At 72.8% G+C, this 167,474-nt stretch carries 157 protein-coding genes, 4 pseudogenes and 3 riboswitches; of the genes and pseudogenes, 98 read left to right on the top strand and 63 right to left on the bottom strand.

All coding sequences use genetic code 11. From position 1 onward, the window contains the following. Window positions 1–188: 188 nt before the first annotated feature. Window positions 189–950, bottom strand: a complete 762-nt coding sequence (locus ACIOJE_RS21440; RefSeq protein WP_400777887.1) for a 3-hydroxybutyrate dehydrogenase — start codon at window positions 948–950, stop codon at window positions 189–191. A gap of 309 nt (window positions 951–1,259) precedes the next feature. On the opposite strand from ACIOJE_RS21440, the gene ACIOJE_RS21435 reads away from it, so the two are divergent. Then, entirely contained in the window at window positions 1,260–3,161 is a 1,902-nt protein-coding gene (locus ACIOJE_RS21435; protein ID WP_400777885.1) for a regulator, read from the top strand. Between the two features lie 204 nt (window positions 3,162–3,365). On the opposite strand, the gene ACIOJE_RS21430 is transcribed toward ACIOJE_RS21435, so the two are convergent. The 3 genes from ACIOJE_RS21430 to ACIOJE_RS21420 form a co-directional block, all read right to left on the bottom strand. Further along, window positions 3,366–4,589, bottom strand: a complete 1,224-nt coding sequence (locus ACIOJE_RS21430) for a cation:proton antiporter (protein ID WP_400777883.1) — start codon at window positions 4,587–4,589, stop codon at window positions 3,366–3,368. A 183-nt stretch (window positions 4,590–4,772) separates the two neighbouring features. Further along, window positions 4,773–6,104: an NAD(P)/FAD-dependent oxidoreductase gene (locus tag ACIOJE_RS21425; RefSeq protein WP_400777882.1), complete on the bottom strand. Its 1,332-nt coding sequence runs from the start codon at window positions 6,102–6,104 to the stop codon at window positions 4,773–4,775. A gap of 594 nt (window positions 6,105–6,698) precedes the next feature. Then, window positions 6,699–7,604 (bottom strand): TIGR01777 family oxidoreductase, encoded by a 906-nt coding sequence (locus tag ACIOJE_RS21420; protein ID WP_280674633.1) that lies wholly within the window; start codon window positions 7,602–7,604, stop codon window positions 6,699–6,701. A gap of 64 nt (window positions 7,605–7,668) precedes the next feature. Here ACIOJE_RS21420 and ACIOJE_RS21415 point away from each other — a divergent pair, with 64 nt between their 5' ends. Then, window positions 7,669–8,166 (top strand): GNAT family N-acetyltransferase, encoded by a 498-nt coding sequence (locus ACIOJE_RS21415; RefSeq protein ID WP_280674632.1) that lies wholly within the window; start codon window positions 7,669–7,671, stop codon window positions 8,164–8,166. A 177-nt stretch (window positions 8,167–8,343) separates the two neighbouring features. Then, window positions 8,344–9,429: a DUF2510 domain-containing protein gene (locus ACIOJE_RS21410; protein ID WP_280674631.1), complete on the top strand. Its 1,086-nt coding sequence runs from the start codon at window positions 8,344–8,346 to the stop codon at window positions 9,427–9,429. A 15-nt stretch (window positions 9,430–9,444) separates the two neighbouring features. Here ACIOJE_RS21410 and ACIOJE_RS21405 read toward each other — a convergent pair whose 3' ends face one another. The 7 genes from ACIOJE_RS21405 to cobU all read right to left on the bottom strand — a co-directional run bounded on the left by ACIOJE_RS21405 (window position 9,445) and on the right by cobU (window position 18,101). Continuing rightward, window positions 9,445–9,960: a DUF4240 domain-containing protein gene (locus ACIOJE_RS21405; RefSeq protein ID WP_280674832.1), complete on the bottom strand. Its 516-nt coding sequence runs from the start codon at window positions 9,958–9,960 to the stop codon at window positions 9,445–9,447. A 184-nt stretch (window positions 9,961–10,144) separates the two neighbouring features. Further along, entirely contained in the window at window positions 10,145–11,902 is a 1,758-nt protein-coding gene (sucB, locus tag ACIOJE_RS21400; protein WP_400777880.1) for a 2-oxoglutarate dehydrogenase, E2 component, dihydrolipoamide succinyltransferase, read from the bottom strand. 56 nt (window positions 11,903–11,958) lie between these two features. After that, window positions 11,959–13,347 carry a dihydrolipoyl dehydrogenase gene (lpdA, locus tag ACIOJE_RS21395; protein ID WP_280674629.1) on the bottom strand — a complete coding sequence of 463 codons (1,389 nt, stop codon included), beginning with the start codon at window positions 13,345–13,347 and terminating at the stop codon, window positions 11,959–11,961. Window positions 13,348–13,753: 406 nt separating this feature from the next. Next, window positions 13,754–15,259 (bottom strand): leucyl aminopeptidase, encoded by a 1,506-nt coding sequence (locus ACIOJE_RS21390; RefSeq protein WP_280674628.1) that lies wholly within the window; start codon window positions 15,257–15,259, stop codon window positions 13,754–13,756. A gap of 257 nt (window positions 15,260–15,516) precedes the next feature. Then, complete coding sequence (locus ACIOJE_RS21385; RefSeq protein ID WP_280674626.1) at window positions 15,517–16,296, bottom strand: adenosylcobinamide-GDP ribazoletransferase; 780 nt, start codon at window positions 16,294–16,296, stop codon at window positions 15,517–15,519. Window positions 16,297–16,384: 88 nt separating this feature from the next. Next, entirely contained in the window at window positions 16,385–17,500 is a 1,116-nt protein-coding gene (locus ACIOJE_RS21380; protein WP_400777878.1) for a nicotinate-nucleotide--dimethylbenzimidazole phosphoribosyltransferase, read from the bottom strand. Window positions 17,501–17,528: 28 nt separating this feature from the next. Then, window positions 17,529–18,101, bottom strand: a complete 573-nt coding sequence (cobU, locus tag ACIOJE_RS21375; RefSeq protein WP_400777876.1) for a bifunctional adenosylcobinamide kinase/adenosylcobinamide-phosphate guanylyltransferase — start codon at window positions 18,099–18,101, stop codon at window positions 17,529–17,531. 116 nt (window positions 18,102–18,217) lie between these two features. On the opposite strand from cobU, the gene ACIOJE_RS21370 reads away from it, so the two are divergent. Further along, on the top strand, window positions 18,218–18,418 hold the full coding sequence (locus tag ACIOJE_RS21370) for a hypothetical protein (RefSeq protein WP_280674622.1): 201 nt from the start codon (window positions 18,218–18,220) through the stop codon (window positions 18,416–18,418). Between the two features lie 17 nt (window positions 18,419–18,435). Here the strand turns inward: ACIOJE_RS21370 and ACIOJE_RS21365 are convergent, their stop codons facing one another. Next, on the bottom strand, window positions 18,436–19,176 hold the full coding sequence (locus tag ACIOJE_RS21365) for a class I SAM-dependent methyltransferase (protein WP_280674830.1): 741 nt from the start codon (window positions 19,174–19,176) through the stop codon (window positions 18,436–18,438). 158 nt (window positions 19,177–19,334) lie between these two features. Further along, entirely contained in the window at window positions 19,335–19,931 is a 597-nt protein-coding gene (locus ACIOJE_RS21360) for a DUF3043 domain-containing protein (protein WP_400777874.1), read from the bottom strand. Between the two features lie 299 nt (window positions 19,932–20,230). Between ACIOJE_RS21360 and ACIOJE_RS21355 the strand changes: the two genes are divergently transcribed. Together ACIOJE_RS21355 and ACIOJE_RS21350 are read left to right on the top strand one after the other, a co-directional pair. Further along, the gene (locus ACIOJE_RS21355; protein ID WP_280674617.1) at window positions 20,231–21,034 is read left to right on the top strand and encodes a PspA/IM30 family protein; all 804 of its coding nucleotides are present in this window, start codon (window positions 20,231–20,233) and stop codon (window positions 21,032–21,034) included. 37 nt (window positions 21,035–21,071) lie between these two features. Then, window positions 21,072–21,365, top strand: coding sequence for a hypothetical protein (locus ACIOJE_RS21350; RefSeq protein ID WP_280674615.1), 294 nt, complete (start codon window positions 21,072–21,074; stop codon window positions 21,363–21,365). Between the two features lie 88 nt (window positions 21,366–21,453). Here ACIOJE_RS21350 and nadA read toward each other — a convergent pair whose 3' ends face one another. Then, the gene (gene nadA, locus ACIOJE_RS21345) at window positions 21,454–22,638 is read right to left on the bottom strand and encodes a quinolinate synthase NadA (protein WP_280674613.1); all 1,185 of its coding nucleotides are present in this window, start codon (window positions 22,636–22,638) and stop codon (window positions 21,454–21,456) included. Window positions 22,639–23,032: 394 nt separating this feature from the next. On the opposite strand from nadA, the gene ACIOJE_RS21340 reads away from it, so the two are divergent. Both ACIOJE_RS21340 and ACIOJE_RS21335 read left to right on the top strand, forming a co-directional pair. Continuing rightward, a complete protein-coding gene (locus ACIOJE_RS21340; protein WP_280674611.1) occupies window positions 23,033–23,497 on the top strand; it encodes an Lrp/AsnC family transcriptional regulator in 465 nt (154 codons plus the stop codon). 197 nt (window positions 23,498–23,694) lie between these two features. After that, window positions 23,695–25,062, top strand: a complete 1,368-nt coding sequence (locus ACIOJE_RS21335) for a pyridoxal phosphate-dependent decarboxylase family protein (protein WP_400777872.1) — start codon at window positions 23,695–23,697, stop codon at window positions 25,060–25,062. 85 nt (window positions 25,063–25,147) lie between these two features. Here the strand turns inward: ACIOJE_RS21335 and ACIOJE_RS21330 are convergent, their stop codons facing one another. Continuing rightward, window positions 25,148–26,008 (bottom strand): GNAT family N-acetyltransferase, encoded by an 861-nt coding sequence (locus ACIOJE_RS21330; protein ID WP_400777870.1) that lies wholly within the window; start codon window positions 26,006–26,008, stop codon window positions 25,148–25,150. A 245-nt stretch (window positions 26,009–26,253) separates the two neighbouring features. Between ACIOJE_RS21330 and erpA the strand changes: the two genes are divergently transcribed. After that, on the top strand, window positions 26,254–26,607 hold the full coding sequence (gene erpA, locus ACIOJE_RS21325) for an iron-sulfur cluster insertion protein ErpA (RefSeq protein WP_280674605.1): 354 nt from the start codon (window positions 26,254–26,256) through the stop codon (window positions 26,605–26,607). Between the two features lie 144 nt (window positions 26,608–26,751). On the opposite strand, the gene ACIOJE_RS21320 is transcribed toward erpA, so the two are convergent. Further along, window positions 26,752–27,426, bottom strand: a complete 675-nt coding sequence (locus tag ACIOJE_RS21320) for a hypothetical protein (RefSeq protein ID WP_400777868.1) — start codon at window positions 27,424–27,426, stop codon at window positions 26,752–26,754. A gap of 127 nt (window positions 27,427–27,553) precedes the next feature. Then, on the bottom strand, window positions 27,554–27,763 hold the full coding sequence (locus ACIOJE_RS21315) for a hypothetical protein (protein WP_280674601.1): 210 nt from the start codon (window positions 27,761–27,763) through the stop codon (window positions 27,554–27,556). A gap of 282 nt (window positions 27,764–28,045) precedes the next feature. Between ACIOJE_RS21315 and ACIOJE_RS21310 the strand changes: the two genes are divergently transcribed. Beyond that, entirely contained in the window at window positions 28,046–29,023 is a 978-nt protein-coding gene (locus ACIOJE_RS21310) for a carbohydrate kinase family protein (protein ID WP_280674599.1), read from the top strand. Here the strand turns inward: ACIOJE_RS21310 and ACIOJE_RS21305 are convergent. Then, window positions 29,016–30,407, bottom strand: coding sequence for a cysteine desulfurase/sulfurtransferase TusA family protein (locus ACIOJE_RS21305; protein WP_280674597.1), 1,392 nt, complete (start codon window positions 30,405–30,407; stop codon window positions 29,016–29,018). The genes ACIOJE_RS21310 and ACIOJE_RS21305 overlap by 8 nt on opposite strands. Window positions 30,408–30,775: 368 nt before the next feature. Between ACIOJE_RS21305 and coxB the strand changes: the two genes are divergently transcribed. The 4 genes from coxB to ACIOJE_RS21285 all read left to right on the top strand — a co-directional run bounded on the left by coxB (window position 30,776) and on the right by ACIOJE_RS21285 (window position 35,252). Further along, window positions 30,776–31,630 carry a cytochrome c oxidase subunit II gene (coxB, locus tag ACIOJE_RS21300; RefSeq protein ID WP_400777865.1) on the top strand — a complete coding sequence of 285 codons (855 nt, stop codon included), beginning with the start codon at window positions 30,776–30,778 and terminating at the stop codon, window positions 31,628–31,630. Further along, window positions 31,627–33,402: a cytochrome c oxidase subunit I gene (gene ctaD, locus ACIOJE_RS21295; protein ID WP_400777863.1), complete on the top strand. Its 1,776-nt coding sequence runs from the start codon at window positions 31,627–31,629 to the stop codon at window positions 33,400–33,402. Before coxB ends, ctaD begins: the two co-directional genes overlap by 4 nt. Further along, window positions 33,402–33,818: a cytochrome c oxidase subunit 4 gene (locus ACIOJE_RS21290; RefSeq protein WP_280674593.1), complete on the top strand. Its 417-nt coding sequence runs from the start codon at window positions 33,402–33,404 to the stop codon at window positions 33,816–33,818. The genes ctaD and ACIOJE_RS21290 overlap by 1 nt, the downstream gene beginning before the upstream one ends. 177 nt (window positions 33,819–33,995) lie before the next feature. Beyond that, the gene (locus ACIOJE_RS21285; protein WP_400777861.1) at window positions 33,996–35,252 is read left to right on the top strand and encodes an Ig-like domain-containing protein; all 1,257 of its coding nucleotides are present in this window, start codon (window positions 33,996–33,998) and stop codon (window positions 35,250–35,252) included. Window positions 35,253–35,281: 29 nt separating this feature from the next. On the opposite strand, the gene ACIOJE_RS21280 is transcribed toward ACIOJE_RS21285, so the two are convergent. The 5 genes from ACIOJE_RS21280 to ACIOJE_RS21260 form a co-directional block, all read right to left on the bottom strand. Then, window positions 35,282–35,653 (bottom strand): GntR family transcriptional regulator, encoded by a 372-nt coding sequence (locus ACIOJE_RS21280; RefSeq protein WP_400777859.1) that lies wholly within the window; start codon window positions 35,651–35,653, stop codon window positions 35,282–35,284. Between the two features lie 108 nt (window positions 35,654–35,761). After that, window positions 35,762–37,420, bottom strand: a complete 1,659-nt coding sequence (locus ACIOJE_RS21275; protein WP_280674585.1) for a ubiquinol-cytochrome c reductase cytochrome b subunit — start codon at window positions 37,418–37,420, stop codon at window positions 35,762–35,764. Then, window positions 37,417–38,469 carry a ubiquinol-cytochrome c reductase iron-sulfur subunit gene (locus ACIOJE_RS21270; RefSeq protein ID WP_280674583.1) on the bottom strand — a complete coding sequence of 351 codons (1,053 nt, stop codon included), beginning with the start codon at window positions 38,467–38,469 and terminating at the stop codon, window positions 37,417–37,419. The genes ACIOJE_RS21275 and ACIOJE_RS21270 overlap by 4 nt, the downstream gene beginning before the upstream one ends. Window positions 38,470–38,477: 8 nt before the next feature. Next, complete coding sequence (locus ACIOJE_RS21265) at window positions 38,478–39,287, bottom strand: c-type cytochrome (RefSeq protein ID WP_280674581.1); 810 nt, start codon at window positions 39,285–39,287, stop codon at window positions 38,478–38,480. A 187-nt stretch (window positions 39,288–39,474) separates the two neighbouring features. Next, entirely contained in the window at window positions 39,475–40,095 is a 621-nt protein-coding gene (locus tag ACIOJE_RS21260; protein ID WP_280674579.1) for a heme-copper oxidase subunit III, read from the bottom strand. A gap of 395 nt (window positions 40,096–40,490) precedes the next feature. On the opposite strand from ACIOJE_RS21260, the gene ACIOJE_RS21255 reads away from it, so the two are divergent. From ACIOJE_RS21255 to ACIOJE_RS21245, 3 genes are all read left to right on the top strand, one after another. Further along, on the top strand, window positions 40,491–40,916 hold the full coding sequence (locus ACIOJE_RS21255; protein ID WP_280674577.1) for a hypothetical protein: 426 nt from the start codon (window positions 40,491–40,493) through the stop codon (window positions 40,914–40,916). A gap of 140 nt (window positions 40,917–41,056) precedes the next feature. After that, window positions 41,057–42,133, top strand: coding sequence for an anthranilate phosphoribosyltransferase (gene trpD, locus ACIOJE_RS21250; RefSeq protein WP_280674575.1), 1,077 nt, complete (start codon window positions 41,057–41,059; stop codon window positions 42,131–42,133). A gap of 145 nt (window positions 42,134–42,278) precedes the next feature. After that, a riboswitch (SAM riboswitch) is annotated at window positions 42,279–42,396 on the top strand. 50 nt (window positions 42,397–42,446) lie between these two features. Continuing rightward, window positions 42,447–43,811, top strand: coding sequence for an aminotransferase class V-fold PLP-dependent enzyme (locus ACIOJE_RS21245; protein ID WP_280674572.1), 1,365 nt, complete (start codon window positions 42,447–42,449; stop codon window positions 43,809–43,811). A 15-nt stretch (window positions 43,812–43,826) separates the two neighbouring features. Here the strand turns inward: ACIOJE_RS21245 and ACIOJE_RS21240 are convergent, their stop codons facing one another. Next, complete coding sequence (locus tag ACIOJE_RS21240) at window positions 43,827–44,108, bottom strand: Lrp/AsnC ligand binding domain-containing protein (RefSeq protein ID WP_030240061.1); 282 nt, start codon at window positions 44,106–44,108, stop codon at window positions 43,827–43,829. Between the two features lie 42 nt (window positions 44,109–44,150). Then, complete coding sequence (locus tag ACIOJE_RS21235) at window positions 44,151–44,933, bottom strand: rhomboid family intramembrane serine protease (RefSeq protein WP_400777856.1); 783 nt, start codon at window positions 44,931–44,933, stop codon at window positions 44,151–44,153. A 201-nt stretch (window positions 44,934–45,134) separates the two neighbouring features. On the opposite strand from ACIOJE_RS21235, the gene ACIOJE_RS21230 reads away from it, so the two are divergent. The 6 genes from ACIOJE_RS21230 (at window position 45,135) to ACIOJE_RS21205 (ending at window position 52,366) form a co-directional block, all read left to right on the top strand. Further along, on the top strand, window positions 45,135–45,398 hold the full coding sequence (locus ACIOJE_RS21230; RefSeq protein ID WP_280674563.1) for a hypothetical protein: 264 nt from the start codon (window positions 45,135–45,137) through the stop codon (window positions 45,396–45,398). 300 nt (window positions 45,399–45,698) lie between these two features. After that, a complete protein-coding gene (locus ACIOJE_RS21225; protein ID WP_400777906.1) occupies window positions 45,699–47,015 on the top strand; it encodes an NYN domain-containing protein in 1,317 nt (438 codons plus the stop codon). Between the two features lie 200 nt (window positions 47,016–47,215). Beyond that, entirely contained in the window at window positions 47,216–48,250 is a 1,035-nt protein-coding gene (locus ACIOJE_RS21220) for a C40 family peptidase (RefSeq protein ID WP_280674561.1), read from the top strand. A 334-nt stretch (window positions 48,251–48,584) separates the two neighbouring features. Further along, window positions 48,585–48,737, top strand: a riboswitch (cyclic di-AMP (ydaO/yuaA leader). Window positions 48,738–48,747: 10 nt separating this feature from the next. Next, on the top strand, window positions 48,748–49,893 hold the full coding sequence (locus ACIOJE_RS21215; RefSeq protein ID WP_400777853.1) for an NlpC/P60 family protein: 1,146 nt from the start codon (window positions 48,748–48,750) through the stop codon (window positions 49,891–49,893). A gap of 227 nt (window positions 49,894–50,120) precedes the next feature. Then, a complete protein-coding gene (locus ACIOJE_RS21210; protein WP_400777851.1) occupies window positions 50,121–51,167 on the top strand; it encodes an NlpC/P60 family protein in 1,047 nt (348 codons plus the stop codon). 53 nt (window positions 51,168–51,220) lie between these two features. After that, window positions 51,221–52,366, top strand: coding sequence for a hypothetical protein (locus ACIOJE_RS21205; protein ID WP_400777849.1), 1,146 nt, complete (start codon window positions 51,221–51,223; stop codon window positions 52,364–52,366). A 39-nt stretch (window positions 52,367–52,405) separates the two neighbouring features. On the opposite strand, the gene ACIOJE_RS21200 is transcribed toward ACIOJE_RS21205, so the two are convergent. Beyond that, window positions 52,406–53,770 carry a glycosyltransferase 87 family protein gene (locus tag ACIOJE_RS21200; protein ID WP_400777847.1) on the bottom strand — a complete coding sequence of 455 codons (1,365 nt, stop codon included), beginning with the start codon at window positions 53,768–53,770 and terminating at the stop codon, window positions 52,406–52,408. A gap of 209 nt (window positions 53,771–53,979) precedes the next feature. On the opposite strand from ACIOJE_RS21200, the gene ACIOJE_RS21195 reads away from it, so the two are divergent. Continuing rightward, window positions 53,980–55,116 (top strand): glycosyltransferase family 4 protein, encoded by a 1,137-nt coding sequence (locus ACIOJE_RS21195; protein ID WP_400777845.1) that lies wholly within the window; start codon window positions 53,980–53,982, stop codon window positions 55,114–55,116. Window positions 55,117–55,165: 49 nt separating this feature from the next. Here the strand turns inward: ACIOJE_RS21195 and ACIOJE_RS21190 are convergent, their stop codons facing one another. Beyond that, window positions 55,166–56,959, bottom strand: coding sequence for an AMP-dependent synthetase/ligase (locus tag ACIOJE_RS21190; RefSeq protein WP_400777843.1), 1,794 nt, complete (start codon window positions 56,957–56,959; stop codon window positions 55,166–55,168). Window positions 56,960–57,293: 334 nt separating this feature from the next. Here ACIOJE_RS21190 and ACIOJE_RS21185 point away from each other — a divergent pair, with 334 nt between their 5' ends. The 5 genes from ACIOJE_RS21185 (at window position 57,294) to ACIOJE_RS21165 (ending at window position 61,573) form a co-directional block, all read left to right on the top strand. Further along, entirely contained in the window at window positions 57,294–57,758 is a 465-nt protein-coding gene (locus ACIOJE_RS21185; RefSeq protein WP_280674544.1) for an SRPBCC family protein, read from the top strand. Between the two features lie 56 nt (window positions 57,759–57,814). Further along, window positions 57,815–58,987 (top strand): ArsA family ATPase, encoded by a 1,173-nt coding sequence (locus tag ACIOJE_RS21180; RefSeq protein ID WP_280674542.1) that lies wholly within the window; start codon window positions 57,815–57,817, stop codon window positions 58,985–58,987. Between the two features lie 127 nt (window positions 58,988–59,114). Further along, window positions 59,115–59,492 carry a DUF5304 family protein gene (locus ACIOJE_RS21175; protein WP_400777841.1) on the top strand — a complete coding sequence of 126 codons (378 nt, stop codon included), beginning with the start codon at window positions 59,115–59,117 and terminating at the stop codon, window positions 59,490–59,492. A 192-nt stretch (window positions 59,493–59,684) separates the two neighbouring features. After that, the gene (locus ACIOJE_RS21170) at window positions 59,685–60,629 is read left to right on the top strand and encodes an ROK family glucokinase (protein WP_280674538.1); all 945 of its coding nucleotides are present in this window, start codon (window positions 59,685–59,687) and stop codon (window positions 60,627–60,629) included. A 188-nt stretch (window positions 60,630–60,817) separates the two neighbouring features. Beyond that, window positions 60,818–61,573 (top strand): endonuclease/exonuclease/phosphatase family protein, encoded by a 756-nt coding sequence (locus ACIOJE_RS21165; protein ID WP_400777839.1) that lies wholly within the window; start codon window positions 60,818–60,820, stop codon window positions 61,571–61,573. Window positions 61,574–61,656: 83 nt separating this feature from the next. On the opposite strand, the gene ACIOJE_RS21160 is transcribed toward ACIOJE_RS21165, so the two are convergent. Continuing rightward, window positions 61,657–62,400, bottom strand: a complete 744-nt coding sequence (locus ACIOJE_RS21160; protein WP_280674534.1) for a hypothetical protein — start codon at window positions 62,398–62,400, stop codon at window positions 61,657–61,659. Between the two features lie 10 nt (window positions 62,401–62,410). Beyond that, a complete protein-coding gene (locus tag ACIOJE_RS21155) occupies window positions 62,411–63,205 on the bottom strand; it encodes an alpha/beta hydrolase (RefSeq protein ID WP_400662488.1) in 795 nt (264 codons plus the stop codon). 222 nt (window positions 63,206–63,427) lie between these two features. Here ACIOJE_RS21155 and ACIOJE_RS21150 point away from each other — a divergent pair, with 222 nt between their 5' ends. Genes ACIOJE_RS21150 through ACIOJE_RS21140 form a run of 3 tightly spaced genes read left to right on the top strand, consistent with a single transcriptional unit; the run spans window position 63,428 to window position 66,213 of the window. Further along, window positions 63,428–64,246, top strand: coding sequence for a lysophospholipid acyltransferase family protein (locus ACIOJE_RS21150; RefSeq protein ID WP_280674824.1), 819 nt, complete (start codon window positions 63,428–63,430; stop codon window positions 64,244–64,246). 34 nt (window positions 64,247–64,280) lie between these two features. Continuing rightward, window positions 64,281–65,555, top strand: coding sequence for a DUF5931 domain-containing protein (locus tag ACIOJE_RS21145; protein ID WP_280674530.1), 1,275 nt, complete (start codon window positions 64,281–64,283; stop codon window positions 65,553–65,555). After that, window positions 65,533–66,213: a response regulator transcription factor gene (locus ACIOJE_RS21140; RefSeq protein WP_280674528.1), complete on the top strand. Its 681-nt coding sequence runs from the start codon at window positions 65,533–65,535 to the stop codon at window positions 66,211–66,213. Before ACIOJE_RS21145 ends, ACIOJE_RS21140 begins: the two co-directional genes overlap by 23 nt. 72 nt (window positions 66,214–66,285) lie before the next feature. Here the strand turns inward: ACIOJE_RS21140 and ACIOJE_RS21135 are convergent, their stop codons facing one another. Further along, window positions 66,286–68,244 (bottom strand): anthranilate synthase family protein, encoded by a 1,959-nt coding sequence (locus ACIOJE_RS21135; protein WP_400777836.1) that lies wholly within the window; start codon window positions 68,242–68,244, stop codon window positions 66,286–66,288. Window positions 68,245–68,546: 302 nt separating this feature from the next. Here ACIOJE_RS21135 and ACIOJE_RS21130 point away from each other — a divergent pair, with 302 nt between their 5' ends. After that, a complete protein-coding gene (locus ACIOJE_RS21130) occupies window positions 68,547–69,881 on the top strand; it encodes a class II 3-deoxy-7-phosphoheptulonate synthase (protein ID WP_400662499.1) in 1,335 nt (444 codons plus the stop codon). 182 nt (window positions 69,882–70,063) lie between these two features. Then, the gene (locus ACIOJE_RS21125) at window positions 70,064–70,324 is read left to right on the top strand and encodes a (2Fe-2S)-binding protein (RefSeq protein WP_280674522.1); all 261 of its coding nucleotides are present in this window, start codon (window positions 70,064–70,066) and stop codon (window positions 70,322–70,324) included. A 4-nt stretch (window positions 70,325–70,328) separates the two neighbouring features. Here the strand turns inward: ACIOJE_RS21125 and bfr are convergent, their stop codons facing one another. After that, entirely contained in the window at window positions 70,329–70,808 is a 480-nt protein-coding gene (gene bfr / locus ACIOJE_RS21120) for a bacterioferritin (protein ID WP_280674520.1), read from the bottom strand. 220 nt (window positions 70,809–71,028) lie between these two features. Between bfr and ACIOJE_RS21115 the strand changes: the two genes are divergently transcribed. Beyond that, window positions 71,029–71,658, top strand: a complete 630-nt coding sequence (locus ACIOJE_RS21115; RefSeq protein ID WP_400777834.1) for a sulfite oxidase-like oxidoreductase — start codon at window positions 71,029–71,031, stop codon at window positions 71,656–71,658. 66 nt (window positions 71,659–71,724) lie between these two features. On the opposite strand, the gene pknB is transcribed toward ACIOJE_RS21115, so the two are convergent. The 4 genes from pknB to thiO all read right to left on the bottom strand — a co-directional run bounded on the left by pknB (window position 71,725) and on the right by thiO (window position 75,794). Next, window positions 71,725–73,503, bottom strand: a complete 1,779-nt coding sequence (pknB, locus tag ACIOJE_RS21110; RefSeq protein ID WP_400777904.1) for a Stk1 family PASTA domain-containing Ser/Thr kinase — start codon at window positions 73,501–73,503, stop codon at window positions 71,725–71,727. Window positions 73,504–73,612: 109 nt separating this feature from the next. After that, on the bottom strand, window positions 73,613–74,410 hold the full coding sequence (locus ACIOJE_RS21105; RefSeq protein ID WP_400777832.1) for a thiazole synthase: 798 nt from the start codon (window positions 74,408–74,410) through the stop codon (window positions 73,613–73,615). Window positions 74,411–74,412: 2 nt separating this feature from the next. Beyond that, window positions 74,413–74,622: a sulfur carrier protein ThiS gene (gene thiS / locus ACIOJE_RS21100; protein ID WP_280674513.1), complete on the bottom strand. Its 210-nt coding sequence runs from the start codon at window positions 74,620–74,622 to the stop codon at window positions 74,413–74,415. After that, window positions 74,619–75,794 (bottom strand): glycine oxidase ThiO, encoded by a 1,176-nt coding sequence (gene thiO / locus ACIOJE_RS21095; RefSeq protein WP_400777830.1) that lies wholly within the window; start codon window positions 75,792–75,794, stop codon window positions 74,619–74,621. The genes thiS and thiO overlap by 4 nt, the downstream gene beginning before the upstream one ends. A 3-nt stretch (window positions 75,795–75,797) precedes the next feature. Further along, window positions 75,798–75,910: riboswitch (TPP riboswitch) on the bottom strand. Window positions 75,911–75,994: 84 nt separating this feature from the next. On the opposite strand from thiO, the gene ACIOJE_RS21090 reads away from it, so the two are divergent. The 3 genes from ACIOJE_RS21090 to thiE all read left to right on the top strand — a co-directional run bounded on the left by ACIOJE_RS21090 (window position 75,995) and on the right by thiE (window position 78,307). Then, on the top strand, window positions 75,995–77,200 hold the full coding sequence (locus ACIOJE_RS21090; protein ID WP_280674509.1) for an FAD-dependent oxidoreductase: 1,206 nt from the start codon (window positions 75,995–75,997) through the stop codon (window positions 77,198–77,200). Between the two features lie 91 nt (window positions 77,201–77,291). After that, a complete protein-coding gene (locus ACIOJE_RS21085; protein ID WP_280674507.1) occupies window positions 77,292–77,657 on the top strand; it encodes an Rv2175c family DNA-binding protein in 366 nt (121 codons plus the stop codon). After that, on the top strand, window positions 77,657–78,307 hold the full coding sequence (thiE, locus tag ACIOJE_RS21080) for a thiamine phosphate synthase (protein ID WP_400777828.1): 651 nt from the start codon (window positions 77,657–77,659) through the stop codon (window positions 78,305–78,307). The genes ACIOJE_RS21085 and thiE overlap by 1 nt, the downstream gene beginning before the upstream one ends. 45 nt (window positions 78,308–78,352) lie before the next feature. Here the strand turns inward: thiE and ACIOJE_RS21075 are convergent, their stop codons facing one another. Beyond that, a complete protein-coding gene (locus ACIOJE_RS21075) occupies window positions 78,353–79,459 on the bottom strand; it encodes a polyprenyl synthetase family protein (RefSeq protein ID WP_280674498.1) in 1,107 nt (368 codons plus the stop codon). Between the two features lie 240 nt (window positions 79,460–79,699). On the opposite strand from ACIOJE_RS21075, the gene metF reads away from it, so the two are divergent. Beyond that, window positions 79,700–80,620, top strand: coding sequence for a methylenetetrahydrofolate reductase [NAD(P)H] (gene metF / locus ACIOJE_RS21070; RefSeq protein WP_280674496.1), 921 nt, complete (start codon window positions 79,700–79,702; stop codon window positions 80,618–80,620). A gap of 178 nt (window positions 80,621–80,798) precedes the next feature. Next, window positions 80,799–81,656 (top strand): hypothetical protein, encoded by an 858-nt coding sequence (locus tag ACIOJE_RS21065; RefSeq protein ID WP_280674494.1) that lies wholly within the window; start codon window positions 80,799–80,801, stop codon window positions 81,654–81,656. A 25-nt stretch (window positions 81,657–81,681) separates the two neighbouring features. Here ACIOJE_RS21065 and ACIOJE_RS21060 read toward each other — a convergent pair whose 3' ends face one another. Next, window positions 81,682–83,178, bottom strand: coding sequence for a phytoene desaturase family protein (locus ACIOJE_RS21060; protein WP_400777825.1), 1,497 nt, complete (start codon window positions 83,176–83,178; stop codon window positions 81,682–81,684). A gap of 11 nt (window positions 83,179–83,189) precedes the next feature. Continuing rightward, window positions 83,190–83,819: a DUF4126 domain-containing protein gene (locus ACIOJE_RS21055; protein ID WP_280674486.1), complete on the bottom strand. Its 630-nt coding sequence runs from the start codon at window positions 83,817–83,819 to the stop codon at window positions 83,190–83,192. Window positions 83,820–84,397: 578 nt separating this feature from the next. On the opposite strand from ACIOJE_RS21055, the gene ACIOJE_RS21050 reads away from it, so the two are divergent. The 3 genes from ACIOJE_RS21050 (at window position 84,398) to ACIOJE_RS21040 (ending at window position 86,563) form a co-directional block, all read left to right on the top strand. Then, window positions 84,398–84,964, top strand: coding sequence for an SAV_6107 family HEPN domain-containing protein (locus ACIOJE_RS21050; protein ID WP_400777903.1), 567 nt, complete (start codon window positions 84,398–84,400; stop codon window positions 84,962–84,964). Between the two features lie 45 nt (window positions 84,965–85,009). After that, the gene (locus ACIOJE_RS21045) at window positions 85,010–85,762 is read left to right on the top strand and encodes a methyltransferase domain-containing protein (RefSeq protein WP_280674482.1); all 753 of its coding nucleotides are present in this window, start codon (window positions 85,010–85,012) and stop codon (window positions 85,760–85,762) included. A gap of 411 nt (window positions 85,763–86,173) precedes the next feature. After that, window positions 86,174–86,563, top strand: coding sequence for a DUF3040 domain-containing protein (locus ACIOJE_RS21040; RefSeq protein ID WP_280674480.1), 390 nt, complete (start codon window positions 86,174–86,176; stop codon window positions 86,561–86,563). 139 nt (window positions 86,564–86,702) lie between these two features. On the opposite strand, the gene ACIOJE_RS21035 is transcribed toward ACIOJE_RS21040, so the two are convergent. The 4 genes from ACIOJE_RS21035 to ACIOJE_RS21020 all read right to left on the bottom strand — a co-directional run bounded on the left by ACIOJE_RS21035 (window position 86,703) and on the right by ACIOJE_RS21020 (window position 92,292). Then, window positions 86,703–89,141, bottom strand: a complete 2,439-nt coding sequence (locus ACIOJE_RS21035) for a DUF3488 and DUF4129 domain-containing transglutaminase family protein (protein WP_400777822.1) — start codon at window positions 89,139–89,141, stop codon at window positions 86,703–86,705. Next, window positions 89,138–90,457, bottom strand: coding sequence for a DUF58 domain-containing protein (locus ACIOJE_RS21030; protein WP_400777820.1), 1,320 nt, complete (start codon window positions 90,455–90,457; stop codon window positions 89,138–89,140). The genes ACIOJE_RS21035 and ACIOJE_RS21030 overlap by 4 nt, the downstream gene beginning before the upstream one ends. A gap of 1 nt (window position 90,458) precedes the next feature. Continuing rightward, complete coding sequence (locus tag ACIOJE_RS21025; protein WP_280674820.1) at window positions 90,459–91,403, bottom strand: MoxR family ATPase; 945 nt, start codon at window positions 91,401–91,403, stop codon at window positions 90,459–90,461. A 346-nt stretch (window positions 91,404–91,749) separates the two neighbouring features. After that, window positions 91,750–92,292: a carbonic anhydrase gene (locus ACIOJE_RS21020; protein WP_280674474.1), complete on the bottom strand. Its 543-nt coding sequence runs from the start codon at window positions 92,290–92,292 to the stop codon at window positions 91,750–91,752. Window positions 92,293–92,853: 561 nt separating this feature from the next. Between ACIOJE_RS21020 and rsmH the strand changes: the two genes are divergently transcribed. The 16 genes from rsmH to ACIOJE_RS20940 all read left to right on the top strand — a co-directional run bounded on the left by rsmH (window position 92,854) and on the right by ACIOJE_RS20940 (window position 111,332). After that, on the top strand, window positions 92,854–93,828 hold the full coding sequence (gene rsmH / locus ACIOJE_RS21015; protein WP_280674472.1) for a 16S rRNA (cytosine(1402)-N(4))-methyltransferase RsmH: 975 nt from the start codon (window positions 92,854–92,856) through the stop codon (window positions 93,826–93,828). Between the two features lie 133 nt (window positions 93,829–93,961). After that, window positions 93,962–94,459, top strand: coding sequence for a cell division protein FtsL (locus tag ACIOJE_RS21010; protein WP_400777818.1), 498 nt, complete (start codon window positions 93,962–93,964; stop codon window positions 94,457–94,459). Beyond that, window positions 94,456–96,642: a penicillin-binding protein 2 gene (locus tag ACIOJE_RS21005; protein ID WP_280674468.1), complete on the top strand. Its 2,187-nt coding sequence runs from the start codon at window positions 94,456–94,458 to the stop codon at window positions 96,640–96,642. The genes ACIOJE_RS21010 and ACIOJE_RS21005 overlap by 4 nt, the downstream gene beginning before the upstream one ends. A 93-nt stretch (window positions 96,643–96,735) precedes the next feature. Continuing rightward, on the top strand, window positions 96,736–98,301 hold the full coding sequence (locus ACIOJE_RS21000; protein ID WP_400777816.1) for a UDP-N-acetylmuramoyl-L-alanyl-D-glutamate--2,6-diaminopimelate ligase: 1,566 nt from the start codon (window positions 96,736–96,738) through the stop codon (window positions 98,299–98,301). Next, complete coding sequence (murF, locus tag ACIOJE_RS20995; protein ID WP_280674464.1) at window positions 98,298–99,701, top strand: UDP-N-acetylmuramoyl-tripeptide--D-alanyl-D-alanine ligase; 1,404 nt, start codon at window positions 98,298–98,300, stop codon at window positions 99,699–99,701. Before ACIOJE_RS21000 ends, murF begins: the two co-directional genes overlap by 4 nt. Further along, window positions 99,701–100,762 (top strand): phospho-N-acetylmuramoyl-pentapeptide-transferase, encoded by a 1,062-nt coding sequence (gene mraY / locus ACIOJE_RS20990; RefSeq protein ID WP_280674462.1) that lies wholly within the window; start codon window positions 99,701–99,703, stop codon window positions 100,760–100,762. The genes murF and mraY overlap by 1 nt, the downstream gene beginning before the upstream one ends. After that, window positions 100,759–102,231, top strand: coding sequence for a UDP-N-acetylmuramoyl-L-alanine--D-glutamate ligase (gene murD, locus ACIOJE_RS20985; RefSeq protein WP_400777813.1), 1,473 nt, complete (start codon window positions 100,759–100,761; stop codon window positions 102,229–102,231). Before mraY ends, murD begins: the two co-directional genes overlap by 4 nt. A 106-nt stretch (window positions 102,232–102,337) precedes the next feature. Next, window positions 102,338–103,645 carry a putative lipid II flippase FtsW gene (gene ftsW / locus ACIOJE_RS20980; protein ID WP_400777811.1) on the top strand — a complete coding sequence of 436 codons (1,308 nt, stop codon included), beginning with the start codon at window positions 102,338–102,340 and terminating at the stop codon, window positions 103,643–103,645. A gap of 6 nt (window positions 103,646–103,651) precedes the next feature. After that, window positions 103,652–104,758 carry an undecaprenyldiphospho-muramoylpentapeptide beta-N-acetylglucosaminyltransferase gene (murG, locus tag ACIOJE_RS20975; RefSeq protein ID WP_280674458.1) on the top strand — a complete coding sequence of 369 codons (1,107 nt, stop codon included), beginning with the start codon at window positions 103,652–103,654 and terminating at the stop codon, window positions 104,756–104,758. After that, window positions 104,751–105,527 (top strand): cell division protein FtsQ/DivIB, encoded by a 777-nt coding sequence (locus ACIOJE_RS20970; protein WP_280674456.1) that lies wholly within the window; start codon window positions 104,751–104,753, stop codon window positions 105,525–105,527. Before murG ends, ACIOJE_RS20970 begins: the two co-directional genes overlap by 8 nt. A gap of 363 nt (window positions 105,528–105,890) precedes the next feature. After that, entirely contained in the window at window positions 105,891–107,117 is a 1,227-nt protein-coding gene (ftsZ, locus tag ACIOJE_RS20965) for a cell division protein FtsZ (protein ID WP_280674454.1), read from the top strand. Further along, window positions 107,114–107,845: a peptidoglycan editing factor PgeF gene (gene pgeF, locus ACIOJE_RS20960; RefSeq protein WP_280674452.1), complete on the top strand. Its 732-nt coding sequence runs from the start codon at window positions 107,114–107,116 to the stop codon at window positions 107,843–107,845. Before ftsZ ends, pgeF begins: the two co-directional genes overlap by 4 nt. Then, window positions 107,845–108,648: a YggS family pyridoxal phosphate-dependent enzyme gene (locus ACIOJE_RS20955; RefSeq protein WP_400777809.1), complete on the top strand. Its 804-nt coding sequence runs from the start codon at window positions 107,845–107,847 to the stop codon at window positions 108,646–108,648. The genes pgeF and ACIOJE_RS20955 overlap by 1 nt, the downstream gene beginning before the upstream one ends. 303 nt (window positions 108,649–108,951) lie before the next feature. Then, a complete protein-coding gene (locus tag ACIOJE_RS20950) occupies window positions 108,952–109,554 on the top strand; it encodes a cell division protein SepF (RefSeq protein ID WP_280674448.1) in 603 nt (200 codons plus the stop codon). Window positions 109,555–109,653: 99 nt separating this feature from the next. Continuing rightward, entirely contained in the window at window positions 109,654–109,935 is a 282-nt protein-coding gene (locus ACIOJE_RS20945; protein ID WP_063347232.1) for a YggT family protein, read from the top strand. Window positions 109,936–109,994: 59 nt separating this feature from the next. Next, complete coding sequence (locus tag ACIOJE_RS20940) at window positions 109,995–111,332, top strand: DivIVA domain-containing protein (protein ID WP_280674444.1); 1,338 nt, start codon at window positions 109,995–109,997, stop codon at window positions 111,330–111,332. 147 nt (window positions 111,333–111,479) lie between these two features. Here ACIOJE_RS20940 and ileS read toward each other — a convergent pair whose 3' ends face one another. Beyond that, the gene (gene ileS / locus ACIOJE_RS20935; protein WP_400777807.1) at window positions 111,480–114,608 is read right to left on the bottom strand and encodes an isoleucine--tRNA ligase; all 3,129 of its coding nucleotides are present in this window, start codon (window positions 114,606–114,608) and stop codon (window positions 111,480–111,482) included. 641 nt (window positions 114,609–115,249) lie between these two features. Here ileS and ACIOJE_RS20930 point away from each other — a divergent pair. The 4 genes from ACIOJE_RS20930 (at window position 115,250) to ACIOJE_RS20915 (ending at window position 117,994) form a co-directional block, all read left to right on the top strand. Continuing rightward, the gene (locus ACIOJE_RS20930) at window positions 115,250–115,717 is read left to right on the top strand and encodes a TraR/DksA family transcriptional regulator (protein ID WP_280674435.1); all 468 of its coding nucleotides are present in this window, start codon (window positions 115,250–115,252) and stop codon (window positions 115,715–115,717) included. A 163-nt stretch (window positions 115,718–115,880) separates the two neighbouring features. Beyond that, window positions 115,881–116,534, top strand: coding sequence for a signal peptidase II (gene lspA / locus ACIOJE_RS20925; protein ID WP_400777901.1), 654 nt, complete (start codon window positions 115,881–115,883; stop codon window positions 116,532–116,534). A 58-nt stretch (window positions 116,535–116,592) separates the two neighbouring features. Beyond that, the gene (locus tag ACIOJE_RS20920) at window positions 116,593–117,531 is read left to right on the top strand and encodes an RluA family pseudouridine synthase (protein WP_280674431.1); all 939 of its coding nucleotides are present in this window, start codon (window positions 116,593–116,595) and stop codon (window positions 117,529–117,531) included. Between the two features lies 1 nt (window position 117,532). Continuing rightward, on the top strand, window positions 117,533–117,994 hold the full coding sequence (locus tag ACIOJE_RS20915) for a GNAT family N-acetyltransferase (RefSeq protein WP_280674429.1): 462 nt from the start codon (window positions 117,533–117,535) through the stop codon (window positions 117,992–117,994). A gap of 87 nt (window positions 117,995–118,081) precedes the next feature. Here the strand turns inward: ACIOJE_RS20915 and ACIOJE_RS20910 are convergent, their stop codons facing one another. Then, a complete protein-coding gene (locus ACIOJE_RS20910; protein ID WP_280674427.1) occupies window positions 118,082–119,098 on the bottom strand; it encodes a mechanosensitive ion channel family protein in 1,017 nt (338 codons plus the stop codon). A 127-nt stretch (window positions 119,099–119,225) separates the two neighbouring features. Here ACIOJE_RS20910 and ACIOJE_RS20905 point away from each other — a divergent pair, with 127 nt between their 5' ends. Next, window positions 119,226–122,018, top strand: a complete 2,793-nt coding sequence (locus ACIOJE_RS20905) for an alpha/beta fold hydrolase (RefSeq protein ID WP_400777805.1) — start codon at window positions 119,226–119,228, stop codon at window positions 122,016–122,018. Continuing rightward, entirely contained in the window at window positions 122,015–122,881 is an 867-nt protein-coding gene (locus ACIOJE_RS20900) for an ABC transporter permease (RefSeq protein ID WP_280674423.1), read from the top strand. The genes ACIOJE_RS20905 and ACIOJE_RS20900 overlap by 4 nt, the downstream gene beginning before the upstream one ends. Before the next feature lie 14 nt (window positions 122,882–122,895). On the opposite strand, the gene ACIOJE_RS20895 is transcribed toward ACIOJE_RS20900, so the two are convergent. Beyond that, on the bottom strand, window positions 122,896–124,563 hold the full coding sequence (locus ACIOJE_RS20895) for an alkaline phosphatase D family protein (protein ID WP_400777900.1): 1,668 nt from the start codon (window positions 124,561–124,563) through the stop codon (window positions 122,896–122,898). A gap of 139 nt (window positions 124,564–124,702) precedes the next feature. Here ACIOJE_RS20895 and ACIOJE_RS20890 point away from each other — a divergent pair, with 139 nt between their 5' ends. Then, complete coding sequence (locus tag ACIOJE_RS20890; protein WP_280674421.1) at window positions 124,703–125,332, top strand: dienelactone hydrolase family protein; 630 nt, start codon at window positions 124,703–124,705, stop codon at window positions 125,330–125,332. A 134-nt stretch (window positions 125,333–125,466) separates the two neighbouring features. Further along, on the top strand, window positions 125,467–126,237 hold the full coding sequence (locus ACIOJE_RS20885; RefSeq protein ID WP_280674419.1) for an HAD family hydrolase: 771 nt from the start codon (window positions 125,467–125,469) through the stop codon (window positions 126,235–126,237). On the opposite strand, the gene ACIOJE_RS20880 is transcribed toward ACIOJE_RS20885, so the two are convergent. Beyond that, the gene (locus ACIOJE_RS20880; RefSeq protein ID WP_400777802.1) at window positions 126,164–126,763 is read right to left on the bottom strand and encodes a hypothetical protein; all 600 of its coding nucleotides are present in this window, start codon (window positions 126,761–126,763) and stop codon (window positions 126,164–126,166) included. The genes ACIOJE_RS20885 and ACIOJE_RS20880 overlap by 74 nt on opposite strands. 194 nt (window positions 126,764–126,957) lie before the next feature. On the opposite strand from ACIOJE_RS20880, the gene ACIOJE_RS20875 reads away from it, so the two are divergent. Next, window positions 126,958–127,089 carry a hypothetical protein gene (locus ACIOJE_RS20875; RefSeq protein WP_280674836.1) on the top strand — a complete coding sequence of 44 codons (132 nt, stop codon included), beginning with the start codon at window positions 126,958–126,960 and terminating at the stop codon, window positions 127,087–127,089. 69 nt (window positions 127,090–127,158) lie between these two features. Here ACIOJE_RS20875 and ACIOJE_RS20870 read toward each other — a convergent pair whose 3' ends face one another. Next, on the bottom strand, window positions 127,159–128,115 hold the full coding sequence (locus tag ACIOJE_RS20870) for an SDR family NAD(P)-dependent oxidoreductase (RefSeq protein WP_280674415.1): 957 nt from the start codon (window positions 128,113–128,115) through the stop codon (window positions 127,159–127,161). A gap of 138 nt (window positions 128,116–128,253) precedes the next feature. Here ACIOJE_RS20870 and ACIOJE_RS20865 point away from each other — a divergent pair, with 138 nt between their 5' ends. Next, window positions 128,254–128,847: a TetR/AcrR family transcriptional regulator gene (locus ACIOJE_RS20865; RefSeq protein WP_280674413.1), complete on the top strand. Its 594-nt coding sequence runs from the start codon at window positions 128,254–128,256 to the stop codon at window positions 128,845–128,847. Between the two features lie 177 nt (window positions 128,848–129,024). On the opposite strand, the gene ACIOJE_RS20860 is transcribed toward ACIOJE_RS20865, so the two are convergent. Beyond that, on the bottom strand, window positions 129,025–129,552 hold the full coding sequence (locus ACIOJE_RS20860; protein WP_400777801.1) for a GNAT family N-acetyltransferase: 528 nt from the start codon (window positions 129,550–129,552) through the stop codon (window positions 129,025–129,027). Window positions 129,553–129,775: 223 nt separating this feature from the next. Here ACIOJE_RS20860 and ACIOJE_RS20855 point away from each other — a divergent pair, with 223 nt between their 5' ends. Beyond that, complete coding sequence (locus tag ACIOJE_RS20855) at window positions 129,776–130,168, top strand: hypothetical protein (protein ID WP_280674410.1); 393 nt, start codon at window positions 129,776–129,778, stop codon at window positions 130,166–130,168. Here the strand turns inward: ACIOJE_RS20855 and ACIOJE_RS20850 are convergent. From ACIOJE_RS20850 to ACIOJE_RS20840, 3 genes and pseudogenes are all read right to left on the bottom strand, one after another. Beyond that, a pseudogene (locus tag ACIOJE_RS20850) lies at window positions 130,134–130,325 on the bottom strand (transposase); the annotation flags it as partial. The gene ACIOJE_RS20855 and the pseudogene ACIOJE_RS20850 sit on opposite strands and share 35 nt — an antisense overlap. Before the next feature lie 213 nt (window positions 130,326–130,538). Further along, entirely contained in the window at window positions 130,539–131,726 is a 1,188-nt protein-coding gene (locus ACIOJE_RS20845; protein ID WP_400777899.1) for an alpha/beta hydrolase family protein, read from the bottom strand. A gap of 511 nt (window positions 131,727–132,237) precedes the next feature. Continuing rightward, window positions 132,238–132,573 (bottom strand): annotated as a pseudogene (locus ACIOJE_RS20840) (IS630 family transposase); the annotation flags it as partial. A gap of 146 nt (window positions 132,574–132,719) precedes the next feature. Here ACIOJE_RS20840 and ACIOJE_RS20835 point away from each other — a divergent pair. Continuing rightward, the gene (locus ACIOJE_RS20835) at window positions 132,720–133,592 is read left to right on the top strand and encodes a HEAT repeat domain-containing protein (protein ID WP_280674409.1); all 873 of its coding nucleotides are present in this window, start codon (window positions 132,720–132,722) and stop codon (window positions 133,590–133,592) included. A gap of 106 nt (window positions 133,593–133,698) precedes the next feature. Here the strand turns inward: ACIOJE_RS20835 and ACIOJE_RS20830 are convergent, their stop codons facing one another. After that, complete coding sequence (locus tag ACIOJE_RS20830) at window positions 133,699–133,839, bottom strand: hypothetical protein (protein WP_280674408.1); 141 nt, start codon at window positions 133,837–133,839, stop codon at window positions 133,699–133,701. A gap of 277 nt (window positions 133,840–134,116) precedes the next feature. Between ACIOJE_RS20830 and ACIOJE_RS20825 the strand changes: the two genes are divergently transcribed. Both ACIOJE_RS20825 and ACIOJE_RS20820 read left to right on the top strand, forming a co-directional pair. Beyond that, the gene (locus ACIOJE_RS20825) at window positions 134,117–134,929 is read left to right on the top strand and encodes an IS630 family transposase (protein WP_280674407.1); all 813 of its coding nucleotides are present in this window, start codon (window positions 134,117–134,119) and stop codon (window positions 134,927–134,929) included. A 21-nt stretch (window positions 134,930–134,950) separates the two neighbouring features. Further along, window positions 134,951–135,286: pseudogene (locus ACIOJE_RS20820) on the top strand (IS630 family transposase); the annotation flags it as partial. Between the two features lie 45 nt (window positions 135,287–135,331). On the opposite strand, the pseudogene ACIOJE_RS20815 reads toward ACIOJE_RS20820, so the two are convergent. From ACIOJE_RS20815 to ACIOJE_RS20800, 4 genes and pseudogenes are all read right to left on the bottom strand, one after another. Then, a pseudogene (locus tag ACIOJE_RS20815) lies at window positions 135,332–136,787 on the bottom strand (NF041680 family putative transposase). Window positions 136,788–136,856: 69 nt separating this feature from the next. Continuing rightward, window positions 136,857–137,048, bottom strand: coding sequence for a DUF397 domain-containing protein (locus ACIOJE_RS20810; protein WP_400777798.1), 192 nt, complete (start codon window positions 137,046–137,048; stop codon window positions 136,857–136,859). A gap of 63 nt (window positions 137,049–137,111) precedes the next feature. Continuing rightward, entirely contained in the window at window positions 137,112–137,303 is a 192-nt protein-coding gene (locus ACIOJE_RS20805) for a DUF397 domain-containing protein (RefSeq protein ID WP_280674406.1), read from the bottom strand. A gap of 10 nt (window positions 137,304–137,313) precedes the next feature. Next, on the bottom strand, window positions 137,314–138,360 hold the full coding sequence (locus ACIOJE_RS20800; protein ID WP_400777897.1) for a helix-turn-helix domain-containing protein: 1,047 nt from the start codon (window positions 138,358–138,360) through the stop codon (window positions 137,314–137,316). Between the two features lie 20 nt (window positions 138,361–138,380). On the opposite strand from ACIOJE_RS20800, the gene ACIOJE_RS20795 reads away from it, so the two are divergent. The 4 genes from ACIOJE_RS20795 (at window position 138,381) to dnaE (ending at window position 143,975) form a co-directional block, all read left to right on the top strand. After that, the gene (locus tag ACIOJE_RS20795) at window positions 138,381–138,740 is read left to right on the top strand and encodes an ATP-binding protein (protein WP_280674404.1); all 360 of its coding nucleotides are present in this window, start codon (window positions 138,381–138,383) and stop codon (window positions 138,738–138,740) included. Further along, window positions 138,740–139,006, top strand: a complete 267-nt coding sequence (locus ACIOJE_RS20790) for a hypothetical protein (RefSeq protein WP_400777796.1) — start codon at window positions 138,740–138,742, stop codon at window positions 139,004–139,006. Before ACIOJE_RS20795 ends, ACIOJE_RS20790 begins: the two co-directional genes overlap by 1 nt. Window positions 139,007–139,181: 175 nt before the next feature. Continuing rightward, entirely contained in the window at window positions 139,182–140,321 is a 1,140-nt protein-coding gene (locus tag ACIOJE_RS20785) for a hypothetical protein (RefSeq protein ID WP_400777794.1), read from the top strand. Between the two features lie 120 nt (window positions 140,322–140,441). Beyond that, window positions 140,442–143,975 carry a DNA polymerase III subunit alpha gene (gene dnaE, locus ACIOJE_RS20780; RefSeq protein WP_280674401.1) on the top strand — a complete coding sequence of 1,178 codons (3,534 nt, stop codon included), beginning with the start codon at window positions 140,442–140,444 and terminating at the stop codon, window positions 143,973–143,975. Between the two features lie 45 nt (window positions 143,976–144,020). Here dnaE and ACIOJE_RS20775 read toward each other — a convergent pair whose 3' ends face one another. Further along, a complete protein-coding gene (locus ACIOJE_RS20775) occupies window positions 144,021–144,908 on the bottom strand; it encodes a LysR family transcriptional regulator (RefSeq protein WP_400777791.1) in 888 nt (295 codons plus the stop codon). Between the two features lie 72 nt (window positions 144,909–144,980). Between ACIOJE_RS20775 and ACIOJE_RS20770 the strand changes: the two genes are divergently transcribed. From ACIOJE_RS20770 to ACIOJE_RS20745, 6 genes are all read left to right on the top strand, one after another. Beyond that, entirely contained in the window at window positions 144,981–145,871 is an 891-nt protein-coding gene (locus tag ACIOJE_RS20770; protein WP_400777789.1) for a dihydrodipicolinate synthase family protein, read from the top strand. A 102-nt stretch (window positions 145,872–145,973) separates the two neighbouring features. Next, window positions 145,974–147,002 (top strand): aspartate-semialdehyde dehydrogenase, encoded by a 1,029-nt coding sequence (locus tag ACIOJE_RS20765; RefSeq protein ID WP_280674398.1) that lies wholly within the window; start codon window positions 145,974–145,976, stop codon window positions 147,000–147,002. 247 nt (window positions 147,003–147,249) lie between these two features. Next, on the top strand, window positions 147,250–148,617 hold the full coding sequence (locus ACIOJE_RS20760; protein WP_400777787.1) for an NYN domain-containing protein: 1,368 nt from the start codon (window positions 147,250–147,252) through the stop codon (window positions 148,615–148,617). A 162-nt stretch (window positions 148,618–148,779) separates the two neighbouring features. Then, complete coding sequence (locus ACIOJE_RS20755) at window positions 148,780–149,778, top strand: ABC transporter ATP-binding protein (RefSeq protein ID WP_400777785.1); 999 nt, start codon at window positions 148,780–148,782, stop codon at window positions 149,776–149,778. Continuing rightward, the gene (locus tag ACIOJE_RS20750; protein ID WP_400777783.1) at window positions 149,775–150,590 is read left to right on the top strand and encodes an ABC transporter permease; all 816 of its coding nucleotides are present in this window, start codon (window positions 149,775–149,777) and stop codon (window positions 150,588–150,590) included. The genes ACIOJE_RS20755 and ACIOJE_RS20750 overlap by 4 nt, the downstream gene beginning before the upstream one ends. A 74-nt stretch (window positions 150,591–150,664) precedes the next feature. Beyond that, complete coding sequence (locus ACIOJE_RS20745) at window positions 150,665–151,486, top strand: hypothetical protein (protein WP_400777781.1); 822 nt, start codon at window positions 150,665–150,667, stop codon at window positions 151,484–151,486. 84 nt (window positions 151,487–151,570) lie between these two features. On the opposite strand, the gene ybaK is transcribed toward ACIOJE_RS20745, so the two are convergent. The 3 genes from ybaK to ACIOJE_RS20730 form a co-directional block, all read right to left on the bottom strand. Further along, window positions 151,571–152,065 (bottom strand): Cys-tRNA(Pro) deacylase, encoded by a 495-nt coding sequence (gene ybaK / locus ACIOJE_RS20740; RefSeq protein WP_280674393.1) that lies wholly within the window; start codon window positions 152,063–152,065, stop codon window positions 151,571–151,573. A gap of 14 nt (window positions 152,066–152,079) precedes the next feature. Then, window positions 152,080–152,808: an LON peptidase substrate-binding domain-containing protein gene (locus tag ACIOJE_RS20735; RefSeq protein WP_400777779.1), complete on the bottom strand. Its 729-nt coding sequence runs from the start codon at window positions 152,806–152,808 to the stop codon at window positions 152,080–152,082. 62 nt (window positions 152,809–152,870) lie between these two features. Further along, window positions 152,871–154,448 (bottom strand): oxidoreductase, encoded by a 1,578-nt coding sequence (locus ACIOJE_RS20730; protein ID WP_400777778.1) that lies wholly within the window; start codon window positions 154,446–154,448, stop codon window positions 152,871–152,873. A 91-nt stretch (window positions 154,449–154,539) separates the two neighbouring features. Here ACIOJE_RS20730 and hisD point away from each other — a divergent pair, with 91 nt between their 5' ends. The 8 genes from hisD to hisF are packed head-to-tail and all read left to right on the top strand — an operon-like array spanning window position 154,540 to window position 160,328. After that, window positions 154,540–155,847, top strand: a complete 1,308-nt coding sequence (gene hisD, locus ACIOJE_RS20725; RefSeq protein WP_280674390.1) for a histidinol dehydrogenase — start codon at window positions 154,540–154,542, stop codon at window positions 155,845–155,847. A 5-nt stretch (window positions 155,848–155,852) separates the two neighbouring features. Then, on the top strand, window positions 155,853–156,953 hold the full coding sequence (locus ACIOJE_RS20720; protein ID WP_280674812.1) for a histidinol-phosphate transaminase: 1,101 nt from the start codon (window positions 155,853–155,855) through the stop codon (window positions 156,951–156,953). A gap of 6 nt (window positions 156,954–156,959) precedes the next feature. Then, window positions 156,960–157,553 (top strand): imidazoleglycerol-phosphate dehydratase HisB, encoded by a 594-nt coding sequence (gene hisB / locus ACIOJE_RS20715; protein ID WP_218198172.1) that lies wholly within the window; start codon window positions 156,960–156,962, stop codon window positions 157,551–157,553. Beyond that, a complete protein-coding gene (locus ACIOJE_RS20710) occupies window positions 157,550–157,702 on the top strand; it encodes a hypothetical protein (RefSeq protein WP_280674389.1) in 153 nt (50 codons plus the stop codon). The genes hisB and ACIOJE_RS20710 overlap by 4 nt, the downstream gene beginning before the upstream one ends. 42 nt (window positions 157,703–157,744) lie before the next feature. Continuing rightward, on the top strand, window positions 157,745–158,380 hold the full coding sequence (gene hisH, locus ACIOJE_RS20705; protein ID WP_400777777.1) for an imidazole glycerol phosphate synthase subunit HisH: 636 nt from the start codon (window positions 157,745–157,747) through the stop codon (window positions 158,378–158,380). Window positions 158,381–158,410: 30 nt separating this feature from the next. Next, window positions 158,411–159,133, top strand: coding sequence for a bifunctional 1-(5-phosphoribosyl)-5-((5-phosphoribosylamino)methylideneamino)imidazole-4-carboxamide isomerase/phosphoribosylanthranilate isomerase PriA (gene priA / locus ACIOJE_RS20700; protein ID WP_280674387.1), 723 nt, complete (start codon window positions 158,411–158,413; stop codon window positions 159,131–159,133). After that, on the top strand, window positions 159,130–159,561 hold the full coding sequence (locus tag ACIOJE_RS20695; protein ID WP_280674386.1) for a RidA family protein: 432 nt from the start codon (window positions 159,130–159,132) through the stop codon (window positions 159,559–159,561). Before priA ends, ACIOJE_RS20695 begins: the two co-directional genes overlap by 4 nt. Then, window positions 159,558–160,328 carry an imidazole glycerol phosphate synthase subunit HisF gene (gene hisF / locus ACIOJE_RS20690; RefSeq protein WP_280674385.1) on the top strand — a complete coding sequence of 257 codons (771 nt, stop codon included), beginning with the start codon at window positions 159,558–159,560 and terminating at the stop codon, window positions 160,326–160,328. The genes ACIOJE_RS20695 and hisF overlap by 4 nt, the downstream gene beginning before the upstream one ends. A gap of 57 nt (window positions 160,329–160,385) precedes the next feature. On the opposite strand, the gene ACIOJE_RS20685 is transcribed toward hisF, so the two are convergent. The 3 genes from ACIOJE_RS20685 to ACIOJE_RS20675 all read right to left on the bottom strand — a co-directional run bounded on the left by ACIOJE_RS20685 (window position 160,386) and on the right by ACIOJE_RS20675 (window position 162,572). Continuing rightward, window positions 160,386–161,171, bottom strand: a complete 786-nt coding sequence (locus ACIOJE_RS20685; RefSeq protein WP_400777775.1) for a VOC family protein — start codon at window positions 161,169–161,171, stop codon at window positions 160,386–160,388. A gap of 147 nt (window positions 161,172–161,318) precedes the next feature. Further along, entirely contained in the window at window positions 161,319–161,966 is a 648-nt protein-coding gene (locus ACIOJE_RS20680) for a TIGR03085 family metal-binding protein (RefSeq protein ID WP_400777773.1), read from the bottom strand. Between the two features lie 30 nt (window positions 161,967–161,996). Next, window positions 161,997–162,572 (bottom strand): hypothetical protein, encoded by a 576-nt coding sequence (locus ACIOJE_RS20675; RefSeq protein WP_400777772.1) that lies wholly within the window; start codon window positions 162,570–162,572, stop codon window positions 161,997–161,999. A gap of 127 nt (window positions 162,573–162,699) precedes the next feature. Here ACIOJE_RS20675 and ACIOJE_RS20670 point away from each other — a divergent pair, with 127 nt between their 5' ends. From ACIOJE_RS20670 to ACIOJE_RS20640, 7 genes are all read left to right on the top strand, one after another. Beyond that, on the top strand, window positions 162,700–163,164 hold the full coding sequence (locus ACIOJE_RS20670) for a hypothetical protein (protein WP_400777771.1): 465 nt from the start codon (window positions 162,700–162,702) through the stop codon (window positions 163,162–163,164). 53 nt (window positions 163,165–163,217) lie between these two features. Further along, window positions 163,218–163,589: a phosphoribosyl-AMP cyclohydrolase gene (gene hisI / locus ACIOJE_RS20665; RefSeq protein ID WP_063347172.1), complete on the top strand. Its 372-nt coding sequence runs from the start codon at window positions 163,218–163,220 to the stop codon at window positions 163,587–163,589. Between the two features lie 35 nt (window positions 163,590–163,624). Next, the gene (locus tag ACIOJE_RS20660; protein WP_280674380.1) at window positions 163,625–165,148 is read left to right on the top strand and encodes an anthranilate synthase component I; all 1,524 of its coding nucleotides are present in this window, start codon (window positions 163,625–163,627) and stop codon (window positions 165,146–165,148) included. Between the two features lie 27 nt (window positions 165,149–165,175). Further along, window positions 165,176–165,700, top strand: a complete 525-nt coding sequence (locus tag ACIOJE_RS20655) for a Uma2 family endonuclease (RefSeq protein ID WP_400777769.1) — start codon at window positions 165,176–165,178, stop codon at window positions 165,698–165,700. Then, window positions 165,697–166,299 carry a TIGR02234 family membrane protein gene (locus tag ACIOJE_RS20650; RefSeq protein WP_280674378.1) on the top strand — a complete coding sequence of 201 codons (603 nt, stop codon included), beginning with the start codon at window positions 165,697–165,699 and terminating at the stop codon, window positions 166,297–166,299. The genes ACIOJE_RS20655 and ACIOJE_RS20650 overlap by 4 nt, the downstream gene beginning before the upstream one ends. A 194-nt stretch (window positions 166,300–166,493) precedes the next feature. Next, window positions 166,494–166,748, top strand: a complete 255-nt coding sequence (locus ACIOJE_RS20645; protein WP_280674377.1) for an HGxxPAAW family protein — start codon at window positions 166,494–166,496, stop codon at window positions 166,746–166,748. An 88-nt stretch (window positions 166,749–166,836) separates the two neighbouring features. Then, window positions 166,837–167,280, top strand: a complete 444-nt coding sequence (locus ACIOJE_RS20640; RefSeq protein WP_280674376.1) for a DUF2752 domain-containing protein — start codon at window positions 166,837–166,839, stop codon at window positions 167,278–167,280. Window positions 167,281–167,474 lie beyond the last annotated feature (194 nt).

The following is a 167,474-nucleotide window of genomic DNA, read 5'->3' as shown; positions in this document are numbered from 1 at the left end:
CGGCGCAGTGTTGGGGGCCGCCCAACCCCACCCCCCGGGGCCCCCCCCCCCCCCCCCCGGCCGGGGCGGGGGGGGGGGGCGGCCCCCCCCCCCCCGACGCTGCTGATCGAGATCGAGACGGCCGGGCCTGCGCTCCCCGTGCACGTTTCCTGCCCGCGGATCTTCTCTTTCTCTTTCCACCGCCTGTCTCAGTGCGCCGTCCAGCCGCCGTCGACGGGGAGGCTGGCGCCGGTGATGTAGGAGGCGGGTGGGGAGCAGAGCCAGAGGGCGAGTTGGGCGATCTCGTCGGGTTCGATGAGGCGCTTGAGGGCGGTGCGGTCGAGCATGATCTGTTCGACGACCTCGTCCTCGTGGATGCCGTGGGCCAGGGCCTGGGCGGCGATCTGCTGCTCCACCAGGGGAGTTCGGACGTACCCGGGGTTGATGCAGTTGCTGGTGACGCCGTAGGGGGCGCCCTCCAGGGCGACGGTCTTGCTGAGGCCTTCCAGGGCGTGCTTGGCGGTGACGTAGGCGGACTTGAAGGCGCTGGCCCGCAGGCCGTGGACGGAGGAGATGTTGACCACCCGCCCCCACTCCTGCTCGTACATGTGCGGGAGGGTGCGGCGCAGGATGCGGAACGGGGCCTCGACCATGACACGTTGGATGAGGGTGAAGCGGTCGGGCGGGAACTCGTGGACGGGCGCGACGTGTTGGAGACCGGCGTTGTTGACCACGATGTCGGCGTCGTCCGGCAGGGTCTCCACGGCCTCCGGGTCGCCGAGGTCCGCGACGATGGCGCGGCCGCCGATCCGCTCCGCGAGCTCCCGGGCCGGGCCGGCCGCGAGATCGACGACGTAGACCCGGGCGCCGGCCCCGGCGAAGGCCTCGGCGCAGGCTCGGCCGATGCCCGAGGCGGCCCCGGTGACCAGGGCCGTCCGGCCGTCGAGCGGGCGGGCTGTAGTGGTGTCCATGGCCGAGAACGGTAGGAATTCGGGGGCCTGGCTCCCATGTGGCAGGCCGCTACAGCATTCCGGTGGGATGTGGTGCCGGTCGCCATGACCGTCGATCGACGGTTCGACCGCGGAAGGCCAAACCCGCCCCGGCCTCGCTTCCCCACAATGGGCGCGATTGCTTCACCCGTTCGGAGGATTGCTCGGTCAGATCCACCCATAGCGCCCGAATGCTCGCTACATTCACGCCGATTCCCGACAGGGGGCGCCGCCCCAGGCAGCCGAAGTGCTGGTAGAGCCCGGTGCGACGTCCGAGAGGTGTTGACTGACATGCCCCAACGGCCTGCAACCGACAGCCCGGCGTACGGACCGCTCGACCCGCTCGGCCAGCACCGAGGCCCGGTCGGCCGGGCCCTGCCGGACGCCCCCGACGCCCTGACCGCCGACGCCCCGACCGCCGACGAACTGCGGCTGCCCGCGCAGGCCACAACCGACCGGCACGAACCCGCCAGGCCCGCGCCCGCCCCCGCGCCGACGGGCGGCCACTCCGGACCGGCCCCGCAGAACGGCCAACTCGCCGCGCTGATCGAGGAGGCCGGCTTCTCGCACGCGGGCCTGGCCCGCCGGGTCGACCAGCTCGGCCTGGAACACGGTCTCGACCTGCGCTACGACAAGACCTCGGTCACCCGCTGGCTGCGCGGCCAGCAGCCCCGCGGCGCCACCCCGGCACTGATCGCCGAGGTCTTCACCCGCCGCCTCGGCCGCCGCCTCACCGCCCAGGACCTCGGCCTGGACGCCTGCGCCCCGGTGTACGCCGGGCTGGAGTTCGCCGAAACTCCGCAGGAGGCGGTGGACATCGTGGCGAGCATGTGGCGCAAGGACAACGGCCCGCAGTCCGAACTGCGCCGGATCGCCTTCACCCCGGCCGGCCTGGTCGTCCCCAGCCGGGACTGGCTGATCGGCCGCACCGACGAGCGCGTCGCCCGGGACGGCTCGACGATGGCCCGCCCCGACGCCGCCACCGGCCCGCCGCCCTCGTCCGCACCCGTGCACGGCCCGTCCGGCACGCCCTCCATGGCCTCCGTGCCCTCCGTGCCCTCCGCGGCCGGAACGGTCGGTACGCCCGGCGCGCCCCCCGCGAGCCCAGCGCGCGGCCCGGCTCCCGGCACGCCCGGCATGTCCGGCGCACCCGGCACGCGCCCCACCGTGGGCACGGCCGGTACCGCCGTGCCCCCCATCGGCCGGGTCCCCACCCAGAGCCGCCGCCCGCCCGCCGCCGTCGAGCCGCCGTACACCGACCCGGCCCGCGAGCAGCGCCCCGCCCTGCGGGTCGGCCGCGGCGACATCGCCGCCATCCGTGCCGTCGGCGACCTCTTCCGCGCGCTCGACCACGCCTACGGTGGCGGGCACGCCCGGCAGGCGCTGGTCCGCTACCTGGAGAGCGAGGCCGAGCCGATGCTGCGCGGCCGCTACGGCGAGCAGATCGGCCGGGCACTGTTCGGCGCGGTCGCCGACCTGACCAGGCTGGCCGGCTGGACGTCCTTCGACATCGCCGCACACGGCCTCGCCCAGCGCTACTTCGTTCAGGCGCTGCGCCTGTCCCAGGCCGCCGGGGACCGCGCGCTGGGCGGGTACGTCCTGGTGACGATGAGCCAGCAGGCCGTCCACCTGGGCCACGGCCGGGAGGCCGTCCAGCTGGCCCGGGTCGCCCAGCAGGGCGTGGGCACGGCGGTGCCGCCGGTGGTCCAGTCGCTGATGCACGCCGCCGAGGCCCGCGGCCACGGCCTGCTGGGCGACGTCCGGGCCTGCACCACCGCCCTGGTACGCTCCGAACGGTCGCTGGCCGCGGCCCGGGCGGGTGACGAACTGCCCTCCTGGGCACGGTACTTCGACGAGGCGCAGCTCTCCGACGAGTTCGCCCACTGCTACCGGGACCTGCAGCAGTGGCGCACCGCCGCGCAGCACGCCGAGAAGTCGTTGCGGCTGCGCTCGCCCGCCTATGCGCGCAGCCGGATCTTCTGCCGGCTGGTGCTGGCCACCGCCCGGCTCGGCATGGGGGACCTCGACGAGGCCTGCACCATGGCCACCGACGCGCTGCGGGCGGCGGGGGAAATGCGCTCGGCCCGCTCGCTGGAGTACGTCCGGGACTTCCACCGCCGCCTCATCCCCTACCGGGGCAGCCCGGTGGCCCGCGCCTTCGAGGAGACGGCCCGCCAGGCGGGCGTGATCTAGGAACTCGTGATCCAGGGACTGCCGGACGCGCCCGGCGGTCCCGGAAACCCGTACCGCCCGGGCTTGCCCCGGGCCGGAGGACCGCCCGGGGCCGGAGGGGTGCGCCGGCGTCGGAAGGGCCGCTCGGAAGCGCCTGCCGGGACGCCTTCGAAAGGGCTTTCCCCCGCCGCCCGTTGGCGTCCGGGGAGGGTGACCGGGAGCGACTCACCAGCTCTCGGCCCGGACGCGCGGCCGTCCCGGCTCCGGCGCGGGTGGCCGGACGCCGCCGCGTACCCGCTGCGCCGCCAGCGGGAACGCCAGCACCGAGAGTATGCCCGCGCCCACGAGCGCGGCCGCCGTCGACGACGGCAGGTGCCCGTCGTCCACCTCGATGGTGGTGATCACCACGACCAGCGGCAGCGCCGTCGCGCCGTACAGCCCGAGCGCCGCCCGGTCCCGCCGGCCGAGCCCGGCCGGGGCGAGCAGTCCGGCCGGCAGTCCGCGCACCACCAGGAGCAGCAGCAGGAACACCGGGACGAGCAGCAGCGTGCCGGGGTCGACCAGCAGGGCGGTCAGGTCGAAGTTCATTCCGCTGACCACGAAGAACACCGGCACCAGGAAGCCGAAGCCGATGCTCTCCAGCTTGGCCTCGATCACCTCCTCCTCGGCCTGGCGGATGTCGGAGAGCAGCAGGCGGGAGATGGCCCCGGCGGTGAAGGCGCCGAGCAGCATGTCCAGGTCGAGCCAGACCGCGGCGGCCACCATGACGGCGAGCACCAGGATCACCGCCCGGATCGCGAACTGCCCGGACGTGCGCAGGGTGCGCTCGATGAGCCGGGTGGCCCAGGCGGGCCGGGGGCGCCGTGCGCCGAGGACCGCGACGGCGGTGATCACCGCGAAGGCGCCGAGGATGACGGCCGTCCTGGCCGGGGAGTTGCCGCTGAGCAGGACGGCGATCGCGATGATCGGCCCGAACTCGCCGACCGCCCCGGTGGCCATCACCAACGAGCCGAAGGGGGTGGGCAGTTCGCCGGAGTCGCGGAGGATCGGCAGGATGGTGCCGAGCGCGGTGGTGGTGAGCGCGAGCCCGGCGAAGGCGCCGTTCAACGGGTCCCGGTTGACCAGCGCGCCCACGCCGAGCGCCAGCACGATCGAGACCAGCCACGCGGTGCCCGCCCGTTTCAGCGGGCCGCCGCGCAGCTTGGCGAAGTCGATCTCGTACCCGGCGAGGAACATCAGCATGACCAGGCCGAACTGGGACAGCGCGTCGACCAGGTCGTCGACGTGCGCCCAGTTCAGGACGTCGGGGCCGATCAGGACGCCGAGCACGATCTCGAACACGACGGTCGGGACGGCGATCCACCGCAGCAACCGGTCGGCGAGCAGCGGTGCGGCGACGGCCGCGGCGGGGATCAGGATCAGCGCCACCGGCTGGATGGCGGCGCTCACCGCGCAACCGGCCGGACGGTGAAAATCATCCGATGAGCGGTCATATCGGCATCCTGGCACGTCGCCGGTCTGTCACCCCGGCAGACCGTCAGTGTGTTCCGGGCACCGGCCGTGCAGGACCGCCGGCGTGTTCCGGGCTCAGCCCGTCCGGGAGCGCCCGAGCACTCCGGGCGTCCGAACGGGTCAGGCCGCCGCCTCGGCCTCCCGGGCGGTGGCCGGGACGCCGAGGTCGCGCAGCACCGCCTGCGCCGCCCGCCGCCCGGAGACCAGCGCGCCCTGCACGGTGCTGGTGTCCCGGTGGTCCCCGGCGACGTACAGCCCGGCCAGCACCCGCACCGGGCGCCGGGGATTGTGCGGCGGGGGCATCGTGGGCAGCGCGTCCGGGACGTGCCGCACGTTCAGGAACTGCCAGCCGGTGGTCGAGGTGCCGTACAGCTCGGCGAGCCGGGCCCGGACCGCCGGTTCCAGCCCGGCCGGGCCGCCGGCGTCGAAGGAGCGCCGCCCGAGCACGGTGGTGGCGACCAGCGCCTGCCCGGCCGGGGCGTAGGAAGGGTGCAGCTCGCTGAGCACCAGCGAGTGCGAGACCAGCGGCGGCTGCCCGCCGGGCCGGTCGCCGTCGAGCAGCAGGACGGCCTCGTTCAGCGGGGCGCAGTCGGCCGCGTGGTAGAAGGTCGTGACGGGGTGGAAGTCCGGCAGCCGCAGCCCGGGCAGCAACTGGGCGGCGGAGCGGGCGTCGGTGGCGACGACGACGGCCTGGGCGCCGATCCGCCCGTGCCCGACGGTCTCCACGCCGTCGGCGGCGATCGAGGTGACCTGCACCCCGGTGCGCACGGTGCCGGCGGGCAGGGCGGCGGCCAGGTGGGCCGGTACGGCCGCGATCCCGTCGGCGGGCAGACAGAGCCGTCCGCGCGCGTAGGAGCGCAGCACCAGGTCGGCGATCCGGCTGCTGGTGCCGAGGGCCGGGTCGCTGAGCAGTGCGCCGAGCAGCGGCCGCAGGAAGCCGTCGAGGGTGCGCGGGGCGAGCCCGTGGCCGGTCAGCGCGCGGGCGGTGGTGGTCTCCGGGCGGTTCTGGAGCCGGCCGGCGGGGGTGGCGGCGAGCCGGCCGAGCCAGCTGCCGAGCCGGGCCTTGTCCAGCGGGCTGCCGAGCGGGGCGCGGGTGGCGGCCTGCCGGGCGGTGGTGAGTTGAGGGTCCCCGGTGCGGTGGCGGCGGCCGCCGCTGTGCACGAGGACACCGGGAGCGAGCGGGCGCAGGTCGAGGCGGTCGAGGTCGAGTACCCGGCGGAGCTCGGGGAAGGCGGTGTTCAGCAGGTGGCTGCCGTCGTCGAGCCGGAAGCCGTCCAGTTCGCGGGTGGCCATCCGGCCGCCGATCCGGTCCGTGGCCTCAAGGATCTGGACGGTGAGGCCGTGGCCGGTGAGCGTGCGGGCGGCGGCCAGGCCCGCGAGTCCGGCGCCGACCACGACGACGTCCGGGTCGGACGGGCGGCGGGCGCGGCGGGTGAAGTCGTATGTGGGCACTGGCGTGCTCCCTCCCTGGTCCCGGGGCTCCGGCCGACGCAGGCAGCGGGGTGCCGGGACACGGTCCGACGGTGTGATGCCCAGTCAGTACGACCATCAGACAAGCGCATCGGACCCGATCCAAGGGTCGGGAGGGGGAGTGCGGCACCGGACCGGGGCGCGGTCACGGACAGTGCGCCGTTGGGGCCGGGTTCCGGGGTCGGCGGGCGCGTACGGTCACCGGGGGCGTGCGACGCGCCCGGTCTGTGCTCCCATGCGCCCCCTCCCGGAGCCCCGTCCGACCTCCGCCCGGCATATGCCCCTGGCCAGGGCGAATACCGTAGCCGCCGTACGCCGGAGCGGTCGGCGAGCCCGGTCCGAACCCGGTCCAAACCCGCCCGCGCACACCGTCGCGCGGCACACCCGGACCCGCGTGCACCGCGGCGCGCGCCGCGACGCACTGTTCACATCGCCGCACGGCACACCTGTACCCGCGCGGCACGCCCGGACCCGTACGGCACGCCCGGACCCGCGCGGCACGCCCGGACCCGCACGCACCGCCACGCACACGACGGCGCACGGCTCACGCCGCCGCACCGCCCACCCCGCACCCGCTCACAGCGCCGCGCGCACCGCCGAGTCCACGTCCGGGTGGGCGAAGCGGAACCCCGCGTCCAGCAGTCGCCGCGGCACCACCCGGTGGCTGCCGACCACCTCGACCGCGAGCTCCCCGAGCACCACCTTGAGCACCGCCTCCGGCACCGGGAACGGGGTGGGTCGCCCGAGCGCCCGCCCGAGCGCCGCGGTCAGCCCGGCGTTGGTGACCGGGTCGGGCGCGGTGAGGTTGACGGCGCCGGAGAGGTCGTCCCGGTCGATCAGGAACCGCAGCGCGGCGACCTGGTCGGCCAGCGAGATGAAGCTCCAGTACTGCCGCCCGTTGCCGAGCCGTCCGCCCAGGCCCAGCTTGAACAGCGGGAACAGCCGTGCGCCGGCCCCGCCGGCCGCGGACAGCACCATCCCGGTGCGCGGGTGGACGACCCGGATCCCGGCCCGCTCGGCCGGCCGCGCGGCCGCCTCCCACTCCACGCAGACCTCGGCCAGGAAGTCCCGGCCGGCGGGGGAGTCCTCGTCGATCACCCGGTCGCCGGTCTGCCCGTACCAGCCGACCGCGGAGGCGCTGACCAGCACCCGGGGCGGCTCCTTGAGTTCGGCCAGAGCGACGGCCAGCGTCTCGGTGCCGAGCGCCCGGCTCTCCCGGATCTCCCGCTTGTAGGAGTCCGTCCAGCGGTGGTCGCCGACCCCGGCGCCGGCCAGGTGCACCACCGCCTCGACCCCGGCCAGCCCGTCCCGCTCGACCTGGCCGAGCAGCGGGTTCCAGCCGATCGCGGTACTGCCGTCGGGCTGCGGGCCCGTCCTGGAGCGGTGCCGGACCAGCCGGACCACCTCGTGGCCGTCCGCCAGCAGGGAGCGGACGAGGGCCGAACCGATCAATCCCGTGGAGCCTGTGACAGCGATGCGCATGCGCCCATCCTCGCAGTTTTCAATTCCCTGTCATGTTTGCGGGCGTCTCATTAGCATGACGCGCATGCACGAGGACGATCTGATCATCCGACCAGCTCAGCCCGAGGACGAGGGCGAACTCGCCGTCCTCAACCGCGCCGCCTGGTCCCCGCTGTCCGACGTCTCCCCGCAGCCGCCCGAGGAGGACGGCGTCTTCGACGAGCGGCACGCCCCGGAGCAGTTTCTGCTCGCCCTCCTGGACGGCCGCGTCGTCGGCTACATCCGCCAGGTCCCGGCGACCCCGCTGGCCAGCAACCGGCACGTCCGGCAGATCCAGGGCCTGGCCGTCGACGCCGAGGTCCGCGGCCGGGGCGTCGGCCGGAGTCTGGTCGAGGCCGCCTGCGCGGCGGCCCGGGCCGAGGGCGCGCGCAAGTTGACCCTGCGAGTGCTCGGTTGGAACGCCCCGGCCCGCAGGCTCTACGAGAGCTGCGGCTTCGTCGTCGAGGGCTCGCTGGCTGAGGAGTTCCTGATCGACGGGTCCTACGTGGACGACATCTGGATGGCCCGCCGCCTGGCGGACTGACCGGCCCGACCGACTCGGCTGCCCGACCGACCCGGCTCCCGGACAGGCCGTCGGCCCGACCGGGCCTTCGGCCGTACCCGCCACCGGACCTGACGGGTCGTCAGTCAAGACGAGTGGTGCAGAGTCGTGACCGACCCGCCCTGTCTGGACCAGCACCCCGCCGGGTACCGTACGGCCGTGAGCAACTCGACGCCTCCCGGGTGGTACCCGGTCCCCGGTGCGGACGGCACCCCCGGTCACGAGCGCTGGTGGGACGGCAACGCCTGGACCAGCGAGGTGCGCCCGCTCCAGGGCGGCGCCGGCCAGCTCGCCGAAGCCTCCACCCAGGGCTGGCAGCCCACGGCCCCGCAGCCCGGGTACGGCTACGGCGGCCCGCAGGACACCCCCGGCTACGGCTACCCGGGCGGCGCCCCCGCCCCGGCGTACGGCTACCCGGGCCAGGACGGCCACCCGGGCCAAGACGGCTACCCCGCCCAGGGCGCGGGCTACGGCTACCCGGCGCCGGGCTACCCGCCGCAGCAGCCGGCGCCCGGCCGCATGAAGCCCGGGGTGATCGTCGCCATCGCGGTCGGCGTGCTGGCCGTGGGCGGGATCATCGCCGGGATCGCGCTCAGCGGCGGCGGCTCCCCGAAGGCGGACCCGACCCCGAACCCGACGGTCACCGTCACCCAGAGCGTCGGCCCCGCCCCGAGCCCCAGTCCGACCGCGGGCACGCCCGCCCCGACGCCGACGGTGCCCGCGCCCAAGCCGGCGCCGGCCCTCAAGAGCACCGCCCCGGATCCCCAGCACGCGATCACCATCCCGGTGTTCGACGGCTGGGACGCGGCGACCGACTCCGCGCACTCGACGGTCTTCCTCGGCACCGGCCGCTACACCTGCGCGGACGGCAACTCCTGCATCCGCGGCCAGTTCTCGGTCGAGAAGGACACCGTCCAGGGCACCACCGCCAAGGCGGCCGCCGAGGCCGCGATGCCCACGTACGCCGGCCAGATCTTCACCGGGATCAGCTCGCACACCGACTCCGGCTCCGGCTACGCGACCGTCGCGGGGGTGTTCGGCTACGCCGTGCGCTGGCACATCCGCACCTCGGACGGCACCCAGGGCTACATACTGCTGGCCGCCGTCCCGGCCAAGGGCGGCGGCTTCGTGGTCTTCGAGGGCGGCGTGGACGACGACCCGAGCGCGCCGGACGCGTCCGTGCTGGACCAGATCCTCAAGGGCGTCAAGCAGGACGGCACGTCAGGCAGCGGCAGCACCACCTGACGTGGCCGGACCCGGTCAGTCCCCGTAGCGCTCCCAGAGCTTGGGAAACCGTTTCGCCATGACGTCCGGGTCGTCGAAGTCCAGCGCCGCGCCGGCCGGCCGCCCGGGCTGCCGCCCGCCGACCTCGGGCAGCGGCAGGCCGGTCAGCTGCTCGTACGCCTCGTCGGCGGCGTAGCCGAGGTCCTCGGCCTCGCCGTCCTCCTCCTCGTCGAACTCCGGCAACAGGTCCGCCAGGTCGTCCGGCTCGACCAGCGCGCCCTCGAAGACCTCCCGGCCCTGGCCGATCAGCCAGCAGCGGAAGTAGTCGAAGGTGTCGTCGGAGGCACCGTCCAGCAGTAGGTAGGCGGCGCCCCAGAGGTCGTTGCGGTAGGCCCGCTGGAACCGGGCCTCGAACAGCCGGGCGAAGTCGATGACGTCGTCCGGGGTCAGCTGGACCAGCCGTTCCACCAGGCGGTCGGCCTGCTCGTCCGGATCGCCCTCGGCGGCCTCCCAGGTCTCGTCGATCATCTGCCAGAAGTCGGTCTCGTCCATCACCGCTCAAGCATCCCCGTTAGCCAGCCCCCGCGCATGCCATGGCCCGGCGAAACGCTGGTGATGTTCGACGCAGACAGCGGCGGAGCCCTGTGCCGTCCGCGACAACGGCGGAGCCCCGCGTCGTCCGGGGACGACGCGGGGCTCCGGTGCAGCCGAATACGGCCGGAACGGCCGAAGTGCCTTACAGGCCGAGCTCGACCTCGAACTCGCCGGCCTCCAGGATCTCCTTGACCGCGACCAGGTAGCGGGCGGCGTCGGCGCCGTCCACCAGGCGGTGGTCGTAGGAGAGCGACAGGTAGGTCATGTCGCGGATGCCGATGGCGGTGCCGCCGTCGGCCTCGATGACCACCGGGCGCTTGACGGTGGCGCCGATGCCCAGGATGGCGACCTGGTTCGGCGGCACGATCACGGTGTCGAACAGCGCACCGCGCGAGCCGGTGTTGCTGATGGTGAAGGTCGCACCGGACAGCTCGTCCGGGGTGATCTTGCTGTCGCGGACCTTGGCGGCCAGCTCGGCGGTCTTCTTCGAGATGCCGGCGATGTTGAGGTCGCCCGCACCCTTGATGACCGGGGTCATCAGACCCTTCTCGGAGTCCACCGCGATACCGATGTTCTCGGTGTCGAAGTAGGTGACGGTGCCCTCGGCCTCGTTGATCCGGGCGTTGACGACCGCGTGGGTCTTCAGCGCCTGGGCGGCGGCCTTGACGAAGAACGGCATCGGGGACAGCTTGACGCCCTCGCGGGCGAGGAAGCCCTCCTTGGCCTTGCCGCGCAGCGACATGATCTTGGTGACGTCCACCTCGACCACGCTGGTCAGCTGGGCCTGCTCGTGCAGGGCCTTCAGCATATTGTCGCCGATGACCTTGCGCATGCGGGTCATCTTGACGGTCTGGCCGCGCAGGGCGGACGGCGCGGCGGCGGCCTTCGGCGCAGCGGCCGGAGCGGCGGCGACCGGGGCCGGAGCGGCCTTGGCGGCCTCCGCGGCGGCGATGACGTCCTGCTTGCGGATGCGGCCGCCGACGCCGGTGCCGGCGACGGCGTTCAGCGCGACGCCGTGCTCGGCGGCGAGCTTGCGCACCAGCGGGGTGACGTAGGCGTCACCGGCGTCGGCCACCGGGGCGGCCGGAGCGGCCGGAGCCGGGGCGGGAGCGGCCGGAGCCGGGGCGGGAGCGGCCACCGGGGCCGGGGCAGCGGCGACCGGGGCCGGGGCAGCGGCGACCGGGGCCGGGGCAGCAGCGACCGGAGCCGGAGCCGCCGGAGCCGGAGCGGCCGGGGCAACGGGGGCCGGAGCGGCCACCGGGGCCGGAGCGGCGGCGACGGCACCAGCGGCGCCGATCAGCGCGAGCTGGGCGCCGACCTCGGCGGTCTCGTCCTCGCCGACCAGGATCTTCACCACGACACCGGCGACCGGCGACGGGATCTCGGTGTCGACCTTGTCGGTGGAGACCTCGAGCAGCGGCTCGTCGACCTCGACCGTCTCACCCTCGGCCTTCAGCCAGCGGGTGACGGTGCCCTCGGTGACCGACTCGCCCAGCGCGGGCAGCAGGACCGGGGTGGCGTCGCCGGCCGGAGCGGCCGGGGCGGCGGCCGGAGCCGGCGCGGCGACCGGCGCGGGGGCGGCGGGCGCCTCCACGACCGGGGCCGGGGCGGCGACGGGCGCGGCCTCGACGGCCGGGGCGGCGGCCGGAACCGGGGCGCCGGAGCCGTCGTCGATGATCGCCAGCTCGGCGCCGACCTCGACGGTCTCGTCCTCGCCGACCTTGATCGAGGCCAGGATGCCGGAGGCCGGCGCCGGGATCTCGGTGTCGACCTTGTCGGTCGACACCTCGAGCAGCGGCTCGTCGACCTCGACACGCTCACCCTCGGCCTTCAGCCAACGGGTGACGGTGCCCTCGGAAACGCTCTCGCCCAGCGCGGGCAGTGTTACTGAGACCGCCATGGTTTCAGCGACTCCTATCAAGTCTTGCGTACTGGAAATGGGGGGTGGGGGCGTGATCAGTCGTGCGCGTGCAGCGGCTTGCCGGCCAGCGCCAGGTGCGCCTCGCCCAGGGCCTCGGACTGGGTCGGGTGCGCGTGGATGAGCTGCGCGACCTCGGCCGGCAGGGCCTCCCAGTTGTAGATCAGCTGAGCTTCGCCGACCTGCTCGCCCATGCGGGCGCCGACCATGTGGACGCCGACCACGGCGCCGTCCTTGACCTGGACGAGCTTGATCTCGCCGGCGGTCTTCAGGATCTTGCTCTTGCCGTTGCCGGCCAGGTTGTACTTGAGGGTGACGACCTTCTCCTTGCCGTACAGCTCGACGGCCTTGGCCTCGGAGATGCCGACGGAGGCCACCTCGGGGTTGGAGTAGGTCACGCGCGGGACGCCGTCGTAGTCGATCGGCACCGGCTTGAGGCCGGCCAGGCGCTCGGCGACCAGGATGCCCTCGGCGAAGCCGACGTGGGCCAGCTGCAGGGTCGGGGCGAGGTCGCCGACGGCCGAGATGGTGGGCACGTTGGTGCGCATGTACTCGTCGACCAGGACGTAGCCGCGGTCCATCGCGACGCCGTTCTCCTCGTAGCCGAGGCCGGCCGAGACCGGGCCGCGGCCGATGGCGACGAGCAGCAGGTCGGCGTCGATCTGCTTGCCGTTCTCGGTGGAGACGCGGACACCGGTCTCGGTGTACTCGACGCCGGAGAAGCGGGCCTTCAGCTCGAACTTGATGCCGCGCTTGCGGAACGCGCGCTCCAGCAGCTTGGAGGAGTTCTCGTCCTCCAGCGGGACGAGGTGCGGCAGCGCCTCGACGATGGTGACCTCGACGCCGAAGGACTTCCAGACCGAGGCGAACTCGACGCCGATCACGCCGCCGCCGAGGATGATCGCCGACTTCGGGATGCGGTCGAGCTTGAGGGCGTGGTCGGAGGAGATCACGCGGTTGCCGTCGATCTCCAGGCCCGGGATCGAGCGCGGCACCGAACCGGTGGCCAGGACGATGTGGCGGCCCTCTATGCGCTGGCCGTTGACGTCCACCGAGGTCTGCGAGGAGAGCTTGCCCTCGCCCTGGATGAAGGTGACCTTGCGGGAGGCGACCAGGCCCTGCAGGCCCTTGTACAGGCCGGCGATGACGTCGTCCTTGTACTTGTGGACGCCGTTGATGTCGATGCCCTGGAAGGTGGCCAGCACGCCGAACTCGGCGGCCTCCTTCGTCTCGTCCGCGATCTCGGCGGCGTGCAGCAGCGCCTTGGTCGGGATGCAGCCGCGGTGCAGGCAGGTGCCGCCCAGCTCACCCTTCTCGACCAGGGCGACGCTCAGGCCCAGCTGAGCGGCGCGGAGCGCCGCGGCGTAACCGCCGCTTCCGCCTCCGAGAATGACTACGTCGAAAACGGTGCTGGCGTCGTTCGCCACGTCACGTCCTCCATGCAATGGGGTGAGTCGCCGGGCCGGTCGCGGTCCGGTGGGTCGGAAGCCTTTGTGGGGCGCCCAGTCGTGCCGGAAATACATCTTCGCACTTGTTCGCGGTGGCTGATGTCCGGGTCCACCCCAGGGGTGTCCCGCAGAGTGGTCACCAGGGCGGGAACACCCCCGACGGAAGGGCATCATCGCAGCTCAACGCGGGGTTGACAGCCGCCGGATGGGCGTCGGGGCGGCCCCGTCGGGCTGGCTCTTCCGCAGTGTGGAACAAAGTTTCGCCCGCAGCGAACAGAGGTGCGGGGCGACGTCCCGGCCTACCCGCAGGTAACCGAACCGGTGCCGGAACGCCGACGGGGGCCCGGCGCACACGCGCCGGGCCCCCGTCGGGGAGGGTGCCTGATCAGGCCTTGCCGTTGGCCGCGGTCTGCTCGGCGTAACGGACCAGGGTGCGCACCGCGCTCGCGGTGCCGCCCTTCGGGGTGTAGCCGAACGGCGCGCTCTCGTGGAAGGCCGGGCCGGCGATGTCCAGGTGCGCCCAGTCGATGCCCTCGGCCACGAACTCCTTCAGGAACAGGCCGGCCACCAGGCCGCCGCCCATCCGCTCGCCCATGTTGGCCAGGTCGGCGATGGTCGACTCGGTCATGCCCTTGCGCAGCTCGGCCGGCAGCGGCATCGGCCAGGACTGTTCGCCCACCTCGCCCGCGACGGTGTGCAGGGTGTCGCGCAGCTCGTCGTTGTTGGACATCACACCGAAGGTGCGGTTGCCCAGGGCCAGCACCATGGCGCCGGTCAGGGTCGCCACGTCGACGATGACGTCCGGGTTCTCCTCGCCGGCGCGCACGATCGCGTCGGCCAGCACCAGGCGGCCCTCGGCGTCGGTGTTCAGCACCTCGACGGTCTTGCCGCCGTACATCCGCAGCACGTCACCCGGGCGGGTGGCGGTGCCGGACGGCATGTTCTCGGCCAGCGCCAGCCAGCCGGTCACGTTGACGGCCAGGCCCAGGCGCTTGGCGGCCACCACGGCGGCGAACACGGCGGCGGCGCCGGCCATGTCGCACTTCATGGTCTCGTTGTGGCCGGCCGGCTTCAGCGAGATGCCGCCCGAGTCGTAGGTGATGCCCTTGCCGACGAACGCCAGCGTGGCCTTCGCCTTCGGGTGGGTGTAGGCCACCTTCACCAGCCGCGGCGGGTTGGCCGAGCCGTTGCCGACGCCCAGCAGGCCGCCGAAGCCGCCCTTGGCCAGCGCCTTCTCGTCCAGCACCTCGACCTTGAGGCCGTGCTCCTTGCCGGCCGCCTGGGCGATCGCGGCGAAGCTCTTCGGGTTCAGGTCGTTCGGCGCGGTGTTGACCAGGTCACGGGCCCGGTTCATCTCCTCGCCGATCGCGGCGGCGCGCTCCACGGCGGCCTTGGCGTCCTTGCTGCCCTTGCGGGGGGCCAGCACGACCAGCTCGCCGACCGGCTCCTTGCCGTTGCCGTCGCCCTTGTACGTGCCGAAGGCGTACGCGCCGAGCAGGCCGCCCAGCGCGACCGCCTCGACCTCGTCCGCGGACTCGGTCGGCAGCGCCAGCGCGGCCTTCTTGGCGCCGGCCAGGGTGCGGGCGGCGACACCAGCGGCGCGGCGCAGCGCCTCCAGCTGGTAGCCGGCCTCGGCGGCCTCACCGAGGCCGACCGCGAGCACGAACGCGGCCTTCAGGCCGGCGGGGGAGGGCACCTTGACGGCCTCGCCCTCGGCGCCGGTCGCGCCCAGGGTGTTGAGGACCTCGGTCAGCTTGCCCTCGAACGCCTCGTTGACGGCCTCGGCGCCGGGGGCCAGCGCGATGCCCTTGGGGCCCTTGGCGACACCGACCACCAGGGCGTCCGCACGCAGCGAGGCGGCGGAGGAGGTGCTCACAGACAATGCAGTCACGTAATGCGTCCTGTTCTTTCGCGGTCCACGGCCGGTTGCGGCGAGGCTGCCGCACCGGCGCAGCCCGGCGTCGCAGGCCGGTCCGCCCGACGCGCCCCGGGTCCGGGCCCCCTGGCGCGCGCACCCGCGCGTCGCGGCCACGCACACCAGAGGCCCCGGCTCCTCGGTCGCGCCGGGCGGGCAGGACCTGCCACGGTGCAGGGCTGCGGTGCTCCCCGCATGGTAGTCCGCATGCTGGGATCACGCTCCGCCCGGTGTCAGCCGAGCAACGCCAGGGCGAACAGTGCGCCGGTCGCGGCGGTCTCCGCCATCGCGCCGAGCACGTCCCCGGTGATTCCGCCGAACCGCCGTACGCAGCGCCGCAGCAGCAGCTGGGCGCAGCCGACGCCGAGCACAACGGCGGCCGGGAGGCGAAGGAATGACGATCCGTCAAACGATCCGAATGCGGCCAGCGCGAGCGCCGCGGCGGCCGTCCCCGCGACCGCCCCGGCGGGCGGGACGGTGCCCGCCACCATCGCGCCGAGACCGCCCGGCCGGGCGGCCGGCACCGACCGCAGGCAGCCCCAGGCGAGCGCGCACCGCGCGGCCACCGCCGAGGCCAGCACCGCGAGCGCCCCGCGCGTCGTCGACTCCGCGAACTGCCCGGCCAGAGCGGCGATCTGGGCCAGCAGCACGAGCGCGAGGGTCAGGACGCCGAACGGCCCGATGTCGGACTGCTTCATGATGCGCAGCGCGTCCTCGGCCGGTTTCCCGCTGCCCAGGCCGTCGGCCACGTCCGCCAGGCCGTCCAGGTGCAGTCCCCGGGTGAGGGCGGCCAGCACCCCCGCCGCCGCCACCGCCCCGAGCAGTCCGCCCGCCCGCCACGCCACCAGCGCCCCGGCCCCGGCCGCCGCCGCCCCGAGCACCAGCCCCACCACCGGGGCCGCCGTCATCGCCCGCGCCGCCGCCGCCCGGTCCCACCGTTCCACCCGGACCCGCAGCACGGACAGCGTCCCGAACCCGAACCGGAGCCCCTCGGCCCAACTGGCGCCCTGCACGACGTGTTTCCCTTCAACCGGAAGCGCCCCGCCCGATGTGCCGGGGCGAGCCCCCGGCACCCCGGACGGGGCGCCCATGACCTTGCGTCTACAGCCTTCGCAGCAGGTCCGCCGCCGACGGCAGCTTCGGCTGCTCCTTCGGTGCCGACGGCACGTACGGCTGCGGCGCCTCGTCCGCGAGCGCGTCGCCCGCGGCCTGGAGCAGCGGCAGGGCCAGCAGCGCGCCGACGCCCTCGCCCATGGTGATCCCCTGGTCCTGCAGCGGCGTCAGGGTGAGCCGGTCGTACGCCTTCGCCTGGGCGGGCTCGCCGCTGGACTGCCCGGCCCGCCACCACTCCGGCGCCCGGAAGGCGATCCGCTGCGCGACCAGCGCGCAGGCCGCCGAGACGACGCCGTCCAGCACCACCGGCAGTCGTCGCACCGCGGCCTGCAGCAGGAAACCGGTGATCGCCGCGAAGTCGGCCCCGCCGGTGGCGCCGAGCAGCGCCAACTGGTCGCCGAGGACCGGCCGGGCCCGCCGCAGGGAGTCCCGGATGGTCGCGCACTTGACCATCCACACCCGGTCGTCGACGCCCGAGCCGCGCCCGGTGACGGCGGCCGCGTCCGTTCCGCACAGCGCGCCGACCAGGACGGCGGCGACGGTGGTCGAGCCGACGCCGAGGTCGCCGAGGAGCACCAGGTCGGTGCCGGCGTCGGCCTCCTCGTCGGCGACGGCCATGCCGGCCCGGAAGGCCCGTGCGGTCTCCTCGGGGGTGAGCGCGTCCTCGACGTCGATCCGGCCGGAGCCGCGCCGGATCCGGTGGGTGACCACCTCGTCCGGGAAGTCGGCGGGGTCGGTGTCCACCGCGACGTCGACCACCCGCACCTCGGCGCCGTAGCGCCGGGCCAGCCGGGCGATCGGTGCGGTGCCGTCCAGCACCGCGCGTACCCGTGCGGCGGTGCCGCCCTTGGCGGGCAGCCGGGACACCCCGAGCGCTGCCACGCCGTGGTCGGCGGCGAACAGCAACACCTTGGGGGCCGACACCGGCCGTACGGGGGAGCGCCCCTGCACGGACGAGAGCCAGCTGCCCAGCTCCTCCAGCTTGCCGAGCCCGCCGCGCGGCCGCTCGGCCTCCTGCCAGCGTTCCTCGGCGGCCCGTCGGGCGCTTTCGTCGGGGCGCTCGACGAGCGAGGAGAACGTATCGAGATCCACGGTCGTGTCCATCGTCCGGAAGGCTACACGCCGCGGATGTTCAGGCCGCGGCTGGCTTGACCGTCAGAACCTGCCCGGCCACCACCAGCAGCACACGTTCCGAGGCGTCCGCCACGGCCATGTTGAGCCGGCCCAGGGTGTCGCGGAAGCGCCGACCGGCCGGGGTCGCCGGGACGACGCCCATCCCGACCTCGTTGCTGACCGCGACGACCGTCCGCCCGGTGGCCGCCCAGGCCCGCGCCAGGGCCTCGCAGCGCCGCTGGACGGCGGCCTCACCGCCGTCCGCCCAGACCGCGTCGTCCCAGGCGCCGCACTCGTCCAGCACGGCGGTCAGCCACAGCGCCAGGCAGTCGATCAGCACCGGCGCCGGGTCGGCCGGGTCGGCCAGCACGGCCTCCAGGTCGCAGGTCTCGGCGGTGCGCCAGCTCGCCGGCCGCCGCTCGCGGTGCAGCGCGACCCGCTGGGCCCACTCGGTGTCGCCGTCCCGGGTGCCGCCGGTGGCGACGTACAGGACGTCCGGGCGGTCGGCGAGCAGCTGCTCGGCCCGGGTGGACTTGCCGGAGCGGGCGCCGCCGAGCAGCAGCGTGCGGGGGAGCGGGGGGTGGGTCGCCATGCGCCCATCCTGCCCGACCGGCCATCCGGACCGTCCGCCCAGGCATACGGAAGATCGGGCCGGGCAGGCTAAGGTGCGCAGCACACAGGCAGCGTCGTCGGTGGGAGGAGCCGGGCATGGTCTGGACGTGGCGGTACGAGAAGGCGGACGGCACCGTGGTGGCGCCGAACGGCGGCCAGGAGGAGTTCGCCGGCCAGGGGGACGCCGAGACCTGGATCGGGGAGTCCTGGAAGCAGCTCGCCGAGGACGGAGTCGACACGGCGGTCCTGCTGGACGACGACCGGGTGGTCTACTCGATGAGCCTGCACGAGGCGTAACCGCCGCCTCGGGGCCGCTACTTGGTGCCGATCACGTGCAGCAGCGCGGCGACCTGCCGGTACGGGTCGGTGCGGCCGGCCCGGTCCTCCGCCTCCAGCAGCTGGGCCAGCTGCCGCCCGTCCACCGGCGGGGTCGCGTCGTCGGGCGCGTTGTCGGTGAAGATCCGCACGCCGTACCAGTGCTTCAGCGGCACCGACACCTCGGTGAGCGTGACGCAGAGGTCGGCGAGGCGGTCGGCGCGGGCGGCCAGGCCGAGTCGGTTGTAGTACCGGTCGCTCTCGAAGGCGTGCAGGGCGGCCCGCCAGTCCCCGGCGGCGGCGGGCCGCAGGGCGAGCGCGTCACGGTTGCGGACCAGCAGCGAGAGCAGCCCGCCGGGTGCCAGCAGCCGGGCCAGCGAGGCGATCATCGGGTCCGGGTCGGGCAGGTACATCAGCACGCCGTGGCAGAGCACCACGTCGAAGCTGCGCGGGCCGAACCAGCGCCCGCACTGGTGCGCGTCGCCGCTGAGCAGCTGCATCCGGCCGCGGACCTCCGGCGGCTCCTCGGCGAGCGCCCCCTGGGCGACGCCGAGCGCGACCGGGTCGGAGTCGATGCCGGTGACGTAGTGGCCGGCCCGGGCCAGGCGCAGCGCCTGGGTGCCCTGGCCGCAGCCGATGTCGAGGACACGCTGCGCGGTGCGGCCGGCCAGCTGCTCGGCGAGCTGCCGGGAGACCAGCTCCTGGCGGACGAAGTTGCGCAGTCCGCCGAGCCGGTCCAGCCAGGCACCGGTGCCGCCGGCGAAGGAGCCGCTGCGCGAGGGCAGCCGGCGCTCCTGGCCGATCCGGTCGTGGCCGCCGTCCCCCTGCCCCGGCAGCGCGTACAGGCCGGGCCCCTCCCAGGACGGCGGGGCCCAGCCGGAGTCCACCGGTTCGGCGGTCAGGGCTTCTCCCCGCGCCGCACCTGCGGCTTGGGCAGTCGCAGCCGGCGCATCTGCAGGATGCGCATCAGGCCGTAGGCGACCGTGCCGCGGGTGTTCTGGCCGGCGAAGCGCTCGGCGAGCTGCTTGCGCAGACCGAAGCCGAGGCGGACGAAGTCCAGGATCACCAGCACGAAGAAGAGCAGGAACAGCAGCGTGGACAGCAGCTGGATGGCCGGCACCTTGATGATGCTCAGCACCAGGATGACCACGGCGGCCGGCAGGAAGAACTCGGCGAGCGACCAGCGGGAGTCCATGTAGTCGCGGGCGAACTTGCGCACCGGGCCCTTGTCACGGACCGGCAGGTGGCGCTCGTCGCCCTCCAGCAGCGCGGTGCGCTGCTTCTCGCGCTCGGAGCGCATCCGCTCGCGGGCCTGGCGGGCGGCCTCCTTGCGGTCCTTGGGCACCGTCACCCGGTTGCGCCGGTTGGTCTCGGCCTCACTGCGCTTGGGCGTTGGCCGGCCCTTCTTGGCCTGGGGGTGGCGCTGGGTCGTCTCGTCCTGCTTCTCCAGCACGGTGGCGGAGGCGGCGGCATCATCTGAACGGCGTCGGAACACACCACCAGCGTACGGGGTGCGGGTCGACTTCTCGGGGTCGCCCGGGACCCAAACGCATATCGATCCGGGAGGTCGGCGTCCGATGGGGTCTCCCGGGCTCTTCCCGTAGGGGATCAATCGGATGGACTATGGGGGGGATGAGAGGCGGATCCACCCGGGGGATGAGGAACTGCCGCTCGTCGCTGTAGCAGTCTTGTAGCAGGCAGGTGCACTGCGGCGACGGGCTCGCTGCACATACACTCGTCGTGTCTGGTAACGAGATAGAGACCGCAGGCCGGAGAAGGGGGCACCCGAGGCCCATGAGCGACGGAATCATGAAGCGTATGGGGCTGATCTTCCGCTCCAAGGCGAACAAAGCCTTGGATCGGGCGGAGGATCCCCGAGAGACGCTCGACTACTCCTACCAGAAGCAGCTCGAACTGCTGCAGAAGGTACGGCGTGGCGTCGCGGACGTCGCGACCTCGCGCAAGCGCCTGGAACTCCAGCTGACCCAGCTCCAGCAGCAGTCGGCGAAGTACGAGGACCAGGGCCGCAAGGCGCTGTCCCTGGGCCGTGAGGACCTCGCGCGCGAGGCGCTGACCCGCCGGGCCAACATGCAATCCCAGATCACCGACCTGGAGACGCAGTACCAGGCCCTGCAGGGCGAGGAGGAGAAGCTCACGCTCGCCTCCCAGCGACTGCAGGCGAAGGTGGACGCCTTCCGGACCAAGAAGGAGACCATCAAGGCCACCTACACGGCCGCTCAGGCGCAGACCCGCATCGCCGAGTCCTTCTCCGGCATCTCGGAGGAGATGGGCGACGTCGGCCTGGCCATCCAGCGGGCCGAGGACAAGACGGCCCAGATGCAGGCCCGGGCCGGCGCGATCGACGAGCTGCTGGCTTCCGGCGCGCTCGACGACGCGAGCGGTCTCGGCCGCAAGGACGACATCGAGGCCGAGCTGGAGCGGGTGGCCGGCGGTACCGACGTCGAGCTGGAGCTGGCCCGGATGAAGGCCGAGCTGTCGGGCCCGTCCGCCGGTCCGGCCGCGATCGAGCAGGGCAAGCCGCAGCAGCCGGAGGCCCACCCGCAGCAGGACACCCCGCGCATCAACTACAACAAGTGATCTGAGCTCCACCCCACGGAACCAGGAGACGCACGGCATGATCATGAGGGTCATGGGTGAGGGGCAGTTCGAGGTCGGCGAAAGCCACCTGAACCTGCTCAACGAGCTCGATGCCGAGCTCGTCACCGCAGTGGAGTCGGGGGACGAGGAGCGCTTCCGTCGGGCCTACGGCAAGCTGCTGGACGCGGTGAAGCAGTTCGGCACCCCGGTGCCGCTGGATTCGCTGGAGCCGTCCGAGCTGATCCTGCCGAGCTCCGAGGCGACGATCGAAGAGGTCCGCGAGCTGTTGATGGCCGATGGCGAGGGTGTGATCCCGGGCTACCCCGAGTAGCCGCCGCGGTCGGTGCCAGACGAAAGGGCGGGCCCCCTCCCACCGGAGGGGGCCCGCCCTTTCGTCGTGTCCCGGGATCCGGGTCGGACTACGGCAGGGCCAGCATCCGGTCCAGCGCGGCCTTGGCGTACTTCTCGGTCTCCGGGTCGACGGTGATCACGTTCGGCACCCGGCCCTCGACCAGCGACTCCAGCGCCCAGACGAGGTGCGGCAGGTCGATCCGGTTCATGGTGGAGCAGAAGCAGACCGCCCGGTCCAGGAAGACGATCTCCTTGTCCGGGTGGGCCTTGGCGAGGCGGCGGACCAGGTTCAGCTCGGTGCCGATGGCCCACTTGGAGCCGGGCTCGGCGGCGTCCAGCGCCTTGATGATGTACTCGGTCGAGCCCACCATGTCGGCGGCCGAGACGACCTCGTGCTTGCACTCGGGGTGCACCAGCACGGTGACGCCGGGGATCCGCTCGCGCACGTCGTTCACCGAGTCCAGGCTGAACCGGCCGTGCACCGAGCAGTGGCCGCGCCACAGGATCATCTTGGCGTCCCGCAGCTGCTCGGCGGTCAGGCCGCCGTTCGGCTTGTGCGGGTTGTACAGGACGCAGTCGTCCAGCGAGAGGCCCATGTCGCGCACCGCGGTGTTGCGGCCGAGGTGCTGGTCGGGCAGGAAGAGGACCTTCTGGCCCTGCTCGAACGCCCACTCCAGGGCGCGCTTGGCGTTGGAGGAGGTGCAGATGGTGCCGCCGTGCTTGCCGGTGAAGGCCTTGATGTCGGCGGAGGAGTTCATGTACGAGACCGGGACGGTCACGTCGGCTATGCCGGCGTCGGTCAGCACGTCCCAGCACTCGGCGACCTGCTCGGCGGTGGCCATGTCGGCCATCGAGCAGCCGGCCGCGAGGTCGGGGAGGACGACCTGCTGGGCGTCGCCGGTGAGGATGTCGGCGGACTCGGCCATGAAGTGCACGCCGCAGAAGACGATGTACTCGGCCTCCGGGCGGGCCGCCGCGTCGCGCGCGAGCTTGAAGGAGTCGCCGGTGACGTCGGCGAACTCGATCACCTCGTCGCGCTGGTAGTGGTGCCCGAGGATGAAGACGCGGTCGCCGAGCGCGGCCTTGGCCGCCCGGGCTCGCTCGACGAGGTTCGGGTCGGAGGCCGGGGGGAGGTCACCGGGGCATTCGACGCCGCGCTCGCTGTTCGGGTCGGCCTCGCGGCCGAGCAGCAGCAGAGCGAGCGGCGTCGGAGTGGGGTCGACGCCGTAGGTCTCGGTGATGGTGGTGGTCACGGGCGGGTGCCCTTCTGTGCGGCCGATCAAGCGGTGAAGCCTTTTCGTCTATCTGACGCTATCTATGATAACCGGTTAGCGTCAGAGTGACGATGGCCATCCTGTCGATGTGACGAGAACCGCTCGCCGAATCGGATGCTTCCGGGCGTGGCCGAATCGATATCCGGCCGGGCCCGGGTGCGGCCGGGGCCGTGGCGGCGCGTCCGGGTCCGGCCGGGCGCCGGGCCCGCGTCGACCGGCAGTGGACCGGAAACGGACCCGCGGCGGTCATCTGCCAGCGGTGAACTCGCTGCTGACATCCGCCAGAATGGTTGGCGAACCGTTTCGGCAGTGGCCGCACCCCCCTCCGGCCGAGGCCGCCGCCGACCCGTACGACCCGTGGAGCCCCGCACCGATGACCAGCAGCCGAGCGCACGAGGTGGTCGGGGCCGACCTGGACGAGACCGACCGGCTCCTGCTCGCCCGGCTCGGCAGCGACGGCCGCGCCTCGTACGCCGAGATCGGCGTGCAGGTGAACCTCTCCGCCACCGCCGTGCGTCGCCGGATCGACCGGCTGCGGGCCCGCGGCGTGGTGCGCGGCTTCACCGTGGTGCTCGACCCGTCGGTGCTCGGCTGGCAGACCGAGGCCTTCGTCGAGGTCTACTGCCGCGAGCGGACCGCCCCCGAGGAGATCCTCGCCAGCCTGCGCCAGTTCCCCGAGGTGGTCGCCGCCTGGACGGTCACCGGCGACCCGGACGCCCTGGTCCACCTGCGCGCCGCCGACATGCGCCACCTGGAGGCCGTCATCGAGCGCATCCGGCGCGAGCCCGGCGTCCAGCGCAGCCGCTCCTCGGTCGTCCTCTCCCAGCTCATCGGCTGACCCGTTCGGCCCCCTTTCACGGGTGCGCAGGAATCCTGCGCGGACCGGGTCGAAGACGCCCGAAACCTGCCTGACCAGCCGCGTTCCGACGCGCGGCGGACCCCTCCCGCTGCCTACGCTGATCACGTCCGGTCGACGCGGTGAACCGTCCCGCCGACCAGGCATCCCCCGACACCCCACAGCCGAGAGGGACAGCCGTGTCCGCAGCCCCCGACCGCATGCACCGGCCCGACAACGAACTGGTCGACCTGGTATTCGACTACATGCGGGAGCGGCTGCAGTACGACCCCGTCCCGCTCGACCACCCCGGTGACGGCGAGCACCTGCGCGCCCAGCTGGCCGGCCTGCTGAACCCGGACGGCAACAGCCCCGTCGACGTGCTCAAGCTCTACGACCACGAGCTGTCCCGCGCGGTGATCTCCGCCGACAGCCCGCGCTACCTGTCGTTCATCCCGTGCGCCCCGACCAAGGCCGCGCTGCTCTTCGACATGGTGGTCTCCTGCGCGTCCCTGCAGGGCATCTCCTGGCTGGAGGCGGCCGGCGCGATCGCCGCCGAGAACCAGGTGCTGCGGCTGATCGCCGACCGCGCCGGCCTGCCCGCCTCGGCCGGCGGCACCTTCGTCTCCGGCGGCTCCGCGGGCAACCTCTCCGCCCTCGTCGTCGCCCGCGACACCGCCCGCCGCAGGCTGGGCGTCGGCCCGGAGGCGCGGCTGCGCATAGCCGTCGCCGACCAGGTCCACTCCTCGGTCAAGAACACCTTCAACATCATCGGCGTCGAGGCCTTCACGGTCCCCACCGTGAACCGGCAGTTCACCGGCGAGGCGCTGCGCGCCGCGCTGGCCGCCGACCCCCACCCGGAGACCGTCATCGCGGTGGTGGGCACGGCCGGGACGACCAACGAGGGCATCATCGACGACCTCCAGGGCCTGGCCGAGGTCGCCCGCGAGCGCGACCTGTGGTTCCACGTCGACGGCGCCTACGGTGGCGCGGGCCTGTTCGCCCCCTCGGTGCGCGAGCGCTACAACGGCATCGAGCACGCCGACTCCTTCGTCGTCGACCCGCACAAGTGGCTGTTCGCCCCCTTCGACTGCGCCGCGCTGCTCTACCGCAACCCGCAGCTCGCCCGCGCCGTGCACACCCAGGACGCCTCCTACCTCGACGTCCTGCACACCGAGGGCGACGAGTGGAACCCCACCGACTACGCCTACCACCTCACCCGCCGCGCCCGCGGCCTGCCGCTCTGGTTCTCCCTCGCCGTCCACGGCACCCAGGCGTACACCGACGCCATCGAGGCCGGCCTCAAGCTGGCCCAGGACACCGCCCGGCTCATCCGCGACGCCGACCACCTGGAGCTGCTGCTCGACCCGCAGCTCTCGGCCGTCTGCTTCAAGCGCAAGGGCTGGACCGGCGAGGACTACTACCGCTGGTCGAAGCAGCTGCTCGCGGACCAGATCGGCTTCGTCACCCCCACCGGCTGGGACGGCGAGACGGTCGCCCGCTTCGCCTTCCTGCACCCGGGCACGACGATGGAGATGGTCCGGGAGATCCTGGACACCATGGCCTGAGCCGACGCTCCTGCGCAGGACCCCCGCCGGGCACCACGGCGGGGGTCCCGGCGTTCACCGGCCGCACGGCCCACCGGCCGACCGCCTACAGGAAGGCGCCGCTCGGCAGGTACGGCGCCGGCGGCCGCATCCCGCGCAGCCCGACGAAGCCCCCGCTGCGCGGGGTCAGCCCCACCTCCAGGCCGACGTCCAGCGCCCACTCCTGCTCGGCGGTCAGGAACTCCACCCGCGCCTCGACCCCGTCCGGCACCCGGGCCAGCGCCTCGCGCAGCAGCCGGGCGGCGATCCGCTTGGTGGTGGCCGCCAGCAGCTTGACCTCCCCGCCGTCCCGGTAGCAGTAGCCGCTGCCGGCCAGCGCGTCGGCGATCAGCAACTCCTCGAAGTGGCCCAGCATCAGCTCGTGGTCCGGGCCGTGCGCGGAGCCGCGCAGCCGCCGGTCCACCGAGTCCAGCAGGTGCCGGTGGGTGGCGCTGCCCCGGTGCACCGGGATGTCCCCGGGATCGAGCAGCCCGGCCCGGTCCACCCGCCCGGTCAGCCGCATCGCCGGGTGCAGGGTGAACCCGGCCAGCCGGTAGCGGCGGGCCGCCGCCGGGGAGGCCGACACACAGACCATCCCGCGCAGGCAGCCCCGTGAATGCGCTGCCGCCCGTTCCAGCAGCAGCCGCCCGACGCCCTTGCCCTGCGCCTGCGGCCGGACCGCGAACAGCGAGGGCGTCCACAGGCCCTCCCGGCGCATCGACAGCACCGCACCGACCGGTTCCCCGTCGCTCTCCGCGAGCCAGCAGCCCGCCGGGTCGGTGCGCGCCAGGTGTCTGACCCGGGCCGGCTGCAGCGGGGTCGGCACGGCGGCCGGCCCGGGGCGGGCCGGGTCGGCGGACGCGGCGAGGGAGAGCTCCTGGACGGCCTCCGCGTCGGCGGCGGTGTCCCTGACCTGGCGCAGGATCATGGCCACCATCCTGGCGTCCGCCGACCCGGCCCGGGGCCGGTTCCCCCGGATTCCGCGGCTCGGGCGGTGACCCGTCCTCCCGGGTTGTGCGAGCATGGGGAGCGTAGGGGACGCGGGTGGCACACCCGGCCCACGGAAATTCCGCCGTCGACAGGCCGACGAAACAACCTCCGTCCGGGAAATGAATCCGGACGGCCGGTGGTTGGCACTGACGGCAGACCGTCGCCAAGACCGGGAGAAAGCAGATGACCGTCCAGGACGAGACCACTGTCGAAAGTGGCATCCTCCTTACCGATGCCGCCGCGGCCAAGGTCAAGGGCCTGCTGGAGCAGGAAGGCCGTGACGATCTCGCGCTCCGCGTGGCCGTCCAGCCCGGTGGCTGCTCCGGCCTGCGTTACCAGCTGTTCTTCGACGAGCGCTCGCTCGACGGCGACGTGATCAAGGACTTCAACGGTGTCAAGGTCGTCACCGACCGGATGAGCGCCCCGTACCTGGGCGGCGCCACCGTCGACTTCGTCGACACCATCGAGAAGCAGGGCTTCACGATCGACAACCCGAACGCCACCGGCTCCTGCGCCTGCGGCGACTCGTTCAGCTAAGCGGTACCGCTCAGTCGGGCCGCACCGCGAAGGCGGCCCCGGGGATCTCCCCGGGGCCGCCTTCGCGTTTCACCGTGCCCCGCCCTCGGGCTTGTCTGACAATTCCCGCCGCGCGCTGATGCGACGCGAATTGTCAGACAAGCCCTACTGCCCGGCGACGTCCGGCGTGACCGGGTCCGGGCCCATGTGCGGGTCGGCCTCCAGCGGCACGTTCTGGCCGCTCGACTGGTCGGTCACCGTCCGCCCCGTCAGCGGCGAGCGCAGATCGGCGGACACCGTCTGCCGCTTGGCCAGCGCGTTGCAGACCTGCCCGGGCGGCATCGGCGCCGCGACCACGATCCGCACGTCCACCCGGCCGGGGTGCGACTCGTCCGCCTTCAGCGCGTACTGCTGGCAGACCCCGCCGAAGAAGTAGACGGTCAGCCGGTTGCTGCCGTCCACCCGGTAGGAGACCGCCGGCCGCGCCCCCGTCCCGGCCGGGTCGGGCTCGCCGACCGCGATCCCCGGGGGAGTGCCCGGCGAGGTGGTCGCCGACGGCTGCGCCGGGGCCGGCGCGGCCGAGCCGGGGGAGGAGCCGGTCGACGGGCTCGCCGCCGGTGCGGACGCCGGGTCCGAGGGCGGGGTGGCGGAGTCCGCCGGGGCCTGCGGGGACGCCGTCGGGCCGGCCGAGGTCGTGGTCGAGGCCGCGCCGGCCGCCGCCGAGTCCGAGGAGGTCTTGCCGTCCCCGTTGCACCCGGCCACCGTGACCGCCGCCGCCAGCACCAGACCCGCCAGGGCCGTCACCCGCCGACCGCGCCGGGGCATCGTCTCCAGATCCATCTGTACATCCTCCCGAGGGCTCAGCGGCGCCGCCCGCTCGGCCGCTCCGCGCGGATGTGACGTGACCCGGACGGATCCGGTTCCACCCAGCCCCCGACCCTGCCCCGTGGCCGGGCCGGGCGCCGGGTCAGTTGCCGTACTCGGCCATCCCGGCCACCAGCCGCTGCGCACGGGACGGCACCCGGAACCCCTCCCGGGCGGGCGCGGTCGGCTCCGGGCCGGACGCCAGCAGTGGCCAGAAACGGCGCAGTCGCCGGGACGAACTCACCAGCGCGTCGAGGGTTTCGCCGTCCGCCCCGTCCCGGAGGGCGGTCAGCGGGGGGTGGTTGGGCATCATCGGGCATCGCTCCGATCCAGGGCCGTGGCCGCACTGCCACGGTCGACGACGGGGCCCGGACCTGGTCAGGCAGGGGCCCTACTGCCGACCCTAGGCCGGGGCTCGGCCCGCCCACCAGTGCTACCCGGAGGTAGTACACGTTCGACGGCGGCGGGTGCCACCACCGCCCGCAGAGATGGCCGATTGCGGCGGTCTTGCTGCCGCCCGCCCAGGGCCCGGTACCGTGAGTGGGTTCACCCGTGCATGCCCGCTGGCCCTGTAGCCATCTTGAGGAGACCTTCCGTGCGTATCGCCGTCGCCGGCTCGATCGCCACCGACCACCTGATGACGTTCCCCGGTCGGTTCGCCGACCAGCTCGTCGCCGAGCAGCTGCACACCGTGTCGCTGTCCTTCCTGGTCGACACCCTGGACATCCGCCGCGGCGGGGTCGCGCCGAACATCGCGTTCGGCATGGGCGTGCTCGGACTCCGCCCGATCCTGGTCGGCGCGGCCGGCGCGGACTTCGCCGAGTACCGCAGCTGGCTGGAGCGCAACAACGTGGACTGCACCTCCGTCCACATCTCCGAGACCCGGCACACGGCCCGCTTCATGTGCACCACGGACGAGGACCACAACCAGATCGCCTCGTTCTACACCGGTGCCATGGCGGAGGCCCGCAACATCGAGCTCAAGCCGATCGCCGACCGCGTCGGCGGCCTCGACCTCGTCCTGATCGGCGCCGACGACCCGCAGGGCATGGTCCGGCACACCCAGGAGTGCCGCACCCGCGGCTACGCCTTCGCCGCCGACCCCTCCCAGCAGCTGGCCCGCCTGGAGGGCGACGACATCCGGGAGATCGTCGACGGCGCCGCGTACCTCTTCACCAACGAGTACGAGGCCGCGCTGATCGAGAGCAAGACCGGCTGGGGCGCCGAGGAGCTCCTCACCCGGGTCGGCACCCGGATCACCACCCTGGGCAGCAAGGGCGTGCGGATCGAGCGCAAGGGCGAGGCGCCGATCCTGGTCGGCTGCGCCGCCGAGGAGGCGAAGGTCGACCCGACCGGCGTCGGCGACGCCTTCCGGGCCGGCTTCCTGGTCGGCCTGTCCTGGCAGCTGGACCTGGAGCGCTCCGCCCAGCTCGGCTGCATGCTCGCCACCCTGGTGATCGAGACCGTCGGCACCCAGGAGTACGAGCTGCGCCCGTCCGCCTTCCTGAAGCGCTTCGAGGACGCCTACGGCGCCGAGGCCGCCGCGGACGTCCGCGCGCACCTGGTCAAGTAGTCCGCCGGACGACCAGGTAGGCCGTGCCCCGGTCGCCGCCGTAGTCGGCGGCCGGGGCCTCGCCCGCGTACTCCTGCCCGCGCATCTCGCACCAGGCCGGGATGTCCAACCGGGCCGCCTCGTCGTCCGACAGCACGGCGACCGTACCGCCCTCCGGCACCTCGCCGATCCGCTTCGCCAGCTCGATCACCGGCAGCGGACACCGCTTGCCCAGGGCGTCGATGACGAGGGTCCGCGTCCGCACCCGCGGCGCCGGCAGGTCCAGCCCGAGCGGCGCCCGCACGCCCGCGACCAGCTCCGGCAGCACGGTGAGGAAGCGCTCGACGTCCGCCTCGGCCGTCCCGGCGGGCAGCGAGACCCGGACGTTCCCCTCCGTGAGCACCCCCATCGCGGCCAGCACATGGCTCGGCGTCAGGGTGGAGGAGGTGCAGGAGGAGCCGGAGGAGACCGCGAAGCCCGCCCGGTCCAGCTCGGTGAGCAGCACCTCGCCGTCCACGTACAGGCAGGAGAAGGTGACGATGTGCGGCAGCCGCCGCACCGGGTCGCCGACCACCTCGACCTCGGGCACCAGCTGCGGCACCCGGGCCCGGATCCGCTCCACCAGCGCGTGCAGCCGGGCGTTCTCCCGCTCGGCCTCGGCCCGGACGGCCCGCAGCGAGGCGGCCGCGGCCACGATGGCCGGGACGTTGACGTAGCCGGGCACCCGTCCGCCCTCGCGTTCGTCGGCCGGCAGCGGCGAGACGTACCGGACGCCCTTGCGCACCGCCAGCACCCCGACCCCGGGCGGCCCGCCCCACTTGTGCGCGCTGGCGGTCAGCAGCGACCAGCCGGCCGGGACGTCCACCCGCCCGACGCTCTGCGCCGCGTCGACCAGCAGCGGGACGCCGGCCTCGCGGCAGTGCCCGGCGACCTCGCCGACCGGCTGGACCGTCCCCACCTCGTGGTTGGCGCTCTGCAGGACGGCCAGTGCGGTGTCCGCGCGCAGCAGCGCGGCGAAGGCCTCCGGGTCGACCCGTCCGGCGCGGTCCACCGGCGCCACCGAGACGGTGCCGCCGCCGACCTCGTGCCCTTCGGCGACGTGCAGCACGCTGGAGTGCTCCACCGCGGAGTGCACCAGGTGCCCGCCGCGCCGCCGGTGGCCGGTCAGCGCGCCCTGCATGCCGAGCTGTACCGCCTGCGTCCCGCTCGCGGTGAAGGCGATCTCGTCGGCCCGGGCGCCCAGGGCCTCGGCCACCGTCTCGCGGGCGGCGTCCAGCAGCATCCGGGCCTGCCGGCCGGAGCGGTACAGCCGGGCCGGGTCGGCCCAGCCCTCGTCCAGGGCGGCGATCAGTGCCTGCCGTGCGACGGGGTGCAGAGGGGCCGTCGAAGCCGCGTCGAAGTACACGGTCACATTTAACGGCACACCGGGAGGCCTTCCGGTCCGATGACGTCGCTTACCGGCCGTCAGTCGATCACCCCGAATGTCCGCTTCGTCCTCGTCCGACGGACCGTCACCCGCGTTGTTCGACGTCATCCCCCGATCGGGCGTAAGGACCTCGAATGCCTACGATGACCTGCGACGCAGCCCCTGCCGGGCCTGATCGGGCGACCGGGCGGCGCGTTACCGGGGGCTGCCCGTCAGGAGCGCATAAGGCTGGAGTAGGGTTTGGCCCGCATAAGCATTCAAACCGTGCCCGTGGACGGGTCGCCGGGGAGGCTCACAATCCTCCGCGGGGCGACGCGAAGGCGGGCGAGACTTCGGGAAGGCGCTACGTGAGTCCCAACGGCTCCGACCGCTCGCCGCGGCGCACGATGCGGCGGAAGCTGCCTCAGGCGCTGGCACTGGGCCTCGTCATCGCGACCGCCACCGGCTGCTCGGCCAACGACCTGCCCAGGCTTGGCCTCCCGAGCCCCGTCACCAAGGAAGGGCCGATGGTCCTCCAGATGTGGCAGGGTTCCTGGATCGCGGCGCTGGTGGTCGGCGTACTGATGTGGGGTCTGATCATCTGGAGCGTGATCTTCCACCGGCGCAGCCGCACCGGTGTGGAGGTCCCTCCGCAGACCCGGTACAACGTGCCCATCGAGGCGCTCTACACCGCGGTCCCCATCATCATCGTGTCGGTGCTCTTCTACTTCGTCGCCCGCGACGAGTCGAAGCTGATCGCCGTCTCCGAGAAGCCGCAGCACACGGTCAACGTGGTCGGCTTCCAGTGGAGCTGGGCGTTCAACTACGAGAACACCGAGAACCCCGACCCGGCCAACAAGGACGCCGCGTACGACGTCGGTACGCCCAAGGACGCTCCGACGCTCTGGCTGCCGGTCAACGAGACGGTTCAGTTCCGTCTGACCTCGCGTGACGTCATCCACGACTTCTGGCCCGTCAACTTCATGATGAAGATGGACGTCGTGCCGGGCGTGGTGAACAAGTTCGAGGTCACCCCCACCGTCAAGGGCGAGTACATGGGCAAGTGTGCGGAGCTCTGTGGCGTCGACCACTCGCGCATGCTGTTCAACGTCAAGGTCGTCGACCGCGCCGACTACGACAAGCACCTGGCGGACCTCCGGGCCAAGGGCCAGACCGGCGCGGTGCCCTCCGGCATCACGACCATGGGAAGTGAAGAGAAGTGACCATCCTCAACGAGCCCGCCGCGGCCGGCGGGGGCGCCGGGGCCGTCACGGTCGGGGCGCAGCGGACCCGCAAGCCGGGTTCGACCATCATCAAGTGGCTGACCACCACCGACCACAAGACGATCGGCACCCTGTACCTGGGCACGTCGTTCGCCTTCTTCCTGATCGGTGGCATCCTCGCCCTGGTCATGCGCGCCGAGCTGGCTCGTCCCGGGACCCAGATCCTGTCGAACGAGCAGTTCAACCAGGCGTTCACGATGCACGGCACGATCATGCTGCTGATGTTCGCGACGCCGCTGTTCGCCGGCTTCGCGAACTGGATCATGCCGCTGCAGATCGGCGCCCCGGATGTGGCGTTCCCGCGTCTGAACATGTTCGCGTACTGGCTGTACCTCTTCGGCTCGACCATCGCGGTGGCGGGCTTCCTCACCCCGAACGGTGCCGCCAACTTCGGCTGGTTCGCCTACTCCCCGCTGTCGGACGCGGTCCGCTCGCCGGGCGTCGGCGCCGACATGTGGATCATGGGTCTGGCCTTCTCCGGCTTCGGCACGATCCTCGGTGCGGTCAACTTCATCACCACGATCATCTGCATGCGCGCCCCCGGCATGACGATGTTCCGGATGTCGATCTTCGTCTGGAACGTCCTGCTGACCGCCGTGCTGGTCCTGCTGGCCTTCCCGGTCCTGGCCGCCGCGCTGTTCGCCCTGGAGGCGGACCGTAAATTCGGGGCCCACGTATTCGATCCCGCCAACGGCGGGGCGATGTTGTGGCAACACCTCTTCTGGTTCTTCGGCCACCCCGAGGTGTACATCATCGCGCTGCCGTTCTTCGGCATCGTCTCGGAGATCATCCCGGTCTTCAGCCGCAAGCCGATGTTCGGCTACTCCGGTCTGATCGCGGCCACCATCGCGATCGCCGGTCTGTCCGTGACGGTGTGGGCGCACCACATGTACGTCACCGGCCAGGTGCTGCTGCCGTTCTTCTCCTTCATGACCTTCCTGATCGCGGTCCCGACCGGTGTGAAGTTCTTCAACTGGGTCGGCACCATGTGGAAGGGCTCGCTGAGCTTCGAGACGCCGATGCTCTGGACGGTCGGCTTCCTGGTCACCTTCCTGTTCGGTGGTCTGACCGGTGTTCTGCTGGCCTCCCCGCCGATCGACTTCCACGTCTCGGACTCGTACTTCGTCGTCGCCCACTTCCACTACGTGGTCTTCGGCACCGTCGTCTTCGCGATGTTCGCCGGCTTCCACTTCTGGTGGCCGAAGATGACCGGCAAGATGCTGGACGAGCGCCTCGGCAAGATCACCTTCTGGACGCTGTTCTTCGGCTTCCACACCACCTTCCTGGTCCAGCACTGGCTCGGTGCGGAGGGCATGCCCCGCCGCTACGCCGACTACCTGGCCTCGGACGGCTTCACCACGCTGAACACCGTCTCGACCATCGGTTCGTTCGTGCTCGGCGCCTCGATGCTGCCGTTCCTCTACAACGTGTGGAAGACCGCCAAGTACGGCGAGAAGATCGAGGTCGACGACCCGTGGGGCTACGGCCGCTCGCTGGAGTGGGCGACCTCCTGCCCGCCGCCGCGGCACAACTTCCTCACCCTGCCCCGGATCCGCTCCGAATCCCCGGCCTTCGACCTCCACCACCCGGAGATCGCCGCGCTGGACTACCTGGAGAACCACGGTGAGCCGGCCAAGCACCTCGCCGGTGTGACCCCGGCGAAGTACGACGCCCCGAAGCTGGACAAGGGTAAGAAGGAGGGCGACGCCTGATGAGGGAACAGGGAAAGATCTTCCTCGGCCTGGCGGTCTTCGTCCTCGCCATGGCCATCACCTACGGCCTGTGGACCAACCACTCGGACCACGGGATCGAGGCGGCCGGCACCACCGCGCTCTTCCTCGCCTTCTCGCTCTGCGCCTTCATCGGGTACTACCTCGCCTTCACCGCCCGCCGGGTGGACAGCGGCGCGGGTGACAACCCCGAGGCCGAGGTCGCGGACGACTCCGGCGAGCTGGGCTTCTTCGCCCCGCACAGCTGGCAGCCGCTCTCCCTGGCGATCGGTGGCTCGCTGGCGTTCCTCGGTGTGATCTTCGGCTGGTGGCTGCTGTTCTGGTCGATCCCGATCATCCTGATCGGCCTCTTCGGCTGGGTCTTCGAGTTCTACCGGGGTGAGAACCAGAACCAGTAGGTTCCCTGGTTCCACCGTCGACGACAGGGCCGGTCCCCCCGCACGGGGGGACCGGCCCTGTTGCTTCCCCAGGGTGACCGCTTCACTCGCCCGGGTGAACGGATGGTCGCTCGGATGTCGCTTCGCCCCATGCCGTTCCTACGATCTGATCAATCATGCGAACCCTCGGAGGCGGTCATGGCCGACAGGCGCGGAATCGCAGGTATCGGCGGCATCTCGCTGACCCTCGCAGTGCTGGCCCCACTGGCCGCCTGCTCGTTCGGCGGCGACGAGGCGACCGGTCCCCACCGGATCGACGCGGCCCCGCTCGTCCATCTCTCGGCCGTGGGCAAGGTCGATCCCTCCCGGCCGGTCACGGTGACCTCGGTGCCCGGCAGCCGGCTCACCGACGTCACCGTGGTCGGCCCGGACGGCAGGGTGGTGGCCGGACAGCTCGCCGAGGACCAGCACAGCTGGCAGACCACCGGCCGGCTGAAGGCCGGCACCGCCTACTCGGTGCGGATCGCCGCCGACAACGGCAAGGGCGGCCGCGGGGACACCACCGCGGGCTTCAGCACCCTCGCCGCGCAGCGGCTGCTGACCGCGAAGCTGGGACCGGACTCCTCCGGCAGTGGCGTCTACGGCGTCGGCCAGCCGCTCACCGTGCAGCTGTCCGAGGCGGTGAAGGACCCCCAGGCCCGCCAGGAGGTCGAGCACACCCTGACCGTCGCCTCCCAACCCGCCGTCACCGGCGCCTGGTACTGGGTGGACGACAAGAACCTGCACTTCCGCCCGGAGGAGTACTGGCCGTCCGGGGCCACCGTCTCGCTGGCCTTCGACGGCACCGGCAGCCGGATCGCGGACGGCCTCTACGGCGGCGACCGCAGCGCGCTGAGCCTGCGGATCGGCGACCGGGTCGAGTCGGTGGTCGACGCGGCCACCCACGAGCTCACCCTGCTCCGCGACGGCAAGAGGGTCCGACGCATCCCGGTGACCACCGGCAAGCCCGGCTTCGACACCCGCAACGGCGTCAAGGTGGTGCTCGGCCAGGAGCGCTCCGTCCGGATGAACGGCGAGACGATCGGGATAGCGGCCGGCAGCTCGGAGGCCTACGACCTCGACGTGGAGTGGGCCACCCGGGTGACCTGGAGCGGCGAGTACGTCCACGCGGCGCCCTGGTCGGTGAGCTCGCAGGGCGTGGCGAACGTCAGCCACGGGTGTACCGGCATGAGCACCGACGACGCCAAGTGGTTCTACCGGAACACCAGGGTGGGGGACCTGGTGACGGTGGTGAACAGCCACGGCGCCACCATGGAGCCGTTCGGCAACGGCTTCGGGGACTGGAACGTCTCCTGGACGGACTGGGTCAAGCACAGCGCCCTGGGACAGCCCCTCAGCACCACCGGTCCGGCCTCCCAGGCCCACGCCGCCGGGATGATCCGCCCGGAGGTCTGAGCCCCCGTGGCAGGCCCGTGCAGGCCTCCTCAGGCCCCCACGTAGGCCAGCCGCAGGGCGGTGTCCACCGCGGCCAGCGCGTCCGCGTGCGAGAGCCCGAGCCGGGTCGCCCGCTCGGCGTACTCGGTGGCGGCCGCGGCGGCCAGCCGGTGCGCGGTGTCGCCGGTGGCGGCGATCAGGGTGCCGCGCCGGCCGTGGGTCTCCACCACGCCGTCCGCCTCCAGCTCCCGGTAGGCCCGGGCGACCGTCCCCGCGGCCAGTCCCAGTTCCTCGGCCAGGGCCCGGACGGTGGGCAGCCGCAGCCCGGTCGGCAGCTCGCCGGAGCGGGCCCGCTCGGCGATCTGGGCCCGGATCTGCTCGTACGGGGGAGTGGCGGCGGCGGGGTCGACGGACAACTGCACGAGGGGCTCCTGGAGGGTGCGGACGGGGGGACGGGAAAGCCCGAGGGCCGCCGACCAGAAGAACTCTGGTCAGCGGCCCTCGGGTGTGACGCTGTGGCGCGTACGGGATCAGTGGTGGCCGTGGCCGCTGGTGATCTCGTGGTGCTCCTCGGACGTCGGCTTGGGGATCTGGCTGCCGCCGCCGTAGAAGCCGCGGGAGAGCTTGGCCCGGGTGCGGTTGAGCAGACCGGACTTGGCGGCCACGCCGTTCTCGTCCGTCTGGGCCGGCAGCTCGACCGGCTGGATCTGCTCGTGCGCGGTGAGCTTGTACAGGTCCTTCTGCGGCAGCTGGGCGTGCACCTCGACGAACTCGCCGTGCGGCAGGCGCTTGATGACGCCCGTCTCGCGGCCGTGCAGCACCTTCTCCTTGTCCCGGCGCTGGAGGCCGAGGCACCAGCGCTTGGTGATGATGAAGGTGATGACCGGCACCGCGAAGAAGCCGACGCGGACGAAGTAGGTGATCGAGTTGATCGACAGGTGCAGGTGGGTGGCGAACAGGTCGTTGCCACCACCGACCAGCAGCACCAGGTACAGGCTGATCCAGGCGGCGCCGAGCGCGGTGCGGACCGGGGCGTTGCGCGGGCGGTCCAGGATGTGGTGCTCGCGCTTGTCGCCGGTGATCCAGCCCTCGATGAACGGGTAGACCGCGATCGAGACCAGGACCAGCGGGAAGATCATCAGCGGGATGAAGACACCCAGGTTCAGGGTGTGGCCCCACAGGCCGACCTCCCAGCCCGGCATGACACGGATCAGACCCTCGGAGAAGCCCATGTACCAGTCGGGCTGGGCGTCCGTGGAGACCTGGTCCGGGCGGTACGGGCCGTACGCCCAGATCGGGTTGATCGTGGCGATCGCCGAGATGGCGGCGATCAGACCGAACACCAGGAAGAAGAAGCCACCGGCCTTGGCCATGTAGACCGGCATCAGCGGCATGCCGACGACGTTCTTCTCGGTCTTGCCCGGGCCCGCCCACTGGGTGTGCTTGTGGTAGAAGACCAGGATCAGGTGCGCCACCAGCAGGCCGAGCATGATGCCCGGGATCAGCAGCACGTGGATCGTGAAGAAGCGCGGCACGATGTCGTGGCCGGGGAACTCGCCCCCGAACAGGAACATCTGGACGTAGGTGCCGACCAGCGGGACGGCGAGGATCGCGCCTTCCATGAAGCGGATACCGGTGCCCGACAGCAGGTCGTCCGGCAGCGAGTAGCCGAAGAAGCCGTCGAACATGCCCAGGACCAGCAGCAGGAAGCCGAAGACCCAGTTGATCTCACGCGGCTTGCGGAACGCGCCGGTGAAGAACACGCGCATCATGTGCACGAGCATCGCGGCCACGAAGACCAGGGCGGCCCAGTGGTGGATCTGACGGATCAGCAGACCGCCGCGGACCTCGAAGCTGATGTCGACCGTCGACGCGTACGCCTCGGACATCCCGATGCCCTTGAGCGGGACGTACGAGCCGTTGTAGACGACCTCGGCCATCGAGGGCTTGAAGAACAGCGTCAGGTAGACACCGGTCAGGATGATGATGACGAACGTGTAGAGGCAGATCTCGCCCAGCATGAAGGACCAGTGGTCCGGGAAGATCTTGCGCAGGTTGGCCTTGGCGAGGGAGTAGATCCCCAGCCTGCCGTCCGTCCAGTCCGCGGCGGCTTCCCACTTGTTGGCGGGCTTGGCGCGCGTGCTGGCGGGCTTGGCGGCACCGGAGGTGGTGCTGCTCGCGCTACTCATCGAGCACGCTCCCAGTAGCTCGGGCCGACGGGCTCCTCGAAGTCGCCGGTGGCGACCAGGAAGCCCTTCTCGTCAGTGGTGATCTTCAGCTGCGGCAGCGGGTGGCCGGCCGGGCCGAAGATGACGCGCGCGCCGTCCGCCAGGTCGAAGGTCGACTGGTGGCAGGGGCAGAGCGCGTGGTGGGTCTGCTGCTCGTAGAGGCTGATCGGGCAGCCGACGTGCGTGCAGATCTTGGAGTAGGCGAGGATGCCCTCGAAGCCCTTCTCCCGGGACTTGTCGTCCTTGATGTCGTCCGGCGCGATGCGCACGAGCATCAGGGCGTCCTTGGCGATCGCCTGCTGGAAGTCCTCGTCGTGGACGTGCAGGCCCTCGGGCATGGCGAAGGTCAGCGAGCCGACGACGATGTCCTCGGCCTTCATCGGCTGGCTGGTGCTCATGTTGATGAGCTGCAGCGGCTTGACCGGGGTCGCCTCCTTCCAGCCCGTCTCCTTCAGCTTCTTCTCGGGCAGCGGGCCGAGGTCGCGGAGCAGGACCACGCCGGAGAGCGGGACCAGCGCCATCGAGCCGATGAGGGTGTTGCGGATCATCTTGCGGCGGCCGAAGCCGGACTCCGCGGCACCGGTCTTGAACTGGTCGATGACGTCCGCGCGGACCTCGTCGTCAGCCTCGATCGGGTGACGCTCGGCCGGCAGCTCGACGTCCGACATCAGCGTGCGGGCCCAGTGGACCGCACCCGCGCCGATCATGAACAGCGCGACGCCCAGGGTCAGGCCGAGCGCGAAGTTCAGCGCGCTGACGTGACCGAGCGGGAAGATGTAGACGATCTTGTCCGGGTCGATGGCCACGTACGAGGCGATGAAGCCGACGGTGGCGATCATCGAGACCACGAACATCAGCGAGACCTGGCGCTCGGCCCGCTGGGCGGCCCGCTCGTCGATGTCGGTGCGGCGGGGCTCGTGAGCCGGCAGGCCCGGGTCGGCGAACGGGTCGCCGTGCTCGGCGACCTCACCGGCGGAGCCGTGTGACTCCGGAAGCTTCTCTTCTGACATGTCGTGGCTCATGACTTCTTGGCCTTGGTGGTGTGGGCGGCGACCCAGATCGCGACCGCGATGAGCGTGCCGAGACCGAAGATCCAGCCGAACAGACCCTCGGTCACCGGACCGAGGCTGCCGAGCGTGAGACCGCCGGGGTTGGGCTCATCGTTGGTGGTGTGGCGGACGAAGGCCACGATCTGCTTCTTCTGCTCCTCGGGCATGGTGGTGTCCGGGAACGACGGCATCTGCTGCGGGCCGGTCTGCATGGCCTCGTAGATGTGCTTGGCGTCCACGCCCTCCAGCGCCGGGGCGTACTTGCCCTTGGTCAGGGCACCGCCCTGGCCGGCGAAGTTGTGGCACTGGGCGCAGTTGGTGCGGAACAGCTCGCCACCCTTGGAGATGTCGTCCGGGTTGGTCGAGGTGTACTGCTCCTTGGTCGGCGTCACCGGGCCGGGGCCGAGCGAGGCCACGAAGGCGGCGAGCTGGTCGATCTCCGCCTGCGAGTAGATGTTCTTCTTGCGCGGCACCTGGGCGCCGGGCTGCTGGGCCGGCATGCGGCCGGTGCCGACCTGGAAGTCGACGGAGGCGGAGCCGACGCCGACCAGGCTCGGACCGTCGCTGCTGCCCTGGCCGTTCAGGCCGTGGCACGAGGAGCAGCCCACGGCGAAGAGCTTCTTGCCCTCATCGATCGCGAGCGACTGCGCGGCGACGTCGGCCTGCGCCTTGTCGGCGGGCGCGAACGCGGCGTACAGCCCCCCGGTTGCCGCCAGGGCGAGAAGTAGGACGACCAGCGCCGCCAATGGGTGGCGCCGTCGTGCGGAGAGCTTTTTCACGGAATAACCCCGGTGTCAGGATCTGGTCGACTGGTGGGTGCACCCGGCGGCCGGTCTGGCCGGCACGAGGCTGCCTGTCTAGGGCTGCGCGCGCGGTCGGTCGGTGGGAGCGTCGCCACCGGCAGAATCGGCCCGACGCCGGTGAGGGCGGGGACCGAAGCCGGTGGCCAGCGACTTGATCAGCTGGTTACTTGATCAGGTAGATGGTCGCGAACAGGCCGATCCACACGACGTCGACGAAGTGCCAGTAGTACGACACGACGATCGCGGCGGTGGCCTGCTCGTGCGTGAAGCGCTTGGCTGCGTACGTCCGTCCCAGGACCAGCAGGAAGGCGATCAGACCACCCGTCACGTGCATACCGTGGAAGCCGGTGGTCAGGTAGAACACCGTGCCGTACGGGTCGGAGGACAGCGAGAGGCCGTCCTTCTTGACCAGCTCGGTGTACTCGAAGATCTGGCCGCCGATGAAGATCGCGCCCATCACGAAGGTGATGACGAACCACGAGCGGAGCTTCTTCACGTCCCCGCGCTCGGCGGCGAACACGCCGAGCTGACAGGTCAGCGAGGAGAGCACCAGGATCGTGGTGTTGACCGAGGAGAAGGGCACATTGAGGGCGTGCGCCTTCTCGGTCCAGAACTCGGCTCCCTTGACGGAGCGGAGCGTGAAGTACATCGCGAAGAGGGCCGCGAAGAACATCAACTCGGAACTGAGCCAGACGATCGTTCCGACGCTGACCATGTTCGGCCGGTTGACCGATCCGTGCGCGTGCCCGGTTTCTACTGCTGTTGCTGTCGCCACGACGGACATTATGTCGGTCCCTTATTCCGTCTTCACGTCGGGGGGTGTCCCTCGGAGTGTCCGGTGCGTGCGGTATGCCCCCCTGAGGGGCGACGGGGTGTCCGGATGGCGGCTGAGCAGCGGCGTGTCCCTTTTCTGACGGTTCCTCGGAGGAGCCTGCGACCCCGCTGCCCAGCGTGTCGTTGCCCGTCTGGCGGAGCCTCCGGCGGTAGGGCGCGGGCGCCGTGTCGGCCGTACGGGTGGACCGGGCGGGTCCGGGTGACGGGCTGTCCTCCGGGCGGGTGAGTCGCGGGCGCGGCGCCTTGAGAAGGAACGTCGGCGAGGGGGACTCGGCGAGCGGTGATCCGGAGTAGCATCCGGATCAGGCGAACGTGGTCCGGATCACACTTGAGGGAGCAGGGCCCATGGCGTACACGACCGACGAGACGCTCACCGTCCTCGTCTACAGCGACGACCGCAACACCCGCGAGCAGGTGCTGACGGCGCTCGGCCGTCGGCCCGCCGAGGACCTTCCGGAACTGTCCTACCTGGAGTGCGCGACCACCCCCGCGGTGCTGAAGGCACTGGAGAAGGGCGGCGTGGACCTCTGCATCCTGGACGGCGAGGCGGTGCCGGCCGGCGGGCTCGGGCTCGGCCGCCAGCTCAAGGACGAGATCTACGGCTGCCCGCCGGTGCTGGTGCTGATCGGACGGCCACAGGACTCCTGGCTGGCCGCGTGGAGCCGGGCCGACGCCGCGATCTCCCGCCCGGTGGACCCGGTGGCGCTGGCCGAGGCGGTCGCCACCCTGCTGCGGGCGCGACTGGCCAAGCGGGCCCCGGTCGGCCGTTGAGCGAGGTCGCCGCAGGGCGGACGGCGCCGTCTCAGTACTAGAGAAGACGGGGTCGTGGGCACGCCGCCGGTCGATAGGCTGACTCCATCCGTACGGACGTCCCCCCGCTGCGGGGAACCCGACAACAGCTGGAGTCAGCCATGGTGAACGTGAACCCTGCGAACGGTGGTACCGACCCCGCGCAGGTGGTCCGCGCCTGGCCGGACGTCCTGGCGGCGCTGTTGAAGGGGGAGGACCTCGACCGCTCGGCCACCGCGTGGGCGATGGACCGGATCATGAGCGGCGAGGCGTCCCCCGTCCAGGTGGCCGGGTTCATGGTGGCGCTGCGGGCCAAGGGCGAGACGGTCGACGAGATCACCGGTCTGGTGGACGCGATGTACGCGCACGCCGAGCCGCTGGACATCCCCGGCCCGGCCGTGGACATCGTCGGCACCGGCGGCGACCGGGCCAAGACCGTCAACATCTCCACCATGTCGGCGATCGTCGCGGCGGCGGCCGGGGCCAAGGTGATCAAGCACGGCAACCGGGCCGCCTCCTCGGCCAGCGGCTCCTCGGACGTGCTGGAGAAGCTCGGCGTCAGCCTCGACCTGCCGGCCCGGCGGATCGCCGAGGTGGCCGAGGAGGTCGGGCTCACCTTCTGCTTCGCGGCCAAGTTCCACCCGTCGATGCGGCACGCCGCCACCGCCCGGCGCGACCTCGGGGTGCCGACCGCGTTCAACATCCTCGGTCCGCTGACCAACCCGGCCAAGGTCACCGCGCACGCGATCGGCTGCTTCGACACCCGGCTCGCCGGGCTGATCGCCGGGGTGCTCGCCCGGCGTGGCTCGACCGCCCTGGTCTTCCGGGGCGACGACGGCCTGGACGAGCTGACCATCACCACCACCTCGCGGGTGTGGATCGTGCGGGACGGGACCGTCACCGAGACCACCTTCGACCCGCGGGACGTCGGCATCGAGCTGGCCGGCATCGAGACGCTGCGCGGGGCGGACCCGGGGTACAACGCCGAGGTCGCGCGCCGGCTGCTGGCCGGAGAGCACGGGCCGGTGCGGGACGCCGTCCTGATGAACACGGCGGCGGCGCTGGTCGCGCTCGACCTGGGCGAGGCACCGCTCGCCGAGCAGCTCGCCGCCGGCATGGCGCGGGCGGCGCAGGCCATCGACTCGGGCGCGGCGCAGGAACTGCTGCGGCGTTGGTCGGAGGCCACCAGCCGGGTGTGAGGCGGTATCTGGGAGCCCGTGCCGGGACGCCGGCCCGGGCTCCTCGCGTTCCCCCGGCCCGGCGGCGGGCGGGCGGGCGGGAGCACCGTCCGGATGGTGGATACCTGTTTGACCACCCGCCGGACGCGACCTAGAGTCTGCGCCAGGTCATGAGTGACAGCGTCAAGCCCCAGCTTGCTGTCCGGCAACCCTCCGTCCGTGGCGGGGTGCCCTGGGTGAGGACCGGGTCGCTCGGCAAATCGTCCGCGCGGCAAGCGCGGACGCCCGACGACTGGCACTCCCGGGGTCCCACACCCCGAAGGAGTGCATTCCCATGTCTGTTTCCACCGAACTCTGCGCCCCGCTCGCCGTCCTCGGCCACGACGTCCAGGTCCCGCTCGCCAGCGGTGCGAAGGTCGGCTACGCGGCCCTCGACTACGCGGCCAGCTCCCCGGCGCTGAAGCGGGTCTGGGACGACGTCGCCGCCTACGCCCCGTACTACGGCAGCGTGCACCGCGGCGCCGGGTACCTCTCCCAGCTGTCCACCGACCTGTTCGAGCAGAGCCGCCGCACCGTCGCCGAGTTCCTCGACCTGCGCGAGGGCGACCAGGTGGTCTTCACCCGGGCCACCACCGACTCGCTCAACCTGCTCGCCGCGGCCCTCCCGGCCGGCACCCGGGTGTTCGCCTTCGAGACCGAGCACCACGCCTCGTTGCTGCCCTGGGCGCACGCCGGGCTGGACGTCAGCTACCTGCGGGCACCGCGCTCGCACGCCGAGGCGGTCGCCGCCCTGGACGCCGCGCTCGCCGGGGCGCCCGAGGGCCCCAAGCTGCTCTGCGTCACCGGCGCCTCCAACGTGACCGGCGAGCTCTGGCCGGTCGCCGAGCTGACGGAGACCGCGCACCGGCACGGCGCCCGGGTGGTGCTGGACGCCGCCCAGCTGGCCCCGCACCACCGGGTCTCGGTGCGCGATCTGGACGTCGACTGGATCGCCTTCTCCGGCCACAAGATCTACGCACCGTTCGGCGCCGGCGTGCTGGCCGGCCGGGCGGACTGGCTGGACGCGGCCGAGCCGTACCTGGCCGGCGGCGGCGCGACCCGGACGGTGGCCCGGGAGGCCGACGGCTCGGTGGCCGTTCAGTGGCACAGCGGCCCGGCCCGGCACGAGGCCGGTTCGCCGAACGTCATCGGCGCCTACGCGATCGCCTCGGCCTGCCGGGCGCTGAGCGAGGCGGGCTTCGACGCGCTGGAGGCCCGGGAGCGGCAGCTGATCGCCCGGCTGACGGCGGGGCTGGCGGAGATTCCGCAGGTCAAGGTGTTGAACCTGTTCGGCGCCGGGTCGGCCCGGGTGGGCGTGCTGTCCTTCGTCGTCCAGGACTGGAACAGCTCGCACTTCTCGGCCGCGCTGTCCGCCGAGTACGGCATCGGGGTCCGCGACGGCCTGTTCTGCGCGCACCCGCTGCTGCGCACCCTGCTGGGGGAGGAGGACGTGGCCCCTTCGGAGTGCGGGGCGCCCGAGCCGTCGCTGCCCGGCGAGCGCAGCCTGAACGCGATCCGGGTGAGCTTCGGGGCCGGGACCCCGGACGAGCACGTCGACCGCTTCCTGACCGCCGTCCGCGAGCTGGTCACGGACGGTGCGGCGTGGAACTACCGCAACGAGGGCGGCCGCTGCGTCGTCGACACGCGCCGGGAGGGCTGACCGGGCCGGCCGGGGCTACTCGTCCAGGCCGAGGGCGAAGGCGGCCTCGAGGTCGTGCTGGGAGTAGGTGCGGAAGGCGATCTGGGTCTCGGTGTGCGCCACCCCCGGGACCTTGTTCAGCCGACCCGGGATGACCTCGGCCAGGTCGTCGTGCCGGCGCACCCGGACCATCGCCACCAGGTCGTAGCCACCGGTCACCGAGTACACCTCGCTGACGCCCTCGATGGCCGCGATGGCCTCGGCGATCTCCGGGATGCGGTCGACACTGGTCTTGATCAGGACGATGGCGGTGATCACTGTTTCGGGCTCCTTCGTGGGGTGCCGCCAGCGTATCGGGCGTCAGCCGGGTCGTCGCGGGGGGTGGCTGACCACCGTGCAGGCGTAGAGGAAGCCCGCCGAGAAGCCGATCACGTGGACCAGATAGGCAACCCCGGGCCCGGCCGAGTGGACCGACCACCACTGCAGGGCGAACCAGAGGCCGAGCACCAGCCAGGCCGGGAAGCGCAGCGGCAGGAACAGCAGCAGCGGGACGAGCGTGGTCACCCGGGAGCGCGGATGGAAGCGCAGGTAGGCGCCGAGGACGGCGGAGATCGCGCCGGAGGCGCCGATCAGCACCCGGGTGGAGTCCGCGGAGTGCGCCTCGGCGAGGGCGAAGCCGTACGTGGCCAGGCTGCCGGCGGCCAGGTAGAAGAGGGCGTACCGGGCCCGGCCCAGCCGTTGTTCGACGGTGGGGCCGAAGACGTAGAGGAAGAGCAGGTTGCCCAGCAGGTGCAGCCAGCCGGCGTGCAGGAAGAGCCCGGTGAGGACGGACAGCGCCGGGCGCTTGCCCGGGGTGGGCCTGGCCGGGCAGCCCGGGGCCGGCTCCGGGGCCTCGGCCAGCTGCTCGGCGGTCAGCGGCCGTCCGGCCAGTACCTCGGCGGGGATGACACCCCAGCGCTGCTCGTACCGCTGCTCCGCGCAGAGCTGGGCCTGGCCGGTGCCGTAGAGCGGGTTGAGCCCGGCGGCCGGGCCCAGCAGGAACACCAGGGTGTTGACCGCGATCAGGGCGTAGGTGACCACCGGGGCGGGCACGGCCGGGCGGTCGCCCCGCGCGTCGGTGTGCCCGGGGGCGGTCAGTGCCATGCGGCCAAGCATCCCTCCGGCCAGGGCGTGTGACACCGCCTTGTACGGCAGGTGGACTAGCCCTGCGGTTCCCCTGACCGGTGGCCGGGATGGTTGCCTCAGGCAATAGGCTTGGGGCGGGCATTCCCGCCTCCCGCCGCCGACGCCGGGGCTCCGGGGGGAGCGCCTAGCCCACCCAGGGACCACCCGAGAGGACCCCCGATGACCGTCCCCGCCCTGACTGCCGAGACGCGCTGGCGCTGCACCCCGTGCGGAAACCTCACCCGCTTCGACCTGACCCGCACCGCGCGGGTCACCGAGTTCCTGCACTTCGACCTGGCCGGCGAGTCCAAGGTCGAGGAGACCGAGGTGCTGAGCGAGACGGTCGAGTCGGTGCGCTGCCGCTGGTGCAACGCCGTGGACCAGGTCGAGCTGGTGGCCCGTCCGGGCGCCGAGGGCGCGGAGGCCCCCGCCGAGCAGGGTTGACGCCCGACGGTCCGGTGGACGGGTGCGCGGCGCGCCCGGCCACCGCACTGGGACAATACAGACAGGACGCACAGAACGTGACGACAGGGGCGGCGGCCGCGGGCCGTGCCCCGTAGGACCAGGATCGGAGCCGAGGACGTGGTGGACGCAGCGAGGGAGCCCGCCGAAGCGCAGGGGCTTCAGCCCGCTGCGGACGCGCAGGCGCCGGCCGCGGACGCGGCCCCGTCCGAGTCCGCGGCCCCCGGCGGGGCGGCGGACTCCGGCGAGCGCGGTGGCACCGACGGGTCGGCGGAGGCGGAGCTGGCCGTCGAGAAGCTCGACCGGCCGCTGCCCGAGGGCGTGCGCCGGCGCGTGGTCGGCCTGGCCTCGGACGCGCTCGGCGGACTGCCGCAGGGCGAGCTGCCGCAGAGCCTGCGCCAGTACGTCAAGTTCACCCCGGCCCGGCGGGCCAAGTACGCGGCCACCGCGCTGGCCGCGGCGCTGGAGTCGGAGCCGGCCTTCCGGGTGCGGATAGCGGAGCGGCTGCGGCTGGGCCAGCCGGACCTGGTGAAGGCGTTGGAGTCGGGCAGTGTCCCGGGCGCCGCCGATCCGATGGACGTCGCGGCCGCCGCCTACCTGGTGCGCTCGGCCGGTTGGAGCCGGCTGGTCGCCGAGGCCGGGGAGGAGGCCGAGCGGGCCGGTGCCGAGGGCGCGGTCGCCGAGGCCGCCCGGCTGGTGGAGAAGCTGCAGGCCGAGCTGGCCGAGCTGCGGGCCGCCGCGCGGGCGGACCTGGACCGGCAGCGCGCGGAGTCCGAGGACGTCCGCCGGGAGGCCGAGTCGCTGCGCAAGAAGGTGCGCTCGCTGGAGAGCGACACCCGCCGGGCGCAGGCCGAGACCCGGCGGGTGGCCGGGGAGCTGGAGGCCGCGAAGGCGCAGGCGGCGGCCGAGCGCGGCGCCGCGGAGACCGAGGCCCGGCGGTTGCGGCACCGGGTCGGGGAGCTGGAGACCGCCGCCGAGCAGGGCCGCCGGTCGGCCCGCGAGGGGCGCAGCGTCGAGGACATGCGGCTGCGGCTGCTGCTGGACACCGTGCTGCAGTCGGCACAGGGGCTGCAGCGGGAGCTGGCGCTGCCGGTCTCGCAGATCCGCCCGGCGGACCTGGTGGAGGCGGTGGTGCCGGAGTCGGCCTCGCCGCACGACGTGGCCCGGCGCGGCCTGGCCGACGACGATCCGGCGCTGCTGGACCAGCTGCTGGCGATCCCGCAGGTGCACCTGGTGGTGGACGGCTACAACGTGACCAAGACCGGCTATCCGGCGCTGCCGCTGGAGCAGCAGCGGATCCGGCTGCTGGGCGGGCTGGCGATGCTGGCCCAGCGCACCCAGGCGGAGGTCACCTGTGTGTTCGACGGGCAGGACCTGGACGTTCCGGTGATCATGGCGCCACCGCGCGGTGTGCGGGTACGGTTCAGTCGGACCGGGGAGACCGCGGACGAGCTGATCCGTCGTCTGGTGCGGGCCGAACCGCAGGGCCGGCCGGTGGTGGTGGTATCCACCGACCGGGAGGTCGCGGAGGGCGTGCGGAAGGCGGGCGCGCGCCCCGTGGCCTCCGTTCTGCTGCTGAACCGGCTGGCCCGGCCCTGACCACTGTCCGGGCGGGATGATGCCTGGTCAGCGCCCTGTTTGCGAGGGTGTGCACATCCCGTGAATTCAGCGGGGGAAATGGAGTTCACGCCTTCGGGGGAGTGGCAAAACGCGTAGATCTTCACTAGGGTCTGGCGTCAAACCTATTTTCCGGATTCTCACCTGATCGGGTGAGGCCGATGGAAGAAGGAGCAGTTCCCTTGGCCTCCCACCGCCGTCCCAAGCAGCCGAGCCGCGCGCGGGTCTCCGTGCTCACCGCCGCCGCTGCGACTGCGGTCGCACTCTCCGCGCAGGTCGCCGCGCATGCCGCGCCCCAGCCGAACAAGAGCGACGTGAAGGCGCAGATCGACCAGCTCCAGCAGGATCAGGAGCAGGCGGCGGAGAAGTACAACGGCGCCAAGGAGCGGGCCGACCAGCTCCGCAAGCAGGCCGACCAGCTGCAGGACCAGGTGGCCCGCAGCCAGGACCAGATGACCCAGCTCCAGACCGGCCTGGCCGGGGTGGCGGGCGAGCAGTACCGCACCGGCGGGATCGACCCGTCCGTCCAGCTGATGCTCTCCTCCGACCCGTCCGGCTACTTGGAGAAGGCCTCCACCGTCCAGCAGGCCAGCACCAGCGAGACCGAGGCGCTCAAGGGTCTGCTGGACCAGCAGCGCCGGCTGGACCAGGAGAAGACGGAGGCCGCCGCCGTCCTGGCCTCGCTCGACTCCACCACCAAGGACCTGAACCAGGCCAAGTCGGACGTCAACCAGAAGCTCAAGGCCGCGCAGGACCTGCTGAACTCGCTCAGCGCCTCGGAGCGCGCCGCGCTGCGCGCCCAGCAGACGCAGGACGACCGGGCCTCGCGCGGCAGCGAGCGCACCGACCTCGGCAGCCTCCCGCAGGCCGGTGGCTACGCGGGCGTGGCCGTCGCCAAGGCGATGAGCAAGCAGGGCTCGCCGTACGTGTGGGGCGCCACCGGCTCGAGCACCTTCGACTGCTCGGGCCTGATGGTCTGGGCGTACGGCCAGGCCGGCATCTCGCTGCCGCGCACCTCGCAGGAGCAGGGCAACGTCGGCACCCGGGTCACGCTGGACCAGGCCCAGCCGGGCGACCTGGTCATCTACGGCCCCGACCGGCACCACGTCGCGATGTACATCGGCAACGGCATGGTGGTGCACGCGCCGCACACCGGCGACGTGGTGAAGGTGATGAAGGCCGACGCGATGCCGATCAACACGATCCGCCGGGTCTGACGGCCCGACACGCCCGTTGGCCCCGCCCGGGCCTGTGATCCGCGCCACCCTCCGACCGGGGGGTGGCGTTCGGGTTTGCCCGCCGGGCGAGCACATCGTGAAAGACGATCAGCTTTGCGTGTGGCAGTGATCACCATCTGTCATATTCACCAAAGAACTTTGGTCTTCTTCCGTCTTTTTTCTGACAAGGATTTGAACGGATCACGGTTCAGTTACTAGGGTCGTGCTTCGAACCACCGCACTGTCGATCGCCCAGCCGGGGTGGCGGCGGTGGTTTCCGTCGAGTTCGCGACGCAGCGGGGCGGGCCGTGTGCCTGCCCGACGGGGAGCCCAGCAGTCGGGGGCGCTGTCGAGCGGAGCCGGGGAACCACGTTCCTCCGGGGTGAATCGGCGCCAGGTCGGCCGGTGGAACGGCCGTGAGGCGTCGTAGGGCATGCTTCCGGCCCGAACCCGTCAGCTCACCCGGTAGGCGGCGCAGGAAGAAGGAGTCCGCCTTCGTGGCGTCCCATCGTCGTCCCAAGCCCGCCGGCCGCGCCCGGGTGTCGATCCTGACCGGCTTCGCCGCCGCGGCGGTCGCCATGTCCGCGCAGTCCGGTGCCCACGCGGACCCGCAGCCGACCAAGGACCAGGTCAAGGAGCAGGTCGACCAGCTCTACGAGCAGGCCGAGGTCGCGACCGAGAAGCTCAACGGCGCCCAGGAGAAGCAGCAGCAGCTGCAGAAGCAGGTCGCCGGCCTGCAGGACCAGGTGGCGCGGCAGCAGGCGCAGGTGACCGACCTGCAGGGCGGCCTGGCCGAGATCGCCGGCGAGCAGTACCGCAACGGCGGCATATCCCAGACCGTCCAGCTGATGCTCTCCGCCAGCCCGGACAACTTCCTGAGCCAGGCCGACACCCTGAACCAGGCCGGCAGCACCCAGAAGGGTCAGCTCACGCAGCTCCAGGAGGAGCAGCGCAAGCTCGACCAGGTGCGCTCCGAGGCCCAGGGCAAGCTCGCCGAGATGGAGAGCACCACTCAGCAGCTGAAGGCCGCCAAGGACGAGGTCCAGGGCAAGCTCAAGGCCGCGCAGGACCTCCTCAACACCCTGACCGAGCAGGAGCGCCAGGCGCTGCGCGCGGCCGAGGAGAAGGCCGCCGCCGACGCCAAGGCCAAGGCCGACGCCGCCGCGAAGGCCGCTCAGCAGCAGGCCGCCGCCCAGCAGAGCGCCGACCGCTCCTCCCGCGACACCAGCCGCACCGACCTGAGTGCCCCGCAGACCTCCGCGCCGACGGCCCCCAAACCGGCCGCAGGCAGTTCGCGCGGTGCCGCGGCGCTGTCCATCGCCGCCTCCAAGCTCGGCACCCCGTACGCCCGCGGCGGCACCGGTCCGAGTTCCTTCGACTGCTCCGGCCTGATGGTCTGGGCGTTCAACCAGGTCGACGTGTCGCTGCCGCGCACCTCGCAGGAGCAGGCCAACGCCGGCACCCGGATCGGTACGGACCTCTCCCAGGCCCAGCCCGGCGACCTGCTGATCTTCTTCGGCGACGCCCACCACGTGGGGATCTACGCCGGCAACGGCCAGGTGCTGCACGCCCCCAAGCCGGGCGCGTCGGTGCGCTACGAGGCGGTCTCCAACATGCCGCTGACCTCCATCGTGCGGGTCTGATCCCCGCTCAGGTCCTGACCGGCCCGGCCTTCCACCACGGAAGGCCGGGCCTGCGGCTTTTCCGGCGACTCGGGCTGGTGTCCGATTACTGGTCAAATATTCGAGTTGGTAGGGGTTTGGACTCGGTTGCCCGGACTCGCTAACGTCTGCCACCGGACTCCCGCTTCGAGGGCCGCCCCTTCGGTGCGGCGGCGGGGCCGCACCGCAGGATTGGAGCCGCTGCCGCCATGCCCGTGCACCGCCGTTCCCTACTGCTCGCCCGTGCGCTGGTGCTGACCGCGGCCGCCGCCACCGCCCTCGGCGTGACGACGGGCGGCAGCGCCCAGGCGGCCCCCGGTACGCCGGACACGCCCACCCACAAGGACGTCAAGGCGCAGGTGGAGCAGCTCTACGACGAGGCCGAGCAGGCGTCGGAGAAGTACAACGCCGCGCAGGACGCCCAGCAGCGCCTCCAGGGTGAGACCGCCATCCTGCAGGGCGAGGTCGCCGCCGCCCAGGACCAGCTCAACCAGCTGCGCGGCGACCTCGCCACCGTGGCCGGCGCCGAGTACCGCGGGGGCGGTATGGCCCAGACCGTCCAGCTGATGCTCTCCACCGACCCGGAGGGCTACCTGAACCGGGCCCGCACCCTCGGCCAGGCCGCCGAGCGGCAGCAGGAGACCCTGCACGAACTGGTCACCCGCCAGCGCCGGCTCGACCAGCGCCGCACCGAGACCTCCGGCAAGCTCGCCGACCTGGAACAGGCCCGCCGCTCGCTCGCCGACAGCAGGCAGCAGATCCAGCAGCGGCTGGCCATGGCGCAGCGGCTGCTCAGCAGCCTGGGCGCCGCCGAGCGGACCCGGCTGGCCGTCCAGGACGCCCGGGACGCCGAGTGGCGCGCCACCCGCGGCACCGACCGGCTGGACCTCGGCTCCGCGCCGCCCGCCTCCGAGCGCGGGGCGGCCGCGCTGGCCGCCGCGGTGCGGACGATCGGCTCGCCCTACGTCTACGGATCCACCGGGCCCCGCGCCTTCGACTGCTCCGGTCTGATGTACTACAGCTGGCGGCAGGCCGGAGTGACCCTGCCGCGCACCTCGCAGGCCCAGGCGTACGCCGGTCAGCGGGTCAGCCTCTCCGAAGCGCGGCCGGGAGACCTGGTGATCTTCTACCGGGACATGCACCACGTCGGCATGTACGCCGGCGGCGGGGTGATCGTGCACGCCCCCTACCCGGGCGCCAAGGTCCGCTACGAGAGCGTCAACGCGATGCCGGTCGCGGGGGTGGTCCGGCTCTGAGCCCGACGCCGTCCGACCCCGACGGCCCCCGGCCGATATGCGGGGACCGCCGCGTGCTGTCCCGGCGCGGTGCGCTGCTGCTCGCGGCCGGCGGGCTGGCCCAGCTGTCGCTGCCGCCGGCCGTCCCCGCGGCGCCGGCCGGGCGGGCGGTGGACCGGCGGGCCGAGGTGGCCGCGCTGCTGGACGCGCGGTCCCGGGCGCTGCCGTTCGGGCCCGGGCCCGCGGTGGTCGAGGCCGGTTACCGCAACCTGGTGCTCGGCGCGGCCGGCGGGCCGGACCGGCTGACCGCCGCCGCCGACCTGGCGGTCCGGGTCGCCGGGTACGACGAGTACCCCGTGGTGTATCCGCGCCGGATCGAGCTGGTCCGGGCCGACGGCGGCTGGCGGGTCGAGCGGGAGGAGAGCGCGAGCGGTCCTCCGGCGCTCTGGGACCTCGGCCCCGCCCGGTCCGCGGCGGGCGCGCACTGCCTGGTGCTCGGCCTGGCCGACGGGCCCGACCCGACCGCCCTGGCCGCGGTGGCCGACCGGGCGGTGCCGGCCGTGAGCGAGGTCTGGGGCACCGGTTGGCCGGGCCGCCTGCTGCTCGAACTGCCGTCCACCGAAGGTCAGTTCGCCCGACTGCTGGAGGCCGACCCGGCAGGCTGGACGGGCATGGCGGCGGTCACCGTGGCCGCCCCCGGCGCGCCCTGGCACACCCCCGCGGACCGGGTGCTGGTCAACCCCGAGGCGTACGGGCGGCTCAGCGACTTCGGCCGGCAGGTGGTCGTCACCCACGAGGCCACCCATGTCGCCACCAGGGCCGACACCCGGGCCTGGACGCCGCTCTGGCTCTCCGAGGGCGTCGCCGACTGGACCGCCTACCGGGGCTCCGGCCGCCGCCCGCAGCAGATCGCCCCCGAGCTGACCCGGGACGTCGCGGCCGGCCGGCTGCCCGCCGCGCTGCCGGCGGACCAGGCCTTCACCGCGGGCGCCGACGGCATCGCGCAGGCCTACGAGCAGGCCTGGCTGGCCTGCGAGCTGGTCGCCCGGCGCTACGGGCCCGAGCGGCTGGCCGTGCTCTACCGGGCGGTCGGCGCCGCAGACGGGGCGGGGGAGGACCGGGAGCAGCGGCTGGACCGGCTGCTCCGGGCCGAACTAGGGCTCGGCCTGGCCGAGTTCACCCGACTCTGGCTGGACGAGGTCGCGGGGCTGGCGCGTTAGGGAGCGTCCGACCGTTCCCGCCGCGCGACCGGTCGGTCCCTAGCGCCGCTGCTCGGCCGGGAGGCCGGGCCGGTCGATGCCGTCCAGCAGGTCCTGCTCGTACGCGATGCCCGGGCGCACCGGGTAGGCGGGCGACACCGGCTCGGGCGCGGCCAGCACCACCGTCGGCGGCAGCTGGGACGTGCCGCGGGTGGAGCGCCAGAGCCGGACACAGGAGAGCACGGTGGCGGCCAGCAGCAGGAGGTTGCGCAGGCTCAGCACGGCGATCGCCCAGGGCTCGCTGGCCAGGACCTGGGTGAACATCGTCGGGAACTCGACCAGCGTCAGCGGGCAGGCGAGCAGGATCAGTCCGGCCACCGGCCGTTGGCTGGTGCCGCGCACGGTCAGGCAGACCGCCGCGACGCCGACCAGCCACACCAGGTACTGCGGGCTGATCACCCGGCTGGTCACGATGAAGATGAGCAGCGCGCACAGCGCCGCGTCGTACATGGTGGCCGCGTTGCGGCGCTTGGCCGTGAAACGCCAGAGCAGCAGCCAGGCGAAGCCCAGCAGGGTGCCGGCCATCATCACCTTGCTGATCACGCCGACCCACGGCCCGAGCATCTCGGGGGAGCCGTAGTTCATGGTGACCCTGCCGTCCCACGCCTCCGCGATCCGGGCGTAGTGCAGCGGCAGTGCGCCGAGCGACTCCACCTCGATGCCGCGGTCCTTCTGGAAGGCCAGGAAGTCGAAGGCGCCGTTCATGCCGGCCGCGAGCAGGAAGCCCACCGAGACGGCGGTGGCCGCGGCCAGCGTCCAGGAGCGGCGGGTGCGGCGGCCGGAGGGGGTGCCGATCAGGCCGAGCAGGGGCCAGACCTTGACGATGCCGCCCAGACCCAGCAGCATCCCGCCGATCGCCGGGCGGCGGATCAGCGCCAGCAGGCCGGCCAGCGCGACCACGGTGACGACGATGTCGAAGCGGTTGTAGATCATCGGGCCGAGCAGGGGAACGCCCACCACCCACATCCAGGCACCGGTCAGTGCCCGGCCCCGGCGCAGGCCGGTGCGGATCAGCAGGGCGGCGGCGGCCGCGTCGGCGATCCCGCAGATCACCCAGAACGAGACCAGGTACGACCAGGGCAGCAGGCCCGGCAGGAGGATCACCAGGGCCGCGCCGGGCGGGTACTGCCAGGTCACGTCGTCGAACGGGAAGGTGCCGGTCTGCAGCACCCCGTACCAGGCGTGGTAGATCATCCAGACGTCGGCGGTGACGTCCCCGCCGGGTGCCTTCAGCACACCGGTCACCAGCAGCACCAGGACCGTACGGGTGGCCACCCAGGTCGCGACGAGCGTGGCGAGTGCCCCCAACGGGCGGCCGAGGCGGCCGCGCGACGAGCCGGACTCGGTGGCCGGGGCCAATTCCACTGCGCTCCCTCGTTGGTCTCGGACGTCCTCACCGGCGGCGCCGTGCGACGGACGCCAGGGCCGCCACCGGCCGCCCGGGTACTAGGACTGACCCGGGGATGAAACGGTTGCCGTGCGCGGATCCGTTCCCGGCGGGGCATGGTGTTGACCTATCGTACGGATCACCCAGCGGTAACCGAGCACCCCCCGACCGAGCGAGCCGTGGACTGATGCACAGGACCTTGATCGTCACCAACGACTTCCCGCCCCGCCCCGGCGGTATCCAGGCCTTCGTGCACAACATGGCCGTGCGTCAGCCCGCCGGAAGCATCGTGGTGTACGCCTCGACCTGGCGGGACGGCACCGAGGTGGCGCGCTTCGACGCCGAGCAGCCGTTTTCGGTGATCCGGGACCGGACGAAGGTGATGGTTCCCACACCGCGGGTCACCCGGCGGGCCGCCGAGATCCTGCGCGCGGAGAAGTGCGACTCGGTCTGGTTCGGCGCCGCCGCCCCGCTGGGGCTGATGGCGCCCACGCTGCGCCGCGCCGGGGCCGGGCGGCTGCTCGGGATGACCCACGGGCACGAGGCCGCCTGGGCCCAGCTGCCGGGCGCCCGGCAGCTGCTGCGGCGGATCGGCGCGGGCACCGACGTGCTGACCTACCTGGGCGAGTACACCCGCTCCCGGATCGCGGGCGCGGTCGGGCCGCAGGCCGCGGCCCGGATGGTGCAGCTGCCGCCGGGCGTGGACGAGACGACCTTCCACCCGGACTCGGGGGGCGCCGAGGTGCGCCGTCGGCTCGGGCTGGCGGACCGCCCCGTGGTGGTCTGCGTCTCCCGGCTGGTGCCGCGCAAGGGTCAGGACACCCTGATCGAGGCGATGCCGCAGATCCTCGTCGACGTGCCGGACGCCGTGCTGCTGATCGTCGGCGGCGGCCCGTACCGCGCGGACCTGGAGAAGCTGGCCGACGCCAAGGGCGTCCGGGACTCGGTGCGCTTCACCGGCTCGGTGCCGTGGGAGGAGCTGCCGGCCCACTACGGGGCCGGCGACGTCTTCGCGATGCCCTGCCGGACCAGGCGCGGGGGGCTGGACGTCGAGGGCCTGGGCATCGTCTACCTGGAGGCCTCGGCGACCGGCCTGCCGGTGGTCGCGGGCGACTCCGGCGGTGCGCCGGACGCGGTGCTGGAGGGCGAGACCGGGTACGTGGTGCCGGGCGGCTCGTCCGCCGCGGCCGCCGAGCGGATCGTCCGGCTGCTGCGCGACGAGGAACTGCGGCGGCGGATGGGCGCGGCCGGGCGGCGCTGGGTGGAGCGCTCCTGGCGCTGGGACCTGCTGGCCGGGCGGCTGACCTCGCTGCTCGCGGGGTGAACGGCGGGCCCGCCTCCCGGTCGCGGGGAAGCGGGCCCGGCTCCGCCGGTCAGCGCTGGTAGATCGCCTCGATGTCGGCGGCGAAGTCCTTCAGCACGAGGTTGCGCTTGAGCTTGAGCGAGGGCGTCAGGTGGCCGCTCTCCTCGGAGAACTCGGTGTCCAGCAGGCGGAACTTCTTGACCGCCTCGGCGTGCGAGACGGCCGCGTTGCCGTCGTCCACCGCGGCCTGCAGGGCGGCCAGCAGGTCCGGGTCCTGGCTCAGCTCGGTCACCGTGGCGGTGGCGGGCTTGCCGTTGAGCTCCTTCCACTTGGGGAAGAAGTCCGGGTCGACGGTGATCAGGCAGGCCACGAAGGGCTTGCGGTCGCCGACCACCATGACCTCGCCGACCAGCGCGTGCGCCCGGATGCGGTCCTCGATCACGGCCGGGGCGACGTTCTTGCCGCCCGCGGTGACGATGATCTCCTTCTTGCGGCCGGTGATGGTCAGGTAGCCGTCGGAGTCCAGCGAGCCGAGGTCGCCGGTGGCGATCCAGCCGTCCTTGAGGGCGTCCGCGGTGGCCTGCGGGTTGTTCCAGTAGCCGGTGAAGACCTGCGGGCCCTTGAAGAAGACCTCGCCGTCCTCGGCGATCCGGACGGCGGAGCCGGGCAGCGGCTGACCGACCGTACCGATCTTCGGCTTGTCCCACGGGTTGAAGGCGGTGGCCGCGCAGGTCTCGGTCAGGCCGTAGCCCTCCAGGACGGTGAAGCCGATGCCCCGGTAGAAGTGGCCGAGCCGCTCGCCGAGCGGGGCGCCGCCGGAGATGGCGTGGGTGGCCCGGCCGCCGAGGGCGGCGCGCAGCTTGCTGTAGACCAGCTTGTCGAAGACCGCGTGCTTGATCCGCAGGCCCAGGCCCGCGCCGCCGGCGTCCAGCGCCCGGCTGTAGGCGATCGCGGTGTCGGCGGCCTTGTCGAAGATCTTGCCCTTGCCGTCGGCCTGGGCCTTGGCGCGGGCGGTGTTGTAGACCTTCTCGAAGACTCTCGGCACGCCCAGGATCAGGGTCGGTTTGAAGGCGGCCAGCTCGGCGGTGACGTCCTTGATGTCGGAGACGTGGCCCAGCTTGATCGGCGCCATCGCGGGGGCGATCTCGGCGATCCGGCCGAGCACGTGGGCCAGCGGCAGGAACAGCAGGACGGAGCTCTCGCCGGTGCGGAACAGCGGGGCCAGACGCTCCACCACGTTGCCGCACTCGGCGAGGAAGTTGCCGTGCGTCAGCTGACAGCCCTTCGGGCGGCCGGTGGTGCCCGAGGTGTAGACGATGGTCGCCACCGAGTCGGCGGTGGCGGTCGCGCGGCGCTCGGCGACGGTGGCGTCGGCGACCTCCCGGCCGGCCTCGGCCAGCGCGGCGATCGCGCCCTGCTCGATCTGCCAGGTGTGCTTCAACTCCGGCAGCCGGTCCCGGACCTCCTCGACCACCTTGCGGTGCTGGTCGGTCTCGGTGAGCACGGCGGCGGCGCCGGAGTCGCCGAGGATCCACTCGACCTGTTCGGGGGAGGAGGTCTCGTACACCGGCACGGTGATCGCCCCGGCCGACCAGATCGCGAAGTCCAGCAGCGTCCACTCGTAGCGGGTCCGGGACATGACGCCCACCCGGTCGCCCGGCCGGATGCCGGCGGCGATCAGGCCCTTGGCGGCGGCGTGCACCTCGACCAGGAACTGGGCGGCGGTCAACTCCTGCCACCGGCCGTCCACCTTGCGGCTGAGAACCACGACGTCCGGGTGTCGCTCGGCGTTCTCGTGCACGAGGTCGGAGAGGTTACCGCCGCTCGGTACCTGGTAGAGGGCCGGAAGGCTGAAGTCGAGCAAGACTGCTCCTCGTTCGCGACGCTGCGGGACGGCAGGACGTTACTGCCCGGTAGGCAGCTTCGACCAGGGGGGTCGGCCCCGGTGTTCGAAGTGTCACACCCGGCCGGGTCCGACCAGGCCGTGACCGGGTCGTTCGAATGGCACCCTACGGCAGCCCCGTGGTGACCGGCCGGTAGCATGCCCTGCCGCCCGCTCCCCGACCGGTGCTCGCGCCCGCCGGTCACGGCCCGCACGGCCGAGCCGATCGCCGGTCGCGATAGCCTGCTCCGGGCGGACAAGGCCGAGCACGCTCGACCGGACCGGCAGGCAGAGGGACGAGGCGGAGGGCCATTCCATGGCGGAGCACACCAGGTCGAGCATCACCATCGACGCGACCCCGGCCACGGTCATGGCCGTGATCGCCGACTTCGCCGCCTACCCGGCCTGGACCGGCGAGGTCAAGGAGATCGAGGTCCTGGAGACCGCCGAGGACGGCCGCGCCGCCCAGGTCCGTCTGCTGCTCGACGCCGGCGCCATCCGCGACGAGCACGTCCTCGCCTACACCTGGGACGGCGACCGCGAGGTCGGCTGGACCCTCGTCCGCAGCCAGATGCTCCGCTCGCTCGACGGCTCCTACACCCTCGCCCCGCTCTCCGGCGGCCGTACCGAGGTGACCTACCAGCTCGCCGTGGACGTCAAGATCCCGATGCTCGGCATGATCAAGCGCAAGGCCGAGAAGGTCATCATCGACCGCGCCCTGGCCGGCCTGAAGAAGCGCGTCGAGGACGTCGAGGACGCCGACGGCAAGAAGTCGGTCTAGGGCCCGTCTCCGAGGCGAGTACCGGGACTGACAGCACGAAACGGGGGCCGGACGGCATGACGGCGACACGCACCATCCTGGTCAGCGGCGACGTGGGCGCGCCCACGGTGGCCGCCGCCACCGCCCTGCACGCCGCCCGGCGCGGTCACCGCACCTGGCTGCTGGCCGCCGACGACCCGCACCGTGCGCTGGACGGCGTCCTCGGCACCCGCCTGGAGCCCGAACCGGCCCACTACGCACCCGGCCTGACCGTCTCCCGGATCGACGAGCAGGCCGCCTTCCGGTACGCCGCCGGCGAGCTCACCAGCCGGCTCAAGCCCGCCCTCGACCTGCTCGGCGCCGAGCAGCTCGATCCCGAGGAGCTGACCGCCCTCCCCGGCATCGCCCGGATCGCCCTGCTGCGCGCCCTGCCCGCCGCCGACCAGGACGTCCTGGTCGTACTCGCCCCGCCGCCCGCCGAACTGATCGCCACTCTCGCCCTGCCCGAGCAGCTGGAGCGCTACCTGGACCGGCTCGTCCCCGAGCAGCGGCAGGCCGCCCGGGCACTGCGCCCGCTGCTGGCCGGCCTGGCCGGCGTCCCGATGCCGGCCGAGTGGCTGTACGAGGGGCGGACCAAGGCCGCCGCGGTGCTCGCCGAGTCCCGCGCCGCGATCACCGCGCCCGGCACCAGCGTGCGCCTGGTCGTCCCCGCCGGCGGTCACCCGTACCAGGAACTGCGCCGGATCCGGGCCGGGCTGGCCCTGCACGGCCACCGGCCGGACGCCGTCGTGGTGCACGGCGCGCTGCCCGAGGGCGCGGCCGACTCGCCGGACCCGTGGCTGGCCGCGCTGGCCCGCCGCCGCCAGGAGGAGCTGACCGGGCTCGCCGCCGAGACCGACGCCCCGGTCCTGGCCACCGGACTGGCCGACGCCACCCTGGAGGCCGTCGCCGACCGCCTGTACGGGGACGGTCCCGGCCCGGAGCGGCTCGCCCCCGAGCCCTGGCCGGTCGAGGACCGCCTCGCCGAGGAGGGCCTGCTGGTCTGGCACCTCGCCCTGCCCGGCGCCGACCGGACCGAGCTGGACCTCGTCCGCCGCGGCGACGAACTGGTGGTCGGCCTCGGCGCCCACCGCCGGGTGCTCACCCTGCCGTCCGCGCTGCGGCGCTGCACGGTGGCGGGCGCGGGGCTGCACGACGGGGCGCTCTCGGTGCGGTTCGCGCCCGACCCGGCGCTCTGGCCCCGGGGCTGACCCTCCGACGCTCTGACCCCGGGGCTGGCCCTCCGGCGGTCGCGGGCCGCCCGGCCCCCCGCGGGCCGTCCGGTAGCGTCGGGCCCGTGGGCCGCGGGGTGCGGCCACAGCTGAGGAGGCGCCCGCGATGACCAGCACCGACGACCGGACCGAGCCCACCGCCGAGCCGGGCGGCCCGCAGGCCCACCCGTTCGGGCCGGAGCTGGGCCCGCTGGTGGACGAGGTGCGCAAGCTCGCCACCGCCGTCGGCCAGAAGGCGCAGGAGGCGAGCGCCGACACCCTGATCACCCTCTCCGGCCTGGCCGACCGGGTGCGCACCGAGCAGCCCGAGGTCTACACCCACCTGGCCGCCGCCGGTACCGGACTGGCCGCCGCGGGCGCCGAACTGCTGGCCGCCTACCGGGCCGCGGTGGCCGGCCACGAGCGCCGCTGGACCGCCGGCGAGAGCGCCACCACCGAGCGGATCGACCTCGACACGCCTGACGAGCCGTCCGCCAAGCAGTGAATCCGTAACCTCCGAACCGTGATCGCGTTGCTCTCATGCGTGACGAAGCGGGAGATTAGATACGACTTTTGAAGGATCGCGGCCGGGTTGGTCCATGATTGTCTTCGGTTAATGTATGCGAGGCTGTGTACGGGGGCAGGGTTGGGCGGTACCGTTCCGTCCAGCGGGAACGAGTGAATAGCTGAGGGACACATGGCTCTGACCATCGGCGTCGATGTCGGCGGGACCAAGATCGCGGCAGGCGTGGTCGACGAGGCGGGCGCGATCCTGGCCCGGACCAGGGTGCCCACCCCGGCCGACCCGCAGTGGGCGGTCGACGCCATCGCGCAGGCCGTACGCGAACTCAAGGAGCAGCACCCCGACGTCAACGCCGTCGGTGTCGGCGCCCCCGGCTTCGTGGACAGCAACCGCTCCACGGTGATCTTCGCTCCCAACATCGACTGGGAGAACGAGCCGCTGCGCGGCCGGATCGAGGAGCTCACCGGCCTGGACACCGTCGTCGAGAACGACGCCAACTGCGCCGCCTGGGCCGAGTTCCGCTTCGGCGCCGCCGCCGACCACCACGACATGGTGCTGATCACCGTCGGCACCGGCATCGGCGGCGGCATCGTCCTCGACGGCCGGCTGCACCGCGGCCGGTTCGGCGTGGCCGGCGAGATCGGCCACCTCAACATGGTCCCCGACGGTCTGACCTGCGGCTGCGGAGGCAAGGGCTGCTGGGAGCAGTACGGCTCCGGGCGGGCGCTGCGCCGCTACGGCCGGGAGAAGTCCGCCGCCGACCCGGTGCGCGGCCGCCGGATGCTGGAGCTCAACGACGGTGTCGCCGAGACCATCCGCGGCATCCACATCACCGAGGCGGCCGAGGAGGGCGACCCGCTCGCCCTGGAGTGCTACGCCGAACTGGCCGACTGGCTCGGCCGCGGCATGGCCGACCTCGCCGCGCTCTTCGACCCGGGCGTCTTCGTCCTCGGCGGCGGCGTCTCCGACTCCGGCCGCCTGCTGCTCGACCCGGTCGCCAAGGCCTTCGAGCACTACCTGACCGGCGGCATCCACCGGCCGCGCGCCGAGGTCGTCCTGGCCTCGATGGGCTCCGCCGCCGGCATCGTCGGCGCCGCCGACCTGGCCCGCACCGCCTGACGGGCGGCACCCCCCCAAGCCCGCCGGCGGCGGCGCGACCGGACCCCGACCAACCCCGGACGCGCCGCCGCCGACGCATACCTCCACGTTGTCGTACGGATCACGTACGGGGAGGACTTCGGGGCCGGGCGGCGGGCCGCCTTGACACCGGGCTTTCCCTGCCCCTGAGGTTTTCTCGGAGGTATCAGATGACCACGGCACCCGCCGAACCGCCGCCGCCGGGCCCACGCCGGCTGCGCCTGCTCAGCTACAACATCCGCTCGCTGCGGGACGACCGGCGGGCACTGGCCCGGGTGATCCGGGCCTGCGCGCCCGACCTGGTCTGCGTCCAGGAGGCACCGCGCTACTGGCGGCCCGAGGGGCAGGCCGCCTGGCTCGCCCGCAGCACCGGGACGGTCGTCCTGGCCGGCGGCGGCCGGACCGCCGCCGGGCCACTGCTGCTCGGCCGGCCCGGCGCGGCACAGCTGCTGGGCGTGCACGACCGGCTGCTGCCCAAGACCCGCGGCCTGCACGCCCGCGGCTTCGCCACCGCGCTGCTGCGGCTGCCCGGCACGGCGCCGTTCACCCTCACCAGCTGCCACCTCAGCCTGGACGCCGACGAGCGCTACCGCCAGTTCGAGCTGCTGCTCGACCAGCTCGGGATCGCCGAACGCGGCATCGTGGCAGGGGACTTCAACGAGCACCCGGACGGCAGGGGCTGGCGGCTGCTGGCCTCGCGGCTGCAGGACGGGTACCCGACCGCGCCCTGGGGCGGCGAGTTCACGTCGGTCCCCGAGCGCCCCTACCAGCGGATCGACGCCGTCTTCGCCACGCCCGGGATCACCGTCCTCGGCTGCGGCGTGCCCAACGGGCTGCCCGGCGTCACCGAGGCCGACCTGCGCGCCGCGACCGACCACCTGCCGGTGCTCGCCGTCCTGGAGCTGCCGGAGCCCGCGGCCCCCTGAATGCCCCGAGGGGCTTGTCTGACACTTCCCGCCGCGCGCGACGCGAATTGTCAGACAAGCCCTGGATGTTGCTGGGGCCAGGGCTAGACCACCGCGCCGTGGTCCGGGTCCTCGGGCTCGTCCTCGTCGCGGTCCTTCAGCCGGGTCACCAGGGTGACGAAGCCGCCGAGGAACGCGGTGACCCCGACCCAGGCCGGCCAGCCGGAGATCTCCCGCCACACCACCGCGTCGAACAGCAGCAGGGCGGGGCCGCCGAGGACGGCGAGCCAGGCGAACTTGGCGGTGACGTCGGCGGGCGGCAGCGGCGGGGGCTCCGGCGGGACGTAGTGGCCCTCGTCGGTGTCCTCGGCCAGCTCGAAGTCGCGCGGACCCGAGCCCGCCGCGGGCATCACCGGCCGGCCGGAGCGGGGGCGCGGCTGCGGGGTGAGGTCGGCGAGGTCGTCCGGGTCGGTCCGGGAACCGGCGCCGTCCTTGAAGCCGCCCTTCAGCTCGTTCTGGGCCCGGAGGTTCTCCACCTCCGGCCAGTTGGGGTTGGTGAGGTCCACGGGATCGTCGAACTGGGCCACCAGGGCGGCGAAGATCTCGTCCTGCTCGGCCTGGCTGCGCTCGGGCGCGCGCCGGGTGCGGGGCTCCGCGGGCGCGCCGGTCTCCGGTTCGGCCGGGTGCCGGTCGGCGGCCGGCTGTCCGGTGGCCTCCGCGGCCGGGGCGGTGGCGCCGTCCGCCCCCGTACGGTCCGCCGGTGCGCCGCTCTGCGCGGTGCCGTCCTTCGTCGCGCCGTCCTCGCGGGGTGCATCGTCCCCGCCGCCCGCCGTGCTGCTCTCGTGCACTTCCGGCCCTTCAGCCATGGTGATCGTCGGATTCGACCCGGGTGACGCCCGCCGCGTGTGCGGGAGCCAGCCGTCGGATGAAGTCCTGGCTGGCCGCGAATATTTCCGCCGCGTCGTGGTCCAGCGTCGCGACGTGGAAGCTGCGCTGGCACAGCCGCTCCGTCACGTCGGTCGAGGATATCCGGGCCAGCACCAGTTCCGAGTTGGCCGGCGAGACGACATGGTCCTGCGGACTGTGGAAGAGCAGCACCGGCTGGGTCACCTGGGGCAGCCGCTGCTGGACGTCCCGCCACAGCCGGCTCAGCGACCAGGCGGCGTGCAGTGGCGTCCGGTCGTAGCCCAGCTCGACCGCGCCGGGCCGGGCGATGTCGTCGGCGATCCCGGGCAGGCTCGGGACGAGGTGCCGCAGCACCGGCAGCAGCACACTCGCGGGGTTGTCCGAGCGCACCGACGGGTTGACCAGCACCAGCCCGGACACCGTCGGACCGTGCAGCGCGGCCAGCCGCAGCGCCAGTGCGCCGCCCATCGACAGCGCGCAGACGAAGACCTGCTCGCACTCGGCGGCGAGCGCCAGCAGTTCGTGCTCGACCTCGGCGTACCAGTCCTCCCAGCGGGTGACCTGCATGTCCTGCCACCGGGTGCCGTGGCCGGGCAGCAGCGGCAGCGAGACGGTGAACCCGGCCGCCGCCAGTTCCTCCGCCCACGGCCGCAGCGACTGCGGCGAACCGGTGAAGCCGTGGCACAGCAGCACCCCCACCGGTCCACCACGGTGGCGGTACGGTTCGGCACCGGGCAGCAACGGCATGGCGGACTCCTTCGCGGGCGGGTGGCGCTGGGGGAGGCTGCGGGAATCCGCATCGTCCCACGGCCCCGGCCGGGACGTACACCCCTCATGGCGGGCCCCGCGGGAGCCCGCGCAGGAGTGCGGCGACGGCCCGCCAGGGCGGGGCGGGGCGCGGGCGGCGCCCACGGGGCATTAGGATCGACCGGTCCGCATAACAGGAGGCCCGGGTTGTTCTACCGACTGATGAAGATGATCGTCGCGCCACTGCTTCGGATCTTCTTCCGGCCGTGGATCGAGGGTGAGGAGAACATCCCCACCGAGGGTGCGGCGATCATCGCGAGCAACCACCTGTCCTTCTCGGACTCCTTCTTCTTCCCCGCGCTGATCAAGCGCCGGGTGACCTTCATCGCGAAGGCCGAGTACTTCAACACCCCGGGCCTCAAGGGCCGGCTGACCGCCGCCTTCTTCAAGGGCGTCGGCCAGCTGCCGGTGGACCGCTCGGGCGTGCGCGGTGCGGGTGAGGCCGCGATCCGCAGCGCCATCGCGGTGCTGGACCGCGGCGAGCTGTTCGGCGTGTACCCCGAGGGCACCCGCTCGCCCGACGGCAAGCTGTACCGCGGCAAGGTCGGCGGCCTGGCCCGCGTCGCGCTGGCCACCGGCGCGCCGGTCATCCCGGTCGCCATGATCGACACCGAGAAGGTCCAGCCGCCCGGCCAGGTGGTCCCCAACTTCGGCATCCGCCCCGGCATCCGGATCGGCCGCCCGCTGGACTTCTCCCGCTACCACGGCATGGAGAACGACCGCTTCATCCTCCGTTCGGTGACGGACGAGGTGATGTACGAGATCATGCGGCTCTCCGGCCAGGAGTACGTGGACATCTACGCGACCGCCGCCAAGCGGCAGATCGCCGACGACAAGAAGAAGGCCGACGCCGAGCGCAAGGCGGCCGCCAAGGCGGAGAAGGCGGAGGCGGAGAAGGCCGCCGCGGCCGAGAAGGCGGAGAAGGCCGAGACCGAGAAGGCCGAGACCGAGCAGGCCGAGAAGGACACCGGGTCGGCCTGACGACCGCGGGGCGGCCCAGGGGAGGGGCGGACGGATGACGGACGGCGAGAGAACCGGGGCGGTCGGCGGCGCGGTCGCGGCCGGGGGCATGTCCGTCGAACTGCCGCTGTGGAAGGCCATCTCCTACTTCCGGGTGCTGGCCCTCTGCTACGCCCTGTTGCGCTACCTCGACGCGTACCTGCACTTCCTGCACCCCGTCGCCGGCTGGATCTTCCTCGGCGCGCTCACCCTCTGGACGCTCGCCAGCACCCGGGCCTTCGCCGGCCCGCAGCGCTGCACCTGGTACGTGCTCGGCACCGACCTCACCCTCGCCGTCACCGGCATCGTGATGAGCGGTCTGACCGACGACCCGGTGCGGATAAGCCACGGCGCGCCCACCCTGCCGACCATCTGGGCCGCCGGAACGGTGCTCGGCTTCGCCGGCAAGGGCGGCTGGCGCTGGGCGGCCGCCGCCGGTTCGGTGATCGGTGTCGCCAACATCCTCGGCCACGGCGGTCTGACCGGCGACAACATCCACAACATCATGCTGCTGATGGTGGCCGGCTGCGCCATCGGCTACGTCATCGAACTGGCCCGCGCCAGTGAGGCCACCCTCACCCGGGCCCTCCAGGTCGAGGCGGCCACCCGGGAGCGCGAGCGGCTCTCCCGGGACATCCACGACGGCGTGCTCCAGGTGCTCGCCCTCGTCCAGCGCCGTGGTGCCGAGCTCGCCGCGCGGCCCGCCGAGGGCGGCGGCCGGCCCGCCGACGGGCATCCGGGTGGTGGGCGCGAGGGCGGCGACGCGGACTTCGCCGAACTCGGCCGGCTGGCCGGCGAGCAGGAGCGCGCCCTGCGGGCGCTGATGGCCGGTGGCCCGATCCCGGGGCAGCGCCCGCCGCGGTGCGGCGCCGAGGAGCCGCAGGACCTCACCGCGCTGCTGGGCGGGTACGCCGACGAGCGGATCACGCTGTCCGCCCCCGGCAGCCCGGTGCTGCTGCCCGCCCGGGCGGCCGGCGAGCTGGCCGCGGCGGTCGGCGCCGCCGTCGACAACGTCCGCCGGCATGCCGGGGAGCGGGCCCGCGCCTGGATCCTGGTCGAGGAGGAGCCGCAGACCGTCACGGTCAGCATCCGCGACGACGGCCCCGGCTTCGCCCCCGGTCGGCTCGGCGAGGCGGAGCGGGCCGGGCGGCTGGGCGTCTCCCAGTCCATCCGTGGCCGGCTGCTGGACCTCGGCGGCACGGCCGAGCTGTACTCGGCGCCCGGGGAGGGCGTCGAGGTCGAACTCCGCGTCCCGAGGAAGGGTTCTGATGACCGATCAGCCGACGACTGACCGGCCGGTCCGGGTGATGGTCGTGGACGACCACCCGATGTGGCGCGACGCCGTCTCGCGGGACCTCGCCGAGGCCGGGCTGGACGTGGTGGCCACCGCGGGCGACGGCGAGGAGGCCGTCCGCCGGGCCCGCGCCTGCTCGCCGCAGGTCGTCGTGCTGGACCTCAACCTGCCCGGCCTGCCCGGCGCCGAGGTGTGCCGCCAGGTGGTCGCGCAGGACCCGGCGGTGCGGGTGCTGGTGCTCTCGGCCAGCGGCGAACACCAGGACGTGCTGGAGGCGGTGAAGTCCGGCGCGACCGGGTACCTGGTCAAGTCGGCCGGGCGCGAGGAACTGCTGGACGCGGTGCGTCGTACGGCCGTCGGCGACGCGGTGTTCACCCCGGGCCTGGCCGGCCTGGTGCTGGGCGAGTTCCGCCGGCTGGCCGCCGAACCGGCCCCGGCCTCCGCGTCGGCCGTTCCGCAGTTGACCACCCGGGAGACCGAGGTGCTGCGGCTGGTGGCCAAGGGCCTGTCGTACCGGCAGATCGCCGACCGGCTGGTGCTGTCGCACCGGACGGTGCAGAACCACGTGCAGAACACGCTCGGCAAGCTGCAGCTGCACAACCGGGTGGAACTGGTGCGGTACGCGATCGAGCAGGGCCTGGACGACGAGATCTGACGGCTCCGGCGGCCTGCGCGGGGGAGCCGGTCCCGGGCTGCGCCCCGCCCGGGACCGGCGCCCGCCGCCTCCTCAGCCGCGGACGGCCGCCGCCTCGCGCAGCAGGCCCGCCACGATCTCCACACCGTCGCGGGTCAGCACCGACTCGGGGTGGAACTGGAGGCCGGCGAAGCCGCGCCCGCGCAGGGCGTGCACGTCGCCGGTCACGGCGTCCCGGGCGACCTCGACGCCCTGCGCGGCCAGCCGGGCCGCGTCGGCGTCCGAGCAGCGCGCGGTGAACGTGTTGTAGAAGCCGACCGTGTGCTTGGTGCCGAACAGGTCGACGGTCTCCTGCGCGCCCTGGTACGGGACGGCCTTGCGGCCCAGCGCCAGCCCGAGTTCCGCCGCGAGCAGCTGGTGGCTGAGGCAGACCGCGAGCAGCGGCGCGGTGCGGTCACCGGACCGGACGGCGGACAGGGCGTCCGCGACGATCGGCCGCAGCACGGCCATCTTGGGGTCGTCGGCGAGCGCCGGGTCGCCGGGGCCGGGGCCGAGCACCAGCGGGCCGCGGTGTGCCGCCACCAGCTCGCGCAGCCCCGGCTCGTCGTAGCGGACGACGGTGACCTGGTGGCCGATCGAGGTGAGCAGGTGGGCGAGCATCGAGGTGAAGGTGTCCTCGCCGTCGACCACCAGGGTCGGCGCGGCCTCGGTGACCGGCGTCGGCGTCTGCATCCGCAGCCAGAACGGCGCGAGGCCGGCCCGCCGGGCGTCGAGGGCGGCCTGGACGCGGTGGTCGTCGGCCAGCCGGGGGCCGGTGGGGCCGGGCAGCCGGGCCGGCGCGGGCCGGGCGCCGATCGCGGTGAGCACTCCGGCGGCCTTGGCGTGGGTCTCGGCGACCTCGGACTCGGGGACGGAGTGGCGCACCAGCGTGGCGCCGACCCGGACGACCAGGCGGCCGGTGGCCGGGTCGATGTCGGCGGTGCGGATGCAGATCGGTGAGTCCAGCAGCTGCCCGCCGCTGGCGGAGCGGCCGATCAGGGCGAGCGCGCCGGAGTAGTAGCCGCGCCCGCCGGGCTCGTAGCGCCTGATGACCCGGGTGGCGTTCTGCACCGGGCTGCCGGTGACGGTGGCGGCGAACATCGTCTCGCGGAGCACCTCGCGGACGTCCAGCGAGGTGCGCCCGCGCAGCTCGTACTCGGTGTGGGCGAGGTGGGACATCTCCTTGAGCCGCGGCCCGAGCACCTGGCCGCCGAGGTCGCCGACCGTGCACATCATCTTGAGCTCTTCGTCGACGACCATCGTCAGCTCCTCCAACTCCTTGGGGTCGTGGAGGAATTGGAGCAGCGAGTCGATGTCCGAACCGCCGGTCGGATAGCGGTACGTGCCGGAGATCGGGTTCATCACGACGGTGCCGCCGCTCTGCCGGACGTGCACCTCGGGGGAGGCGCCGACCAGGACGCGCTCGCCGGTGTGCACCAGGTAGGTCCAGTACGCGCCGCGCTCCTGCTCCAGCAGCCGCCGGAACAGGGTGAGGGCCAGCGCGGGCGAACAGTGTCCGTCACCGGCTCCGCCGGGGGCTTCCAGGGTGGCGCTGAAGTCGCGCCGGATCACGAAGTTGGCGCCCTCGCCGTTGCCGATCTCGTCCTCGATCACCCGGCGCACGATCGCGGCGTACGCCTCGTCGTCGACGTCGAACGATCCGCCGGTGAGTGAGACCGGCAACTGCGGTAGTGCGGAGGTGAGTTCAGCCAGCGGAAGGGTGTGCTGTTCGGCCACCGCGAGGGCCTGCAGCGGGGTCCCGTCGTCGTGCGCCTCGAAGCCGCGCTCGCGGATCTGCCGGTACGGGACGAGCGCGAGCAGGTCGTGGACCGGTCCGCCGGCCGGGACGCCGGTGCGGACCGGCAGGTCGGCGAGGTTCCGGTAGCTGTCGACCGTGCCCAGCAGCACCTCGACGGTGTCCGGGGCGAGTCGGGGGGTGCGGCGGTGCAGCAGGGCGAACGCGGGGGCGTCGGGGGCGGTGAGGCGGGTGAGCAGGTCGGCGGTGGCGGTCACGGGGGCGGCTTCCTTCCGGGGGACTGGCGAGGTGCGGTGCTGGGTTCCGCTCCCGGAGGGCCGACTGCTCAGACGCCGACGGCCGCCCCGAGGGGCGGCCGTCGTGTTCGTCTAGGAACGCGCGATCGGTGGGCCACCCTTGGGGGAGGCCCACCACCAGGAGTGGGTGTGGGGCGCGTGCATGGGGCGAGCCTAGCCGATCGTGCGGGGAGGGTGAGCCCGGTCACGTGATTGTCCGAGTTGTGTCTCACCCCTCGGGCAATGGTCACGAATCGCTCGGGGCACCCCGTAGCCTTGACGGTGTGACCGTGACGAATCTCCACTCCTGGCAGTCCCTGCCCGCGGCGCAGCAGCCTGAATGGCCGGACCAAGAGGCTCTGCGCAAGACCCTTGCCGAGCTCGCCTCCTATCCGCCGCTCGTGTTCGCCGGCGAGTGCGACCAGCTGCGCGCCCGGCTCGGAGCCGTGGCGCGTGGGGAGGCGTTCCTGCTGCAGGGCGGCGACTGTGCCGAGGCCTTCGACGGCGTGTCGGCGGAGCACATCCGCAACAAGCTGAAGACCCTGCTGCAGATGGCCGCCGTGCTGACGTACGCGGCCTCGGTGCCGGTCGTGAAGGTCGGCCGGATCGCCGGCCAGTACTCCAAGCCGCGCTCCAAGTCGACCGAGACCCGCGACGGCGTGACCCTGCCGGTCTACCGCGGCGACTCGGTGAACGGCTTCGACTTCACCCCCGAGTCCCGCATCCCGGACCCGGAGCGCCTGAAGCGGATGTACAACGCGTCGGCCGCGACGCTGAACCTGGTGCGCGCGTTCACCACCGGTGGTTACGCGGACCTGCGCCAGGTGCACGCCTGGAACCAGGACTTCGTGCGCAACTCGCCGGCCGGCCAGCGCTACGAGCAGCTCGCCCGGGAGATCGACAACGCCCTGGCGTTCATGAACGCCTGCGGCGTGGCGCCGGAGGAGTTCAAGACCGTCGAGTTCTTCTCCTCGCACGAGGCGCTGATCCTCGACTACGAGACCGCGCTGACCCGCGTGGACTCGCGCACCGGCGAGCTGTACGACGTCTCCGGCCACATGGTGTGGATCGGCGAGCGCACCCGCCAGCTGGACCACGCGCACATCGAGTTCGCCTCGAAGGTCCGCAACCCGATCGGCGTCAAGCTCGGCCCGACCACCTCGGTCGACGAGGCGCTGACCCTGATCGAGAAGCTGGACCCGGAGCGCGAGCCGGGCCGCCTCACCTTCATCACCCGGATGGGCGCGGGCAAGGTCCGCGAGCACCTGCCCACCCTGGTGGAGAAGGTCACCGCGTCCGGCGCCCAGCCGGTGTGGATCTGCGACCCGATGCACGGCAACACCTTCGAGGCCTCCAGCGGTCACAAGACCCGCCGCTTCGACGACGTGCTCGACGAGGTCAAGGGCTTCTTCGAGGTGCACCGCGCGCTCGGCACCCACCCGGGCGGCATCCACGTGGAGCTGACCGGCGACGACGTGACCGAGTGCGTCGGCGGCGGCGACGAGGTGCTGGTCGACGACCTGCACCAGCGCTACGAGACGGCCTGCGACCCGCGGCTCAACCGCAGCCAGTCGCTGGACCTGGCGTTCCTGGTGGCGGAGATGTACCGCGGCCAGTGACCGGGTCTCCGGCGCCGAACGGTGCCGGGTGTGACGAAGGCCCCTCCGGATTCGGGACTCCCGAAGCCGGAGGGGCTTTTTCCTGCCCGGATCGCCGGGTAAGGTGAGGCTTAGTGAACTAAGGCAAGCCTTAGTCAAGATCGTTCCGCCAGAGGGCGCCGCACCACCCGGGAGAATCCGCGATGTACGTGTGCATGTGCCATGCGGTCACCGAGGACCAGGTGAAGAAGGCGATCGACGCGGGTGCCGATTCCCCGCGCCAGATCGCCCGGGGCTGCAAGGCCGGCACCGACTGCGGGTCCTGCGTCCGGCGGATCCAGGCGCTGCTCGGCGAGCACGGCGCCAGGCCCTGCCCGACCGCCCGCCTGGCCGCGAAGCTCGGCCTGGCCGAATCGCAGGCCCAGGCCGCGGCGGTCCCGGTCGTCCCGCTGCGCGCGGCCTGAGGGCTCAGGACTCCGGCTGCTCGATCACCTGGGCGATGTAGAGCGCCTCGCCGAGCTTCTCCAGGAGTTCCAGCTGGGTGTCGAGGTAGTCGATGTGGTGCTCCTCGTCGGCCAGGATGTCCTCGAAGATGTTCGCCGAGGTGACGTCGTTCTTGGCCCGCATCACCACGATCCCGCGCTTCAGCCGGTCGATCGCCTCGACCTCGATCTGGCGGTCCGCCTCGAACATCTCCTGGACCGTCTGGCCGATCCGGACGTGGAACAGCCGCTGGTAGTTCGGCAGCCCCTCCAGGAACAGGATCCGGTCGGTGAGGGTCTCGGCGTGCTTCATCTCGTCGAAGGACTCGTGCCGGGTGTACTTGGCGAGCTTCGTCCAGCCGAAGTTCTCCTGCATCTTGGCGTGCAGGAAGTACTGGTTGATCGCGGTGAGCTCCGCGGTGAGCTGCTCGTTGAGGAACTCGATGACCTCTGGATCGCCTTGCATGGCGGTGCCTCCCTGCGCTACGTCCTGGCTGTGACTCCTGCGCTGCGCATCCTGGCACCGAAATGGGAGGAAGTTCCAGTAAGTTCACACTCACTAGGACATGTGTCGGAATATCCGATTTGAGAGGAAGTGGGTCGACCGCTGGTCCGTACGGGCAGGGCGTGTGACCTCGTGAAGGGGCGCGCGCGGAGCCTCGTCCGCCGTCTGTCACCATGGAGCCATGGGTCAGTCCGAACAAGAACCGTTTCCGCCGTCTGACCCGAGGCTCCCCCCGGGGCAGCGCGCGCAGCGCGGCTGGCCCGCCCTGCACTACGGGCCCGTGCCCCGGTTCAAGCCGCTGACCTGGGACCTCCAGGTGTTCGGCGCCACCGCCTCGGCGGAGAAGCACAGCTGGGACTTCGAGGCCTTCCACGCCCTGCCGCGCACCACCGTCGTCGCCGACCTGCACTGCGTCACCAAGTTCACGGTGCTCGGCAACGAGTGGACGGGCGTGCCGGCCGCCGCCCTCCTCGACCTGGTGCCCCCCGCGCCCGGCGTCACCCACGTCATGGTCTGGGCCGAGTACGGCTACAGCGCCAACCTGCGGCTGGCCGACTTCGCCGACCCGCGGACGATCTTCGCCACCCACCGCAACGGCGAGCCGCTGACCGCCGAACACGGCTTCCCGGTCCGGCTGATCGTCCCGGGGCTGTACGCCTGGAAGGGCCCCAAGTGGGTCCGCGCGGTGGAGTACATGCGGGCCGACCGCCGGGGCTTCTGGGAGGAGCGCGGCTACCACAACCTCGCCGACCCGTGGCGCGAGCAGCGCTACTCCTACCAGGAGGAGCCGGGGGACGGACCGCTCCGCTGAGCCTGGCGAAGTCCTGTGCCTGGCGAACTCCCGCACCCGGTGATCTCTCGAACCCGGCGAACTCTCCTAGAAGAACGGGAAGTTGACCGTCACCGTGGTGTGCTGCGGGCGTCGCTCGCCGGCCGCCGGGGACTGGCTGGACACCTTGCCGGTGCCGAACAGGTTGACCCCGCTGGTCTGCATCGTGAAGCCGGCCGCCTGCAGCGCCTTCGCCGCGTCGTCCTTGCTCATCCCGGTGACGTCCGGGATCGGCACCATGCCCTTGCTGACCACCAGCGCGACCGCGGTGTTCTCCTGCAGCAGCTGCCCGGCCGCCGGCGAACTGCTGATCACCACGCCCTCCGGCACGGTGTCGCTGTACGTCCCGGTCACGCCGCCCCTGGTCAGCTGGAGCGCGGTCAGCGCGTCGGCGGCCTGGTCGGAGGTCTTCCCGGTGAGATCCGGCACCGCGATCCGCTTGGGGCCCTTGGAGACGGTGACCGTCACGGTGTCGCTCTTGCGGGTCCGCGCGCCCACCCCGGGGTCGGTGGCGATCACCTGCCCGGCCGGGACGCTCTCGCTGAACGTCTCGACGAACCGGCCGTGCATGCCCTCCTTGTCCAGGATCCGCTGCGCCTCGGCCCGGTCCTTGCCGAGCACGCCGGGCATCGGCCCGTACAGCGCCTCGGACAGCCCGTACGTCGCGCCGCCGACCGCGAGCACCAGGGCGGCCAGTGCGGCGACCCAGACCAGTGGCCTGCGGGGGAAGCGGCGCAGCAGGCCGGGCCGGCGCCGGCGCACCGGGGTCGGCTCGTCGTACGGGCGCGGCTCGACCAGCAGCTGGTCCATCAGCTCCGCCGGCACGTCCAGCACGCTGGTGTGCTCCGGCGCCGGGGCGTCGGCGGGCTGCGGCAGCGGCTGGATCACCGAGGTCGGCTCGCTGGTCGGGTAGCGCGGGCTGGGCCGGGTGGAGGCGGGCGGCTCGGCGTCCAGCTCGGCCGGGGTGAGCGTGCGGCGCAGCCGCTGGAGGGCGGCGAGCAGCTCGACCGCGTCGTACGGGCGGGCCTCGGCCGTCCGGGCGCAGGCGCCGGCCACTATGGCGTCCAGTGCGGGGCCGACGGCGGGGGCGATCAGCGAGGGGGCGGGGACGTCCTCGTGCAGGTGCTTGTACATGACCTGGACGGGGTTGTCGCCGGTGTGCGGGCGGCGGCCGGTGAGCATCTCGTAGAGCAGGATGCCGGCCGCGTAGACGTCGACCCGCTGGTCGGTGGGGGCGTCCGGGAGGATCTGCTCGGGGGCCAGGTAGGAGACGGTGCCCAGGACGGTGCCGCCGGTCGCGGTGCTGGTCGAGGTGGGCGCGCCGTCGGCGGTGCCCAGGACCCGGACCAGGCCGAAGTCGGCGACCTTGACCAGCCCGGCCTCGGTGATCAGCACGTTCTCCGGCTTGACGTCGCGGTGCACCAGCCCGGCCCGGTGGGCGGCGCCGAGGGCGGCGAGCACCGGCTCCAGCACGTCCAGCGCGGCCCGGACGGACAGCGCACCGCGGTCGCGCAGCAGGTCCCGCAGGGTGCGGCCGGGCACGTACTCCATGGCGAGGAAAACGTTTCCGCCGTCCGCGCCCTGGTCGAAGACGTTCACCACGTTCGGGTGGGTGAGCCGGGCGACCGCCTTGGCCTCGCGGATGAACCGGGCGGTGAAACCGTCGTCCCCGGCCAGCGCGGGGTGCATCACCTTGAGCGCGACGACCCGGTCCAGCCGGGTGTCGGTGCCCTGGTAGACGGTGGACATCCCGCCGGTCGCGATGCGCTGCTCGACCCGGTACCGGCCGTCGAGCAGGGTACCGATCAGCGGGTCGTGCAATGCCATGTCCACCCGGGGGAGTCTAGTGCCGTGCTCACCCGCCGGACCCGGAGGACACCGCCCCCGGGCCCGGCTGTGCCCGGCTTGTGACACGGGACACGCGGCTCCCGCGGCGTCAGAACGCCGGGTGCTCGCGGGTGTCCAGGCTCGCCCGGCCGGCCATCGCCGAGGAGGCCTCGGCGTGGAAACGGCGCGGGATGCGGCCGGCCCGGTGCGCGAGCCGGCCCGCCTCGGCGGCGTGCCGCATCGCCTCGGCCATCAGCACCGGGTCCTGGGCCCGGGTCACCGCGGAGGCGAGCATCACCGCCGCGCAGCCCAGTTCCATCGCCAGGGCGACGTCCGAGGCGGTGCCGGCGCCCGCGTCCAGGATCACCGGGACGCCCGCGCCCTCCACGATCAGCTGGAAGTTGTGCGGGTTGCGGATGCCCAGGCCGGAGCCGATCGGCGAGCCCAGCGGCATGATCGCCGCGCAGCCGACGTCCTCCAGCTTGCGGGCCAGCACCGGGTCGTCGTTGGTGTACGGCAGCACCGTGAAGCCGTCGTCGACCAGGGTCTCGGCGGCGTCCAGCAGCTCGATCGGGTCCGGCAGGAGGGTCCGCTCGTCGGCGATCACCTCCAGCTTCACCCAGTCGGTGCCGAGCGCCTCGCGGGCCAGCCGGGCGGTCAGCACGGCCTCGCCGGCGGTGAAGCAGCCGGCCGTGTTGGGCAGGACCCGGATGCCGTTGCGGGTCAGCACGTCCAGGACGGAGCCCTGGGTGCCGGTGTCGACCCGGCGCATCGCCACGGTGGTCAGCTCGGTGCCGGAGGCCAGCAGCGCCCGTTCCAGGATCTCCAGGCTGGGCGCGCCGCCGGTGCCCATGATCAGTCGGGAGCCGAACGGCGTTCCGGCGATGGTGAGTTGGTCGTCGGCCATGGTCAGCCTCCCTGGACGGCGGTGAGGATCTCGATCCGGTCGCCCGCCGAGAGTTCCGTGTCGGGCCACGAACTGCGGGGCACCACGGTCTCGTTGAGTGCGGCGGCGACACCGCTGTGGGCGGCGCTGAGGCCGGCCACCACCTCCGCGAGGGTGGTCGTGGCGGACACCCGGCGGGGCTCGCCGTTGACGGTCAGTGCGATCTCGGTCATGCGGAGGCCTTCGTGGTGGAGCGGTCGGGGGAGAACCTGGTGGGCGTGAACGGCTTTGCCAGGTCGGGCAGTTCGCCGGTCGCCAGGTACTCGGCGAGCAGGTCGGCGGTCACCGGGGTGAGCAGCACGCCGTTGCGGTAGTGGCCGGTGGCGGCGACCAGTCCGGGCAGCGCGGTCGGGCCCAGCAGTGGGGCGTTGTCCGGCGAGCCGGGCCGCAGCCCCGCCGAGGTCTCCACGAGCGGGAGTTCGGTGATGCCCGGGACCAACTCGTGGGCGTCGCGCAGCAGTTCGTACACCCCGCCGGCGGTGACCGTGGTGTCGTAGCCCTGTTCCTCGGTGGTCGCGCCGATCACCAGCTCGCCGTTCTCCCGGGGCACCAGGTACAGGTGTCGGCCGCGCACCACCGCGCGGACGTTGCGGGACAGGAACGGCCGGTACGCCTCGGGGATCCGCAGCCGCAGGATCTGTCCCTTCACCGGGCGGATCGCCGGCAGCACGCCCTCGGGCAGCCCGGGCAACCGGTGGCTGTGCGGGCCGGCCGCGAGCACCACCTGCTCGGCGGTCAGGGTCTCCTGCGGGCCGAGGCGGGCGCCGACCGCGCGGCCGTTCTCGACCAGCAGCCCGACGGCCTCGGCGCGGTGGATCACGACCCCGGCGCGTTCGCAGGCGGCCAGCAGGGCGGTCAGCAGGCGGCGGGGATCCACCTGGTGGTCGTCCGCGGCGTGCAGGCCGCCACGCACGCCGGGGGCGAGCATCGGCTCCAGCTTGCGGGCCTCCCGGCCGGTCAGCCAGGCCGAGTCCAGGCCGAGCCGCTGGTGGAAGGCGTGCAGTTCGCGCAGTTCCTCGCGGTCGTCGGAGTCCAGCGCGACCGCGATCGTGCCGCACCGGCGGTACCCGGTGTCCAGGCCGCCGCTCGCCTCGGTGAGCTCGGCGGCGAAGTCCCCGTACCGCCGGTTGGAGGCCATCCCGAGGCGCAGCAGCGGCTCCTCGCCGTACTGCAGCTCGGTGACCGGGGCGAGCATCCCGGCCGCGACCCCGGCCGCCCCGCCGCCGGGGGAGGGGTCGACCACCAGGATCCTCTTCAGTCCGAGCTGCGCGGCGCGCCAGGCGACGGCGAGGCCGATGATGCCCCCGCCGATCACCAGCACGTCGGCACGGGTGCTTTCGGGCAAGCGTGACAAAGCTGCTCTTCTCCCTTCGCCGGTATGACCCGGATCAGGTTCGGACGGTCGCGGGCCGTGCCAGCCCGCCTCTCAGCCCGGTACGCCGGGCTCCCGTGATGGTGTCCCCACCATAACGCCGGGGTCGGCCCGGCCGAAGGCCCGTACGAAGGGTGGACGGGCCGGTGGGGCGCCCGGGGCCGCTGAGTACAGTGACGGGCGTGGCAGAGCTGAGCGGAACGGATCGGGTGGTCGTCGTCGGGGCCGGGCTGGCCGGGGCGCAGTGCGCCCTGAAGCTGCGGCAGGGTGGCTGGCCGGGGCGGATCACGCTGGTCGGCGAGGAGCCGCACGCGCCGTACGACCGGCCGCCGCTGTCCAAGGACGTGCTGCTCGGCAAGGCCGACGCCACCACCCTGGACATCGACTACCCGCACCTCGGCATCGAGGTGCTCACCGGCCGCCGCGCCACCGGCCTCACCCCCGGCGTGCTGCACACCGACGACGGCGACCTCCCGTACGGCGCGCTGGTGATCGCCACCGGCGCCACCCCGCGCGCCCTGCCCGGCGCCGAGCGCGCGCACCTGCTGCACACCCTGGACGACGCGCTGGCGCTGCGCGCCCTGCTGCGGCCCGGTCGGCGGCTGGTACTGGTCGGCGCGGGCTGGATCGGCGCCGAGGTGTCCACCGCGGCGCGCGCCGCGGGCTGCGAGGTGACCGTGGTCGAGGCGGGCCCCGCGCCCGTCCCCGGCGCGCTGCCGACCGAGGTCGGCTCGGCGATGGCCGCCTGGTACGCCGAGGCCGGCGTCGACCTGCGCTGCGGGGTCGGCGTGGCCGCCGTCGAGCCCGGCGCGGTGCTGCTGGCGGACGGCTCGCACCTGCCCGCCGACGAGGTGGTGGTCGGCGTCGGCGCCCGGCCCGCGACGGGCTGGCTGGCCGGCTCCGGCGTCGAACTGGACGAGACCGGCGCGGTCCTGGTGGACGAGCGGCTGCGGACGGGCCTGCCCGGCGTCTTCGCGGCCGGCGACTGCGTCAGCTACCCGTCCGCCCGCGCCGGGGCCCGGCTGGCCGTCCAGCACTGGGACCACGCGCTGCAGTCCGGCGAGGCCGCGGCCGCCGCCGTGCTCGGCGCGGACGCGCCGCCGTACGACCCGGTGCCGTACTTCTGGTCGGAGCAGTTCGGGCGGATGGTCCAGTACGCCGGGCGGCACGCCGAGGGCGACGAACTGCTGTGGCGCGGCGGCCCGCAGGACGCCTCCTGGACGGTGCTCTGGCTGCGCGACGGGGTGCCGAGCGCGCTGCTGGCCGTCGACCGGCCGCGCGACCTCACCCAGGGCCGCCGGCTGATCGAGCGCGGCACCGCGCTGGACCCGGCCCGGGCGGCCGATCCGGCGGTGCCGCTGAAGTCGGCCACTGCTTGACGGGGCCCTGACGGGGCCCTGACGGGGCCCTGACGGCGCCCTGGCGGGGCCTCTGGTGCGCGGCGGGCCCCCGAGGTGGCAGTCTGGTGGCGTGAGTGAGATCGAAAGCAAGATTGAAGCCCTGGTCCCCGAGTGGATGTACCTGCCCGACATCTCGGAGCAGTGGGGCGTCCGCGTCACCGAGGTCCGCGACCTGGTGCGCAGCGGCGGCCTGATCGCCGTCCGGCGGGGCCCGAACAAGTCGCTGCAGGTGCCCGCGGCGTTCATCGACGGTCCCGGGCTGGTCAAGCACCTGTCCGGCACCCTGACCGTCCTGCGTGACTGCGGGTACAGCGACGTCGAGATCCTGGAGTGGCTGTTCACCGAGGACCCGTCGCTGCCCGGCAGCCCGATCCAGGCGCTGCGCGAGAACCGCGGCACCGAGGTCAAGCGCCGCGCCCAGGCGATGCTGATCTGATGGCGGCGGACTCTCCGCGCGCCCGGCTGGCCGACGCCCGGCTGTACCTGTGCACCGACGCCCGCCGCGAGCAGGGCGACCTCGCCGAGTTCCTGGACGCGGCGCTGGCCGGCGGGGTGGACATCGTCCAGCTCCGCGACAAGGGGCTGGAGGCCAAGCAGGAGCTGGCGGCCCTGGAGGTCTTCGCAGACGCCTGCCGCCGCCACGGCAGGCTGCTGGCCGTCAACGACCGCGCCGACGTCGCGCACGCGGCCCGGCCGGACGTGCTGCACCTCGGGCAGGACGACCTGCCGGTGCCGGCCGCCCGGGCGATCCTGGGCGACGAGGTGCTGATCGGGCGGTCCTGCCACGCCGAGTCCGAGGTGGACGCGGCGGTCGCCGAGCCCGGCGTGGACTACTTCTGCACCGGCCCGGTCTGGCCGACCCCGACCAAGCCGGGCCGCCCGGCGCCGGGCCTCGGCCTGGTCTCGTACGCGGCGAAGCAGAGAACCGACCGGCCGTGGTTCGCCATCGGCGGCATCGACCTCGGCAACCTCGACGAGGTGCTGGCCGCAGGAGCCCGCCGGATCGTCGTGGTCCGCGCCATCACCGCCGCCGACGACCCGCGGGCCGCCGCCGCCGAACTGTCCCGGCGGGTGCGTTCGGCCTGACCCCCGGCGCGCGGGCCGCCGCCGTCCCCGGTACTGGCGGACTTCTCAGTACTTGCGGACGGTGGCGGCCTCGGCCAGCGCCAGCAGCACCGCGCGGGCGCGCCCGTCGACGAGCGGCGCCGCCTCCAGTGCGGCCAGCGACTGCCGCAGCAGCTCGTCGATCCGGCGCTCCACCCGCTCGGGCGCCCCGCTGCGGGCCACCAGGGCGCGCAGCCCGGCGACCTCCTCGGACGCCAGGTCCGGGGCGCCGAGCCGCTCGTCCAGGTACCGGGCGTCGGCGGCCGACAGACCCCGCATCGCGTGCGCCACCAGCAGGGTGCGCTTGCCCTCGCGCAGGTCGTCCCCGGCCGGCTTGCCGGTGACCGCCGGATCCCCGAAGACGCCGAGCAGGTCGTCCCGCAGCTGGAAGGCCTCGCCCAGCGGCAGCCCGAACGCCCCGAACGCCGCCACCAGCTCCGGGCCGGCCCCGGCCAGCAGCGCGCCGACCTGCAGTGGGCGCTCGATCGTGTACTTCGCCGACTTGTAGTGCAGCACCGTCTGCGCCCGCTCCAGCGCGCCCTCGTCCGCCGAGTCGCCGGCCACCGGCTCCAGCACGTCCAGGTACTGGCCGACCATGACCTCGGTGCGCATCAGGTCGAACACCGGCTTGGCGGCCAGCACCGCGGCCGGCTCCAGGCCCGAGCGCAGGAACAGCTCGTCGCACCAGATCAGCAGCAGGTCGCCGAGCAGCACCGCCGCCGAGGCGCCGTACTGCTCGCGGTCGCCGCGCCAGCCGCTGTCCCGGTGCAGCGCCTCGAAGCGGCGGTGGATCGAGGGCAGGCCGCGGCGGGTGTCGCTGCGGTCCATCAGGTCGTCGTGCACCAGGGCGCTCGCCTGGAGCAGCTCCAGCGCGGCCGCCGCGTTCGCGATCCCCTCGCCGTCGGCCGGGCCGCCGGCGCCGCGCCAGCCCCAGTAGCAGAAGGCCGGGCGCAGCCGCTTGCCGCCGTCCAGCAGGAAGTCGCGCAGGGCGTCGGCGGCGGGGGCGAGCTGCGGGGAGATCGTGCCCAGCAGGGCGGACTGGTCGTCCATGAACGCGGCGAGGGCGGCGTTGACGCGCGCGCGGACGTCCTCCACGTCAATGGGGTTGGCCGGCCGGTTGCTGGACGAGGTCACGATGAGGCTCCGCTGGTTCGCTGGGGTGCAGCAAGCGTAGCGGGGCAGCCGGGAACGGATGTGCGAGTTGGAGTGCGGGCCAGGGCGGGCGCCGGCCCTCGTCGGCCCGGGCGCCGGTCGGAAGCGGCCCCGGGTGGTCGAAACCTCGGGTGGAATGTCGAGTGGAATGGCGTCCGCCACTTGTCTCAATCCGTGGTACCGAGTTGTCCGGCTCCTTCGAACGCCCGATAACCTGCCAGCATGGCACTCGGCATCGCTTCCACCAGACCGGATCGCGCACTGACGGTCCGCGAGCTCCTGGCGGCCGGAAAGCGGTCCTTCTCCTTCGAGTTCATGCCCCCGCGCACCGAGGTCGGCGAGCAGAAGCTCTGGGACGCCATCCGCCGGCTCGAACCGCTCGACCCCAACTTCGTCTGCATGACGTACGGCGCCGGCGGCTCCTCGCGCGAGCGCACCGTCAACATGGTCGGCCGGATCGCCACCGAGACCACGCTGACCCCGGTCGCCCACCTGACCGCCGTCGATCACTCGGTCGCCGAGCTGCGCAACATCATCGGCCAGTACGCCGACCAGGGCGTCCGCAACGTCCTCGCGGTCCGGGGCGACCCGCCCGGCGACCCCCTGGGCGAGTGGGTCCGGCACCCGGACGGCGTCACCTACGCGTACGAGCTGGTGGAGCTGATCAAGGGCATCGGTGACTTCTGCGTCGGCGTCGCCGCCTCGCCGAACATGCACCCGCGCTCGACCGACTGGGACGACGACATCCGGCACTTCGTCGGGAAGATCCGGGCGGGCGCCGACTACGCGATCACCCAGATGTTCTTCGAGGTCGACGACTACCTGCGGCTGCGCGACCGGGTCACCGCCGCCGGCTGCGAGACGCCGATCATCCCGGAGATCATGCCGGTCACCAACGCCAAGCAGCTGGAGCGCTTCCCCCAGCTGAGCGGCTCCGCCTTCCCCGCCGACCTGGAGGCCCGCCTGCGGGCCGCCATCGACGACCCGGCGGCGCTGCGCGCCATCGGCATGGAGCACGCCACCGCGATGGCCGAACGCCTGCTCGCCGAAGGCGCGCCGGGCCTGCACTTCATCACGCTCAACCACTCCACGGCGACGCTGGAGATCTACCAGAACCTCGGCCTGCACCAGCGCCACGCCTGACCGGACCCCGCGAGACCGGACGTTCACCGGCCCGTCACCGCCCCGACGGTGACGGGCTCGGTCGTGTGCGCCGGGTCCGCGGCCGGCGGGAACGCGATGCGGTACCCCGGCCGTTGAACCGGTACAGTCGCCGCACACGCGCGGCGAGCGCGGGCACGCGACTGGAGGTAGCGGGCGGATGGGCATCGGGTACCTGCTGCTGTACGTCGCGTTGGCGGTGGTGGCGCTCTGGCTGGTCGCCGAGGTCCTGCTGCAGAACCGGGCCCCGCTGCACTGGCGGGCCCTCGCCCTGGTCGGCTTCCTCGCAGTGGCCGCCGGCATGACCCTCGGCTCGGTCCCGGTGATCGGCGCCGGCGCCGTGCTGTTCGCGCTCGGCCAGACCTTCGTCACCCTCTCCGTGAAGCGCGGGTACCGGGCCGGCTGGTCGCTGCGCAAGGCCGACGGCGCCCTGCCCGGCCCGCTCGCCAAGGTGCCGCTGCTCGGGGCCCTCACCGGCGGCGCGGTCGCCGTGGCCGCCGTCGAGGCCGGCGAGGAGCGGGTCGGCGAGGTCAGCGCCGTCGAGGAGACCCGGATCACCGCCCCGGCCGCCGAGGACGTCCCCGAGGTCGAGCAGACCGCCGCCTTCGAGATGCAGGAACTCGCCCAGGACGGCGTCTACGCGCCCGCCTACTACGAGCAGCAGCCGCACGACCCGTACGCCGAGGCCTACCAGGCCGGCTACGACACCGCCCAGCCGCAGCCGACCTACGAGCAGCAGCAGTGGCAGGGCCAGCAGCAGCCCGCCTTCGCCTACGACCAGGGCTACGGCGGCTACCCGCAGCAGCCGGACCCGTACGGCGGCTACCCCCAGCAGGACCAGTACCAGGCCTACCCCCAGCAGCAGCCCGGCTGGGAACAGCACCCGCAGCAGCAGTGGCAGACGCCCCAGCAGCACCCGGGCCAGCACCCCGAGCAGCACCCGCCGGGCATCCCGCAGCAGCAGTCGTACGACCACACCTACGGCTACCAGCAGCAGAACACCTGGCCGCAGGGCTGAGCCCCCGGTCTGGGCCCGGCGGTCGCTAGGCCGGGCCGATGAGGTCGGCGGCGATGCAGGCGGACATGCCGGACCGGGCCAGTCCGCCGCCCGGGTGGGCCGCTCCGCCGATCAGGTAGAGGCCGGGGACGGGCGACTCGTTGGCGGGCTGGAGCCACCACCCGTCCGAACCGGCGAACGCGGGCCGGGGCACCGAGCCGCCGAGCGCACCGGTCTCCCGGCGGGTGTCGTCCGGAGTGCGGACGACCCGCCACAGCACCCGCTCGCGCAGGCCCAGCCCGGCGGCGTCGGCGTGGGCCAGCAGCTGGTCCGCGTAGTGCTCGGCGAGACCGGGGGCCGTCCAGTCGACGTCGCCCTGGGCCGGGACGGTCGCGGTCAGCACCACGCTCTCGTGCGCGTCGTCGGGGCGCAGGGAGGGATCGTCCGGGCGCAGCACCTGGAGGGTGGGGCGTCCGCACGGCGGGGCCGAGAGCGTCAGGGCGTTCTGCTCGGCGGCCGGGTCGGCGGCGTGCACCACCGTCCGGTGCGCGGTGCCGTCCGGCCGGGGGCCGCGCAGGGCGAGCAGCACGCTGAACCGGCCGGGCACCTCGGACGGCTCCCACTCCTCGGTGTCGAGCCCGGGCCACCGGGCGACACCGTGGCCGAACAGGGCCCTGGTGTCCATCGAGGAGACCACCAGGTCCGCGTCGATCCGGCCGTCCGGGGTGTCGACGCCGCAGGCCCGGCCGTCCTTGAGGACCACCTCGGTGACCGGGGTGCCGAAGCGGAACTCCACCCGGCGCAGCTCGCAGCGCCGGTGGACCGCGTCCGCCAGGGCCCGCAGGCCGCCGCGGACGTACCAGACGCCGAAGGACTGCTCCATGTACGGCAGCACGGTGGCCCCGGCGGGGGCGGTCCCCGGGGGTAGGCCGAAGCGCAGGGCGTGCTCGGACAGCAGGGCGGTGAGGCCGGGGTGGCCGCCGAGTTCGCGGGCGGCGACGTCGGCGAGGGTCCACGGGCGGGGCCGGCCGAGCCGGGCGAGCAGGCCGCGCCGGGGCGGGACGGGGTAGGGGTCGGTGTGCAGCGGCGTCCGGTCGGCCGGGAGCGGCTCCTCCAGGAGCGGGCGGCGAGTGGCCTCCCAGACCGTCCGGCCGTGGTTCATGACCTCGCTCCAGCGGGCGCCGGAGCCGGCGCCGAAGGCGGCGTCCAGAGCCTGGCTGACGCCGCCGCGGGAGGCGTTGGGCAGGGTGACGGCGGTGCCGTCCGGGAACAGGTGCCGGCTCTCCGGGTCCACCGGGGCGAGGTCGACGAGCTGCTCCAGCGGCTCCTTGCCGGTCTTCAGCGCGAGGTCGCGGTAGACGGCCGGGAGGGTCAGCAGGCCGGGGCCGGTGTCGAAGGCGAAGCCGTCGCGCTCGTACCGGCCGACCATGCCCCCGTACGTGCCGCCGGCCTCGCAGACCGTCACCCGGTGTCCGAGGGTCGCCAGCCGGGAGGCCGCCGCGAGCCCGCTCATTCCTGCGCCGATGATGACGATCCGTGCCATGGCATCTGATCCTAGGGCCGTCGGACGTACGTCCGGTCCGCCCCCTCCTCGCGGGCGGCGCGGGCCGCGCGGCGTTCACGGCGGCGGGCCCGGAAGGCGCGGATCCGGCTGATCGCGAACCAGACCAGCAGCAGGCCGACGGCGAGCAGGACGGCGGCGATCGAGGCGGCCAGCCAGGGGTGGAAGATCGCCAGGGAGACCAGGCCGGCCACCGAGACGTCCTCCGCCAGGCTGACCGCGATGTTGCTGGCCGGCTCCGGCGAGGTGTTGACCGCCATCCGCAGCGAGGCCTTGACCAGGTGGCTGACCAGCGCCGTCGTGCCGCCCATCGCGCCCGCCGCGACCTCGCCGAGCGAGCCCGGGTCGGCGCTGGCGATCAGCGCTCCGACGGTGGCGCCCGCGATCGGCCGGATCACGGTGTGCACGGAGTCCCAGAGGCTGTCGACGAACGGGATCTTGTCGGCCACCGCCTCCAGCAGGAACAGCACGGCGGCCGCGATCAGCACGTCGGTGCGCTCCAGCGCGGGCGGCACCGAGTCCGCGCCGGCGAACCGGCCCATCAGCCCGAGCAGCAGCACCACCGCGTAGGCGTTGATGCCGCTGGCGAGTCCGCTGGTGAAGATCAGCGGCACGATCGTCATGGCTTCCCCCTCCTCATCGCTTCCCCCTCCTTGTGGCAACCGTGGCCGGGCCGCCCCGGCCACGCCGTACCGTACCTGGACGTACCGGGTCGGCCCGCCGGTTCCGGCCACGGCCGGGCCCGGGCGCCGGCGGATCTGAGTACGCGTACTCAGATCCCGGGTTGAGTACGCCAACGGATGGCCCGCTGTGGGCCCGGGACGGGAGAGTGGTGCCACTCGGGACGGCGGCGCGTCGGGCGTCACGCCCCGGGAGGCGGATCCGTCCGTCCACCGGTTCCTGAGGGGCCGGGGGACGGCGGCGGAGGTCCGCCACGGGAGCCGGTCACGGGCCCTGCACCGCCGACACGGGGCGGCGGAGCGGGCCGGGGGGAGATCGGCCACCGGAACGGGGAGCTCGCCACCGCCGTCCGTGGGGGAACGGCGGCGCGGCGGCGTACGGCGGCGGTGCGGGGCCGGGGGGAGGCCCGCGCCCGCCGCCGGTCACCCGGTCGGGTCCCGTTGTCAGTGGTCCCGTTCACGATGGAGGGGCACGGACCATCCGGTCCGCGCGCTGCCTCGGAACGGGGGAGACCATGACCATCAGCCATCCTGAGCCCGTCACCGCCCGCCTCCACTCCGCCGCCCTGCCGTTCTCCCCGGGCGGGCGCCCGGGTGGCGGGGACGTCCATCCCGTACTGCGCCGGATCGCCGCGCCGCCGGCCGCCCTCGACCTGCTCGCCGACGCCCACCGCACGCTCGCCCGGGCCCGTGTCCTGGAGGACCCGCTGGAGCGGTACGCCACCGCCCATCTGGCCGCGCTGCGCACGGTGGCGGCCGTGCTCGCGGTGCGCGGCCGGCCGGAGAAGAGCCCGCGTCGGCGCAAGGCCATCCGCAGTGCCTGGGAGGTGCTGCCCGAGGTGGCCCCCGAGCTGGCCGAGTGGGCGCTCTACTACGGCGCCGGCGCCCGCCGCCGGGCCGCCGCCGAGGCCGGGATCAGGGGCGCCGCCTCGGCCCGCGACGCCGACGATCTGGTCCGCAACTCCGCCCTGTTCCTGCGCCTGGTCGAGCGCCTGCTCGGCTTGCGTCCGGCCCCGCCGGCGCCACGGCTGCCGCTGGACGGCGACGAGCCGCCGGGGGTGACGGGCCCCGCCACCCGCCCGGTCTAAGGTGGAGGCATCCTGATCGATCTGCACGTGCCAAGGAGCCCCACCTTGTACCCGACGCGTCCCCGCAGTGCCCTGCGTACCGCCGTGGTGTGGGAGGTGGTGCGGGCAGCCCTGGAGAAGCGGGTGGCCGAGCTGGACCAGCCGGTGCTCGACGTGGTCGACACCGGCGGCGGCACCGGCAACTTCGCCGTGCCGGTGGCCAAGCTCGGCCACCGGGTCACCGTGGTCGACCCGAGCCCGGACGCTCTGTTCGCGCTGGAGCGCCGGGCCGCCGAGGCCGGGGTGACGGACCTGGTCCGGGCCGTCCAGGGCGACACCCAGACGCTGCCCGAGCTGATCGCCCCCGGCACCGTGGACGCGGTGTTCTGCCACGGCGTGCTGGAGGTCGTGGACGACCCGGCGGAGGCGCTCGGCAGCCTGGCCGGCACCCTGCGCCCGGGCGGCCTGGTGAGCCTGCTGGCCGCCAACCGCAACGGCGCCGTGCTGGCCCGCGCGCTGGCCGGGCACTTCACCGAGGCCCGGACGGTGCTGTCCGGGACCGACGGCCGCTGGGGCGAGCAGGACCCGATGCCGCGCCGCTTCACCGGCGAGGAGCTGGGCCGCCTGGCCGAGGGCGCGGGCCTGCGGGTGGAGTCGGTGCACGGCGTCCGGGTCTTCGCCGACCTCGTCCCCGGTGTGCTGGTGGACGCCGAGCCGGGCGCGCTGGAGGCGCTGCTGAAGCTGGAGGAGGCCGCCGCCGCGCAGCCCGCCTTCCACGCCGTGGCGACCCAGCTGCACCTGCTGGCCACCCTGGCCTGAGCCGTCGCGAGACCTCCCCGCCGCCGTACGGTTCGCACACCGTCCGGCGGCGGTTCGCTTCCCGGATGCCTGCAGGCCTCGTCCGTGTGGTCCGGAACCTGCCCAGGTCCGAACCGATTCCACCCGTTCGGGCACTTGTCCGGACCTTGTCGCGTTGGGACGGGTGCGGCCGTGCCCGGTCGAAGTGGCCCGTCCCACGCGGCGCAGACCACCCCGTAACGGGCCCACGGACCGTATGATCTGGGTAAAGCCGGAAAGCATGACAGCCGGATACGTGGGGCATATGGACGACACGGGCCGGGTCCCCCCGCACAGGCGTCCGACCGTGTGCCCCGATGGCTGATTGGACTTTGCCTCCCCGACCGGGGTGGCGGACCGGTCGCACCCGCGACCGACGAGTAGGAGGACTCCGTGCCGCTCTCGGAGCACGAGCAGCGACTGCTCGACCAGATGGAGCGAGCGCTGTATGCCGAAGATCCCAAATTCGCGACGGCGCTTGAGGGAACCGGGCTGCGCACCTACACCCGCCGGCGGGTGTACCTGGCCATCGCCGGCTTCGTGGTGGGCATCGGCCTGCTGATGGGCGGGATGGTCGTCCCCGATCAGATCTGGGTCAGCGTCGTGGGTTTCCTGGTGATGCTCGGGTGCGCGGTGTTCGCCGTGACCGGCTGGCGCCGCGGGCCCGCCGGCCAGGGCTCCGGCCCCCGGCCGGCCGCCGCGCCGCGCCGCAAGGCCGGGATGATGGACCGGGTGGAACAGCGCTGGCAGCGCCGTCGGGACGAGCAGACCGGCGGCTTCTGAGCCGCACACGGCACGCCCGCCGGGGCGCGCACACGCTGGACGAACGCCGGGGGCGGGCAGTCGGATCGACTGCCCGCCCCCGGCGTTCGCGTTGCTCCGGAACGGCTCGGGACCCCCTCGGGGATCCCCCGGAGCCCGCTCAGGACTCCGGGCCGCGGCTCCGCCGGGAGAGCACCCGCCGCACCGGGCCGGAGACCGCCGCGGACACCCGGCCGACCCGGGTGCCGATCGCCGTCCGGGCCGTCCGCAGGGCGTCGGAGATCCGCCACCACAGCTGGGCCGAGGACGGCGGCAGCAGCACCGCCCTGGCCCGCTCGACCCGGCCGGCGGTGGCCCGCAGGCCCTGCCGGGCGGTGCGGACGTCGGCCGCCAGCGGGGCGGTGGTGACCTGGCCGGACGGGGCGTAGAGCACCCGTTCGGTGGCCAGTGCCAGCCGCCCGGTGGCCGCCGCCGAGTCCGCGTCCAGCTCCGCCTTCTCGGTGATCCGCCGGGCGGTCGAACGCGGGGTGCGTGACTCGTCCGGGGGAATTCCGAGGTCCCAGGCGGAGTCGATCAGCTCGTCCCAGGCGGCCAGCACCTGGGCGTCGGTCAGCTCGGCCGGGCCGCCGCCGGGCCCGCGCCGCCCACCGCCGCCGAGTCGGCGCCGGCGCAGCGCCGCCCGCCAGAGCATCGGGACCAGCAGCAGCGCGATCACCAGCGCCACCGTGGCGGCGGTGCCCAGCACCTGCCCGGACAGCAGCCAGGAGTCGTCGGAGGCGGTGCTGACGGCCTTGCTGCTGCCACCGCACTCGCCCAGCTGGCGCTGCTTCGCGTCGCAGTCCTTGCTGGTGGTCGGGGCCGGAACCGGCGCCGAGCTCTGCGCGCCGGCGGTCGGGCGCTGGGTCGGCACGGTGGTCGGGGTGGTGGACTGCTCGGAGTAGCGGGGCTGGACGCCGCGGCTCGGGGTGGGCTCGAAGCGCAGCCAGCCGTAGCCCGCGAAGTACAGCTCGGGCCAGGCGTGGTACATCCGGCCGGTCACCGAGTAGACGTTGCCGCCCTTGGCGTCGCCGGGGGTGAAGCCGACGGCCACCCGGGACGGGATCTTCAGGGTGCGGGCCATCGCCGCCATGGTGGAGGCGAAGTGCACGCAGAAGCCCTTGCGGTCGCGCAGGAAGACCGCGATCGCGTTGCTGCCGGTGCCGCCGGTGACCGCGGTGTCGTACTGGAACTGCGGGCCGGTGAACCAGTTCACCAGCGCCATCGCCCGGTCGTAGTCGTTCTGCGCCTTGGCGGTGACCTCCCGGGCCTGCTGCGCGACGACCGGGGGGAGGTCCGAGGGGAGGCCGGTGTAGTGGTCCCGGATGTCCTGCGGCGCGGCCGCCGCGGTGCGCAGGTCATTGGCGGTGGGCCGCACGTCCAGCGAGCTGACGTGGTAGCGCAGGCCGCGGATCGCCCGGTCGTTGGTCGGGACGACGGTGCGGGTGAGCGGGTCGAGCTTCCAGTCGGCCCGGTTGGGGAGCTGGACGGACGCGGCCGGGTAGGGCATCGGCAGCCAGCTCTTCTCCAGCCGGTCGCTGATCTGGAAGTCGCCCTCGATCCGGGGGATGTTGACGTCCCGCAGGCCCTCGGGGGTGGGCAGGGTGGTCTGGAGGTCGTTGACCGTGGTGCTGCCGAGCTTCCAATTGGTCCCGTCGAACTGGTCCAGCGCCCCGGTGCGCAGGTAGATCTGGTCGGCCAGCTCGCTGTCGAGCGTGTAGGTGAGCAGCTCGTTGTCGGTCGGCTTGGTGACCTCGGACTCCAGGCTGACCAGCGGGTCGAGGCTGGTCGCCGCCCCGATGGCGTTCTTGCCCACGGCCGCGGAGCCGGGGTGCAGCAGACCGGAGTCCCAGTGCGGCAGGAGGACCGGCAGCAGCAGGGCCACGATTAGCGCGAGGATGCCGACCTGCTGGCCGCCCAGGCCGACCGCGCGGGTGCTGTCGGTGCCGCGCGAGGAGTTCGAGTTGCCGCGGAAGACCCGGCCCCAGCGGGAGACCCGGTCCTGCCCCTCGGCGAACAGCAGCACCAGGTAACCGGCCGACGCCAGGCCGAACCAGATCCAGCTGCCGCGGTCCCCGGCCAGGCCGTTGCCGACCGAGTACAGCGCCAGCAGCGGCAGCCCGGCCAGCGCCGAACGCCGGTACGTCACCGCGACGGTGTCCACCACGACGGCGACCAGGCCGACCGAGGTGACCAGGATCAGCCGCAGGCCGGCGTTGGGCGGCGCCGGGATGGCGTACTGCTGGATGTCGTCCAGACCGGAGCCGAAGACCCGGTCGAGGACGCGCAGCGAGGACGGCCCGGGCACCAGGCCGCCCAGCAGCGACCCGGAGCCGGCGAAGCCCATCAGGATCAGCAGGAACAGCACCAGCAGCTGGCCGACCGGCACCGTCCAGCGGTACAGCGGGGACCGGCGCAGGCCCGCGCCGACCGCCGCGATCACCGCGATCACCAGGAAGGCGTGGGTGATCCAGCTCCTGGTGGTGAGCAGCGGGGTCAGGCAGAGCGACGCCAGGGCGGTGGCCAGCGCCGAGTACACGGTCAGTTTGGCCCGGGTCGTCACGCGCCGGCCTCTTCTCGGTAGGGGGAGGTCGTCTTGGCGCCGTCGGCGGCCCGCCAGAGGTCCGGGACGGAGTCCCCGGAGCCGACCGGCAGGACCGTCCAGCCGGCCGCGCGCAGCTGCCGGACCCGGGCGCGGAACTCGTCGCCGCCGGTGTCGGGGGCGAGCATCCGCAGGCCCGCCCAGGTGCCGGTGTCGATCAGGAAGGCGATGGCCCCGCCGGTACGGCTGCGCAGCCGGGCGAGCCGGGCGGTCTGCGCCTCGTCGAGCTCGCCGAGGACGGCGACCAGCAACCCCTCGCCGCCGGCGCGCAGCGGTTCCTCGGCGCGGGAGAGCCCGCCGCCGTCGGACAGGTCGGCCACCGCGAGCGCGTCCAGGATCAGGCCGGAGGCGTCGGCCCCGGAGTTGCCGCCGGTGCCGGGCCCGGGCACCCACTGGCCGGTGTCGGTGAGCAGCTGGGTCTGGTAGCCGCGCTCCAGCAGGTGCACGGCGACGGAGGCGGCGCAGCTCACCGCCCACTCGAAGGAGGAGGCGGGGCCGGTGCCCCGGTGGCCGATCTCCCGGGTGTCCAGCAGGACGGTCGCCCGGGCCCGCTGCGGCTGCTCCTCGCGGCGCACCATCAGCTCGCCGTACCGGGCGGTGGACTTCCAGTGCACCCGGCGCAGGTCGTCGCCGGGCCGGTACTCGCGCAGGATCACGTCGTCGTCGCCGGCCAGCGCCAGGGTGCGGGAACGGCTCTCGCCCTGGCCGACCCACTCGCCGCTCAGTCGCACGTACGGCAGGGCCTGGACCTGGGGGACGACGGTGAGGACGTCGGAGGCGGAGAAGGAGCGGTTCACCTCGCACATCCCGAACGGGTCGGACAGCCGCAGCTGGAGCGGTCCGAGCGGGTAGCGGCCGCGCAGGTCGGAGCGGACCCGGTAGGAGACCTCGCGGTGGCCGCGCGGCTCGACCCGGTCCAGCACGAAGCGCGGGCGCGGCCCGAGCACGTAGGGGACCTTGTCCTCCAGGAGCAGCAGTCCGGTGGGCACCCGGGAGACGTTGTCGACCCGCAGGTGGACCCGGGCCTCCTGGCCGGCCACCGCCCGACGCGGGCTCAGCCGGCGGCCGCTGGCCACCCGGTAGCGGGTGTTGGCGACCACCATCGCGGCGACCAGCGGCAGCGCGGCGAGCAGCACGCCGACGCGCAGCAGCGCGTCCTGGTCGAGCACGTAGGCGCAGATCACCGCGGTGACGCCGGCGGCGAGGAAGGAGCGCCCCCGCGTGGTGAGGCCGCGCAGCCCGGCCCGCAGTCCTGACGTCGGGTCGGACGAAGCCACCTCAGCCCCTCCGGACGGCCGGGCCACCCTGCGGGCGCGGCAGCGGCAGGCGGGCGACCAGGTCGGCCACGATCTGCTCGGAGGTGCGGCGGCTGAGCTGGGTCTCGGCGGTCGGCATCAGGCGGTGCGCGAGCACGGGTACGGCCAGGCGCTGGATGTCGTCCGGGGTGACGTAGTCGCGCCCGTCGAGCGCGGCGGCGGCGCGGGCGGCCCGGACCAGGTGCAGGGTGGCGCGCGGCGAGGCGCCCAGGCGCAGCTCGTGGCTGGTGCGGGTGGCGCCGACCAGGTCGACGGCGTAGCGGCGGACCGGGTCGGCGACGTGGACGGTGCGCACCAGGTCGATCAGCTTGAGGATGTCGGCGGCGTGCGCGACCGGCTGGAGGTCCTCCAGCGGGCTGGCGCCGGAGTGCACGTCGAGCATCGCGAACTCGGCCTCGGGGCTGGGGTAGCCGATCGAGATCCGGGCCATGAAGCGGTCGCGCTGGGCCTCCGGCAGGGGGTAGGTGCCCTCCATCTCGACCGGGTTCTGGGTGGCCACGACCATGAACGGCGAGGGCAGCTCGTAGCTGGTGCCGTCGATGGTGACCTGGCGCTCCTCCATCGACTCCAGCAGCGCGGACTGGGTCTTGGGCGAGGCGCGGTTGATCTCGTCGCCGACCACGATCTGCGCGAAGATCGCGCCCGGGCGGAACTCGAAGTCGCGCTGGTGCTGGTCGTAGATGTTGGTGCCGGTGACGTCCGAGGGCAGCAGGTCGGGCGTGAACTGGATGCGGCGGACGGTGCAGTCGACCGAGCGGGCGAGTGCCTTGGCCAGCATGGTCTTGCCGACGCCGGGCACGTCCTCCAGCAGCAGGTGGCCCTCGGCGAGCAGGACGGTCAGCGCGATCCGGACGGCCTCCGGCTTGCCCTCGATCACGCTCTCGACGTTGGCGCGGATCCGGTCCACGACCGCGGCGAGCTCGGGAAGTCCGACCCGGTGGTGCCCGTCGGCTCCCTGTTCTCCCCCCGCGGGACCGCCGAGACCGGCCTGATCGCTGTAGCTCGTCACCCGTATACGCTCCCTGGCACCCTGTGCCCGCCTCACCCCGAGGCCGGACCCCACCCCATGCTGGACGCGGCCGCTCCTGGGGCGGTTCCGTCGCGGATCCGGCGCCGGGGTAGCGGCCTGCGGCCTGGCCGCCCCAGGTGGTTCGGGGTCAGACCGGCAGGCGCATTCTCCCCTGTCAGGTGGCCAGAAGTCACCCTCGGGAGAGCCCCGGATGCCCGGACGCCGTCGGCCGGGTGGTGCCGGGTCAGTGGATCTCGCGGAGCAGTCCGGTGTGGACGTCGAAGACGAAGCCGCGGACGTCGTCGGTGTGCAGCAGGAACGGCGAGGTGCGGACCCGCTGCATGGACTGGCGGACGTCGCCGTCGAGGTCGACGAAGGCCTCCACCGCCCACTGCGGGCGCTGGCCGACCTCCAGTTCCAGCTCGCGGCGGAAGTCCTCGGTCAGCCCGAGCAGGCCGCAGCCGGTGTGGTGGATCAGCGCGATCGAGCGGGTGCCGAGGGCACGCTGGCTGATGGTCAGGGAGCGGATGGTGTCGTCGGTGACGACGCCGCCCGCGTTGCGGATGACGTGTGCGTCGCCCAGTTCGAGGCCGAGCGCCGCGAACAGGTCGAGGCGGGCGTCCATGCAGGCCACCACGGCGATCTGCTGCACCGGGCGGGCGTCCATGCCGCCGTCCCGGAAGGTCACGGCGTACTCGCGGTTGGCCGTGACGAAGCGGTCGATGATGGCGGGGCTCGGGGAGTCGGCAGCGGCGTTCGGCGTGGGCCGGTCGGGGGTCACTGTCATGGTGGCGACGTTAGTGCGATTCGGGCGGCCGCGGTGGGGCGGAGAGCTACAGATCGGGCCGCTGTGATCGAGCGCATAGCCACAACGGACCGGCCGCTGCGTGCGTTCGGACGGGTTTGTCCGACCTGGTCCCGAGGTGGCCGAGGAGGGGGTGCACGGACGGGGCGCGCGGCCGCTCCCGCAGGCCCCCGGTCGAGGCCTCCGCGGAGCCACTCCCATGGCCGCGACCTGCGGTGATCCGTACGGCCGCCCGGGTGGTGCGCCGGAGCGGACCATTGACTGGCGGGGTCCGCGCGATAGAGTTGCGGCGCAGTGGAGCACACCCGCCGGAGCCCGTCAACCGGGCCTCTCCGGACTGGGTGGCCCGTTCGATGCGGCCCGTGGCCTCCACCCGCTCCGTGCTCACCTGGCGCACCTTCCCCGGCGCCGGGCGGTCACGATCTTCCCCCTGAGCGGGCGGGGACCACGGGCCGCGTCGTCGTGCCGTGGAGCGGTGGGCGAGAATGGTCGGAGCTCCCGGACGTCGGGCTGCTCCGCACCTGAGGAAGGGCGCCCCCGCGCATGACCACCAACGATCCGGGCCCCAAGCACGTTCCGGTGATGCTGCAGCGGTGCATGGACGCGCTGGCTCCGGCCATCTCTAGCCCCGGGGCCGTGGTGGTGGACGCCACCCTCGGCCTCGGCGGGCACAGCGAGGCGCTGCTCACCCAGTTCCCGCAGGTGCGGCTGGTCGCGGTGGACCGCGACCCGCAGGCGCTGAAGCTGTCCGGCGAGCGGCTGGCGCCCTTCGGCGAGCGGGCCACCCTGGTGCACGCCGTCTACGACGAGATCCCCGAGGTGCTGGAGCGCCTGGACATCGACCGGGTGGACGGCATCCTGTTCGACCTCGGCGTCTCCTCGATGCAGCTGGACGAGGCGGACCGCGGTTTCGCGTACGCCCAGGACGCGCCGCTGGACATGCGGATGGACCAGACCCGGGGGATCAGCGCGGCGGAGGTGCTGAACACGTACAGCCACGGTGACCTGGCCCGGATCCTCAAGGTCTACGGCGAGGAGCGGTTCGCCGGGAAGATCGCCTCGGTGATCCTGCGGGAGCGGGAGAAGGAACCGTTCACCAACAGCGCGCGTCTGGTCGAGTTGGTGCGCAACGCCATTCCGGCGGCGACCCGCCGGACCGGCGGGAACCCCGCCAAGCGGACGTTCCAGGCGCTGCGGATCGAGGTCAACGGCGAGCTGGAGGTCCTGGACCGGGCGATCCCGGGTGCCCTGGAGACCCTGGCGATCGGCGGTCGGATGGTCGTGATGTCCTACCAGTCGCTGGAGGACCGGCTGGTGAAGCAGTACTTCGCCGCCGGGGCGACCAACACCGCGCCGCCGGGGCTGCCGTTCATCCCGGAGGAGCACCAGCCCTGGCTCAAGCTGATCACCCGTGGTGCCGAGTTGGCCACGGAGGCGGAGATCGAGGAGAACCGGCGCGCCGCGCCCGTACGGCTGCGGGTGGCGGAGAGGATCAGGGACCGAAGCAAGCGGGGCTGAAACGTCGGCCCCGGCGGGGTCCGAAGGGCGGAGGAGAGCAGTGGGGCCGGTGGCCGGTGAGGTCCGGGCGGGGCGGGGAGCAGTCCCCGGACAGGGCAGGGCGCGGATCACGGTCCGGCCGGGGCGGCGTTCGGTGCGGGGGCGTACGCCGTTCGCGGTGCTCGTGGTGGTGCTGCTGGCGGCGGGGTTGCTCGGGCTGCTGGCGCTGAACACGGCGCTCAACGAGGGCTCGTTCGAACTGTCCCGGCTCCAGAAGCAGACCACCGTGGCGACCGACGAACAGCAGGGCCTCCAGCACCAGATCGACCAGAGTTCGGCGCCGGACGCGCTGGCCCGGAGGGCCGCCGAGATGGGCATGGTCCCGGCCGGCGGGATGGCCTTCCTCGACGTCCCGAACGGCGGCAAGGTGATCGGCACTCCCGGACCGGCGCAGGACAGCCCGCCGGTCAAGCGCTCGACGGTGGAGCCGTGGCCGACGAAGTCGTCGCCGGGCGCCCAGCCGGGTGCCGCGCCGGATCCCCAGCCGAGCGCGCCGAGCCCGGCGGCGACGGCCGGTGACTCCGTGGTCCAGATCAACCCCGCCTCCCCGGCCGCGCCCGCGCCGCAGCCGAGCGGGGGTGCGGGCCGATGACCACGCCACGCCAGCCGTCCGGCGGATCCGGCAACGGCCGCCGCCAGCCGCCCAGGGGTGCCGCGCCGCGCCCGGCCGCGCCGCGCGGCCAGTCCGCCAAGGCCCAGTCCGGCAAGGGGCAACCCACGAAGGGGCAGCCCGCCAAGGGCCAGCCGGCCCGGTCGCCGCAGCCCGGCAAGGGCCAGCCCGCCAAGGCCGCCGCCCGTACGCCCCGCGCGCCGCAGCAGCGCCGTCCCGAGGGCCGTCCGCCGGCCCGGAGCCAGGCCGCCGTCCGGCCGCGCCGCCCGCAGCGGCCCAAGGCGCTCCGGCTGGCCGAGCCCAAGCGTCGCCTGCGGGTGATCACCGTGGTGATGTCGCTGGTGTTCTCGGTGTTCGCCGGCCGCTTGGTGCAGCTCCAGCTGCTGGACTCCGACGCGCTGGCCGCCGACGCCAACACCAACCGCTACCAGAACATCCCGATCACCGCCGAGCGCGGTTCGATAACGTCCTCCGACGGGGTGGCGCTGGCCGCCACCGTCGACGCGTACGACATCACCGCCGACCCGGCGATGTTCACCCCGGCGGCGACCGGCATCCCGGACGCCCCGGAGCAGGCGGCCGCCCTGCTGGCGCCGATCCTCGGCGTGCCCAAGGAGAAGATCGCCGCCGACCTGCACACCCCCAAGACCCGCTACAAGCGGCTCGCCGCCCAGCAGACCCCGGCCACCAAGAGCCAGATCAGCGACCTCAAGGCGAGCCTGGAGAAGCAGGCCGGCTCGCGGACCTGCCAGGCCCAGAAACGGCTGCTGACCAAACCCGCCGACCAGGGCGGGCGCACCCGGGTCGACAACGGGTGCGCCAACCCGCTGGCCGGCGTGTTCAACCGGGAGACCCAGAAGCGGATCTACCCCGCGGACGGGCTGGCCGCCAACCTGGTCGGCTTCGTCAACGGCGAGGGCGAGGGCGCCGGCGGCCTGGAGCTGCAGTACCAGAAGCAGCTGGCCGGCAAGGACGGGCACAGCAGCTACGCCCAGGCGGGCGGCCGGCTGGTGCCCACCGCTGGGGGCTCGATGGACCCCGCGGTGCCCGGCAACGACGTCAAGCTGACCATCAACCGGGACATCCAGTGGGCCGCCCAGCGGGCGATCACCGACCAGGTGGCCAACTCCGGGGCGGAGAAGGGCTACGTCGTCGTCCAGGACGTGAAGACCGGTCAGGTCCTCGCGATGGCCACCGCGCCCGGCTTCAACCCGAACGACCTGAGCACCGCCAAGCAGTCCCAGCTGGGCAACGCCGCCCTGCAGGACGCGTACGAGCCGGGCAGCACCGCCAAGCTGATGAGCCTGGCCGCCGTGCTGGACACCGGCAAGGCCACCTGGGACACCAAGGTCACCGTCCCCAACCGGCTGGTCCGGGCCGGCCAGGAGTTCAAGGACGACGTCAACCACGACCCCTGGTACCTGACCCTGGCCGGGGTGCTCGCCAAGTCCTCCAACATCGGCACCATCGAGGCGGCCGAGACGCTCGGAGCCGACCAGGCGGAGTCCAACAGGGTGCTGGACGGCTACATGCGCAAGTTCGGCGTCGCCCAGCCCACCGGCCTGAACTTCCCCGGGGAGTCCTCCGGGATGCTCAAGAAGCCGGAGGACCTGGTCGCCTCGGAGAAGTACAACATCGCCTTCGGCCAGGGCCCGCTGCAGATGAACGCGCTGCAGGCCACCTCGGTCTACTCGACCATCGCCAACGGCGGCGTCCGGGTCGCGCCCAGCATCGTCCAGGGCACCACCAGCCCGGGCGGCAAGTACACCCCGACCCCGCCGGGCGAGCAGACCCGGGTGGTCAGCCCGGAGACCGCCAAGACCCTGACCTCGATGCTGGAGTCGGTCGTCGACGACGAGCAGGGCACCGGCGGCAAGGCCGCCATCCCCGGCTACCGGGTCGCCGGCAAGACCGGCACGGCCAACCGGGGGGCCGCCAACGGTGTCGGCTACGACGGCTACACCGCCTCCTTCATCGGCTTCGCCCCCGCCGACGCTCCCCGGTACACCGTCTCCTGCACCCTCCAGGGCCCGGTCAACGGCCACTTCGGCGGCCAGCTGTGCGGCCCCGTGTTCAAGCAGGTGATGGAGTTCACCCTGAAGACCATGCAGGTCCCGCCGAGCGGCAGCCAGGCGCCCAACCTGCCCGTCGAGTGGAAGCCGTGAGCGAGGATGAGCAACGAGCGGACCGGGCGGGACGACGGCGCGGCGAAGGCCCGGTTTGGCCCTGGGCACCCTTCGGCGGATAGCCTTCCCGCCGTGCCGAAACCCGATCAAACCACCGTGAGTCCGCCCCGCCCGGCCGGGACCGCCGCCCTGCCGCTCGCCGAGCTGGCCCGCCAGCTGGGCCTCGCGCCCGTCGAGGGGGGCCCGGTCACCGGCGTCACCCACGACTCCCGCGCGGTGCGCCCCGGCGACGTGTACGTGGCCTTCCCCGGCGCCAACCACCACGGCGCGGCCTTCGCGGCCCAGGCCGCGGCGGCGGGAGCGGTGGCACTGCTCACCGACCCGGCCGGCGCCGAACTGGCGGCCGGCACCGGCCTGCCGCTGCTGGTCGTCGACCGGCCGCGGGCCCGGATGGGCGAGCTCGCGGCCGCCGTCTACGGCCGCCCCTCCGAGCGGCTGCTGATGCTCGGGCTGACCGGCACCAACGGCAAGACCACCACCTCCTACCTGGTCGAGGGCGGCCTGCTCGGCGCCGGGCGCGCCCCCGGGGTGATCGGCACCGTCGAGATGCGGGTCGGCAGCGAGCGGATCAAGAGCGAGCGCACCACCCCCGAGGCCACCGACCTGCACGCGATCCTCGGCGTGATGGCCGAGCGCGGCGCGGACGCGGTGACCATGGAGGTCTCCAGCCACGCCCTGGTCTACGGCCGCACCGACGGCGTGACGTACGACGTCTCGCTGTTCAACAACCTCACCCCCGAGCACCTCGACTTCCACCCGGACATGGAGGACTACTTCCAGGCGAAGGCCCGGCTCTTCCAGCCCGGCAAGTCCCGCCACGGCGTGGTCAACGTGGACGACGAGTACGGTCGCCGACTGGCCGCCGAGGCCAAGATCCCGGTGACCACCTTCTCCGCCGCCGGCGCCGCCGAGGCCGACTGGCGGGCCGTGGACGTTCAGCTCGGCCCGGCCGGCTCCACCTTCCGGGTGATCGGCCCGGACGGCGCCGAGGCCGACGCGGCCGTGCCGCTGCCCGGCCCGTTCAACGTGTCCAACGCGCTGGCCGCGATCACCCTGCTGGTCGCCGCCGGGCTGCCGCTGGAGCGGGCCGTCGCCGGCGTCGCCGCGGTGCCGGGCGTGCCGGGCCGGCTGGAGCGGGTGGACGCCGGACAGCCGTTCGTCGCCGTGGTTGACTACGCGCACAAGCCGGACGCCCTGCGGGCCGTCCTCGGCTCGCTGCGCGAGGTCACCAAGGGCCGGCTGCACGTCGTCGTCGGCTGCGGCGGCGACCGCGACCCGCACAAGCGCGGCCCGATGGGTGCCATCGCCGCCCGGCTCGCCGACACCGCCCTGCTGACCAGCGACAACCCGCGCAGCGAGGATCCGCTGGCGATCCTGGCCAGCATGCTGACCGGCGCCGCCGCGGTGCCCGAGGCCGAGCGGGGGGCCGTCCTGGTCGTCCCCGACCGGGCCGAGGCGATCCGCCTCGCGGTCGCCCGCGCCCACGCCGGGGACACCGTGCTGGTGGCCGGCAAGGGCCACGAACTTGGCCAGTACGTACGAGACGAGATCCGCCCCTTCGACGACCGGGAGGTGCTGCGCGAATCCATCGTGCAGACCACGGCCGCCCGGGGCGACCGAGGAGTAGAGCAGCAGTGATCGCACTGACCCTCGCCGAGGTGGCCGCCGCAGTCGGGGGCACCCTGGACGGCGCCGACCCCGACACCAAGGTGACCGGCCCGGTCGAGGTCGACTCGCGGAAGGTGCGCCCCGGCGGCCTGTTCGCGGCCTTCGTCGGCGAGCACGTGGACGGCCACGACTACGCGACGACCGCGGTCGAGGCCGGCGCCGTCGCGGTGCTGGCCTCCCGCCCGGTCGGCGTGCCCGCCGTCCTGGTCGACAGTGTGGTGGACGCGCTCGGCAAGCTGGCCCGGACCGTGGTCTCCCGCGCCGAGGGCACCGCCGTCGTCGCGCTGACCGGCTCGGCCGGCAAGACCAGCACCAAGGACCTGATCGCCCAGCTGCTGCAGCGCCTCGGTGCGACGGTCTACCCGCCCGGCTCGCTCAACAACGAGATCGGCCACCCGATGACGGCGCTGCGGGTCGAGCCCGGCACCCGGCACCTGGTCATGGAGATGGGCGCCCGGCACAAGGGCGACATCGAGTACCTCACCTCGATCACCCCGCCCCGGATCGGCCTGGTGCTGAACGTCGGCACCGCGCACGTCGGCGAGTTCGGCTCGCAGGAGGCGATCGCCGAGGCCAAGGGCGAACTCGTCGAGGCGCTGCCCGCCGACGGCACCGCGATCCTCAACGCGGACGACCGGCTGGTGCGCGCGATGGCCGCCCGTACCAGGGCCAAGGTGGTCCTGTTCGGGGAATCCCCGGACGCCCACGTCAGGGCGACGGACGTTCGTCTGGACGCCACCGGACGGCCATCCTTCACGCTCACCACCCCGGCCGGTTCCGCGCCCGTGCAGCTGCGCCTGTACGGTGAGCACCACGTCTCGAACGCCCTCGCCGCCGCCGCGGTGGCGGTGGAGCTCGGGATGTCCGTCGACGACACCGCGACCGCCCTGGGCGAAGCGGGTGCGCTGTCCCGCTGGCGCATGGAGGTCGTCGACCGGGCCGATGGTGTCACCGTCGTCAACGACGCCTACAACGCGAACCCCGACTCGATGCGGGCCGCGCTGCGGGCGCTGGTCTCGATGGGGGGACGCGGCCCGGAGCGCCGCCGCACCTGGGCGGTGCTCGGCGAGATGCGGGAGCTCGGCGAGGAGAGCCTGGCCGAGCACGACGCCATCGGACGGCTCGCCGTCCGGCTGGACGTCACCAAGCTGGTGGCGGTCGGCGGACGCGAGGCGGCCTGCATGGAACTCGGCGCGAGGAACGAAGGTTCGTGGGGTGAGGAGTCGGTGCTGGTGTCCGACGCGGACGCGGCGGTCGAGCTGCTGCGCAGTCAGCTGCGGCCGGGGGATGTGGTCCTGGTGAAGGCGTCCCGTTCGGTGGGGCTGGAGAAGGTGGCGGAAACCCTCCTCGCGGACGGTGTGGCCGAGTAATGAAGCAGATCCTCTTCTCCGGCATGATCGGGCTGATCCTGTCGCTGGTCGGCACCCCCGCCCTGATCAAGCTGCTCGCCCGGCAGGGCTACGGCCAGTACATCCGCGACGACGGGCCGAAGGCGCACCACAGCAAGAAGGGCACGCCCACCATGGGCGGCATCGCCTTCATCCTGGCGACCCTGATCGCCTACTTCGCGACCAAGGCGATAACGGGCGAGAGCCCGACGGCCTCCGGCCTGCTGGTGCTCTTCCTGACGACCGGCCTGGGCCTGGTCGGCTTCCTGGACGACTACATCAAGGTGGTCAAGCGCCGCTCGCTCGGTCTGCGGGCCAAGGCGAAGCTGGCCGGCCAGTCCATCGTCGGCCTGGCCTTCGCCGTGCTGGCGCTGCAGTTCCAGGACGACCGCGGGCTCTCCCCGGCGTCCCAGCACCTGTCCTTCGTCCGGGACTACGGCTGGTCGATCGGCCCGGTGCTGTTCGTCATCTTCGCGTACTTCATGATCGCGGCGACGTCCAACGGCGTGAACCTGACGGACGGTCTGGACGGCCTCGCCACCGGCGCCTCGGTGATGGCCTTCGGCGCCTACACCTTCATCGGCGTCTGGGAGTACGGCCAGAGCTGCGCGTACTTCTTCTCCGCCACCAACAGCTGCTACGACGTCCGCGATCCGCTGGACCTCGCGGTGGTGGCGGCCGCGCTGATGGGCTCCTGCTTCGGCTTCCTGTGGTGGAACACCTCGCCCGCCAAGATCTTCATGGGCGACACCGGCTCGCTCGCCCTCGGCGGCGCCCTGGCCGGTCTGGCGATCTGCTCCCGCACCGAGCTGCTGCTCATCCTGCTCGGCGGCCTCTTCATGATCATCACCCTGTCGGTGATCATCCAGGTCGGCTCCTTCCGGATGACCGGCAAGCGCGTCTTCAAGATGGCGCCCCTACAGCACCACTTCGAACTCAAGGGCTGGAGCGAAGTCCTGGTCGTGGTCCGCTTCTGGATCATCCAGGGCCTCTGCGTGGCCGTCGGCCTCGGCCTCTTCTACGCGGGATACCGGACCGGATGACGAACCCTGACTTTGCGAACCTGCCCGTCGTCGTCGCCGGGCTCGGCGTCTCCGGCATCAGCGCCGCGCGCGTCCTGCACGGCCTCGGCGCCCGGGTCACCGTGGTGGACGGCGGCAGCGGCGCGGGCCTGACCGCCCGGGCCGCCGAGCTGGAGGCGCTGGGCGTCGCGGTGCGCCTCGGCGACGGCGACAGCCTGCCCGAGGGCACCCGGCTGATCGTCACCTCGCCCGGCTGGGCGCCCGGGAGCGCGCTGTTCGCCGCCGCCGAGGCGGCCGGCGTCCCGGTGTGGGGCGACGTCGAGCTGGCCTGGCGGCTGCGCAGGCCGCTGGCCGCCACCGGCGAGCCCGCCCCCTGGCTGGCCGTCACCGGCACCAACGGCAAGACCACCACCGTCCAGATGCTCGCCTCGATCCTCACCGCCGCCGGCAAGCGCACCGCCGCCGTCGGCAACGTCGGGGTCTCGGTGCTGGACGCGGTGCTCGCGGAGGAGCCGTACGACGTGCTCGCCGTCGAGCTCTCCAGCTACCAGCTGCACTGGGCGCCCTCGCTGCGCCCGCACTCGGCGGCCGTGCTCAACCTGGCCCCCGACCACCTCGACTGGCACGGCTCGATGGAGGCGTACGCCGCCGACAAGGGCCGGATCTACGAGGGCAACACCGTCGCCTGCGTGTACAACCTGGCCGATCCGGCCACCGAGGCGCTGGTCCGCGAGGCCGACGTCGAGGAGGGCTGCCGGGCGATCGGCTTCGGCCTCGGCGCGCCCGGCCCGTCGAACTTCGGCGTGGTGGACGGACTGCTGGTCGACCGCGCGTTCGTGGCCGACCGGGCCAAGAACGCGGCCGAGCTGGGCTCCGTCGAGGACATCAGCCCACCCGTCGCCTCGGAGGACGGCGCTGCGCGCCGCCGCCCTGCTGCCCCGCACAACATCGCCAACGCGCTCGCCGCGGCGGCGCTGGCCCGGGCGTACGGCGTCGAGCCGAAGGCCGTCCGGGAGGGCCTGCGGGCCTTCCGCCCGGACGCGCACCGGATCGCCGAGGTCGGCGTGGTCGGCGAGGTCACCTACATCGACGACTCCAAGGCCACCAACACCCACGCCGCCGCCGCCTCGCTGGCCGCCTACCGGCCGATCGTCTGGATCGCCGGCGGCCTGGCCAAGGGCGCGACCTTCGACGACCTGGTCCAGGGCGCGGCCGAGCGGCTGCGCGCGGTCGTGCTGATCGGCGAGGACCGGGCCCTGATCCGGGCGGCGCTGGAGCGACACGCTCCGGATGTCCCGGTGATGGAGGCGGCCGAGGGCCAGACTGGCGCGGTGGCGATGGCCGAGGTCGTCCGGACGGCCGCGTCGCTCGCCCGGTCGGGTGACACGGTGCTGCTGGCCCCGGCCTGCGCCTCGATGGACATGTTCACCAACTACAGCGAGCGCGGCGACCTGTTCGCGGCGGCCGTCCGGGAGCTGGCGGGCGCGTAGCAGGCGGGCGAGGGAGTCGTACGGAGAGAGTGAGCGGGGAGCGGTGGCGGGGCAGGGCAGAGCGGATTCCGGCGGTACGAAGCAGGACGCCGCAGAGCCGTGGCGCGTGATCTCGGCCACCACGACCAAGTACAAGTCGGCCGGACCGCTGGCCCGGGTGCGGGCCTTCCGGGACCGGGTGCGGTACTGGCTGGACCGGCCGCTCACGCCCTACCTGCTCATCGTCGGCACGATGCTGCTGCTGGTGGTGCTCGGTCTGATGATGGTCTTCTCGGCCTCGCAGATCCTCGCCCTGGGCCAGCACCACTCGGCGCAGTACTACTTCCTCAAGCAGCTGATCGCGGCCATCCTCGGCCTGGTCCTGCTGATCGGCTTCGCCTCCGTACCGCTGGCGGTGCTGCGGGTGATCGTCTACCCGGTGATGCTCGGGGTGATCGGCGCGCTCGCGCTGGTCGCCGTACCCGGCATCGGGGTGCGGATCAACGGCAACCAGAACTGGCTGGACTTCGGGTTCTTCCAGTTCCAGCCCTCGGAGTTCGCCAAGCTCGCGCTGGTGCTCTGGGGCGCCGACCTGCTCGCCCGCAAGCAGAAGGCCGGCACCCTCACCTCCTGGAAGCACCTGCTCGTCCCGCTGGTGCCGGGCGCCCTGCTGCTGCTCGCGCTGATCATGCTCGGCGGCGACATGGGCACCTCGATGATCCTGGTGGCGATGCTGTTCGCGCTGCTCTGGATGGTCGGTGCGCCGCTGCGGCTGTTCGTGGCCACCCTCGGGGTGGCCGTGGTCGTCTGCACCGCGCTGGTCATCACGGTCCCGCACCGGGCGGAGCGCCTGGGCTGCATCGGCGTCACCAAGCTCGACCCCGACGGGGCCTGCTTCCAGGCCCTGCACGGTGTCTACTCGTTCGCGCTCGGCGGTGGCTTCGGCACCGGCCTCGGCGCCGGCGTGGAGAAATGGGGCCAGCTGCCCGAGGCGCACACCGACTTCATCTTCGCCGCGACCGGCGAGGAACTGGGCCTGGTGGGGACGCTGTCGGTGATCGGTCTCTTCGCGGCACTAGGCTACGCGGGTATCCGTGTGGCCATCGGTACGAAGGATCCCTTCGTCAGGTACGCCGCGGGAGCCGCCACCACCTGGATCATGGCGCAGGCCATGATCAACCTGGGGTCGGCGCTGGGACTGCTGCCCATCGCGGGCGTCCCGCTCCCGCTGTTCTCCTACGGCGGTTCCGCCATGCTGTCGGCCATGTCCGCGATCGGTGTGCTGCTGTGCCTGGCACGCAGCACCTCGGGCGCGAAGGCGGCCCTGGCCGCCCGGAGCAAGAACTCCCGGATCAGGAGACGACTGGCCCGGGTGCTGCCACGACGACGAACCACAGCGCGCCCGGCCCCGGGGCCGGCACGCAGGGAGCGGTGAATTTCGGTGCATGTCGTACTCGCCGGCGGGGGGACCGCCGGTCACATCGAGCCGGCCATGGCCCTCGCGGACGCCCTCCGCAGGCATGACCCGTCCGTCGGGATCACCGCCCTGGGAACCGAACGCGGTCTGGAGACCCGACTGGTGCCCGAGCGCGGCTACCAGCTGGAGCTCATCCCGGCCGTCCCGCTGCCCCGCAAGCCCACCCCCGAGCTGATCACCGTCCCCGGCCGGCTGCGCGGTACCGTACGGGCCGCCCAGGAGATCATCGAACGGGTCAACGCGGACGCCGTGGTCGGCTTCGGCGGCTACGTCGCGATGCCCGCCTACCTGGCCGCCAAGCGGGCCGGCGTGCCGATCGTGGTGCACGAGGCGAACGCCCGTCCGGGCCTGGCCAACAAGATCGGCGCCCGCTACACCGACTTCGTGGCGGTCTCCACGCCGGACAGCAAGCTGCGCGACTCCCGGTACATCGGCATCCCGCTGCGCCGGACCATCGCCACCCTGGACCGCGGCGCCGCCCGACCGGAGGCCCGGCACTACTTCGGCCTCGACCAGCGCCTGCCCACCCTGCTGGTCTCCGGCGGATCCCAGGGCGCGCGTCGGCTCAACGAGACGGTCACCGCGATCGCCCCGCGGCTCCAGCAGTACGGCGTGCAGATCCTGCACGCGGTCGGCCCGAAGAACGAGCTGCCGCAGGTCGAGGACATCCCCGGGATGCCGCCGTACCGGGTGGTGCCGTACGTCGACCGGATGGACCTCGCCTACGCGGCCGCGGACCTGATGCTCTGCCGGGCCGGCGCCATGACCGTCGCCGAGCTGGCCGCCGTCGGGCTGCCCGCCGCGTTCGTCCCGCTGCCGATCGGCAACGGCGAGCAGCGGCTGAACGCCCAGCCGATGGTCAAGGCCGGCGGCGGCCTGCTGGTGGACGACGCCGAGCTGACCCCGGACTGGGTGCTGCAGAACGTGCTGCCGGTGCTCACCGACCCGCAGCGGCTGTGGGACATGAGCCGGGCTGCCGCCGAGTTCGGCCGCCGGGACGCCGACGACCTGCTGGTCGGCATGGTCTACGAGGCGATCCAGGCCTCCCGCGGCGGTCGCCGCCGTGGCTGACGGCCGGCTCGCCGACCCGCTGGAGGAAGAGCTGGAGGACGAGGAGTCCGCTCCTCGGCTCCGGCTCTCCCGGCGGGGCATCGTGGTGCTGAGCGTGCTCGGCGCCGCGGTGCTGGGCGTGCTGGCCTGGGTGGTGTTCTTCTCCTCGCTGCTGGACGTGCGCGAGGTCGCGGTCCAGGGACCGAAGGACGAGAAGTTGACGGCGGACCAGGTCCGCGCGGCGATCGGACGGGTCGGCGACGGCCCGCTGGCGCGGGTGGACCTGGACGCCGTCCAGCACCGGGTGGAGGCGATCCCCCGGGTGGCCAAGGCCGAGGTGTGGCGGGGCTGGCCGCACACCCTGCAGGTGAAGGTCGTCCAGCGTACGGCGGTGGCCGCCGTCAAGGGGGAGGACGGCCAGTTCACCCAGGTGGACGCCGGCGGCGTGAGCTTCGCCACCGAGGCGGCCCCGCCGGAGGGGGTGCCGGTGGTGGAACTGCGGCTCAGTCAGCAGGCGAAGGACGTGGACGGGGTGATCTCCCGTTCGCAGCTGGTGCAGGGTGCGGTGTCGGTGGCCGCCGGGCTGCCGCCCGAGGTGGCGAAGCGGGCCGGGGCGGTGCTGGTGCACTCGTACGACGATATTCAGCTGCAGCTCAGCGGGGGTGCGACGGTGCACTGGGGGAGCCCGGAGCAGACCGATCGCAAGGCTCGGGCGCTGGTCGCGTTGATGACGCAGAAGGGCACGAACTTCGACGTGAGTGCGCCGGAGGCGCCGGCGGTGTCGGGATGATCCGGTAGGTTCTGTGCCTGAGGGAGGGGTTGACGCTGTGAAGTGTCAGCCCGACCCTTGGTGGTCACCCCGGTTTCATTCAGCGGCCGATGATCACATAGGCTCAAAAGAAAAAGGGAAGCTCGGCGTGTTCGTTGAAACACGTGCCTGGAGCCACCTAGTGTCCTGTGTCACCAGACTGTGCCCTCTGGTGATGTGACGGAGGCACAGGACTAACCCTAAAGGTCAAGTTTAGGGTTGGGGTCGGCGGTCGGCATTTCGGACATTCAGTCGGAAACCAGGCTCCCTACCCATCGACATCCGTCGGCACGACCCCCCGTCGGGTCGGGTCGACCCGGAAATTCGAGGCGAGAGGCCTTCGACGTGGCAGCACCGCAGAACTACCTCGCAGTCATCAAGGTCGTCGGAATCGGCGGCGGTGGTGTCAACGCCATCAACCGGATGATCGAGGTCGGTCTCAAGGGCGTCGAGTTCATCGCGATCAACACCGATGCGCAGGCCCTCCTGATGAGCGACGCCGACGTCAAGCTCGATGTGGGCCGTGAACTCACCCGGGGCCTCGGCGCCGGCGCCAACCCCGAGGTCGGCCGCAAGGCCGCCGAGGACCACCGCGAGGAGATCGAGGAGGTCCTCAAGGGGGCCGACATGGTCTTCGTCACCGCCGGCGAGGGTGGTGGCACGGGCACGGGCGGCGCGCCCGTGGTCGCCAACATCGCCCGCTCGCTGGGCGCCCTGACCATCGGCGTGGTCACCCGCCCCTTCACCTTCGAGGGCCGGCGCCGCGCCAACCAGGCCGAGGACGGCATCGCGAGCCTGCGCGAGGAGGTCGACACCCTCATCGTGATCCCCAACGACCGGCTGCTGTCCATCTCCGACCGCCAGGTCAGCGTGCTCGACGCGTTCCGCTCGGCCGACCAGGTCCTGCTCTCCGGTGTCCAGGGCATCACCGACCTGATCACCACCCCCGGCCTGATCAACCTCGACTTCGCCGACGTCAAGTCCGTCATGTCGGAGGCCGGTTCGGCGCTCATGGGCATCGGTTCGGCCCGCGGCGAGGACCGTGCCAAGGCGGCCGCCGTGATGGCGATCTCCTCGCCGCTGCTGGAGGCCTCGATCGACGGCGCCCGCGGCGTGCTGCTGTCCATCTCGGGCGGCTCCGACCTCGGTCTGTTCGAGATCAACGAGTCGGCCCAGCTGGTCAGCGAGGCCGCGCACCCCGAGGCCAACATCATCTTCGGCGCGGTCATCGACGACGCGCTCGGCGACGAGGTCCGGGTCACCGTCATCGCGGCCGGCTTCGACGGCGGGCAGCCGCCGGCGATCGTCCGCGACCCGGTGGTCAAGGCCACCCCCGCCGCCGCGACCACGACGCCGACCACCCCGGAGCGCCCGGCCACCCGGCCGTCCTACGGGAGCATCGGCTCGGTGACGTCCCGTTCGGAGGGGGACACCCACGCCTCCGCGCCGCGCGCCGCCGAGACCTCGGCCACCGCGACCGCCGCCCCGGTGCCGCCGCAGGTGCAGCCGGCCCGACAGCCGTTCGTGGAGAGCGCAGCGGAGGAGCTCGACGTCCCGGACTTCCTTAAGTGATCGATCACGCGGTACATGCGGGTGCTCACTTCGCCTTCACCGATCGGTGGGGCGGGGTGAGCACTTCGCCGTACGGGGAGCTCAACCTCGGCGGGGCGGTGGGGGACGACCCGGAGACCGTCCGGGAGAACCGGGCGATCGTCGCCCGGGAGCTCGGACTGAACCCGGCCGACGTGGTCTGGATGAACCAGGTGCACGGCGCGGAGGTCGCGGTGGTGACGGAGCGCCAGCCGCCGGGGGAGGCCCCGACGGTGGACGCGGTGGTCACCGACCGGCCGCTCGCGCTCGCCGTCCTGACCGCCGACTGCACCCCGGTACTGCTGGCCGACCCGGTGGCGGGCGTGGCGGGCGCGGCCCACGCGGGCCGGCCCGGGCTGGCGGCCGGGGTGGTGCCCGCGGTCGTGCGGGCGATGGTCGAGCTGGGGGCCGAGCCGGGTCGGATCGTCGCGGCCACCGGCCCCGCGGTCTGCGGCCGGTGCTACGAGGTGCCGGCCGACCTGCGGGCCGAGGTCGCCGCGGTGGTGCCCGCCGCGTTCGCCGAGACCTCCTGGGGAACGCCGGCCCTGGACGTGCCGGAGGGAGTCGCGGCCCAGTTGGCCGCCGCGGGGGTCACCGAGCTGGTGCGATCATCGGTCTGCACCCTCGAATCCGCCGATCACTACTCCTATCGCCGCGAGCAGCGCACCGGCCGGCTCGCGAGCTATGTCTGGTTGGGCTCTGATCACTGATGACGAACGACATCTACGGACCGTTCCCGGGCGGCGCCGCCTTCCCTGATCCAGGCTGGTCGGCGGCGCTGACGCAGGGCCAGCGGGCCCGCTACGAGGAGCTGGGGACCAACCTCGACGTGGTCGAGCGGCGGATCGCCGACGCCTGTGCGGCCGTCGGACGGGCGCGCGACGAGGTCACCCTGATCGTCGTCACCAAGACCTACCCCGCCGAGGACACCGCGCTGTTGGCCGGGCTGGGTGTGACGGACGTCGCGGAGAACCGCGACCAGGACGCCGCACCCAAGGCAGAGCAGTGCAGAAACCTTCCTCTTGACTGGCACTTCGTCGGACAGCTGCAGACCAACAAGGTCCGCTCGGTCGTCCGGTACGCGAACCACGTGCACTCGGTGGACCGGCTGCGGCTGGTCGAGTCGCTCTCCGCCGCGGTGCTCAAGTCCGAGCGCCCGGAGCTGGGTTGCCTGGTGCAGGTGGCCCTGGACAAGGAGCACGGCGAGGGTGCCCACCGGGCCGGAGTCGCCCCGGAGGACGTCGCGGAAATCACCGACGCGATCGCCGACACGCCCGGGCTCCGGCTGGACGGTGTGATGACCGTCGCTCCGCTGGCCGGTCCGCTCGCCGGAGACCCGGCTCGGGCCTTCGAGCGGCTGACGGAAATCGCAACCGCCGTACGGACGGCCCATCCTGCTGCCACCATGGTCTCCGCAGGGATGAGTGGTGACCTTGAGCAGGCGATTGCCGCCGGAGCGACACATGTGCGCGTCGGAACGGCGGTACTCGGAGTGAGGTCACCCCTCAGGTAACGTCACCGGGTAGTAGATCAGACTGCAGGACAAAATAGGACAGAATCTAGCAGCTCCTCGGAGCGCTAGCGAACCGTGGATCGCAGCTCCGCGGCCCCCACTCCACGAACTCTGACCGGCCGTCGGCCTGGCGGGCCGTCGTGGGTGGACCGCGGAATCCGCAGGCAGGGCCGCACGGCCTGGCCGCCGGGACGGAGCCGGTCCGCACGGAGCGAGCGGAGCGGGCGACCATCGGAAGGTGCGCGTTTCGCGAAGCCGCCACCGCGCGCCAGCGAGGTGGCTATGAGCGGAGGAGACAGGAGCATGGCCGGCGCAATGCGCAAGATGGCGGTCTACCTCGGCCTCGTGGAGGACGAGACGTACGACGGCCAGGGGTACGACCCTGACGACGACTACGACGCGGACCCCGAGCCGATTCGAACGGGACAGCGGACCGAGGACATTCCCCGGCCGGCCGCCGCACCCGCCCCGGTCTCCTCGATCACCCCGCAGCCGGTCGCGGCCGCGGTGCCGATCCGGCAGGAGACCCCGAGGATGGCCCCAGTGTCGTCCATCACACCCGAACGCCGCCACAACCTGGAGAAGAGCGCCCCGGTGATCATGCCCAAGGTAGTGAACGAACGAGAGCCCTACCGCATCACCACGCTGCACCCCCGGACCTACAACGAGGCCCGTACCATCGGGGAACAGTTCCGTGGCGGGACCCCCGTGATCATGAATCTGACCGAGATGGACGACACCGACGCGAAGCGGCTCGTAGACTTCGCCGCTGGACTCGTCTTCGGTCTGCACGGCAGTATCGAGCGCGTGACACAGAAGGTGTTCCTGCTGTCGCCTGCTAACGTCGATGTCACGGCGGAGGACAAGGCTCGGATCGCCGAGGGTGGGTTCTTCAACCAGAGCTGACCCGGCCACGACTTTACGTGTGGATCTGATCAACAGTGGATTAGCGACAGGCGACGAGCGGCAGGCCCAAGGGCCCGGGACCGGGGAGAGGGAAACGCGATGGACATCGTGTGGGCGGTGCTCTACTACGCCCTGACCGTCTTCCTGGTGTTCCTGCTTGTACGACTGGTCATGGACTGGGTCTTCCAGTTCGCGCGTTCGTGGCGGCCGGGTAAGGCCATGGTCCTGGTCCTGGAGGCCACGTACACTGTCACGGATCCGCCGCTCAAGCTTCTTCGGCGGTTCATCCCGCCGTTGCGTTTCGGGGGCGTGGCGCTCGACCTGTCCTTCTTCGTACTGATGATCATTGTGTATGTCCTGATCTCGCTTGTGCGGCCCTAGTCGTAGGTGAGCGATGCGACAGGATGCCGGTGTGCCGACGATCACGTTGAGGTGAAGAGATGCCATTGACCCCCGAGGACGTTCGGAACAAGCAGTTCACGACCGTCCGTCTGCGCGAAGGCTATGACGAGGACGAGGTCGATGCCTTCCTCGACGAGGTCGAGGCGGAGCTGACCCGCCTGCTTCGCGAGAACGAGGACCTGCGCGCCAAGCTGGCCGCCGCGACTCGTGCCGCCGCGCAGAACCAGGCCAACATGCGGAAGGAAGCGCCGCAGGACTCCCGTCCCGGCGCGCCCGTCCCGGCCGCCATATCCGGCCCGCCGGTCCCCGGCCAGCAGGGCCCCGGTGGTCCGCAGCAGCAGATGGGCCCGGGTGGTCCGCAGCAGCAGCAGATGGGTGGCCCGCAGCAGCAGATGGGCAACCAGCCGCTCGGCCTGCCCTCCGGCGCCCCGCAGCTCCCCGCCGGCCCCCAGCAGATGGGCGGCCCGCAGCAGCAGATGGGCCAGACCATGGGCGGCCAGCAGCAGCTGGTCCAGCCGATGGGCGGTCAGATGCTCCAGCCCATGGGCGGCCCCGGTGGCCCGCAGCAGCAGATGGGCAACCCGATGGGCCAGGGCATGGGCCAGCAGCAGATGCAGCCGATGGGCGGCCCCATGGGCGGCCCGCAGCAGCAGATGGGCGGCCCGCTCGGCGGTCCGATGCAGCAGCAGCAGGGCCCCGGTGGCGACAGCGCCGCCCGCGTCCTGGCGCTCGCTCAGCAGACCGCCGACCAGGCGATCTCCGAGGCCCGTTCCGAGGCCAACAAGATCGTCGGCGAGGCCCGCAGCCGGGCCGAGGGCCTGGAGCGCGACGCCCGAGCCAAGGCGGACGCCCTGGAGCGGGACGCGCAGGAGAAGCACCGGGTCGCGATGGGCTCGCTGGAGTCCGCGCGTGCCACGCTGGAGCGCAAGGTCGAGGACCTGCGGGCGTTCGAGCGTGAGTACCGTACGCGCCTCAAGTCGTACCTGGAGACCCAGCTGCGCCAGCTGGAGTCGCAGGCCGACGACTCGCTCGCCCCGCCGCGGATCCCCGCCACCGCGTCGCTGCCGCCGGCGGCCTCGTCGATGGCGCCGGCCGGTGCCGGTGCGATGAGTGGCGGTGCCCCGTCCTTCGGCGGCAACCAGCCGTCCTTCGGCGGCAACTCGCCGTCGTTCGGCGGTCAGAGCTCCTTCGGCGGGAACCCGCCGGCGCCGAGCTTCGGCGGCCAGCCGTCCGGTGGCAACACCGGCGCGCCGCAGATGCAGCCGGCCGGGATGACCCAGCCGATGGCGGCCGTCCGGCCGCAGCCTCCGCAGCCGATGCAGCAGGCGCCGGCGCCGATGCGGGGCTTCCTGATCGACGAGGACGGCGACAACTGAGGTCGTAGTACGGCCTTGTGAGAGCGCCCCCTGTCCGACCTCCGGGTCGGACAGGGGGCGCTCTTGCGTTGGCCGGGGCGGTGGGGCCGGGTGCGGGGGTACGGCGAAGCCGCCGGAACCGGGTGGTTCCGGCGGTTTCGGGGTCGGTCAGGCCTTGCGGAGCTGGAAGGCGAGGCCGAGGGATTCGTCGGTGAAGGTCTCGGACTCCCAGTCGGCCGCGCCGGCGGCGAAGTCGGTGGCGAGCACCTCCTCGGCGACGAGCGGACCGTGCTCGGCGATGGCCTCCGCGGTCTCCTCGGAGGTGGCCCGCCAGCGCAGGACGATGCGGTCGGCGACGTCGAGGCCGGAGTTCTTGCGGGCCTCCTGGATCTGGCGGATGGCGTCGCGGGCGACGCCGAGCCGCTTGAGCTCCGGGGTGATGGCCAGGTCGAGGGCGACGGTGGCACCGGACTCGTTGGCGACGGCCCAGCCCTCGCGCGGGGTCTCGGTGATGATCACCTCGTCCGGGGAGAGGGCGACCGTCTCGCCGTTCAGCTCGACCGAGGTCTCGCCGTTCGCGCGCAGTTCGGCGGCGAGGCGGGCGGCGTCGGTGGCGGCGACCGCCTTGGCGACGTCCTGCACGCCCTTGCCGAACCGCTTGCCCAGGGCGCGGAAGTTGGCCTTGGCACTGGTGTCGACCAGCGAGCCGCCGACCTCGGCCAGCGACTCCAGGGCGGAGACGTTGAGCTCCTCGGCGATCTGCGCGCGCAGGTCGGCGGGCAGCTCGTCCCAGCCCTGGGCGGCGATCAGAGCGCGGGACAGCGGCTGGCGGGTCTTCACGCCCGACTCGGCGCGGGTGGCCCGGCCGAGCTCGACCAGACGGCGGACCAGCGCCATGTGTCGGGAGAGGTCGGCGTCGACCAGCGACTCGTCGGCCTCCGGCCAGGTGGCCAGGTGGACCGAGGCCGGGGCGTCCGGGACGACCGGGACGACCAGGTCCTGCCAGACCTGCTCGGTGATGAACGGGGTCATCGGGGCCATCAGCCGGGTGACCGTCTCCAGCGCCTCGTGCAGGGTGGCGAGCGCGGCCGCGTCGCCCTGCCAGAAGCGGCGGCGGCCGCGGCGGACGTACCAGTTGGACAGGTCGTCGACGAAGCCGGACAGCAGCTTGCCGGCGCGCTGGGTGTCGTAAGCCTCGAAGGCCGAGTCGACCTCGCGGACCAGGGTGTTCAGCTCGGAGAGCACCCAGCGGTCCAGCTGCGGGCGGTCGGCCGGGGCCGGGTCGGCCGCCGAGGGGGACCAGCCGGCGGTGCGGGCGTACAGGGCCTGGAAGGCGACGGTGTTCCAGTAGGTGAGGAGGGTCTTGCGGACCACCTCCTGGATGGTGCCGTGGCCGACCCGGCGGGCCGACCAGGGCGAGCCGCCGGCCGCCATGAACCAGCGGACGGCGTCGGCGCCGTGCTGGTCCATCAGCGGGATCGGCTGCAGGGTGTTGCCCAGGTGCTTGGACATCTTGCGGCCGTCCTCGGCCAGGATGTGGCCCAGGCAGACGACGTTCTCGTAGCTGTTCTTGTCGAACACCAGGGTGCCGACCGCCATCAGCGTGTAGAACCAGCCGCGGGTCTGGTCGATCGCCTCGGAGATGAACTGCGCCGGGTAGCGCTTCTCGAACAGCTCCTTGTTCTGGTGCGGGTAGCCGTACTGGGCGAAGGGCATCGAGCCCGAGTCGTACCAGGCGTCGATGACCTCGGGGACGCGGGTCGAGGTGCCGCCGCACTCGCGGCAGGCGAAGGTGACCTCGTCGATGTACGGGCGGTGCGGGTCGAGGCCGCTCTGGTCGGTGCCGGTGAGCTCGGACAGCTCGGCCAGCGAGCCGACGCAGGTGAGGTGGCCCTCCTCGCAGCGCCAGATCGGCAGCGGGGTGCCCCAGTAGCGGTTACGGCTGAGCGCCCAGTCGATGTTGTTGTTCAGCCAGTCGCCGAAGCGGCCGTGCTTCACGTTCTCCGGGTACCAGTTGGTGGCCTCGTTCTCCCGGATCAGCGCGTCCTTGACCGCGGTGGTGCGGATGTACCAGGACGGCTGCGCGTAGTAGAGCAGCGCGGTGTGGCAGCGCCAGCAGTGCGGGTAGCTGTGCTCGTACGGGAGGTGGCGGAAGAGCAGGCCGCGTTCCTTGAGGTCCGCGACCAGGGCCTCGTCGGCCTTCTTGAAGAACTGGCCGCCGACCAGCGGGACCTCGGGGGCGAAGGTGCCGTCGGCGAGCACCGGGTTGACCACCGGCAGGCCGTACCGGCGGCAGGTCGCGAGGTCGTCAGCGCCGAAGGCGGGGGACTGGTGGACGATGCCGGTGCCGTCCTCGGTGGTGACGTAGTCGGCGTTGAGGACGTAGTGCGCGTCCTCGATCTCGACCAGGTCGAAGGGGCGGCGGTAGACCCAGCGCTCCATCTCGGCGCCGGTGAAGGACTCGCCGGTGGCCTCCCAGCCCTCGCCGAGGGACTTGGCGAGCAGCGGCTCGGCGACGACCAGCTTCTCGGTGCCGTCGGTGGCCACCACGTAGGTGACCTCGGGGTGGACCGCGGCGGCGGTGTTGGCGACCAGGGTCCACGGGGTGGTGGTCCAGACCAGCAGCGAGGCCTGGCCGGCCAGCGGGCCGCTGGTCAGCGGGAAGCGGACGAAGACCGAGGGGTCGACGACGGTCTCGTAGCCCTGGGCCAGCTCGTGGTCGGACAGGCCGGTGCCGCAGCGCGGGCACCAGGGGGCGACCCGGTGGTCCTGGACCAGCAGGCCCTTGTCGAAGATCTGCTTGAGCGACCACCAGACGGACTGGACGTACGACGGGTCCATCGTCCGGTAGGCCTCGTCGAGGTCGACCCAGTACCCCATGCGGGTGGTCAGCTCGGCGAAGGCGTCGGTGTGGCGGGTCACCGACGCGCGGCACTTGGCGTTGAACTCGGCGATGCCGTAGGCCTCGATGTCCTGCTTGCCGGAGAAGCCCAGTTCCTTCTCGACGGCGAGCTCGACCGGGAGGCCGTGGCAGTCCCAGCCGGCCTTGCGGGCGACGTGGTAGCCCTTCATCGTCCGGTAGCGCGGGAAGACGTCCTTGAAGACGCGGGCCTCGATGTGGTGGGCGCCGGGCATGCCGTTGGCGGTCGGCGGGCCCTCGTAGAAGACCCACTCGGGACGGCCCTCGGACTGCTCCAGGCTGCGCTGGAAGATCTTGCCGTCCTGCCAGAAGGACAGGATCTGGTGTTCGAGGGCGGGCAGGTCCACCTGCGCGGGGACGGGGTTGTAGGTGCTCATCGCGGCGTCATACCTCCGGCGGATGTGGACGGGATCCGACGGAGGGACGAGACGGCAAGCCGCCCCGCGGTACCACCCTCCTTGGCCGCGATGCTGCGTGCGGCCCTCTTGTTTGGGCTTGCTGCCGGGTCTAGTGGGCCGGGCCCGCGCGGTGGCGGGGGGCCGTTCTTCCGGCGGCTCCGGGGTGATCTTCCCGCCGTGCACACCCCCGGGCTCGCACCGTCCCCGGGTCGCTGGTGGCTGCGTACGTCGGTACTCGTCCCATCTGCGCCTTGCAGGGCCAGTGTATCGGCCGGGCAAGTCGGTTTGTCCAAATCGTTTTGCCCGCACCCTTCGGCCGGGAGGCTCCGGGGCGGGCCGCGGCGGTGGTTAGGCGGGGGTGATCTGGGCACAAGTCTGGTCAGCGCGCGGGGCGTGGCGGCTGGGGCGGCTGCCTGGGTGGGATCATCATGGGGCGTCGGTATGTCATGTTGTGACCGGTTTTGATCGGGATTATCGTTCCGGCACTGGAGGCCGCCGGGAACCGGCGGCTCGATTCGTTCGTAGATGGGGTCGAAGCCATGGCTGAGAAGGCAACCGGCGCGGGTACCGCCACCAAGCGGGCACGCAAGGCCGTGGCGGCCGATCCAGGGGAGGGGACCGTGACCACTACCGCACGGCAGAAGAGCAGCACCGACACCGTCACCGTGCCGCGCGGCGCCGAGTCGGTGGACCCGGCCACGCTGCCGGTCCGGCCCGGCGAGGACCCGTGGACCACCGACGAGGTCCACGAACTGCACACCGAGCTCATCAGCGAGCTGGAGCGGCTGCAGAACGAGATCGACGCGGCCGAGGCGGCCATCTCCGGCCTGATGCGTGACTCCAACGACGGAGCCGGCGACGACCAGGTGGACGCCGGTACGAAGAACATCTCGCGGGAGAGCGAACTCGCGCTGGCCAACAACGCCCGGGACAGCCTCGCCCAGACCGAGCGGGCCCTGGTCAGGCTGGAGGGCGTCGGCTTCGGCACCTGCGAGTCCTGCGGGCAGGCCATCGGAAAGGCCCGGATGCAGGCCTTCCCCCGGGCCACGCTCTGCGTGCAGTGCAAGGCCAAGCAGGAACGCCGCTGAAGCGGCCGACCGGGGCGGCGCGGGGGGTCGGGCTTGCCGTACGCTCGACCCCGTAACGTCGCCTGATCCTTGGGACACGTCCGTTCGGAGGTGTCCGGTACGGCGACCACGGGCCCACCCTCCCCCACCTCCGGCCGGGGGAGCTCCATCGGCAGCGGAGCGGATCATCAGTACGCAAGGTTCCCCCCAGACGCGGGACGACGCCGTCCCGACCCCCGCCGAAGCCGTGGAGGTGGCCGTGGCCGAGCCCGCCGAGCCCACCGAGCCTGCGGAGCCCACCGAGGCGGCCGCCCCGGTCGCGGCGGAGGCGCCGAAGGGCCCGCGGCGCATCGGCGTGCTGATGGTCGTCGCGCTGCTCGCGTTCCTGATCGACCTCGGCGGCAAGCTGCTGGTCGTGGCCCGGCTGGAGAACCACGCGGCGATCAAGGTGATCGGCGACGTCGTCACCTTCCAGGTCATCCGCAACTCCGGCGCCGCCTTCGGCATGGGCCAGGCGCTGACCGTCGTGTTCACGATGATCGCCTCGGCCGTCATCGTGGTGATCTGGCGGATCGCCCGACGGCTGTACAGCCTGCCCTGGGCGATCGCGCTCGGGCTGCTGCTCGGCGGGGCGCTGGGCAACCTCACCGACCGGCTGTTCCGCTGGCCGGGCGTCTTCCGCGGGCACGTCGTCGACTTCATCTCCGTCCAGCACTTCGCGGTCTTCAACCTCGCCGACTCGGCGATCGTCTGCGGCGGCATCCTCGTGGTGCTGCTCTCCTTCCGGGGCAGCAACCCGGACGGCACCGTCCACCAGCAGGGCGGCAAGGCCGAGTAACGGAGGCCCGAGCGGTCGGCGGGCGGGGGAGGGCCGCCTTTCCGGCATACTCGTACGGGTGAGTACCGCTGCGCAGATCCGAAGCCTCCCCGTACCCGACGGCCTGGAGGGCGAACGCCTCGACGCCGCCCTCGCCCGGATGTTCGGCTTCTCCCGGACGAAGGCCGCCGAGTTGGCCGCCGACGGCAAGGTGACGCTCGACGGCGCCGTGGCCGGCAAGTCGGACCGGGTGACCGCCGGCTCCTGGCTGGAGGTCGAGATCCCCGCTCCCGCCGCGCCGGTGCAGATCGTCGCCGAGGCGGTCGAGGGCATGCGGATCGTCCACGACGACGAGGACATCGTGCTCGTCGACAAGCCGATCGGCGTCGCCGCGCACCCCAGCCCCGGTTGGACCGGCCCCACCGTCATCGGCGGGCTCGCCGCGGCCGGCTACCGGATCTCCACCTCCGGCGCCGCCGAGCGCCAGGGCGTCGTGCACCGGCTCGACGTCGGCACCTCCGGGCTGATGGTCGTCGCCAAGTCCGAGCGCGCGTACACCGACCTCAAGCGGCAGTTCCACGACCGGATCACCGAGAAGCGCTACCACACCCTCGTCCAGGGACACCCGGACCCGCTGAGCGGCACCGTGGACGCGCCGATCGGGCGGCACCCCAGCTCGGACTGGAAGTGGGCCGTGACGAAGGACGGCAAGCCGTCCATCACGCACTACGACCTGATCGAGGCCTACCGGGCCGCGTCGCTGCTCGACGTCAAGCTGGAGACCGGCCGCACCCACCAGATCCGGGTGCACATGTCGGCGCTGCGCCACCCCTGCGTGGGCGACCTGACGTACGGCGCCGACCCGACGCTGGCCAAGCGGCTCGGGCTGACCCGGCAGTGGCTGCACGCCGTGTCGCTCGGCTTCGAGCACCCGGCGGACGGGCAGTGGGTCGAGTTCACCAGCGAGTACCCGGCCGACCTGCAGAAGGCGCTCGACGTCATCTCGGCGGAGAGCTGAGATGACGGCCGCCATCCGGGTCGCGCGGGACGCGGCGGACCTGGCGCTGGTGCGCCGGGTGCGGCGCGAGGTGTTCGTGGTCGAGCAGAACGTGCCGGAGGAGCTGGAGTACGACGAGTACGACGCGACCTCGGTGCACCTGCTGGCCGTCGGAGCGGACGGGGCCGCGCTCGGCACCGGGCGGCTGATCTTCGGGGAGCAGGCGCTGAAGCTCACCGGGGGTGTCGCGGGACGGGTGCTGCTCGGGCGCCTGGCGGTGGTGTCCGCGGCCCGGGGGACCGGGCTCGGGGCCGAACTGGTGCGGGCGATCGAGGCCGCCGGGCGTGAGCGCGGGGCCGTCGAGCTGGAGCTGCACGCGCAGGTGCAGGCGCTGGGGTTCTACGAGCGGCTGGGCTATCTGGCGGAGGGCCCGGAGTACGACGACGCGGGGATCCCGCATCGGACGATGACGCGGGTGCTGTAAGGCGCTTGGTTGCGGGAATCCCCGTGCCCCCGGTGGGGGTGCGGGGATTCCCGTCCTTCCGGGGGCCGGTTCCCGCTGTCGGCGGCCTCAGCCCTCGGTGGTGCGCAGGCGGGGGAGGGCGTGGGGGTGCTCGTCGCGCAGGTGGGCGATGAGCTGTTCGCGGATGTCGAAGCGGAGCTGGGCGGCGTCCTCGGGCGTGCGGGCGGTCATGGTGGCGCGGACCACGATGGTGCTGGGGGTGGTGTCGGTGACCTGGAGGGCCCACTCGGCGCCGTCCCAGAGGGGGTTCTCGGCGAGCCGGGTGCGCAGGGCCGCGCGCAGGTCGTCGACCCGGGTGCTGTGGTCGAGGTGGAGCAGGACGGCGGCGAGCAGGCCCGGGTCGCGGCGGGTCCAGTTCTCGAAGGGCTTGTTGACGAAGTAGGAGACCGGGACGATCAGTCGCCGGTAGTCCCAGAGCCGGACCACCAGGTAGGACAGGGTGATCTCCTCGACCGTGCCCTGCTGGCCGTCCACCACCACGGTGTCGCCGATCCGCACGGTGTCGCCGAAGGCGATCTGCAGGCCGGCGAAGAAGTTGCCCAGGGTGCTCTGCGCGGCGATGCCGGCCACGATGCCGATGATGCCGGCGGAGGCCAGCAGGCTGGCGCCGATGGTGCGCATCGCGGAGAAGGTCAGCAGCATCACGGCGATGGTCACCACGACGACGACCGCGCCCGCCACCCGGCGCAGCATGCCGATCTGGGTCCTCATCCGCTGTACCCGGGAGGGGTCGTCGATGACCGCCTCGTAGCGGCTGAGCACGGCCTCCAGGACGGCCGCCACCACCCGGACGGTGAGCCAGCCGAGCGAGGCGAGCAGGAACAGCAGCACCAGGTGGTGGATGCCGCCGCCGTGCTGGTGGAAGATCCGCCCGAGCGGGTCGGCGGCGAGCAACAGGGCTGATGCGACGGTGAGTTGGAGCGGGATGCGGCAGCGGCGCAGCAGCGCCCAGACCGGCGCCTCGGGGTGCCGGACGGCGACCCGCTGAAGCGTCTGGTCGACGACCCAGCCGATCACCAGGGTGGCGGCGACGGTGGCGAACAGGGCGATCAGTGGCCAGAGCACGGGCACCTTCTCGGGCGGGGAGGCGGAGGGTACGCCGTACCATACCCGGGCGTACCGGGGTGAACCGGACGAAGGAGTCGGCGCCCTTATCGGACGCCTACCCGGGCGGCCGATACGATCAGCCCCCATGGAGTTCGGTGGGGCGTGGCGCCGGTGGCGCGGCCGGGGTACGTCGGTGCGGCGCAAGGTGCTGGCCGGGGCGGTGGCCCTGGTGGCGGTGGCCGGGTTCGGTACGGCGGCGATGGCGTCCGGCGGTGAGCAGGCGGTCCAGCAGGAGGACCGTTTCCTCGCCATGCCGGAGACCCCCGGCAGCGACCAGCAGGTCCAGCTGGACACCTCCTTCTTCACCACCGGCACCACCCCGCGCCCGGCGGTCCTGCTCGCGCACGGCTTCGGCGGCTCCAAGGACGGCGAGCGCGAGCGCGCCCAGCAGCTGGCCCGACAGGGCTACGCCGTGCTGACCTGGTCGGCGCGGGGGTTCGGGCACTCGGGCGGGAAGATCGGCCTCAACGCGCCCGACCGCGAGGTCGAGGACGTCAAGCACCTGGTGGACTGGCTGGCCGGGCGCCCCGAGGTCCAGCTCGACGGGCCCGGCGATCCCCGGGTCGGCATCACCGGCGCCTCCTACGGTGGGGCGGTCTCGCTGCTCGCCTCCGCGTACGACCACCGGATCGACGCGGTGGCCACCCAGATCACCTGGTGGAACCTGGCCGACGCGCTGTTCCCGCAGGGCGTCCAGGGCTCCGGCGCGGTGGACGGCGTGTTCAAGAAGCTCTGGGCCGGGATCTTCTTCACCACCGGCGCGGCGGGCGACCTCGGCCCCTCCGGCGGCGCGCCGCGCGGCGGCGGGACGACGCCGGAGCAGGACGGGCCGGTCGGCTGCGGGCGGTTCCTGGAGTCGCTCTGCCAGATGTACGACCGGGTCGCCACCGCCGGGCACGCCGACCCGGAGGCCGTCGCGCTGCTGGATCGCTCCAGCCCGTCCTCGGTGGCCGCGCAGCTCAAGGCGCCCACCCTGGTCGTCCAGGGCCAGCAGGACTCGCTGTTCCCGCTCGACCAGGGCGACCGGATCGCCCGGGCGGTCGCCGCCAACGGCGCGCCCGTCTCGGTGGACTGGTTCGCCGGCGGGCACGACGGCGGCACCGACACCAGCGCCCGGGTGGACGACCGGGTGACCGCCTGGTTCGACCATTTCCTGAAGAATCGCGGCCTGCGCGGCCGGAGCGCCGACACCGGCCCCGCCTTCCGGGTCACCCGCACCGGCGGCGTCGACTCCACCGGCTTCCAGGCCGTCCTGCGCGGCGCCACCGCCGACAGCTACCCGGGCCTCGGCGGAACCGGCTCGCGCAGCGTCGAACTCGCCGGCGGCGAGAAGACCTTCGCCAACCCGCCCGGCGGCGCCCCGCCCGGGATCTCCACCCTCCCCGGCATCGGCGCGCTCAGCCAGGCCGCCTCGCTCGGCGCCGGGCTGTCACTGGACTTCCCCGGCCAGCACGCCGCCTTCGACTCCGCGCCGCTGGACCGGCCGCTGCACCTGACCGGGCAGCCCACCGTGCCCGTCCAGGTGCGCGCCGACCGGCCGGACGCGGTGCTCTTCGCCAAGCTGTACGACGTCGGCCCGGACGGCAAGGCCGTGTTGCCGCAGCAGCTGGCCGCCCCGCTGCGGGTGACCGGGGCCGACGCGGGCCGCACCGTCACGGTCGCGCTGCCCGCCGTCGACCACACCTTCCCGGCCGGGCACCGGCTGCGGCTCGTCCTGGCCGCCACCGACCTCGCGTACGCCTCGCCCGCCGAGCCCGCCACCTACCGGGTCGCGCCGGCCGGGGCACTCACCGCGCCGACCGTCGAGCAGCTCGTCACCGAGTCCGCGCCGTTGCCCGCCCGCACCTGGCTGCTGCCGCTGGCCGCCGTGGCGGTGGCCGCCGGGCTGCTCCTCGTCCCCCGGCTGCGGCGCCGCCGGCGGGCGGCCGGCGGACCGGCGTACGACCCGGCGCTGGCCGGTGTGCCGTTGCGGATCACCGGCCTGAGCAAGCGCTACAAGGGCGCTCAGGACCGGTACGCGGTCAAGGAGTTGGGCTTCCGGGTCGAGCAGGGGCAGGTGCTCGGCCTGCTCGGGCCCAACGGCGCGGGCAAGACCACCACGCTGCGGATGCTGATGGGCCTGATCCGGCCCGACGCGGGCGAGATCCGGATCTTCGGCCACTTGGTGCGCCCCGGCGCCCCGGTGCTCTCCCGGGTCGGCGCCTTCGTCGAGGGCGCGGGCTTCCTGCCGCACCTCAGCGGACGGGCCAACCTGCGGCTGTACTGGCAGGCCACCGGGCGGCCGGAGGCGGACGCCCGCTTCGACGAGGCGCTGGCCATCGCCGGCCTCGGCGAGGCGCTCGACCGCGCCGTGCGCACCTACTCGCAGGGCATGCGGCAGCGGCTCGCGATCGCCCAGGCCATGCTCGGGCTGCCCGACCTGCTCATCCTCGACGAGCCGACCAACGGGCTCGATCCGCCGCAGATCCGCGAGATGCGCGAGGTGATGATCCGGTACGCGGCGGCCGGGCGGACCGTCATCGTCTCCAGCCACCTGCTCGCCGAGGTCGAGCAGAGCTGCACCGACCTGGTCGTGATGGACCGCGGGCAGCTGATCACCACCGGCGCCGTCGGCGAGATCGTCGGCGCGGGCGGGCTGCTGCTCGTCGGCGTACCGGCCGGGTACGCGCCGTCGGAGTCGGTCGTCGAGAAGGTGGGCGCGCTGGCCGGGGTCGGCTCGGTGGAGGCCGTCGAGGGCGGGCTGCTCGTGCGCCTGGACGGGCTGGCGGCCAGCGAACTGGTGGCCGAGCTGGTGCGCCTCGGCGTGCCGGTGGAGAGCGCCGGGCCGCAGCGGCGGCTGGAGGACGCGTTCCTGTCGTTGATCGGAGGTACGGCGTGAGGACGAATGTTTCGCCCGTTTCGGCGGATCACGCCGAGGGCTACCGGGCGAGCCGGACGCTGCCGCTGCGGGTGGAGGCGATGCGGCAGCTGCGGCGGCGCCGCACGCTGGTGATCGGCGCGGTGCTGGCCGCCATGCCGTTCGTCCTCCTGGCCGCGTTCCAGATCGGCGGCACCCCGAGCCGGGCCGACCGGACCACCTTCATCGACCTGGCCACCGCCTCCGGGCCCAACTTCGCGGCCACCATGCTGTTCGTGGGCACCGGCTTCATGCTGGTCATCCCGGTCGCGCTGTTCTGCGGCGACACGGTCGCCTCCGAGGCCAGCTGGTCCTCGCTGCGCTACCTGCTGGCGGCGCCGGTGCCCCGGGCCCGGCTGCTGGCCCGCAAGTTCGCGGTCGGGTTGGCGTTCTCGGCCGTGGCGGTGGTCATGCTGCCCGCGATCGGGCTGCTCGTCGGCACCGCCGCGTACGGCTGGGGGGACCTGAAGCTGCCCGCCGGGGCCACCCTCTCGGCCGGGGAGGCGCTGCCCCGGCTGGCCGTCGCGGCGGCGTTCGTGTTCCTGAGTGAGATCGTGATCGCCGCACTGGCGTTCTGGCTCTCGACGGCGACGGACGCGCCGCTGGGCGCCGTCGGCGGGGCGGTGTTCGCGTCGATCATCACCGGCGTCCTGGACGCCGTCACGGCGCTGGGGGACCTGCGGGAGTGGCTGCCGGCGCACTGGCAGTACGCGTGGGCGGACGCCCTGCAGCCACAGCTGGAGTGGGGCGGCATGGTGCAGGGCGTCTCGCTGTCGCTCTCGTACGCGGCGGTGCTGCTCGCGCTGGCCTTCCGGGGGTTCGCGCGCAAGGACGTGGTGTCCTAGGCCCCGGGTGGGCGTCAGGTGACCGGGGCGTCCGCGCGCTCTATTCGCTGGGTGCCGGTGCGGGTGCGGTAGGAGCGGGTCCAGCTGCTGGTCGCGTCCTTGCGGGTGCGGTCGGAGAGGACGTAGTAGTCCATCTGGGTCTGCTCGGGCGTGATGTCCAGGACTCCGTAGCCGTGCGAGTCCAGGTCGACCCACTTGACGTGCGGGTTGGCGGTCCTGATCGCGGTGGCGGCCGCCAGCGAGACGGTCTGCGGCGCGACCTTCAGCAGGTCGTCGACGTTGTCCGAGGTCACCGAGGTGACCACGAACTCGGTGGCGACGCTGCCGGACAGCGGGTAGGTGGCGGCCTCGTTCGGGACGTCGCCGGCCCAGGCGGAGTGGATGTCGCCGGTCAGGAAGACGGTGTTGGTGATGCCGTTCGCCTTGAGGTGGCCGAGCAGTTCACGGCGGTCGTGGGTGTAGCCGTCCCACTGGTCGGGGTTGACCGCCACGCCCTCACCGGGCAGGCCGAGCAGCTTGGCCAGCGGGCGCAGCAGGTAGTCGGGCAGGGAGAGGAAGGCGACCGGGGAGATCATCACCTCGTTGCCGATCAGCCTCCAGGTGGTGTCGGAGGCGGACAGCCCGGCCTTCAGCCAGTCCAGCTGGGCGCGGCCGGTGATCGTGCGGTCGGCCGAGTCGACGGCGCCGCTGCCGGTCCTGGCCTGCTGGGAGCGGAACGAGCGCTGGTCCATCAGGTGCAGGTCGGCGAGCCTGCCGTAGCGCAGGCGGCGGTAGGTGGTGCCGGCGATGGACGGCCGTACGGGCATCCACTCGAAGTAGGCCTGCTTGGCGGCGGCCATCCGGTCGGCCCAGTCGCCCTCGGCACCCGGGGTGTGGTTCTCGGCGCCGCCGGACCAGGCGTCGTTGGCGAACTCGTGGTCGTCCCAGATCGCGATGGTCGGGAGCTTCGCGTGCAGGGTCTGGAGGTCCTCGTCGGTCTTGTACTGGCCGTGCCGGGTCCGGTAGTCGGCCAGGGTGAGGATCTCGTGGGTGGGGGCGTGCGGGCGCACGACCGTGCCGCGGGCGCAGAACTCGCCGGTCTTGTACTCGTAGATGTAGTCGCCGAGGAAGAGGAAGGCGTCCAGGTCGCCGCGGGCGGCGAGGTGGCGGTAGGCGGAGAAGTAGCCGGCCTCCCAGTTGGCGCAGGAGGCGACGCCGAAGCGGAGCCGGGCGAGGGCGGCGTCGGTGGCGGGGGTGGTGCGGGTGCGGCCGGTGGGGGAGACGGTGGTGCCGGTACCGGTGGTGGCGGTGAAGCGGTACCAGTAGGGGGTGTCCGGGGTCAGGCCGCGGACGTCGGCCTTGACGGTGTGGTCGGCGGCGGCGGTGGCGGTCACCGTGCCGCTCGCGACGATGCGGGTGAAGGCCTGGTCGGCGGCCAGCTCCCAGCGGACCTCGGTGTCGGGGCCGAGTCCCGAGCCGGGGACGGCCTCGGGGCGGGGCGTCACCCTGGTCCAGAGCAGGACGCCGTCGGGGAGGGGGTCGCCGGAGGCGATGCCGTGGAGGAAGCGGGGGGTCGCTTCGGGGGTTCCGGCGGGCTGGGCGGCTTCGGCGGGGGTGGAGAGGGCGAGGGGGAGCGCGGACGCTCCGGCGGCCAGTGCGCCGGCCTTCAGCACCTGGCGGCGGCACGGGCGGGCGGAGGTCATGTCATGGACAAGATCGTTCACGTCCGGCAGGTTACCGGTTAGTAAAGCATAGGTAAATCAGGTGAACTGACGTTCCGTCGCGGAGTGGTCCGGCTCGGTCCCCGAGACGGGCGGACCGGGGAAGCCGGGACGCCGAGTCATGCGAGATCATGGGGGAGTACCCGCCCTCAGCTGCCGAAGGACCCCGACCGTGGCCCAGATCGTCCTCTTCCACTCCGCCCTCGGGCTGCGCCCCGCCGTGCACGCCGCCGCCGACCGGCTGCGCGCCGCCGGGCACACCGTGCACACCCCGGACCTGTACGACGGGCGGACCTTCGACGACATCGAGGCCGGGCTGGCGTACCAGGAGGAGGTCGGCGGCAGCGAGGAGCTGCTGCGCCGGGCGGTGACCGCCGCGGCTCCGCTGTCCGACGGCGGTCTGGTCTACGCGGGCTTCTCGCTCGGCGGCTCGCTCGCCCAGAACCTCGCGCTGGCCGACGAGAAGGCCCGCGGGCTGCTGCTCCTGCACGGCACCTCCGACCTGCGGGAGGACGCGGCCACCGAGATCCCGGTGCAGCTGCACGTCGCCGAGCCGGACCCGTTCGAGACCGAGGACTGGCTGAACGCCTGGTACCTGCGGATGCGGCGGGCCGGTGCCGACGTCGAGGTGCACCGCTACCGGGGCGCCGGGCACCTGTTCACGGACGCCGAGCTGGCCGACTACGACGCCGAGGCGGCGGAGCGGGCCTGGGCGGTCGCGCTGGACTTCCTCGGCGAGCTGGATTCCTGAGCGGGTGGCCGGGGCCGAGGACGTCGTCGGGGGCGAGCCGGGTCTCCGGGGGTAGCGATCGCCGTCGACAGGGTGCCGGGGACGGCGTGGTGGGAGCGCGTCGTCGGCTCCGGGCGGGCGGATATCATCCGGGAATGGTCAACCTTCGCACCCGCACGGTGGTTTTCGATCTCGACGGCACGCTCTGCTTCGACGGGCGGACGATCGACGGCCGGATCCTGGCGGCGATCGGGGAGTGCGAGCGGGCCGGGTACCAGGTGGTCTTCGCGTCGGCCCGGCCGGTGCGGGACATGCTGCCGGTGCTCGACGGCGCCTTCCCGTCCGCGATGCTGATCGGGGGGAACGGGAGCCTGGTGTCGGTCGACGGGCAGGTGCGGGCCCGGGCCGTGTTCGAACCGGCGACGCTGGGCGGGCTGATGGCGGCGGTCGCGCGGTACGAGGCGGGCTACCTCGCGGACGGCCCCTGGGACTACGCGTACACGGGGCCGGTGGACCACCCGATCCGGAGCCGCGTCGACCAGGGCGGCCTGGCGAGCCGGGTGGAGCTGGTCGAGCTTCCCGAGGTGGTGAAGTTCCTGGTCGTCGAGGCGTCGGACATGGTGGAACTCGCCGAGGCCGGCCGGGGGCTCGGGCTGATGGTCAACCACCACCTCGACGAGGCGATCATCGACTTCGCGCCCGGTTCGACGACGAAGTGGGAGGCCCTGACGTCGATGGACATCGGCGCGTACACGGCGTTCGGCAACGACATCAACGACTTCGACCTGCTGCGGAACGCGGAGCGGGCGGTGCGCGTCGGCACGCATCCCGGGCTGGACGACGTCGCCCAGGTCACCGTCGCGGCCGAGCCGGAGGCGGTAGCGGCTGAGATATCCCTGCTGGCGCGGACGGTCCAGGCCCGGTAGCACGCCGGCGCCGGTGGTAGGCCCAGGCCAGGGCCAGGACGATCGGCCCCCACAGCATCGCCGGCGTGATGCACACCCGGGCCAGCGCCGTCCACCACCCGTTGGCGAACCCCACCTCGGGCAGGACACCCGCCCAGGCGAGCGGGTACAGGTCGAACAATGCGACCAGGGCCAGGCCGCCCACGGCCGCCGGGACCACCGCCGCCAGCGGCACCACCCGCCGGCCGCCGACGAACGGCATCCAGCGCGGCACCACCTCGCCCCACCTGCTCACCAGGCCGGTGGTGAGCAGGGCCAGCGCCTCGGTGAGCACGCTGAGCCCGACGACGTAGAACGGACTCCACCAGGGGACGGCCGCCGGGGCCGCGGGGTCGAGCATGCCCATCCGGAAGTCGACGGCGAACGGCAGCCGCCACAGGCAGTGCGGCAGCACGACGAACGGCAGGGCCTTGGCGAGCCGGAGGGCCCAGGCGGGGACGGGGCGCTCGGTGTCGCCGAGCGGGAGGGCGGGGCGTCTGATCGGCATGTTTCCACGATCGCCGGACCTGGGACGGGGGTGCGTCGACCGTGCGGACGATCACGATCCCCCGCGAGAGCCAGTCCTCCGTCCTCCCGCCTTCCGTGCCGGCCTTGAGCTCAAGGGGAGTTGAGGTTTTACGGTGGCCGCGTTCCAGTGATCGATCGAAGGGGGTGCGGGGACGTGCCGCTTGCCCCGATGTGGTGCTCTTCGCCGACGGCCGCCTCGTCTTCCGGGGCACGCCGGAGGACCTGGCCGCGGCGGGCGTCCCCGAGTACCCGGGCGACAGCCCGCTGGTGACCGGCACTCTGCTGTACGCAGTCGCGGGACCGTGACGGTACCGGGCACGTCCCGCGCCCCGCGCCCCCGCGAGGCGGGGGCGCGGAGCGTTCTGCCGAGGACCGTCAGTCGTGGCTGCCCAGGGTGTCGTGCGAGACCTGCCAGAGCAGGGCGGCCGCCTCGGGGTCGAGGGCGTATTCGGAGACGCCGTTGCGTGCGCTGAGCTCGCCGCGGACGGCTTCGTTGCAGTCCTCGAAGTAGCGGCCGCTGACGCCCTCCAGCAGCGGTGAGGCCGCGAGCAGGACGGAGGTCGCCGCGCCCTGCTCGGTGCTCTTCCACAGCAGTTCCGCGCCGTCGGCGGCCTGGGCCCGCAGCCGGTCGAGCTCCTCCTCGGAGACGTAGCGCTGGAGGGCGGTACGGATGCCGCCGGGCATCAGGGCGTTGACGGTGATGCCGACCGCGGCCCAGCGCTTGGCGGCCTCGACCGCGAACAGGACGTTGGCGGTCTTGGACTGGCCGTAGGCGGACCAGGGCTCGTAGGCGCGCTCGCGGAAGTGGATGTCCTCGAAGACGACCGGGGAGCGGTGGTGGGCGCTGGAGCTGACGGCCACCACGCGGGCGCCGCCGTCCCGGGCCAGGGCCGCGTGCAGGCCGGTGGCCAGCGCGAAGTGCCCGAGGTGGTTGGTGGCGAACTGGAGCTCCCAGCCCTCCGGCGTGCGGAGCTCGGGCGAGGCCATCACGCCGGCGTTGTTGACCAGGATGTGCAGCGGCCCGTCCCATCCGGCGACGAACGCGGCGACGGAGGCCTGGTCGGCGAGGTCCAGCGGCGCGACCCGGACGTCCTTGTTGCCGGTGGTCGCGGTGATGTCCTCGGCGGTGCGGGCCCCGGCGTCGAGGTTCCGGACCGCGAGGGTGACCTGGGCGCCCGCCGAGGCGAGGGCACGTGCGGTCTCGACGCCGATGCCGGAGGCTCCGCCGGTGACGACGGCGCGGCGGCCGGTCAGGTCGATGCCGGAGACGACCTCGGCGGCGGTGGACTCGGCGCCGAAGGAGGTGGTGAGGCGCGGGGTGGTGGCGTTCATGATCATTCCCGTCTGGCTGGGTGACCGGAGCTGGGGTGCGCGGGAGGGTGCGGCCGGTAGAGTGGAAACCGGAGGGCCCTCCGCATGTCCTCAGGTTAAGCGGAGGAACCTCCGCTTGCAACCCGAGGAGGACCAGCCGTGACCACCGCCGACCCCCGGCCGCTGCGCGCCGACGCGCGCCGCAACCGCGACCGACTGATCGAAGTGGCCGCACGGGCCTTCGCCCAGGACGGGCCGGACGCGACGCTCGGGGCGATCGCCAAGGAGGCCGGCGTGGGCATCGGCACCCTCTACCGCCACTTCGCCACCCGCGAGGAACTCGTCGAGGCGGTCTACCGCAGCGAACTCGCCAAGCTGTGCGACTCCGCCACGGAGCTCCAGGACGGCAGGGAACCCGACGCCGCGTTGCGCGCCTGGATGGACGGCTTCGTCCGCTACATGACCACCAAGCGCGGGATGTCCGACGCGCTGCGCGCGCTCATCGCCTCCGGGGGCGACCCCTTCTCGCACAGCCGCGCGATGCTGACCGCCGCGATCACCCAGCTCCTGCGCGCCGGGGCCGAGTCGGGCGTGCTGCGCGCCGACGTCGAGCCGGACGACGTGCTGTTCAGCCTCAGCGGCCTGTCCCTGGCCGCGACGACCCCCGAGCACCACGCCCGGATGGAACGCCTCCTCGACCTCCTGATGGACGGCCTCCGCTACCAGGCCGCCTCCGGGCGGGACGCCCGCTGAGAACGGCGAAGGGCGCCAGCCGTATGGCTGGCGCCCTTCGCCGTGACTCCGGCCGGTATGAGGAGCGGGCGTCCTCGGCCTCCTGCGCGGGTCGATCCGGTTGAGGGTGGCCGATCGGAGGAGCTGGTAGGGCGACTTCACCAGTCTCAGACGAACTGGTCCGAATCGTGTGGCGTCTCAGGTGATCTTGCCGCGCGGCATCGGCGCCCGGGCCATGCGCACATTGGGCAGCCTGCCTCGCCAGAGCTCACGCTCACCTGTGGTCCTGAAACCGTACCGCTCGTAGAAGCGGATCGCCTTCTCGTTGTAGTCGGTCACCCACAGGAGCATGCGGGCATCCTGCGCCCACACCAGGAACTCGCCCATCAGCTGGCTGCCGATACCTTGGCCCTGGGCTTCGTTCAGCAGATACATCGGTCCGAGGGTGACCACCTCGTCTCGGCGACCGCAAAGAACCCCGACGATCTCCGCCCCGGAGCGGACGACACGGCAGAACAACAGATCCGGCTGTCGCACAGCCTCCTCGATGAACACCCGCCACTGGGCAATGCCCTCCGCTGTGACCGTGGGACCTCGGTGCTCGCGGATCCACGCCTCGTCGATCCCCGCTCGTTCGTTGGGGTAGGTCTGGAGCCAGGCCCGCAGCTGCATCCGGCCCACGGGGGCGGCATCGTCAGGGTGGGGTACGGCGATCTGATGGACCATAAGTCCATTCTTGACGCCGCACCTGATGGGTCGCGCGTGATTTTTCCCGTGCAGACCTGCACGGGTCCAGAGAGGGAAACATGTCCAAGAGACCACTTCCCTTGAGATCCGGATCTTCTGACCGTCTCAGATGGTCTGGTCGCTGCACGGCAGAGCGGCGGCCACGGACCAGATCATGTGAGACGGGACAGCGAGGGGCTGTTGGGTTGGTGGTTAGAAGACGTTGTCTTTCCGGGTTGATCAGGTCCTGTCCGAACCACGCGGGCCGAAGGCCGCTGAGACGGTCGAGGACAATCCCTCCGGGCCGGCCGCGCAGCAGCCCGTCCGGGCTGTGGTGGCCGGTTCGATCGTGCCGGTGTGGCAGGACGGGTTGAACGCGGCCGTGCTGGCACCGGACTACCAACGGATCGTGAACCTTCTGGCCGACCGCCGGCGATCCGGTGACGAGGCGGCGATGAGTTGTCAGCAGCTCGCCGGCGTGCTGGGTCTGGAGGTGGTTCCGGCGAAGGTCGAAGGGGTGCGGTCGAAGGCGAAGCGCCTGGTGGCTCGGGGCTGGCTGATGGAGGAGAGCCCGGGCCGGTTCAGCATCCCCGACGTGCCAGGCGGCGGCTCATGACCATGGCCATCGACCAGCGGATCATCGCCTCGGAGGTGTCGGTGCGGGCCTCGTAGTCCCGGGCCAGGCGGCGTGAGTGCATCAGCCACGCGAACGTCCGTTCCACCAGCCACCTCTTCGGCAGTACCGTGAACCCCGAGGCATCGTCGCTGCGCCGGCGCTCGCGGTCAGGACGATCGGCCGCGTTCCCGTACACATGAGCGAGGCAATCGCACGAGCGGTGGGCCGAGTTGGACTCCACGGGCACCGACACGGAAGACTGCAGCACCATGGCCTCCTGGTTTCTCGGTCTGGCTTCGACACCCACCGAGTTGCCAAGAGGCCCTGCCTTCATGCATCGACCGCCCCATGGCCGCCCGATCGAGACCGGTCAAGAACTGGTGAAGGTCACCTCGGGGAAGTCCCGGCTGGGACCGTTGAGCAACGGCTCGCAGACTCCCTTGAGTTGGCGTTCAAAGAAGGCACTGACATAGCTGGTGGTGATCGCGATCGACCTGGGAGCGCTCGGGATGGACAGCACACCGCTCTCGTTGATCAGGTAGTCCAGGTCGGTGAAGGTGTAGTGGTCCGCGCCGGCGACGGTGAGCCACCGCTTCCACCCGTTCAGGTCCGGCCAACTGCTGGTCCAGGTCGGCACAATGTCCGGGCTGCTCGGGTCCGCGGCTGCGATCAGCAGGACCGGACGGCCGTCGATGCCGGTCGCGGGAACCGGTGGGGTGATGGGGCCGTCGAGGTCGGCGCCGGCCAGCACCCGTCGGTCCGCGAGCATGGTGGCCAGGGTCGCGTCACCGCCGATGGAGTGGCCGGCCATGCCGATCCTCGCCGGGTCGATGAGGTCGGCATACCGCCATACCGGGTGCGGACCGGTGAGTTCGGTGAGCAAGAAGGACACGTCCTGGGCACGGCCTGCGGCGACCTGCGCCTGGGTGATGGTGCCGGCGTCGTACTCGTCGCACGCCGCGCAGGGCAGGATACCGCCGGGGAACCGGGTGGCCGCCGATTCGTAGGCGTGGTCGACGGTCGCCACCACGAATCCTCGGCTGCCCAGTTCCTCGGCGAGAGCGGTGAGGGTGTAACGGGGCACCGTGAAACCAGGGGACAGCACGACGAGCGGATAACGGCCCCGGGCCGGCACCGCGTTGGCACGGGTCCAGATACGGGTGTCGGCGAGGGTGGTCGGTGCGAGGGGCCCGGACAGACCGGCATAGTTGATCAACGCCGTTGCCTCGGCGGTGCTCATGTACGGAGCGGGCGTGCCGCTGCCGGCGACGGCCGGGTAGTAGAGGTCCACCATCAACTGTCGCGGCCCCGACTGCGGTACCCAGGGATCGGTGCGTCGCGGGTCGACGAGGTGCAGTGTGTCGCGACCGACCGCGTACCGTCCGGTCGGCCTCGGCAACAACAACGCACTCGCCGTCCGGGCTGTCGGCGTACTCAAGGCCGTCAGCGGTGGCGCGGCGGGTGCCGCGACAGCTGAGGCTGACACGCTCAGAGGGATGATCACCGCGGCGGTGGCGAAGCTCACCGCGTATCTGGTTACTCGCCGGGTTGCCTTCATGGCGGCGATTCTTTCCCACTGGTGTGGGGCGCTGTATCCGGGTGAACCCCCGACAAGTCCCTGATTTCGCGCGTCGAACTTCCCAGAGAAGAGCCATGGTTGGAGGGCCCGGAGCGGGCCCCGGAACGGCACTGCCTCCGACTGCGCCGGCTGGAGCCGCAGCGTGACGACGAGCCCGACGAACACTGCAAGCGCTAGGCGGTGTCGGTGGGTGGTAGCGGCGCTGGGCTCCCCGCCTTCCGCAACCTACGACCTACCAAGAGGCCCTGCCTCTATGCGCCTACCGCTCCGCGGTCACCCGAACGATACCCCCGTTCGATCGACAGACTCCATGATCGGTACGACAACGGCTTCTAACGTCGGGACGACAGGATTTGAACCCGCGACCCCTTGACCCCCAGTCAAGTGCTCCAAGTAGTGCCGCCAGCCGAGGCCTCAAGGCCTCGGCTCCTTTTGTGCTCAACTGCACTGGAACCTAAGTGGTCGGTTCCGGAGGTCCTTCGGGGGTTGATCAGGCAGCCAGGGCGACGGAGGATTCTTCTTGTCGGTCGGCGGGTGTGTGTCGGTCGAGCCGGGCCAACAGATCGTCCAGGTCGGATGTGGTGAACCTCCACTGGAACGGCTGTGCCGTGGCGTTGTAGCGGTCTTCGAATGCCCGGAGCCGGTCCCTGACCTGGGTCAGGTCGGTGAAGTCGTTGGGTCGGACGACCTTGCGCTGGACGACGGAGAAGTAGATCTCGATCTGGTTTAACCAGGAGGCGTGCACGGGGGTGTGGACCATGACGGCGTTCGGAAACCTGCTGGCCAGGCGGTCGATAGCCCGCTGGCCGCGGTGGGAGGAACCGTTGTCGACGACCCAGAAGACGCGTTACGCGCTGGCGTAGGGCTCGATGGTCATGACCTGCTCGACCAGGTTGAACACTCGGGCGGCCGCGAGAGACTGCCCGGACACCTACCGCGACCCGCTGATCCACCGAAAGCCGGATGACTTCCATGGACTTGACCACCGACGGGATCGACAGCCTCCTCGCGCGCTACATGCACGGGGACGGCGGCGCCCTGGACGACCTGGTGGCTGCCGGACCGGTGAGCCTTCGCCGACTCCTCGACGTGCTCGCGGGCCGGGCGGAGAAGAGCTGGGACCTGGCGGAGATCGTGAGCCGCGACCGGGACGAGTACCGGCGCCCCGCCTCGCTGCAGATTCTCCTGGCGGAGGCTTTCCCGGATGGGTTGTTCGACGCGCTGGCGGACGACCCCTCGCTCGAATCGCTGCTGGCCCGTGAGACGTTCGCGTATGTCAGGGACCCGCGGACGCTGCCGTTCCTGGAGCGCCAACTGCGGTCCGGTAGCCCGGAGTTCCGCCTCCGAGCGTTGCTCGGTCTGGCCGAGAACGGGTCCGCCGAGCACACGGAGGCCGTCGTCGGGTGCCTGGCGGACCCTGCGATGCGGTCCGAGGCGGTGGAGACGCTGGCCCGGCTGGGCGATGCCCGCGCGGTCGGGCCGTTGCTGCGTGAGCACCTCGCGGACGACTCCGACTTCGCCCGACGCACCGGGATGGCTCTGGACCTGGTCGAGCAGCGAATCGGCGGGCCACCGACGCCCCCGGTCTGGCGCGAGCTCGGGCCGGTGGAGTTCGTAGTGACGCCCAAGATGGGCGTCCCGTGGTGTGTGACAGAGGTCCTGGTGGTGCCCGGACAGACGGTCCGGGCGGGCGAACTCATGGCCGCCATGGAGAACGACGCGCTGAGCAACGACCTGATCGCCGACTGGCCCGGCACGGTGACGGAGGTCCGGATCGCGGTGGACGACGAACTGCCCGAGGAGATCGTCGCCCTTGTCGTGCAGAGTCGCAGGCGGCTAGGGTAAGAGGAGTTGACGACCTGACAGTGCGGCCCGGGAGCCTTCGCCCGCCGCTGTCGGACCCCGCCGCTAAGTGGTCGACTCCGGAGTCACTGGAGTGTCTTCCGCTTGGTCAGAGTTCGGGTCCGGCGAGGTGGAGCTGGCAGGCGCAGTCGAGGGCGTCTTCGGGGGTGCCGATGAAGGTGCCGGCAGGTAGCAGGGAGTCCTCGTAGCGGTCGCTGCTGGCGTAGTAGAGGGCGAAGCCAGCCCCCATCGGCTGGCGGTGCCGCTGTAGCGCAGGCGCATCAGTTTGACCCGTTCGCCGTCGGGCAGTTCGCCTTCCACGTAGGCGAACTGCCCGCGGTGGCGGATGTGCAGATCCGTCAGTTGCGGCCAGGCGGTGCGGGCGTGTTCGGTCAGCCGCTGGGCGAGTGACAGCTGGGTGTACTCCGGCATCGTGGGCATGGCCGCCATCCTGCCGGATCGCCCCGGCAGCGGATGCGGCAGGCTGCGACCCGTCTGATCCACTTCTCCCGATCGGCCCGCCTGCCATGCCCGTTGCCCCGGCCCGCCCGATATTCCCGACCGCTGCCGAGCGCGAGCGGTTGAAGAAGATGGCCTACGGCCACAAGACCGAGTACCGGCTGCGGATGCGCGCGCAGGTCGTCCTGCGCGCGGCGCGGGGGCGCTCCAACGCGCGGATCGCCCGCGAGACGGGCCTGCACCTGGACACGGTCCGTGCCTGGCGCGGCCGATTCGCCGACGGCGGGCTGCCGGCCCTGGCCGACCGCAGGCGCTCCGGGCGCCCCGCCCGCTTCACGCCCGTGCAGGTCGCCGAGGCCAAGGCGCTGGCCTGCCAGTTACCCGCCGAGAGCGGCGTGCCGCTGTCGCGCTGGTCGTGCCCTGAGCTGGCCGCCGAGCTGGCCGCGCGCGGGATCACCGACAGCATCTCCGCGTCCACGGTGCGCCGCTGGCTGCGCGAGGACGCGCTCAAGCCCTGGCAGTACCGGTCCTGGATCTTCATCCGCGACCCCGACTTCCGCGCCAGGGCCCAGCGTGTCCTGGACCTCTACGCCCGCACGTTCGATGGTGTCCCGCTGGGCGAGGGCGAGTACGTGATCTCCAGCGACGAGAAGACCTCCGTCCAGGCCCGCTGCCGCTGCCACCCGACCCTGGCCCCGGGCCGGGCCCGGGCGATGCGCGTCAACCACGAGTACGGCCGTGGCGGCGCGCTGGCCTACCTCGCCGCCTACGACGTCCACCAGGCCAAGGTCCTCGGCCGGTGCGAGCCCAGGACCGGCATCGTCCCGTTCATGAATCTGGTCGAGCAGGTCATGACCATCGAGCCCTACGCCAGCGCGTAACGCGTCTTCTGGGTCGTCGACAACGGTTCCTCCCACCGCGGCCGGCGGGCTATCGACCGCCTGGCCAGCAGGTTTCCGAACGCCGTTATGGTCCACACCCCCGTGCACGCCTCCTGGTTAAACCAGATCGAGATCTACTTCTCCGTCGTCCAGCGCAAGGTCGTCCGACCCAACGACTTCACCGACCTGACCCAGGTCAGGGACCGGCTCCGGGCATTCGAAGACCGCTACAACGCCACGGCACAGCCGTTCCAGTGGAGGTTCACCACCTCCGACCTGGACGATCTGTTGGCCCGGCTCGACCGACACACACCCGCCGACCGACAAGAAGAATCCTCCGTCGCCCTGGCTGCCTGATCAACCCCCGAAGGACCTCCGGAACCGACCACTAAGCTTGATTTTTTAAGCTGCCGCTGCGATCTTGGCGAGGTGGGCTTCGAGCGTGGGTTCGCGTTTGACGGTCTTCCCGACGTCGTAACGGGGCGCCGGCCTGCGATTCTTCGTACCGGGTGGGCGGCCGGGGCCTGGGTGTGTCGGTTGTGGCACGGCTGCCGGGCAGGGCGTCTTCGCGCGGATGTTGCGGAACCCGCGTCGGACCCGGGCGGGCGTGAGCCTGTTCGGCGGTACGGGTTTCTCCCAGGGCCGGCGCAGGTCTTCGGCGAGCGGTCGGGCGAGGCGGAGCTGGGTGTGCGCGACGATGACCAGCCAGGTCCATAAGTCCGCGGTGTCGGGGCGGCGGATCTTCGGGGCGGTCCATCCGAGCGTCTGCTTGATCAGCCTGAAGGTGTGTTCAAGGTCGAATCTGCGCAGGAACGTGCGCCAGATCCGGTCCAGGTGCTCGGTGTCGATGCCGGTGGCGGAGGACCACAGCCACAGCGGCTTCGCGTCCCTCTCGCCGGGCAGGTGCTCGACCTTGAGGCGGACCAACGTGCCGTGAACCAAAGGGATTTCGCCCTCGTGGTCGAGCCACGGCCCGCGCTTTTGCAGGCGCTGGTGCATCCGGTCCCACGCGCGGGCCTCGGCCTTTCCGTAGCGGGTGGTGTCCGTGCTGGTGGCCGTTTCAGGGGTGTGCCAGCTGTCGGGTTTGGCGAAGGTGAAGACGCCGCCGTGTCGGCGCGGGCGTCCGCCCCTGGGGCCGGAGCGGGGCTCGCCGGGGTCGCGGAGCATGACCCGGTCCGAGCGCAGTCGGCCGATCACCTCGACCGGAAGGTCCGCGAGCACGTGGGCCAGGCGGGTCACGTCGTAGCCGGCGTCCATCACGATGAGGATGTCCGGATCGCCCCGGTGCCAGTGGCCTGCCGCGATGATGCGGTTGACCACCTCGCGCAGTTGGGCCGCGGTGACGGCGGTCGCGTCGTCGGCCGGTCCCAGCCGGACCGCGTCCAGCAGCCCGACCCAGGACGTACGCCCGGACTCCAGGGCGGCGACGAAGGAGTACGGCCAGCCGGGGACGAACTGGTCGGCGCTTCTGCCGCGGCCGTAGACGTGGCAGAACAGTCGCTCGTCGCTCGTCGCTGGTCGGGGCGTCGGGGCGGAGCCAGTTGGAGACGTCCACGGCCAGGCCGATGCGCCCGTCCGCGAGCCGTGGCAGCGGCAGGCCGGCCAGGGTACGACGCAGCCGCGCCGGCTCCAGCCAGCCCCGGTCCAGCGCCTGGTACATCGCACCGTGCCCACGCCGGTGCTCAAGGGCGAGCGACAACTCGACCAGCGTCTTCACCGGCCCGTCCGCGCACAGCACCGCGTCCGTCAGCTCGAAGAGCGCGTCGGCACGGGTGTACAGACAGTCGTGGAACTCAACCCGAAAGCGGGACAACACGCCCAATGCCTCGCCTACGGGCGGGTCGAGAGGGAGACTCATACGCCTCCGTTGTCTCGGGAAGAAGCGCAGATCAGCAGGTCGAGTGACCGGCGAGGTAAAACGCCAAGCTTAGGCGTGGTGGTCGAACTCGCCGGCCTTGGCTGCTTGGAGGAAGGCGGCGAAGTTGGCGGGGGTGGTGTGGATGGTGAGGTGGCCCTCGTCGGACTCGCGGAGTTCGACCAGGCCGTCGGCGGTGCGGATCTCCACACACTCGTTGGAGGCCCCGCTGTAGCTGGACTTCTGCCAGTTGGTGCCGGTCATCTTGGGACCTCGGAGCGCTTGGCGCAGGAAGTCGGGCTGGCCGACTTCCTGCGCAGGGGGGTGTTAGGCGTGGTGGTCGAACTCGCCGGCCTTGGCAGCCTGGAGGAAGGCGGCGAAGTTGGCGGGGGCGGTGCGGATGATGAGGTGGCCCTCGTCAGACTCACGGAGTTCGACCAGTCTGTCGGCCTTGCGGACCTCGACGCAGTTCTCGACGTTGCCGCTGAAGGAAGACTTCTGCCACTCGGTGTCGGTCATGTCGGGCCTTTCATAGGTTTCGTGCGATCTTGCGAATCAAGTCGCGAGATTCGACCTCACTCAGCGCCGCTGCTTCGGTGCGGTCGAAGATGCGCCGGTAGCTGGTTAGCTCGCTGACAGCATCGAGGTACTCGGGGCCCTGGGAGGACTCCTGCTCGACGGTGTCAAGTTCAGGGATCGCGCCGAATGCATAGGTGAGGTTCTCGGCGGCACCGGGAAAGGTCTCGATGTCGAACGGAACGACTCGAATGGTCATCCAGGGAAGCTCGGAGTCTTCGAGCAAAGTGGCGAGTTGATCCTTGAGGACCTGGGTGCCGCCGAACCTCGTCCACAGTACCGATTCGTAGATGAAGGCAGTCAGCGGCTTCGGATTGCGGCGAAGGTCGGCCTTGCGCTGCATTCTGAACGCGATGCGGGCCTCCAGCTCGTGCCGAGGGATCGGAGGGATCACTCGCCCGAAGACTGCTGAGGCGTAGCTGATGGTCTGGCTGGGACCCGGCATGTGGGTGAGGACCCAGATCATGAGCTCGTGAGAGGTCTTCTCCAGCTCCGCGTTTTCGAGGAACCCGTCAGGGAGGGTTCCTCGATACTCCTCCCACCAACCTTTGGAGCGGTCCTGGAGCATGGACTCCAAGGCTTCGATCAGGGGCAGATTCATGCACTTGCAGGCGGCGGCGAAGGAACGGAGCCGCTCTGGACTGACACCGACCTTGGCTGACTCCATCTGGCTGACCTGAGTCCTGTCGATGCCAAGCGCTCTGCTCAGCTTGGTGGTCGACAGTCCGGCGGCCTCGCGCATCTTCCGAAGCTCGGTGCCGATGCGGCGTTGACGGAGCGTCGGGTTGAGTCGTGGCGGCATTGGTTCCTTCCTTGCCGATGTGTCCCAAGTCTGCCGCGCTGCTGGGCGCGGGGTCCACTTGAGGATGAACCTATCCGGATTTGGGATCACATGTGATGCCGCTGCTGTATGTTCGGTGTCATGGCGATCCGACGGATCGTCAATAACGCCCTGTTGCTGGGCGTTCGGCGGCATGCCCGCCGGTTCTTCCTTCACCATCACGCCTCGGGAGATCTCCCATGCGTCACCTCAACACGCCCTCGCTCGCCATCGCCCGCCAGTCCCTCCGGGACGCGATGTGTCGTTGCGGGTGGCCGCCCTCCGTCATCTTCGACGCCGAACTCGCGCTCGCCGAACTCCTCGTGAACGCCTGGCGGCACGGCGAGACCCCCGCGCCGGTCGTCCTCATCCTCGCCGTCGGTCCCACCCTCCGGGTGTCCGTCAGCGACGAGAGCCCCGGCCTCCCCGAGAAGCAGCAGCCGGCACTCCTCGCCCAGGCCGGCCGGGGCCTCCAGCTCGTCGAAGGCCTCACCCACCGCTGGGGCGTGGACCCCCAGGAACGCGGCAAAATGGTTTGGTTCGAGCTGGACGCCGCCTGATGGCCCTCCCCCTCCCGCGCCGCCGCCCCATGCTGCCGACCGACCCCCGGATCCGGTACTACACCGACGAGCACATCCGCACGCTCCTCGCCGAAGTCGACGAGCGCGGCCGCAAGTTCGGCCTCATCTGGCCCTCGGCCACCACTGACCGCACCATCGACGGACGCGTCCTCGTCCGCTTCAACACCGCCCCCGCCTCCACTCTCCTCAACCTCCTCTCCCTCCTCCTCGCCGCCGAACGAGACGCCGACCGGTGCGATTCCTGATCGCCGCCGCCTTCGCCGTCCTCCTCGCCCTGGCGATCACCACGGTCGCCCTCGGCGTCATCACCGCCCTCCGCGCGACCCCGCCCGACGAGGACGCCTGATCCCCAGCCCCATCCCCCGCCCCACCCCCAGCCCCCGCCGCCCAGCCGTCGGGGGCTAAGGGACGATGGAGCACGTGACAGAGCGGAGATACGAGTACGCCCCGGCAGGCACCCTGCCCGGGCTGTTGCAGCGCGGTCGGGGCCTGGGCGCGCTGATGGCGGCGGAGGACCCGACGGCAGCCGCCGACCTGGTCTACGGCTGCGTCCGCTGGGACTGGCGCTGGGACACGCAGGTCGACCACCGGGCGCTCTACCTGGCCCGACTGCTCCGGGACCTGGAGCTGCCGCTCGGGCCGGTGGTCGAGGTGCTGGCGGGAGACGAGGACGCCTGCATGCGGGCCACCGGCGTCCTGGAGCTGCTGGCGCTCGGCGGCTCCGCCGAGGCCCGGGACGCCCTGCGGGCCTACGTCCGCGAGGGCGAGCACCGGGTGGACGTGCGCACGCAGGGCGATCTTCCAGGGGCGCGTGGCCGTCGCGCAGGGGCGCGTGGCCCTCGCGGCGTGATGGACCCGGTCCCCGAGCGGGACAGCGCGAGCCTGCTTGCCCTGCTGGCCGACCCGGGGGCGGCCGAGAACGCCCGGGCCACGGCGCTCGTCGCGTTGTCGTGTCGGAAGCCCGAGCCGGGGCTGATCCCCTTGGTGCCCACGCTCGGGTCGGGAGATGACTCCCGCCCGCTGCCGAGGCTGGGGCGGGCTGTCGCACTCCTTGGAGCGCAGGCTGTCCCCGCCGCGCGGGAGTGGGCGGGATCCGATCGGCCCTGGTTGGCCTGCCTGGGTGTCGCGGTGCTGTCGGAGCACGGCGGCGAGGGTGATCTGCGGATGGTGACGGGCGAGCTGGAGCGGCGGTGGGTGGCCCAGGAGTGGTGCGGCCCGATGTACTCCGCCCGCGGCCTGACCCGGTTCGGCCCCAGGGCGGCCGGGGCCGCGTCGCTGCTGCGCCGGTTCTGGCTGTGGACGCCGCACTCGTACGAGCGCCCCGCGTACCTGGAGGCACTGGCGGCGATCGGGTCGGCGGGGATGGCCGAGGTGTACACCGAGTGCCTCTGGGACTGCGAGGCGGACGCCCGCCTGCTGGCCGTCCGGCACGCCCCCGACCGCCCCCACGTGCGCGAACGCCTTGCCTGTCTGCGCGACGATCCGATGGAGGAACCGGAGGTTCGGCAGGCCGCGCGGGTGCGACTGGAGGGAACCGCGGGAGCTAGAGTAGACGGGTGAACGTGTGAGCGATGGTCCGGACCCCACGAGGTGGTTCGGGCCACATCTGTTTCCAGGCATCCCTGTGACCTGCACGTTCGCCGGCCCACCAGACCCGCACTCGCCTCCGGAGGCCCCGCCTTGAGCGACCAGCCGTTCGCGCATCTGCACGTCCACACCGAGTACTCGATGCTGGACGGTGCCGCCCGGCTGAAGCAGATGTTCAAGGAGGTCGAGCGGCTGGGCCAGACCCACGTCGCGATGACCGACCACGGGAACATGTACGGCGCCGCCGAGTTCCACAAGCAGGCCACCGCCGCCGGGATCACCCCGGTGATCGGCATCGAGGCGTACGTCGCGCCGGAGTCCCGGTCCAACACCAAGCGCATCCTGTGGGGCCAGCCGCACCAGAAGCGGGACGACGTCTCCGCGTCCGGTGCCTACACCCACAAGACCATCTGGGCCCGGAACAAGGAGGGCCTGCACAACCTCTTCAAGCTGACCTCGCGCTCCTACTCCGAGGGCTGGCTGGTGAAGTGGCCCCGGATGGACAAGGAGCTGATCTCCGACCTGTCCGGCGGCCTGATGGCCACCACCGGCTGCCCCTCCGGCGAGGTGCAGACCCGGCTGCGGCTGGGCCAGTTCGACGAGGCGCTGAAGTCCGCCGCCGACTACCAGGAGATCTTCGGCAAGGAGAACTACTTCCTGGAGCTGATGGACCACGGCCTCGACATCGAGAAGCGGGTCCGCGACGGGCTGCTGGAGATCAGCAAGAAGCTGAACATCCCCCCGGTGGTCACCAACGACTCGCACTACACCACCGAGGCCGACGCCGGGGCGCACGACCTGCTGCTCTGTGTGCAGACCGGCAAGAACCTCTCGGACCCGGACCGCTTCCGCTTCGACGGCACCGGCTACTACATCAAGTCCGCCGCCGAGATGTACGCGCTGGACTCCTCGGACGCCTGGCAGGAGGGCTGCCGCAACAGCCAGCTGCTGGTCGCCCAGCGGGTCGACACCGCCGGCATGTTCGAGTTCCGCAACCTGATGCCGCGCTTCCCGATCCCGGAGGGCTTCGAGTCCGAGGCGGACTTCTTCAAGGCCAAGGTCTGGGAGGGCATGGACTGGCGCTTCCCGAACGGGTACGACGAGGAGCACAAGAAGCTCGCCGAGTACGAGATGGACACCATCATCCAGATGGGGTTCCCGGCGTACTTCCTCGTGGTCGCGGACTTCATCATGTGGGCCAAGAGCCAGGGCATCGCGGTGGGCCCGGGCCGTGGTTCCGCAGCCGGTTCGCTGGTCGCCTACGCGATGGGCATCACCGACCTCGACCCCATCCCGCACGGCCTGATCTTCGAGCGCTTCCTCAACCCCGAGCGCATCTCCATGCCCGATGTCGACATCGACTTCGACGAGCGCCGGCGCGGTGACGTGATCCGGTACGTGACCGAGAAGTGGGGATCCGACAAGGTCGCCATGATCGTCACGTACGGCACCATCAAGGCGAAGGCCGCCATCAAGGACTCCTCGCGGGTCCTCGGCTACCCGTACGCGATGGGCGACCGGATCACCAAGGCGATGCCGCCGGACGTGATGGGCAAGGGCATCCCGCTGTCCGGCATCACCGACTCCTCGCACCCGCGCTACAGCGAGGCCGGCGAGATCCGCGGGCTGTACGAGACCGACCCGGACGTGAAGAAGGTCATCGACACCGCCCGCGGCATCGAGGGCCTGATCCGCCAGCCCGGTGTGCACGCCGCCGGCGTCATCATGTCCGCCGAGCCGCTGACCGACCACATCCCGGTCTGGACCCGGCACACCGACGGCGTCACCATCACGCAGTTCGACTACCCCACCTGTGAGGGCCTCGGCCTTCTCAAGATGGACTTCCTCGGCCTGCGCAACCTGACGATCATGGACGACGCCGTCAAGGCGATCGAGAAGAACAAGGGCATCAAGATCAACCTGCTTGATCTGCCCCTGGACGACAAGCCGACCTACGAACTGCTCGCGCGCGGCGACACGCTCGGCGTCTTCCAGCTCGACGGCGGCCCCATGCGCTCGCTGCTGCGGCTGATGAAGCCCGACAACTTCGAAGACATCTCCGCCGTGCTGGCGCTGTACCGCCCGGGCCCGATGGGCGTCAACTCGCACACCAACTACGCGCTGCGCAAGAACGGGCAGCAGGAGATCACCCCGATCCACCCGGAGCTGGAGAAGCCCCTGGAGGAGATCCTCAAGCCGACCTACGGCCTGATCGTCTACCAGGAGCAGGTGCAGAAGGCCGCGCAGATCCTGGCCGGGTACTCGCTCGGCCAGGCCGACCTGCTGCGCCGCGCGATGGGCAAGAAGAAGAAGGAGATCCTGGAGGCCGAGTTCGTGCCCTTCCAGAAGGGCTGCCGCGAGCACGGCTACTCCGACGCGGCCATCCAGGCGGTGTGGGACGTCCTGGTCCCCTTCTCGGGCTACGCGTTCAACAAAGCGCACACCGCCGGGTACGGGCTGGTCTCGTACTGGACGGCCTACCTCAAGGCGAACTACCCGGCCGAGTACATGTCCGGCCTGCTGACGTCCGTCAAGGACGACAAGGACAAGTCGGCGATCTACCTCAACGAGTGCCGGAAGATGGGCATCCAGGTGCTGCCGCCGGACGTCAACGAGTCGGACTCGGACTTCACCCCGCACGGTGACACCCTCGTACGGTTCGGCCTGACGGCCATCCGCAACGTCGGTGGGCCGGTGGTCGAGTCGATGATCCGCACCCGGAAGTCGAAGGGGAGGTTCAGCTCCTTCCCGGACTTCCTGGACAAGGTCGAGTCGGTGGTCTGCAACAAGCGGACCGTCGAATCGCTGATCAAGGCGGGCTCCTTCGACTCGCTCGGGCACACCCGCAAGGGGCTGACCGCGCAGTTCGAGCCGATGATCGACAACGTCGTCGGCGTCAAGCGCAAGGAGGCCGAGGGGCAGTTCGACCTCTTCGGCGGCGACGCGGTGAGCGACGAGCCGAGCTTCGGCCTCGACGTGGTCTTCTCCGAGGAGGAGTGGGAGAAGGCCTTCCTGCTCACCCAGGAGCGGGAGATGCTGGGCCTGTACGTCTCCTCCCACCCGCTGCACGGCATCGAGCACGTGCTCGCCGACAAGGCGGACTGCGCGGTGGCCGACCTCGCCGAGCGGCCGGACGGCTCCATCGTCACCATCGGCGGCATCATCTCGGGCCTGCAGCGCAAGATGACCAAGCAGGGCAACGCCTGGGCGATCGCGACGGTCGAGGACCTGGCGGGCTCGATCGACTGCATGTTCTTCCCGGCCAGCTACCAGCTGGTGTCGTCCCAACTCGCCGAGGACGCCGTGGTGTTCGTGCGCGGCAAGCTGGACAAGCGGGAGGACGTGCCGCGGCTGATGGGGATGGAGCTGTCCGTCCCGGACCTGTCGAACGCGCACGCCGAGGCGCCGATCGTCATCAACATCCCGAGCGTGAAGATCACCCCGCCGCTGATCGCCCGGCTCGGCGAGGTGCTGGGCAGCCACAAGGGCACCACGGAGGTGCGGGTGCGGCTGGAGGGCCGGAACAAGACGACCGTGCTGCGGCTGGACCGGCACCGGGTGAAGTCGGACCCGGCGCTGTTCGGGGACCTGAAGCAGCTGCTCGGGCCGAGCTGCCTGGCGGGCTGAGCCGGTGACCGATCCCCCGGTGCCCGGTCGACGGGCACCGGGGGATCAGCCGTGTCCGCCCAGGCCCGGCGGGACGGCCGTGTGCAGGGCCGAGACGAAGGCCGAGACGGCCGGGTGGGAGCCGGCGCCCGCGCGGAAGGCGGCCCGGGTGCGGCGGTACATCGGCAGCCGGGTGAGGACCACGCCGGGCGGGGGCTGCGCGGTGCCCAGCTGCGGGACGAGCGCGACGCCCTGGCCGGCCGCCACCAGGGCCAGGACGGTCGCGAAGTCGTCGATCTGGTGCCGGATCCGGGGCGCGAACCCGGCGGACTCGCAGGCCCGGACGGCCATGCTGTGGCAGAGCGTGCCCGGTGGGGCCATGATCCAGGGCGCGCCGCGCTGCTCGGCGACCGTGCCGGGGGTGCGGGCCGCCAGGTACATCGGCTCGGTGAACACCGGGCGGGTCATCGCCAGGCCCGGCTCCGGATCGGCCGGGACCAGGTCGTACTCGTGGACCAGGGCGACGTCCAGCTCGCCCGCGCGCAGCGCCGCCCCGACGCCCGCCGGATCCACCTCGGCGACCATCGGCTCCAGGCCCGGGTGCCAGGCGGCCAGCTCGGCCAGCACCGCGGGGATGATCGCGCGGGCCGCCGACGGGTAGGTGCCGATCCGCAGCGGGCCGGCCAGCCCCCTTCGCGCGTGGGCGAGTTCGGCGCCGGCCTGTTCCAGCAGGGCGAGCACCGCCTCGGCGTGCCGGACCAGGTTCCGCCCGGCCGGGGTGAGCGCGACCCGCCGCCCGGTGCGCTCCAGGAGCGGTACGCCGGCCTCCTTCTCCAGGACGGACAGCTGCTGGGACACCGCCGATGGGCTGAAGGAGAGCGCCTCGGCGACGGCGGCGATGGTGCCGAGGTGGGCGAGTTCGCGCAGCAGGCGCAGGCGTCGGACGTCGAGCATCGGCTCAGCTTACGAGAAGCGTCGGAAATGTGAACTGGACCTGGGTGATCGGCGGGCCGCAGGATCGTGGTCATGGAACTCACCGGTATCCACGTGCCCCTGATCACGCCCTTCGCCACGGACGGCTCGGTCGCGCTGGACGCGCTGGCCGGGCTGGCCGACGAACTGCTGGCGGCCGGCGCGGCCGGACTGGTCGCCCTCGGCACCACCGGCGAGCCCGCCGCGCTGAGCGAGGACGAGCGGTGGGCGGTGGTCGAGGTGGCCGCGGCCGCCTGCGCCGCGCGCGGGGCCCGGCTGACCGTCGGCGCGCACGGCGGCGACACCCGCTCCACCGCCGAGTCGCTGGCCGCGCTCGGTGCGCGGGTGCCGCAGGCCGCGGCCGCGCTGGTCACCGTCCCGGCCTTCCTGCGGCCGGGCGAGGCCGGGACGGTCGCGCACTTCCGGGCGCTGGCCGAGCGCAGCCCGCTGCCGCTGCTCGTCTACCACATCCCGTACCGCACCGGGCAGCAGCTGTCCGCCGCCGCGCTGGCCGCACTCGCCGCCGTCCCGGGCGTGGTGGGCGTCAAGTACGCGACCGGCGGGCTGGACCAGGCGGCGGTGGAACTGCTCGCCGCCGCCCCCGCCGACTTCGCGGTGCTGGCCGGCGAGGACGCCTTCCTCGCCCCGATGCTGGCGCTCGGCGCGGCCGGCGGCATCCTCGCTTCCGCCCATCTGGCCACCGCCCGGTTCGTCGAGCTGGCGGCCGCCTGGCAGACCGGGGACGCCGACCGGGCCCGGGCGCTCGGGCACCGGCTCACCGGGCTGGCGCTGGCCGCCTTCGCCGCGCCGAACCCGACGGTGGTCAAGGGCGTGCTGCACGCCCAGGGCCGGATCCCCACCCCGGACGTCCGGCTGCCGCTGCTGCCGGCCGGGGTGGCGGAGGTCGAAGCCGCTCTGAAGCTGGCGAGTGGTCTGGACCACTAAGAGGCCTCTCACACCGTGGAACAGCAGGTCGTCCCGCCCGCGTGACAAGGCATGATGGGCAGAGTGCGGCTGTGAACAGCACCATTCAGAGGAGTAGTCGGAATGAAGATCGGCATTGTCGGCGCCACCGGCCAGGTCGGCGGCGTGGTCCGCGAGATCCTGGCGGAGCGTGGCTTCCCGGTTGAGCAGCTGCGGCTGTTCGCCTCGGCCCGCTCGGCCGGACGCACCCTGCCCTGGCAGGGCACCGAGGTCACCGTCGAGGACGCGGCCACGGCCGACTACGCCGGCCTGGACATCGTGATCTTCTCGGCCGGCGGCTCCACCTCCAAGGCCCTCGCCCCCAAGGCCGCCGCGGCCGGCGCCGTCGTCATCGACAACTCCTCCGCCTGGCGCCGCGACCCCGAGGTCCCGCTGGTCGTCTCCGAGGTCAACCCCGGCGCCATCGCCGACCGGCCCAAGGGCATCATCGCCAACCCGAACTGCACCACCATGGCCGCCATGCCCGTGCTGCGCCCGCTGCACGAGGAGGCCGGCCTCGCCGCGCTCGTCGTCTCCACCTACCAGGCCGTCTCCGGCAGCGGCGTGGCCGGCGTGGCCGAGCTGCAGGACCAGGCCGCCAAGGTCGTCGACGGCGCCGCCGCGCTCGCCCACGACGGTTCCGCCGTCGAGTTCCCCGAGCCCAAGGTCTACCAGCGCCCGATCGCCTTCAACGTGGTGCCGCTGGCCGGCTCCATCGTCGAGGACGGCTCCAACGAGACCGACGAGGAGCAGAAGCTCCGCCACGAGAGCCGCAAGATCCTCGGCATCCCGGACCTCAAGGTCGCCGGCACCTGCGTGCGCGTCCCGGTCTTCTCCGGCCACTCACTGCAGATCAACGCCCGCTTCGAGCGTCCGATCAGCCCCGAGCGCGCCGCCGAGCTGCTCGCCGGCGCCCCCGGCGTCGAGCTGTCCGACATCCCCACCCCGCTCCAGGCCGCCGGCCGGGACCCGAGCTACGTCGGCCGCATCCGGGCGGACGAGACGGTCGAGAACGGCCTGTCGCTGTTCGTGTCCAACGACAACCTGCGCAAGGGCGCCGCGCTCAACGCCGTGCAGCTGGCCGAGCTGGTCGCCGCCGAACTCAAGGGCTGAACCCGCCCGCCACCCCCGGCGTGACCTCGGGCGGGCCCCGTCGTTGAACGGGGCCCGCCTTGGCGTTCCGTTGGGGCGGCTGTTGCGGTACCGGGACATCCGCCGAGGTTCGGCACGCGAACCAGGGGTAAAAGGTGACCCAACGATCGGGCGGCCACGGGGGCCCCTCACCCCACCACGCCCGGACGGCGGGCGGATCCGCGCCCACCCGGCCCGACCCCCGAGGGCGAGCGGAAAGAGGTGCGCGATGGACCGCTGTGTCGTCCTGGTGGACGCCGGATACCTGCTGGGCGCCGCCGCCAGCCTGCTCGCCGGGGACCCGTCCCGTTCCCGGGTCACCGTCGACCACGCCGCGCTGATCGCCGCGCTGCGCGAACGCGCCGAGGCGGAGACCGGGCTGCCGCTGCTGCGCATCTACTGGTTCGACGCCGCGCCCGACCGGCGCCCGATGCCCGAACACCGCCGGCTGCGCGTGCTGCCCCGGGTCACCGTGCGGCTCGGCGCCCTCACCCGCGCCGAGGGGCGCTGGGTGCAGAAGGGCGTGGACGCCGCCATGCACGCCGAACTCTCCGAACTCGCCCGCAACCGGGCCTGCGCCGACGTCGTGCTGATCACCGGAGACGGCGACCTGCTGCCCGGCATGATGACCGCCAAGGAGCACGGCGTCGCCGTCCACCTGTGGGCGCTGCAGGCCGCCGACGGCGACTTCAACCAGTCCGAGGACCTGGTCGGCGAGGCGGACGAGCGGCGGGTGCTCGACCGCGAGTGGATCGAGGGCCCCTTCAGCCTCCGCGAGAACGCCAGCGTCTTCCCGGCGCCCGGCCCCCGCCAGGAGATCGCCAAGATCCTCGCCGCCCCGCCCGCCGTGGCGCCCCCGGTCGTCCAGCCGGCCGCCGTCGTCCCCGCGGCCGCCGGGGCCCCGGCCGTCCACGGGCGGACCCAGCCGGCCGCCGCGCTCAAGGTCGTCCCCACCCCCAAGGACCTGGCCGGGCGCGCCTCCGCCGTCACCCCGGCCGTCAACGGGCACGGCCCCAACGGGCACGGCCCCAACGGGCACGGCCCCAACGGGCACGGCCCCAACGGGCACGGCCCCAACGGGCACGGCCCCAACGGGCACGTCAACGGACACGGTGCGGGCGTGACCGGCTCCAACGGGCACGCGATCGGCGGGACGGGCGCCGCCGGGCAGGCCGGCCCGGTGCTGCGCTGGTCCTCCGACCGCGGCTGGGTCGACCGACCCGCCCCCGAACCAGCCGTCACCGCCGGCGACAGCCTGCCAACCCTCGCCCAGCTCACCACCGCCGAACAGCGCTGGGTCGACCGCGAGGAGGACATCACCTCCATCGGCGGTGACGCCCACGAGGTCGGCCAGGTCTTCGCCCGCCGCTGGAGCGAACGCCTCGGCGACGTCGAACGGCTCACCGTGCTCTGGCCCGACTACCCGCGCATCCCGCACCGGGTCGACGGCGAACTGCTCCGCTACGCCGCCCGCTTCGGGCTGCTCGCGCACAAGGACGACCAGATCGACGAGCACGACCGCTACGCCATCCGGGCCGGATTCTGGAAGGAACTCGCCGCCCGGGTGCCCGGCGGATCGATGGTCGTGGACGACTGACAGCCGGCCGGGCCCGGCGCGGTCCGGCTCGGTCCGACGGGCCGGCTCGGCCTGGCGGAAGCCGGCTGGGCCGGGGTCGGCCCGGGGTCGGCCCGGAGTCGGTTTTCGGTGATCAGGCCCCCTTGTCCGGTTCGCCCGCGCGAGCGCGTAAAGTCTTCGGTCGTGAGCGAGACGGCAGGGCGAGCACCCAAGGACACCCCGCCGTGCGTCGCCGTGCGCGACCTCGTACGGACCTACCGCACCGGGCGTGGAGCCGCCGCCACCGTGATCCGGGCCAACGACGGGATCAGCCTCACCGTCCGTCAGGGCGAGATCTTCGGGCTGCTCGGACCCAACGGGGCCGGCAAGTCCACCCTGGTCCGCCAACTCACCGGCCTGCTGCGCCCCGACGCCGGCTCGATCGAGCTCCTCGGCCACGACGTCGTCCGCCACCCCGAACGGGCCGCCCGGCTGCTCGGCTACCTCGGCCAGGAGTCCAGCGCCCTCGACGAGCTGACCGTCGCGCTCGCCGCCGAGACCACCGGACGGCTGCGCGGGCTCACCCGGGCCCAGGCCCGCGCCGAGGCCGCCGACGTCCTCGCCGAACTCGGGCTGGAGCCCATCGCCCAGCGGCCGCTCGCCAAGCTCTCCGGTGGCCAGCGCCGACTCGCGTGCGTCGCCGCCGCCCTGGTCGGGGAGCGGCCGCTGCTCGTCCTGGACGAGCCCACCACCGGCATGGACCCGGTCGCCCGGCGGGCCGTCTGGAGCGCCGTCGACCGGCGGCGCACCGAGCGCGGCGCGACCGTGCTGCTGGTCACCCACAACGTCATCGAGGCGGAGACCGTGCTCGACCGGGTCGCCGTGGTCGACGACGGGCGGGTGATCGCCTGCGACACCCCCGGCGGGCTCAAGGCCCTCGTCGACGGCAACGTCCGGCTCGACCTGGTCTGGCGGGACGAGGCGCCGCTCGCCGTCCCGGCCGTCGCCGCACTCGCCGAACGGGCCGAGCGCACCGGCCGCCGCTGGACCGTCCGCACCACCCCCGAACAGGCCCGCGAACTGGTCGCCGCCGTCACCACCGGCCCGGCCTTCGCCGCCCTCGACGACTTCACCCTCGCCACCCCGAGCCTTGAGGACGCCTACCTCAAGCTCGGGGGCCGCCACGGAGGACTGGCCAAGTGACGCTGCTCTCGGTGCCGCCGCAGGCCACCGCCCCCGCGACCGGCGGCGCACCCGCCCCGCTCGCCCCGGCGGCCCGGCTGCTGCCCGCGCTCGCCGCCGTCTACCGGGCCCAGCTCGCCCGGGCCAAGGTCGCGCGGATCCCGCTGCTGTTCGTCGCCACCTTCCAGTCCGTCGGCATCCTGGTGATGATGCGGGGGGTGGTGGACGCCGGGCAGACCTCGGCCGCGCGGTCGGTGGTGGCGGGCTCCAGCGTGCTGGTGGTGGCGTTCGTCGCGCTCAACCTGCTCGCCCAGTACTTCGGCCGGCTGCGGGCCACCGGCGGGCTCGACCACTACGCCACGCTGCCCGTGCCCGCCGCCTCGGTAGTGCTCGGTGCGGCCGCCGCGTACGCCTCGTTCACGGTGCCGGGCACGGTCGCCACGGCGGCCTTCGGCGCGGTGATGTTCGGGCTGCCGCTCGGGCAGCTGTGGGTGCTGCTGGCGGTCGTCCCGCTCGCCGGGGCCGCCCTGTCCGGGCTCGGCGCCGCCTGCGGGCTGCTCGCACCCCGCCAGGAGATCGCCACCATGCTCGGGCAGCTCGGCATGTCGGCGGCGCTGCTGCTCGGCGTGCTGCCGGTCGACCACCTGCCGCAGCCGGTGCTGTGGCTGCGGGACCTGCTGCCGTCCACGTACGGCGTGGAGGCCTTCGCCGAGACCTTCACGCCCGACCCGGACTGGGTGCTGGTCGCGGGGGACCTGGCGGTCTGCGCGGGCGTCGGCGTGGTGTCGCTGGCGATCGCCACCTGGGCGTACCGGCGGGCCGTCTCGCGGTAGGGCGTGTCTGAGTCCGCCGCCGAGAGGCACGGGCGAAGGCTCGTCCGGGCCGCGATCGTGAAACGATGGGGCCTGTGACCGTACCGAACACGCCTCCGGATCCCACCCGCGCCGACGCGGACGCGGTGCCGGACGCCACCCCCAACCCGTTCGCGCCGCCGCCGGCCCCGGACGCCGGGACGCCGCCGACCGGCCTCGCGGTGGCACAGTCGCCGGAGCCCAGGCTCCTGGAGCGGCTGCTGCCGGAGCTGCGGATCGGCGCGGGCACGGTACTGGCCTGCATCGTGGTCGGGCTGGTGATGGCGGGGCTGTGGGTCTGGCTGGCGCCCAAGGTGCCGCTGGTCGTGGACGGCGACCGGATCCTCTACGCCGACCCGGAAGGCGAGCAGCGGGCGGGGGCCGACGCGGTCTTCGTCCTGATCGGGCTCGGCGCGGGCATCCTGACCGCGCTCGGGGCCTTCCTGATCACCCGGCGGCGCGGCGGCGGCATCGCGGTCGCGGTCGGGCTGGTGGTCGGCGGACTGCTCGGGTCGGTCGGCGCCTGGCGCCTCGGGCGGTGGCTCGGGCCCAGCGACAACCTGATCGCCGAGGCCCGGCGGGTCGGCAACGGCGGGCACTTCGACGCGAGTATCGACCTGGGCGCGATGGGCGCGCTGGTGGTGTGGCCGATGGCGGCGATGGTGGTGCTGCTGGCGCTGTCGGCGGCGTTCGGGAAGCGGGAGGAGGACCCGCCGCCGTACTGGGCGGGGCCGTACGGACAGCTGCCGCAGACCCCCGAGGCTCCGGCCGTCCCTGAGCCGCCGGCCGCTCCCGAGGCTCCGGCCGCTCCCGCGGTGGGCGGGGAGCAGCCGGTTTCGGACGGCGCCGCGCGGCCGGGGGACCGGGGACCGGGCTGAGCGGGCCGGACTGAGCGGGGCGCCCCCGGCCTTCGCAAGGGGGCGCGAGGGGGCGCGAGAGCCGACCGGGCGGGCCCGGTCGGCTCAGCGCGCGATGGGGGCGGTGTGGGCCCCGGTGAGGGCCACCAGGTCGCCGGGGGCGAGTTCGACCTCCAGGCCGCGGCGGCCGGCGGAGACGTAGACGGTGGGGTGCGTGAGGGCGCTGGCGTCGACGACGGTGCGCAGCGCCCGGCGCTGGCCCAGCGGGGAGATCCCGCCGCGGACGTAGCCGCTGCTGCGCTCGGCGGCGGCCGGGTCGGCCATGGCGGCGCGCTTGCCGCCCACGGCCGCCGCGAGGGCCTTGAGGTCGAGTCGGCCGGCGACCGGGACCACGCCGACGATGAGGACGCCGTCCACGTCCGCGACCAGCGTCTTGAAGACCCGCTCGGCGGCGACGCCCAGGGCCTCGGCGGCCTCGCCGCCGTAGGAGGCGGCGGCCGGGTCGTGCTCGTAGGCGTGCACGCTGAACGGGACGGCGGCGGTCTCCAGGGCGACGGTGGCAGGGGTGCCCTGCGCGCCCTTCTTCGCTTTCTTCGCCATGCGCGGGTCCTGGGCTAGTTGGGGTTGAACGACTGGCGGGTGAGGTCGACCGCGGGCAGCGACGGCAGCCAGCTGAGCACGGCGCTCTCGCGGCGCAGCAGGTCGAGTTCGGTGCGCAGCCGCTGGGCGGTGTCCGGGCAGGCCAGCAGCTGCTGCTTGACCGGGGTCTCGAACACGGACGCGGCGGCGACCAGGTAGGAGAGCACCTGCGGGTCGTCGGGGAGTTCCTGGCGTCCGACGGTGCTGGCCTCGCGGGCGCCGGCCAGGCGCTTCTGGTAGACCCGGAAGGCCCGCTCGACCTCGGAGGCGAGGGCGCCGGAGCCCTCCCCGGGGCGCTCCTCGACGAGTTCGGCCTCGCCGGTCAGGTACGGGCCGGAGACCTCCACCGAGCGGAGCCGGAACCGGGTGGTGCCGGTGACCAGGAGCTCGTAGCGTCCGTCGGGCTGCTCCTGGACGGACGCGACGTCGGCGACGCAGCCGATGTGGAAGATCGCCTCCAGCGGGTCCCCGGTGGCGGTGCCGAGGCCGTCGAGCGGCCCGGCCGGACCTTCCTCCGGGCGGACCGGGGCGACCTCACGGCCGTCCTTGATGGCGAGCACGCCGAAGCGGCGGGGGGTGTCGGCCGGGAGTGCGAGCAGGTCGGCGACGAGACGGCGGTAGCGCTCCTCGAAGACGTTCAGGGGCAGCACGAGGCCCGGGTAGAGCACGTTGTTCAGCGGGAAGAGCGGCAGCCGTTCTGTCACGGCGGACAGCGTAGTTCCCCGGGCGGGCGTGGTGCGTCGCGGTTATCCCCGCGGGGAGGCGGTCATCCCCGCTGGAGCATCCGGGAGGCGCCCGCGACGACGGTGGTCGCGAGCAGCCAGCCGACGATCACCAGCCCGGCGGAGACGTACTGGCTGAGGCCGCCGGGGTTCCAGCCCTGCTGGCCGAGGTCGACGACCGGGATCAGCTGGCTGAGCGTGTACAGCACCGGGTTCCAGTGCGGGCGCTCGTCGAGCTTCAGCGGCTCCGGCTGGTGGGTGGCGAACCAGGCGCTGCCCAGGGCCCAGGCGAGCAGCAGCCACAGGCCGGCCCGGCCGGGGCGGTAGCCGTAGCCGACGGTGGCGTCCTGGACCCGGCCCCAGATCCGGGCGGGCAGCGGGAGGGTCTGGCGGCGGCGGCGCTGCTTGGCGTACAGCACCTCGCGGGCGTCGTCGTCGGCGCCGTCGCGGCGCAGGGCGGCGGCGAGCTGCTCGTAGGACTCGGGCTGGAAGTCGGCGGAGGCGCCCTCCAGCCAGGCGATCCGCTGCTGGACGGTGAACGGCGCGGCGGGGCGCAGGTTCTCGTAGACGAAGCCGGTCAGTCCGAGGTGCTTGCCGCGCGGCCAGGCCTCCGGGGTGTCGACCAGGTTGCCGACCCGGGCGCGGGTGAGCGAGACCGGGCCGGTGGGGCGCACCCGGCAGGCGAAGCGCAGTTCGGGGGTGTGGATGCGGCGCAGCGAGAGCTCGTCGTCACCCTCCAGGTGGAATTCGCCGGAGATCAGGCAGGCCCCGTCGAACCGGGCGTCGGAGAGCCGCACCTGGCCGTAGGCGCGGAACGGGGTGCTGGGCGCGCCGGGCGGGGCCACCTGGCCGTAGCCGGAGCCGTAGTAGCTGCGGGAGCCGCTCCACCCGGCGTCGGCCGAGCTGGTCAGGTAGCAGGTGTGGCCGACGGTGATGCGGACGGCGTTGAGGCAGATGCGGTTCTGCGGGACGGCGTGCAGCTGGGCCCCGCGCAGCGAGAACCGGCCGCCGATCCGGGTGGTGCGCAGGCTCAGCTCGCCGTGGACCTCGATCCGGTCGGCCTCGAAGTCCTGGTGGACCGCCATCCCGTCGGCGGAGACCGCGCGGCCGAAGCGGTCGCAGCCGAGGACGGTCTGGTTGAGCAGCAGGTCGGTGCCGATCTTGGCGTCGGTGAGCCGTATGCCCTCGGGTATCCGGCAGCGGGCCAGGTGGAGGTCGCCGGTGGTGGCGAGCCGGGAGGCCTCCATGCGGGGGATCAGACAGCGGACGAAGCGCAGGGTGCTGGCCCCGGCCTCGGAGATCAGGATCTTCTGCTCGAACCGGCAGTCGCGGAGTTCGACGTAGTGGCCGATGTCGCCGCCGGCCAGGTTGAGCGCGCCGCTGACCGACACGCCGTTGAGCCGCAGTGAGGCGACCCGCCCGGTGGCGGCGGCCGGGCCGGCCAGCAGCAGGTGGGCCAGGACCCTGGCCCGGACGGTGCGCCCGGGGCCCCAGACGGCGTCACCGAAGGGGTCGTCGGTGTCGGCGTCGCCGCTGCGCCGGTCGAACACGTTGCCGCGGCGGAAGGCCTCCCAGAGCTCACGCTCGGTGTCGGTCCAGCCCTCCGGAGCCTGCTCCACCATGGTTTCCCCCGCCCCCCCGGTCGTCTCGCCTTTCGTATCACGGAGTGAAATACGGGACCAGTGGTTCCGGCCACTCCTTACACTGGGTGGCGTGATCTCTCGAATCGACCTCCGCGGCTCGCTGGACGACCCGCGTGACCTGCTGCCCCGTGCCGAGTTCGACGTGGCGGCCGCCCTGGAGAAGGTGCGGCCGATCGCCGAGGACGTACGCCATCGCGGGGTCGCGGCCGTGATCGAGATCACCGAGCGCTTCGACGGCGTCCGGCTGGAGTCGACCCGCGTCCCGGCCGAGCAGCTGACCGAGGCCCTGGAGACGCTGGACCCGAAGGTGCGGGCCGCCCTGGAGGAGTCGATCCGCCGGGCCCGCGCCGTGCACGCCGACCAGCGCCGCACCGGGCACACCACCCGGGTGGTGCCGGGCGGCACGGTCACCCAGCGCTGGGTGCCGGTGGAGCGGGTCGGCCTGTACGTGCCGGGCGGGCTGGCGGTCTACCCGTCCTCCGTGGTGATGAACGTGGTGCCGGCCCAGGAGGCGGGCGTGCGGGGCATCGCGGTGACCTCCCCGCCGCAGAAGGAGTTCGGGGGCCGCGTGCACCCGACCATCCTGGCGGCCTGCGCGCTGCTCGGCGTGGACGAGGTCTACTCCGTCGGCGGCGCCCAGGCGGTGGCGATGTTCGCGCTGGGCACCGAGGAGTGCGCGCCGGTCACCATGGTCACCGGCCCCGGCAACATCTACGTGGCCGCCGCCAAGCGCCTGTTCGCCGGCCGGATCGGCATCGACTCGGAGGCCGGCCCGACCGAGATCGCCGTCCTCGCCGACGACAGCGCGCTGGCGTCCGACGTGGCCGCTGACCTGATCAGCCAGGCCGAGCACGGCCCGACCTCCGGCTCGGTGCTGGTCACCGACTCGCCGGAGCTGGCCGAGGCGGTCGAGGCCGAGCTGGCCGTGCAGGTCGCGCGGACCAAGCACAGCGAGCGGGTGGCCGAGGCGCTGGGCGGCCGGCAGTCCGGGATCATCCTGGTCGACGACCTGGACCAGGGCCTCGCCGTGGTCAACGCCTACGCGGCCGAGCACCTGGAGATCCAGACCCGCGACCCGCACGCGGTCGCCGCCAGGGTCGTCAACGCGGGCGCGATCTTCATCGGCCGCTGGACCCCGGTCTCGCTGGGCGACTACGCGGCCGGCTCCAACCACGTGCTGCCCACCGGCGGCTGCGCCTGCCACTCCGCGGGCCTGTCCGTGCAGACCTTCCTGCGCGGCGTCCAGGTCGTCGAGTACGACCGGGACGCGCTCGCGGACGTCGCCGCGCACGTCGTCAACCTGGCCAACGCGGAGGACCTGCCGGGGCACGGCGACGCGATCAAGGCCCGATTCGATTGGACGGTGCCCGGCTCGTGACCGCTGTGACCCGCATCGACGACCTCCCCATCCGTGACGAGCTGCGCGGCCAGTCCCCGTACGGCGCACCGCAGCTGGACGTGCCCGTCCAGCTGAACACCAACGAGAACCCGTACCCGCTCCCCGAGGAGCTGGTGGCCCGGATCGCCGAGCGCGTCGCCGAGGCGGCCCGGAACCTCAACCGCTACCCCGACCGGGACGCGGTCGAGCTGCGCGAGGGTCTCGCGGCGTACCTGACCCGCACCACCGGCTTCCCGGTCGCGCGCGAGCAGGTCTGGGCCGCCAACGGCTCCAACGAGGTGCTCCAGCAGCTGCTGCAGACCTTCGGCGGCCCCGGCCGCAGCGCGCTCGGCTTCGAGCCCTCCTACTCGATGCACGCGCTGATCTCCCGGGGCACCGGCACCGAGTGGATCTCCGGTCCGCGGAGCGACGACTTCACCATCGACCTGGACGCCGCCGTCACCGCGATCGCCGAGCACCGGCCGAACGTGGTCTTCGTCTGCTCGCCGAACAACCCGACCGGCACCGCCGTCGCCGCCGACACCGTGCTCCGGCTGTACGAGGCCGCGCAGGCCGCCGGGCCCAGCCTGGTGGTCGTCGACGAGGCGTACGTCGAGTTCTCGCACCGCGCCTCGCTGCTGCCGCTCATCGAGGGCCGCCCCAACCTGGTGGTCAGCCGCACCATGTCGAAGGCCTTCGGCGCGGCCGGGCTGCGGCTGGGCTACCTGGCCGGCGACCCGGCGGTGGTGGACGCGGTGCAGCTGGTCCGCCTGCCCTACCACCTGTCGGCCGTCACCCAGGCCACCGCGCTGGCCTGCCTGGAGCACACCGACACCCTGCTCGGCTACGTCGGCCGGCTCAAGGCGGAGCGCGACCGGCTGGTGGACGCGCTGCGCGGGCTCGGCCTGGAGGTCACCGACTCGGACGCCAACTTCGTCCAGTTCGGCCGCTTCGCCGACACCCACGCCGTCTGGCAGGCCATCCTCGACCAGGGCGTCCTGGTCCGTGACAACGGCGTCCCCGGGTGGCTGCGCGTCACCGCCGGCACGCCCGCCGAGAACGACGCCTTCCTGGACGCCGTTCGCACCGTGATCAAGGAGCTGTAACCCCGTATGTCCCGCATCGGACGCGTTGAGCGCACCACCAAGGAGACCTCGGTCCTGGTCGAGATCGATCTCGACGGCACCGGAAGGACCGACATCTCCACGGGCGTCGGGTTCTACGACCACATGCTCGACCAGCTCGGCCGCCACGGTCTGTTCGACCTCACCGTCAAGACCGACGGCGACCTGCACATCGACACCCACCACACCATCGAGGACACCGCCCTCGCGCTGGGCGCCGCCTTCAAGCAGGCGCTCGGGGACAAGGTCGGCATCTACCGCTTCGGCAACTGCACGGTGCCGCTGGACGAGTCGCTCGCCCAGGTCACCGTGGACCTCTCCGGCCGGCCCTACCTGGTGCACACCGAGCCCGAGAACATGGCGCCGATGATCGGCAGCTACGACACCACGATGACCCGGCACATCCTGGAGTCCTTCGTGGCCCAGGCGCAGATCGCGCTGCACGTCCACGTGCCGTACGGGCGCAACGCCCACCACATCGTGGAATGCCAGTTCAAGGCGCTGGCCCGGGCCCTGCGCTACGCCTCCGAGCGCGACCCGCGCGCGGCCGGCATCCTCCCCTCGACCAAGGGTGCACTGTGAGCAAGGCTGCCCTCGCCCTCATCTTCGTCGGCCTCTTCCTGGCCGGCGGCGTGATCTCGTTCTGGAAGCAGAAGCTGCCCAAGGGCGTCATCCTGGTGCTCGCGTTCGGCTCGGTGATGTGCCTGGCCGCCGGCATCATGCGCCTCTAGCCACGTGGGCTCCGGACACGTAGAGAGACTGGACACCTGAACATGGGCAAGAACGTCGTCGTCCTCGACTACGGGTCGGGCAACCTCCGCTCGGCGCAGCGCGCGCTCGAACGGACCGGGGCGGACGTCACCGTCACCTCCGACTACGACACCGCGATGAACGCGGACGGCCTGCTCGTCCCCGGCGTCGGTGCCTTCGAGGCCTGCATGCGCGGCCTGAAGGCCGTCCGCGGTGACTGGATCATCGACCGCCGGCTCGCCGGGGGCCGCCCCGTCATGGGCATCTGCGTCGGCATGCAGATCCTCTTCGAGAAGGGGGTCGAGCACGGCGTGGAGACGGCCGGCTGCGACGAGTGGCCGGGCACCGTCGAACCGCTGGAGGCCCCGGTCATCCCGCACATGGGCTGGAACACCGTGGACGTGCCCGTGGGCAGCCGGATGTTCGCCGGCCTCGACCCGCAGAGCCGCTTCTACTTCGTGCACTCCTACGGCGTGCGGCACTGGGAGCTGGAGACCCACAGCGCGCGGATCCACCCCCCGCTCGTCACCTGGGCCACGCACGGGCAGCCGTTCGTCGCGGCCGTCGAGAACGGCCCGCTCTGGGCCACCCAGTTCCACCCCGAGAAGTCCGGCGACGCCGGTGCCGCCCTCCTGACCAACTGGGTCGACACCCTCTGACGACCCTCTGACGACAGAAGAGTTAAGACTATGAGCCTCGAACTGCTTCCCGCCGTCGACGTCCGGGACGGCCAGGCCGTCCGCCTGGTCAAGGGCGCCTCCGGCACCGAGACCTCCTTCGGCGAGCCGCTGGCCGCCGCCCTCGCCTGGCAGAACGCCGGCGCCGAGTGGCTGCACCTGGTGGACCTCGACGCCGCCTTCGGCACCGGCACCAACTACGAGCTGCTGCGCGAGGTCACCGGCCGCCTCGACATCAAGGTCGAGCTGTCCGGCGGCATCCGCGACGACGAGTCGCTCGCCAACGCGCTCGCCACCGGCTGCACCCGGGTCAACCTCGGCACCGCCGCGCTGGAGGCCCCCGAATGGGTCGCCAAGGCCATCGCCGAGCACGGCGACAAGATCGCCGTCGGCCTGGACGTCGTCGGCACCACCCTGCGCGGCCGCGGCTGGACCCGCGACGGCGGCCAGCTCTTCGACGTGCTGGAGCGGCTCGACCGGGAGGGCTGCGCCCGCTACGTCGTCACCGACGTCAACCGGGACGGCACCCTGACCGGCCCCAACCTCCAGCTGCTGCGCGACGTCTGCGCCGCCACCGACCGCCCGGTCGTCGCCTCCGGCGGCGTCTCCTCGCTCGACGACCTGCGCGCCATCGCCGGTCTGGTCGGCGAGGGTGTCGAGGGCGCCATCGTGGGCAAGGCACTCTACGAGCAGAAGTTCACCCTCGAAGAGGCCCTGGAGGCGGTTTCAGGATGACGGAACGTCGGATCGTACGCGGCAGGGTCGGCGGATTCTCCCCCTGGGAGGACCAGTTCGGCTTCTCGCGGGCGGTCGCCGTGGGCGACCACGTGCACGTGGGCGGCTCCACCGCATGGGTGGACGGCCGGATCGAGCACGAGGGCGACCCCTACCGGCAGACCCTCGCCGCGTTCGGCGTCGGGCTCAGTGCCCTCGCCGCGTACGGTCTGACGGCGGAGGACGTGATCCGCACCCGGATGTACATCACCCACGTCCGCGACGCCGACGAGGTGGGCCGCGCCCACCTCCAACTCTTCGACGCCGCCCGCCCGGTGACCACCATGGTGGTGGTCGAGGGGCTGATCGACTCCCGGATGATGGTCGAGGTCGAGCTCGACGCCTATCGTGCCGGGCTGGCAAAGACCCTGGAAGGCAAACAGCCGTGACCCTCGCAGTACGTGTCATCCCCTGCCTGGACGTCGACGCCGGGCGGGTGGTGAAGGGCGTCAACTTCCAGAACCTGCGCGACGCCGGCGACCCGGTCGAGATGGCCAAGCTCTACGACGCCGAGGGCGCCGACGAGTTGACCTTCCTCGACATCACCGCCTCCGCCGGGGACCGGGAGACCACCTACGACGTGGTCCGCCGCACCGCCGAGCAGGTCTTCATCCCGCTCACCGTCGGCGGCGGCATCCGCGCCGTCGAGGACGTCGACAAGCTGCTGCGGGCCGGCGCCGACAAGGTCGGCGTCAACACCGCGGCCATCGCCCGCCCCGAGCTGGTCCGCGAGATCGCCCAGCGCTTCGGCCGGCAGGTGCTGGTGCTCTCGGTCGACGCCCGGCGCTGCCCTCCCGGTACGGAGACCGAGTCGGGCTACGAGGTCACCACCCACGGCGGGCGCCGCGGCACCGGCCTCGACGCCGTCGAATGGGCGGGCCGCGCGGCCGAGTTGGGCGCGGGCGAGATCCTACTCAACTCGATGGACGCCGACGGCACCAAGGACGGCTACGACCTGGAGATGATCCGGGCCGTGCGCAAGGCCGTCTCCGTGCCGGTGATCGCCTCCGGCGGCGCCGGCAAGCTCGCCGACTTCGCTCCGGCCGTCGAGGCGGGCGCGGACGCGGTGCTCGCCGCGAGCGTCTTCCACTTCGGGGACCTGCGGATCGGCGAGGTCAAGAACGCGCTGCGGGAGGCCGGGCACCCGGTGCGGTGACCGTCCGTACGGCTTGCGGGCCCGCTGCGCCGGTGCGCAGCGGGCCCTCGCGCGTGCTCAGGACTGCTCGCGGGGCTCGCCCTTGATCAGCGCGAACGGCGTGCCGTGCGGATCCGCCAGCCAGGCCAGCCGGCCGACGTTGGGCACGCTCTCGGCGGGCATCAGCACCGAGCCGCCGGCCGCCGTCGCCTTCGCGATCACCGCGTCCACGTCGTCGGCGGCGAAGTACGGCGTCCAGGCGGAGGGCTGGCCCGCCTGCATGGTCGGGGCGATGCCGCCGAAACCGGTGGCCTGCTGGTCGCCCTCGGCGGTCGAGATCACCCGGTAGGCCATGCCCGGGGCCGGCTCGAAGTTCTCCACCCGCCAGCCGAACAGCGCCTGGTAGAAGCCGAACCCGGCGGCCGGGTCCGCGGTGTGCAGCTCGGCCCAGACCAGGGCGCCGTCCTCCGACACCACGTCCAGGCCGGTGGTCTTACCGGCCTGCCAGACCGCGAACCGGGCGCCCTGCGGGTCGGCGAACTGGGCGAACCACCCCTCGCCCATGACGTCCATCGGCGGCACCAGGACCGAGCCGCCGGCCTGCTCGGCGGCCTCCGCGGTGGCGGCCACGTCGGCCGTGCGGAAGTACGTCGTCCAGGTGGGCTGGTCGCCCTCGTCGAGGGGGCCGACGGCGCCGACCGTCCGGCCGTTCAGCTGGAAGAAGCCGTAGCCGCCCGCCTCCGGGCCGGCGGACTGGAACGTCCAGCCGAACACCTTGCGGTAGAACTCGGCCGTGGCGGGGATGTCCGGGCTGCCGAGGTCGATCCAGCAGGGCGCGCCGGTGGGAAAGTCGGTGGTGAGCATGAGGTGGTGCCCCTTCGACGGAAGACGTGACCAGGACGGGCCCATCGGGCGCGCACGCGCCCCCTCCCCGGCCCTCTGCGAGTCTGCACCCGCCCACTGACATCCGCAGCCGGGGCAGGGTCGGGAGACGCGTGGGGGTCGGCCGCCCTACTGCTGTGGTGGCAGGGGCAGGACGTGGCGCAGGGCTTCGAGGGCGTCGGGGGCGCCGTCGACGGTGAGGGTGGTGTGGGCGCCGCGGCCGTAGGTGAAGAGGAGCAGTTCGCCCGGTTCGCCGGTGAGCTGGACGGTGGGGGAGCCGGCGGGGCCGATGGTCAGGGACTGGCCGTCGGGGCGGCGCAGGACCAGGCGGACGGGGGAGCGGCGGCCGGCTTCCAGGCGGGCCAGCAGCGGCAGTCGGCGCCACAGGGCTTCGGCGCGGCCGGCGGGCACCGGGGAGGGCGTCCAGTCGGCGGCGGCCCGCAGGACGTCCTCGGCGTGCACGTAGTACTCGACGGTGTTCGCGGCCTCGTCCGCGCCGGGCAGGGCGAACAGCGAGAACACCGGCGGGCCGGACCGGAAGAGCTTCAGCAGTTCCTCGTACGGGCGCTCGGCGTACGCCGACTGCACCCGGTGGGTCCAGTCGGCGAGGGCACCGACCCGGATGCCGGCCGCCGCGTCGGGGCGGCGTTCCCGGATCACCAGGTGGGCGGCGAGGTCCCGGGTGGTCCACCCGGCACAGAGGGTGGGGGCGTCCGGACCGGCGGCTGCCAGGAGTTCGGCGAGGCGGTGGCGTTCGGCGAGGGCGTGGTTCGACATGGCGCCACCTTAGGACGTGGCGAACCTCGGTCAGCGCAGGTCGCCGGTGAGCTTGGGGCCGCCCTGCCTGTTGCTGGCCGTCAGGGTGCAGGTGTAGTCCCGCCAGCCCTGCTGGTAGTTGGCCAGCGCGGGGCCGAACTGGCGGCCGTAGTACGTCTTCCCGTCGTTCTGCCGGGCCTTGGCGGCGGCCTCGGCCTCCTTGCAGCCCTCCCGCATCGCGAGCGAGATCGGGATCTCGCCGGTCAGGCCGTCGGCCAGTTTCAGGTCGGCGATCACCTGGCCGTCGTGCCCGCCGGTGCAGGGGCGCTCCTCGGCCTTGGTGATCACCGGGCTGAGCTGCGGGTGGTCGAAGCAGGCGCCGACCGGGAAGAAGGCGTACGGCGGGGCCTTGGCCGGGGTGGGCGTCGGTGTGGGGGTGGGCGTCGGGGTCGGGGTGGCCGTGGGGGTGGGCGGGGGCGGTGCGGCCGTGGGCTTCCGGTCCTCCGGCCAGAGCAGGACGGTGGCCACCACGGCGAGCAGCACGGCGAGTACCGCCGCGACGGTGAGGACCAGGCCCCGGGACGGGCGGGAGTCGGCGGCTGCGGGCGGCTGCTGCGCGGAGGTCATGGCCACGAGGATGGCCCACGCGGGGCCCGCCCGGCAGGCGGTTGGCCGAAATCGTACTGCCGCCGCGGGGTCCGGGCCCGGTCGGCTAGGCTCCCCGGCGGCACGGCACGAATCCCGGGAGTTGGGAATGCGCGTCGGAATCACCGGTCACCAGGACCTGTCGGGCGGCCTCACCGAGATGCTGGTCCGCGGGGAGCTCTGGCGGCTGGTCACCACCTTCGGGCCGTACGAGCTGGTCGGCGTCAGCTGCGCCGGGGAGGGGCCGGAGAGCTGGTTCGCCCGGTCCGTCCTGGAGCACGGCGGCAAGCTGGAGATCGTCGTCCCCGCGAGCGCGCCCGTGGCCGGCCGCGCCGACGACCCCACCCGGCTGCGGTTGCTGGGCGAGGCCCGCGCCGTCCACCGGCTGGCCGCCGTCGAGCGCGGCGGCCTCGGCGACGACACCGGACGGGCCCTGGTCGGCATGGTCGACGAGCTGATCGCGGTCTGGGACGGCGAGCCGGGCAGCGAGCCCGCCCGGGTCGCCGCACTGGCCCGGGCGGCCGGGCTGTTCGTCCACCGGGTCTGGCCGTCCGGCTGCGCGCGCACCGACTGACCACCCCCGGCCAGGTCGCGAGGGGCCGCCGACCGGGCTGACACAATGGCCCCATGTCCACCACACCCGCCACCCCCGGCACCACCGCCCTGGCCCCCGAGATCGCCGCCCGCCTCAAGCGCACCGAGGACGGCCTGCTCCCGGCCATCGCGCAGCAGTACGACACCGGCGAGGTGCTGATGCTCGGCTGGATGGACGACGAGGCGCTGCACCGCACGCTCACCACCGGCCGCTGCACCTACTGGAGCCGCAGCCGCCGCGAGTACTGGGTGAAGGGCGACACCTCCGGCCACGCCCAGGCGGTCAAGTCGGTGGCGCTGGACTGCGACGGCGACACCCTGCTGGTGAAGGTCGACCAGACCGGTGCCGCCTGCCACACCGGCGACCGCACCTGCTTCGACGCCGACGTGCTCCCGCTCGCCTGACCCTCCCCCCCGAACTCCAGAAGGTGCCGCTCGCCATGGATCTCGAAACCTTCCGCAAGCTCGCCGTCGACACCCGGGTCATCCCGGTCACCCGCAGGCTCCTCGCGGACGGTCTCACCCCGATCGGCCTCTACCGCAGCCTCGCCGAGGAGCGGCCCGGCACCTTCCTGCTGGAGTCCGCCGAGCAGGGCCGCAGCTGGTCGCGCTACTCCTTCGTCGGCGTCCGCAGCGCCGCCGTCCTCACCGCCGGCCCGGACGGCGCCGCCCGCTGGCTCGGCACCCCGCCGGTCGGCATCCCCACCACCGGGGACCCGCTGCAGGTGCTGCGCGCCGCGCTGGAGGCGCTGCACACCCCGCGCCGCACCGACGACGGCCTGCCGCCGCTGACCGGCGGTCTGGTCGGCTACCTGGGCTACGACGTCGTCCGCCGGCTGGAGAAGCTGCCCGACCTCAACCCGGACGACCTCCGGCTCCCCGAGCTGACCATGCTGCTCGCCACCGACCTCGCCGTGCTCGACCACGTCGACGGCACCGTGCTGCTGATCGCCAACGCCGTCAACCACAACGACCTGGCCAGCGGCGCGGACGAGGCCTACGCGGACGCGGTGGCCCGGCTGGACGCCATGGAGGCCGACCTGCTCAAGCCGGTCGACCCGGGCCTGGCCACCTTCACCCCGGCCGGCCCGGGCGAGGTCCGCTCCCCGTTCGGCGGCGCGCCGTACCGGGCCGCGGTGGAGGACATCAAGGAGCGGATCCGGGCCGGCGAGGCCTTCCAGGTCGTTCCCTCGCAGCGCTTCGAGGCCCCCTGCCCGGCCTCCGCGCTGGACGTCTACCGCGTCCTGCGCACCACCAACCCCAGCCCGTACATGTACCTGTTCCGCTTCCCCGGGCCGGACGGCACCGCCGAGGGCGGCTTCGACGTGGTCGGCTCCAGCCCGGAGGCGCTGGTCAAGGTCACCGGCGGCGAGGCGATGCTGCACCCGATCGCCGGCACCCGGCACCGCGGCGCCACCCCGCACGAGGACGCGGCGCTGGCCGCCGAGCTGCTCGCCGACCCCAAGGAGCGGGCCGAGCACCTGATGCTGGTCGACCTCGGCCGCAACGACCTCGGCCGGGTCTGCGAGCCGGGCAGCGTGGAGGTGGTCGACTTCATGCACATCGAGCGCTACAGCCACGTGATGCACATCGTCTCCACCGTCACCGGCCGGGTGGCGCCCGGGCGGACCGCCTTCGACGTGCTGACCGCCTGCTTCCCGGCCGGCACGCTGTCCGGCGCGCCCAAGCCGCGCGCGATGCGGATCATCGAGGAGCTGGAGCCCACCCGCCGCGGCCTGTACGGCGGCTGCGTGGGCTACCTGGACTTCGCCGGGGACTCCGACACCGCGATCGCGATCCGCACCGCCGTGCTGCGCGACGGCACCGCCTACGTGCAGGCCGGCGCGGGCGTGGTCGCCGACTCCGACCCGCACGGGGAGGACACCGAGTGCCGTAACAAGGCGGCCGCCGTGCTGCGCGCCGTCGCCACCGCCAATACGCTGCGGACGCCGGAACTGTCGTAACCGGAACGTGCCGGTACATGCCGGTACGTGTCGGAACGGAAGGCGGCCGGGATGCCGGGGATGCCGCAGGACGGGCCGCGGCGGGAGACCGTGCTGGCCGCCGCCGCCCAGATCAGGGACCAACTGGCGGGCCACGGCCGGGTGCTGTCCGGCGCCGTGGTCGTCACCCCGGCCGCGCCCGGCGGCCTCGCCCCCGACCTGGCGGTGACCGCGCCGGGGGTGGAGCCCGACGGCCGGGGCCGGTACGCCGGGAGTGATGTCGAGGCGGTCCTGGAGGTGGCGCGGCCGCACCTCGCCGAGACGGCGCGGGCGTACGCGCTCAGCGGGATCCCGCTGTACGTGATGGTCGACCCGGCGGCGGCGGTCTGCCTCGTGCACACCGCGCCGTCCGCCGACGGGGCGTACCGGGAGGCGGAACGGGTGCCGTTCGGCAACGACCTGTTCCTGCCGCTCGGCGAGCGGACGCTGGTGCTGCGGACGGAGGAGTTCCCGGCCGGGCCGCCCACCCCGGGTGCGGGGCCGGACGCCGGGCGGGGGATAGTGGACGGGTGAGCACACCTGACCAGACCCCCGTACCCGCCCCGTCGGCCCCCGCGGCGGGCCGCCGGACGCTCGGCGTGATGCTCCTGCTGACCGTGCTGAGCGCCGTCCTGGTGCTGACCGCCGTGGGCCGGGTCTGGGCCGAGGGCCGGGCCGGCACCCTGGCGGTTTCCGTCACCGGCGGCAAGATCTCCGAAGTGCCGGGCGGGCTGGCCCTGGTGGGGCTCGCGGCGGCCGTCGCGGTGTTCGCGGTGCGCGGCGCCGGCCGGCTCGCGGTCGGCGCGCTGACCCTGCTGGCGGGCCTCGGCGCGGCCGTCGCCTCGGCCGCGGGCGCCGGGGACACCGCCGCGCTGGACGCCGAGGCGGCCCGCAAGCTGGCGCTGTCCGGGTCGGCGGCCACCGAGGTCGGCCACACCGGCTGGCCCTGGGTGGCGCTGGCCGGTGGGCTGCTGCTGGCCGTCGCCGGGCTGCTCACCCTCCGCTACGGCCGGGGCTGGCCGGCCATGGGCAGCCGCTACGAGGCGCCCACCCGCAAGGCCCCCGCGACGACCGGGACCCCGGCCGACCTGTGGAAGGCGCTGGACCGGGGCGAGGACCCGACCGCGGTCTGAGCCGGCTCCGGGGACGGGGCCGGGCGGGCCGTGGCGACCCGCGGCGTGCGACGCGACGGGCCCGCCACGTGTGACGCGATAGACGGGGCACCCGCTTTGGGAGGCGGGTGTGTGGCCCGGCACAATGGAACCCGTCAACCCGCCGGCGGCCCCGCAGGCCCGGCCGGGCCCCGAGAGGCTAGGAGCACCAGCAGATGTCAGCAGCAGCACACGGTCACAACCCCGCCGCCTGGACCGGTGTGACCATCACCTTCATCGGTTTCGGGATCGCGGGGGTCGCGATGATCCTTCCGTCGGTGCTGCTGGTCTGGGCAGGCCTGGCGGTCGTCCTGGCCGGCGGTGTGATCGGCAAGGCCATGTCGATGGCGGGCATGGGCAAGCAGCCGAGCACCAACGTGTACGCGTCGGTCGAGGAGCAGGCCGAGGCCCGCGTCGCCGTCACCGCCTGACGACGGACTCCTCCGGACCGCGAAACGGCGGGCGCGCCGCGCCCGCCGTTTCGGTCTGTCCGGGGTTCCGCGCGGGCAGAATCGGGGCGTGAACGCCGCCTCCACCGCCACCGCCCCGCCGCCCGTACTGCGCCGGCTGGGCCCGCCGCTGGCCGCGCTGGCCGCGGCGGCCGTCCCCACCGCCTACCTCGCCGTGGTGGACCCGAACGCCCCCGGGCACTACCCCGACTGCCCCTTCCTGACCGCCACCGGCTGGTGGTGCCCCGGCTGCGGGGGGCTGCGCTGCGTCCACGCGCTGACCCACGGGGACTTCACCGGCGCGCTGCACGACAACGCCGCGGCCGTCCTGCTGTTCGCCGTGCTGGCGCTGTTCTGGCTGCGCTGGGGCTGGGCCGCGCTGCTCGGCGGCGGGCCGCGGCCCAGGCCTGCGCTCGGCGCCCGGCGCTGGGTGCTGATCGCCCTGCTGGTCCTGGTGTTCACGGTGGTGCGCAACCTGCCGGTCGGGGCGGGACTGGCGCCCCCGCTGGTTTGATCCCGAGCCCTTGCGGGTAGCGGCCCGCGCACCGGTCCACACCGCGGTCCGTACATCGGTCCACTTGCCCCGCACCCGGGCTCGGCGACCGCCGGAGAACCGGTGAAACCGCAGCTGGGAGCGGCCCCGGGGGGCGTCCGGCACGCGAGACGCACACCGGGCGGATGCGCCCCGCGCCCCCGGGTGCCGATACC

The sequence above is a fragment of the Kitasatospora sp. NPDC087861 genome (assembly GCF_044742585.1).
Taxonomy (GTDB): Bacteria; Actinomycetota; Actinomycetes; order Streptomycetales; family Streptomycetaceae; genus Kitasatospora.
Note: the sequence above shows the minus strand (reverse complement) of the source record. Positions and strands in the feature narration are given on the sequence as shown.

Coding starts and splice junctions, on each gene's coding strand:
- priA (WP_280674387.1), top strand. CDS start 158,411: ATGAGCCTCGAACTGCTTCCCGCCGTCGACGTCCGGGACGGCCAGGCC.
- hisB (WP_218198172.1), top strand. CDS start 156,960: ATGTCCCGCATCGGACGCGTTGAGCGCACCACCAAGGAGACCTCGGTC.
- ACIOJE_RS21405 (WP_280674832.1), bottom strand. CDS start 9,960: ATGGACGAGACCGACTTCTGGCAGATGATCGACGAGACCTGGGAGGCC.
- ACIOJE_RS20685 (WP_400777775.1), bottom strand. CDS start 161,171: ATGCTCACCACCGACTTTCCCACCGGCGCGCCCTGCTGGATCGACCTC.
- ACIOJE_RS21275 (WP_280674585.1), bottom strand. CDS start 37,420: ATGAGTAGCGCGAGCAGCACCACCTCCGGTGCCGCCAAGCCCGCCAGC.
- cobU (WP_400777876.1), bottom strand. CDS start 18,101: ATGGCGACCCACCCCCCGCTCCCCCGCACGCTGCTGCTCGGCGGCGCC.
- ACIOJE_RS21210 (WP_400777851.1), top strand. CDS start 50,121: ATGCCCGTGCACCGCCGTTCCCTACTGCTCGCCCGTGCGCTGGTGCTG.
- ACIOJE_RS21230 (WP_280674563.1), top strand. CDS start 45,135: ATGACCGTCCCCGCCCTGACTGCCGAGACGCGCTGGCGCTGCACCCCG.
- ACIOJE_RS21235 (WP_400777856.1), bottom strand. CDS start 44,933: ATGGCACTGACCGCCCCCGGGCACACCGACGCGCGGGGCGACCGCCCG.
- ACIOJE_RS21415 (WP_280674632.1), top strand. CDS start 7,669: ATGCACGAGGACGATCTGATCATCCGACCAGCTCAGCCCGAGGACGAG.
- ACIOJE_RS20790 (WP_400777796.1), top strand. CDS start 138,740: ATGGCCCTCCCCCTCCCGCGCCGCCGCCCCATGCTGCCGACCGACCCC.
- ACIOJE_RS20770 (WP_400777789.1), top strand. CDS start 144,981: ATGGAACTCACCGGTATCCACGTGCCCCTGATCACGCCCTTCGCCACG.
- ACIOJE_RS21065 (WP_280674494.1), top strand. CDS start 80,799: ATGGGCATCGGGTACCTGCTGCTGTACGTCGCGTTGGCGGTGGTGGCG.
- ACIOJE_RS20670 (WP_400777771.1), top strand. CDS start 162,700: ATGCGCGTCGGAATCACCGGTCACCAGGACCTGTCGGGCGGCCTCACC.
- ACIOJE_RS21105 (WP_400777832.1), bottom strand. CDS start 74,410: ATGGCCGACGACCAACTCACCATCGCCGGAACGCCGTTCGGCTCCCGA.
- ACIOJE_RS20830 (WP_280674408.1), bottom strand. CDS start 133,839: ATGGGGGCTGGCTTCGCCCTCTACTACGCCAGCAGCGACCGCTACGAG.
- murD (WP_400777813.1), top strand. CDS start 100,759: ATGACGAACCCTGACTTTGCGAACCTGCCCGTCGTCGTCGCCGGGCTC.
- ACIOJE_RS20765 (WP_280674398.1), top strand. CDS start 145,974: ATGAAGATCGGCATTGTCGGCGCCACCGGCCAGGTCGGCGGCGTGGTC.
- ACIOJE_RS21285 (WP_400777861.1), top strand. CDS start 33,996: ATGGCCGACAGGCGCGGAATCGCAGGTATCGGCGGCATCTCGCTGACC.
- ACIOJE_RS21290 (WP_280674593.1), top strand. CDS start 33,402: ATGAGGGAACAGGGAAAGATCTTCCTCGGCCTGGCGGTCTTCGTCCTC.
- ACIOJE_RS20810 (WP_400777798.1), bottom strand. CDS start 137,048: ATGACCGGCACCAACTGGCAGAAGTCCAGCTACAGCGGGGCCTCCAAC.
- ACIOJE_RS20805 (WP_280674406.1), bottom strand. CDS start 137,303: ATGACCGACACCGAGTGGCAGAAGTCTTCCTTCAGCGGCAACGTCGAG.
- ACIOJE_RS20915 (WP_280674429.1), top strand. CDS start 117,533: ATGACGGCCGCCATCCGGGTCGCGCGGGACGCGGCGGACCTGGCGCTG.
- pknB (WP_400777904.1), bottom strand. CDS start 73,503: ATGGCATTGCACGACCCGCTGATCGGTACCCTGCTCGACGGCCGGTAC.
- ACIOJE_RS20845 (WP_400777899.1), bottom strand. CDS start 131,726: ATGAAGGCAACCCGGCGAGTAACCAGATACGCGGTGAGCTTCGCCACC.
- ACIOJE_RS21140 (WP_280674528.1), top strand. CDS start 65,533: ATGACCGATCAGCCGACGACTGACCGGCCGGTCCGGGTGATGGTCGTG.
- ACIOJE_RS21330 (WP_400777870.1), bottom strand. CDS start 26,008: ATGATCCTGCGCCAGGTCAGGGACACCGCCGCCGACGCGGAGGCCGTC.
- mraY (WP_280674462.1), top strand. CDS start 99,701: ATGAAGCAGATCCTCTTCTCCGGCATGATCGGGCTGATCCTGTCGCTG.
- ACIOJE_RS20825 (WP_280674407.1), top strand. CDS start 134,117: ATGCCCGTTGCCCCGGCCCGCCCGATATTCCCGACCGCTGCCGAGCGC.
- ACIOJE_RS21315 (WP_280674601.1), bottom strand. CDS start 27,763: ATGATGCCCAACCACCCCCCGCTGACCGCCCTCCGGGACGGGGCGGAC.
- ACIOJE_RS20775 (WP_400777791.1), bottom strand. CDS start 144,908: ATGCTCGACGTCCGACGCCTGCGCCTGCTGCGCGAACTCGCCCACCTC.
- ACIOJE_RS21380 (WP_400777878.1), bottom strand. CDS start 17,500: ATGGACACGACCGTGGATCTCGATACGTTCTCCTCGCTCGTCGAGCGC.
- ACIOJE_RS21270 (WP_280674583.1), bottom strand. CDS start 38,469: ATGTCAGAAGAGAAGCTTCCGGAGTCACACGGCTCCGCCGGTGAGGTC.
- ACIOJE_RS21020 (WP_280674474.1), bottom strand. CDS start 92,292: ATGACAGTGACCCCCGACCGGCCCACGCCGAACGCCGCTGCCGACTCC.
- ACIOJE_RS21125 (WP_280674522.1), top strand. CDS start 70,064: ATGTACGTGTGCATGTGCCATGCGGTCACCGAGGACCAGGTGAAGAAG.
- ACIOJE_RS20645 (WP_280674377.1), top strand. CDS start 166,494: ATGTCAGCAGCAGCACACGGTCACAACCCCGCCGCCTGGACCGGTGTG.
- ACIOJE_RS20660 (WP_280674380.1), top strand. CDS start 163,625: ATGGATCTCGAAACCTTCCGCAAGCTCGCCGTCGACACCCGGGTCATC.
- ACIOJE_RS21185 (WP_280674544.1), top strand. CDS start 57,294: ATGGCGGAGCACACCAGGTCGAGCATCACCATCGACGCGACCCCGGCC.
- ACIOJE_RS21180 (WP_280674542.1), top strand. CDS start 57,815: ATGACGGCGACACGCACCATCCTGGTCAGCGGCGACGTGGGCGCGCCC.
- ACIOJE_RS21370 (WP_280674622.1), top strand. CDS start 18,218: ATGGTCTGGACGTGGCGGTACGAGAAGGCGGACGGCACCGTGGTGGCG.
- ACIOJE_RS21245 (WP_280674572.1), top strand. CDS start 42,447: ATGTCTGTTTCCACCGAACTCTGCGCCCCGCTCGCCGTCCTCGGCCAC.
- bfr (WP_280674520.1), bottom strand. CDS start 70,808: ATGCAAGGCGATCCAGAGGTCATCGAGTTCCTCAACGAGCAGCTCACC.
- metF (WP_280674496.1), top strand. CDS start 79,700: ATGGCACTCGGCATCGCTTCCACCAGACCGGATCGCGCACTGACGGTC.
- ileS (WP_400777807.1), bottom strand. CDS start 114,608: ATGAGCACCTACAACCCCGTCCCCGCGCAGGTGGACCTGCCCGCCCTC.
- rsmH (WP_280674472.1), top strand. CDS start 92,854: ATGACCACCAACGATCCGGGCCCCAAGCACGTTCCGGTGATGCTGCAG.
- ACIOJE_RS21320 (WP_400777868.1), bottom strand. CDS start 27,426: ATGGATCTGGAGACGATGCCCCGGCGCGGTCGGCGGGTGACGGCCCTG.
- hisI (WP_063347172.1), top strand. CDS start 163,218: ATGTCCACCACACCCGCCACCCCCGGCACCACCGCCCTGGCCCCCGAG.
- ACIOJE_RS20905 (WP_400777805.1), top strand. CDS start 119,226: ATGGAGTTCGGTGGGGCGTGGCGCCGGTGGCGCGGCCGGGGTACGTCG.
- ACIOJE_RS21340 (WP_280674611.1), top strand. CDS start 23,033: ATGACCAGCAGCCGAGCGCACGAGGTGGTCGGGGCCGACCTGGACGAG.
- ACIOJE_RS21175 (WP_400777841.1), top strand. CDS start 59,115: ATGACCAGCACCGACGACCGGACCGAGCCCACCGCCGAGCCGGGCGGC.
- ACIOJE_RS20945 (WP_063347232.1), top strand. CDS start 109,654: ATGGACATCGTGTGGGCGGTGCTCTACTACGCCCTGACCGTCTTCCTG.
- hisH (WP_400777777.1), top strand. CDS start 157,745: ATGGGCAAGAACGTCGTCGTCCTCGACTACGGGTCGGGCAACCTCCGC.
- ACIOJE_RS20730 (WP_400777778.1), bottom strand. CDS start 154,448: ATGGTGGAGCAGGCTCCGGAGGGCTGGACCGACACCGAGCGTGAGCTC.
- ACIOJE_RS20870 (WP_280674415.1), bottom strand. CDS start 128,115: ATGAACGCCACCACCCCGCGCCTCACCACCTCCTTCGGCGCCGAGTCC.
- thiS (WP_280674513.1), bottom strand. CDS start 74,622: ATGACCGAGATCGCACTGACCGTCAACGGCGAGCCCCGCCGGGTGTCC.
- ACIOJE_RS20680 (WP_400777773.1), bottom strand. CDS start 161,966: ATGTCGAACCACGCCCTCGCCGAACGCCACCGCCTCGCCGAACTCCTG.
- ybaK (WP_280674393.1), bottom strand. CDS start 152,065: ATGGCGAAGAAAGCGAAGAAGGGCGCGCAGGGCACCCCTGCCACCGTC.
- sucB (WP_400777880.1), bottom strand. CDS start 11,902: ATGGCGGTCTCAGTAACACTGCCCGCGCTGGGCGAGAGCGTTTCCGAG.
- ACIOJE_RS21165 (WP_400777839.1), top strand. CDS start 60,818: ATGACCACGGCACCCGCCGAACCGCCGCCGCCGGGCCCACGCCGGCTG.
- ACIOJE_RS20885 (WP_280674419.1), top strand. CDS start 125,467: ATGGTCAACCTTCGCACCCGCACGGTGGTTTTCGATCTCGACGGCACG.
- ACIOJE_RS20800 (WP_400777897.1), bottom strand. CDS start 138,360: ATGGTGAAGGAAGAACCGGCGGGCATGCCGCCGAACGCCCAGCAACAG.
- thiE (WP_400777828.1), top strand. CDS start 77,657: ATGGCGGCGGACTCTCCGCGCGCCCGGCTGGCCGACGCCCGGCTGTAC.
- ACIOJE_RS21260 (WP_280674579.1), bottom strand. CDS start 40,095: ATGTCCGTCGTGGCGACAGCAACAGCAGTAGAAACCGGGCACGCGCAC.
- ACIOJE_RS21170 (WP_280674538.1), top strand. CDS start 59,685: ATGGCTCTGACCATCGGCGTCGATGTCGGCGGGACCAAGATCGCGGCA.
- ACIOJE_RS21115 (WP_400777834.1), top strand. CDS start 71,029: ATGGGTCAGTCCGAACAAGAACCGTTTCCGCCGTCTGACCCGAGGCTC.
- trpD (WP_280674575.1), top strand. CDS start 41,057: ATGGTGAACGTGAACCCTGCGAACGGTGGTACCGACCCCGCGCAGGTG.
- ACIOJE_RS21055 (WP_280674486.1), bottom strand. CDS start 83,819: ATGACGATCGTGCCGCTGATCTTCACCAGCGGACTCGCCAGCGGCATC.
- ACIOJE_RS20835 (WP_280674409.1), top strand. CDS start 132,720: ATGGACTTGACCACCGACGGGATCGACAGCCTCCTCGCGCGCTACATG.
- ACIOJE_RS20880 (WP_400777802.1), bottom strand. CDS start 126,763: ATGCCGATCAGACGCCCCGCCCTCCCGCTCGGCGACACCGAGCGCCCC.
- ACIOJE_RS21145 (WP_280674530.1), top strand. CDS start 64,281: ATGACGGACGGCGAGAGAACCGGGGCGGTCGGCGGCGCGGTCGCGGCC.
- ACIOJE_RS21255 (WP_280674577.1), top strand. CDS start 40,491: ATGGCGTACACGACCGACGAGACGCTCACCGTCCTCGTCTACAGCGAC.
- ACIOJE_RS21435 (WP_400777885.1), top strand. CDS start 1,260: ATGCCCCAACGGCCTGCAACCGACAGCCCGGCGTACGGACCGCTCGAC.
- ACIOJE_RS21060 (WP_400777825.1), bottom strand. CDS start 83,178: ATGGCACGGATCGTCATCATCGGCGCAGGAATGAGCGGGCTCGCGGCG.
- ACIOJE_RS20675 (WP_400777772.1), bottom strand. CDS start 162,572: ATGACCTCCGCGCAGCAGCCGCCCGCAGCCGCCGACTCCCGCCCGTCC.
- ACIOJE_RS21155 (WP_400662488.1), bottom strand. CDS start 63,205: ATGCCGTTGCTGCCCGGTGCCGAACCGTACCGCCACCGTGGTGGACCG.
- ACIOJE_RS20890 (WP_280674421.1), top strand. CDS start 124,703: ATGCGAGATCATGGGGGAGTACCCGCCCTCAGCTGCCGAAGGACCCCG.
- ACIOJE_RS20950 (WP_280674448.1), top strand. CDS start 108,952: ATGGCCGGCGCAATGCGCAAGATGGCGGTCTACCTCGGCCTCGTGGAG.
- ACIOJE_RS20795 (WP_280674404.1), top strand. CDS start 138,381: ATGCGTCACCTCAACACGCCCTCGCTCGCCATCGCCCGCCAGTCCCTC.
- ACIOJE_RS20895 (WP_400777900.1), bottom strand. CDS start 124,563: ATGACCTCCGCCCGCCCGTGCCGCCGCCAGGTGCTGAAGGCCGGCGCA.
- ACIOJE_RS21440 (WP_400777887.1), bottom strand. CDS start 950: ATGGACACCACTACAGCCCGCCCGCTCGACGGCCGGACGGCCCTGGTC.
- ACIOJE_RS20940 (WP_280674444.1), top strand. CDS start 109,995: ATGCCATTGACCCCCGAGGACGTTCGGAACAAGCAGTTCACGACCGTC.
- ACIOJE_RS21195 (WP_400777845.1), top strand. CDS start 53,980: ATGCACAGGACCTTGATCGTCACCAACGACTTCCCGCCCCGCCCCGGC.
- ACIOJE_RS21005 (WP_280674468.1), top strand. CDS start 94,456: ATGACCACGCCACGCCAGCCGTCCGGCGGATCCGGCAACGGCCGCCGC.
- erpA (WP_280674605.1), top strand. CDS start 26,254: ATGACCGTCCAGGACGAGACCACTGTCGAAAGTGGCATCCTCCTTACC.
- ACIOJE_RS21420 (WP_280674633.1), bottom strand. CDS start 7,604: ATGCGCATCGCTGTCACAGGCTCCACGGGATTGATCGGTTCGGCCCTC.
- ACIOJE_RS20860 (WP_400777801.1), bottom strand. CDS start 129,552: ATGGTCCATCAGATCGCCGTACCCCACCCTGACGATGCCGCCCCCGTG.
- ACIOJE_RS20695 (WP_280674386.1), top strand. CDS start 159,130: ATGACGGAACGTCGGATCGTACGCGGCAGGGTCGGCGGATTCTCCCCC.
- ACIOJE_RS20760 (WP_400777787.1), top strand. CDS start 147,250: ATGGACCGCTGTGTCGTCCTGGTGGACGCCGGATACCTGCTGGGCGCC.
- ACIOJE_RS20955 (WP_400777809.1), top strand. CDS start 107,845: ATGACGAACGACATCTACGGACCGTTCCCGGGCGGCGCCGCCTTCCCT.
- ACIOJE_RS21150 (WP_280674824.1), top strand. CDS start 63,428: ATGAAGATGATCGTCGCGCCACTGCTTCGGATCTTCTTCCGGCCGTGG.
- ACIOJE_RS21350 (WP_280674615.1), top strand. CDS start 21,072: ATGATCATGAGGGTCATGGGTGAGGGGCAGTTCGAGGTCGGCGAAAGC.
- ACIOJE_RS21355 (WP_280674617.1), top strand. CDS start 20,231: ATGAGCGACGGAATCATGAAGCGTATGGGGCTGATCTTCCGCTCCAAG.